The following is a 227811-nucleotide window of genomic DNA, read 5'->3' on the forward strand; positions in this document are numbered from 1 at the left end:
ACCTTGTCGGGGCTGACTCGCTTCATCCCCTGGTAGAACGACATGGCGCCTGTGGAGATCTCCTGCATCTGCGACCGGTCGGCGGTGTGGGAGAGGATGTCCTCAAGGATGTGGAACTCGTCGGCCTCGAGGAACCTGACCTCGACACCCGGGGTCCCCGCCCGGTTGAAGCCGGTGCGGACGACCTGATCGACGGACTTCGTCAGGTCCTTGAACGACATGCCGGCGATGTCCTTCGTGTAGAAGAAGCGGGCCTGAATGTCGGCCGACTCGTAGAACTCCTTCTGAAGGTTCGTGATCCCGAGCTCCGCCATCGCCGCCTTGAACGTGCTCGCGACGGGATTCGGCCCGGTTGGAGTGATGTCGTCATAGAACCGCTCCGCAAGGAGCGGATTGAAGCGCAGCGCCAGCATCCGCCGGTCCTTCTTGAGGTGGGTGATGAGGCTCTCGAAGAAGAACGTGACGAGCCGACGGTCGGAATAGTCCATGACCGGGCCGTAGGCAATATTCGCCCGCGTGAAAGCCCTCTTCCAGGGCTGATGGCGCACGAGGGCTGCGGCGACGACTCGCTCCTGCCCGTCGACCGTGTCGACAACCCCAACTTCGTGGACCTCGGTACCCTCGCCGCGGCGCTGCTCCGCATAGAGCGGCAGCTGGGGGAAGAGCACACGCTCCTGCTCCTCAACGAAGCGGGCGTATGCGGACTGGGACAGGCGGGTGAATCGCATACGCCTATTGTGCCCAGAATGCGATCAGAACGCAGTATCGGAGGGGCTCGGGTACGAGGAGATGAGGCTGCGCAGCTGATTGAAGTCCGCGGCATAGCGGTAGGCGAACCGCTTGACGTTCGGATCTTTCCAGTAGGAGAGCGGGTGAACGGGAGGGCGGCGCAGCATGAGCGACATGAGGTGGCGGCGCAGCTTCCTGTCGCGGACCCAGCGCAGGATCGTGAGGGGCGGAACGAAGGCGTAGATCCCCTCGCGGTCACCCACCCGCGGGGTGAGGGCGATGCCATCGATGAAGTCGGCGACCATCGCGCGCGTGAGATTCACTCCGCCCACTGCCGCGTAGTAGGAGCCTCGACCCCAGCGGGGGTTGACGTCGAGCACGTAGGGCTCGCCGGTGCGGGAGTCGATCTTGATATCGATCGCGAAGAAGCCCCGCAGGTCCAGAGCGGCGATGACGTTCTCGGCGATGCTGCGGAGCTCCGGGTTGTCGATGACGTGGATGATGCCGGCGTTGCCGATGAAGGAGGACTGGTGGAGGCCGAGGATCTGGCGGCCCATGGAGATGCCGGTCACGGTGCCGCGTGAATCGACGTATCCGGAGGCGATCCACGAGTACGTATCGTCGCCGACGACCATGTCCTGGACGAGCATGGTGCCCGTGAAGCCCGCTCCCTCGATCATCGTGAGGATCGACAGTGCCTCTTCGACGGTCTCTGCCGTGTAGACCTTGCGCTGGCCGGTGAACTGGAGACGGCCGAAGGCGGTGCCGCCCTCCTTCGGCTTGATGACAGCCGGAAACGTGATCTCCGCGAGGCCGGCCGACCAGACCGCCCGGTCCTCGCTGAGGTTGGCCTCGACCGTCGTGACCGTGGGCAGTCCGAGAGATGAACAGACCTCGTTGAGGACGCCTTTGTCGGTGGCCCGCTCGACGACGTCGTTCGACGCGAGGGGAATGATGTAGCCGGCCGCCTCGAGCTCGCTGCGGTGGCGGACGACGAGGTCGACGTCGCGGTCCATGAACGGCATGAGGATGGGGGTGCGATCCGTGTCGGCGATGTCGATGAGCGTCTTGATCATGAGCTCGTCGTCGAGCGTGCCGCCGCGGCCGACGTAGACGTTGTCGATGATCGACGAGTAGGAGATCGACCCTCTTGACAGGCCGGAAACGGTGACTGACCTGCACCCGAACGCCTCATGGAACATTCGGGCGCACGAATAGGTGCCGACGTCGGTGCCGAGAAGAACGGGCATGAGCTCCGGCCGGGGTGTAGAAGTCATATTCTGAGTGTGCCACAGCGGATACGGGACCCAGGCGCGGCCCGCTTTCCGCTGTCGGTCACAATGGCTCGGTCACCCAATGACCGTCCATTACCATGTTGCATATTCAACTACGAGATGGGCGGCTATGAGCACGAACCTCACAATCGATCTGTGGACCGACCTGGTCTGTCCTTTCTGCTACATCGGTGAGGCGCGCCTCCAGAGCGCGCTCGAGGCGGAGGGCGTGACGGCTGAGATCCACATCCGCTCCTTCGAGCTCGACCCGGGCATTCGCGAGCCCGTCGGCAGCGTCGACCGGCTCGTCGCGAACAAGGGCATGCCCCGCGAAGACGTCGAGCGGATGGAGGGCCAGCTCAAGCAGATGGCGGAGGGTGAAGGTCTCACCTACGAGACGGATCGCCTCATGGGGACGACGATCCCCGTGCATCTCATCGCCCAGTACGCCAACCAGCAGGGCCTCGAGGTGGGGGAGAGATTCTTCCGCGAGATCCAGACCGCCTACTTCTCGGGGGAGATCAACCCCTTCAACGATGAGGAGCTCATCGACTTCGCCGAGCGCAGCGGCCTCGACCGCGAAGGGGCCACGGCTGCGCTCCAGGACCGGGAGCTCCTCAACATCGTGCGCGGCGACCAGCAGATCGCCCACAAGCTCGCAGTCTCCGGCGTCCCCTACATCCTCCTCAACAAGAGGCTCGCCATCCCCGGTGCCGTGGCTCCCGAGCGCTTCCGTGAGGCGATCAGGCAGGCGGTCGCACTGTGACCGACTTCGACTTCACGCAGATCATCACCGTCGATGCCGAGGGTGACGTCTGCGGTCCGGACGGTTGCCTTCCAGCTGAGGGGCCCGATAAGTCTGTGACAGAATCCGTCGGCGACGGGCAGAATTCCTAGGCGGCCGCAGCGACCGATTCTTGAGGTTCTCGGATGATCAGGCGCACGGCGAAGCGCGCGAGCGTCAGCTTGGCGATGAGGACCGTGACGGCGTAGAAGCCTCCGAGCGAGACCGAGCCGGCGAAAGCCGCCTCAGTTGCCCAGAGGATGACAAATTTGCTCCCCGGCAGCAGGAGGAGGATCGCGACGCCCGCGACCGCTCGGGCTGCGAGGGTATGTGCGCCCGTCAGTCGAGCGACCGCCCGCTTCTTCGCTGACATGATGATCTCGAGGGCGACTTTCATGAGAAGCGCCGTCAGGAGAGTCAGTGAGAAGGACTCGGAGATGACCTGGGGGAGCAGCTGGACGAACAGTCCGAGGACGACGACGTAGACGAGGATGTCGACGAGGTCGACAGCCCGGATGCTCAGTCGGTGCGCGACCATGGCACCTCGATTCAGTGCGTGCTCTCTGACCAGCTGCGAGGGCTGTGCGCTCCACTGTACTCCTGCGATAAATCCTGCTGAAGCCCTCCTGTGACCCTTCGGAACGAGCAGTGATCCGTGCGCCCAGCGGGGAGCACCCGCGGCGGCGGGAAACCGGCCGCGTGTTTTCCTAGGAGCCGCCGAGGGAAGATGCGGCTAGGCTTCTGTACCAAAGCACGAGGGGCACATCATGTCGAACAACTTGAATGGCACAAGCATCTACGCCGCGATCCCCGAGCGGGGTCAGCAGGTCCAGCCGCTCGCCGCCGGTGACTTGGTGGACGTGCGGGTTCTCGCCCGTGAACGATTCGCCCTCTTCGCCGAGCGTCCTGGTGGCCGCATCATCCACGCCGATCTGCCCGGTGCCAAGGACTATCCGGAATGGCCTTCCCTCATGTTCCGCTGCCTCATCGTCGGAGAGACGATCCTCCGCGTCGTCGAAGAGCTTCCCGATTGGCTGGTCTTCGGCCCGCGCGGCAAGGCGATCGAGGATCTCGTCGACCAGTACCTCTTCCTCGACGATCAGGGCAAAGCCTCCTACCACGGGGTGGAGCGACTCGGTCGATCGGCGCTTCGCGACTACGCCATGGAGGAGGAGAACGGAGATGCGTTCATTGAGTCCGTCTTCGACGGAACCGTCTACGGCGGCGAGTACGGAATGGCGTGCCGCGCACTGTACTTCCTCGCCAACTCCTCCTCCGCGCAGGGACCGCTCGCACTCGCCATCGCCATCGTTCTCCGTGATGGGCTCGGCGAGCACGCCTACCAACGGATCGTGGAACCCTACCGCGAGGCCGGTATCCCCTTCATGGAGCGCGTCGAATAGTCGGCCGCCCTACGCCTTCCGGGCGGGCGGGGCGATCTCGGCGTCGGGGTCCGACCCTTCGCTGAACTGGGACATGTAGAGGCGGTGGTAGGCGCCCTCGCGGGCGAGCAGCTCGCGATGGGTGCCCTGCTCGACGATCGCGCCATGCTCCATGACGAGGATGAGATCGGCCTGCCGGATCGTCGAGAGCCGGTGGGCGATGACGAAGGATGTCCGGTCCGAGCGCAGCGCGGCCATGCCCTGCTGGACGAGCAGCTCCGTGCGTGTGTCGACCGAGGAGGTCGCCTCATCGAGGATGAGGAGGGCCGGGTCGGCGATGAAGGCGCGGGCGATCGTGATGAGCTGCCGCTCGCCGGCGGAGATGTTCTCGCCGCCGTTCTCGATGAGCGTCTGGTAGCCATCGGGCAGCGTGTGGACGAAGCGGTCGACGTAGGTCGCCTTCGCGGCCGTGATCACCTCCTCGTCGGTCGCATCGAGGCGGCCGTACCGGATGTTCTCCATGATCGTGCCGCTGAAGAGCACCGCATCCTGCAGCACCATGCCGATCCGGGACCGCAGCTCGCCCCGCTCGAGGCGGGACGTATCGACCCCATCAAGGCGGATCTGCCCGCCCTGGATCTCGTAGAACCGCATGATGAGGTTGACGAGCGTTGTCTTGCCGGCCCCGGTCGGGCCGACGATGGCGACAACCTGACCGGGCTCGGCCCGCAGCGAGAGATCGGTGATGAGGGGTTCCTCGGGCACGTAGGAGAATGCGACGTGGTCGAACTCGATCTGTCCCCGGACCGGCTCCGAGAGTGCGGCGGGCTCCGCCGCCTCGCCGCGGGCGGCGAGCTCGGCGAGGTCGGGCGTCTGCTCCTCCGCGTCGAGCAGCTCGAAGACCCGCTCGGCTGAGGCAACGCCGGAGATGAGCATGTTCGCCATGCCGGCGACCTGTCCGAGCGGCTGGTTGAACTCGCGGGAGTACTGGATGAAGGCGGTGACGGCACCGAGCGTCATCTGCCCGTTGGCAACCCGCAGGCCCCCGATGACGGCGATGCCGACGTAGCCGAGGTAGCTCACCCACTGCATGATCGGCATGATCATCCCCGAGTAGAACTGGGCCTTGAATGAGGCGGCGTACAGCTCCTCATTCCGCGTGTCGAAGCGCTCTCCCATCTCCTGCTGGCGCCCGAAGGCCGTGACGAGCTCGTGGCCCGTGAAGGCCTCCTCGATGTGGCCGTTGAGCCGGCCTGTGTTCCGCCACTGGTGGGTGAACAGCCGCTGGGACTTTGTGCCGATGATGCCGACGACGATGCCCGAAAGCGGCAGGGCGATGAGGGCGATGAGGGCGAGCTGCCAGGACAGCGAGAACATCATGATGATGATGCCAATGATGGTGAGCACGGAGTAGACGACCGAGGTGAAGGCCTGCTGGAGCGCGGCCTGGACATTGTCGACGTCGTTCGTCGTGCGGGAGAGGATGTCGCCGCGGGAGTTCGAGTCGACGTAGGACAGCGGCAGCCGGTTGATCTTCTTCTCGATGTCATCGCGCAGGCGGTAGATCACCCGCATGACGACATCGTTGAGGAGCCTGCCCTGCAGCCACATGAAGACCTGGGCGACGGCGTACATGGCGAGGACGATGCCGATGAGCACGCTCAGTCGACCGAAGTCGATGCCCTCGCCGGGTGTGAAGTCCATGCCCGACAGCATGTCGGCGAATTGGGTTTGCCCGGCGGCGACGAGGCCCTCGATGACCTGCTCGCGAGTTGCGCCCTCCGGCATCTGAGCCGAGATCGCTCCGCTGAAGATGACATCCATGGCCTCGCCGAGGATCCGCGGCGCCCACACGGAGAGAACGACGGCGATGACGACCATGATGAAGACGACGACGAGTGCAGTCTTCTCGGTCGCGAGCTGGCGCAGCAGCCGCATCGCCGACGGCCAGAACGCCTGGGCTCGTCGGGGTGGGGCGCTGTCGCCCCACATACCCATGTCGACCGAGTCCTGGAACTCCTCGATCTCCTCCTCGGTCAGGTCGCCCTTATCGGTGCTCATGCGATCTCCTCCCGGCTGATCTGGGATGCGACGATCTCCTGGTAGGTGGGTGAGGACGCGAGGAGCTCCTCATGGGTTCCGCGGGAGACGATCCGGCCCTCCTCGAGGACGAGGATCTGGTCGGCGTCGGTGATCGTCGTGACCCGCTGGGCGACGATGATGACGGTGGCCCCCTCCGTGTAGTCGGTGAGGGCGGCTCGCAGCTTCATGTCGGTCGTGACATCGAGAGCCGAGAACGAGTCGTCGAAGAGATAGATGCGGGGGCGGGCGACGAGGGCGCGGGCGATGCAGAGGCGCTGCCGCTGGCCGCCCGACACGTTCGTGCCACCCTGCGAGACTGCGGACTCCAGGCCTTTCGCGGCACTGTCTCCCGATCCCGTGCTGCGGACCCGCACGAAGTCGCTCGCCTGAGCGGTGTCGAGGGCAGCCCACATGTCATCCTCGGTCGCGTTCGGTGCGCCGAAGCGGAGATTGTCGGCGATGCTCCCGGAGAAGAGGTAGGGGCGCTGTGGAACGATTCCCACTGCTCCGCTCAGATGCTCCCGCCCCAGCTCGTCGACCGGTACGCCATCAATGAGGACCGTGCCCTCGGTCGCGTCGTAGAGGCGGGGGATGAGGTTGATGAGGGTGGACTTGCCGGACCCCGTCGACCCGATGATCGCGGTGGTCTTCCCCGGCTCGGCGGTGAAGGAGATATCGGCGAGCACAGGCGCCTCGGCCCCCGGGTAGGCGAAGGTGACGTCCCGGAACTCAACGGACCCGGCGTGGGACTCCGGCTGCCGCGGGGAGGCAGGCTCGCGGACGGAGGATTCAGTGTCGAGAACCTCGCCGATGCGGGCCGCGCAGACGATCGCGCGCGGGAAGATCATGAACATGAAGGAGCCCATCATGACCGCGACGAGGATCTGGAGGAGGTACTGCATGAAGGCGGTGAGCGCGCCGACATCGACGAGGCCCTGATCGACTCGGTGCCCGCCGAACCACAGGACCGCGGCGGTCGCCAGGTGGAGGATGAGAGTGACGATCGGACCCATGAGGACGAAGAGGCGGCCGATGCGGACTGAGATGTCCGTGAGCGCCGCATTCGCATCCGCGAACCGCGCCGTCTCGTGCCGCTCCCGGCGGTAGGCGCGGACGACGCGGATGCCCATGATCTGCTCCCGCATGATCCCGTTGATCGCGTCGATCGCGTCCTGCATGCGCTGGAACAGCGGCATGAGCATGCGGACGAGGATGAGGAGGATCGTGAGGAGGACAGGCACTGATGTCCACACGAGCCAGGACAGGCCCGGGTCCTCCCGCACCGCCATGATGATCCCTCCGATGGACATGATGGGGACCATGACCATGAAGTTGAGGGTCATGAGGACTGTCATCTGGACCTGCTGCACGTCGTTCGTGCTGCGGGTGATGAGTGTGGGGGCACCGAATCTGCCCACCTCTTCAGAGGAGAATGAGTCAACCTTCGAGTACACGGCCCTGCGCATGTCCCGGCCGACCGACATGGCGACCTTTGCTCCGAACCAGACGGCGGCGACGGCGGTGACGAGCTGGACGAGGGCAACGATGAGCATGATGCCGCCCACCCGCCAGATATGGTCGACATCCCCCACGGCGACGCCGTTGTCGATGATGTCGGCGTTGAGGCTCGGTAGATACAGGGTGGCCAGGGTTGTGGCTGTCTGCAGGATGACGACCGCGAGCACCCACGTCCGGTATGGCGCGGCGTAGTGGCGGACCAGCTTCCAGAGCATGGAATCCCTTTCGGCGAATGGGGGAGAGTAGGCCTGTCAGCGTGGGCGGAACTCGCAGCGACAGTCAGCCCGCGGGGCGTGCGTGCGACAACATTCTGCTCCCGCGTAGGCCTTTAGTCCATTCCTGTCTTCGGGGAGGATCATGCCGGTGTTGTGAATCGCATCAATGTTCCCGAAAGTGGCCGTGACACGCCAGGTGATGCCACAGGCGGGGAGGGCGCCGCGGACAGTGGGGAGGGGATGCGCACTTCAGTGGCGATGGGCCGAGGATAAAAATGTCGGGACCTCAACGAGGTCCCGACATTCGCGAGCGGAGATGGAGGGATTTGGGTTATAAGGCTTAAAACGTTGCTATCTCGCGGTTTCGCTACTCAGCGAAAGCAATAATGATACATATAATGATACACGGCGTTTTGGTAAAATAGTCATAGAACCTCCTCGGCCCCTGCTGCTTCTCTCTCAGCGGGGGCTTCTCTTTGCACTCTTTATGTGATGTTGATCACACTTTTGGCGCGTTCTTTTTGTCGGTTTTGGGTGATCCCCGAATAACCCTGGTAGAGCCTAATGTTTTTGGTTTTTGCTGCTCGGCTTGGTCGTTTTGGTCTTTCTGATATTAGAAGTAATCCCTTGGAGGTCAGGGGGTGAGAGATCGAAGGATAGAAAAAATGAGAATTGAAACTAATGGTTTGCCTGGTGTGGCTTTTGTGTCTTTGCTGCCTGTTGCTGCTGGCGAATTTGAAACCAAAACTTTTACTGATCGTGCTACTGAAAAAACTGAGGTGAAAACTGCTCCTGATGGTCGCCCGGTCTTTAGAACGTCGTTGAAGGGTCTAACGCTCGATGACAGCGGTAAGCCCTCGAAAGAAGAGCAAAATCTGACGCTTGCGGTGATCGAGCCGTGTGATGTGTCTGCTGGTGTGCCGATGGTGGCTGCTGGTCGTGTTTGGACCACTCATTATGTGGCAAACAATGGCCGTCTCGGGGTGTCGATTATTGCTGAACGCCTGGAGCCGCTGAACGCTGCTAACCCCTTTGTGAAGAAGGACTGACTGAGATGGGGCGGGGAACTACCACTCCCGCCCCTTGGGGGTGTGCGAGATGAAAGAAGTCTATGACTACCGGGCCACTCGCTTTGAGCTATTTTTACAGCGCTTAGCGGCGCTCTTTACGGGCGAAGAAGTGGTTATAAGGGAACGGGTCGAAGTTGAGCATTTGGGGCCTACTTGGCCTGACCAGATATGCGGGAAAGCGCCTGAGCCGTCTGACGCTGAACCTGCTGCTGCTACTGATGAAGAAGGTTTTTCTTTTTCACGGGGAAAAACGCCCGGGTCGTCGCTTAATCGGGATTGGGAAGAATTTTTAGGGGGGAAGGAGCTGAAATGAAAGAGCTAATGAGAACTGGTGAGATTGCTGCCAGGCTTGGGGTGTCGTTGCCGACTGTAAGGAGATTGCTGCGCGCTTATGACGTGCCGGTCTTTGTGCTACAGCAGGCGTGGCGTGTGCGGAAAGAAGATGCCGAGCGCTTTATCGAGGCGGTGCTGAGCAATGCGCCTAAATCCTTGGGGTGATTATCTCGGCCTTTTGGGCTGGGATCGCTGGATCACGACTGAAGAAGCGCTACACGGGTGCCCTCCAGGGACGACAACTCAAACTATCAGGCGACTGATACGGCGCTTTGGGATGAAAACGGTGAAGGACGATAAAGGGCGTTTGCTGGTGAGGACATCAGATGCCTGGGCAATCGAGGATTACCTTAACCACAATTTGAGTATCCGGCCTGTTTAGAGCCACCTGTTCGTGTGTCGGGGAGCCGGCTATGGCGCGCGTGAGAGCCAGTGACTGGCGTTGTTGGGAGCCACCGGCTCTCACGCGCATGTTTAGAGCATTATTTGTGCTTGGTGTTCTCTCATGTTGAAGGTCCCGGTCTCGATCCACGTCGTGTTGTGAACGATGCGATCCATGATCGCATCAGCATGGACGCTGCCGCCGAGGCGGGTGTGCCAGTCCTTTTTCGGATACTGCGTGCAGAACACTGTTGAGGCTGCGTCATAGCGACGCTCGAGCAGCTCCAGGAGGAAGCTCTGAAGCGCTTCATCAGGTGGGTCGAGGAGCCATTCATCGATCACAAGCAGAGTGAAGTTACTCAGCTTCTTGAGCAGCTGTGTCTTCCCGTGGGGCTTATCGGCTGCGACGCTGATGAGCTCTTCCAGGTCCGGCATCCGTACATAGTTGGCGCGGATCCGGTGTTGGCAGGCTTGGTTGGCAAGGGCGGAGCCAAGATAAGACTTGCCCGATCCGGTGAAGCCTTGGAAGACGATGTTGTGGTGCAACTCGATGAACCGGCAAGTTCCCAGCTGAGCCAGCATGGCCTGGTCCAGTCCGCGTTCGGTGAGCATATCGACCCTACGCAGGTCCGCGTCGGGGTAGCGCACTCCTGAGCGGCGCTTGAGGCCTTGGATCTTCGCGTGAGTGAACACGGCGTGGGCGTCATCAACAGCAAGCTTGAGCTTCTCCTCAAACGACAGCCCCAGCGTGAGCCCGTCGTCAAGAGCGCTCAGGGCATCGAGCAGAGGTTCGGCTCCCATGTCGCGCATTTTGTTCTTCGTTTCAGTATCGAGCATCGTCATTTAGATCGGCCTCCGCCATAGTAGGCCGCCCCGCGAACATAGCCCCCACCCTCACTTTGAGAAGAAGGGGCGGCAGTTCCGGTTTTGTCTTGTCCGGTATCGAGGATCGGGCGCACGTGGCTATAGCGTGGGGAGCGAATATTGGCCTCCAAGGCAATCTTGCAGGCGGCCTCGACCCGACCGGCAGTAAATCGCCTCGATAGGCGCAGGACTGCCAGCGCGGGGTCCAGGCCCTGCTCGGTGACTGGGACAGCAGCAAAGATCCGATCAACGACCGTGAGCGTGTTGGCTCCGATCCTGGTGGCCCAGTCACGGACGCGGTGCTCGTCCCAGGGCTGATAGCCCTTCCCGCCGGGCAGGTCACCGTCATGCGTGCGGTATACCCCGCTGGTCCCGGTGGGGACGCGGACGTGACTGGTGAGCCGATCATGACCGTCGTAGATCTCCACCATCGTCGGTGTGATCCGCAGGTCAACCGTTTTACCGATATTGGGGTACGGCACGGAGTAGGAGTTCTTCTGCCACACCACATGAGAGTTCTTGGCGACTTTACGGCCATAGACCCAGGTAGCAATCTCATAAGCCACTGCTGGCAAAGGCCGCAGCAGGGGCTCCTCCTCGGTGCGGAAGACACTCGCGCGAGAGCCTGCACGCTTCTGAAACGGTTCAGCATTATAAGTTTCGAGCTCAGCGCGGATTGCTTGGCGCAGCTGCGCAAGAGAAGCGAAGGAATGCTCTCTGAGCTTGGCGTTGATTCTCGTGGCCACGTGCCAGACCGTGTTCTCCACGCTCGCTTTGTCTTTCGGTTTTCCCACCCGGGCGGGGAGCACGGCTGCCAAGTAGTGGCCGGCGAGCTCACGGTAGGAATCATTCAAGACGATCTCGCCCTCCCGGGGCCTGGTGATGACACCGGTTTTCAGGTTGTCACAGACGATCCGCGGGACGCTGCCGCCGAAGTAATCGAACATCGCTACATGAGCGTTCAACCAGGAAGTCTGTGTCATATCTGCGCAGGGTTCGACAAACGCGTACCGTGAGAACGGCAGGCAAGCGATAAACAGATAGACCTTCTGCTCCGCGCCAGTGACGGGATTTGTCAATGTCATGGTGGGGCCAGCCCAGTCCACTTCCACTGCTTGTCCGGCCTTATGCCCTACCCGTGAGGCGACCCCGGTGAGGTGGACATGATGTTGATATCGTCGGCAGAACCTGTCATAACTCATCGCCAGACCGCCCTCGTCTTTCACGAGGTCGACATACTCGCTGTGCAACAGTTTCAATGTCACCCCGACCCTGGCAAGTTCGCGGTGCACGCGGGTCCAATCCGGTTGGACATAGACGCTGGTGTGTTCTCCACGTCCGGGAAACAGCCGCGCATAAACCTCCGCTTCGGGTACCTCGGCTATGTCGTCATACGACAGGCCTTCGCGGTCGGCGGCTTCAAATACTTGGGCGATGCTATTACGTGACATCCCGTGGGCGGCCGCGATCGCGCGGCCTGATTGTCCCTGGGAACGAAGCTCTAAAATCAGCTTCGACTTAATCTTTCGTACCATGGGTACATGCTCCTTTCGTCGCGCGACCGATCCACGCGACGGAAGGAGCCTAACCAGGGCGGCTCTCCAACACGCCATAAACGGCTCTCACCGACACCATCGGCCTAGACGTGGACTGGCTCTGGAAGGCACCACGAGTGGCTCCCACAACCACGAATATTCAATTAAGAAGGCGTGTGGATGCGGGGCCGCTGATGAGCTTCGGGGAAAACAAGCCGACGCGGACATCCCGACGATAGGAAGGGATGGAAGCGCGGCGCGGGATGACCCGTTTGTTTGTCAGCGAGCCCCGCAGGGCGGCGATAGCCGCCTGTTAATTGAGTAAGTATTACCTCAATTAACTTTTGTGTCTGGGTATAAAACCACTGAAAAACCCTGATAAAACCTAATGTTTTTGAACACAGAAGTGGATGTGTCTGGCTGTGTCTGTTTTTGGGGTGATCCCTGAATAACCACGGTAGAACCTAATGTTTTTGAACACAGAAGTGAAATCAAGAGAAAGCCAAAAAATCGAGAGATTGAGGGCCAAATGAGGAGTTAGAACAATGAGCACAACGAACAGGTCAAGGAGCTGGATACTGACTTTACCGGCTGACACTTACGATCAGGATTATGTCGAGAACGAGCTGAAAAACTACGTGTATGTCGGTCAGTTAGAACAGGGTAAGGGTGAAAACGCTTACGAGCACTGGCAGATCTACATCGAGAACGAGAACCCGATCAATTTCTCGACGCTCCAGAAGAAATTTCCGCGTGGGCACTTTGAGACCCGAATGGGGACTAAGAAACAGGCTTATGACTATGTGAGCAAATCTGAACCGTCTTCGGTTTGTTGCCGTTGTTTTGTGAGTCTGAGAGAGAATGGATTTATGCCCAGACGCATTCCTGAAGAAACAAAACAACGCGCGATCCGCTTGGTCTTGAACCACCTAGACGAATACGCGAATCTGACCGAGGCCTGTGTGAAGATCGGCGGGCAGCTCGGGATCGGTAAAGAATCTCTACGCCGGTGGGTACGCCAAGCCCAGATCGATGGCGGACAACGAGACGGCACATCCTCAGATGTCCTTGAGGAGAATAAACGCTTGCGTAAAGAGATCCGGGAGCTGGAAGAAGCTAACAGTATTTTGCGCGACGCAGCGGTTTTCTTCGCGGGGGAACTCGGCCCCCGATCCCGATGACCATCGCTTTCATCGACAACCAACGCAGCAAGGGCCACCGAGTCACCCAAATCTGCGACGTCCTCACGGGCCAGGGCCTACAGGTCAGCGCACGGACCTACCGGTCCTGGAAAACCGCCACCCCCAGCCACCGCGACCTTGATGATGCAATCATCATCGACGCCCTCCTGGCCACGGTCGGCACACCGGAAGGGATGTATGGCAGACGGAAAATGGTGGCCTACCTACGCCGCCACGGACTGGTTGTCTCAGCCCGGCGGGTTGACCGGCTGATGCGTGATCTCGAGATGAATGGCCGGGTCCGCGGCCAAGGAGTACGCACCACGATCCCCGACCGGAGTGCCGCCCGAGCCCCTGACCTGGTCGAACGTGACTTCACCGCGCCCATACCGAATGAGCGGTGGGTTGCTGATTTCACCTACGTGCGCACCTGGGCCGGCTTCGTCTACGTCGCCTTTGTCATTGATTGCTTCTCCCGCGCGATCGTGGGCTGGCATGCCTCGGCGTCAATGACCACACCCCTGGTGACCAACGCGCTACGGATGGGATTGTGGCGCCGTGACCAGGCCGGACACCCTGCAAACGCAGGTTTAATACACCACAGCGATGCCGGAGCTCAATTTACATCCGTGAGCTTCGCCGAGACGTTGGCCATGGAAGGCATCGCTGCCTCGATCGGATCGATCGGCGATGCCTACGACAATTCGCTCGCTGAGTCCACAATCGGTCTGTACAAAACCGAGGCGATCCGAGATGATTCACCGTTCCGCAGCGGCCCGCTCAAACAGCTCGAGGACGTTGAGTGGGTCACGGCGCAGTGGATTGATTGGTACAACACCACGCGCCTGCACTCACGCATCGACGACCTCACACCCGATGAATATGAATACCTCTACTACGCTAACCTAGAAACGCCCGCCCACACGGAGCTGGCACCCGTATAACACCGGCAAGAAACCGAAGACGGTTCAATCAGATACCTCGATGGGTGTGAAAATCAGTAATGGCGAGATTGATTTGGCCGATGATCAGGGTAAAAGAAGTGATCTTGTGCGGCTGGAGAGCGAGATCCTGCTGATGGGGCGGAAGGCTTCAGAGCTGATACTGACGGAGCCTGGGGCTGTCCGTTATGCCCGTTATTTAGACCGTCTGGAGCGTGAAAGGGATAGGGCTGTGTGGAGCACTCGTGAGCGTGATCCGCTGGTTCATTATTTGAGTGTCGGCGGCAGTTGAAAAGTGAGCAGTTTCGGCATTTGAAAAGTGAGCACTTCGATTAACGATGTGGAGTGTGATTTCAATGCACGATTGGGAAAAGATCCGGGTGCTTGCCCGCGAGGGTGTACCGAAGGCTCGTATTGCTGCTGAGCTGGGTATCTCACGCAATACGGTGGATCGGGCGGTGAAGTCTGATCAGCCGCCGCGTTATGTCCGCACGAGGACACCGACGAAGTTTGGGGAGTATGAGGCCCGGATACGGTGGCTGCTGGAGGAGTGTCCGACGATGCCGGCCTCGGTGATCGGCGAGCGGGTGGGCTGGCCTTACTCGGAGAGGGCCTTGCGGCAGAATGTGGCACGGATCCGTCCTGAGTATGCGCCACGACGTCTCGATCCTGCGGACCGGTTGGAGTGGGAGATCGGGGATGTGGCTCAGTGTGACCTGTGGTTCCCCAATGTTGATATCCCGATCGGGAACGGCAAGACGGCACGCTTCCCTGTGCTGACGATGATCCTGGCCTGGTCAAAGTATCCCGTTGCCTTGATGATCCCGAGCCGGCAACGCCCGGACCTGCTGTTGGGCATGTGGGACGGGATCAGCACCTTTGGCAGGGTTCCTCGACGCCTATTGTGGGACAACGAGGCCGGAATCGGACGATACGGCAAGCTCGGGCAGGAAGTCGCGGAGTTCTGTGGAACCCTCGGAGTGAAGCTCGTCCAAGCCAAACCCTATGACCCGGAGACCAAGGGCGTGGTCGAACGGTTCAACTCCTACCTGGAAACCTCGTTCCTGCCCGGGCGGACGTTCGCCAGTCCCAAGGATTTCAATGCTCAACTCGCCGGCTGGCTCGAGGTGATCCGAGGGAAGAAACCACGAGGGAAAGACCAAACTCGGGGCCAGGGCCTGACCGTCGAGCTCGAGCATATGGGTGCGTTGCCGCCGGTTGATCCCGCAGCGAGGTGGACTGTGCAGACGCGGTTGGGACGTGACTACTACATCGAGATCGGCGCGAACGCCTACAGTGTTGACCCCAGGTGGATCGGGCACCGCATCGACGTCACCATGGACCTGTCGACGGTCCAAGTCAGTACGGGCGGGAAGGTCATCACGACTCATGAGCGTCTTTGGGGCAGCGGCGGTCAGGTGACCGACCCTGACCACGTGGAGACCGCTCGGAAGCTGCGTGCGACCTTTCAGCAGCGCCAGGGCCTGCCCGGCTACGGAGTGACGGTCCAGGGCGGGGACCTGGCAGTATATGACCAGATCTTTGACATCGAGGTGGCCTAAATGGAGGCGATCAAAGACGTCACGTACTACACGAGTGCGTTGAAAGCACCACGTATTCAAGCTTCTTTCGCTCGCCTGGCTGACACTGGGCGGGCACAGGGCTGGACGTTCGAGGAGTACTTAGCCGCGGTTTTGGAAGCCGAGGTCACCGCCCGGGAAGCATCTGGGGCCGAGATACGACGGAAACGAGCACACTTCCCGTCCATGAAGACGATTGAGGACTTCACCTTCGATCACCAGCCCCACCTGCGCTCAGACGTTCAAGCAGCATCACGCTCGACCTGGATCCACAACGCGGAGAACATGATCCTTCTCGGCCCACCAGGCACCGGGAAGACTCACATATCGATCGGGCTCGGCATTGCCGCGACCAGGGCCGGAATCCCGGTCCTGTTCGACACCGCAGCCGGCTGGATCCAGTCGCTCACTGCCGCTCACAACAAGGGAGACCTGACGAAAGAGCTGCGGCGTATTCGCCGCTACAAGCTCATCATCATCGACGAGCTCGGCTACCTCCCCATCGAGCCAGAAGCCGCGAACCTGTTCTTCCAGCTCATCTCGGACCGATACGAGCAATCATCCATCCTGATCACCTCAAACCTCGCTTTCGGGTCCTGGTCCACGATCTTCCACGACGAGACGATTGCGACAGCCATCATCGACCGGCTCGTCCACCACGCCCAAGTCCTGACCACGAAAGGAACCTCCTACCGGATCAGACACCGACAAGAACAAGGAACTGTAAACTAAAACCGCTCAGTTTTCGATCGCCGGAAATGCACCAAATTCAACTGCCGCCGACAATTTGAGCGGGCCGTCGCGTTCGGGTAAAACTCGTGGGCTGCTTTCTCGCTATGGCGCTAATGCTTTTAGGATCACGGATTACACTCATCCTTTTGATAGCTACAACGGCGAGGGCGTGCTGATTATTGATGAGTTCAGGTCTCAATTGGACTTTTCGCTGATGTTAAATGTCCTGGCGGGTCAGCCTTTTGAACTGCCTGCGCGTTATGAAAATAGGTGGGCTGCTTACAGTGAGGTGTGGGTGGTGTCTAATCGCCGTCTGGAGCAGCAGTATAAAGATGTTCAGCGCGAACATCCGGAGGACTGGGACGCTTTCGTTAAGCGCTTTCACACAGTTGAAAGGCTCGATCACAACGGGGTGATGGAGGACGTTAGTGATGAATACGACTTGGATCACAGTGCTCGTGTGCGCTTGGGTGTCTCGGGGGCCACTGATCTGCTGGCTATGTGAGTAGGGCTTTCTCCAGGGAGGCCGCTGCCTTGGTCTTGCTGTTGCGGGTTAAGTGGGTGTAGTGGAGTGTCATCGCTCGATCTGAGTGGCCGAGGATTTCTTGGACAACTTCGAGGCTGACGCCTTCATCGAAGAGGATGGAAGCACACAGGTGCCGGATAGCGTGGGGTCGAATTGTTTCGCTTTCGTCTAAGGGCTTGGGGTGGTCTCTCTTGTGGTTGATGTAGGCCGTGAGGACTTCGTAGTAGGTGTCATAAAAGGTTTTGTAGGTCCAGGGGCTGCCGTTGGGTCGGACGAAAATAAGATCGCTGGATATAGCGGTGCTGCGGCGTTGTTTCTTCTTTTCTTCAATGAGGGCTAACCGCCACCGTTCGGGTAGGCGGATACTGCGGGCCTTTTTGCTTTTGGTCGTGGGCTTGATGTAATAGCCGGTTTGGCCGCTGTGCTTTTCGTGGCGGGAGAGTTGCTGTTTAATGACAATGCTCGCGTGCCCTTTGCGGGTCAGCTGGTTAGCGCACGACCATTCGAGGCCTAGGATTTCGGCGCGTCTGAGGCCTAAGAAAAGCATTAGGAACAGCGGATAAACGTCGTGATATGGGTTCTCTGGCTGCCCGATCCACCTAAGCAGGCCCTTGGCGATGCTGATCCTCTTGTTGATCCACTTCGTGTCGCTCTGCTCCACCACGCTGGTGTGCTGTGGCTCTGGAACAAAATGGAGGGGGCTTGCTTCAATGAGGCGGCGCTTGACTGCAAAATTCAGCATTCCCCTGAAAGTCCTGTAAGCGTGCTTGCGCGCGCTGGTGCCGATGGTGTTTAGGTCGCTGTAAAAGAGCTTGTGGCAGCGCTCTTCGGTCAGCGTCTCGATGGTCTCGCCTTTGAGATGGGGAAGAATGTGGATCTCGAGATCTCTGCGGTATTTGCGTAGCGTCTCAGGCCCTACAGTGCCGTCTAACGCGCTCAACCATAGGTTCAGTAGGGTGGTAGCGCTTGTGCCTGTGCGGCGTTCTACGGGCCGTTTAGACACCCTCTGGGACAGGTTTTTGCTGCGGTTGGCTATCGCTTGCTGAGGAGTTGCGCCGAAACCTCGAACAAACCTGCGCTTGCCCTCGTGCCAGTAGGTCGATGAGGCGCACCACACGAGCTGGCCGTTGTTTTTTGTCTGGAACACAGAGCCTTCGCCATCTTGGCGCTGCTTAGGTTTTGCCATAGAAATAATGATACACACAATGATACACGCGGGGGTGTTTTTGACAAAAGAAAAACCCTCCAATCGCTGGTATTTCAACGATTAGAGGGCTCTTCGCGGAGATGGAGGGATTTGAACCCTCGAGGGGCTATGCACCCCTACCTCCTTAGCAGGGAGGCGCACTCGACCTGACTATGCGACATCTCCAGGTGCTATGAGCTAGCGTCAACCATTTTACAGGTCAAGCACCCTAATCGCTAATGAGCGAGTGGTGTGCACCGCCATACCGCCATCCGTGCTCCGCAGATGGCGGACTTATATCTATCGCGGGGCGGCGTGGGACTCAGAGTGAGACGTGATGGCGGACTGCGTCGAGGATACCCGCGCGGGCATTATCTCCGAGGCGAATGAGCCGACTGGCCTGGGCCTGAATGTCGCGGATGCGGGTGAGGAGCGCCGCCACCCTCTCCTGATCCGCGAGCGGAATGAGGGGGATCTCCATGTCCTGAAGGCGGATTCGGCTGAGTGTGGAGTCGACTCGGAAGCGCTCGTTCCAGGCTCCCGTCAGCGCGAGGGCGAGGTAGTCCGGTGCGAGCGCGGACCGGTCTGTCACACGCAGGTGTTCGACGCTGAGGCTCACACGATGGTCGCCGTCCCAGTCGACCATTGCATGCGTGCCGTGGATCGTTGACAGAAGCACGTCGCCGGGCTCGGTCTCCTCGGGGGAGTTGAGGGTGGGGTTCTCGCACTGGGGCGGGAGCGACTGGTCTCGCAGATGCTTGGCGTGGATGACGCAGGGGTCATCCTTTTCCGGGGCCTGCCCCATGCGGCTGGGCACCCGTTCCACCACCTTCATCTCCAACAGCTTCCCCACGGTCGTGATCTGGGGCTCGGGGAGCCCATCGAGGCCCAGGGGAGTCAGTGGCGACGCCGCCATCTCCCCGATAATCGCGGACAGTGCGGCGGTGGAGTCGATGGCCGCCGCCCTGATCGCCGCGGGGTCGACGTCCCGCACGCCGGTCCACGGCGCGGGAGTGAGATCGGATCCGGCTGCGAGGAGGGCGGTGATGTCGACGCGGGCATGAGGTGCGTCGATCCGGTCTCCGCCGAGCCACGAGGGAATAACGTTCTGAGGATCCGTCACCTCCCGGGCGTCGATGAGGAGGACGGGATCGGCCGGGCCCGGGTTCCGAAGCACCCAGAGGGCCGGTGCCGTCGCCGTGTAGGTGAGCGTGCGGCTCGGCAGGCTGACGATGGCCTCGACGCAGCCGGCTGTCAGCAGGCTCGCGCGAATGTCCTGCTCGTTGCGCCCCCGCCGCAGCACGGTGTGCGAGGTGAGGATGTACGCCCGGCCCTCGGGAGCAAGGTGGGCGAGGGCGTGCTGGATCCACAGCAGCTCGCTGCCCAAAGAGGAGGAGATCCCATGGGAGTACCGCGGGTCGGCCAGCATCTCCGTCGGGTCGATCCGCAGGGCCAGCGGCGGCTCCGCAATGATCGCATCCGCCTTGAGTCCCGGCACAGGATCCTCCGCGAGCACATCGCCCAGCGTGAACGAGACGTTGACGCCGCTCAGCATCGTCCGCAGGCACGCGATGGTGAGCGCTCGCGGGCTGATCTCCGAACCGACAAGGGAGGTGGCGCGGTGATGGGCTGAAACCTGGAGTAGGGCGTCGGCGATGCCGCTCGCGGGATCGTAGACCGTTCCCTCAACATCCCGGACCAGCGCCGCGAGGAGGGCGGATGAGCCGGCCTCGACGCTCCCGTGGACATTGCCGAACCGGTCCGACCGGGAGAATCGCCCGATGATCTCATCTGCATACTCGGCGATCCGTCCGACGGCCGCCGAGCCGATCGCCGTGAGGAGCGGGGTGATGGCTGCGGGGCTGACGTCCTCAAGAAGGTCGGCGAGATCGAGCCGCAGTGCGGCTCGATTCCTCTCATCGATGGGATAGAGGCCGCGGAGCTCGGCCTCCGCCGCCGCAAGGAGCGGCAGTCGCCCGTCCACCGGTGCGCTCGCGATCTCATCGAACTCGTCGGGCAGGTACTGGCGGATTCCGAACAGGAGCAGGATGAGGATCTCCGCCTCGTCCACCTCCATCACCCCCCGCAGAACATTGAGGGATGCCCAGATCTCCGTGACGGTGTCGGTCGTGACCGTGTAGTCACGCGCGGTCAGCCAGGAGATGATCTCGTCCCGGGAGAAGAGTGGACGGGAGTCGGTGCCCCCGACAGGCTCCGGGAAGTCGTCATAGCGCCTGCGCCAGTTGCTGACGACCGGTCGGCTGACCGACGCGAGCTCGGCGATGTTGGTGGGGGAGAGGAGCTGGTCAGACATTACGCCGCCTTCACGTAGGTGGAGAGAAGTTCGTCGAGGATGATGACTCCGGAGGCCGCGGCCACGAGGAGTGGTGAGAGGCCGCCCCGCCAGGAGGCCACTGTCACGGGCGTGCCCCCGCCGACAAGGCTGCGGACCGTCTCGGCGAAGCCGTGATCGCCGGTGACGAGGACGATCTCGGTGAAGCGCTCACCGAGCTCCTCGTCCTCCAGGACCTCAATGAGTGCCTCATCCGCAGCGTCCGGGCCTGTGCCGGTGCCGACCACCCGGGCGCCCGCCCAGGCGAGCTTCGTGTTGAGGTGGCCCTTCTCGCAGGCTCCGATGATGACATGCTCATTGGGGCGGATGGCGAGGACGAGCTCGAGGATCGCCCGGCCCCACGCGGCCTCGTCGACGGTCATGGCCGCTCCTCCAATGATGTTCTCGAGATCGACGAGGATGGCTCGTCGATCGCCGTACTGGTTGGTCTTCTTCCGACGCTGTGCATTCGTGAACATCTTAGCCTCCCATGGCCGCTGTGAATCAACTTTTCATCTGTTTTCAGACTACGGGTGCGCCCGGACACAATTTTCTGTGAAATACGTTCACAGGGAGAAAGCTCGACTGTGAGACGTGGAGATGAGTCCCACTCTCATCCCGACTTTTCCCCGTCATACCTGTCATAACGGGACCTGCTGGCAACACGAAATGTCCGACCAAATAGATCACCGCATAGGGATTCCTCGTTCTCGAGTCCGGCCGCAAAGCAGGCGGGAAGGCCGAATGCACGGGAAAGTCCAACAAGCCGCGCTGGAGTACAAGAAAGTCCTGAGCCGGAACATCGTCTGTCAACGACGTCCCGACTCAGGACACTGGCGGAGGGTGGGGGATTCGAACCCCCGATGCGGGGTCGCCGCATAACGGTTTTCAAGACCGTCTCATTCGGCCGCTCTGACAACCCTCCAAGCCCGCTCATTCTACTGATTCCGCTATGGACATGCACATCGCTGTCACAATGGGGCAATGACTGAAACGATGCGCGCGATGACTGACGAGTCCCTCGATCTTCGGGAGGTGCCGATCCCCACCCCCGGGCGGGGCGAGGTCCTCATCCGAGTCGACTTCGCCGGGATCAACCGGGCCGATCTCAGCCAGGTGGCCGGAAGCTATCCGCCCCCTCCAGGTGCCTCGAACATCCTCGGCCTCGAAGTCTCCGGCCACCGAGTCGACACGGGTGAACGGGTCATGGCGCTGCTCTCCGCCGGAGCCTACGCCGATTATGTGGCGGTGCCCGAGGGGCAGGTCATGACAGTGCCGCACACCATCGACCAGGCCCACGCCGCCGCCATCCCCGAATCGCTCGCGACCGCGTGGTCCAATCTCGTTGATGTGCTTCGAGTCGGCGACGGGACCACCGTCCTCATCCAGGGCGGCTCGGGATCCCTTGGGACGATCGCCGTGCAGCTCGCCCGCGAGCTCGGAGCGACGGTGATTGCCACCGCCGGCGGGGAGGAGCGGTGTCGGGCGGTCGAGAGCCTCGGCGCCATAGCAGTCGACCACCACGGTGATCTCGCCGAACAGGTCAGGCATCACGCGCCGGACGGTGTGGATGCGGTGCTCGACATCATGGGAGCCGACGTCGGCGAGTTGCTTCCGCTTCTCGCAGCCGACGGCAGGATCGCCGTCATCGCCCTCCAGGCCGGCGCCATCTCGGAGATCAATCTCGGGCGGATGATGGTCAAGAGACTCTCCGTCCACGGTACGACCCTGCGCGGCCGGCCCACGGAGCAGAAGGAGGCGATCGTCCGAGCAGCGGCCGACTTCGCTCTGCCGCGCCTATCCGCCGGCCAGATCGTCCCCCTCGTCGCCGAGCGATTCCGCCTCGACGAGGTCGAGGCCGCCTTCGCCTACGTCACGGAGTCGAAGCCGTTCGGCAAGGTCGTCCTCGACGTGGGAGCGACAAGGGACCAGCGGAGGTAGGGCGCCGCCTTCCGTCCGCAACGAGTGGGCCCGCCGATCACTCGGCGGGCCCACAGCGGCAATTGACGTCTGAGCGTCAGAGAAGTCGTTCGAGGACGATGGCGAGGCCATCGTCGCCCACGGATGCCGTCTTCGCATCGGCGGCCGCATGGACACGGTCGTTGGCGTCTCCCATGGAGATACCGGTGCCGGCCCAGCCGAGCATCTCGATATCGTTGTCGCCATCGCCGACGGCGAGCACATTCGAGGTCGGCATACCGTACTCCTGGCGCAGCTTCTCGAGCGCGGTCGCCTTCGAGACTCCGAAAGGGGAGATGTCGAGCCAGGCGGTCCAGCCCACTGCGTATTCGACACCATCGAGACCGAGACCGTCGATCCGATCCTGGAGCTGTTCGGCGCTCAGGGAGGGGGCGCGCACGGTCAGCCGTGTCGCATCATCGCCCGCGAGCTGGTGCGGGGGAAGGATGACCGAGCTGCCGACCAGTTCACCGTGGGGGAACGGCGCTGAGAGGCGCCGCGGTCCACGCGCCGGTTCAACGGCAAGAAGCGCCTCCGGCACGTACGTCATGATCGTCTCGATCTCTCCGGCCGGATTGAAGGTCGTGTAATCAAGGAGGCGGGCGCCGGGGTAGATCCCGGGCTCGACGACGCCCACTTCGCGGGAGAGCGTGATCGCGCCGTTCGCGCAGACGGCCATGCCGTCCGGCAGTTCGAGCTGTTCGGCGACGAGCATCATGGCGTCGATGCCGCGGCCCGTCGCGATGACGATGTGTGACCCCGCCTCGAGGTGAGCGTGGATCGCCTGCGACACCCGCCGTGAGAGCGAGGTGTCGTGGCGGATCGTCGTCCCATCGAGGTCGAGGGCGACGAGAAGTTCAGGGCCCGCTCCGGGAAGGCCCGACAGTGCGTCGTCGAGCCTCGCCACATCTGCTGCGCCGAAGACCGTCACGTGGTGGCGATCAGCTCTCGGCCGCCGAGGTAGGGGCGCAGGCCTTCAGGGACGTAGATGCTGCCATCCTCGCGCTGATGGTTCTCGAGGATCGCGACGAGCCAGCGGGTGGTGGCGAGGGTGCCGTTGAGGGTGGCGACGATCTGCGTCTTCCCATCGACCCGCTCGCGCACGCCGAGGCGCCGTGCCTGGAACGTCGTGCAGTTCGAGGTCGACGTGACCTCCATCCACCGCTCCTGGCTGGGCAGCCACGCCTCGCAGTCGAACTTCCGTGCGGCGGAGCTGCCGAGGTCGCCCGCGGCGGTGTCGATGACGCGGTAGGGCAGCTCAACCTTCGCGAGCATCTGCTCCTCGAAGTCGAGCAGTCGAGCATGCTCATCCTCGGCCTCGGCCGGGGTGCAGTAGGAGAACATCTCCACCTTGTTGAACTGGTGGACTCGGATGATCCCGCGGGTGTCCTTGCCGTAGGAGCCCGCCTCGCGGCGGTAGCACGTCGACCAGCCGGCGTAGCGCTTCGGCCCCTCGGACAGATCGATGATCTCGCCCGAGTGGTAGCCGGCGAGGGCGACTTCGGAGGTGCCGACAAGATAGAGGTCGTCCTGCTCGAGATGGTAGATCTCGTCCGAGTGCGCGCCGAGGAATCCGGTGCCGCCCATGATCTCCGGCTTGACGAGCGTCGGCGTGACCGTGAGGGTGAAGCCGTTCGCCTCGGCCAGGTCGGCGGCCGCGGTCAGCAGGGCGAGTTCGAGGCGGGCGCCGATGCCGGTGAGGTAGTAGAAGCGCGATCCGGACACCTTCGTGCCGCGCGCCATGTCGAGGCCGCCGATGCCCTCGGCGAGGTCGAGGTGATCCTTGACCGGGAAGTCGAATTCGGGGACGTCGCCGACGTGCTTGAGGACGGTGAAGTCGTCCTCGCCGCCGGCGGGAACGCCGTCGATGATGATATTCGCGATCGACATGGCGATCTGCTCGTACTCGGCATTCGCGGCCGACGCGGATTCCTCGAGCTCCTTGACCTTCGCGGCAAGAGCCTGAGCATCGGCGAGGATCGCGGGGCGCTCCTCGGGGCTCGCCTTCCCGACCGTGCGGGAGAGAGCCTTCTGCTGTGCGCGGGTCTCTTCGGCGATCTGGAGGGTCGACCGGCGAGCCTCATCTGCCGACAGGAGCCTATCCACGAGTGCCTCATCGGCACCGCGGGCGCGCTGCGAAGCCCGCACCGCCTCAGGATTCTCCCGGACATAGCGAATATCAATCATGTGAATAGTCTAGCCCGCACGGCTAATGTTTCCGATATGACCTGGGATTCATGGCTGGCCATTGCCGCCCTGCTCGTGGCGCTGAGCGCCCTCACCATCGCCCTCGGAGCCCGACGGGCGCTCGCCGCCGTATCGGGCCGGCGGCCCGAACCGATATCAGAGGAGGCCGCGGTAGACGATCTGAGGTCCCAACCGGTCGTTGTCATCTACAACCCGGTCAAGAACATCGACGTTCCCGTTTTCACCCGGATGGTTGAGGACATGGCGGCAGATGCCGGATATGTCGACGTGCGCTTCGTCGAGACGACGATTGAGCACCCGGGCGATGATCAGGCGAGGCAGGCCGCCGCCGACGGCGCCGGCCTCGTCATCGCCGCCGGCGGGGACGGGACCGTCCGTGCGGTGGCGGCGGGCCTTGCGGGCAGCAGCGTCGCCCTGGGCATCGTCGCCCTCGGCACCGGCAACCTCCTCGCCAGGAACCTCGATCTCCCGATCAACTCGTCGGAGGAGATGGTGCGGACCGCCCTGACGGGTGGCACCCACTCGATGGACCTGGGCTTCCTCGAGGCTGATCCGCTGACCGAGGCTGAGATCGAGCAGATCCGCAGCGACGATGAGGTTGCGGTGTCAGTCCCGGAGGGCGAGCATGCCTTCGCCGTCATCGCCGGTCTCGGCTTCGATGCGGCGATGGTCGGCGACGCCGATGATGAGCTGAAGTCGAAGCTCGGATGGTTCGCCTACATCGCCTCCGCGGTCAAGAACATGGCGACGACGAAGATTCGGGCGACGGTGACGACGGGGGTGGCGCAGGAGGTGCCGATCGACGCTCGATCGATCATGTTCGCGAACGTGGGGCGGCTTCCTGGTGGGGTTGTCCTCGCGCCGGACGCGAAGCTCGATGACGGCTGGATCGACCTCGTCGTCATCGATACGAAGGGCGGACTCGTCGGCTGGGCGGATCTCGTGCGTCGGATGGGATTGGCGGGCATGGGCGTCACCCACGATGCCCTACCGGAGACGGGCCGGATCGACCTCAAGAAGACCCGCGCAGCGAGCGTCGTCACGCGCGAGCCGGAGCGCGTCCAGGTCGATGGGGACGTTCTCGGCTATGCGACGACGATCAGGGCGAGGGTCGAACCGGGCGGACTGCTCGTCCGCTTCTGATCAGCTGTTCGGAAGCAGGCTGGCCACCCACGTGCGGGCCGCGGCGAAATCCTGGTCGGCCGTCCCGGGCCGAAGCGTGATCGGTACCTGTGTCGCGCTCGGGTAGGAGCCGAAAAACCGGACGAGCGGGCACGTCCTGTGCAGACCGATGAGGACGGCCTGGATCCGCTCATCCTCGACGTGACCCTCGCAGTCGATGGAGAACTGGTACCGGCCGAGGGAGTCCCCGACAGGGCGGGACTCGATGCGGGACAGGTTGACTCCGCGGGTCGCGAACTGCTCGAGCATGGCGAGCAGTGCCCCCGCCTCGTCCGAGGGGAGCTGAACCTGCAGCGTTGTCTTGTCCGAGATCGTCCGCTCGGGCAGGGGGATGTTCTCCGGGCCGACGCAGATGAAGCGGGTGACAGCATCCGGGTTGTCCGCCACGCCCTCGGCGATGACCGTCAGACCGTACTGCTCGGCGGACAGCGGGTTGCACAGGGCCGCATCGAAGTTTGCGTTGCCCTCCGCCATCGCCGCGGCGGCCGCCGCCGTCGATGTTGCGGGCACATGGGCGACATCGCCGAGATTCTCGGAGATCCAGTTCTGGCACTGCGCCCATCCGTGCGGGTGCGTGCCGACCCTCTTGACGTTCTCGAGGCGGGTTCCGGCGGGTGCGGCGAGCACAAACGTGATCGGCACGAGCATCTCCGCAACGATCCGCAGCGCGGTCCCGTTCGACAGGGAGTCGATGGTGGCATTGACGCCACCCTCGACCGAGTTCTCGATGGGGACGACGGCGAAGTCGGTCTCGCCGCGGCGCACCATGCGCAGGGCGGCGGGGACGTCGATCGCAGGCACATGCTCCGACTCATCCTCGGAGATCTGCATGAGCGCCATCTGCGTGAAGGTGCCGCGAGGGCCCAGGTAAGAAAACCGCATGATCGCCATTGTAGTACTGCCGGGGACCGGCCTGTCCGGTGTCCATATAGGATCGACGCATGAGAATGCCAGCCGTCGTCGCCGCGATGCTCGCGTGCGCGCTGGCTCTGCTGCTCCCACCTGCAGCCGCATACCCCGAGGATCGGCCGACCGTCTTCATCGGCACCGGCGGAATCATGTGGGACTACCTGGACGAGGCCACCACCCCGAATCTCTTCCGCTTCTCCAACCGGGCAGATCTCGGTGCACTCAACGTGCGCGGTGCCCACCCGCGGGCCTGCCCGGCCGACGGCTGGCTGACACTCGGGTCCGGCGAGCGGGCGGGCGATGGCGTGACCGACTCGGGTACCTGCCGCGTCCTCGACGAACCGGTCGACGGCCGTGTCCCGCATTGGGATGAGTACGAGGAGGCCGCCGAGCGCTCAGCCTACGATCCCGAACTCGGGCGGCTGGGCGAGCTGACCGACTCGATCGAGACGCTCGCGCTTGGGCCGGGCGCTGCGATCGCTCTGGCCGATAGCGACGGCCACATCGACGACTATGGCCGCGTGGACGACCTCGCCCGTCTCGCCCCCGGCAAGGACCTTGTTCTCGTCGATCTCGGTGCGCTGACGGAGGATGAGCCGCGGGTCTTTGAGAGCACCCAGGTGCGGCCCACCGCCGACCCACCCTCCGTCAACTTCACAGGTCCGGACTGGGATGAGGGGCGGATCAGGGCGGGGATGCGCGAGTTCGATGAGCGGCTGGGCGCCGTTCTTGCCGATGTCGAACAGGCCCTGCCCGGCGCCGACATCATCATCGCCTCCCTCGCCGACTACGGGGAGCCCTCCACCCTCCAGGTGATGATGCGAGGTTCGGATGAGCCCGGGCTGCTGACCTCGCAGGCGACCCGCCGTGCCGGGCTCGTCACCAGCACCGACCTCCTTCCGACCCTTGCTGAGCAGGCGGACGGCCAGGGCGTGACCTCGATCGAAGGCAGCTCAGCCGAGGCGAATCGCTCAGCCGTCACCGACCTGACCGAGCTGAATCAGTCGATCAGGCCCGCGACCGGCCCGATGTATGTCGCCTGGGGTGTCCTGTGGGGCCTCACCCTCATCGCCGCACTCATCCTTCGCAGAGGAGGTGCCTTACACACCGCCGCGCTCGCGGCCGCCGGCTTTCCCGCGGCGAGCGTGGCGATGAACCTGCTCCCGTGGCACGAGGCCGGGCATCCCACGGCCACCCTCATCGCCGGCTCACTCCTGCTCAGCGCGGCTTTAGGGGCCGGCGCTCATCGGGCGCGCCGGTTCGGGGTCGAGGTGCCGGCCGGGATCATCGCCGGCCTGACGCTGGTGGCCTTCCTTGGACCCATTCTTCTCGGGAGCACGCTCGCGCTCGACTCGGTGTTCGGCGCCCAGCCGCAGGTGGGCCGCTTCTATGGGATGACGAACATGATGTTCGCGATCTCAGCGTCAGCGGGCCTGGTCCTGGCGGGAGTCCTGGCAGAGCGGGTGACCGACCGGCGCCGCGCCGCGCTCCTCATCGGACTCGTCGGGGCCGCGGTCATCATCCTCGACGGTTCACCCTGGCACGGCGCCGACTTTGGCGGACCGGCCGTGCTGACGTTCGCCTTCCTCCTGCTGGTCCTCCTCGTTCTGGGAGTGAGGATGACGGTGGTCAAGGCAATCGGGATGGCGGTGGCGGGCGTCGCCGTCACGGCCGTCTTCGCCGGCATCGACTACCTGAGGCCGCCCGATCAGCGCACCCATCTCGGCGACTTCGCGGAGTCCGTTCTCGACGGGTCCGCCATGACCGTCATCGCTCGGAAGGCGCTGCAGGTGGCAGGGCTGTGGCCCCTCATCCTCGCTCTCGTTCTCGTCGCGGTCGGGATCATCGTTCTCGTGCGGGCGCGAGGGATGCGGATCGGCAACCCGATCAGCCCTGATGGGAGTGTGTGGTCGTGGGTTGCGGCAGCGCTCGCCGTCGCCCTGGTCGGCGGCATGCTCCTCAACGACTCCGGGCCCATCATCGTCCTCGTCGGAGCCCTTGTCGCCATCCCTCTCATCGCCTCAGCGGGGATGGGGGAAAGGCAGGGGAGCCGACCGCGCGCAGAACCTGCTGACGGTCAGACGGCTCGGACGCGATAGGCGTTGAAGGGCTCGCCGGGGCGCTGGCTGCTCGGGTCGACCCGGAGGTTCGAGGGGATGCGGACGCCGCGCAGGCGCCGCAGATTGACGGCGAGGGAGACGTCCCGATACTGGGCCGCGCGGTGCAGCTGACCGGAGAAGTCGTTGCCTGTCGGGCGGTGCTGGAGGTCGCACGGAACCTCGAGAAGGGTCATGCCGGAGACGAGCATGTCGATCGTCATGGCCGTCTCGACACCCCAACCGCGCGCGAGAGGCTTCGCGGACTCGTACGCCTCGCGAGTCATGCAGCGCTGGCCCGAGAGCGGCTGTGTCGGTGACCAGCCGGTCATCGTCGAGATCGCCCGGCGAGCCATTCCCGTGACGAGACCGTGGCCGCCCGCGCCGCTCTGCTTCGGGAGGACCGCAATCGTGCAGTCCACCTCCCCGGACAGCACTGGGTCAACGAGGGGGGCGGTCTGGACGGCGGTCTCGCCGAGATCGGCATCGATGAACATGAGGAGCCGGGGCTGGCGCCCCTCCGCGTCCCTCATCGCGACGACCGAAGCTCCCGTTTCGAGGGCCGAGGCCTTGCCCCGGTTGACAGGGTGGCGGACGACGGTCGCGCCCGCCGCGCGTGCGGCCGACTGAGTATCATCCGTCGACCCATCATCGACGACAACGATGAGGTCGACGTGTGGGATCGCGCGCGCGGAACGGACGGTCGATGCGATCAGATCGACCTCGTCCTTAGCCGGAATGACGACGGCCACGTGCACGCGAGAGGAGTTCACAGATTGAGTTTAGCGTTCTTGTGCTGAGAGATTCACAACAGTCCGGATCCGGCTCCGGTTGGATGCCGGATCCGGGTGCGTGATCAGCGCAGGGTGACCTGACGCGAGACGATCCCCGACCGGGTCCGCTTCTCTTCAGGGGTGAGCGGTTCCGTTGACGCGATTGCGGCGGAGAATTCGGTGTCGAACTCGGCCATGGGGCCCGCAAGCTCGTCCGCCTCGGTGCCCGGGGCGAGCTGCCAGACGGGGATGAGGAGGCCGCAGGCGCGGAAGGCGCCGACGAAGCGAGCGTCCTTGTCGAAGCCCTCGGACCGGGCCGTCTGGAGGCGAGCTAGGCCATCGAGCACCCTGTCCTGGTCCTCGGTCCGGATCCAGCGGATGAACTCGTTCGCCATGCGCACCCAGTAGGCGCCGCGGACGGAATCAACGGCAACCGTGGGGGAGACGTTGTCGCGGGTCTGCTCGATCGCCTGCCTGACGTCGTCGCGCTCCTTCTCCTCCTCGCTCACCCAGTACGCGAAATCCTCGTACAGGGTCAGCGTGAGCTCCTCGTCGACGAGGACGTCCTGGAGGCGCGGTCCCGGCTCGGGGAGCGGGGCCGACTGGATGACCCCACCCGGTTCGAGCTTGAGGGCGTCGATGATGAGGGCGGCGAGGTCGCGGGAGGCGTCGCCCGAGCCCGTGACGGTCTGGACCGCGACGAGCAGGTCGCCGTTCTCGCGCCGGACAGCCGCCGACACGTTGGGGAGGAGGGTGACGAGGGTGATCTCGCGGTTGCCGTATTCCTCCGTCGTCCTCACCGTCGTCGTCGCTGCCGGGATGATCTCGCGCATGGCGACGAGCTCGACCTCGGCCTTGAGGCCCTCGTACGGGCGATCGACGAACGGCACCCGCTTCTTCTTCGGCGCCCTGTCCTTGAGACGGCTCTTCTTACCCATGGCTCTCCTTAGGCGATCGTCGGGATGTCGCCGTCAGACGACACGAGGGGGAGTCCGTTGTTCTGCCAGGCGGCCATGCCGTCCGTCAGGTCCCAGGCCTCGATGCCGTTCTCGGCGAGGATCTGCGCGGCCTGTGCGCTGCGTCGGCCGAGCCGGCAGACCACGATGATGTCGGTGTCCGGGATGTCCTCGATGCGGTCAGCCAGCTCATCGAGAGGGATGTGGACCGCGCCCGGAGCGTGCCCCGCATCCCATTCGTCCTCGCTGCGGACGTCGACGAGTGTGAATCCCTCCGGGATGGGATCGTCAGCGTCGAGGTCGGTCGTGACGATGGGTCCCGGATTGAGTGGAATAGCCATGCGTCTAGAGTACGGTGAAAGGATGTTGGGACGAAACTTCTCACCGGTCATGCTGTTGGTCCTCGTCGCCGGATTCCTGTTCGGCGCAGCCCCCGCCCAGGCGCACGACACTCTCATCGCCGTCAGCCCAGAGGATGGGTCGCAGGTCAACTCCTCCCCGGCCGAGGTGGTGTTGACCTTCTCCGGCGTCCCACTCGATGTGTCCCCCCAGGCTATTCTTCAGAGGGACGGCGAGACCATCGACACCGAGCCGGTCACCATCGACGGCTTCGACGTCATCCTGCCGCTGCCCAAGCTCGAGGGAGGCGACTACACGGTCATCTACTCCATCGTCTCCTCCGACGGGCACAGAATCGACGGGACGACCTCGTTCTCTGTCGCCGGTGGCGGAGGTCAGTCTGGCAGCACCGGTGCGGCGCCCGATGAAACCGGCGCACCTGCGCCCGCCGAGACGACGGCGGAGGATGAGCCGGCGACGGACTCGGATGGCACGGACACCGACAGCACGGAGGGGGAGGAGTCCGGCACCGATGACGGCGTCGTCTCCGGCATCCGCTGGGCCGGAATCCTCGTCGTCACCCTCGGCATCGCCGTCATCATCTCCCGCTCGCTGCGCAATCGGAAGTAAGTTACGGGGTTGGGGCTCCCGTGTTAGCAGGATCTCCATCTCCACCACTTAGCACCGTCGAGATTCGGGAGTATGTTGTCCTGTTAGGCGGAGATGAAGGGGAGCTGTGAAGAAGCGGGATAGGGACTTGACCTCGAGGAGAGCGTATCGAGGGATGACCCCCGAGCAGGCTGAAGCAGCGGATAGGAAGCACCGGGAGGTGCTCTCGATTCTCACCGGGCTTCTGCTCGTCCAGTTCCTCGGCATGCTCGCCAATACGATCGTGTCGAATGCGATGCCCGTCATCGTCGCCGAGATCGGCGGCAACCAAGCCCACTACACGTGGATCCTCACGGCCGGCATCCTCGCCAACACGGTCATGACTGCTCTGACCGGCAAGCTCGCCGACCTGTTCGATAAGAAGCGGCTCTTCATCGCCTCGATGCTCATCTTCATCGTCTCGTCCGCCCTGTGCGGGGCGGCGACCAGCCCGGAGATGCTCATCGCGTTCCGCGTGCTTCAGGGCCTGGGCATGGGCATGCAGGTCATGATGTCGATGGTCATCATGGCGACCATCATCCCGCCCCGCGAGCGCGGGCGGTACAACGGCTACATGGGCGCGACACTGGCTCTCGCCACGGTCTCGGGCCCCCTGCTCGGCGGCCTCATCGTCGACACCCCGTGGCTCGGCTGGCGCTGGAGCTTCTGGTCGATGATCCCCTTCATGCTCGCCGCGATCTGGGTCATCGTGCGCAGGCTCGAGGTGCCGAGCGTCCGCAGCGGCAAGGTGCATCTCGACATCCCCGGGGCCGCCCTCATCGCCGCCTCGGCCGTGTCGCTCCTCCTGTGGGTCTCCCTCATCGGCCGCGGCATCCCCTTCACCGACACGGGTGCGCTCGTGCTCCTGGCCATCGCCCTTGTCACGGCGGTCGCCTTCGTCCTCGTCGAGAAGAGGAGCCCGGAGCCCCTCATCCCCATGGACATCCTCACCCACCACAACACCGTCCTCGCGATCATCGCGGTCATGGGCGCGGGCACGATGATGTTCGGTGCGTCGGTCTTTCTCGGCCAGTACTTCCAGTACGGCCGCGGGTACTCACCCTCCGCGGCTGGCCTTCTCACCCTGCCGATGATGATCGGCATCGTCATCGCCTCGACCTGGATCGGCCAGCTCATCACCCGCAAGGGAATCTGGAAGCGGTACGTGGTCTCAGGTATGGCGCTCATGACCCTGTCGGCCGCCGCCCTCACATTCACCCGGCAGGACACGAGCCTCATCCTCATCGGCCTTGCCCTCTTCGCGGGCGGCTGGGGGCTCGGTGCCGCGAACCAGAACCTCGTCCTCGCCGTGCAGAACACCGTTCCACTGAGGCAGATGGGGGCGGCGACCTCGACCGTCACCTTCTTCCGCAACCTCGGCGGCGCTGTCGGCATCCAGATTCTCGGTGCCGCCTACAATGCGGCGACAGACAGCTACATAGTCCGTGAGCTCGGGGAGGTCCCAGCGGCACCCGCCGGCGGGGCGGGCGCCCTCGACCTCAGCGCGCTTCCGGACTCGATCGAGTCCGTCGTGCGCTCCGCCTTCGGGAACTCCCTGTGGTCCGTCTTCGCCGCCTCCGCCGTTCTCCTTCTCGTCGGCACGATTGCGGCAGGTTTCATGAAGGGGACCTCCCTGCGTGACACCGTCGATATCGAGAACACCGTGCACCGGTCCCTCGTCAAGGAGGACGCCGATGAGGGGCAAGAGTTGGGGGCGGGATTGTCTGGCGAGCGCTCAACTGGGGAGGGTGTCAGCCTGGAGGAGCGGCCTGCGCTGCGGCCCGACCGTGACCATCTGTCCGATCGCCGCGTCACCGGCCTCACGCCCATTCTTCCCAACGACGAGGACGAGCCGAAGACCGACAAGACCGACTGATGTCGGCGTGCAGACCGTGCCGACAAGGACGCACGCTGCGAGGATCGTGCGTCCAGTGCTTGAGGCGCAGATAAGGGTGGAGGGCCGACAGATGTCGGCCCTCCACTGTCAGTCTTCTGGGATCAGTCGACGACTCCGTAGAGACGGTCTCCGGCATCGCCCAGGCCGGGAACAATGTAGCCCTTCTCGTTGAGCCTCTCGTCGACGGCAGCAAGGACGACGGTGACGTCCGCGCGGTCTCCGACGTGATCCTCGAGGGCCTTGATGCCCTCGGGTGCGCCGAGGAGGCAGATCGCCGTGACATCCTTCGCGCCCCGCTCAAGGAGATAGTCGATGGAGGCGATGAGCGTGTGGCCGGTGGCCAGCATGGGGTCGAGGACGAAGCACTGCCGGTTCGACAGGTCATCGGGCAGACGGTTCGCGTAGGTGACCGCCTCGAACGTCTCCTCGTCCCTCTTCATCCCGAGGAAACCGACCTCAGCCGTGGGCATGATCCTCTCCATGCCGGACAGCATGCCGAGGCCCGCGCGGAGAATGGGGACGACGATTGGGAGCGGGTTCGATAGTGCCGTGCCGGTCGTCTTTGCGACCGGGGTCTCGATCTCGAGCGGCTCGACATCGATATCCCTCGTCGCCTCATAGGCGAGCAGCGTCATGAGCTCTTCGACGAGCTGCCGGAATACCGGCGACGGTGTCTCCTTACGGCGAAGGGCAGTCAGCTTATGGGCGACAAGGGGGTGGTCGATGACCTGCAGTCTCATGTCTACTAATCTAACGCAGTAATAGCGTCGACGCAGGGAACGGAGGGCCCATGTGGCCTGAAAGAGTCAGAGATTACGAGACTCATATGCGGCGATGCCTCGACCTTGCCCAGGAGGCGGCGGACCGATCCGACATTCCGGTAGGGGCCGTCGTCATCGACGAGAGCGGCATCATCGGCACCGGCTGCAACACCCGGGAGCACGACCACGACCCTGCCGGGCATGCGGAGATCGTCGCCCTGCGCGAGGCTGCACGGGCGAAGAAGAGCTGGCGGCTGGACGGGTGCACGCTCGTCGTCACGCTTGAGCCGTGCACGATGTGCGCGGGCGCGATCGTCCTCTCCCGCATCTCCACAACAGTCTTCGGAGCATGGGATCCGAAGGCCGGTGCGGCTGGGTCGGTGAGGGATGTGCTGCGAGATCCGAGGCTCAACCATCAGGTCGAGGTCATCGGCGGCGTGCTCGAGCAGGAATGCTCGTCGCAGCTGGCAGCCTACTTCAAGTCGCGCCGATAGGTCCGCCACATTCGCGCGCTCTGATTTGTGAAAGCGGCCCACCTGCCAGTAATCTGAAGTGCGCTGGTGGAGTGTCCGAGCGGCCGAAGGTGCAGCACTCGAAATGCTGTTTGGTGAAAGCCAACGTGGGTTCAAATCCCACCTCCACCGCCAATTTCCCCCGGAATATCTGTGAAAGATGCTCCGGGGGATTTCCTTCTTCTCAGAGTCCCGCCTGATCAACCCCGAAGGTTGCCTGCTCGAGCGTGAATCCTTCGTAGAGGAGTTGGTCGATGAGTCCCTGCCGGGAGAAACCGCTGAACTCCAGGTAGGACTGCGCCGACTCCGCGGCCTCCTGATTCCAGTCGACGACGAGAGAGTCGACGCCGTAGGTTGCCTGTTCGAGCGTGAAGTCTTCGTAGGTGAGCTGGTCGATCAGACCTTGACGCGAGAACGCCGTGAAGCTGAGGTACGACTCGGCAGATCCGATCGCCTGCTCATTCCAGTCGATGGACATCGTGTCGACCGCGAGCTGCGCATCTGCGTTTGAGTAGCCTTCATACTCGAGCTGGCCCACCAGACCGCTCCTGGAGAAGTTCATGAACTGGAGATAGGACTCTGCGGAGCGGACGGCGTTCTGCTGTTCGAGGGAGAGGCTGGATTCGGGCGATTCAGCCGGCTCTGCCTCGACTGTCTCGACGACGGGCTCCTTCGTCTTCTGCTTCTCTTCGACGACGGGTTCGGTGTCCTCTTCCGATGGCTCCACATCGGGGCTATCTGTCTCGTCGACTGCCTCGGATGTCAGTTCTTCTGTCGGTCCAGCACCCTCGGTCGCCTCGTCGCCAGAGCATCCAGTGACAATCCCGAGCGCAAGCAGCGCGGCGCAGGCGCCTCGTGCGATCTTGAAGTTCTTTGAATTCTGCATAGTAATCCGTCCTCATCAGCGCTGGACCTCGTAATGGTTGCGTTCTGGTGACCCAGCGCTTTGCTGCTGCGGCCCCATTGCCGCTCAGACACAACGATACTGATCCGATGGGGCGAAGTTTCGGTTTTCAAGTGAGTCGAAGGCGAATGGCGAGTGGATCAATGCCCGACGTCGCCAGACTGACGGTGACGAGAGCTCCTGATGAATACCCGACGAATGCGCGCACACGGCGGTTCTTCCGACGCTGCTGAACAGTGGCGGCCGCTGGATGGTGATGAGGAGGTGCGATAATGCCACCATGAACGACAGAATGGCGGCGAGGGCGCTGGTCATCGACGATGAGCGCGCGCTGGCAAGCATTGTTGCCTCGTACCTTCGCCAGGCACAGTTCGAGACCACGGAATCGCACGAAGGAGTCGAAGGGCTGCGGCTGGCACGAGAACTGGACCCGGCCGTCGTCGTCCTCGACCTGGGCCTTCCGGGTATGGATGGGGTCGAGGTGTGTCGTCAGATCCGGACATTCTCGGACTGTTACATCATCATGCTGACGGCACGCGTCGACGAGATGGACAAGGTGATCGGACTGTCAGTGGGTGCTGATGATTATCTGACGAAGCCCTTCAGTCCCCGCGAGCTCGTTGCACGGGTCCAGGCGATGCTCCGGCGTCCGAGAGGCGGAGCATCTGCTCTTTCCGTCGCCAATCCGACGCGCCGATTCGGCGACCTGAGGATTGATCCTGGTGGCCGAGAAGTCTGGTTGGGCGATGAGATGGTCGCGGTGACGCGTACAGAATTCGACATTCTCGACGCGCTGTCAGCGAATCCAAACCTCGTTCTCAGTCGACGCCAGATTCTCGACGACGTGTGGGGGCCAGGCTGGATCGGCGACGAGCACGTCGTGGATGTGCACGTCGCCAACCTCCGCAAGAAGCTGGAGGCGATCCCGTCCGAGCCGCGGTACATTCTCACCGTGCGAGGCGTCGGTTATCGGATGGGACAGGGCTGATGGCTGAACCGCGCAATCGCCCTCTTGCCTGGGGAACGCGGACATTTCTGGCGTTCACTGCGGTCGTCGTGGCAAGCATGCTCTCGGTGGCAATTGTCGCGCTCATCGTGGGTCCGCCTCTGTTCCACGAGCACCTGCTGGAGCTCAGTCCCGTCGTCGGTTCAGAAGAGATGCGTCATGCCGAGCAGGCGTTCGTCGACTCAGGCGTGCGATCGTTGGCGGCAGGTCTCGTCGTCGCACTCGGCATCGCGATCCTCCTCTCCTGGTGGGAGAGCCGCCGACTCCGCCGCCCTCTCGAAGAGCTGACTTCGGCAGCGAATCGACTCGAATCCGGCGATGCGGGAGTCAGGGTCTCTGTTGATTCGGGCAGTCATGAGTTCAACGCCGTGGGCCGCGCTTTCAACGATATGGCGACGCGCCTCGACTCGACAGAGGAGAACCGGCGCCAGCTGCTCTCCGATGTCGCCCATGAGCTCCGCACTCCGCTGTCCACATTGATGGCGGAGCTGGAGGCGATTAGCGACGGCCTCGTTCCCTGGGATAGGGCTGGCCATGAGCTTCTCACGCAGCAGGCCGCCCGGATCCAGCGGATTGCGAACGACCTCAACGACGTGTCCCGTGCTGAGGAGGGCCGGTTCGAGCTGGATCTGCACCCCGTAGAGATCTCCGCGCTCGTGGACCATGCCATCGCCGTATTCCGCCCACAGTTCAGCGCCAAAGGAGTCGAGCTCACGGCCAGCGCCGGTTGGGGCACTGTCGTCGCGGACGAGCAGCGGGTCGGGCAGGTAATCGGGAATCTGCTTGACAATGCCCTGCGCCACACACCGAGCGCCGGGCATGTGCGCCTCAGCGCTGAGATCGTCGACGGCCGAGCCTCCATCTCGGTCACTGATTCGGGGGAGGGCCTCACCCCGGAACAGATGAGCCGAGTGTTCGATCGCTTCTATCGCACCGACACGACTCGGGCCATGGACGCGGGAGGTTCGGGGATCGGTCTTACGATCTCTCGCAGCATTGCGAGAGCCCATGGCGGTTCACTCGCGGTCGAGAGCCCGGGCCTCGGCGGAGGGGCAGCCTTCATGCTCACCCTGCCCAACGCCTCGATCCACGCGCGCCGGTCCTGAGCAGTTCCAGGAGAGCGGGGTTCCTCTTCTCCTGGTCGATGCAGAGTCGGCCACGCAGAATGGGTGCTCGTCCATTCACGGTCGGGATCGAAAAGCCGTCGAGAGCATTGAAGACGCGGTCTCGGGGGACGTTTCGGAGGCCTTGGCGTCTCAGCTCAGTCCGAGAATCTCCGTGCTCACGTCGAGCAGCTCCTCGGGCTCCAGCCACATGGACGGGTAGTTGCCGTACCAGCGTTGGATGCCCTCGCCGTCGATGAGGACGAATCCGTGACCGGGTAGGCCAGGGTGCATTCCCTTGTCGAGCACGTCGTAGGCCTCAGAGACGATTCCGTTGTCGAGGAGGTACGGCGTCGTCACGCCGAACTGGGCCATGTCAGGGGTGATCTGCTCCGCCGTGTTCATGACGATCGGCAGCACCGTGATTCCGGCTTCCTCGAATCCCGGGTGCTTCTCGATCGCCGCCATCTGAACAGTGCATGATGCGCATCCAGCTCCCTCATTGAAGTAGAGGATGACGGGACCAGGCCGCAGGTCGCTCAGCGTGATCGTGGAACCATCTGTACGTGACAGAGTGAAGTCTGGGGCTGCTGCATGCGTCTCCTGTTGATCGGGAGCAGGTGACCAGAGAAGAGCAATCCCGAGAACCGCAGTAACGACGATGGCGGTGGCGAGGCGCCAGACAAGACGGCGCCGCTTCGCCTGTCTCGGATCAGACGGTCCTGTATGGAGGTCGTGTCGCTGAACGGGCGTGGTCCGGGTCATTCGGTGTCCTCTGGGTTGGAGATGGCGGTCGGCCGGCTGGCGTGGATCTGTTCTGCGTCAGAACCGCAGCAGTCATCCCGTCCTGTCTCGGCCTTCGCGCTGCGGTCGCGGAGAGTCATGAGGACGAAGGCAGCGACGAGCGCGAGCAGTGCGAGCCCGAGCACAGCCTCAGGAATCGGTGCAGTCAGCGTCAGGAGCCAGGCGAAGACCACACTGAGCCACTCACCGACGCCGACCATCGGTGTATCGGCCCCGGTCATCTCGGTTGCGCCGGCTTGGGCGATGACAGCGATTCCCATAGCGACGAAACCGATGGCAACGGCCACATTGACGGTGTTGGTCGCCAGGCTGAAACGGCCAAGGCGCAGGCGAACCGACCGTGCGCGGAAGGAACTCCGCATTCTATCGGGCCGTCGATCCCAGAGCAGGGCCATAACGAACAGCGGGATCACCATGCCGAAGACGTAGGCGGAACCCAAGACAAGCCCGCCAGCCGCCGACCCGGACAGCGCCGACAGTGTCATGACACCGGCGAGAACCGGGGCGCAGCAGCTAGATGCGATGCCGGAGAACACGCCCAGGCTGAAGAAGGTCGCAGAATCGTTGCGAGCCGTGTCCGGTGACCTCAGAAAGGACGGCATTGACCACATGGCGCCGGACAGGGAGAGGATACCGAGCCCGATCATGAGGAGGCCGCCCGCCCAGTAGAGCGCCACGTGGTACTGGGAGATTGCGCCGGCGACGAGACTCACGCCCATGGTAATCGGCACCAGGACCATGGCGAGTCCGGCAGCGAACGTGAAGGTCAGCGGAAGCAGGCGCCACCGGCGGTTCTTTGCGGCAGCGGCGAGATAACTGGGGGCCAGGAACACGATGCAGCAGGGCGCAAACAGTGCAACTCCACCCGCGAGGAAGGCGGCAAGGATCCCGCCGGCGCTCAACAGCTCTGCGCCCATGTCAGCAGGCCTTCAGCTGCTGGACGAGCCTGGCCATCTTGCCGCGGGGCAGGCGCCCGTCATGGAAGTAGCGGCCCTCGACCAGCACAAGCGGGAACATGCCGGGTCGATGGGCCGCGATCAGCTCCCGGCCTCGCTGCGATTCAGCGTCGACGAGGTGGAGCTGGATGTGCCCTTGGCTCTCAAGTTCGCCCAGCCGCTCGTGCGCATCATCGCAGAACTTGCAGGCGGGGGCCGTGACCAGTGTTATCTCGGCAAGGGCTGGACTCGTCGGGGGCGAAGTATTCTCACGCATGCGGTTCACGAACTCAACGCTAGGCCGCCGTTATTGAGTGGGTGTTCAGCGCAGATCAAGATCCGATCAAGGAAGTCGCTTCGGCGCGGATGGGTGATGGTGGTCGTCTCGCATGAGGCCGGCGTACATGGCGTCTGGATAGAGCTGTGCTCGGCCCCTTTGCAGAAGCCGAGCACAGCAGTGTCACCCACCAAGGCGACTATTCGTGGACGGTCCACCCACCGTCGACAACAAGGTTCTGGCCCGTGATTCCCGTGGTGCTGGGCGAGGAGAGGAAGAGCACCGCATTCGCGACCTCATCCATCTCCAGCAGCCGACCAACGGGGATGCGGTCCTGCATGTGGGCGAGCCACTCTTCGTTCTGCAGGTTGTGGGCCGTCATCGGAGTGAGGACATAGCCCGGGCTGACCGTATTGACGTAGATCCCGTGGCGGGCGCCTGCGACGGCCATGTCCCGTGTGATGGCCTGGATGCCGGCCTTCGTCACCGCGTAGATCAGATGGCTGCCATCCGTTGTGTGGGCGCGGTGGGAGGCGATGTTGATGATGCGCCCCGACTTCTGCGTGAGCATCTGTCGGTAGCCCGCCTGAGCGACGAAGAACGCCGCCTTGAGATTCACATCGTTGAGGAGGTCCCATTCCGCCTCGGTGATGTCTTCGTGGGGCGTGCGGTTGGCGAGGCCCGCCGCGTTGACGACGACATCGATCCGCTTGTGGTCCTCGACGATGCGGTCCATGGCGCTGCTGATCTGCTTGTTGGAGCGCAGGTCGCATTCGAACGCGTAGGCGCTTCCCGGACCGGCGGACGTCAGCTCATCGGCGACGGCGACTGCTTTGTCCTTCTGGACGTCGACGATCGCGACGGTCGCCCCTTCAGCGCAGAGGCGGCGGGCAATCTGGGAGCCGATCCCGCTGGCGCCACCGGTGACAACGCAGACGTGGTCTGTGAATTGCATGCTCATCGCTCACTTACTCTCGTGAATGTAGCGGAAGTAGCCGCCGCCGGACAGAGCTTCGTAGCCCTTGACGAAGCGTCCGTACGCCTTGTCGTAGGCCTCGCGGTTCTCGGGGTTCGGCTGGAAGACACCCTTGACGCGCACGGCACGGCTGACTGCGTCATCGAGATCCTTGTAGACGCCGAGCCCGACGCCGGCATGGAGGGCAGCGCCGAGGCAGCCAGTTTCGGAAACCTCGAGGGCTGCGACGGGCACCTGGTACATGTCCGCCTGCATCTGGTTCCATACGTCGGACTGTGTCGCGCCGCCGGCTGCGCGGATCTCCTGGACCTCAACGCCCATGCTTCGGATCGATTCGAGGTTGTCCCTCATCTCCAGGGTGATTCCCTCCATGACCGCTCGCGCCATCTCGGCCTTCGTCGTTCCGAGGTTGAGTCCGAGGAAGGCGCCCCGGGCGAAGGAGTCGGCCCGGGGGCCCGACCCAGCTCCCTGCAGGTACGGCAGGAAGGTCAGTCCGTTGGCGCCGGGTGCGACAGACTCGATCTGCTTGTTGAGGAGGCGGTAGGGGTTGCCGTCTGTGCCGAGCTCCTTCGCCATGGCGACCTCGAGTGAGCCGAGGGTGTCGCGGAACCAGCGGTAGCTCGATGCGGAGGCGATGGAGGCGGCCTCCACCGTGTAGTTCTCGGGGCCCGAGTTGTTCTTGACGATGAGAGTCCCGTTGGGGTCGCGCACCGAATCCTCGGTCGCCACATAGACCGCGCCGTAGGTGCCGATGACCGAGACGGCCGTCCCGTCGTGGACGAGGCCGCCACCTAGCGTCGAGCAGTTCTGGTCCATCGCATCGACGCAGATGAGCGTGCCCTCGGCGAGACCGGTGAGGAGAGAGATATCGCGGTTGATGGTGCCGACAACGGTTCCCGCCTTGACGATGCGGGGGAGTGAGACTCCGGTGAGCCCGATGGCGTCGATGATCTCCTGACTCCAGTCGCCCGCCTCGACGTCGAAGATTCCGGTCCTCGATGCGGTGGCTGTGTCGTTGACGAACCAATCCTCGGCACCGAACTCCTTGAGGAAGAAGTCCTGATGGTGGCTGATCTTGACGATCTTCGCCCAGTTCTCGGGCTCGTTGTCCTTGAACCACATGTATTTCGTCAGGCACGGGACCGTCGCCGCCGGGTACCCGGAGATCTCGTAGAGGCGATCCGGGTCGATGAACTCTCCTCCGCGGATGCGCTCGACGTAGTCGACGCCACGGGTGTCCTGCCAGCCGATGAAGGGGCGGATGAGCGCCTCGTCTTTATCGAGGCCGCCGAAGACGGAGCCCTGTGTTGACATGGCCATCGCCTTGACGTCCTCGGGCTCGACTCCGGCATCGCGGATGGCAGCCCGGCAGGATTCGTACAGAGCCTGTGTCATGTCTTCGGGAATCTGCTCGACCCAGCCGGGGTTGGGATAGTAGCAGGGATACTCGCGGTAGTCGGATCCGATCATTCTGCCTTCGGTGTCGAAGACGCTGGTCTTGCATCCTGTGGTCCCGGCGTCGATGCCGAGGAGGTAAGTAGCCATGTGGTTCTCCTCTAGAGGTTGTGCATTCGATTTCTGCATGGCGGGGCCGCGCGACAGCGTCGTCGCGAGAGCTCCTGCCGTGGTGGGGTTGTGCTCTGTTGCGCAGCTACAGTGCGCAGGCTCCGCCTAAGCGGAACCGCCGGGCGTGCGGACGCGGGCTGCCAGCGGCGCTGCTGGCAGCTCTGCGTCGAACACGCACCGGATGCACTGCGCGAGGTGTTCCCGCGCAGTGCATCCGGTGTGGGTTAGACGGTCATCCCGTTGTCGACGTACTCCGCATACTGCTTGACGAGCTTCGCGGCGGAGCGGGTCCCAATGAGGGAGACCCCGTACTTCTCAATGAGCCAGAGCGAGGCGGGCATCGCGAACGTGCGAGGCACGCCCGACACCTTGAGCTTCGTCTTCGGGTTCGTGATGTTGTCACGCATGATCTTGACCTGTGCCTCGGTGGGGAAGCCCTCCGAGCCGGTCGCTGTCTTCACGTAGTCGATGCCCGCGTCGGAGCACATCTTCGTCAGGGTGGCGATCTCTTCGTCGCTGAGGAAGCACACTTCGTAGATGAGCTTGCTGATCGCCCCACCCTGGCAGCGTTCGACGAGGCCCGCGAGCTCCTTCTCGACCAGCGCGTAGTTCTTGTCGCGCAGTGCGCCGATGTTGAGAACCATGTCGACGGCGGTCGCTCCGAGCTCCAGACCCTCGTCGATCTCAGCGAACTTCATCGCGGTCGACGTGGCGCCATAGGGGAATGAGATCGCGGTGCCGACGTGGACATCCGATCCGGCGAGCACTTCGGCGACGACAGGGGTCCAGTACGAGTTGGTGTAGCAGGCCGCCACGTTCGCATCCCGTGCACCCTGCGCATGTTCGCGGATGTCCTTCTCGGTCGAGCTCTGAAGATGCAGTGCCATGTCGAAGTGCTTGGCATATTCCGCGACGCTTAACGTCATGTTCCTTCTCCTTTGAAAGAATCAGTGTTCATCTGGCCGGTGTCCCGGACCTTAGGGTGATCATATCGCCTATACAAGTATAGTCAAGCGCGTACAGGATGTCCCTGATAGTGAGACGGTGCCGCCGATTCTGAGCGGGTGAGCATCACGCCGCAGGTTTAGTGCCTTCGGTGTGGCCTCAGCATCGCACCGTCGACGGGTGGATCGGTGGGTTGTCCACAGGGCAGGACCGCGCGACGGTGTCGGCTCGCCGGGGCAGGTGGCACGCTGGCGCCGCGTTGGGAGGACTGACGACCGAGGAGCTTCTCAAGTCGTACCCTCCTAGGGGGCGGGGCGGCTTCCGCCTCTCGATTCGTCGGCCGGGTTCGCGCCGCCCAGGTCCGCGCTTCGAGTCGACTCTCCACCGGACCGTTCGCTCGCCGCGTTCTCACGCAGGTCACGTCCGTCCCGGATGAGCTCGTCCTGCTTCTCCCTCTGCTTGTACACCTTCTTCGTGTCGCGCGGGGGCAGCTGGATGGAGTCTTCGGCCTCGATTCCACTCTGCAGCTGACGTGCGCGCTCAACCTCGGCATCGATCTCCAACCCGAGCAGGATCATGATGTTGAAGATCCACAGCGCGAACAGCAGTGCCATGACGGAGCCGATGGCTCCGTAGGAGCTGTAGCTCGCGAAGGAGGAGAAGTAGAAGTAGAGGGCGATGGCGGCGACGATGATGCCGAGGATGGCGACGGCCGAGCCGATTGTCACCCACTTGAATTTCGGCATCCGCACATTCGGCGTGAAGTAGTAGAGCACGGCGATGATGACGATGACGAGGGCGAGGATGACCGGCCACTTGATCCATGCCCAGATCGGCAGGAACGTGCTCGTGAGGAAGTTGAGGACCGAGGTCAACCCAAGAGGTTCTGCAACGGGCCCGAGCAGGCCGTCGACGATTGTCTCATTGAGGGCAATCGAGACGAGGATGAGGACGGCGCCGACGAACATGGCGAGGGTCGTGAGCAGCATGGTGCCGGTCTTCTTGACGAAGCCGCGACCCTCCTCCCGCTCGTAGATGATGTTCGATGATCGCGCGAAGGCCTTGACGTAGGCGGATGCCGCCCAGAGGGCGGTGGCGATGCCGACGATGAGGGCGATGATGCCGCCGGATGCTGAGCCCGAGACGCTCGTGACGAGGTCCATGACGAGACTCTGATAATCATCGGGGACGTTGGCGCTGACGAAGTCTTCAACCGCTGTCGTCACCGAGGAGGCATTCGAGGACAGGACAAGGGTGATGAGGGAGAAGATGACGAGCAGAGAGGGCGCGAGCGAGAGCACCGTGAAGTACGTGAGCATGGCCGCCAGGTCCGTGCCGCGGTCCGAGACGAACTCCTGGACTGCCCTCGTGAGGCCATAGCGCCACGAGCTCTTGTCGAGGTGCGGCGGTGAATCCGGCTTCCTGTCACTGTCGGGCGCGGGCGCGTCCTCTGCCTCAATGGTCCGATCAATATTCTCGCGGTTCGCCATCTCTCTCCTCCTTCATGAGGTGCTGGGGCTGCGGGCAGCGGTCCACAGCCCCAGCCTCGAACTAGAAGCGCTCATCCTTCACGCGGTGACCGGCTCTCTTCGTCTCATCCTGAAGGTGCGAGGCGTGGCCCTGCCCCTGCGCCTTCACCTCCTGGGCGCCCTCGGCGGCGCGGCTCTGGACGGCTTTCGCGGCCTGCTCAGCCTGAGGCTTGAGGTGCCCGCCCGCCTCCTGGGCAATGCTCTTGGCCTCCTCGACCATCGGCTCCGAGTGCTCCTTCACCGCCTGAGCCGCGTCCTGCTCGGCCCTGCTGGCGGGTATCAGCGAACCGACGAGCCATCCGGCGCCGAAGGCGACGAGGCCCGCGGCGAATGGGTTGCCGCGCGTGCGACTCTTGACGCTGCCGGGGGCTCGCCCAACCGCATCTCCCGCCTGATGGGCGAGGTCCGCCGTTCGGTCCCTTACTCCCGGACCTCTGCTCGAGCCCATGACGGACTCGCGGACGTGGTCGACTCGTTCACGGATCCTGTCTGTCTGTCGACCGACTGCCCTCGACGGGCTCACCTTTTCTGCGAGGGCGTCGACATCGTGGCCGACCTCGGCCCGAGTGCGATCGATCTCAGCTCTGATCTCGTTGGGATCACTCATGGTGTCTGCTCCTTCGGATTCATGGTCGGGGGAATGTCTTGAAGGCTCTCCTGCGTCTTCGGCAGGCCCTTGATCTCGTCCATCTGCTTCTTGCCGAGCCAGACGAGGACGGCGGCCGCGATCGCCCAGAGTAGGGCGACGATGAGGGCAGCCCAGCCGGCATGCATGCCACTGGCGAGGGCCCACATGAGGGCGGTGGAAAGGAAGATGAGGAAGAGCAGGGCGGCGACTGCTCCTCCTGCGAACATCCCGATCCCGCTCCCCGCGCGCTTCGCTGACTCGGTCGCCTCAGCCTTCGCCAGGGCAACCTCCTGCCGCATGAGGATGCTGAGGTTCTCGGTCAGGCGCGAGAAGAGCTCGCCGAGGGATTCGTTCCGTGCGCGGATTTCGGCCTCTGAATCGCCCGCGGGGACCGCGCCGTGACCGGCGTCCATCGCACTCATGCGTTCCGCCCCCTGTCTCCCGTACCGAGGATGTCGTCGCCGGGGCGCGGCTCGCCCCCGTAGTCACTCGTGGGCTCCACTCGCGAGCCGGTCCCAACTGGGCCAGGGCCGGGCCTGGGCGCTCCTGCCAGGGTTGGGTCGACGATCGGTGCAGATTCGCCGCCGTAATCCGATGTCGGCTCGAACCGGGTCCGGGTGCCGGTGTCGGCCGTGGAGTCGTGACTGCCGACTGAGTCATCACTGTCGGTGAATCCCCGCGTGAGTCGGCCAGCGGCGATGCCGAGGCCGGCCGCGATCGCGAGGAAGAGACCCGGGCGGCGTGACGCGAACCGGCGGACGTCGCCGAGCAGCTCGCGCGGCTCCTTCGTCTCGAGCTGGTGGGTGAGGCGCTGAGCGCGATCCGCCGCCTGTGAGACAAGTTGGTTGACCATCTCGGATTCCGGGCGCTCCCCGCGCGAAATCCGCTGGAGATCGTCCGACACGGTGCGGGAATGCTCAGCGAGGCGGCTCTGCTGCGTCGAGGCCTGGGCGGACACTTCGTCGCTCAGCGACGAGGCGAGCGACTTCGCCTGCCCCTTGGCCTCTGCAGCAACTGCGTGCGCCTGCTCCTTGACACTTCCGCCCATGTCCTTCGCGGCGTGTGCCGCCTCTGTCTTCACGTGCTCGGCTTCGTGACCCATCTTGGCTGCTTCAGAATTGTCATTCATGATTCGTCCTTCGTATTGGGGTTGACGGTGGCGATCAGAGATCGCGGCGATCGGCCCCGCCGTCGACGGCGCGATCCGTGGCGTCGCGGTCGAGCAGGGTCTCGTCGCGGCTGGCGGAGTCTTGGTCGGGATACGTGTGTCTGCGCAGGCGCGCCCGGTCGGAGAGCTCCCGATCGGCTGCGCCGGTCGTGCCGACGTGTCCGCGCGGTCCAGAACGGTCAGCGGGGGAATCCAGCGGGGTGTCCCGGCCAGTCGCATCGGGACCGCTGTAGTCGAGGCCGTAGTGATCCCAGATCCGGCGCTCTTCGCTGTGGTCGATCGGCCCATCGGCGTCAATGTTCGGAGCGTCCTTGATGAAGCTCTTCTCGTGGGGGACCGTGAGGCCGTCCGCAGACCAGCGCGCGTCCGCAAGTGGAACGAACGTCTCCTTCATCCCGAAGAAGCCGGTGCGCACGGTGACGAATGTGGGTTTGCTGCTCGTCGCGTCGAGGTAGACCTGTTCAACCTTGCCGACCTTGTCGCCGTTCGCATCGAACACCACGGCATCCCGCAGCCTGTCGATTGAGGTGACATCGTTCATGAGCCTCTCCTTCTTCTCTTCACGCAGAGCCTCTGCGTGACCTGCGCTACATTGAGGATTCGGCAAGTGTGGGCCTATGACCAGCGACGATGCAATTTATGCTGGTCAGGTCCGGAGGAATTTCCAAGGGAAGATCCGTCGAATGTCCAGAGTGCCGCGTTGCCTGGATGGGACCTGGTGGCCGTCTGTGAGCGTGAAGTACTCGATCGGCCTCCGGTTGCATCATCGCGGTCAGCGCCGTTCTCGAACGTCGAGGCGGAGAGCAGGTGCCAACGTGGATGGTTCGCCGACGGGTGCGTGAGGAAGCGCGGCAGACGGGACGCGCGACGACGCGCACGCTCGCAGGCGGACTGGCGGTCGAAGACAAAAAAATATGCACTGTCGATGACAGTGCATATTTCGATGATCAGAGGCTACCTGGAGCTGCTCCGGGAGAAGTCCGCAGCTGTGCGGGCCGACCTGCGCTCAGACGTGACGGGTGCCGCGGTGCGGGCGGAGCCACCGCGCCTGCGACGCGACCGGCCGGCCTTCGCCTCGGTCCCGCCCCGCGAGGGGCGATTCCGGTTGTTGCCTCCGGACCTGCCGCCCTGCTGGGCCTGCTGGGGCGGAGCGCCTGCCCCAACGATCTCCGCGGCCCGATCGGCCGACAGGAACACCCGCTTGCCGGGGGCGAGCTCGTCGAGAATCGCGTGGTCCGGGTAGGCGTCGGTGAACGTGGGCGTGATCTTCGCCTTGCGGAGGAGATCCTTCACGTCCCTGCGCTGCTGCGGCAGTTCGAGGGTGATGACAATGCCGGCCTTGCCGGCGCGGGCCGTACGACCCGACCTGTGCAGGTACGCCTTGTGCTCAACAGGCGGGTCGGCGTGGATGACGCGCGCAACATCGTCGACGTGGATTCCGCGGGCTGCGATATCGGTGGCGACGAGCGTCTGGACGCGGCCCGAGTGGAATGCGTCGAGGTTGCGGGTGCGAGCATTCTGCGAGAGGTTTCCGTGCAGATCGACCGCGGGCACGCCCGTCTTGAGGAGCTGCTTGGCAAGCTTCTTCGCGCCGTGCTTCGTGCGTGTGAAGACGATCGTGTTGCCCGGGGCTGCGGCGAGGGAGGCGATGACGTCGGTGCGATCATCCGCATCGATCCGCAGCACATGATGCTCCATCGAGTCGACCGGCGACACGGCGGAGTCGGCCTCGTGGGTGATCGGCTTGTGGAGGAACTCCTGCACGAGCGTGGACACACCGGCGTCGAGGGTTGCCGAGAACAGCATCCTCTGGCCGCGTGCGGGCGTCGCCCGCATGATGCGGCGAACGTTCGGCAGGAACCCCATATCAGCCATGTGGTCGGCCTCGTCGATGACGGTGATCTCGATCGCCGAGAGATCGGCAAGCTTCTGTCCCATGAGGTCGAGAAGGCGACCGGGGCAGGCGATGAGGACATCGACACCGGCCTGAAGGGCGCGCGCCTGCGGATTCTGGTTCACGCCGCCGAAGACGACGGTCGACGTGAGGCCGGCCGACTTCTCGAGGGTGACAAGGGACTCGTGCAGCTGAAGCGCGAGCTCGCGGGTCGGGGCGAGGATGAGGGAGCGGGGCTTCCTCGGCTGGCGCGGGCGGTCGGACTCCATGAGCCGGGTGACGAGCGGCAGGAGGAACGCGAAGGACTTTCCGGAGCCGGTGCGGCCGCGGCCGAGCACGTCCCTGCCGACGAGAGAGTCGGGCAGTGTCGCTGCCTGGATGGGGGTGGGGGTTGTGATGCCGCGGTCCGCGAGTGCGGAGACAAGGCTGGCGGGCACGCCGAGGCGTGCAAAGTTGGATGACATGAATTCACCAATCGGGAGTCGTCTCACCGGGGCGATAATGCTGAAGCATGGTGGGCGTCCTGCAGGATTTTGATTGACCTGCGCGCCAGCGATCCGGGGTAAGACTGCGCGGACCGATATTTCGACACTATCAGACACATTCCCGTGCGCTGGTCCACGGTGTCGTTGTTCACCAAGTTCACCAAGGTCGCCCGCGCGGGCGACCTTGGTGTGGGACTACCGCTTCCGGTACAGCTTCTTCACCTGATAGACGGGCTCAGAGGTGACGTAGACGCCGAGGTTCCGGAAGATGTCCTCATCGACCGTCCCGAGGATGGTCGTCGTGTGGACATCGCATCCGCGCAGATTCTTCAGCTCGGCGAGTGCCCGCTGAGCGTGGTCGTCCGTGCTCGCCGACACCGAGAGGGCGATGAGAACCTCGTCTGTGTGGAGTCGGGGGTTTCGCGAGCCCAGGTGCTTCGTCTTGAGGTCCTGAATCGGCTTGATCGCCTCCCGCGAGAGGAGTTGGACGCGATCGTCGATGCCGGCCAGCGCCTTGAGTGCGTTGAGCAGCATCGCCGAGGAGCAGCCGAGCAGCTCGGTGGTCTTGCCCGTGATGATCCTGCCGTCGGCGAGTTCGATCGCCGCCGCGGGCGCCTTGGTCTTCCGTTCGATGCGCAGGGCCGGCTCGACGGTGCTGCGGAATCGGGTATCGATACCGAGCCTGCCCATGATGATCGCGATCCGACCCGACTCGACCGGGTCGAGGTCGTCCCTGTGCTCCGCGACGACTGCCTTGTAGTAGCGGCGGATGACCTCCTGTTTCGCGGCGTCGCGGCACGCCTCATCATCGCTGATGCAGGAGCCCACAAGGTTGACGCCCATGTCCGTTGGCGACTGGTACGGCGACTCTCCGAGGATCTGCTCCAGCAGCTGAGAGAGCAGCGGGAAGACCTCGAGGTCGCGGTTATAGTTGACGGTCATCTCCCCGTACGCGGCCAGATGGTAGTGGTCAATCATGTTGACGTCGTCGAGGTCAGCCGTGGCCGCCTCGTATGCGAGGTTGACCGGGTGATCGAGCGGGAGATTCCAGACGGGGAACGTCTCGAACTTCGCGTAGCCGGAGGGAATGCCACGCAGGTGGTCGTGGTACAGCTGAGACAGGCAGGTGGCGAGCTTGCCGGAGCCGGACCCGGGTGCCGTCACGACGACGACATCGCGGGTGGTCTCGATGTAGTCGTTCTTCCCGAACCCGTCCTTCGACACGACATACTCGGGGTTCGCGGGGTATCCCTTGATCGTGTGGTGGCGGGCCACCTTGAAACCCATCCTCTGCAGCCGTGCGCGGAACGACTTGGCAAGCGAGTTCCCGTCGTTCATCTGGGTCAGGACGATGTTCTCGACGAGGAAGCCGCGCTCGCGGAAGACATCGACGAGCCGCAGAACATCCTGCTCGTAGGTGATGCCGAGATCCTTGCGCATCCGCTGCCGCTCGAGATCCTTCGCGTTGAGGGCGATGATGATCTCGACCTCGTCCCGGATCTGCTCGAGCATCGTGATCTTATTGTCGGGTGTGAAACCCGGAAGTACTCGGGAGGCGTGATTGTCGTCGAAGAGCTTCCCGCCCATCTCGAGGTAGAGCCGCCCGCCTATGCGGGCCTTGCGCTCATCGATGTGCCGCGATTGAAGTTCGATGTACTTGGCACTGTCGAAACCCACTGCTTTTACTGTCATCATGCTCGATTCCACGCGTCTGCTTCGGGGGAGCCCTCAAGAATCTTAGAGCCAAATCGGCTTGAAGGAGAAGAGCGGGTGCCAGCTCACTGCACAGTGGACGGCGACTGGAAGGCGCCTGGACGGCTGATGGCGTCCTCTTGGCAGTCGCCGTGCCGGTCGGGGAGGGTGGAGGAAAGACCAAGCGAAAGGGTAGTCACATGGACCTGACAGGACACAGAATCGCATTCCTCACCAAGAGGGGCGTCGAGCAGCCCGAGCTGACCGAGCCCTGGAAGGCCATCGAGGCGGCCGGCGGAGAACCGGTGCTCGTGAGCGACGAGCCCGGCACGATCGTGGCGATGATCGGCGACTGGGATCACGGCGACGAGTTCACGGTCGACGTCACGCTCGACGAGGCCAACCCGGATGACTATCTGGCGCTCGTCCTGCCGGGCGGCACGATCAACGCCGACAAGATCCGCACGAACGAGAAGGCCCAGGCCTTTGTCAAGGCGTTCATGGACGCGAACAAGCCCGTCGCCCCGATCTGCCACGGTCCGTGGATTCTCATCGATGCGGGAGTGATCGAGGGGCGGACGCTCACGTCCACCACCCGCATCAAGCATGATCTCGTCAACGCGGGAGCGAACTGGGTGGATGAGGAGTTCTGCGTCGATGGCAATCTCCTGTCCAGCCGCAGTCCCCGCGACCTCGACGCCTTCAACGCCGGCATCGTCAAAGCCTTTTCAGAGGCGGCAGCCAGGCAGAACTGACCGACCGGGAGCGGTGGGGGAGCGGTCGTTGCGCCCCACCGCCCAACCCTGTCCAGCGGTTAGGGTCGAGGTGTGAGCCTCCCCGATTTCACGCCGTCCCCGAACCAGGCGGGCGACCCGGATCTCTACGATGTGGAGAACGCCGCGATCGACCACGAGGGCACGCTGTGGCGGGCTCTGCGCGACCAGGCGGACTGGCGTGGTAAGACGCTGCTCGATCTCGGCTGCGGGTCGGGATGGTGGCTGCCTCGCTGCCACGACGCCGCAGGCGTCATCGGTGTCGAACCCGATCCGTCGCTGCTCGGCCGCGCCCGGAGCCGGCCCGGTGGGGGTCGCGTTCTCCACGGGTCCGCCGAGCACATTCCCCTCGACGACAGCTCGGTCGACGTCGTTCACGCCCGCTTCGCCTACTTCTTCCCCCACCCGACCTTCACTCCCATCGCCGGTCTCCGCGAGGTTGAGCGCGTCCTCGCGGACGGTGGGACCCTGGTCGTCATCGACAACGACACGGAACGCGGAGAGTTTGCCGACCTGCTCCGATCGAGCGCCTATGCCGAGCTGCAGGGGAGGGACACGTACGCCCGCGACTGGTGGGCGAGCCAGGGTGCTCGGACCACGGAGGTCATGAGCTCCTGGCAGTTTGACTGCCGCCAGGATCTCGAGCGCGTTCTGCGGATGGAGTTCCCCAGAGATCTGGCGGACGTCTGGCTGAGCGCCCACCCGGACAGCACCCACCTCTCCTACGGATATCTGCTCCATCGGTGGACCCCGCGGGGCTAGAGTCAGACTGTTGAGGATGTCCCGAGCGAGGAGCGAGCATGAGACTCACATACCGGCAGTGGACTCGCCTGAGCCCGGCTGAAGCCCTCGCCCGCATCACCGCCATGCGCGATCACGCCGTCCCGTTCACCGTCATCGACCAGGACGGCAGTTCGGTCACCGCGATCACCCGAATCGGGCCCATTCGCATCGAGGACAACATGGAGATCCGTCCGATCGAGACCAGCGGGACCAGCGCCCGCGGCTCAATTGTGAAGACAGGCCCAGTCCTCGCGGGCACCCTGTCGTTCGCCGCGGTGGAGACCCCGCACGGGACGGTCATCGGCTGGGACCAGGACCTCCACTTCCTTCCGCTTCGGCTCCTCGATCCGGTGCTCGCGATCGTCATGAGGGTCGGCTACGGCATCGCCTTCAGCAGGCTCCTGCGCCCCTGAACGGCCGCGTTGGAAAGGCAGACCTGCTCAACGCAGAGGCTCTGCTCGGCGCCATCTCGTCGCGCGCATGTAGCTCTCGGCTCCACCGGCGCCGGTCCGCTGCCACCGACCTCTCACCGCCGCCGGGGGATCCCGGATGTCGCAGACCCAGCGATACGTCGTCGGCCACCGGCGGAACACGGGGATCACAGTCGTCACGGCCCTCATGAGCCAGGGCAATCGGCCCGGCCGCCACCGCTCATCAACGTCGAGCATGACCTGGGCGCCGGCATGGGTACCGCGGCATCGCCACACGCCACCCGTAAGACGGACGCCGTCGATCCCCACATGCCAGCGACCTGAGGATTCAGGGATGTCGTCTGCCGCGAAGTTGGGCAGTCGTGGCGTGAGGACGAGCCGCGCCTCGTGGCCGGCATCGGACGTGCGAATGGAGAGAACGTCATCCACGTTTTCGATGTCGCAGGGCGCCGCCGCAGCCTCACTCGACGGGTTGACCTGCAGTGCAAGGACCGGGGCGGCGTACTTGATGAGGTGATGGCGGTGGAGCCGGGCCCCGGGGAGTGCCCCGGTCCGAGCATCGATGCCGTCGATCTCAACGAGGGGCGCAGAGTCACCGTGCCTCACCAGGTCGAAGACGGGCATCCACACCAGCAGCAGACTGGAGGGGTGCTCGATGGCCGCACCGACTGGGGCCAGGAGTCCGCCGCGCCGGCGGACTCGACCATCGCGATCATTGACGCGGATGTCCACGTCGCGGCCGTCGACGTCACGGAAGCGGACCTCCGCATCGACCCCGTCGTCCGCCACCATCAGGCGTGCTGAATCGAAGTCGATGACCGACCATGAGCGGGTGCCGCCGCCGATGTCATAGCCCGACGGGTCGATGGTGAGGCCTGCCTGCCTGTAGTAGTCAACGCGGCGGTCCTCCCGCCGTGACAGGAATGCGAGCATCCCCGTCCCGTGGCGATCATCGTCGAACCACTGCAGCTCGAAGCCGTCATACACGGGGTGATCGATCAGCTCCGCATTGAGCATCGCGGCGATGTGGTCGAGGCGGAGGGAGAGCGGGATCAGACTTCCCGCGGGAGGTGGCGGCACTTCTTCAGTCATGATCACTGCCCTCGGGTCTCGGCCAGAACGACATCGACCATGACGTCGGTGAAGCGCCCCGGCTCGTCGTAATTGGGGGTGTGTCCGGATCGATCGAACTCGATCCACTGCTTCGACTCGGCGTCGAGCATGTCGAACCATTCTCGCGCGAGGACCTCTCGACCTTCGGCCTCGTGGGCCCCCTGGATCATGTAGATCGGGACGTCGAGTCGGCGCACGTCCTGCCTGAAGTCGACGTGGCCGAGCTGGGGGTAGAGGACGGCGAACGTCTCGGCCATGGCGGCCATGCCCCGCAGCTGCTCGATGAGCGTGTACTCTGCGGCGAAGAAGCAGAGCGGATATTCCGAGGCAGGGTCGAAGTCCTCCCCGTGGGGGAAGTCGAACCACTCCGGGTTGCCCGTGAGCGCCTCCGTGTAGCCGAGCGGGTCCTCGTACGGCGGGGGGCCCCACTCCTCGAGCCGAGCAACCCGGGTTGCGTCGCCCGTGCGCCGCGCCTGGTCGAGGTTCTCCTCGTACATGAGCGCGTCCGTCTCGAACGGGTCGACCATCTGACCCGTGCCGACGTACGCGTGGAACAGCTCCGGGCGGGATTGGACGGCCCGGACGCCAATAATCGACCCCCACGAGCTGCCGACGAGATAGATGCGATCCTGTCCGAACCGTTCTCGGAGATAGTCGGTGACCTCGAGCGTGTCCTCTGTCATCGACTGAACGGTCAGCGTGTCGGTCGGCTCGAGTGCCGCATAGGACTTTCCCGTCCCCCGCTGGTCCCACGTGACGACGACGAAGTGCTCCTCGAGCGGTTCGCCAGAGCGCCGCATGCGGCCCAGCGCCGAGCCTCCCGGCCCACCCTCAAGAAACAGCAGCACCGGATTGGTGCGATCGTGGCCGCGGATCATGAGGTGCTGATCGTGGCCACCGATCTGCGCGACTGTCAGCTCGCTGATCGAACCTGGCATGGGGGCGCCGGACGCGTCGGTGATGGCCTCGGTGCTGGCCGGCCGGACAAGGCCGATGAGGAGGGCCAGGACGGCTACGGTCCCGATCCCGAGGATAATGCGCGTGCCCACCACGCGGCCCGTGCTGCTCGGCCGTGCGTCGAATCTCCGCCATCGCCTTGACGCCATCAGGCCCCAGCCCGCGCCGACAAGGAGGGCGGGGAGCGTGACGAGGCCGTCGATGCCACGGCCGACGGTGAACATGAGGAGGCCGTAGATTCCGTCCAGGCGCACCCCGTCGACCGTCGGACCGGTGATCGGCAGGCGAGCGGTCTCGTAGGCGGCGGCGAATGCAAGAGGAAGGACGAGTAGCACCCAGCGGGATCGGGCCACGAGCGCGGCATAGGCTCCGAGTAGGAGGCAGCCGATGACAGTCAGCACTGCCTGAAGCGTCGTGACCGCACCGCGGGGGAGTAGCAGCCCGCCGAAGGCTCCCCCCGCCATCGCGAGCCCCGTGGCCAGCGCGAGGCGCCCAGCCCGCGGGGACTGCGGGCTTCTGGAATGCCGACTCTCCCCTGCTCGGGAGGAGCCGAGGCGGCTGTCGGCCGGTTCTGTCGCGTCCATAGCGATCACTCTCTTGCCGGTCGCCGATCGTCGGCGAAGCCGTGGTCATAACCTACGCCTGGGAATCGTCCTCCACCAGTGGGCCATAGTCCCGGCACGAAAGGGCCCCGTGAGAGCCTCGCAGGCCTGGGTCCGGCTACGTGCCGTACCCCTCGAGCGTGATTCCAGCGGCGTGCGCACGCTCCAGCAGGTCCCGCATCGCCGATTCGTCCACGACGTACGGCAGCAGGAGGGAGCGAAGGTGGTCGAGGTCGGCGCGCTCGCCTTCGACCGCGAACATACTGCCCTCCGAATCGAAGTCGAGATGACGGAAGATCGTCGGAGCGACAAAATGGGCCACCCCCTCCCAGAAGGCGCCGTTCGGTTCCTCGCCGGCGGCCTCCACGACCTCATCCGTCGGCAGGCCCCCCAGATCGAGGGTGAGCGACGCCCTGTCCTCGGCCTCATTCGACAGGCGGAAGGGGCCCGCTCCCGGCCCGGGATCGGGTTCTGATCGGCGGGGGCGGAAGCGGTCGAAGAGACCCATGGGCAGAGCGTACATCCAGACCGCGAGCGGCGGAACTGATCTGACGACGCCGGCGTGATCGACGTGCGGGTGGCTGTTTTCAGGCGGCGGGGAACGCCGCCGAGACTCTGATCTGCAGCTCGTCGATCTGTGACTCCGTGAGCGGGCCCGGCCGGCTGAGGAGAGCCGCGAGACGCTTCGGCCAGGAGACATAGACGCGGCGGATGTGGAAGTCGCCGCCGAACATCGGCCAGTCGGCCTCGACGAAGCACAGGACGCCCTTGAGCGGGATGTCCGGGTCGCCGAGGGCGTCTCTGACCAGATCGGTCTGTTTGAGCACGCCGTCGACGAGTTTCGTGCGATCGCGCTTGCCGACGAAGAGCTTCTCAACCCGAGGAGAGAATAATCCGCCCTCGGTCCGTCGCTCAGGACGACCCTTGTAGCGTTTTGCGTCGATGATGAAGATGCCGGTTGGGCAGATGACGATGTGGTCGATGTTGGCCCGGCTGCCGGGGATGCCCCGATCGTGGAGGACCCGCACCAGTGGGCCGGCGAGACTGTCGAGACGCCGGCCCAGCTTCTCCTCGCCGACCGAGCCGACTGCCCACGCCTTCGTGCTCTGCGGCTCCTCTGACAGAGCGAGGATCAGCCCGCCGATCTTTGGATGGCGGCTCCTCACGCGATTCTCGCGAGCGGCTTTGCGTCGCTCGTGCTCACGCCGAGCCGACAGGCCCGGCACACCCTCGCGATGGGCGAGGACAAGCTCTGGCGGCGCCTCGGGGGTCGGGGCAGTCAACGGTTCGGTTTGGGACACCAGCGCCGTCTGAGGACTGGTCTTCTCTGCGTCGGCGGGGGCTGCCGGGTTCACGGCATCCGACCGGGTGAGCGGTCCTGGGACGGCTGAGGGAGTGGGGGCCTCGGGGTGAAGAGGTGCCGTATCCCCAGGCGTCAGCGGAATTGCGCCGGTGTTCAACTGAGTCGGCGGGCTCGCCGCAGCAGGCTGAGGGACTAGTTGTACTGTCCGGGGAGGTTGGTTAAGCGGGTGATTGGGGCGAGCCTGTCGCAGGCTGTGTGGGGTCGGTGATGATTATAGTGATGCAGCCATCCTGGTAGGGCGTCTCGTCGCTCGGTTTCTGAGGTGTAGCAGCGGGCGTAGCCCCACCCGTCTGCCAGGGTGCGGTGGAAGCGCTCGATCTTCCCGTTGGTCTGGGGTCGGTACGGGCGGGTCCGTTTTGCTGTGATCTTCAGCCTGGCGCAGGTTTCGCGCCATAATATCGAGCGGTAGGCCGGACCGTTGTCGGAGAGCACTCTTTCGACGGTGACGCCTCGGGTGTTGAACCAGGCTGTGGCCCGCTCCAACACCCCGACGGCAGTGAGAGCGGTTTCATCATTGTGGACTTCGGCGTAGGCGACGCGAGAGTAGTCATCGATGACGGTGTGGACGAAGGCGTGGCCCATCTTCGGGTTGTGGTGGTGGTTGCGGGCCTTGTCCGGCGTTGCTATGCGGTTGCGGCCTCCCTGTTGGCGACCGACGAAGCGCCAGCCGCCGCCGTCGGGGATGTTGCCGAGCTTTTTCACATCGACGTGAATCATCGAGCCGGGGTGGGGGTGTTCATAGCGGCGCACCGGCTCCCCGGTGGCGCGGTCTACGTGAGCGAGTCTGTTCAGTCGGCAGTGGCGCAGGATCTGATGAACGGTCGAGGGTGCCAGCCCGACCCGGACGGCCAGCTGGACCGGTCCTTCCCGTAGCCGCAGCCGCAGGCTCACGATTCGTCTTCTGATCTTCAACGGGGTCTGGTGGGGCGAGGTCTTCGGGCGTGAGGAACGGTCCTGCATGGACTCACCAGACCTGTAGCGGTCGGCCCAGCGTTTGACCGTCGGCCAGGAGCATTGGAACCGAGCCGCGACCTCGGCAATCGGCACCTGCTGGTCGACGACGAGCCGGGCGACGGTCAAACGGGCGCGAGGGGTCAGGGCTGCATTAGCGTGGGACATACGGAGGGCCTTCCTCGGAGTGCTGGTTTCGCAACTCCCACTCAATCGCGGAAGGCCCTCTCTTCACGTCACAAGTCAGCGCGTGTCATCGCACTGCCTCAACCAACCTGTCCGGTCAGTACAACTAGTCCAGAGTCGGGCTGTGGCGTGGCGTCGTCGACCGGGTCTATCGCTGCTGATGTCGGTGCGGGCGGAATGGTGTCCGCGCAGGGGAGACAGAGTACCGTCTTGGTCGAGCGATCGTAGACCGCTCTCACCGTGGCGGGCAGATCGTCCCCACACTCCCGGCACACTCCGGCATAGCGCAGATTCATTCGTTTCACCGTTCACGCTCCTTCGACGCGGGCATCGTGCACGTCACTGTGCTGATTTCCTGCCTCTTAACCTATCGCCCTTATCGGACACAGGTGGGCGCCACGGAGCCGACCCAGGCGTGCAAGGTCTGCGTGGCGAGCCGTTTCCGATGTCAGCGGCCAGGAGGTTGTTGGTTCAGAAGTAGAATCCGAGCACGCCGGTCAGAGCCGCCCACCCGCCGATGACGATGGTGATGACCAGCGCGATCGAGCCGAGGATTGATCGGTCTGTGCGCCGGCTGCGCAGTCCCAGAATCACTGCGGGGATCGCAACAGCAAGGACGGCGGCCGGGACAAGGATGCGGAGCCACACCGGTCCGGCTTCGTTGCCGCCGTACGTGATGGCGTTGGAGAGGAAGTACGTGGCAACGGAGACGAGGATGATGCCGAGGCCGAGCGCCGTCGCGACCGAGCCGTCCCGACTGCTCGGTGCGAATCGCATTCTGTCCTCCATCGTCTGCTCCTCCGTGGTCGGAATGGACGGACCGTCGGATTCACGGCCGCGTCGTGCCGCTACATCGAGCGGGCCAGGTCGCTGAGCGTGATCCAACCGAGGACGTGCCCAGATGTCTTCCCGTTGCTCGTGACGAAGAGGTCCTTGGCCAGGGGAGCTTTATCGAACGCCCGCCGCGCATCACCGACCGTGGCAGTCTCGGGCAGAGCGATAAAGGTTTCCAAGCCCTGCTTGAGTTCGGGGATCGCGAGCATGCGGGCCACCGTCTCATCGGCCGCCAGGCTGGCGGCACTGCTTCCCTTGGCCTGGGCGTACTTGTCGATGTCGGGTTCGTGGACGACCATGAGCGCCACGCCGGACGTGGTGAGGATCGGGACCCTGCTGTTCTTGCTCTCCCGCATTGAGTTGTACAGGTCCTGGAGCTTCAGCTCTCCTGCTTCACCCTTGTTGGCGACCCGACGCAGGGGGCTGATGCTGCCCACTGAAATCATGACGTCGACGACCTTGGTCTCCTCGCTGAAGACACCGGACAGCTTGAGTGTCTCGAGCGTTGTCGTGCTGGCGGCCTGGAGATTCTCCTTCGCGAAGTAGAACGCGAGGATTGTGCCCACCCATGTGCCGATCAGAGGGAGCACCGATGCGTAGACGAGCCGTGCCATCTCCGGCCTCGATGCGTCGGTGGAGAACCAGAGAAGCACGATTGAAATGGCACAGATCCCCACGACACCTGCAATGCAGACCCACAGTGCCAGCTTCGAGCGAACCGCCGCGTCTTCGTTGACTGTCCGTGCCATCAGCCCGTCCCCTAATCAGTTGTGAGGAACACCAGTGGACAGATTGTAGTGTCACAGATCACTCTGTGCAATAGTGGGTGCGATGTCGATCACCAGGCTGAAGCGTGGTGGCCCGGACTGTCTTGCAGAGCGACTTCGTCTGCTGGTGGCGCTCTGCGCTTCAGCGGCACAGACGGAACCGCCGGTAGATCACTTTCCGTGAAATACCGGCGGTTCCGATTGGTCGGGGTGACAGGATTTGAACCTGCGACCTCTTCGTCCCGAACGAAGCGCGCTACCAAGCTGCGCCACACCCCGTGCAACTCATTCATGATAACGAATGAAAGTCAGTTACCGAAAACGGGTCCCGCGATTCTCAGTGACTGATGCGTCACGCCAGGTCGAGAACCTGCACCTCTGGCCTGCAGGCCAGCCTGAAGGGCGCGTAGGGGGAGGTCCCCATTCCCCGGGAGATCGCGACTCGTGTGCCGTCCCGACCGGACGGCGGCCAGGGGAAGACCCCGGAGACATGGTCCGTGTCGAGATCGCAGTTGGTGACGAGAGCGCCGTAGCCGGGCACGCAGACCTGGCCGCCGTGCGTGTGCCCGGCCATGACGAGGTCGACGCCCTCGGCCGCCATGGCATTGAGCACCCGCGTGTAGGGCGCGTGCGTCAGCCCGATTGCCAGGTCGGCCGTGCTCGGCCCGGGGACCGGATACTCATCGAGGCGGATGTGGGGGTCGTCGACACCGACGAGGCTGATCCGGTGTCCTTGCACCGTGATCTCGTCGCGTCTGTTCCGCAGATCGACCCATCCGTAGTCCCGGAGGGCCGCCGTCATCTCCTCATGGGGCAGGTCCTCGGGCTCGGGGAGTTCCTTCCGGAGCGGCGGAATGACGTAGGCGAGGGGGTTCTTCCACACGGGGGCGTGATAGTCGTGCGAGCCGTAGACGAACGCGCCGGGTATGCCCGCAAGCGGCTGCAGCGCCCGCAGGAGCGTCGGAAGCGACGTCGTCGATGACAGCTGGTCGCCGGTGAGGAAGACGGCATCCGGCTTGAGCTCGGCAAGGTCGCGGACGAACTCCACCTTCTTCTCGTCATCGGGGAGCAGATGCAGGTCGGAGATGTTGAGCACCCTCATCGGCTCCCAGCCCGCGGGCAGGATCGAGAGCGGGTAGAAGGACCGCTGATACGAGCGCGCCTCGACGAGGGACCAGGCGGCGACACCCGCGCCGAGTGCGGTGACGCCCGCGGCCAGTGACCAAATCAACCCTCGTCTCCGTTGTCCGGGTTCTCGGGAGGAGGCTCAGGGGCGGGTTCAGGTGCAGGCTCGGGCTCCGGCGGTGGCTCGGGTGCCGGAGCCGGTTCAGGGGCTGGTGCTGGCGCGGGTGCTGGTGCCGGGCGAGGAGCGGGTGCCGGCCTCACCGCGGGGTTGTCCCGCCCCTGCGGAAGCACCGTGACGCCGTCGCGCGACGCGATGGTCTGTAGGTCGAAGGTCTGAGGGGGCGTGCCCTGAAGGATTCGCGAATGGTAGTCCGAGAAGACCATGGCAGGGTAGAGGCCGCCGTAGACCTCGATGTGGTACTGGCCATTGATGGTTGTGTAGAACATGGAGACGTTGCCCTCCATGTGTCCGAGCCAGATGGCTGTGGCCTCGAGCGGCGTGTATCCCATGAACCACGCGTGGTAGTCCATGTTCGCCGTACCGGTCTTACCGGCCGCCTCGTGGCCGGGGACGACCGCCCTGAAGCCGGTGCCGCCGGTGTCGACGACGGTCTTGAGTGCTTCGGTCGTCGTGTCGGCGACCTCCTCATCGAGCACGCGGGTGCAGGACGGGCTGACCTCGGCGATGACATCGCCGTTCTGGCTCTCGATCTTCGTGAACGCCATCGGCTCGCACATGATGCCGCCCGAGGCGAGGGTGGCCATTGAGTTGGCCGTCGACAGCGGGGTCACGTTGTTGGAGCCGAGCACGGAGGAGGGGCGCGGCAGCAGGGGGTCGCCGTTGCCGGTCTCGACTCCCATCTGCGCGGCGACTCCCGTGATGTTGCACAGGTCGAGCTGGGCCGCCATGTCGATGAACGACAGGTTGACGGACTTGCGGGTCGATTCGAGCACGGTCATCATGCCCGAGCCGATGCCCTCGATGTTCGAGGGATTGTAGGCGTCCGCCAGATCGGGCGCGCAGGAGATCGTCCAGTCCTCGCGGGCGTACTCATCCCGCGACGCGTCGACCCGCTCCTCGAGGCTGCGGCCGGACCGGATCCATTCGATGAGCGTGTAGACCTTGAAAGTCGAACCTGACTGGAAGCCCTGACCGCCGCCGCGGGTCATGCCCGCGTTGAGGTTGACCGTGGTCGCGTTCGGATCCTCGGCAGTCGCGCTGCCGTAGTTCGTGTTCTGCACCATGGCGACGATCTTGCCGGTGCCGGGTTCAACCGATGACATCGCCATCTCAACTCCCGACGGATCATTGACCGGCACGTTGGTCGTCACGGACTCGTAGGCGGCCTGCTGCTTGCCCGTGTCGAGCGTCGTGTGGATGATGAGGCCGCCGCGATAGAGCTTGTTGAGCCGGTCCTCGTGCGATTCTCCCCACGAGTCGGACGCGAGCAGGTCCTTGACGACGTAGTCGCAGAAGTAGACGGAGATTCCGGCGGACTCGCAGCCGTTGACGGACGGTGACACGTTGAGCATCTCGTCGATCGACACGTTGACCGACTCACGGAACTGCTCCTCGGTGATGTAGCCGAGCTCGTACATTTTGGCGAGCACGGTGTCACGGCGGGACTTCGCCTGCTCCGGATTGGAGATGGGGTTCCAGCGCGCGGGGGACTGGGTGATGCCGGCGAGCATCGCCGCCTGCGGGATCGTGAGCTCGTTCGCGGGGACCGAGAAGAAGAACTGGGATGCGGCCTCGGCGCCGTACTGCGAGGGGCCGAACATCGCGATGTTGATGTAACCCGTGAGGATCTCGTCCTTCTCCATCTGCTTCTCGACGGCCATGGCCGTACGAGCCTCGGAGAGCTTGCGGGCGATCGTCCGCTCTGTGGCCGCAGCGATGAGCTCCGGATCGTTCGAGTTCCGACCCTCCTCGATGAGAAGGTTCTTCACATACTGCTGCGTGATGGTCGATCCGCCGGCGAGCTGACCGCCGGAGAAGTTGTTGAACGCCGCTCCGATGAGGCCCTGCGGGTCGATACCGTTGTGGTCGTAGAACCGCTCGTCCTCGATCGCGACGACGGCATCCTTGAGGTGCTGAGAGATATCCTCTGAGCCGACGACGACGCGGTTCTCCGCGTAGAAGCGGGCCAGCTCCGTGCCATCGGCGGCGAGGATGACCGACTGCTCCGACGGTTCTGTGAACGTCAGCTCCGTCGGCAGATCGTCGAACAGCGACGTCGACGCGTTGGAAACGGTTCCGGTGGCCGCGACGAATGGCATCGCCAGCCCGGCCAGCACAAGCCCTCCCGCGGTGCACGCGAGGAGGAAGGCCAGCAGGGCCGACACCATTGTGGCAGGTGCCGCCTGTGAAGGTCGGTGAGGGCTCGACATAGTGACGAGTCTAAAGGCTCATGTCTCACTTGTCTGGAACGAGTTGCCCAATCCTCAGCCGGGCGTGTTCCTTTACCAGATTCGATTGAAGAATATCCGCGTTTCCGCGCCGCATTTCACATTTGTCCAGGTGAACAGATATATTGGCGGGACAGGTGACACCGGTCACGCCAACGAAGATCGCCGGAGTCGATGACGCCTCGGGTGAAGGAGCCTCAATGTCGCTTTTGTTAGAAGGACAGACATGGGCCGCGCAAGCCGCGTGCTCAAATGTCGACCCCGACAGCCTATTCGTCAGAGGCGCAGCGCAGAGACAGGTCCGCCAAGTCTGCTTCAGCTGTCCCGTTCGCATCGAGTGCCTCGCCGACGCGCTGGACTCGAATACCACCTACGGTGTGTGGGGCGGACTGACCGAGAGGGAGCGCCGCGCACTGCAGCGCCGCTTCCCGAACGAGCAGAACTGGTATCGCCGCCTGCACACCTCTCCGGATCCCATCTCCGTCGAGCTCCGCGCCGGCCGAGTACCGCGCTTCTCCGCACGGTAGCGAGCGGCCGCGCGTTGGGTACGCTGGTGGCATGACTCAATGGGAATACATGACAGCGCCGCTGCTCATCCACAACACGAAGACGATCCTCGACAACTTCGGCAGGCAGGGCTGGGAGCTCGTGACGGTCATGCCCGGACCGCAGGGCACTGAGAACGTCGTCGCCTACTTCAAGAAGCCCAAGGAGACCGAGTGACGGCTCCGAGCGCCCGGTTGGCCGAACTCGGCATCGAGCTCCCGGCCGTCGCTACTCCGCTCGCATCGTATGTTCCGTCAAAGGTGACGGGTGATACGGTGCGGAGTTCCGGTCAGCTGCCGTTCGTCGGCGGAAAGCTGCTCGTCACGGGGAGACTGGGTGCGGGAGTATCCGTCGATGATGGCTACCAGGCGGCTCGCGCATGCGCGCTCAACTCGCTTGCCGCCGTCGCGGAAGCCGCGGGTGGAATCGACAGCATCGACTCCATCATCCACGTCACCGGCTTCGTCGCATCCGACCCCTCGTTCTTCGAGCAGCCGACAGTCGTGAACGGAGCATCCGATGTCCTCGGCGAGATCTTTGGCGAACGCGGCCGGCACACGCGCTCAGCGGTCGGTGTGGCTGTCCTGCCGATGAATGTCCCGGTCGAGGTCGAGATCACCTGCCGGCTCGTCGGCTGAGAGGTACCCAGCTGATGCACCTCGAGAGTCCGCGCCGTCCGAACCGCGGTGGTTGACCCTCGACATGAATGTGGCGTGGCCCGGAGGCCACGCCATATCTGTAGAAGGGCGGCTGTCAGGAGGCGCGCTTCTCGAGGCGGCCGATCTCGATGAGAGTGACGGCGCGGCCCTCGAGGCGGATCCAGCCGCGGGAGACGAAGTCGGCGAGAGACTTGTTCACGGTCTCGCGGGAGGCGCCGACGAGATGGGCGATCTCCTCCTGTGTGAGATCGTGGGCAACGTAGACGCCCTCCTGGGTGCGCTCGCCGAAACGGCGTGCGAGATCGAGAAGAGCCTTGGCGACGCGACCGGGAACGTCGGCGAACACGAGGTCGGCCATCTGCTCGTTGGTCTTGCGCAGGCGCTGTGCCAGCTGGGCGAGCATGTGCTTCGCCATGTCCGGGTTGCCGTCGATGAAGCGCATGAGGTCGACATGCGACAGCGCAAGCAGCGTGGTCGGGGCGACTGCGGTCGCCGAGGTGGAGCGCTTGCCCTTGTCGAAGAGGGAGAGCTCTCCGATGATCTCGCCCGGGCCGAGGATCGCGATGAGGTTCTCGCGACCGTCATCGGCCGCGTGCCCCAGCTTGATCTTGCCGTCGACAATGATGAACAGGTGCTCGCCGGAATCGCCCTCGTGGAAGAGCGACTCTCCGCGGCGGAGGGTCTCTTCAGTCATCAGCTCGGCGAGCTGCGCTTGATCCTCCTCAGACAGGCCAGCGAATAGCTGTACCGAAGCGATGATGCTGGTCTCCAATGCTTTCTACCTTTCACAATTGTCTAGTCGGCTCTGGCCGGGCGGCCAGGGACGGCAGTTCACAGATAAGAGTATCCTATGTGAGAAGGGGCATAATATAATTCATGACTGGCGAGAAGCAGAAATTTCCTCCCCGCCCACGGTCCAGATCTGCTCGGATTGAGCAGGCTGTGGCGGTCGACGAGGCTCTCGCCGCGGCCTATCCGGATGCGCGCTGCGAACTCGACCATCGAACCCCGCTCGAGCTGCTCGTGGCGACGGTCCTCTCCGCTCAGACCACGGATGCCCGCGTGAATACTGTCACTCCAGAATTGTTCGCGACTTTCCCCACGCCGAAGGCATACGCGGAGGCCGATCGGGAGACGGTCGAGTCGATCCTCCGACCGCTCGGCTTCCACCGGTCAAAGGCGCAGGCGCTCATCGGCATCGGTCGGGCCCTCGTGGAGCGGTTCGAGTCCGAGGTCCCTGACCGCCTCGAGGATCTCATCAGCCTCCCCGGTGTCGGCCGGAAGACCGCCAATGTCGTCCTCGGCAACGCCTTCGGCATCCCCGGCATCACCGTCGACACCCACGTCGGGCGATTGGCGCGGCGGCTCGGATGGTCGCGGAGCACAGACCCGGTCAGGGTGGAGAAGGACATCGCCGAACTGCTGCCGGAGGAGGACTGGACGATGGCGTGCCATCGGCTCATCTTCCATGGCAGGCAGATCTGCACTGCCAGACGGCCGAAGTGCGAGTCCTGCCCGATCATGGACCTGTGTCCGTCCTACCCGCTCATCAAGACCGGCGCGCTCTGAATTCCGAGGCCTGCGCCGCGCGGGCTCAGATGTCGCTGAGGAAGTCGAGCAGTAGGCGGTTGAACTCCTCTGGCTGCTCTTCGGGCACGAAATGGCCGGCGTCCGGCAGGACGACGTGGGTGTAGGGGCCCGTCACATGCCGGCGGGTCCGCGACCAGGCGCGTGACGGCAGGAGCGGATCAAGGTCCCCGCGCACTGTCATAACCGGCGCCGCGATCGGCCGGGAGATCTTCTCGAGGTGGCGTCTGCCCGAACGGCGGCGCGGTGTGGACCACGTCCAGCGCATCTGATGCACCTGGGTCTTGGCTGCGTTCGGTAGCTGGAGGGCATCCGCGTAATGCTCGGCTGCCTCGGTCGCGCCGGTGTTTCCGGGGGCCGAGAACTCGGCGAGGATCTTCTTCAGCATCCCGGGCTTCTGCAGGCCGCTCTCGGCCACGCGCGGAAGGAACGACGTGAAGTAGTGGCGCCATGTCCGGAACGTGACGTGGAGGCCGAGACGGTACGTGTCGACCGGGTGGGGTGCAGAGACAGTGACGAGGCCCTTGATGAGGCTCGGCTCGAGACTGGCCGCCGACCAGGCGAGGTAGCCCCCCGAGCTCGTGCCGACGAGCACGGCCTCGGAGGCGCCGAGGCTGCGGATGACGCCGATGACGTCGCGGGCGAGGGTCGGTGCATCGAAGGTATCGCGGGTGCGGTCGCTCCCGCCCGCCCCGCGCACGTCCATCGCCGCCACGGCGTAACCCGCCTCCGCGAGGGCCGGGATCTGCTTCCGCCAGGCGTACCAGTACTGGGGGAAGCCATGGAGGAGCACGACGAGCGGGGCGCCCTCCCGCATCGTCCCAGCGGTTGCGACGTGGAACTGCGCGCCGCTCGCTCGGACGAGGCGATGCTGCCAGGGCCCGGGCAGCGTCACACAAGAATTATCGACAGGCACAATCCTCCTCAACGGACTGCGGGTGCAGGCAGTGGCCCGCACCCGCACTGGAATACCTCGAGGATAACCTAGGCGTCCGATCTCCTCGAAAGGAGCACGTCGCGGCGTCCGAACGCTTCGCCGCGCTCGGCCCCGTGGCGGCGTGCATTGTGCGAGACCACCCCGGTCATGAGGAGCAGGAAGCCGTACACCGCGAGCCTGCCCGAGGCGAGGTCGTTCGTCAGGTGATGCCCGACATTCCCGGTGAAGTCGTTGTAGGCGGCGAAGTTCTGCATCTGCGAACTCTGGAGGACGTCCTGGGCCACCGTCGGTGCGAAGACGGCGACGAGACCCATGAGTGCGATGATCGCGCCGATGACGATCGGTCCCACGGATGAGAAGCTGGCGACGAACCAGAGCACCGCAAGGCAGAGGAGTGCACCGAGCAGCTCGAGGACGACGATCCAGTCGACGGTGCCCGTGTTCCAGGCAGAGCCCTCCATGCCGCTCAGGCGAACGCCTGCATCGGCGACGAGGTACCAGGCGAGCGGCGCGAGCAGCAGCGTCGCGAAGAACACTCCGACGTGCGCCCAGGCCCGGCCCCGGGGCTCCTCGGGAATCGGCTCCTCAAAGGAGTGACCGAAGCCGCGCTCCGCGGGGAAGGCTGCAGGCCGGTGGGCCTCGGGGGGAGTGGAGGCGAAGGGGCTGTCCTCATCACCCGCAGGCGGGCGGGCGAAGACCGAGGTCCGCGTCGGATAGGAGCCGGTGCCGGTCGGGGGCGCGACGACGGTCGCATCCGGCCCATCCACCGCGTTTCGCGTCGCGAAAGGCGTCGTCCGAGTGTCATCGACGTTCGTGGGGCGCTCCGTCGGCCCGTCGGAGCCGAATTCGCGCTCCCAGCGCTCGCGGTCCGTCTCCTCCTTGGGCTCCTCGTCGAGGAAGTCGGGGCGCCACGAGCGCGTCGATTCAGTCTCGGAGTCGACGTCGAGTCCCGGCGGCTCCTCGTCGTGCGGGCGAGCGGCGGGGGCGTCAGCCTGCGTGCGATCGTGGTCGTCGACCGGTCGCTCGGCGTCGAAGCCCTCGGCGGGCCGGTCCTGTTCGGGAAGCGGGTCGAGAATATCGTCGTTGCCGTCCTCGTGATCGGGCCGCGAGTACGGATCGGTGGGTGTCGACACGGTGACCTCCTAGTTGGAATAAGTCGACGCTATAACGAACGGGCTGTGAATTGTGCACCACGCGCCCGCCGATCTACCGTTGCTGGCATGGTACCTGGAGATTCGCCGCTGGCCAGAGCGCTGGGAGTGCTCGCTGATCTGCCCGAGGCGACCGCCGGTGCGGCGCGCGTTGCGCAGGCTGTCCGGTCCGTCCGCTTCTCGACCGGCCTGCGGCGGGGATGGGAGGCGGCGCGCGCGGAGGCGAGCATCCACTGGGTGGTCTCCGACTGCAGGGCGATGGGCCTCGACGTCGGGGCGAAGGAGCTGCGGGAGCAGATCGCGCGCGATGGAGAGCCGGCCCTCGCCCGTGCTGCGGCGGCGTGGCGCTGCCACAGCGACGTCACGGCGGACCTGCCTCCGCTCAACACGAAAGACACGGCTCCCGCCCCGCACGCCTCCGTGCGGGCGATGCTGGCGGGACTGCATCGCGATGCGTCGTCGGTCGATCCTGTACGCCGCGACCGAGCGGCCATCCTCTCCGCCGAGGACACCGCACGTCAGGAGCTCATCGTCGACATCGCCGAGGCCCCCGCGCCCGCCCTCATCGTCCTCGCGACACTGCTCGGCCAGTGGCTCATCGATCCGCTGACGGTGCAGGAGGACGCGCTCGTGCGGGGCAGCTTCCTCCGCTGGCTCGGCACCGTGCGAGGATTCGAGCCGACGGGCACCGCCGTACTGGATCTCGTCGGCGTCGCCGATCGGGTCGACTCCTACGCCGCCGGGACGCCGGCGGGAATGGCGGAGTGGTTGACCGTAGTCGCGGACATGTATGTCGAGGCGATGAACACCTCGCTCCTCATCTCCCAATCCATTCTGGCCGGGCGTACTGATCCCAGTCTGGGCTGACTCGGTCCACAGCTGAGATTCAGTCCGGCAGTTCCGGCGCGTCGATGGTTCGACAATCGGGCCATGAACGACAGAGTCTCCCACCGCCGCGTGCGGACACAGCCGCTCACGACAGTCCTGCTTCGGGCGTCAACCCCCGAGCTCGTGACGGATGTCGAGCGGCTCTCGCACGTCGCCGGAGTCGACATGACGGCAATCTCGCTCGACGCCGACGCGCCACCCGCCATCCTCACCCTGGCGGAGGAGCCGGGTACCGCCCGCACGGTGCGGGCCAGCTTCAACGAGCTGTTCCAGCCCGAATTCGCGGGCCAGCACGTGAGCGTGAACCCGCGGACCGAACCTGCGGATCTGCTCGAGCTGTTCGTGGCGGCGGGTGCGACCCAGCGCGGCCTCATCGTCGGCGTCATCGGCGCCCACGGCGGGGCAGGCGTGACGGTCCTGTCGGTCATGCTCGCCCGCCAGCTCGCCCACGACGGCACATCCTCGCTCATCGATATGGATCCGCTGTCGCCCGGCTATGGCATCCTGCTCAGCCTCGACGGCAGCGGCAAGAGATGGGCCGACATCGAGAAGGAGAGCGGCACCCTGCTGCCCGGCCGCCTCGTCGACTCCCTTCCGCTGTGGAAGGGCGTGCGGGTGCTGACGGGCGACGAGAGGGGTGCGGCTCCCTCGACGGGCCGCTCCGGGATTCTCGCAGCCTCCGCGGTCTCGCAGGTCAGCGCCGTGACCATCGTCGACCTGCCGAGGTTCGCCCTGCTGCGTCTCAGCTCGTCATCGGAATGGCTGTCGTGGCTCGACCATCTCGTCATCGTCTGCTCGGCCGACATCACATGTCTTGCCGCGGCCGAACGGGTCCTGCCACTGACCCCGCCGAACCTCGCCACGACGGTCGTCATCACGGGCGTGAAGAGCATCGGCCAGGCGGATGATGCAGCCCACCAGCTCCACACGGAGGCATGCCCGCTGCGGTTCGAGCGCACCTTCGACGGGGACATCGCCCACGGGATGACCCCCGGTGACCGGCTCCGATCCGGATCCGCGCGCGACATACGTCGCATCGCAACACGGGTGCTGTCATGAGTCGCGCCTCAGATCTCGCGGCCGCCCGGGCCGCGGTGGTCGGCGGCACCCACGTCGGATCCGTTCTCGCCGGAGCTGCGCCCGATGCCATCTCCATCGCCTCCGTGGCCTCCGTCGGCCAGGGCATCCTCCAGCAGCTGGAGGGAGCAGGACCCGTCCTTCAGCCCCTGCTTGAAGACCCGGCCGTCACCGATGTCCTCGTCAACGGCGCCGAGGGGGTCTGGGTCGACCGGGGCGGTGGGCTCGAACTCATCGCGCACGAGGCCGACGAGCTGAGGGACCCCCTCGAGGTCCGCAGGCTCGCGGTCCGACTCGCGGCGACGTGCGGGCAGCGGCTCGACGATGCGTCGCCGATCGTCGACGGCACCTTCCCCTCGGGCGTCCGGCTGCACGCGGTGCTGCCGCCGCTGGCGGCGGAGGGCACCCTCATCTCCCTGCGCACGCAGCGCTCGGTCGCGCTCACGCTCGATGACCTCGTGGCATCCGGCACGGCGACGGAGTCGATGGCGGCCATCGTCTCCGCGATGATCTCCCGGCGCGCGAACGTCATGATCTCAGGGGCCACAGGCTCCGGAAAGACGACCCTCCTGTCCGCTCTGCTCGGACTTGTTCCGAGCGCGGAGAGGATCGTCGTCATCGAGGAGTCCGCGGAGCTCCGACCCACCCATCCGCACTGCGTCCACCTTCAGGTGCGGCACGCGAACGTGCAGGGTGCGGGCGAGGTGTCGATGAGCGACCTCGTTCGGGCGGCCATGCGGATGAGGCCGGACAGGCTCGTCCTCGGCGAGTGTCGCGGGGCTGAGGTTCGTGACGTTCTCGCAGCACTCAATACGGGTCATGAGGGCGGCTGGGCCACGATCCATGCGAACACCGCGAGCGATGTGCCGGCGAGACTGGTCGCGCTCGGGGCGCTCGCGGGGATGTCCGAGCCGACGGTCGCCGCGCAGGCTTCGGCCGCACTCGACGCCGTCATTCACATCAAACGGACGGCCGGGGGCCGCCGGATTGACCATGTCGCGACGCTGACGCGCGACGGGGCACGCCTCGTGCCGGTCCCAGCCGTCTTCATGAGGGACGGGATGACTGTGCCGGGCCAGGGATGGGATCGACTCTCCGATCGGCTGGGACTCGCCAGGGACCTGTTGTGATGTCGGCGGTGTTGGCCGGCGTCGTGGCCGCCGTCGCAGTCCTTGTCGTGGGCGGCGGACGGCGCCTGCCGAGGCCGCAGGTGCGGCGACAGAGATCGACGAGGGAGATTCGTCTCCCGCGCCGGCACGATATTGACCTCGGGGTTCTGGCCACTGACGTCGCGACGCGGCTTCGGGCGGGCCTCGGTGTCGAGCAGGCCTGGCGGGTGTCCCTGCGGCGCGCTGGCCTGCCCGAGCGGTCCCCCGTGCTCGATGGCGCCGGCTCGCCTCGGGCCCTTGTTGAGCTCGATGCGCGCAGAGGAGCCGCTGATGAGCTGAGAGCCCTCCTCAAGGGGGAGCCGCTCATCTCGAGTGTCACCCGCATCGCCCTGCCGTCGCTTCTGGCGGCGACGCGGCTGACCTGGCAGACGGGAGCTCCGATGGCGGATGTCCTGGATGAATGCGCGGCGGGACTGACCGAGGCGGGCGAAGCTCAGTCCGCTCGCGAAATCGCCCTCCAGGGCCCTAAATCGACCGCTGCCATGCTCGCGTGGCTGCCGCTGCTCGGCGTAGGTCTCGGCGTCGTCATGGGAGTCGACCCGCTCGGCTTCCTCACGGGCACGGGTGTTGGCAGGGTCTTTCTCGCCGCCGGCCTCATCTTCGAAATCGCCGGAATTCTCATCGTGCGTCGGATGGTGTTCTCCGCGCAGATGGAGGGCGCCGTCGGGAGGGCGACATGACCGCCCTCGCCATCGCCCTCCTCATCGCCGCGCTGCTGTGGCCACCACGTCGGCTGCCGCTGCGAGCGGAGGCGCCGGCATTCCTGCCGAAGCCGATCGACGAGGCGATGGTCGTCGACCTCGCTTCGGCACTCGTCTCGGCAGGCTCGGCGATTCCGACCGCGCTCCAGGCGCTGGGCTCGTCGCTGCCCCCGGGGGACGAGGCGAGCGACGCGCTGCGCGCCAGTCGCTCCCTGCTCATGGGGGCCTCGTGGGAGGAGGCCTGGGAGGGGAGCTCAGGCCGACTATCGCGCCTGGCCAGCGCGCTCGAACCGGCGTGGGTGGACGGCGCGCCGCCCGTTGTCATGCTGCACCGGTCCGCCGCCGGCATCCGGGCCCGCCGCCTCAAGGACTCTCAAGAGGCGGCCGCCCGGCTCGGGGTGCGACTCATGCTCCCGCTCGGACTGTGCTTCCTGCCGGCCTTCTTCCTCATCGGGGTCGCCCCCGTCATCATCTCGATGGGGATGAAGGTCTTCGGTTAGAAGAGGGCGACCTTTGGCGCGGGCGGGAAGATCTCGTCCAGCTCGTCCATATCCTCCTGCGTCGGCACCCAGGAGGCCGACTCGGCATTCGTCGTCACCTGCTCCGGGCGGGTAACGCCCGCGATGATCGAGGTGATCGGGTAGGAGGCGAGGAGGAACCCGAAGGTTGCCTCCAACTCGGTGATACCGCGCGCCTTCGCGAACTCCCGATACCTCTTCAGCTGGTCGAAGTCCGTCGTCTCCATGAGCTGCGGCTTCGTCACCGCGAGTCGCGAACCATCAGGGGCGATGCCGTCTGTGTACTTGCCGGTGAGCAGGCCGTTGGCGAGCGGGTAGTAGGGCAGGACGCCGAGGCCGAAGTGGGCGGAGGCGGGCAGCACCTCGAGCTCGGCGCGACGATCGAGAAGATTGAAGTGATTCTGGGAGGCGACGAAGCGCTCCGTCCCAAGCTCGCGTGCCACATGCTCGGCGTGGGCGATCTGCCAGCCCGTCATGTTCGAGTGACCGATGTAGCGCACCTTGCCGGAGCTGACGAGATCGGTGAGAGCCGACAGCGTCTCCTCAACCGGGGTGAGTGGATCCGGGGTGTGGTAGAGGTACAGGTCGATGTAGTCGGTGCCGAGTCGCTTGAGCGAGGCCTCTGCGGCGTTGATGATGTAGCGGCGCGATCCGCGCGCCCCGAAGTCCGGTCCGTTGATGCCCTTGGCGTCAAGACCGAACTTCGTCGCGATGACCACCTCGTCGCGGTGCCCGCGCAGTGCTCTGCCGACATATTCCTCGGACAGTCCCGGCTGCATGCCATACATGTCGGCCGTATCGAAGAGCGTGATGCCGGCATCGAGGGCTGCGTGGATCACTGCCGCCGTGCCCTCATAACCTTCAGTTGCCGAGTTCTTTCGACCGAAGTTGTTGCCTCCCAGCCCCACAGTGGAGACGGTCAGGCCTGAATTTCCCATACGACGCAATTCCATGCATCCACTTTAGTCGGCGGTCCACAGGAGTGTGAAGGTAATGGGCCTCCACAGGGGTTCTTCGGCCCCGAGACTGTTCCGTGCCGCGGCGCGACATTAGAGGCGTGCCCAATCGGGCGCACGTCAACGAAAGGACAGCACCATGAATCCCACAACTGACCGTGAAGACATCCGCTTCGACGATCCAGAGGCCGGCATGGCGACGGCTGAGTACGCGATCGGCACGGTCGCGGCCACGTCATTCGGCGGCCTCCTCATCTGGATCCTCCAGCAGCCGTGGGTCCGGGAGGCGCTCGAGGGCATCTTCAAGGCCATCTTCTCCGGCTTCTAGACCCCTGCGGCTGGCCGCAGGCTGGCCGCGGAGGCACCGATGAGACAGAGAGAAATGTCAGGAGCAGACGACAGGGAGAGGGGCATGGTGACAGCTGAGCTCGCCATGACCCTGCCCGTCGTCGTCGCAGTGCTCTTTCTCGTGCTCAGCTTCGGCCTCGCGCTCGTCACGCAGCTTCGCGTTGCCGATGCCGCCCGCGAGGCTGCACGTGGCTACGCGATGGAGATGGCGGAGGATGATGTTCGGAGCATCGTCGCCGACCGTGCGGGTGCGGAGGCCTCCATCGAGATGGAGTCAAGCGGCGACGTCATCACCGTCACCGTCACCGCCCCGGTGGGTGGGCCCTGGAGCCTCCTCGACCTCACGGCGGAGTCGTCGATGACTGCGTTCGCGGAGGGACGGCCGTGACCGATGACCGGGAGCGTGGCTCAGGCACGGTCCTCTCCGTCTCCCTCATCGCCGTCCTCGCAGGCGTTGTGCTCGTCCTCGGATCTCTCGCCGCGGGATTCGATGCGAAGCACCTGGCGGACAGTGAGGCAGATTTCGCAGCGCTCGCGGGGGCCAGAACACTCCACGATCCGACAGCCTCCGAAGCTCCCTGCGCGGCGGCTGAACGGGTCCTGCGCGAGGCCGAGCTCATCGCGTGCACGGTGCGCGGCTCCCGCGTTGTCGTCGAGACGCAGAAGACCGTCACCTTCGGCCTCCTGGCATCCTGGACGCTGACGGGTCAGGCGGAGGCGGGGCCGAGATGAGCCATGTCCTCGATGAGTGCTCTCCCGAGGAGGAGGGCGCCGATCTTCGACAATGGCGAATTGCCGTTCCCGCACTTCGGGGACTGGATGCACGAGGGGCATCCCTCTCGGCAGTGGCACGACTCAAGCCTGCTGACCGTTGCTCCCAACCAGGATTCCGCCGCGCGGAATCCGCGCTCCGCACATCCGGAGCCGCCGGGGATCGCGTCATGAATGATGATGGTCGGGCTGGCCGTCTGGGCGTGCATGGCCGTCGAGAGTCCGCCGATGTCCCACCTGTCGCACGTTGCAAACAGGGGAAGCAGGCCGATCGCCGCATGCTCGAGGCCATGGAGCGCGCCCGGGAGGATGTCGGGAGTCAGTCCGACATCAGCACACCTCCGCTCCGACAGGGTCCACCAGCAGCCCTGGGTCGGAAGCTGCCGCAGCGGCATCTCGAGCGGCATTCGGCCGAGGTAGAGACCATCTCGGCTGCGACGCGTGTCGTACCCCGTCACGCGGGAGGCGACGAGCACGTCGCCGAAGGCGAGGATGCCGTGCGGCATCTGCCGCTCCTCGTAGGTCTCGATGATCTCCACCGCCGAGTCGGCGACGGCGAAGGTCCGGATCTCCTCCTCGCGGAACGGCTCGACGACGGCACGCTCGTCGTCGAGGGAGAGGACGATGAACGGTTCGCCCTGATGGATGTAGATCGCGTTCGGATGGACCTGCCGGTCAGCCTGGCCCGCGGACACAGTGCCGAGCAGGGCTCCCGTGGTGACGTCGATGATGGAGATCTCCGCGCCACCTCCGCGGATGTCGACCATGTCATGGGCGGAGACTCCGAGCGCCACATTCCATCGCCACGTGCCGCCCCTGCGGGTGAGCAGGCCAGCCTCGACGAGCTCGTCGAAGTGTTCGGTCGATTCGAAGCCGAAGACGGCCGCATCCGCGGCCGTCAGAGGCAGCTCGGACGCCGCCGCGCAGACCTGCGCAGAGATGACGTATGGATTGCCGGGATCGAACACCTGCGCCTCGATCGGCTGTCCGAGCAGGGTGTCCGCATTCTCGGCGAGGTACTGGTCGAGGGGGTCATCGCGGGCGATGAGGACGCCGATGCCCTCTCTGCCGCTGCGCCCCGCCCGCCCGAGCTGCTGACGGAACGAGGCATGGGTGCCTGGCCACCCGGACATGACGACGGCATCGAGCCCCGAGATGTCGATGCCGAGCTCGAGGGCGTTCGTTGTGGCGAGCGCGCGGATCGTGCCATCTCGCAGACCTGCCTCGAGTTCTCGCCGCTCCTCTGGGAGATAGCCGCCGCGGTAGGCGGCGACGCGGTCGGCGAAGGGAGAGAAGCGCTGTCGCAGAGCATCCTGGACGAGCTGGCTCACGGTCTCGGCACCGGCCCGCGACCTGCTGAAGATGAGGGTCGATGCACCTGCCTCAATCGCCCTCGCGGCGACCTCCGATGCCTCCCTGATGGCGGACCGTCTGGGCGGCTCACGCTGGCCGTCGACGACGAGAACCTCATCGCCGGAGTCGATGGTCGGGATCGGCCGTCCGCGAGCGATGAGGAGGCGAGAGGAGGTCTGGGCGGAGTGATCGGTGTCGACGACGGCGACCAGTTCCCGGTCGACGCCGAGGAATCTCGCGACGGTCGCACCGGGATCGGCCGCCGTGGCGGAGAGGAAGATGACGATGGGGTCGGAGCCGTAGTGTCGCGCGATGCGGAGCATCCGGCGGACGACGAGCGCGACTTGGGCCCCCGTCATGCCGCGGTAGGTGTGGAATTCGTCGATGACGATCGCCGTCAGGCCGGACCACATCCTCGACCATCTGGAGTGCCCTGCCATGAGCGAGAAATGCGCGAAGTCTGGATTCGTCAGAATGAGATCGGCGTGGCTGCGGGCCCACCGCCGCAGCTCGCCGGGAGCATCACCGTCGACAGTCGCGGGTTGGGCTGGACTCCTCGTCGCCGTGATCATTCTGGCCAGAGAGTCGAGCTGGTCTGCCGCGAGAGCTTTGGTGGGGGCGAGATACAGCGCCGTCGGGCGCCTGTGGATATCGGCAAGACTGAGCGACTCGGAGGCGTCTGCGATGGCAGAGAGGATGGGGGCCCAGGCGACGAGGGACTTGCCGGATCCCGTACCGGTCGCGATGACCGTGTGGCGGCGCTGATGAATCGCCTCCATGCCCTCGGCCTGGTGTTCCCACACTCGCGATATGCCGAGCGACGACATGCCCTCCGCGATGCTCGGATGGAGCCACTCCGGCCAGGGCTCGCTCACGCCCGCCCGTGCAGGCGAGACGTGAGTGCCCGCCACCTGATCGGCGGTGAAGCCGTCAAGGATCGCCCCCCAGATGCTCATGCGATCAATGTAGTCCCAGCCGGTGCAATTTTGTCCCGAGGGACCTTCGTCCCATGCCGTGGCGACGTGGATCAGTTAATGAGAAAAACACAAGGGATTGTGGCAATCGGGAGTGTCACCACTACATGTTGTGTTTGGTCGGCGTAGCTTGGGGTCATTCGCGTTCGCCGGTGAGCGCGGGGAGTGGAGGGAAGACCCATGGTTGAGAGACCTGTGAAGAATGTTGACGCTATTGCCACGATCAGCGAGTACCTGGACCGATCGGACTGGCGGGTCAACGCCAATGCCAATCAGGATTATTCGCTCGGTGGCATGGTTCTCAATACGTCCGGCAAGGTGGTCGCCAACTATTGGCTGACCGAGGTGTACTCGCCGGAGGCCGCCACGGCCCATCGCGAGGGTGACGTCCACATCCATGATCTCGACATGCTCTCGGGCTACTGTGCGGGCTGGTCGCTTCGCCAGCTCATCGAGCAGGGGTTCAACGGAGTCCCTGGCGCGATCGCCTCGAAGCCGCCCAGGCACTTCTCGTCCGCCTGCGGGCAGATCGTCAACTTCCTCGGCACGCTTCAGAACGAATGGGCGGGCGCGCAGGCGTTCTCGTCGTTCGACACGTACATGGCGCCCTTCATCCGTCTTGACTCGATGACCTATAGCGAGGTCAAGCAGAGCATGCAGGAGCTCGTCTTCAACCTCAACGTGCCATCCCGCTGGGGCAGCCAGTGCCCGTTCACGAACCTCACCTTCGACTGGACCTGCCCCGAGGATCTCGCGGACACCCAGCCCATGATCGGCGAGGAGATCTGCGACTTCACCTACGGCGATCTCGCCGAGGAGATGGCGATGATCAACCGGGCGTACATGGAGGTCATGATCGAGGGCGATGCCGACGGCCGCGTGTTCACCTTCCCGATCCCGACGTACAACATGACGAAGGATTTTGACTGGGACAGCGACAATGCGGACCTGCTCTTTGAGATGACGGCGAAGTACGGGCTGCCGTACTTCCAGAACTTCATCAACTCCGACCTCGACCCCGGCATGATTCGGTCGATGTGCTGTCGGCTCCAGCTGGACATGCGCGAGCTGCTCAAGCGTGGAAACGGTCTCTTCGGCTCTGCCGAGCTGACAGGTTCGATCGGTGTCGTGACGGTCAATATGGCGCGCCTCGGCTACCTCTACGCGGGTGACGAGGCGGGTCTCATCGGGCGGCTCGACGAGCTTATGGACATGGGGCGAGACACGCTCGAGGCGAAGAGGGCGACGGTCCAGACGCTCATGGACGGCGGCCTCTACCCGTTCTCCCAGCGCTGGCTCGGCACCCTCGACAACCACTTCTCGACCATTGGCGTCAATGGGATGAACGAGATGGTCCGCAACTTCACCCTCGACGAACACGACCTCGCGGATTCGTGGGGTCAGGACATGTGCCTCCGCATCCTCGACCACGTCAACGAGCGCCTCGTCTCCTTCCAGGAGGAGACCGGCAACCTCTACAACCTCGAGGCAACACCAGCCGAAGGGGCGACCTACCGATTCGCGAAAGAGGATGCGAAGAGGTTCCCAACAATCCTGCAGGCGGGCACCGAGGAGAATCCGTACTACACGAACTCTTCGCAGCTGCCGGTCGGCTACACGGATGACGCTTTCGAGGAGCTCCTTCTCCAGGACGAGCTTCAGAAGAAGTACACGGGAGGCACGGTCCTTCACCTGTATATGAACGAGCGGATGAGCTCCGGCGAAGCCTGCAAGCAGCTCGTCAAGAGGTCGCTCACGCGCTTCCGGCTGCCCTATCTGACGATCACGCCGACCTTCTCCATCTGCCCCACCCACGGGTACCTCGCGGGTGAGCACTTCACGTGCGACCGGTGTGCGCAGCAGAACCCCTCAGCGCCCCCGGTCGAGTGCGAGGTGTGGACGCGCGTCATGGGGTACTTCCGGCCTGTCCAGTCCTTCAATATCGGCAAGAAGGGCGAATACGCGGAGCGCGTGATGCTGACCGAGGCGGCCATCGGTTCGCGGCTTCCAGTCGAGTCGGGACGATGACGGCGACGGTCGCGGCGGATCTGTCCATCGCGGGACTCGTCCCGCTGTCGACAGTGGACTGGCCCGGCCAGCTCGCCGCGACCGTCTTCCTCCAGGGATGCCCGTGGTCGTGCGGCTACTGCCAGAATGCCGAGATCCTCGACCCGAGAACCCCGGGAGTCGTTCCGTGGGAGGCGGTGATGAGCCTTCTGTCTCGTCGTGCGGGACTTCTGGATGGTGTCGTCTTCACCGGTGGGGAGGCGACTCGGCAGTCCGCCCTGAGCCCCGCCATCGACGACGTCCGCGACGCTGGCTTCAAAGTTGGTCTGCATACTGCCGGTGCGTACCCGGCGCGACTCGCCGCCGTCATCGATCGCATCACCTGGATCGGGCTCGACATTAAGGCTCTGTCAGAGGATTACGGAGCCGTCGTCGGTGCTGACGCGGGCGCGAAGGCGTGGGACTCCCTCGATATCGTGCTCGCCGCCGATGTCGACTATGAGGTGCGGACGACTGTCCACCCGGGTGCGCCGGCGACGCACCGCTTCGAGGAGCTCGTCCACCGGCTGCGTGCGCGTGGAGTGACGAGCTTCGCCCTTCAGGAGGCCCGACCGACTGGGACGCGCGCACCCTTCCGGGAGGCTGCTGGGACCTGGGACCGGCGTGCGTGGAGTATTCGGTTCCGAGAGATGACGGAGGTCGTCGAACGCGCAGGATTCGACCGGTTCGAGATCCGGGCGTAGCTCAGACCGAGTCTTCGCCCCGGCCGCGAATCGCGTCGTACAGAGCGATGATGAGGGCGAACGTCATGAAAATCATGATGAGGCCGAATCCCCACAGGAGTGCGACGTCGTAGCCCGCCGACACGTGAGAGAAGAACAGTGCGGTGACCGCCGCCGTTCCCATCGCCGTGCCGATTCTCTGTCCCGTCTGCATGATTCCGCCGGCGGTGCCCCCGTAGTTCGGCGGGACCTCCCGCAGGGTGAGCGTCTGATTCGGCGAGGTGATCCAGCCGGCGCCGAAGCCGATCGGAAGGACGCTGACGGTCAGCAGCCACACGGGCGCACCGTTCATGATCGCGAAGGCCGCGGCGACCGTGAGGGCGAGGCCGATCATGTTGAGGACGAGACCGATGACGACGAGCCACCGACCATACCTCATGACGAGCCGGCCACTGACGTACGACGTATAGACCGACAGGATCGCTGCCGGCAGGCCGACCATGCCGGCGATGAGGGCCGTCTGGCCAGCTCCCTCCTGGACGAACTGGGCGATGATGACCCAGATCGTCGTGGTTCCTGCGAAGAAGACGGTGATCATCGCTGTGCCGAGGGTGAAGGACCGGAAACGGAAGAGGGACAGGTTGACCATGGGGGAGCGGCCGACCATCCGGTAGTGCTGTTCCCAGGCGAACCATGAAATGCCGATGATCGCTCCGAGCAGCAGGAACCACCACGCACCCGGATGCTCATCCGCCAGCATGAACGGCAGCATCGTGAACAGCACCGCGAGGCCGAGGAGGATGGCTCCGATCGGATCCAGGTCGTGCTTCATACCCTTTGAGCGGGGTGTCTTCGGCAGCCACATAAGGGCGAGGACTATCGACAGCAGGGAGAGGGGGACGTTGATCCCCATCGTCCACCGCCACCCCACGTCCACAGGGAACCAGCCGATGATCGCGCCACCGAAGACGGGACCGATCGCCACGGCGAAGCCGACGACTGCGCCGAAGATCCCGAAGGCGCGGGCACGGTCCCCACCCCGGTAGTACTGCTGGATGATCCCGGTCGTCTGGGGGTTCATAATGCCAGAGCCGACGCCCATGAAGGCGCGGGCGATATTGAGCACGATGGCGTTGGGCGCGAGCGCGGCGATGAGTGAGAACAGGCCGAAGATGGCGACTCCGGCGATGAAGAGCCGTTCGCGACCGAGGAGGTCGCCGGCCCGACCCGCGGCGACGAGCACGATGCCGAAGGTCAGCGAGTAGCCGGAGAGCACCCACTGGAGGTCGGTCGATGTGGCGCCCAGACCCGCCTGGATCGACGGGAGGGCGACATTGATGATCGACACGGCGACCAGCGCGGTGAAGAGGGATGAGAGCAGGACCACGAGGACCTTCTTGCGCTCCTGCGGGGTCAGCGTTTCGTCCACAACTCGATACCCTAGCCCTCTGCGCTGAACAGTATTCGGTTACTGAGGTGGACGGCACCAAAAATCCGCTACCATGCCGGGTAGTGCAAAGAAATGGTAAAGATTGCGGTTAGGAGTGGCAATGGAACTCTTGGGTCTGGCGGACCGACTGAGGCGCGAGCTCGACGGGTATACGGCCGCCTCCGTGGCAGAGGCCGTGGGCAGGGTCGGGCTGTCGGCCATTGACCGCGAGCAGCGAGCACCCGCAGTCCGGCACGCATGCACCCAGCCCGGGCGTATTCCACTCCTCACGCGGCTCTTCCTGCTCGGGCACCAGCTCTCGGAAGAGGAATACGCGGAGGCGATGCCGACGGTGCCCCTCGAGGAGGCGATCGAGTCCGGTCTCATGACGAGGGACGTCAAGGCGACCATCGCCATCCGCCCCGTCGCCATCCCGGACCGGCACGGCGGCGGGGAACTTCTCATCGCATCCGACCTCGGCCCGCTCCAGGACTGCCTCCCGGCCCACGACCATGTCATGCCCGTCGGCGGGGCAACGAAGACCCTGGCGGCGATGACGGCCTTCGAGCCGGGACAGAGTGTGCTCGACCTGGGTGCGGGATGTGGGTACCACGCCCTCGTCGCGGCACGGTCGGGTGCTAGGTGTACTGACCGGACAGGTTGGTTGAGGCAGTGCGATGACACGCGCTGACTTGTGACGTGAAGGGAGGGCCTTCCGCGGTTGAGTGGGAGTTGCGAAACCAGCACTCCGAGGAAGGCCCTCCGTATGTCCCACGCTAATGCAGCCCTGACCCCTCGCGCCCGTTTGACCGTCGCCCGGCTCGTCGTCGACCAGCAGGTGCCGATTGCCGAGGTCGCGGCTCGGTTCCAATGCTCCTGGCCGACGGTCAAACGCTGGGCCGACCGCTACCGGGCTGGTGAGTCCATGCAGGACCGTTCCTCTCGCCCGAAGACCTCTCCCTACCAGACCCCGCTGAAGATCAGAAGACGAATCGTGAGCCTGCGGCTGCGGCTGCGGGAAGGGCCGGTCCAGCTGGCCGTCCGGGTCGGGCTGGCACCCTCGACCGTTCATCAGATCCTGCGCCACTGCCGGCTGAACCGACTCGCCCATATGGATCGCGCCACCGGGGAGCCGGTGCGCCGCTATGAACACCCCCACCCCGGCTCGATGATTCACGTCGATGTGAAGAAGCTCGGCAACATCCCCGATGGCGGCGGCTGGCGCTTCGTCGGTCGCCAACAGGGAGGCCGCAACCGCATAGCAACGCCGGACAAGGCCCGCAACCACCACCACAACCCGAAGATGGGCCACGCCTTCGTCCACACCGTCATCGATGACTACTCTCGCGTCGCCTACGCCGAAGTCCACAATGATGAAACCGCTCTCACTGCCGTCGGGGTGTTGGAGCGGGCCACAGCCTGGTTCAACACCCGAGGCGTCACCGTCGAAAGAGTGCTCTCCGACAACGGTCCGGCCTACCGCTCGATATTATGGCGCGAAACCTGCGCCAGGCTGAAGATCACAGCAAAACGGACCCGCCCGTACCGACCCCAGACCAACGGGAAGATCGAGCGCTTCCACCGCACCCTGGCAGACGGGTGGGGCTACGCCCGCTGCTACACCTCAGAAACCGAGCGACGAGACGCCCTACCAGGATGGCTGCATCACTATAATCATCACCGACCCCACACAGCCTGCGACAGGCTCGCCCCAATCACCCGCTTAACCAACCTCCCCGGACAGTACAGCTAGGGCCGTCGCCGCCGACATCTCGCGCAGGGCCCTCGACTTCACCGAACTCAACGCGGCGATGGCCGGGCTGACGGTGGAGACGCGTCTCGGCTCGCTCTTCGATTCGTCACCGGAGCGATTCGATCGGATCGTCGCCAACCTGCCCTTCGTCATCACCCCGCCTGCAGTGCGGGAGGTTATCGGCACATACGAGTACCGGGACGCGGGCGCCGACGACGACGAAATCCTTAAGGACGTCCTCGTCAGCATCGGCGACCACCTGGCCCAGGACGGCGTCGCCTGGCTGCTCGGCAATTGGCTCATCGATGCCGAGGTGGACTCCGGTGACTTCGCCGAGGCGTGGGCGAAGCCCGTCGCTGACGCCATCGGCGCCCGCGAGGCGTGGGTCGTGCTGCGGGATGCGGTCGATCCCGCCCAGTACGCGGAGATGTGGCTGAAGGACGTCGGGATCACGGGCTCGGCCTTCTCGATGGCATACTGCCGCTGGCTCAAGAGCATTGAGGCAGGCTCGATCGGTTTCGGCTGCCTCACGCTCGGCGCCGTTGACGGCCCGCAGCGCTTCGAGGACTACCGAGGACCGGTCGGGGACTCGTTCGGGGACGCGTGGCAGAATCGTCGGCTCGCAGCTGCCCCAGAGAACGAGCTCCTCAAGACCCACCTGGTCGGGAACGGTCTTGTCGAGAAGAGGCTCCACACGCCCGGCGTCGCCGACCCGTGGCACATCGCCCTCCTCGGCCTCGGCAGGGAGATTCCCGTCTCGGGAGAGGTCGCGGGCTTCGTCGGGGCATGCGACGGGGAGCTGAGCGCAGGGCAGATCATCGGTGCCCTCTCCGGCCTGCTCGACACTCCGGTGGAGGACATGAGGGCGGCAATTCTGCCCATGGTTCGCGAGCTCATCGGTGCGGGAATGCTGGTGGAACACCGCGGTTAGGGTGAGCCGAGATACCTGGCGTGAGTTGCTGGCGGGGCCTCCACTCCTTATATATTGTGGTCAGTCCCTCCCGAGGGCCCGTCAACCGAAGGAAGTCCATTGACCAAGCTTGTCATCGTCGAGTCCCCCGCCAAGGCGAGGACCATCGGAGCCTACCTGGGCCCCGAGTACGTCGTGGAGGCGTCAATCGGGCACATCAGGGACCTCGCGGAGCCCCGAGACCTTCCTGCGGACATGAAGAAGGGCCCCTACGGGAAATTCGCCGTCAACACCGAGGATGGCTTCGACCCGTACTACATCGTCGATTCGGGCAAGAAGAAGAAGGTGTCCGAGCTCAAGGCGGCGATGAAGGATGCCGACGAGCTCTACCTCGCAACGGATGAGGACCGCGAGGGTGAGGCGATTGCCTGGCACCTCCTTCAGGTCCTCAAGCCGAAGATCCCCGTCAAGCGGATGGTGTTCCACGAGATCACCCGCGAGGCCATCGACCGGGCCCTCGAGAACACCCGTGAGATCGACACCCAGCTGGTCGATGCCCAGGAATCCCGCCGCATCCTCGACCGTCTGTACGGCTACGAGGTCTCGCCAGTGCTTTGGCGCAAGGTCAACCAGGGTCTGTCCGCCGGCCGCGTTCAGTCCGTCGCGACACGGCTCGTCGTCCAGCGTGAGCGTGAGCGTATGGCATTTGTGACAGCCTCCTACTGGGGTGTGCGGGTCAAACTGAGCGGCGGCGACGAGGGGGCTGTCGAAACCTTCAAGGCGCGTCTGTCCAGCCTCGACTCCCGACCTGTCGCCCAGGGCCGGGACTTCGGCGACGACGGCAGGCTGGTCTCCTCGGCGGCCCGCAAGGACGTCGTCGTCCTCGACGAAGAGGCCGCCACCGCGGTCGCGGAGGCGATGAAGGCAGCGCCGGTCGGCGTGACCGGCGTCGAGTCGAAGCCGTCGAAGCGCCGCCCCTCGCCGCCGTTCACGACCTCGACGCTCCAGCAGGAGGCGTCCCGCAAGCTCGGCGTGAACTCCCGCGAGGCCATGAGCACGGCCCAGCAGCTGTACGAGAACGGTTTCATCACCTACATGCGTACCGACTCGGTCGACCTGTCGAAGGAGGCCATCGCCGCCGCACGCTCGCAGGTCAAGGAGCGCTACGGCGCGGAGTACGTGCCCGATAAGCCCCGCTTCTACTCGAAGAAGGCGAAGGGCGCGCAGGAGGCCCACGAGGCCATCCGTCCCGCCGGCGATACCTTCCGGACCCCGGAGCAGGTGCGGTCCTCGCTCAACCCCGCACAGTTCAAGATGTACGAGCTGATCTGGAAGCGCACGCTCGCGTCCCAGATGGCGGATGCGAACCTGCTGACGGTCTCCGTGCAGATGGCGTCGACCATCGACTCCGCCGGTTTCAGCCGCGCAGGTCTCACTGCCTCGGGCACCGTCGTCACGTTCCCCGGATTCCTCGCTGTCTACGAGGAGGGCCGCGACAAGTCGCGCCACGAGGAGAAGGACGGCGAGTCGAGGCTCCCAGACCTGCACGAGGGGGATGTCGTCGACGTCCTCGAATCGATCGCCGAAGGCCACGAGACGAACCCGCCGCCCCGGTACACGGATGCGTCGCTTGTCCAGAAGCTCGAAGAGCTCGGCATCGGCCGACCCTCGACGTACGCCTCGACCATCTCCGTCATCAACGACCGCGGATACGTCGAGCGCCGCGGCCAGGCCATGATCCCGACGTGGACCGCGTTCTCCGTCGTCCGCCTCCTCGAGGAGAACCTGCCCGGCTACGTCGACTACGACTTCACGGCGCAGATGGAGGGGGAGCTCGACTCGATCGCCCGGGGTGATGCCGACCGGGTCGCGTACCTCAAGAGCTTCTACTTCGGGGACGATGACCGTCGGGGGCTGCTCCACGATGTCGAGAACCTCGGCGAGATCGACGCCCGCGCGCTCAACACCGTCCCGATCGGCGACGGCATCGAGCTGCGCGTCGGACGGTTCGGTCCCTACGTGCAGAAGCAGGAGGGCGAGGGTGACCCGATCCGTGCGAGCATCCCCGAGGATGTCGCCCCGGACGAGCTGACGATCGAGAAGGCGCGGGAGCTTCTCGAGCAGGGCAGGGAGGACGGCCGCGTCCTCGGCGTTCACCCCGAGACCGGACTTGAGCTGACCGCCAAGAATGGCCGCTTCGGTCCCTACATCCTCGAAGAGTTGCCCGCCGATGCCCCGAAGGGCGCCAAGCCGCGCACCGCATCCCTGTTCAAGTCGATGAACCTTGCGACCGTCACCCTCGACCAGGCCGTCCAGCTTATCGAGCTTCCCCGCGTCGTCGGCAAGGACGCGGAGGGCATCGAGGTCCTCGCGACGACCGGACGCTACGGCCCGTACATCAAGAAGGGCTCCGAATCGCGCAGCCTCGAGAATGACGATCAGATCCTCACCATCACCCTCGAAGAGGCCGAGAAGCTACTCGCCCAGCCGAAGAGCCGCGGCCGCGCCGCGGCCGCGGGCCCGCTCAAGGAGCTCGGTGAGGACCCGGTCTCCAAGCAGCCGGTCGTCCTCAAGAACGGCAGGTTCGGGCCCTACGTGACGGACGGCGAGCTCAATGCCTCCCTCAGGGTGGCCGACTCCATCGAGACGATCACGAACGAGCGCGCCTACGAGCTGCTCGAGCTCCGGCGCGAATACCTGAAGAACAATCCGAAGAAGTCGCGGAAGGCACCGGCGAAGAAGAGCACCGCGAAGTCGACGAAGTCGACGACGAGGAAGTCCGCAGCCGCCAAGAAGAGCACGACCACCAAGAAGAGCACGACCACCGCGAAGACCTCGACGGTGAAGAAGCCCGCCGCCAAGAGGACGACGACGAAGAAGGCGGGTTCGTGACGGGACTCTTCATCTCCTTCGAGGGAGGGGACGGAACAGGCAAGACCACCCAGATCGCCCGCCTGGCCGAGCACCTCAGGGCCGAGGGCGCCGAGGTGGTCACCACTCGCGAGCCCGGCGGGACCGAGCTCGGGCGGGAGATCCGGCAGGCTCTCCTCCACGGCGAGGACCTGTCTCCCCGGACGGAGGCGCTCCTCTATTCGGCCGACCGGGCACACCACGTCGCGACGGTCATCCGTCCCGCCCTCGACCGCGGCGCCACGGTCATCACCGATCGGTTCGTCGACTCGTCGGTCGCCTACCAGGGATCGGCTCGGGAACTCGGCATCGACGAGATCCGTTCGCTCAACGACTGGGCGGTCGGTGGGCTCGTGCCCGATCTGACCTTCCTGCTCGACCTCGACCCCGCCGTCGGGGCGGCCCGCCTCAATCGGGAGAAGGACCGCCTCGAATCGGCCGGCGACGACTTCCACAGACAGGTGCGCCAGACGTTCCTCGAGATGGCGGAGGCAGAGCCGGATCGTTTCGTCGTCATCGACGCGAGCCGATCGATCGACGAGATCGCTGCGGATGTCAGGGCAGGCTATGAGCGTCTTCGATGACCTTGCGGGACAGGACGCCGCGATAGCAGTCCTCACGCGGGCCGCCGAGGCGTCCCGCACCGGCACGGCCGGGATGACGCACTCGTGGCTCTTCACCGGCCCGCCCGGCTCCGGCAGGAGCACCGCGGCCACCGCCTTCGCCGCGGCACTCCAATGCACAGGTGATGAGGTCGGCTGCGGGGAGTGCGAGGGGTGCACCCTCGTCCTGGCCGGCTCCCACCCGGATGTGGAGACGCTCGCCTCGGAGGTCACGACGATCTCGGTGGCGTCCGTCCGCGAGCTTGTCTCCCGAGCGCAGGCGACGCCCACGCTCGGGGCGTGGCGCGTCCTCATCGTCAAGGAGGCCGACAGGATGCTGGAGCGGACGACGAACGTCCTGCTCAAGGCAATTGAGGAGCCCCCGCCGCGAACGGTATGGATCCTGTGCACGCCCTCGCCGCGCGACGTGCTGACGACCATCCGGTCCCGGTGCCGCGGACTCAACCTTGTCATTCCCACGGCCGAGAAGGTGGCCGAGCTGCTCGTCCGCCGCGACGGCATCGATCCCGAACGCGCCCTCATCGCCGCCCGCGCTGCCCAGTCCCATGTGGGCGCCGCGAAGGCATTGGCAACAGACCCCGAGGCGCGCGAGCGCCGCGAGCAGAACCTGCGGGGAGCGTACGGTGTGCGGACAACCGGTGACGCTGTCATCGCTGCCAAGGCCCTCGTCGACCGCGCGGAGGCGCAGGCGAAGAGCACCGGCAGCGACCGCGGTGAGCGGGAGGAGGCCGAGCTGCGCAGAACGCTTGGCCTGACGCCGGACGAGCGGGTGCCGCCGCAGATGCAGGGGCAGTTCAAGGCGATCGCGGATGCGGCGAAGAAGCGTGAGACGCGGCAGAAGCGGGATGCACTCGACCGGGCGCTCATCGACCTGCTGTCCTTCTACCGCGACGTCCTCATCGTCCAGCTCAATGCCGGAACCGACTTGGTCAACATGGATTTCGTCAGCGAGATCGGCGAGATCGCCGACTCTCTGACAGCCCCGAGAACGATTGAGATCCTCGACCAGATCTCGCTGGCCCGGGAGCGCATCAGCGCGAACGTCGCGCCACTGCTTGCCGTGGAGGCCATGATGGTCTCCCTCCGCCGCTGAGCCGCTCGCGCCGCACGGCCCGACTGGTCTAACCTGAAGCCGTGAAACGAACTCTCGCGGCCCTCGCCTCCCTCGCGCTCCTCCTCGGCGCCTGCTCGTCGACAGCCGAGGAGACGGCCTCCGACACGGCGGACTCACCCGTGCCGACACAGCCGGCCCCCGCAGGGTTGGAGGAGTTCTACAACCAGAGTCTCGAGTGGGGCGAGTGCATGGACGGGACGTCCGCCGAGGCCGAGTGCGCGAAGGTGAGGGTTCCGCTCGATTACGAGGATCCGAGCGAAGCGACGATCGACATTGCCGTCCTCCGAATTCCGGCTGGCGGCGAGGCGCAGGGCTCGCTCGTCGTCAACCCGGGCGGCCCGGGTGCGTCGGGGATGGACATGGCCGACAGCGCGGGCGCCTACTTCAGCCGCGACCTCGTCGAGTCTTACGACATCATCGGCTTCGACCCCCGCGGCGTCGGTGAGTCGGCCCCCGTCGACTGCCTGCCCGACGAGGAGCTCGGCGACCTCCTCGATAGGGCCTACCCGGACACCCCCGAGGGCGAGGCGGAGGCCCTGAGGGACACGAAGACGATCATCAGCAGCTGCACGAAGGCCAGCGGCCACCTGCTCGAGCACCTGAGTACGATCAACACCGCGCGCGACATGGACATTATGCGAGCCGCCCTCGGCGAGCCGCACCTCGACTACCTCGGCTTCTCCTACGGCACCCACCTCGGCGGCCAGTACGCCGACCTGTTCCCGGAGAACGTCGGCCGCATGGTCCTCGATGGGGCCATCGACCCGGCGATCTCGTCCCTCGACTCGTCGTACTTCCAGGCGGTCGGCTTCGAGAAGGCGCTGGAGGCCTACCTCGAGTACTGCCTCGAGGACGAGGATTGCCCGCTCGAGGCGGGCACGGTCGACGAGGCGAAGGCGCACCTGCAGTCCGAGATCGAGGCGAGCCTCGAGAGCCCGATCCCTACGAGCATCGACGACCGCTCAGTCAATCCGGCGATCTTCTACACGGGCATCGCTACCACCCTCTACTCGGAGGACACGTGGCCCTTCCTCACGGAGGCGCTGCGGATGGCGATCGAGGACGGCGACGGGACGCTGCTGCTGACATTCAACGACCTCATGCTGGGCCGGGATACCTTCAGCGGCGAGTTCATGGATAACTCGCTGGAGGCCCGGTGGGCGATCAACTGCCGGGACTTCCCCGCGGAAACGAACGCGGCCGCAGTCGAGGCGAATGACGCCCGGTTGAACGAGGACGCCCCGACTTTCGCCCCCTTCTTCGAGGGCGGGGACATCTTCTGTGCCGGGTGGCCGTACACGGCCGACGAGGTGCCAGGACCGTTCGTCGCCGAAGGCTCCAACCCGATCGTCGTCATCGGCACCGAAGGAGACCCCGCCACCCCGTACGAGGCCTCCGTCAACCTGGCCGAGCAGCTCGAGAACGGCATCCTCGTCACATGGGAGGGCGAAGGCCACACCGCCTACGGCACGGCGGGGGAGTGCATCGATGACGCGGTCGACCGCTACTTCATCGACGGCGAGCTTCCCGAGGATGGCCTGAGGTGCCCCGCATAGGTCAGAAGCTGGGCCTTCAGTCGGTGCCGTGGTGAGCGTCATAGGATCCTATTTGAAAACGCGCGCCCGGCTTCGGTAGGCTCGTCCTGCTGATATCAGCGCCGCCTTAGCTCAGTCGGTAGAGCGATTCACTCGTAATGAATAGGTCAAGAGTTCGATTCTCTTAGGCGGCTCCGAAAGAAATCCCCACCACATCAACAAAAGATGTGAGTGGGTTTTCTCTTTCACGGCACTAGATCGGGGCTTATAGGACATTTCGTGTTGGTTTGACCCTGATCTTTTGTTGCTGTGCCGCCATTAGGCCGGTGTTGAAGTTCGTGCGGCTGAACTTGATGGGTGGACATTTCGTGTTGGCTTGACCCCGACCTTTGGTTGCTTTGACGCGGAAAAGTGGGGGTTGAAGTTGGTTTCACGGGGCCGGCTTATAGGACATTTCGTGTTGGTTTGATCCCGACTTTTCGGCGCGTTCTCACCGAAAAGGCCGGGTCCAAGTTGCCTGATAGGAAGGGTGAACACTCCTTATTGCCGCCCGTGCGAGCAGGCGATGACACGCTATGGAAAGACCAGTACGGGACGTCAGCGCTACCGCTGTGCCGGGTGCAGGACGAGTCGCGTAGCGGCGATCGACACCTCCGCGAAAGACTTCGCCCTGTTCTTGTCCTTTCTGTTTTCCCGCCAGCGCCAGCGAGACCTGCCCGGGGCGGGACGGACCTTCCGTCGGCGCACCGCACGGTTCTGGCAGCTGTGGCCCACCCCCGAGGTGGTCGACGAGGTCCACCGGGTGATCTACGTCGATGGGATCCACCTCGGACGCAGCGCCGTGATCCTGATCGCCTCCACCGACACCCATGTCGTGGGCTGGTACCTCGCACGCAGCGAACACAGCCAGGCCTGGGGTGCGCTGCTGGCCCGGATCGCACCGCCACAGGTAGTGGTCACCGATGGTGGATCAGGCTTTGCCAAAGCCCGCCGGGCGCACTGGCCCACCACGAAGGTCCAGCGCTGTACGTTCCATGCTTTCAGCCAGGTGCGTCGCCAGACCACGACCCGGCCCCGCACTCAGGCCGGAGTGGAACTCTACGGCCTGGCTAGAGCGCTGCTCCACGTCCGCGATAACACCGGGGCCGCGGCATGGCTGGCCGCTTACACCCAATGGCGCGCCACATGGGAGGCCTTCCTGGCTGAGCGCACTCGACTCGCCACGGGGCAGGTCGTACTCACTCACCAGCGTCTGGTCACGGCCCGCTCAGCCCTCGATACGCTGATCCGGACCAAGACCTTGTTCACCTACGTCGATCCCGCCAACTTCCCGGTCGGCGCCTACCTGCACATGCCACTGCCAGCGACGAATAACCGGATCGAGGGTGGGATCAACACTCAACTGCGGGCCCTGCTACGCGATCACCGCGGGATGAGCCTGGACAGGCGGATCAAAGCGATCATGTGGTGGTGCTACATGCACACTGAATACCCTGCCAGTCCCGCACGCATCCTCAGGACCATGCCCACCGACACCCAGATCCAGGCCTACTACCGAGCTGCGGCCAGCCGCGGCGAACACGCCCGGGACATCGGCCTGCCGGGCATCGGCACCGCAGCCGTCTGGAACGAGCTGCACCACTCGACCAGCTACATCACAACCTGGGACTGACACCCCTCCGATCGAACAAAACCAACACATTTTGTCCTATAAGCCTAGATCGGCTCCTGGTAGCCATTGTGGTAGCCATGGCGCTCCGGCGCCACATTCCGCGTAGCCACCGCCTCCGGGTCATACTCGTCCTGCCGGGCGTGGAAGCGGGCCTTCGCCTCCACCGCAACGTCACAGAGCCGCGCCACGTCCGGCGTCGGCTCCATCCCTTGTAGTATCGTGTGATCTTCGTCAAGCCGAAGGGTCCCCATCAGCGCGCCCAGTAGTCGAGCATCGTCTGTCTGTCCGTGCCCTCGATCGTCGCCGCGGGCCGGGACGGTTGACAAGTGGGTATAACCGGCATGATTACACGGCTGTCAGACGTCGCGATAGCCTGCTCTTAAGCGAAGAGGAGGTGACATGGAGAACTGGAAACTCACTTATGACGGCAAGGAATACTGGGTGACCAAGGAAGCGGCACAGGAACTACGAGATGCGGATACGTCCGGTGAAGCCGGGCCGGCATGGTTTGGTGTTCGAACATCTGCTGAGCGGTGGCTACATATTCGCTTGACTCATGGCGTCGGTATGACTCTTGAGGAGTTCTGAGGGTCTGGGAATCTCTGGCTTTGAGCCCTTGATACACGTAAAGCGCCCCACCATCCCGTAGGAAGGTGGGGCGCTAAGTGGTGTGGCCGTGGCTAGTCTAGGTCAGAGTCGTGCGGGGAGTCGGACGGTGAGATGGCCCGCGAGCCAGATCGCCGACTGCTCGGCCTGCTGGTTGGTGAGGGTCGCGTGGGCGACGAGGATCCCGGCCGTGTCGGCGGGTGCCCAGGCCAGGTTCGTTGGGAGGGACCTCCAGCCTTTGCCCCACTCTGACCGGTGTCATTGACGATCGCGTCCCATGCGGCTACATCCGTCGTGTCCCTTTATTTTGTGAATGGCCCGTTTACAATGGCGTATACACGCGCAACAGGGAAGAGGGAAACTCGGCCTATGAACGACATGCCAGAACCGTGGAGTAGCGCAGCCAGCAACGTTGGACTGAACTCTTACCGCAAGATCGCTGATGCCGCCGGCTTGTCCCCTGCCACGGTGTACCGCATCTTCGCAGGGCATCGCCGTTCTGTTCACCCCGACACTATCGCTGGCCTGGCACGTGCCCTGCGTGTGGACGAGTCCTGGGTATCCGAACAGCTCGGCATGGGCCAGCAGACGATCCAGCCCTATACGCCACCGGCCGAGGCGGACATGCTCACTCAACGCGAACGCGCAGCAGTCGACGAACTCATCCGCCTCCTCGTCATGCCACGCCAAACCGCAGGCGCCATGCGTCTCGGCGATACCATTCTCCCCACCACCCCGGATGCGGTCGCGTCTTACGAGATCGCCCGCGCCAAGCTCGCCGAGGTCGAACAAGCCGACTACATGCCGGCGGCGTCACCGCATGAACAACCGGACCCCCACAACGGTGTGGAAGAAGATGGTCAGGGTGGCAATGAGTAGGGCTGGAGGAGCTCGCGTCTCGGCCAATAGGACCCGGACACGGCGGCGGCTGTCGACTATCTACATCGACGAATCTGGAAGCAGGAATTCACGCGGAGGATTCTTCGTCGTCGGCTTTGTCAAAGCTCGAGACTCGCACCAGCTGGCGCGGTCCATCAGGCACATTCGGCAAAAGCATCATTATCACGACGAGATCAAGTTCTCGTCCATCCAGAACGGCTCCTTGCTCTTCTATTTCGACGTCGTGGAATGCCTCGCCGCCGCTGACGTTAGAGTGGGAGGGTCCGTCTACGACGCCGCCGCAGGATTTGAAGCTGACCTTCCGACATGGGAGCAACAGGCGCGCATGGCACGCCGGCTTGTTCAGGGGAACACCAACAAAGACGAGAACATCATCGTCTTCTTAGATCTGGTGCAGACGCCTCAAGGGGAGACTGTGTCTGGTCGCGTGAAGAGGCAGGTGAATCAACGTTTGAAGGGGAACCCGATTGTCGAAGCATATGACGTCGACTCGCGGGCAATGGATCTTGTGCAGCTCGCCGATCTTGTCGCAGGCTCCATCCGGCTAGGTAGAGCGAAAGACCCGGCACCAGAAGGGAAGCGCGACTCCGCCAAGATGAAGGTGGCAATGAGGTTCCGGCGCGCTTTCGAGCTCGATTCGTTTGAAGATGTGAAGGCAGGAAAGGTCAATATTTTGACCATGGGTGACCTAGTCGATGCCGAGCCGATCCCCGGATTAGTTGACAATTTGTAGACTCGTGGCGAGAATTGAGCTGTTAGTGGCCTTGGCCTAACCCGCCAGCACCCATCTAACCCAGTCGCGAGTGGTACTCGCTTCTAGGATCGCGCATATAGGTTTTGCGCTTACACACGTATACGTTCTGCCCTTCCGTCTGGAGGGGCAGAACTTTTTTATTTGGTCCGCTTCGGCACATACGCGTGTGACTGAATCTGATCTCATCGCCGCCCTCGAAGTGGCGGGTGTGCATGTGGTCTTTCTGCCGTACCCAAGGCCTGGTGTCTACTGGCATGCTAAGCGGTTGATCGAGATCGACGCACGTCTGTCCCCGCGGTGGCAGCGCTGCTCGACGTGACCGACTGGATCCCCCGCGCCCGCCAGCGCACGCTACGCGAAGTGGCGTGAAAGGTCCATCTTTACAGTGTTCCGTGCTCCCGCAATGGGTCTTGCGGGCCAACAATCGGGTGAACTGTGTCCAGCTTTGGAATGAAGTCGTCCCGGTGTTGCTTAGCATCATGATTGCCGTGACCGACGCTATATGCTCGCGAAGCTTCGGGTGTCCGACTTCGCTGGTCAATAACTGGTGGAACTTTACTTTCCGCTTTTCTCATCCTTTTCGCGTTTTTTCTTAATTTCATCGAGAACGCCTGGCGCTAGGTGTACTGACCCGGAGCGTTGTTGACTTGAGGGAGACCTCCGTAGTCGAGTTGGAGCTGTCTAGTTCCCCTACTCGTACTCACGGAGGTCTCTTATGTCCCACGCTAATGCCCGTCTGGCTCCGGCCGGAAGACTGATTATGGTTCGGCGTATTCAATCGGGGCGTGCTGTTGCGCACGTCGCTGCCGAGATGGGTGTCTCTCGAACGACGGCATGGCGGTGGTGGCGCCGCTTCCGCGAGGCTGGCCTGGCGGGACTGCAGGACCGCTCCAGCGTGGCCCGTTCCCACCCTCGACGCACGGGCGGGTGCGTGGAGACTCGGGTGCGGATCCTGCGTCATTTCACGCGTCGCGGGCCGGTGTTCATCGCCGGTCAGCTTGGCATGCACGCCTCGACCGTGGGACGGGTGTTGCGTCGTCATCAGGCCCCGCTGCTGCGCGAGCTGGACCCGGTGACGGGGACCGTGATCCGGGCCCGGCGCCGCTCGGCTCAGCGTTACGAGCACGACTACCCAGGATCACTGATCCATATGGATGTGAAGAAACTTGGCCGGATCCCCGACGGTGGCGGCTGGCGAGTCCACGGTCGCGGAGCGCGCCCGAGTGGCAGGCGCGGCCTGGGATATGACTACATTCATGCCGTGATCGATGATCACTCCCGGGTCGCCTATGCGGAGATCCACGACGATGAGAAAGGCTGCACCGCTGCCGGAGTCTTGCAGCGTGCGATCGCGTTCTACGCCCGATTGGGAGTGCGTGTTGAACGGGTGATCACGGACAACGCGTTCGCATACCGCAAGTCCGCGGCGTTTCGTGGCGTGATCGACGCTCATGGCATCAGACAGAAGTTCATCAAGCCCCACTGTCCATGGACCAACGGCAAAGTCGAGCGGTTCAACCGAACCCTGGCTGGTGAATGGGCGTACGCCAGACCCTGGGACTCCAACACCCAACGCACCGCGCACTTGCAGTCCTGGCTCGATTACTACAACCTAGACAGACCCCACCTCGGCATCGCCGGAATCCCACCAATCAACCGAATCAACAACGGTCGAGGTCAGTACAGCTAGGCGCTCATAGACGATGTTGTTGGTTAATTTGCCAAAGTAGCGGGGCTTCTTCATCGAAGCGGGATCAAATGGAAGGCCGCGGAGCCGGAACAATTGCTTGTAGAAGCTCACGTCGAAGGTCTTGACCCAAGGCTGGAGTTCGGAAGCCACATACGCCTCTCTCGCCCAGCTTCGGCGGCGGCACCGCGAACACCGACGGCGGCACTGTATGTCCTTCGGCGAGGGCCGCTTTCAAACACTGCCGGAGCACGGAGTGGGCGCGGACCGCGGTGGAGGCGGCGCGCTTCGCGAGGACAGCATTAATGACCTGGCGGACGTGGGCGGCGGTGAGGCGTTCGAGGCGGACGTGTCCGATGGTGGGGATGATCCACGTCGTGATCGCTGACCGGTCCGCGCTGTAGCCGTCCTGGCGGACTTGGCTGACCCGGATGTCGAGCTATTGCTCGGCCCATGCTTTAACGGTGATGGTGCGTTGGGTGCCTTCGGTGGGGATGCCGGTGCGGGCGATCTCCCGCTCCTTGCCGTGCAGCATGCTCAGGGCTTCGCGTTTGGTGGGGGCGATGACGCGGATGCGGCGCCGGGTGCCTTTCGAGGTCCATCCGGCTTCGAGGGAGCCGACCCAGCGGCCGGGCCTCTCTCCTCGTAAAAGGATCCTGTTCCTTTAGGTCTCGCCACGGTCGTCCGCCCCTTCCTTGGTGGGCCATTAGGTGGGCCATTGCCAGCCCTAGCTTGCCCCTGCTGATCAGTTCGAATCCGCTAGATATCACCGCTTCCTCGATTCCCGTCCTACCTGAATTGACCACTCGTAACGAGTAGATCAGGAGCTCGATTCTCCTGGGTGGCTCCACCCCGATTCCCCGCTACGCCGTGGCGGGGAATCTGCATCTCTCGCCTCCGACGACGCTGCTCGTTCTTTCGCTTCACGATCAATTGACCGTGCCACCAGCGGCGATCCCATGGACAAAGCACCTCTCGAGCGTCCTCAGGCTGTTCACAGAATGGGACGGTCATCCCGTCCCCTGGGCGGCCTTCTACTATGTGGAGTTACACGCTCGCCGTGTCGTCGGTCAAACACATGGATCAAGACAATGCGGTCCGATCCCCGTCTGATGGCGAATGCTCCCACGAAAGGACACACCGTGAAGAAGACGCGACACCTGCTCGCACTCGCGGCCAGCGCTGCGCTTGTACTCGCTGGATGCGGCTCCGACTCCGATTCCGACTCCGAGACCACCGCTGCCGGCGGGGAGTCCTACTCCATCGCCGTCACCCAGATCGTCACCCACGCCTCGCTCGACGCGTCGATCCAGGGATTCAAGGATGCAATCGAGGACGCTGGCCTCGATGTCACGTTCGATGACCAGAACGCCAACAACGATCAGACCATCGTCGCCTCCATCTCCGGCGCCGTCGCCTCGCGCGACTACGATCTTGCGCTCGCGGTCGGCACGCCGATGGCACAGGGCCTCGCACAGTCCGTCACCAACATCCCGGTGCTGTTCACCGCCGTGACCGACCCGGCCGGCGCCGGCCTCGTCGACACGCTGGACGCCCCGGGCGGCAACATCACCGGCACCTCCGACGCGAACCCGGTGGAGGAGCAGATCGGCCTCATCAAGGAGATCGATCCTGATGTCGAGACGATCGGCGTCATCTACCACTCGGGCGAGCCGAACTCGCAGGTGCAGGTCGATTGGGTGAAGGAGGCCGCCGCCGATCTCGACATCACCGTCGAGGAGGCCACGGTCATCAACACCTCCGAGGTCCAGCAGGCAGCGAACTCCCTCGACGTTGATGCGATCTACGTACCGACCGACAACACGGTCGTCTCCGCACTCGACTCTGTCCTCCAGGTCGGCGAGAGCAAGGGCATCCCCGTCTACCCGGCGGAGGGCGATTCGGTCGCCAACGGCGGCCTCGCCACCTACGGCATCTCCTACTACGATCTCGGCTACCAGACGGGCGAAATGGCGGTCCGCATCCTCGTCGACGGCGCCGATCCGGCATCGATGGCGGTGGAGACGCAGCAGGACCTGCTCGTCTACCTCAACCTCGACGCCGCGGAGCGCATGGGCGTCACCATTCCGCAGGCGGTCATCGACCGTGCGGAACCTGAGAACATCATCGAATAATCTCGTGGAGGCGGGCGCACATGCGCCCGCCTCTATCGTGGAAGGAGCCTGAATGGTCACCGCCGTTGAACTTGGACTGCTCTACGCCATCATGGCGCTCGGCGTCTATCTCACGTTCAGGATCCTCGAATTCGCCGACCTGACGGTCGATGGAAGCTTCACGACCGGTGCCGCGGTCGCGGCTGTCGGCATCGTCAACGGCTACCACCCGCTCGTCGCGTCCGTCGCCGCCTTCGTCGCGGGGATGATGGCGGGCTCTATCACGGGGCTCCTCCACACGAAGGCGAACATCGACGGGCTGCTCGCCGGCATTCTCACGCAGATCGGTCTCTATTCGATCAACCTGCGGATCATGGGCGCCGCCAATATCTCGCTGCTGCGCGAGGACACGCTGTTCTCGGGCCTGCGTGAGTCGGGCCAGATGGGAAGCGGATCGTGGGCTGGCCCCGCCATCCTCACGCCCGTGGCCCTCGTCGTTCTTATCATCATCATCTGGTTCCTCCACACCGACCTCGGGCTCGCCATGCGGGCCACGGGGGATAACGCGGAGATGATCCGCTCCTTCGGGGTGTCGACCGATACGCAGAAGATCCTCGGCCTCGCACTGTCGAATGGTCTTGTGGCCCTCTCCGGCAGCCTCATCGCCCAGTATCAGGGCTTCGCCGACGTCAGTATGGGCATCGGCATGATCGTCGCCGGTCTCGCCTCCGTCATCATCGGCCAGGCGATCCTCGGCCGACTCACGGTCTTCCGCGCGGCGACGGCGGTCGTCCTCGGCGCGGTGCTCTACCGCATCGTCATTCAGCTCGCGCTCGAGGCGGGCCTGAACCCCAACGACATGAAACTCATCTCCGCCGTGCTCGTCGTTCTTGCGCTCGTCCTGCCGCAGATGAAGCTCTTCAAGCGGGTGCCCTCGCGTTTCAAGGTGTCGACCGGCGGTGACTCGAGCGAAGCGGCCGCGGTCCCTGCGCCGGTCGCCCCGGCAGATCCCGACGCGCCCGCACCGGGCGCGAATGTTCCCGGAAAGGCACTCTGATGCTTCACCTGACCGGCATCAACAAGACGTTCTTCCCCGGCACGGTCAATGAGCGCCGCGCGCTCGTCGACGTCGACCTCGAGCTCAAGGAGCGGGACTTCGTCACCGTTATTGGCTCGAACGGCGCCGGAAAGTCGACCCTCCTCAATATCGTCTCCGGCTCGATCAAGCCGGACACGGGCTCGGTCGAGATCGATGGACGCGCCGTCACCAAGCTGACGGACTACCAGCGGGCGGCTTACATCGGCCGCGTGTTCCAGAACCCGTCAGCGGGCACGGCGCCACATATGACGATCGAGGAGAACCTCGCCATTGCCTACATGCGCGGCAAGCGCCGCGGCGTGCGCCGGGCGGTCGCGAAGGGCCGCCGCGACTACTTCAAGGAGCAGCTGGCCTCACTCGAGCAGGGGCTCGAGGATCGCCTCGACGATTGGGTCGGCCTGCTCTCGGGCGGGCAGCGGCAGTCGCTCTCCCTGCTCATGGCGACCTTTACGCACCCCAAGGTCCTCCTGCTCGATGAGCACACGGCGGCGCTCGATCCGCAGCGGGCCGCCTCGGTCACGAAGCTGACTGTCGACCTCGTCGAGCGGCACAGCCTCACCACCCTCATGGTCACCCACAACATGGAGCAGGCGCTGTCGATGGGCAACCGCCTCATCATGATGCACGAGGGCAGCATCATCATGGATGTCGCCGGCGCGAAGAAGAAGTCGATGACGGTCAAGGACCTGCTCACCGCCTTCTCGAGCATCCGTGGTGCCGAACTGTCGGACAGGACGCTCCTGAGCTGACGGTCGCGAGGCCGTGACTGACACTCGTCGCTCAGCTGCCCTCGTCCGGCACCCACTCCAGCAGATCGCCGGGCTGACACTCGAGGACTTCACACATCGCTGCGAGCGTGCTGAAACGCACCGCCTTGGCGCGCCCGTTCTTGAGGACGGAGACATTGGCCGGCGTGATTCCGACCCGCTCGGCGAACTCGTTGACAGACATCTTCCGCTTGGCGAGTTGGACGTCGATGCGAACGACGATGCTCATCAGATCACCGTGTCCAGTTCGGCGCGCAGGCTTGTTGCCTGGAGGAGAAGACTGCGCATGACGACCATGAGCAGAGCCAGTCCGATTCCGGCGAGGACTCCGCAGATCAGCAGGAGCATCCATCCAGGCGGCCCAGCCACTGTGGTGGATTGATAGACGAAGGTAGTCAGGCAGACGAGTGAGCCGGCGAGGAACGCTCCAATGATGCCATCGACCCAGCGCAATGCCTGGCGAGAGAAGACCTCGTCGCGCAGGGTGAAGCCGAGGAGTCGCAGTGTGCAGACGATCCCCACCTCGACGCAGCCAAGCCCCAGAATGGCAAGCGCCAGGATCGGCCACCGCATGTACGCCTCCGCTGGGTACTCGTCAGCCATGACTCCCGAGAGCCAGGGGAGGGCGATGACCTGGAGGGCCAGAGTGGCCGCGAAGGCTCCGATCAGAAGAATCCTCAGCAGCATCACAGCGGTGCGATTGTTCATATATCGATTGTCGATATGAAAATATCAAAAGTCAATATGTTGGCTCGTTTGGTGACGCGCGCCGGTCGCCGTGGGGGTCAGTGCGCCCGTTACGTGCGTGGAGGAGAGTGCGCAATCCTGTTGTGCTGCCCGCGTCGGGGACCTCTGTCTACGGAGCCCGGCGGGCTCTCGAGCGTCACGGTAGACGCGATGATCGGCCGTACGCATCAGTCGGTCGCGAGCCACACCTCGATGAGCGATGCGTCGGGCCCTAAGTAGATGGACTCAATCTGTGAACCTGACGGAGCGACGAGGTGGGTGTCGACCTCGACGGACTGGCGCGGCTCAAGTAGACCACCAAGTGCCTCCTCGACCATGAGGTCATTGATGGTGACGAGAGCAGGGTCGCCCTCGCCATACAGGCCATTGCCGACAACCACGCCGCTCGGCGGGGTTGGCCGGCCGGGGATGGTGCCGATGTTCTCGTAGCTGACGGTCGCGGTGCAGATCTCCTCGCCGACTCGGAGGATGAGTGGATCGACAATTTCTGCTCGGTACTCCTCATTGAGGGCGGGGGCTGCGGTGGCCCCGCACTCGACGGCAACAAGGGTCGGCGCCCACTGGAACGGCTCGAACTCACCCTCCACGAATGTCGACCGATAGGCGGCGCTGCCGAACGGAATGACCTCAGGCGGCACAGCACCATCAGGCCCCGGGGCGACATCCCCGTCCGGTGGTGGGGATCCATCGTCAGGCGGGGGTATGGTGGCCGTCGGCTGTGTGGCGGGCTCCGTGCGGTCCCAGTCGGAGTCTGACGTCTGAGGTTCCGAAGGTTGGGCTGTGTCGGATTCGTCGGCGCCACAGGCGCTCAGTGCCAAGGCTGCGGCCGCGACCAGGGAGACGAGCTTCATTGCTGCCATGCGGCCAGGATAGGTGGGTGGCGCCGAGTTTTCTCGTTGAGAGACAACATCCGATGCGTCGTGGCACTGCCAGAGGACAAAACGAGGCCCGTCCGATCGGGACGGGCCTCGCCAACTATGACACTTGGGAAGTAATGTCGTGACTTCACTGTAGGCCCCTGACCTGCGTTGATAGTGGGACTTAAGCCTAGGGTAGGCGTACTACTTTCGGTTCTCTTTTGATACCTTCGGTTCTTGTCGCGTATTGAAACGGTATCTATCGTGAATTAAAGGCTGCTGAGGGCAGTCTGGTCCTCGTTTTTCGTGGGTCATTCCGGTTGAATGCTGGCAACACGGGGCCCACGTATTCACCATGTGAAGGATTCCTGCGCCGCGAGCAGTCGCACGAGACGGAGCGAGTAGGCTCTCCATCGAGGGCTGGGCGCTCACTTGTCGTGCGCTCTGCCGTGGATACGAGATCGAAGGGCCCCATGGAAACCGAGGATGAACAGATGCAGGACGTCCTGTCCCGATCGGAGCGCCTTGAGCGCCTCCCGTTCACGAAGAAACTCGGCAAGCTTCTCGGCACCTCGGGCGTCGGCTGGGCGCTGGATGCGATGGACGTCGGTCTCATCTCCTTCGTCGTCGCCGCGCTCGCGGAGCAGTGGGGGCTGACGGACGCGGAGCGATCATGGATCATCTCGGTCGGCTTCATCGGTATGGCCATCGGCGCCACCTTCGGTGGCCTTCTCGCCGATAAGATCGGCCGCCGATCCGTGTTCGCCCTGACTCTTCTCATCTACGGTCTCGCAACGGGAGCCTCGGCACTCGTCGGATCTGTTGCCGTGCTCCTCATCTTCCGCTTCATCGTCGGCCTCGGCCTCGGCGCGGAGCTGCCGGTCGCCTCCACCCTCATGTCGGAGTTCGCGCCGAAGAACATCCGCGGCCGGGTCATCGTCTGGCTCGAGGCGTTCTGGGCGCTCGGCTGGATCGCCGCAGCCCTCATCGGCTACTTCGTCGTCGCGGGCTCCGATGACGGGTGGCGCTGGGGCCTCCTCATCGGAGCTGTCCCCGCGCTGTACGCCCTCATCATCCGTCTCCATACGCCCGAATCGGTCCGCTTCCTCGAGACGCAGGGGAAGTATGACGAGGCGGAGGGAATCGTTCAGGACTTCGAGGAATCGGCGGGTCCCGACTATGCGTATGCGGGTCCGACAGTCCAGTCGGCCGAGGACGCCGAGCGGCTGGCGGTGCCCCAGCCCGACAAGAGCGAGACGATCTGGTCCCGGACCATGAGGAAGCGGACCGCCGCGCTGTGGACGATCTGGTTCGCGATCAACTTCTCCTACTACGGCGCGTTCACGTGGATCCCGTCCCTGCTGACCGCGCAGGGCTTCTCCCTCATCAAGTCGTTCGAGTTCACCCTCATCATCACCCTCGCCCAGCTGCCGGGGTACTTCGTCGCCGCCTACCTCATCGAGAGGATCGGCCGGCGCAGCACGCTTGCGATCTTCCTCGCCGGCTCGGCGCTCGCCGCAGTCCTCTACGGACAGGCGGCCGCTGACTGGCAGATCATTGGAGCCGGCATGATGCTGAGCTTCTTCAACCTCGGTGCCTGGGGCGCACTGTACGCGATCGGCCCGGAGCTCTACCCGACTACAGTGCGCGGCACGGGCACGGGTGCGGCCGCAGGCTTCGGCCGCATCGCCTCGATCATCACCCCGCTGCTCGTCCCGGTCTTCCTGTCGCTCGGCGGGAACGTCCTCGTCTTCACGATCTTCTCTATCGCGTTCGCGATAGCCGCGGGCGCGGCCTTCTTCCTCCCGGAGCAGAGGGGCAAGGCCATTCTCTGAGCCGCCTCCAGGAGTCAGCGCTCCTCGACTGCAACACCAGTCCGCCCGCCTGTCATTCAGGCGGGCGGACTGTTCGTGGAGGGGGTTGGCTCTGCATGCCCAGCGCCAACCCCGGGTTCTGCGAGTCGTCAGGCGGTGGTGTCGAGGTTCTGGCCGACGGCGGTGAAGACAGTGAGCAGGACCTCGGCGTCACCGGGCGACAGGTGGTTGAGGAAGTACTCCTCAACCTGACACGAGTGGAGCTGGGCGGCGGCGCGGAAGACCCGGCGGCCCTCGTCGGTGATCGTGGCGAGGGCGCCCCGCCTGTCGGCATCCTCGGACTCTCTGATGACGAGACCTCGGTCGGCCAGGTCGCGGACGCGGTATGTGATCCGGGACGGCGCGAAGACCATCCGGTTCGCGAGCTCGCCCATCCTCATCGACCCGCCCGCCTCGACGAGGAGGAGGAGCAGGTTATAGTCGGTCAATCGCAGGCCCGTCTCATCCTTCAAGGATTTCTCGAGGCGGTCCCGCAGGAGGGCTGTCGCCTCCCAATAGGCCCTCCACGCCTGGCGCGGCGTGTCGACCTCGCGATGGTCAGGGGTCGCCGCGCGCGACCACAGGCTAACCGTTGAGGAGCTGCTCAAAGGGAATCACCTCGAGCTCGTCCGCGGCCGATGTCTTCCTGCGGGGCCGGGAGGGCCGTCCCTCGAGGAGGGCCGCGAGGCTCTCTCCGGCGCTGGCGATCCGCACGTGGATCGGCTCCGTCTTCGTGGACTCGGCAGCGCCCTGGGCCTCACCCCAGTCGTCGGAAGTCGCGAACACGGAGACAGGAGCGGTCACCGCCTTGAGGTAGGCGAACAGCGGCCGCATCGCCTGGTCGATGATGAGGGAGTGGCGGGCGGTGCCGCCCGTTGCCCCGAGGAGCACGGGGGTGCCGGCGAACTCCTCCTCGTCGATCAGATCCCAGAACGACTTGAACAGACCTGAGTAGGAGGCCTTGAAGGTCGGGGTGACGGCGATGACTCCGTCCGCCTGCAGGACCTGGTCGATGGCGTCCTGCAGTGCGGGGGAGTTGTTGTGGGCGATGAGGGCGTCGGAGATGGCGGTGGCGAGGAGCCGGAGCTCAATGACGTGGACCTCGGGCACGACCCCGGATCGTGAGAGCGCTTCCGTCGTCGCTTCAGCCAGCCTGTCGGCCAGCATCCGCGACTGCGAGGGGTCGCCCAGCCCGCCCGAGACGACGGCGATATGGCGGGCCTCCGGCGTGAACGGATCGGTGTTCTCAAATGCGGCGTCGTAGTCCATCAGTTGCCTCCCTGTGCGGCAGCGGCTGCCTCAAGCTTCTCCAGGCGCTCCTGGGCGTCCTGCCAGGCGCGCGAGCCCTCCCTGCCGCCGGCAACGGGAGCCTCGCCGCGCCTGGCGCGCTCGACGAGGAACTCGTGCGTCGGGGCCTCCGGCACATCGGCCGGGCGGTTCTTCGCGAACTCCTCGCGCAGGACGGGCAGGACGTGCTCACCGAACATGTCGATCTGCTCGAGGACGGTCTTCTGGGGGAGGCCTGCATGGTCGATGAGGAACATCTGGCGCTGGTAGTCGCCCACCCACTCGCGGAATTCGAGCGTTCGGTCGATGACCTGCTGCGGGGAGCCGACTGTCAGTGGTGTCATCTTCGAGAAGTCCTCGAGTGACGGGCCGTGGCCATAGACCGGAGCATTGTCGAAGTACGGCCTGAATTGACGGACCGCCTCCTGGGAGTTCTTGTGCATGAAGGCCTGGCCGCCGAGCGCGACGTACGCCTGGTGGGCCTTGCCGTGGCCGTAGTACTCGTACCGCTGACGGTAGAGCCGCACCATCTGGACGACGTGCTCCTTGTTCCAGAAGATGTTGTTGTGGAAGAAGCCGTCACCGTAGTAGGCGGCCTGCTCGGCGATCTCAGGCGACCGGATCGACCCGTGCCAGACGAACGGGGCGACGTCGTCGAGGGGCCGCGGCGTCACCGTGAAGTTGTTGAGGGGCGTACGGAACTGGCCCTGCCAGTCGACGTTCTCCTCGCGCCAGAGGCGGTAGAGGAGGTTGTAGTTCTCGACGGCGAGCTGGATGCCGCTGCGGATGTCCTTGCCGAACCACGGGTACACGGGGCCGGTGTTGCCGCGGCCCAGCGTCAGGTCGACACGGCCGTCGGCCAGGTGCTGGAGGTATCCGTAGTCCTCGGCGAGACGGACCGGGTCCATGGTGGTGATGAGGGTGGTCGCGGTCGAGAGGATGATCCTCTCGGTCTGCGCGGCGAGGTAGGCGAGCAGGGTCGGCGGGTTGCCGGGCGCCACGAACGGCGGGTTGTGGTGCTGCCCCGTTGCGAAGACGTCGAAGCCGGCATCCTCCGCGTGCTTCGCCATCTCGACCGTGGCCTTGATGCGGGCATTCTCCGTGGGGGTCTCCCCGGTCGTCGGGTCCGTCGTGATGTCGCCGATGGTGAAAATTCCGAACTGCATGCTCTCTCCTGCACCTCTGAAGAAGTAATTTAAATTTGAACTACTAGGGCTAACGCGGTCCATCTCGAAATATTCCCGCACCGAGCAGGCAGTGCCCGAGCGGGTCCGGCAGGCCGGGTGCGAGCCGGCAGCCACGGGAGTGACGCCCAGGGCGCCGCGGGGGAGGTGGAGGCTCCGCCGACCGTTGCCCGGTGGGCGAAATGAGGGTCCTGCCGGGATATCCGTGACATACCGTGAGAAGTGGATCCTCCCGCAGGGGGAGGTCAGAAGGAGAGAATCGTGATCTTCATCGTCGTCAAGTTCCCCGTCAAGCCCGAGTACGCCGACCGCTGGGGAGAGATCTCCGCCGACTTCACCGAGGCGACCCTGGCCGAGCCCGGCAACAAGTTCTTCGAATGGTCGCGCTCCCTCACCGACCCGACCACGTATGTCCTCGTCGAGGGCTTCGAGGACGATGCCGCCGGCCCGCACGTTCAGTCGGACCACTTCAAGACGATGCAGGAGGAGTTCCCGCAGTACCTGACCGCCACTCCGAAGATCATCTCCCGCCAGATCGAGGGCGATGACTGGGATGACATGGGGGAGCTCACGGTCGCTTGAGGGACGTTCGCCTCTACGAACAGGACCATCGCGTCCGATAGAACTGAGACATGAGGCCGCAGGGCCGTGGAGCGGCAGGCAGCCGTCGGAGGCAGGAGGAGCAATGGAACCGCGTCTACCGGGCGCATTGACAGGGACGAAGCCCGCACTGATCGTGCCGGTCTTCGGCGCGCCGGGCGAGATTTCCGGCCTGGCCGAGCGCGCGAGCGCCGCCGGCGCCGACATCATCGAATGGCGGGCCGATCTCTCGGAGGACTGGGATTCGTGCGCCGATATCCTTGCCGACTCCGAGCTCCCGACGATCGCCACGGTCCGCTCCGACCGTGAGGGCGGCCGATTCCCGGGCACGGGCCACGACTACGCCGCTGCGGCCATGAAGATCGCGGCCATGGGCTTCGACGTCCTCGATGTTGAGATCAAGCGCTCCTCCGCCTTCCAGATCTTCCCCGTTGCCCACGATCACGGCATCCCCGTCATCGCCTCACACCACAACTTCAAAGAGACGCCGCGCGACGTCGAGATCATTGAGATTCTCGAGGAGATGGTCGAGGCGGAGGCCGACCTCCTCAAGGTGGCCTTCCAACCCGCCCACGCGGATGACACGTGGCGGCAGATGGAGCTGAGCAGGGGCCTGCACGGCCGGTTCGGCGTCCCCATCATCTCGATCTCCATGGGCCACGACGCCGCCTGGAGCCGACTCGCGGCCCACGCCTGCGGATCCGCGGCAACCTTCGGCACCGTTGGGGGAGAGTCGGCTCCGGGCCAGCTGGACGCCGCCCTGGTCCGCTCTGTTCTCGATGCGCTCGACCGGTAGGATGGTCCGCGTGGAGAACCTACTCGCAGTCCTGCCTTCCATCCTCGCCCTCGGCGCTTTCGCGGCGGTCATGAAGCTCGTCATGAACTCCGACCGTCTCGAACGTAAGGCAGAGGCCGAGCTGGACGCGCTGGAGGCGGCAGAGTCTCATCCGGACGAGCAGGCAGGCTAGGCCCGCGGTCCCGAATCCACGACATCACACATGGAAAGATAGATATATGGTCTACAAACTTGTCCTGCTCCGCCACGGCGAGAGCGATTGGAACGCAAAGAACCTGTTCACCGGCTGGGTCGACGTCCCGCTGTCCGAGAAGGGCGTGGAAGAGGCGAAGCGCGGCGGCACGCTGCTCACCGAAGCCGGCGTCACCCCCGAGATCCTCCACACCTCGCTCCTGCGCAGGGCGATCTCGACCGCCAACCTCGCACTCGACGTCGCCGACCTCCACTGGATCCCCGTCAAGCGCAGCTGGCGTCTCAACGAGCGTCACTACGGCGCTCTCCAGGGCAAGGACAAGAAGCAGATCCGCGACGAGTACGGCGAAGAGCAGTTCATGCAGTGGCGCCGCTCCTACGACGTGCCGCCGCCCCCGATCGAGGCCGGCTCCGAGTTCTCGCAGGACACCGACCCGCGCTACGCGGGCGAGCCGATCCCCGCGACGGAGTGCCTCAAGGACGTCCTCGAGCGTCTCCTTCCCTACTGGGATGAGGAGATCGTCCCGGACCTGAAGTCCGGCAAGACCGTCCTCGTCGCCGCGCACGGCAACTCGCTGCGCGCCATCGTCAAGCACCTCGACAACATCTCCGACGAGAAGATCTCGGGCCTCAACATCCCGACCGGCATCCCGCTCTACTACGAGCTCGATGAGAACCTGGCGCCGATCACCCCCGGCGGCACCTACCTCGACCCGGAGGCAGCCGAGGCCGCCATCGCGGCCGTCGCCAACCAGGGCAAGTAGCACCAGACAGTAGAGGAGAGGCCCAGTTCGAATGAACTGGGCCTCTCCCTCTGTTCTCAGAGCCTCATCAGGCGCTCAAGCGCTCAGCGCTGCTCCTCCGCGGCCTCCGCGATCTCACGGATGGTCTCATCGCGCTCGGCGATGTGGCCGGTCACGAGGAAGGTGATGCGGCGGGCGATCGACACGCCATGGTCGCCGAAGCGCTCCATGTAGCGCGCGAGGAGGACTGCGTCGATGATCTCCTGGCGGGAGAGATCGAGCGACTCGTCGAGGATGAGGGAGAACGACTTGTGGTGCAGCGCGTCGAGGACGTTGTCCTCCTCCTCGATCATCTCGGCCAGCGACAGATCGTGCGTGTCGAGAAGCTGGGCGACGCGCTGGCCGACGACCGTCGCGTGCTCGGCCATCTCGACGAGAAGGTCGTAGATGGGGCCCGAGTTGACGCGCTCGGGGTAACGGCCACGGGCGACATAGGCCACGTGCCTGGCAAGATCGCCCATGCGCTCAAGGGTGGACGAGATGCGCAGAACCGAGACAACGGTGCGTAGGTCGGCCGCGACGGGCGCCTGGCGGGCGAGGACCGAGATCCCCATCTCGTCGAGGTTGCGCTCGAGCGCATCGATCCGCTTGTCGGCATCGATGACCTGCTCGGCGAGCGCGATGTTCGCGTCTTTGAGCGACTGTGTCGCGCGCTCCATTGATCGGGCGGCTTCGCGACCCTGCTTGAGCAGGTCGTCGCCGAGCTGCTGCATTTCCTGCCTGAAGATCTCGCGCACATTGACTCCTGGTGTTTCGAAGGGCTGTCCGCCGTGGTCGACGGTTTTCCTCGGTCACCCCATCATACCGAGGTTAACGCCCCGTGATCTTCTGGTGAACGCTCGTGATGAGGCTATGGGCGGTCTCGGTGGGCCCGTTGAAACATGTCTATCCTGGACCCATGCCAGACATCGGTATCGTGCAGCTCCTCGTCGCCGCGCTCGCGGGCATCGTCATCGGCGTGGTCGCCATGTGGGCGCTCAACCGGTCGATGACGAGCGTCGAGGAGATCGACACCGTCTCCGCCTCAGTCGCCGACAGCGACATCCAGTCCGTGCTGACGGCCGTCCCCCAGGCCCATATCCTTCTCAACGCCGCAGGCGACGTTGAACGGGCCTCGACCATCGCCTACTCCCTCGGCCTCGTCCGGGGCTCGCGGATCATCCGATCGGAGATCGTCGCAGCCGTCCACGAGGTCACCGCGGCGGGGGAGCCGAAGGACATGGAGCTGTCGCTCCGCCGGTCGTTCGCGAACACCGGGCGCATCGTCCTCTCGATCCGCATCGCGCCCATGAGCGGGAACCGCACGCTCATCCTCTTCTTCGACACAACCGAGGCGAAGCGGCTCGAGGAGACGAGGCGCGACTTCGTCGCGAACATCTCCCACGAGCTCAAGACCCCGATCGGCGCGATTGGGCTCCTGGCGGAGACGATCCAGGACGTCGCCGACGAACCGGAGAACGTCGTCGCATTCTCGGCCCAGCTGCAGCGCGAATCGGTCCGGCTCGCCTCCCTCGTCCAGGACATCATCGAGCTGTCCCGGGTCCAGGACGGCGCCGCCATCGCCCACGGTGAGCTGGTCTCCGTCGATGATGTCGTCGCCGAGGCGATCGATCGGTGCCGGATCGAGGCGGAGAGCCGCGGCATCATTCTCGCCTCGGCGCAGGCGCCGGACGCCCAGGTGTTCGGCGACAGGCCGCTCCTCACGACCGCGGTGCGCAACCTCGTCGACAACGCGATCCGCTACTCGAACCGGGGCGGGCGCGTATCCGTCGGTGTCACGTGCTTCGAGGGTGATGTCCGCATCGCCGTCGTCGACCAGGGCGTCGGCATCCCCCCGGAGCTGCGGGAGCGCGTCTTCGAGCGCTTCTTCCGGGGCGATGATGCACGCACCCGCGAGGAGGGCGGCACGGGCCTCGGTCTCAGCATCGTCAAACATGTCGCGGCGGACCACGGCGGCCGCATCGAGCTCTGGAGCGAGCCCTGCAAGGGTTCGACCTTCACCTTCATCATCCCCGAGGCGTACGCGCCGGACACCGAACAAGAGGAACAATGACAACGATTCTCCTCGTTGAAGACGAGGCGGCCTACCGCGATACTCTCACCTTCAAGCTCAACCGCGACGGATATGATGTCGTCGCCGTGGGCAACGGCCAGGAGGCCGTCGACAGGTTCGAGCGCGCCCGTCCCGACCTCGTCCTGCTCGACCTCATGCTGCCCGGCCTGTCGGGCACCGAAGTATGCCGGCAGATCCGCCAGAAGTCGTCCGTCCCCGTCATCATGCTGACCGCGAAGGACTCGGAGATCGACAAGGTTGTGGGGCTGGAGATCGGCGCCGATGACTACGTGACGAAGCCCTACTCCTACCGTGAGCTCGTCGCCCGGATCAAGGCGGTCCTCCGCCGGGGTGCGGCCGAGGAGGAGGACTCACGCGAGTCGACCCTGCGGGTCGGCCGGGTTGCGATGAACACGGACCGCCACGAGGTCGCGATCGACGGGGAGAAGGCGGCCATGCCGCTGCGAGAGTTCGAGCTGCTCGAGCTGTTCATGAGGAACCCCGACCGTGTCCTCACCCGCGCGCAGATTATCGACAGAATCTGGGGCCCGGACTACATCGGTGACACGAAGACCCTCGACGTCCACGTCAAGCGCCTCCGCTCGAAGATCGAGGTGGAGCCGTCGAAGCCCACCATGCTTCAGACCGTGCGCGGGCTCGGCTACAAGCTCGTCTCGGACTGAGCCTGCGGCTGACAGGATGAGGCCGGGGCGTCAGCCCCGGCCTCACGCTTCGTCACGAACTGGAGGCCACTCAGTCGCAGTCGGCCTCGAACGGGAACGCATCGACGTAATCGGTTGAGCAGGCGGAGATAACGGGGATGGCGGCGGGCGACTGGGCGCCACCGCCGCTCACCGTGGCGCGCAGATTCGAGCCCGGCGCGAAGTCACCCTCGAGGGTGATGAGGGAGCCGTCCTCGATATCCTGCATCGTTCCCAGGTTGATGGAGTCGCGCGCGTCGACGGAGAAGGTCTCGTCGATGTCGTCGGAGGAGATGACGGCCTCAACATCCTCGGCGCTGCGGTTGCTGATCGATCCGTAGAGCACGCCCGAACCGGATCCATCCGAGACGACCATGAGGTTCTCGAAGATGACATCGGATTCGAGGTGGACGCGGATGCCGTCCGAGGGTGCGTATGGCATCTGGGTGATGGCCTCGGTCGTCAGGTTGCACGACGCGAGCATGAACAGCGCGCCCCCGGCGGCGATCGATCGCAGTAGGTTCACAGATCCTCCTAAGTCAGTTACCAAGGGTAGCCTAATTCCTCGGAGTGCGGCATGAACACGGGGAAAACCAGCATCTGCCCGAAGCCGCTAGTGCCCGAGGTGGTAGAATAGGTGCCTAGTCGGGCTCATTCCGTGAAAGGCTGTCCATTTATGTCGCTCAAGATCGGCGAGACTGTTGTCTACCCTCACCATGGGGCTGCGTACATCGAAGATATCGAAACTAAGGTGATCGACGGCGAAGAGCTCCGGTACCTGACGCTTCGAGTCATCCAGGGTGACCTGGTCATCAAGGTTCCCGCCGCCAGCATCGAAGATGTCGGCGTCCGCGACGTCTCCAATGAGGCTCAGCTCGAAGAGGTCTTCGAGGTTCTCCGGTCGGAGGCCGCCGAGGAGCCGCAGAACTGGTCACGCCGGTTCAAGGCCAACGGTGAGAAGCTGACGAGCGGCGATGTCATCAAGGTCGCCGAGGTCGTCCGCGATCTCACGCGCCGCGACGAGGACCGCCACCTGTCTGCAGGTGAGAAGCGCATGCTGACCCAGGCCCGTCAGATCCTCGGCTCCGAGGTCGCCCTCGCGAAGGACATCGACGAGGACGAGGCATCGGACCTCCTCGACGAGATTCTCGGCTGACGTGACCACCGCCGTTGTCGTGACGGCCGCAGGCATGGGCACCCGACTCGGGTTCAACATGCCGAAGGCGCTCGTCCCCCTGGCAGGGCGCTCCCTCATAGAACATGCTCTCGATGGCGTCGCCGCCTCCGGCATCGCCGACCGTGTGGTCGTGACGATCCCTCCCGGCACCGATGATATCTTCGCGGGCCTCGTCGGCCCCGAGGTCACTCTTGTCGCCGGAGGTTCGACCCGACAGATCTCCGTCAAAGCCGGCCTCGATGCGGTGCCGGACGCCGACATCGTCCTCGTGCACGATGCGGCGCGATGCCTGACCCCGCCCTCCGTCATGATCCGCGTCCGCGACGCGGTCGCGGCCGGCCACGCCGGTGCCGTGCCCGCCATCCCCGTCACCGACACCATCAAGGAGGTCGTGCCCGGCGGGCCCTATGAACCCGTCGTCGACACCCTCGATCGGGGAGTGCTCCGCGCGGTCCAGACCCCGCAGGGCTTCCGCGGCGACATCCTCCGTGACGCCCACCGGGTCGAATGGCCCGCCGAAGAGGGGGCGCCGGACGATGCCAGCCTGGTCGAGCACCTCGGCCATTCCGTCGTGCTCGTCGAAGGCAGCCACATGGCAGTCAAGATCACGACCGTCCTCGATCTCAAGCTCGCGGAGCTGCTCCTCGAGGAGCAGGAGCGTGTCCACCTCCGCGATGCAGGCCTGACAGGGGAGCGGCGATGAGGGTGGCAACCGCGCTCGACGTCCACGCCTTTGCCGACGAGCCTCGGCCCCTCATGCTCGCCTGCCTCGAGTTCGCGCCCACGGGCGGGCTCGCCGGCCACAGCGACGCCGATGTTGCTGCCCACGCGGCCGCGGACGCCCTCCTCATCGCCTCCGGGATCGGCGAGCTCGGCACCGTCTTCGGCACGGACCGCCCCGAGTGGGCAGGCGCCTCCGGATCGGCTCTCCTCGGCGAGGCCGTCCGCCTCGTGCGCGAGGATGGTTGGCAGATCGCCAACATCTCCATCCAGATCATCGGCCAGAAGCCGCGCTTCGCGCCCCGCCGGCTCGAGGCCCAGGAGGCCATGAGTGCGATCGTCGGCGCGCCCGTTCTCATCGCCGCCACGACAACTGATGGCCTGGGCGCGCTCGGCCGCATCGAGGGCATCGGCGCCCTTGCGACAGCCCTGCTCACCGACTGATATCCCGCCGCCGCGCGCGAGCGTTCCAGAACGTAAGCGCATGTCCTGCGGCCGCGATGGATCACGAGGACTCGGTCCGCAGAAGGATCGATCCGAGGCACCGGCCAACACAGTCGACGAAAGGGTGGGACCAGTCGGTCGACCACTGGCCTCTCGGGACTGCGTCACGCCGGCCGGCGTGGGCGCGGGGCCAGGGTGAGTGGCCCTCCCGGCGGTCTGGCCGCAGGGAGGGCGGCTCTGCTCCGCTCTACCGTGACCGGATCAGCCGATGTTTCCCGGCGAGGAGCCCACGGTGTCGTACCGAAGCTTCTGCTCGGCGGGCCGGACGAGGATGAAGGAGACGAAGCCGATGAGGAGGACGAGGACGATGCCGAGGATGCCGAAGTAGGCGGCCTCCCGCTTCGAGGAGTCGAGGAGGGTGGCACCGAGGATGATGAATGTCGAGTACATGAATGGGGAGAGGAATGAGACGGCGCGGCCGGTTGTCGCGTACAGACCGAAGATCTCTCCCTCCTCGCCCGGGGGGATGATGCGGGCAAGGTAGGTGCGGGAGCTCGACTGGGCGGGGCCGACGAAGATGCAGAGCAGGAGGCCCGCGATCCAGAACACCAGCTGGCCCTGGTCGTGGAGGAAGAAGATCGCGAGGCCGAGGGCGACCATCGAGCCGAGCGAGAAGAGGATGACCGGGCGCGAGCCGATCCTGTCATCGACGTAGCCGAAGGAGATCGTGGCGATGCCGGCCACGAGGTTGGCGATGATGCCGAAGATGAGGACCTCGCCCGAGCTGAAGCCGAATGCCTCACCGGCGAGGACACCGCCGAAGGCGAAGACACCGGCGAGCCCATCGCGGTAGATGGCGGAGGCCATGAGGAACCACACGATCGACCGGTCTCTGCGCCACAGGCGGGCGATCGAGGCGAAGAGCTGCCGGTAGGAGCCGATGATGCCGATCCGCTCGGTCGTCTTCGGTGCGGTGTCCGACGCGGTGAGCATGAGCGGGAGAGAGAAGACGAGCGTCCACACCGCGCACAGGATCATCGCGACGCGAATATTCATCCCGTCCTCGGAGGTGACGCCGAACCAGCCCACCTCGGGGCCGATGACGCCGACGTAGAGGATGAGCATGAGGACGATGCCGCCGACGTAGCCGAGCCCCCAGCCGATACCCGAGATCCTGCCGATCGTCTTTGGGGTGGAGATGTCGGCGAGCATCGCGTTGTAGACGACCGAGCCCGTGTCGAAGGCGACGTTGCCGACGGCGAGGAGAAGCAGTCCCAGCCATAGGTACGATTCCTCCGGGCGAACCAGGGCGAGCGCCGCGGTCGCGATGATGGTGATCGCGGTCGTCGAGGCGATGAGGCCGCGCCTCTTGCCGCTGCGGTCCGTCCACTGGCCGACGACGGGGGCGATGATGGCGACGAAGATGCCGGCCGCCGTCATCGTCCAGCCGAGGGACGCATTCGCGCTGTCGCCGAAGAGATCGGCATTGGCGATATAGACGGAGAAGACGAAGGTTGTGACGACGGCGTTGAACGCGGCCGAGGCCCAGTCCCACAGCGCCCATGCTGTGACCCGCCCGCGTGTCGATCCTGGCGTAGTGCTCATTGGAGCACCGTAGCCCGGATGGGTGAACGGGAGGTGGACAACAGCGAAAAGAATCGCACCGTGGCGTGTCGGTTGAGCCCCCGGGCCAGGTAGCCTAGACGTGTGACTCTGGAAATTCATGATTCGGCAGCAAAATCCCAGCGCGTGTTCGAGCCCCGCGTGCCCGGCCGCGCCAGCATCTACCTCTGCGGCGCGACAGTGCAGGGTGCCCCCCACATCGGGCACCTGCGGTCGGCGCTCGCCTTTGACGTCCTCACGCGCTGGCTCACCCGCTCCGGATACCGGGTCACGACCGTTCGGAACGTCACCGACATCGACGACAAGATCCTCGCGAAGTCGGCCGAGGCCGACTGGGAATGGTGGGCGTGGGCGTACCGCTTCGAGCAGGAGTTCGCCGCCGCCTACCGCGCGCTCGGCGTCCTGCCGCCGACGTACGAGCCACGGGCGACCGGGCACATCACCGACATGATCGACCTCATCGCCGCGATCATCGATCGCGGCCACGCCTATGTCGGCAGCCCGGGCAACGTCTACTTCGATGTCCGCTCCCTGCCGGATTACGGCTCGCTCACGCGTCAGGACCTCTCGAACATGAGTGTTGACGAGGAGGAGACGGAGCCGGACAAGAGGGACCCGCACGACTTCGCCCTGTGGAAGGCGCCGAAGGAGGGCGAGCCGGAGACGGCCGCCTGGGACAGCCCGTGGGGCCGCGGCAGGCCGGGCTGGCACATCGAGTGCTCGGCCATGGCGGGCCGCTACCTCGGCGATGCCTTCGACATCCACGGGGGCGGCATCGACCTCCGCTTCCCCCACCACGAGAACGAGCAGGCCCAGTCCCACGCCGCAGGCAGGGACTTCGCGAAGTACTGGATGCACAATGCGTGGGTGACCGTCGACGGCGAGAAGATGAGCAAGTCACTCGGCAACTCCCTCATCGTCTCCGAGATCCTTAAGACCGTCCCGGCCCCCGTGCTGCGCTTCGCACTGACGACGGTCCACTACAGGTCGACCGTCGCGTTCTCGCCCACCACCCTCTCGGAGGCCTCCTCGAACTGGGAACGCCTGTCCGGCTTCCTCGCCCGAGCCTCCGAGACCGTCGGCGAGGCGGACGCGGCACGCGTCGCCTCGCTCACCGCCGATGAGCTGCCGACAGAATTCCGGGAGGCGATGGACGACGACCTCAACGTGTCGGCGGCCATGGCCGTCATCCACGACCACGTGACGAAGGCGAATGTCGCCCTCGGCGCTCGCGACGATGTCGCGGTCGCTGACGCGCAGCTCACCATCCGGGCCATGCTCGACGTGCTCGGGCTCGACCCGCGCTCCGAGCAGTGGCTCGGCAGCAGCGGCAGCTCGAACAGCGACGCACTGGCCGTGCTCGTCCAGGACGTGCTCGACCGCCGCGCACAGGCCCGCGCCGATAAGGATTGGTCGCTGGCCGACAGTCTTCGCGACACTCTTGCGGAAGCTGGAATCATCGTCGAAGACAGCGCAGACGGCGTGCGCTGGCACGTCAAGGAGAACTCATGAGCAACCATCAGCCCGCCCGCAAGAAGGGCCCCAAGGTCGGTTCCGGTGGTGTCCGCAGGCGCCGCCTCGAGGGCCGTGGCCCTACGCCGAAGGCCGTCGACCGCGAGTACCACCCCGCCTACGCGAAGAAGAAGGCGAAGGAGGAGCAGGAGCGGAAGGCTGAGGCGATCAAGATCGCACGCGCCGGCGGCAAGCTGCCCTCCTATCTCAAGCTCGAGCCCGGCCATGAGCTCATCGTCGGCCGCAACGCAGTCGTCGAGGCGGTCCGAGCCGACGTCCCCCTCACCCGGGTCTTCATCGTCTCCGGAGCGGTGGACGAGCGGATGGAGGAGGCGGCCCGCGAGGCCGCCGACCGGGGTGCCCCCGTCATCGAGGTCAGCCGCGGCCACCTCGATGTCATGACGGAGAAGGCAGCCCACCAGGGCATCGCCATCGAGGTCCCGCCCTATGACTACACCGACATCGACACGGTCACCGCCGACATCGAGGCGTCGGGGCGGACGGGTCTCATCCTCGCCCTCGATTCGATCACCGATCCGCACAACCTCGGTGCTGTGCTGCGGTCGGCCTCGGCGTTCGACGCCGATGCCGTTCTCATCACCGAGCGCCGTTCGGCGAGCGTCAACGCGACGGTGTGGAAGGTGTCGGCAGGCGCGGCCGCCCGCGTCCCCGTCGCCCGTGAGACGAACCTCGTGCGCACCCTCAACAACCTCAAGTCGCGCGGCTACTTCATCGTGGGCCTCGCCGGCGAGGGGGACGTCATTCTCGACGATCTCGAGCTGGCCGATATGCCGCTCGTCCTCGTCACCGGCTCCGAGGGTCGGGGACTGTCGCGGCTCGTGCGTGACACGTGCGACCAGGTGTGCTCGATTCCGATCTCTGGTGAGATGGAGTCGCTCAACGCGGCAGTCGCCACCGGGATCGCCCTCTACGAAGTCGACCGCCGCCGAAGGAAGGCAGGACAATGACGATGTGGCGCCCCGTCAGCGGGGATATCTACGGGCTTGACCCGCATCTCTTCGACGAGAAAGCGTTCCAGCAGTTCTTCGCCGAGGAGCGGGTCCTTGCGCGCGGGAAGAACATCGAGAACGGCCACTACGAGATCGAGCTCGCCGTCACCGGCCGTCGACGCCGTGTCGCTCTCCTCGACGATGACGGCTACGTCCATCCCGGCATGCCCCTGTCCGAGCTTGTCGACACGATGGACGCGAAGCTCCGCAAGGTTCAGATCATCATTGAGGATCAGGTCCGGTACGGCGACATCAACCTCGGCTCCGTCGCTCCCGACGTCGAGGCCGACATCGCCGTTTTCGAGGAGGACGACGCCGCGGAGACCCTCGAGGTCGAGGGAGGCGAGACGGACGGTGAGCCCGCAGAGTCCGAAGGGACCGACGAGGAGCTGCCCGACGTCCCGATCCTCATGCTGAGCGACCTGGCTCTCGCCGAGCTTCCGGCGCTTGCCGCCGTTACCAAGGTGCCGATGGCGGTCATCCCCCACGGGAACCTCCGGGCAGTCGTCGCCGCCCGCGCGGTGGACGTGAAGAAGATGATCTTCCCCCGACCGGTCTTCCACCTCACCCTGCGGACCCAGGGGGAGGGGGCTCCCATCCTCACAATCGGTCTCGACAACCAGCGGGTGCTCACGTGGACGTGGGATGAGCAGCTGCCGGTCATGGACTGGATGACTGAGCACGGGGCGGCGATGGAGTTCGCCGACGAGCATCTTGGCGCCGGAGCGATTGCGCTGCGCTGCGTCCTCGAATCGAAGCACGGCTCCGCCATCGAGGTCCGCAAGGCGCTCCTGTCCTCGAAGGTCATGGGCCCTGCGTTCTTCATCCAGGCCATGGGCCTGGGTCCCGAGATCCTCGACGTGCTCGAGGGCCGGATGGACGTCAGCGAGATCCCCGACGCGGAGGTCTTCAAGCAGGCGTCGCTGTCGGAGACGATCCGCGAGGTCATCGCCCTCGAGATCTCCGGCCATGGCGTCGCCAAGCCGAAGCTGTGGGAGAACTACCGCAGGCTGTACCTCGACAACCCGGGGCTCATGAACGCCCTCGCGTCGATTCAGGCCGCGGTCGGCGGCTCCGTCTTCGTCGGCTCTCTCCAGGCGAAGGGGCGGAAGGGCCGCTGGGGCGCCGGGGTCGGCGCGCTCCTCATGATCAACTCCCTCTCCCGGATCCTCACCACCCAGTACATCCAGAAGTCGCTCGATCATTCGGATGCGGTGAAGAAGCTCGCCGAGGCCGCCGCCGAGGCTGAGGCGATGGAGAAGAAGATCGAAGCCGAAACCGAGAATCCAGCTGATGACTGACAGGATCGAAGCGTTCTGGAACCGCGCCATCCTCAAGGCGCGGATCAACCAGCTGGAGGTCGTGACCGGGCCTGATCGCGATTCCGCCCTCATGCCCCCGACGTGGTCGATGGACGACGCGAGCGTTGCCGCGGCCCTGAAGAACGGGACGACGGTGCTCGCCTCGCTCGCCACCCAGCATGAGGTCCTCCCCGAGGTGGGCGGACTGTCGATCCTGCTGTGGCAGGACGGGACACCGGCCGCACTCCTGCGGACCACCGAGGTCTCCGTCCACACACAGGCGGAGCTCGACGGCGACGGCGAGGATGCCGGCGACTGGGCGCAGGTGCGCGACTCGGCCCCCGAGGGAGTCGACATCGTCATCGAACGCTTCCGCGTCATCGCCGACAATGCGTAGAGCCCTCCTCCTCGTCGGCGTGCTGCTTCTGGCGGCGTGCGGTGGGGAGGAGCTCCCGGAGCAGGCCGCATCCCCCGCCACGGAGTCGGTGTCTCCCTCCCCATCTGAGTCAGCGCCCGATTCGGATCCTCAATCTGAGCCGCTCACTGTCCTCCTCGTCGGACTCGATGAGGACACCGGCTCACAGCGGGCCGACGTCATCCTGCTCATGCGCGCCGACGCGGAGCGGGAGCACTCATCCATCATGTCGATCCATCGGGACACGTGGGTGACGATCCCCGGCCACGGTGAGGGCAAGGTCAACGCCGCCTACGCCTTCGGCGGCGATGAGCTTCTCGCCGACACGGTGGGTTCGATCTACTCGACGACAGTCGACCACACCGTCACCCTCGACTTCGATGCATTCGTCGCGGTCTCGGAGATCCTCGGGCCCATCACCGTCGACACGGCGGACGGCCCGGTCGAGCTCGTCGGCGGCGAAGCCCTTGACTTTGTGCGCGAGAGGGCGGCTCTGCCGGGTGGGGACTTCGACAGGGTGCGCCGGCAGCAGGCCTACCTGGCCGGCGTCGCCGACGCCCTGCGGTCGGCGGGCCCGGGCCAGCGCGCCGAGGTGATGCGGGCCGTGGCCGAACACGTGACGGTCGACGGGCGCCGTGGGGCAGCAGCCCACCTTCTTCTCCTCGACCTTCTTGCCCGTGTCGAGGGCTCTGAGACGACGTTCTTCTCGAGCCCGCACGGTGGGACCGGATGGTCGCATGACGGGCAATCGATTGTGCTCCCAGGCGACATCGACTCGCTTGCGGATGCGTATGAGGGGGACACGCTCGACGAGTGGCTGGAGACGGTCGGCGCCGAGACGCTCGACAGCCGTCCGGTCGAATGACAACCGCCGTCAGCGGTCGACGACGACGCAGTCCTCGGGGCTGGTGAGCTCCTGGCCGGGGCCGAGCTGCGCGAGCTCCTCCTGCGGCTTCATCTCACCGAAGCTCTGACCGAGCACGATGTCGAGAACCTCGGTCTCCGTCGTGCCATCGAGCAGGACGACGGCCGAGGGGAACAAGCGGGCGACCGTGTACGCCTGGCCGAGCGCGTTCTGGGATGAGTAGATGACGACCGGCGAACCGGGCTCGGCGCCGCCCCAGTTCTCCTGCTCGGAGACGGTGATGCCCTGCTCGATCAGCTGCCCGCTGATGGAGCTGGCGAGACCGGTCCTGTTCGAGGCGTTGTAGACGTTGACGGTGATCGTCGAATACTCGACCGAGGGGGTCCCCTCCGGCAGGCACGGGACGACATTGCTCTGAGCATCATCCGGCCGGGAGGAGAACTCCCGGGAGAACGGCGAGGGCAGGACTCCTGAGAACCACAGCATGCTCACCAGCATGAGGAGGGCGAGGACGATGGCGATACTGCCGAAGATGACGGTCTGCCGCTGCTGAAGCCGCCGCTGGTAGCTGATCCGAGGATTGTCGTTCACCCTCCAACGGTAACCCACCCAGTCTCTGGCGGGGGATGCGACATGGGAGGCCGGCTCAAGGGAAGGGCTCCCCAGCGCTGCCCGTGAGGGTGCTGAGGCACCGCTTTACGATAGGGGAGATGTGGAACGGATCGGTGAGACTACGGCTCCTGCTGGCGACAGCAGTGATCGCCCTTGGCGGATGCGGGTCCATCGCCGATGAGGAGGCGACGGGCACCCTCCTCGAGGGCGGATCATCTGCAGCCGTCTCAGGCGGCTCCGCAGTGGAAGATCCGGGGGGCGAGGCTCCGATCGCCCCCTTCAACCCGGGTTTCCGGCTCGGGGAGGAGTTCGCGAACGACGATGGGACGTTCCGCAGGCTGATCATGCCGGACGATTACGAGGGCATCTACAGCCCCGATATCGTCTCCGAAGCCGACGTCGGCGTTTCCGCCGATGAGCTCGAGGAGGCGCTCCTCCTCACGGGCCGCTTCGCGGCCGAGGAGCTCGCCACATCCGAGCTCGCCTTCGACTATTCGGTTGGCGGCGCCGAGGCGTGGTTTGACGAGCACGAAGACCTGTTCCTCTATCCCGACCGTGCTCGGACCGGGCTCCTCACTACTGGCGAGCCGAATCAGTCCCTCGCCCTGCTCTACACGGACAACGGATGGGACCGGGGTAAACCCGAACGGTTCGGACGATTTCAGAACCTCTCGGTCGATCTCGTGGCACTTGAGGAGGAAGGCGAGCAGCTCATCATCAGCCACCTCGTCGCCCTCGACGCCCGGGTGTGGGGGCCCGGGGGAGTGGAGGGTGCGTTCATCGAGAAGACCCTCCTCCACGCGACCTACACGGTTGAGAAGGTCGACGGGCAGTGGAAGATCGCCGATTACGAGACGATCTGGGACACGCGCTATTGACAAGCCCTCCGCAACCGCCGTCTCTGTTCCGGGAAGCGACCGGCTTCCGAATCCCTCCGAATAACGTCATCGGTGATGAACGTAAATCCCGAGAAGTGGCTTTTGATGTGTTCTGATTGGGGGACCTTCAGCACACGGCTTCCGTCCACTTCGTCCCTACTCTGGGAAAAAACACGAGGGAACGGGGACAAATGTCTACGACGATCGACAATGGAGTCAGCCGCAGAACATTCATGAAGTGGTCCGGCGTTGCGGGCGGCTCGACGGCGCTCGTCGCCACCGCAGCCCATCTTGGAATGCCGAAGGCGCGGGGCGAGAACGGCGATGAGGATGTCGACGCGACCATCTGGTCGGCCTGTGTCGTCAACTGCGGCTCGCGGTGCCCGCTGCGTCTGCAGGTGAAGGACGGCACGGTCGTGCGGGTGCTTCCAGACAACACCGGCGATGACACGCTGTGGAACAGACAGATCCGGGCCTGCGTCCGCGGCCGTAACATGCGCGAGCGCATCTACAACCCTGACCGCATCAAGAAGCCGCTCAAGAGAGTCGGCGCGAAGCGCTCCGATGGGGAGTTCGTCGAGATCTCGTGGGACGAGGCACTCGACCTCCTCGCCGATAAGCTTCAGTACACGTATGACACGTACGGGCCGGAGGCCGTCTACAAGCAGTACGGATCCGGCGTGTGGAATGCCCACATCGCCAACTCCGGCGGGTGGGGCCGCCTGTTCAACCTGCTCGGCGGCTACCTCGGCTACTACGGCAACTACAGCTATCTCCAGATCTCCCAGTGCACGCGATACTTCTACGGAAGCCCGGACGAGCAGATCTCGAACTCGATTGAGGACTCGATCGAGAACTCGCGGCTCATCGTCTGGTGGGGCAACAACCCCCTCGAGACCCGCATGTCCGGCGGCGGTGTTCTCTACACAGCCACCCTGGCCAAGGAGGCCGGAGTCCGCCAGATCGTTGTCGATCCCCGCTACTCGGAGAGTGCCGCCGTCCTCGCGGATGACTGGATCGCCCTCCGGCCGGGAACCGATGCCGCCCTCGTGGCAGGCATGGCGCACGTCATGATCAGTGAAGACCTCCAGGACCAGGACTTCCTCGACACGTACTGCGTCGGCTTCGACGAGGACCACATGCCGGAGGGGGCTCCGAAGAACGCCTCCTACCGCGCCTACATCGAGGGCAAGGGCCCCGACGGTGTCGAGAAGACTCCCGAGTGGGCGGCCGATATCACCGGTGTGCCCGCGTCCCAGATCAGGCAGTTCGCACGCGACGTGGCCACGACGAAGCCCGTCAACATCGCCCAGGGCTGGGGCCCGCAGCGCCACGCCAATGGCGAGAACCAGGCGAACTCGATCTACCTCCTGGCGGCGATGACCGGCAACGTCGGCATCCCCGGCGGCGGCACGGGCGGACGCGAGGGCTACCTCTGGCCGTCGACCCCGTGGCTCGATGATGGAGTGAACCCGGTCGCGACGACCATCTCCTGCTACACGTGGACGGATGCGATCGACCACGGGCCGGAGATGACGGCGCTCGCCAACGGCGTCCAGGGGAAGGACCGGCTCGAGACCGGCATCAAGTTCATGCTCGTCTACGGCTCGAACATGCTGGCCAGCCAGCATGGCGACATCACCCGGACGCGGGAGATCCTCGATGATGACACGAAATGCGAGTTCATCGTTGGTATGGACAACCAGATGAACGCGTCGATGAAGCTGTGCGACCTCGTCCTGCCGGACACGACCACCGCGGAGCGGTGGGACATCGTCCCCTCCGAGTACACGGGCGATATGGCGTACGAGATCATGGCAGCCCAGGCGATCGAGCCGCTGTATGAATCCCGCTCCTCCATCGAGGTGACGTACGAGCTCGCGAAGCGCATGGGTGTGGGCGATGAGTTCTCTGAGGGGAAGGAGACGAGCGAGGACTGGGCCCGCTGGGTTCAGGACACCGCCCGCGAGAACAACCCCGGCATGTTCCCCACCTTCGACGAGCTCCAGGAGAAGGGCGTCTTCCGGTACACAAGCCCGGATGGACCGACCGTGCCGCTCAAGAGCTTCCGCGACGATCCGGAGGCGAACCCGCTGGCCACACCCTCGGGCAAGATCGAGATCTACTCGTCCACGCTCGCGGAGATGGCGGACACGTGGGAGTTCCCGGACCCGGTCGCCGGCGATGAGATCACTCCGATTCCCGCGTATGTCGCGACCCGTGAGGGTCCGGAGGAGGCTCGCTCACAGGAGAAGTATCCGCTCCAGTGCATCGGGCATCACTACAAGGCGCGCACGCACTCGACCTACGGCAACCTCGAGACGCTGCGCCAGGCGCATCAGCAGCGCGTGTGGATCAGCCCGAAGGACGCCGCCGCGCGCGACATCACGAGCGATGACCTCGTCCACGTCTACAACGATCGCGGCCGGATCGCTATACCCGCGATGGTGACCCCGAGGATCATGCCCGGCGTCATCTCCGTCCCCCAGGGAGCCTGGATCGAGCTCGATGAGGACGGCGTCGACCACGGTGGGGCTGTCAACATGCTGACGAGCCTCCGAATGACACCGATCGCGAAGGGCAACGGCCAGCACACCAACCTGGTCCAGGTCGAGAAGGCCTGAGTGTGTGGCCAGCAGACTGCTGGCCACACCTATCCCCAGGACCTGGCTCTTGCCAGCCCTGTCAATGGTGCCCGCCGGATATCCGGCGGGCACCCTGTCACTCTGGGCGGGGCAGCGAGTCAGGATCCTCCGCGGGATAGATCGCCCCTTGGTATCGGGGGTTCATGAGGCTGTCGTGGGAAAGGAGTTCGTCGAGACGCTCCGGATCGACCAGTCCCATCTCCACCACGACCTCCTTGACGGTCCTGCCGGAGCGGGCCGCCTCCTTGCCGACACGGTCGCCGTTGTGGTGGCCGATGACGGGGTTGAGGTAGGTGACGATTCCGATCGAGTTCATGACGTTCCGGAGTCCGACCTCAGGGTTCGCGGTGATGCCGACGACGCACTTGTCGCGCAGGGTCGTCGTCGCGTTCTGAAGGAGTGAGATCGATTCGAAGAGGACGTGGGCGATGACCGGTTCCATGACGTTGAGCTGGAGCTGACCCGCCTCGGCCGCCATCGTCACCGTCACATCGTTGCCGATGACGTTGAAGCAGACCTGGTTGACGACCTCGGGGATGACCGGGTTGACCTTGGCCGGCATGATCGACGAGCCCGCCTGCATCTCCGGCAGGTTGATCTCGTTGAAGCCGGCCCTCGGCCCCGAGGAGAGCAGCCGCAGGTCGTTGCAGATCTTCCCGAGCTTGACGGCGGCGCGCTTGATTCCCGCGTGCATCGACACGTACGCCCCAGCATCCGACGTCGCCTCGATGAGGTTGTGGGAGAGCACGATAGGAAGGCCGGACACCTCGGCGAGTCGTTCAACTGCGAGCTCGGCATAGCCTTCGGGTGCGTTGAGGCCCGTGCCGATCGCGGTGGCGCCGAGATTGACCTCGAGGAGCAGGCTCGCCAGGCTGTCGAGATGGCGGACCTCTTCACGAAGGAGCACGGAGAAGGCCATGAACTCCTGCCCGAGCGTCATCGGCACCGCATCCTGCAGCTGAGTCCGGCCCATCTTCAGGTGGTCGGCGAACTCATCTGACTTCGCCTCGAACGCGTCGGCAAGGCTGTCGATCTCCTCCCAGAGCGCGCGGACGCTCGTGTAGAGTGCCAGCCGGAACCCTGTCGGGTAGGCATCGTTCGTCGACTGGCTCTTGTTGACATGATCGTTCGGGTTGACGACGTCGTACCGGCCCTTTTCGAGCCCCATCGACTCGAGCGCCAGATTGGCGACCACCTCGTTCGTATTCATGTTGACCGACGTACCGGCCCCGCCCTGGAAGACGTCGACCGGGAACTGGTCCATGCAGCGGCCGCCGACCAGGATCTCGTCACAGGCCGTGAGGATTGCGTCGGCAATATGGGAGGGGATCGTGCGGAGCTCCCTGTTGGCAGAGGCGGCCGCCCGCTTGACCTGGACCATGGCGCGCACGAGGGCTGGAACGTTATTGATGGTCAGGGGGCTGATCTTGAAGTTGTCGATGGCACGCTGGGTATGGATGCCGTAGTAGGCGTCTGCGGGTATCTCACGCGTGCCGAGCAGATCTCGCTCAGTTCTGGTCTTCAACGGACTGTGCTCCTCCATCGCCCGACTTGTGGCCGAGCGGCATGTATGACCCGCCCGTGGATGGTCGAGCGGGGTGCGGATGCTTCGCGACTTTCAGTCAAACAGAACGCCGATCGCATGTCCCGAGAACCCCGCGGTCCGACCATAGGTCCCGTGGGAATGCACGAGTTCGCAGGCCGATTGTCGCTCGCGGCTGACCGCGGCCCCTATGGGCGGGCGGTCAGCGCAGGAGCGGCTGGGCGATGACAACGTTGTCGACCTCGTCGCGGGTGGGCGCGTAGGCGCCCTCCTGGCTGACGGTGAGACCAGCGGTGACGACGCCGCGGTGCAGGGCGGGCTGAACATCGTGCCAGCGCACCCGCCGCAGTTCAGCCTTCGCTGATGCGCTCCCGAGGAGGCCGGCATCGAGCAGCCCCGAGAGCAGGCCGGACATGAAGGAGTCGCCCGCACCGACCGTGTCGACCACCTCGACATCGAGGGCGTCGATGACGAGCATGTCCCGGTCGCCCGCGAGCCTCGCGTACGAGCCCCATGGGCCGCGGGTGACGACGATGAGGGCCGGACCCATGGCCGCCCAGCGCCGCATGATCTCTTCGACAGGAGTATCGGGATAGAGCCATTCAAGGTCCTCATCGGATGCCTTGACGACGTCGCAGTGCCCGACGATCTGTTCGATGCGGTTCCTGACAAGGCCGGGCCGCTTCATGATCGCAGGGCGCAGGTTCGGATCGTAGGAGACGGTTCCCTGGATCGCCATGCGCTTGACGGCCGCGAACACGTCCATCGCGCCCGGCTCGAGTGTGGCGCCGATCGAGCCGACGTGGAGATGGGAGATCTCCTTCGGTGAGGGCAGCGTCGGCACCTCCCAGAGGAGATCGAACTCGTAGGAGGCGCTGCCTGTGTCGTCGATCGTTGCCGTCGCGACCGACGTGCGCTCGGCGCGGTTGCTGCCGTCGATGACATCGATGCCGTATTCCGCCGCTGTGCGTTCGATGAGGTGGCCGTGTGCGTCACCGCCCCACCACGAGGCGAGTGAGGTGGGGTGGCCGAGCCGGGCGAGTCCCGCCGCGACGTTGAACGGGCTGCCGCCCACGTGCTCGGAAGTCTTCCTCCCTCGGGTGACGACATCGATCAGCGCCTCACCGACACATAGAACCTGTTCACCCGGCGAGATCATTGGCGCTCCTCCTGCTCGAAAGCGACGGGTCCTCGGTGACCCGTCTGCACCCAGACTAGTCCAGGATCATGGTCGAGTTGTGGCTGTGGCCACACTGATTATTGGTCGAGCCGGGGCGGCGGCGGGTTGAGTGTGCCGAGCCAGAAGAGCCGGCGGAAGTAGATGTTGGCGATGGAGCCGACGAGGAGGGCGGTGATGACCGTGCCGAGGCCGATGCCGCGCAGCTCTCCGAAGAACGCGAAGGAGCAGATCGCGGCGATGGTGATGAGCGTCCAGTCGAAGATGACCTTGACCGTCCCGAAACGCACCTTGGTCACGATCCCGATCGCCTTGACCGCGCCCTCGCCCGGCACGACGAGCACGCCGGGCGAGACCTGGAGTGCGATGCCGAAGGCAAGGATGGTGCACCCGATGACGACCACGAGCAGCTGGAGCCACATCGCCTCTGGATTCATCCAGCCCAGCGCCCACAGCGAGATATCGATGAACCCGGAGAAGATGACGTTGACGAGGAGCTGGAGCCACTGGATCGGCGGGAACCGCCGCCGCAGGAGGACTGCCTGCAGAACGATGAAGAGGAAGTTGAGAACGAAGGTGAATGCGCCGATCGAGGGTGGGAAGCGGAAGCTGGCGACGTAGGACAGCGAGGTGATCGGGGTGGTCCCAAGTGAGGCTTTCGTGATGAACGCGATTCCGAAGGCCGTGACGACGACGCCGACGAGGAATCACATGTACCTGGCGAAGAGGGAGGGACGTTTTACCACTGTTCGACTTTAGTCCCGTTTCGTGCTGTTTTCCGTCGTCTGTGACCAGATCGTCCCTGCGTGAGGCTGGGCTGGCGGGGCTGTGACCTGGGTTTTCGGCTGGTGAGGGTCAGAGGTCGACGAGTGTGAACTATCTGTGAGTCATCGGTGTCGAAAAGGTGAAGTGAGCGTGACATACTCGTTCTGGCAACCTGGACAAGAGCGTCCAGCCGGATGTTATGTGGAGTGGCATGGCGACCCGATCACCGAAGCCGAACTCAGCCGAAACGCTGGCGTTCCGTGACGTTCTTGAGAAGAATACGGGCTGGAATATAGGTTTCGCTCTCTTGATGGGTGTCTCCTTCTATCTCTTTGTGAGATGGGGACTGGACTACATTGCCCCGGATGCGAGCGTCCCACTCTTCCTCCTGTCGACGCTCTTCGGTCTCTTCATGGCCTTTAACATTGGCGGGAATGACGTCGCCAACTCCTTCGGCACCTCCGTGGGTGCTGGAACGCTGACGATCAAACAGGCTCTGCTCATCGCTGCCGTGTTCGAGGTCAGCGGCGCCGTCATCGCGGGCGGTGAGGTCACCGATACGGTGCGCAGCGGCATCGTTGATCTCAGCGCGGTATCCATGAGCGCGAACGATTTCATGTACATCATGATGAGCTCGCTGCTCGCCGCCGCGATCTGGCTCCTCTTCGCCTCGAAGAGGGGCTATCCCGTCTCGACGACGCACTCGATCGTCGGTGGCATTGTCGGTGCCGCCGTCATGGTCGGTGCCGTCACCGGCGCAGACAACGCGTTTGACATGGTCCAGTGGGGCCAGATCGGCCAGATCGCCATCTCCTGGGTGCTGTCACCGCTGCTCGGCGGGCTCGTCTCGTATGTCATGTACCGGTGGATCAAGAAGCACATCCTCCAGTTCAACGACGCGGCGGACGAAGCGCTGGCGGCGCTGGGTCAGCGGCGCCAGAAGCATCTCATGGAGCACAAGCGTGCCTTCGAGGTGCTCAGCGACCTGCAGGGCATGGCCTACACGGAGGCTCTCGAGCGCGACGAGAGGCGTGTGAAGACCGGCGACTACAAGCTCGACGAGCTCGAATCCGAGTACTACCGCGAGCTGGAGCTCATCGACCGCGAGGCGCGGAAGATCGACGCCCACCGGGCCCTGGAGAAGTGGGTGCCCGCCCTCGCATCCTTCGGCGCACTCGTCATCGCCTCCATGCTGATCTTCAAGGGCCTGTCCAACCTTGAGCTGGGACTGACAGCGGAGATGCAGTTCGGAATCCTCGCCATGGTTACTCTCGGCGCGTGGATGGCCACGTCGATCCTTGTCCGTCTCCTCAAGCGCAAGTCACTCCAGCGCTCCACCTTCCTCGTGTTCTCGTGGATGCAGGTGTTCACGGCCTCCGCCTTCGCCTTCTCCCACGGCTCGAATGACATCGCCAACGCGATCGGTCCGTTCGTCGCCATCCTCGACGTTCTCCGAACAGGGACCCTCGAGGACATGGCACCCGTTCCCACGGCCGCGCTCGTCACCTTCGGCGTCGCCCTCGTCGTGGGCCTGTGGTTCACGGGTCGCAACGTCATCCGCACCGTCGGCACGAGCCTGACGAAGATGCACCCATCGTCGGGTTTCGCGGCAGAGCTGTCGGCCGCCATGGTCGTCATGGCCGCATCGGTCCTCGGGCTGCCCGTCTCCTCGACCCATATCCTCATCGGCGCCGTCCTCGGCATCGGCGTCGTCAACAGGGCGGCCAACTGGAAGCTCATGAAGTCGATCGGCATCACCTGGGTCGTCACTCTGCCGGTCGTCTCGATCCTTGCCGCCATCATCGTCATCGTGCTGCGCATGGTCTTCTGATACGTGTCAGCTGTCAGCAATCTTCCCGGCGTTCTCCAAGCAGGCATGCTTAGACTCGAGGGAATTCGACAGCGACAACGTAGGAGACGAACCATGAAACTGAGCAACGCGATTCTCCGGGGCATTCCCGGTGCATTCATCCTCAATTCGGGCGTAGGCAAACTCGGCATGGACGAGGGCACTGCCGAGCATCTGCAGAACATGGCGAAGGTGGCTGTGCCCGCACTCGGCAACATGAGCCCCAAGGAGTTCGGCAGGTTCCTCAGCTACGGCGAGACCGCCGTCGGTGCGGCCCTCCTCCTACCCTTCGTGCCCACCCGGATCGCAGGCCTCGCCCTCACGACGTTCGGTGCTGGCATGGTCGCCAGCTACCTCAAGCTCCCGGGCATGACACAGGAGGATGGCATCCGACCGACGGACGATGGCATCGCCCTCGCGAAGGACAGCTGGCTCCTCGCCATCGGCGCTGCACTCGCGCTCCGCGGCTCAAAGTAGTCCCACCCAGAATCAGTGAAGCCGCAGGCCGATGGCCTGCGGCTTCACTGATTCTGCGTTCCTCTCCCCGTGGTGGTCTGCTCAGACCTCCCATCGCACGTCACCGGGTGCCTTGTCCTCGCGCCACCCGCGCCACACGGCGTGGCGCACGCTGCCGCCTCGAGTCCGACCGGCAATCGACACCTCGGCGACGAGTTTCGGCGTCACCCACCACGCGTCCCTCCTGTCAGCGTCGGGTATACCCGCGATCGGCGGAGTCTTCCGTCTGATCCGTTCCAGCCGCTTCTTGATCTCCGCCAGCTGGGCCTGGGTGAATCCAGTGCCGACCCGCCCGGCGTAGACCAGATCCCCCTCCCCGTCCGGGACCGCGACGAGAAGGGACCTGATCCGGTCTGGATTGTCCGCCCCGTGCCGGGCGCCGACGATGACGACCTCTTGATGGATCTGGAGTTTGAGCTTGATCCAGGCGGAGCCTCGCTGGCCCGAGAGATACGTGGAGTCGATTCTCTTGGCGACGACGCCCTCCAGGCCGAGCTCGCGGCTCACCCGCTGGGCGAGCTCAAGCCGGCCGGTGTGTGCGGGTGGGATGGCAATGGCCTCCCCGGCGGCAAGGGAGTCCAGCAGGATCTCCCGGCGCTCGCGGTAGGGAGTCCTCACGAGGGAGCGGCCCGCGCCTGGACCGGGCGGCCCGAGTTGGAGGATGTCGAAGACCATATAGCGCAGCTCAGCGGCCTCGCCATCCTTGATCGAGGCCTGCAGGAGCCCAAAGTCGGGCCGCCCCTGCTCGTCGAGGGCGACCAGCTCCCCGTCGAGGACTGCTCCGCCCTGTTCGCCGGCCTCACCCTGCAACAGCTCAACGAGCTCGATTCCCGCGGGGAAGGCGTGTGTCAGGTCTTTGCCGTTCCGACTTGCGAGGGCGAGTCCGCCTCCCGTGTCAACGCCGGTGATGATGCGGTAGCCGTCCCACTTCATCTCGAATGCCCATTCCTCGCCGTCGGCGATGCTGCGCGCGATCTCAGCGGGTGTGCCGCGGGTGGCGAGCATGGGCGCCGGAAGGTCGCTCACGCTGACGGTCGGCTGGGGGTCAGTCCGCGGCCTGTCCGAGGGCTTCGACCGGGGACCCGTGGCCGTTGTAGACCCCGTGTCCTTCGAGGTGCCCGTGTCTGTGCCGTCAGAGGCCGAGGTGTCTTCGTCCGGCTGATCGTTCATGAGTCGGATAAGCCAATTCTTGTCCTCGCCCATGCCCGGAGCGTTGATAAGGGCGTAGCGCCGTGGGACCCCGCCGAGCCCTCCATCTGGCCTGCCGTGGAGGACAACGATGACCTCTTTGCCCTCGCGCCACTTCTCACGCTCATAGACGCCCGCGTCCCAGATCGTCACCTCCCCGGCACCATATTCGCCCGGGGCGATCGTGCCCTCGAACGTGCCGTACTCGAGAGGGTGGTCCTCGGTCATGACCGCCAGGCGGTTGGTGTCCTTCTCGAGCGGAGGGCTCTTCGGCACCGCCCACGAGACGAGAACTCCCGAGTGTTCGAGACGGAAATCCCAGTGGAGGCGCCGGGCGTGATGCTCCTGAATGACGAAAGATGGCAGGTCGCCCTCGTCAAGGGTGCGGGGTCGAGGGGGATCCGCTGGTACGGGCTCAGCCGTCTTCTCTGGGTTCCTCATCGACCTGTACGTGGTGAGCCGATCAACCGTCTCCGCTTCTGATCCCGCAGCGAGCGGCGCAATCGGGTCGAACCCGTCGGCCAGGCGATCGAGGACCTGTTCCATCACCAGATGGTCGAGGTCGGGCTCATCGAGCTCCTCCCACGTGCGGGGAGCGGCGACGGTCGGCCTGAGGCGACCGCGGAGCGAATAGGGGCTGATCGTCGTCTTCGAGGCGCTGTTCTGGCTCCAATCGACGAAGACCTTCCCGGTTCGCTTCGCCTTCTTCATCTCCGACACGACGAGGTCGCCATGGTCGGCTTCGAGGGCTCGGGCAAGCTCCTTGGCGACGGAGGAGATCGCGTCAGAGTTGTGGGCGCCCTCGAGCGGGGCGTACAGGTGAATCCCCTTCGAGCCCGAGGTGACCGGGTACGTCTCCATCCCCATGTCATCGAGGATCTCGCGGCACCAGCGGGCCACCTCCGCGCATTCGATCAGCCCGACGCCGGGTCCGGGGTCGAGATCGAGGACGAGCCGGTCGGGATTGCGGGGCTGGCCGTTCCGGCCGAATCGCCACTGCGGCACGTGCAGCTCGAGGGCCGCCACCTGAGCGAACCACGCGAGCGTGGCCGGCTCCTCGACGAGCGGGTAGCGGTTGATGCGACTCGAGTGGGTGATCTTGCCGACCGGGATCCAGGAGGGCGCGGAATCCTCGAGATCCTTGCGGAAGAAGACCTCGCCGGGCTCCTCGGCGGTGCCGACACCGTCGACCCATCGCTTGCGGGTGACGGGCCTGCCGCGAAGGAGCGGGAGAATCGCGTCGGCCACGGCGAGGTAATAGTGGATGACCTCAGCCTTGGTCGTCCCCGTCTCGGGGTACATCACCTTGCCCAGATTGGTGACCGACAGTGAGCGCTCGCCAACCTGGAACTTCTTCCCGTGGGCCACGGCCGTTCCTTTCTCGAGCGTTCTCTGAGAGTAGACTCCATGTCTTTGCCGCTCAACCTTTCGGCAAGGGGGCGGTCTGTCTAGGCTGTGCGACATGCGTGCAGTGTGGACGGGTGCAATCACCTTCGGCCTCGTCAATGTTCCGGTCAAGGCCTACAGCGCGGTGGAGGATCATGACATCCGTTTCCACCAGGTCCACAATGCCGACGGCGGCCGAATCAGGTACGAGCGCAAGTGCGAAGTGTGCGGCAAGAAGGTCGAATACAAGGACATCGACAAGGCCTATCAGGAGGGTGAGGACACGGTCGTCATCACCGAGGAGGACCTGAAATCCCTGCCCTCCGCGGAGAACCGCGAGATCGAGGTCGTCCAGTTCGTGCCGGGCGACCAGGTCGACCCCATCATGTTCGAGCGCAGCTACTATCTTGAACCCGAGGGCAAGTCGCCCAAGTCCTATCTGCTCCTTCGCCAGACGCTCGAGGACACCGACCGTATCGCCATCGTCCAGTTCGCGCTGCGCCAGAAGACCCGCCTCGGTGCGCTTCGCGTCCGCGGCAAGGTGCTCATCCTCCACGGCCTCCTGTGGGCCGATGAGGTGCGCGAGATGGACTTCCCGAATGCGAAGTCGAGGGCGAAGATCAGCGACCAGGAGCTTAAGCTGTCGGCCGCCCTCGTCGACCAGTTCGCCTCGGACTTCACACCAAAGGACTTTGAGGACGAGTACCAGATCGAGCTGCGCAAACTCATCGACGCCAAGCTCAAAGAAGGAGACACCCTCGACACGGCCGCGACCTTCGGGGAGCGGGAGGAGCATGCTGAGGATGAGGCCGACGTCATCGACCTTATGGAGGCGCTCAAGGCCTCCCTCGATAAGAAGCGCGGCTCTGAGCGCAAGTCGAAACGAGGCAGCGGAGGGAAGAATCCCTCGAAAAGTGCGTGAGGAAAGGGTTCGCACGCGGGACCGATCTGTTGACAGGTCCAGCCTCCATGATCGTTCAGTGCAGCGCGAACCCGTCGCTCGCCGTTGCCAGGACTCGCGCCCCAGCACGTTGAGCGTATGCCCTCACGGGCTGGAGCGTATGACCGCGTCGCGGTCATACTGGGCTGGAGCCCGGCCAACGCAGCGCCGACATCAGCCCGTCGATGAGGTGGATGCCGATCGTGACGGGGCTACAGGTGTTCATCGACATGCTGGGCTCCGAGGCGGTCCCCGCGGCCTACGGCCACAACTATGGCAATGTCGCCCTCGCCGGCTGGCAGCAGATCACGCCCGATTTGGGCCTCGACAGGGAGGTGTTGGCGAAGATTCAGGCTGAGATCGAAGCCTATGCGCCGATTCCACTCTTCGAGGAGTAGAATTTCTGGCTCATCTCATCGCCCTGAGAACGCCGGATCAGTCTGTCGCCGGCGGGCCGACTGGACTTTCGGCCCGCCGGCCCGCGCAGGACAGTCGAGGATCAAGGCTGGCGGCCGGAGCGGACTGCCGCGGCGGCCGCGCCGTTCTGGCCGGCGCAGCTGTAGGTGCCCCTGGCACTGGTCGTGTCGGAGTACCCGAGCGAGATGGCGATGCAGGATGCGTTCTGTTCGAGACCGCGGGTTCCGCTTGTTCCGTAGATTGCGTTGAGGCGAGCCTGGGCGGTGGCGTAATCGTAATTGAAGGCGCGGGCCTGGAGGACATGGCCACACTCATGGGCCGCGGCGAAGCGGAGCGCACCCTGAGGTGTACCCGGGTGCGAGTTGAGGCGGATGATGTTCGTACCCCAGCGATTCATGCCGAGGTAACCGGCGCCGAGGTTCTCCCACTGGACGGCGGCGCCGCAGACCTGGGCGGCGACACTCTCCGCAGCCGCGCGGCCTGACGGCGCAGGTGCCGGGGCGGGAGCGGGAGCAGGTGCTTGGGCCGGGGCTTGGCGAGGTGCCGGCGCAGGTGCGCCAGCCGAGGAGGCGGTGGTGGCCGGCGCAGCCTGCGGTGCCTCGGTCTGTTGGGCGACACTCTGTCCCCATGCGACGTGAGTCTCCATGGCGGCCTTCGAGACGTTTCCGTCCTCATCGATGAGACGGGGATTTGAGAGCACGATGTCATAGTAGGCGCGGGCGGTGCCGTGCCAGCCGGGCTCTGCGTCCGAGCCGGCCTCGATCAGCTGCCTCATCTCCGGGCTGAGCTCATCGAAGGTGAGAATCGTGACCGGCTCTTCCGTCTTCTCGGCGGGCGGCTCCTTGGTCTCAGGCGTCGGCTCCTCGTCGGGGACCGGGCTGGCGGTGGAGGTTGAAACCTCTTCGATGGCTGACGGGGCCGGTTCGGGCTCTGCGGGCAAGGGGCTGAAATCTGTGGAGAATGCAGTGACGGCGAATGCGGCCGCCACGCATGAGATGAGAATCTTCTTCATGGCTCTTTCTGTTACGAGGGCAGCGGACAGCAGGCCCTGGCTGGCATATTTTTTGTTTTGGCACCCCGAGTACGCGTGTGATACAAGGAGCCATTAAGAATATAATGCATTGTACGACGTTTCGTGTGAAATGGAAGGCCAATTCACGCCACATCTCGTTATAGACGCCAACTAGATTGAGAGTGCTCAGTCGACAACTTCGCGGCATGGAGGGGGTCGAAGTCCGGAATACGAGAGGCCGTGCGGGAGGAGAGTCTGTCGGGGGGCAGGGAGAGGGGTGACAACTCTGGTCGCCTGCCACCGTTCTGGCCCGGCGAGGCCGACGGTGGTGCGACTGAGGGCCGACGCGCGGACCTGCCGCACGAGCCCCACGCGGCTTATAGGACAAAATGTGTTGGTTTTGTTTGATCGGAGGGGTGTCAGTCCCAGGTTGTGATGTAGCTGGTCGAGTGGTGCAGCTCGTTCCAGACGGCTGCGGTGCCGATGCCCGGCAGGCCGATGTCCCGGGCGTGTTCGCCGCGGCTGGCCGCAGCTCGGTAGTAGGCCTGGATCTGGGTGTCGGTGGGCATGGTCCTGAGGATGTGTGCGGGACTGGCAGGGTATTCAGTGTGCATGTAGCACCACCACATGATCGCTTTGATCCGCCTGTCCAGGCTCATCCCGCGGTGATCGCGTAGCAGGGCCCGCAGTTGAGTGTTGATCCCACCCTCGATCCGGTTATTCGTCGCTGGCAGTGGCATGTGCAGGTAGGCGCCGACCGGGAAGTTGGCGGGATCGACGTAGGTGAACAAGGTCTTGGTCCGGATCAGCGTATCGAGGGCTGAGCGGGCCGTGACCAGACGCTGGTGAGTGAGTACGACCTGCCCCGTGGCGAGTCGAGTGCGCTCAGCCAGGAAGGCCTCCCATGTGGCGCGCCATTGGGTGTAAGCGGCCAGCCATGCCGCGGCCCCGGTGTTATCGCGGACGTGGAGCAGCGCTCTAGCCAGGCCGTAGAGTTCCACTCCGGCCTGAGTGCGGGGCCGGGTCGTGGTCTGGCGACGCACCTGGCTGAAAGCATGGAACGTACAGCGCTGGACCTTCGTGGTGGGCCAGTGCGCCCGGCGGGCTTTGGCAAAGCCTGATCCACCATCGGTGACCACTACCTGTGGCGGTGCGATCCGGGCCAGCAGCGCACCCCAGGCCTGGCTGTGTTCACTGCGTGCGAGGTACCAGCCCACGACATGGGTGTCGGTGGAGGCGATCAGGATCACGGCGCTGCGTCCGAGGTGGATCCCATCGACGTAGATCACCCGGTGGACCTCGTCGACCACCTCGGGGGTGGGCCACAGCTGCCAGAACCGTGCGGTGCGCCGACGGAAGGTCCGTCCCGCCCCGGGCAGGTCTCGCTGGCGCTGGCGGGAAAACAGAAAGGACAAGAACAGGGCGAAGTCTTTCGCGGAGGTGTCGATCGCCGCTACGCGACTCGTCCTGCACCCGGCACAGCGGTAGCGCTGACGTCCCGTACTGGTCTTTCCATAGCGTGTCATCGCCTGCTCGCACGGGCGGCAATAAGGAGTGTTCACCCTCCCTATCAGGCAACTTGGACCCTGCCTTTTCGGTGAGAACGCGCCGAAAAGTCGGGATCAAACCAACACGAAATGTCCTATAAGCCGGCCCCGTGAAACCAACTTCAACCCCCACTTTTCCGCGTCAAAGCAACCAAAGGTCGGGGTCAAGCCAACACGAAATGTCCACCCATCAAGTTCAGCCGCACGAACTTCAACACCGACCTAATGGCGACACAGCAACAAAAGATCGGCTTATAGGACAAAATGTGTTGGTTTTGTTTGATCGGAGGGGTGTCAGTCCCAGGTTGTGATGTAGCTGGTCGAGTGGTGCAGCTCGTTCCAGACGGCTGCGGTGCCGATGCCCGGCAGGCCGATGTCCCGGGCGTGTTCGCCGCGGCTGGCCGCAGCTCGGTAGTAGGCCTGGATCTGGGTGTCGGTGGGCATGGTCCTGAGGATGCGTGCGGGACTGGCAGGGTATTCAGTGTGCATGTAGCACCACCACATGATCGCTTTGATCCGCCTGTCCAGGCTCATCCCGCGGTGATCGCGTAGCAGGGCCCGCAGTTGAGTGTTGATCCCACCCTCGATCCGGTTATTCGTCGCTGGCAGTGGCATGTGCAGGTAGGCGTCGACCGGGAAGTTGGCGGGATCGACGTAGGTGAACAAGGTCTTGGTCCGGATCAGCGTATCGAGGGCTGAGCGGGCCGTGACCAGACGCTGGTGAGTGAGTACGACCTGCCCCGTGGCGAGTCGAGTGCGCTCAGCCAGGAAGGCCTCCCATGTGGCGCGCCATTGGGTGTAAGCGGCCAGCCATGCCGCGGCCCCGGTGTTATCGCGGACGTGGAGCAGCGCTCTAGCCAGGCCGTAGAGTTCCACTCCGGCCTGAGTGCGGGGCCGGGTCGTGGTCTGGCGACGCACCTGGCTGAAAGCATGGAACGTACAGCGCTGGACCTTCGTGGTGGGCCAGTGCGCCCGGCGGGCTTTGGCAAAGCCTGATCCACCATCGGTGACCACTACCTGTGGCGGTGCGATCCGGGCCAGCAGCGCACCCCAGGCCTGGCTGTGTTCACTGCGTGCGAGGTACCAGCCCACGACATGGGTGTCGGTGGAGGCGATCAGGATCACGGCGCTGCGTCCGAGGTGGATCCCATCGACGTAGATCACCCGGTGGACCTCGTCGACCACCTCGGGGGTGGGCCACAGCTGCCAGAACCGTGCGGTGCGCCGACGGAAGGTCCGTCCCGCCCCGGGCAGGTCTCGCTGGCGCTGGCGGGAAAACAGAAAGGACAAGAACAGGGCGAAGTCTTTCGCGGAGGTGTCGATCGCCGCTACGCGACTCGTCCTGCACCCGGCACAGCGGTAGCGCTGACGTCCCGTACTGGTCTTTCCATAGCGTGTCATCGCCTGCTCGCACGGGCGGCAATAAGGAGTGTTCACCCTCCCTATCAGGCAACTTGGACCCGGCCTTTTCGGTGAGAACGCGCCGAAAAGTCGGGATCAAACCAACACGAAATGTCCTATAAGCCGGCCCCGTGAAACCAACTTCAACCCCCACTTTTCCGCGTCAAAGCAACCAAAGGTCGGGGTCAAGCCAACACGAAATGTCCACCCATCAAGTTCAGCCGCACGAACTTCAACACCGGCCTAATGGCGGCACAGCAACAAAAGATCAGGGTCAAACCAACACGAAATGTCCTATAAGCCAAAAGATCAGGGTCAAACCAACACGAAATGTCCTATAAGCCCCACACGCTCCGTGACTCGACCCAGAAACAAAAATCCTGAGCCGGATCATCGTCTGTTGACGATGTCCCGACTCAGGACAGATGGCGGAGGATGGGGGATTCGAACCCCCGAGGGCTTGCACCCAACCCGCTTTCCAAGCGAGCGCCATAGGCCACTAGGCGAATCCTCCTCGCACGCTGCGAAGCCGCAACATGCCCACTCATCGTAACGGACAACGGTTCGGCCCGCGAAATCTCGGGCCAGTCGGTCGCCATGATTTGGCACACGGAGGACCCTAGGCTGCCCGGGTGGCCGGCTCCGCCCGTCTTTCGAGCGCTCGCCCCGTGATGTGAAGGCACGACTGTGTGCCAAGGAGTAGGTACGAGCCCCAAAGCGAAAGATGTGATCTGCGCCAACCGTGAGACGCCTGTACAAAGCAGACATCGCCCTGCCAGAATGGCAACGCACGCGAAGATTGACTTCGAAACTACCGGGAGGAGGGGTCATGGCCGACAGTCGCACTGCCGTCCCGCCGCTCCTCGACCACATTGTCGTGGCCACTTCCGACCTTGACGGCCTTGTCGCCGAATTCGAAGCAGCGACCGGCATTCGGCCCGAGAAGGGCGGCTCGCACGAGCAGCTCGGCACGAAGAACTATCTCGTGAGCCTGGGCGAGGATTACTACCTGGAGCTGCTCGGCATCGACCCCGACCTGCCAGAGCCGGAGAATCCCCGACCCTTCAATATCGACGATCTGACCGAGACGGTTGTGTCGACCTGGGTGATCCACCCGGAGGATGCGGATGCTGCGGTCGCGGCTGGCCGCGCGGCCGGCGTTGACGTCGGCGACCTCGCCCCTGCCTCTCGCCGCAGACCCGATGGCGAGCTTCTCTCCTGGCGCCTCACGCCCCCGCTTCATGGGGGCCTGAACGGCGCCATTCCTTTTGTCATCGACTGGCAGGATTCCACATCTCCTGCGGTGACGACCCAGGCGCAGGCGCGCCTGGAGTCTTTCGTGATCTGCACCGATGACCCGGATTCGCTCCGAATGTCCCTGGCTGCCCTCGGCACCCAGGCGTGTTGTCGCATGTGTCCGAACGGCGAGTGTCAGGGCTGTATGCCGTGCCTTGAACTGGCCGTGAGTGGACCTGCAGGCACCTGGACCATCTGAGTTCCAGAACCGCCGCCGCACTGCGGCACGCCTGTATCCAGAACGCTGGACAGCTCTGACTCACGGCCACGCCACTCGATTCATCCCTTTCGCGTACCTTCGCACCCCTGAGGAGATCCATTGACCACAACCATGAGAGCCGTTGTCCTTCGAGAGCACGGCACCGTCGACAGCCTCACCTATGAAGAGGACTACCCGAAGCCCCAGATCGAGCCGGGCAAGGTGATCGTCAAGGTCCGGGCCACGTCGCTCAACTACCATGACATCTTCACCGTGCGGGGCATGCCCGGCATCACCATCCCCATGCCGATCGTCCCCGGCCTCGACATCGCCGGCACCGTCGACGAGATCGGTGAGGGCGTGACCGGCTTCGAGGTCGGCGATCGAGTCGTCGTCAACCCCCTCGACTCGGGATTCAACCTCATGGGCGAGGTGCAGGACGGCGGCCTCGCCGAGTACTCCCTCGTCGAGGCGGGCCAGCTCATCCCGCTCCCCGACTCGGTGTCGTTCGCCGAGGCGGCGGCCCTGCCGGTCGCCTACGGCACGGCCCATCGCATGATCGTCGGCAAGGACGCGGTCAAGGAGGGCGACAAGGTGCTCGTCCTCGGCGCCTCGGGCGGCGTCGGCACGGCCTCCGTGCTGCTCGCCAAGCAGCTCGGCGCCACGGTGGTCGCGGCGGTCGGATCGGATGAGAAGGGACAGACCCTCCTCTCGTACGGCGCGGACGAGTACTTCAACTACCGCGAGATCGCGATCGACACGTGGACCCGCGAGAACGTCGGCAAGCCCTCCCGCAGCTCGACCGAGCCCGGCTTCGACGTCATCGTCAACAACACGGGCGGCGACACCTGGCACCCGACCCTGAAGTCGACGAAGCTCGGCGGGACGATCCTCGTGTGCGGGGCGACCGCAGGCTTCGACCCGAAGGAGGACCTGCGCTACATCTGGTCCTTCGAGCTCAAGGTCCAGGGTTCCAATGGCTTCGGGCGCGAGGACATCGAAGCGCTCGTCGCCCTCATCGATGAGCAGGACTTCCACCCCGTCATCGACTCGATCGTCTCGCTCGAGGAGGCGGCGGACGCGCTGCGCCGCCTCGAGGACCGCGGCGTGACCGGCAAGGTCATCATCGCCCCCTGGGGTGACGAATCATGACGATCGACGCAGTCCAGGCCGCGATCGACTCCGGCCCCTACAACCGTTGGCTGGGACTCACGGTCGCCGACCTGACGAAGGACAGCATCACGATCGAGGCGGAGGCGACGCCCGAGTGGACGAACGCGACGGGCAACGCCGTCGTCCACGGCGGCATCATCTCAGCCCTGCTCGACGTCGCCGCCTGCTTCTCGCTCGTCGGCTCACTCGGCGGGACCGCACCGACGATTGATCTCACGACGCACTTCCTCCGGGCGGTCACGCCCGGGAAGATCATCGTGACCGGCAGGCTCATCAAACCCGGCCGCGCCATCGCCATCGCCGAGGCCGAGCTGTCGAACGAGGGCGGCAAGACCGCCGCCATCGCCCGCGGCACCTTCGCCGCCTCAGCAGTCACACCCGTGGAGATCCCCCAATGACAGTCCACCCACCCAACGGCGCTCGACGCGGTGTCAACATCGGCGACGCCATCAGCGCCGCCGAGCCCGACGCGATCGCGATCGCTCAGACGGACGGTCAGCAGGTGACGTACGGGGAGTTCCTGGCCCGCGTCCTCGCCGTCCAGGCCGACCTCGCCGCCCGCGGGATCGTGCGCGGAGATCATGTGGCGATCATCGGTCTCAACTCGATCGACTGGCTGGCGGCGTTCTACGGGGTCATGAGGGCCGGCGCCGTCATCATCCCGGTCAGCCACAGGTTCCCCGCACCCGTCCTCGAGTACGTCCTCGACAACAGCGACCCGAGTCTCATCCTCGTCGACCGCGACGATCGGACCACCCGACCGGCGGTCCGTTTCGGCGAACTCGGCGCCGAGCCGGGACCCGGCCAGCAGCCCGCGGCGGCCGATGTCGGATGGGATGATCCGGCGCTCGTGCTCTACACGTCCGGGTCGACCGGCCGACCGAAGGGTGTCGTCCGTTCGCACGGCTCGCACGCGTGGATCCTCGACCAGGGGGAGCGGGCCTCCGACGGCGCACTGCGGACCATCCTCGTCGCCGCGCCGCTCTACCACATGAACGGGCTGGCGACGGTCCAGGCGGCGCTCCTCCACGGGGACCGCGTCGTCCTCCAGCCCGCCTTCGAGGCGCGTGGCTTCCTCCGCGCCATCGCCGAGCACCGCGTGACGAAGACGACGGGTGTGCCGCCGATGATGGCGCTCGCGCTGCGCGAGAAGGACCTGCTCGCCGAGCTCGACCTCAGCTCGGTCACCGAGCACAGCTTCGGCTCGGCGCCGCTGACGGACGACCTCATCGATGACATCGAAGCGGCCTTCCCGAACTCGGCCCTCTCGATCAGCTACGGCACGACCGAGTCTGGGCCGGTGGCCTTCGCCCCTGTCGAGGGGAGGCCGACCCCAAAGAACTCCGTCGGGGCAGCCCACCCGGCCGTCCGCATTCGCCTCCTGGACGAGATTGGCCGTGTCATTGTGAGCGATGGCGCGGACGCGAAGGGCGAGGCCTCCGAGGCGCTCGGCAGCCTCTCGGTCAGCTCGCCCGCCACCTTCTCCCACTACCTGGGCGGCCCGGCCAGCCCGGTCGATGAGGAGGGCTTCTACCCAACAGGGGACCTCTTTCTTCGCGATGCGGAGGGCTTCTACAGCTTCGCCGGGCGAGTGGACGACATGTTCGCCTCCGGCGGCGAGAACGTCCATCCCGCCGCCGTCGAGCGGGCGCTCCTCGAGCATCCCGCCGTCGAGGAGGCGGCCGTCGTGCCCGTGCCGGACGCGGTGAAGGGTGCCAAGCCCGTTGCCTTCGTTGTCACCCGCACCGACGTCACCGAGCAGGAGCTCAAGGACTGGTCGCTCGAGCGGATGGAGCCGTATGCACACCCGCGGCGGGTCTTCATGACCGATGCCCTGCCGCTCTCCGGCACGAACAAGATCGACAGGAATGCGCTCGCGGAGCGGGCGGCCGCACTCATCGGGGGTGGCGCATGATGCTCGACTATCGCAGGCGCTCCGTGCGGATCGGGCTTCCGCTCGCCACCGCACTGCTGCTCCTCGTCCTCTGGCAGCTCGCGGCGATCACCGAGGTGATCCCGACGAGGTTCGCGCCCGCACCGACGCAGATCCTCTCCCAGCTGGGGAGCATGCTCGGCTCCGCCTCCCTGTGGAGCGCGGTCGGAGCGACGCTCTACGCGTGGGGCCAGGCACTCCTCATCGCCGTCGTCCTCGGCACGGCGGCCGGGCTCCTGCTCGGCTCGTCGAGGCACCTGTCGGCGCTGTTCGGGCCCGTCATCGAGTTCCTCAAGCCGATCCCCTCGATCGCCATGATCCCGCTCGTCATCTTCACCCTCGGCACGGGTAAGAACGCCGAGGTGTTCATCGCGACCTACGCGGCGCTGTTCCAGATGCTCATGTCGGCGATCTCGGCGACGAGGACCATCGACCCAGTCGCGCGGGATACGGCTGCGGCCTATTCGCTGGGATATGGGGCGCGCCTGCGCCACCTCATCATCCCGTCGATGCTCCCCCAGCTTATGACGGGCGTGCGGATTGCCTCCAACACGGCCCTCATCTTCTGCATCACCGCGGAGCTGCTCATGGGCATGGCGGGGCTGGGAAGCTCGCTCGGCGCGGCCGATTCGGCCGGCAATCTGCCGGTCATGTACGCCTACATCCTCGTCATCGGCCTCGTCGGCTTTGGCCTCAACACTGTCTTCCTCACCATTCAGCGCCGGGCACTGTCCTGGCACGAGTCCTACCGGAATGAGGTCGCATGAGAACGACGACTGTCTCGCTCGGGCTGCTCGGCACCGCGATCGTGCTCGCCCTGTGGTGGGTGACCTCGACGAACTCGACCGAGCTCTACTACCCCGACGCGCCCGACGTGCTCGAGTCCGTGTGGACCTACTGGTTCACGGGGGAGGGCAGACCCGATCTGCTGTCGAGCCTCGCGAACCTCGCGGTCGGCCTCCTCATCGGCATCGTCGGCGGCTTCGCGCTCGGCCTCCTCATCGGCCAGGTCCCCTTCGTCCGGTACGGACTGACGCCGACACTCGAATTCGTCCGCGCCATCCCCGCCACCGCCCTTATCCCCTTCGCCATCGTCATCTTCGGTCTGGGTGACCAGATGAAGGTGACGATCATCGCCCTCGGCACGCTCTTCCCGGTCCTCCTCAACGTCATCGACGGCGTGCGTGCCATCCCCCGGGAATCGCATGACACGGCGAAGAGCTTCGGGATCACGGGATGGACGAAGCAGGCCTTCGTCGTCATGCCCGCGGCCCTGCCGCGGGCGGTCGCCGGGATCACCGTCGCCATCCCCCTCTCCCTCATCCTCGTCGTCACGAGCGAGATGAGGGGCTCGCGGGAGGGGATCGGCGCCTACCTCATCACCGCCTCGAACTCGTTCGACCAGAGCGCAGTCTGGGGCGTCATCATCCTCCTCGGCGTCCTGGGCTTCGCGCTCACGACCGCCTTCAGGTTCATCGAACACCGACTGCTCGCCTGGGATCGGGGCCTGCACGGAAGGGACACGCTATGACTGACGTCCGACTGCGGATCGACGGGATCCACAAGACCTACCCGCCCCGCGGGCGCCGCGACAGCGGCACCGAGGTGCTGCGCGACATCACCCTCGACGTCTACGACGGTGAATTCCTCACGATCGTCGGGCCCTCCGGGGCGGGAAAGACCACTCTCCTCCGGACGGTGGCCGGGCTGCTCGAGGCGACGAGCGGCCAGGTCCTCCTCGATGGGAAGCAGATCGACGGCCCGCCCCGGGAGATCGCCCTCGTCTTCCAGGACTACTCCCGCTCCCTCTACCCGTGGATGAGCGTGGCGAAGAACATCGCCCTGCCGCTCAAGGCCCACGGCGTCGATCGCGCCGAGATCGACAAGCGGGTCGAGGCGAGCCTCTACAACGTCGGCCTCGCCGGCGTGGGTGAGCGCTACCCGTGGCAGCTGTCGGGCGGCATGCAGCAGCGCGTCGCCATCGCCCGCGCCATCGCCTACCGCCCCGAGGTCATGATCCTCGACGAGCCCTTCGCCTCCGTCGATGCTCAGACCCGCAATGACCTCGAGGATCTGCTCCTGCGAGTCAAGGAGCAGATGAACTCGACCTTCGTCTTCGTCACCCACGACGTCGACGAAGCCGTCTACCTGTCCGACAGGGTCGCCATCCTGTCGAAGACGCCGAGCAGGATCGAGAAGATCATCGACATCGACCTGCCGAAGGAGCGCAGCCAGCTCGAGACCCGAGCACTGCCCGCCTTCTCGAAGCACCGCGCCGAGATCTTCGGTACGATCCGCAACCTTGTCACCCCCACCGATCAGGGCCCGCTCCCTGAGTACATCATCTGAAGAAAGACACCCATGAAGACACTTGGAAAAATCTCCGCGCTCGCCGTCGCCGGCCTGTTGGGCCTCGCGGCGTGCGGCTCCGACGCTGAGGAGACGGCTGATGGCCTGACCCCGCTCACCGTCTACCACATCACCACGGTCGACTCGACGCCGCTGTACCTCGGCGTCGAGGAGGGCTTCTTCGAGGAGGAGGGTCTGGATGTCGAGGTGAAGATCGCCGAGTCCGGCTCCGCGATCATCCCCTCCGTCGTCAACGGCGAGAGCCCGATCGGCTACGCGAACGTCGTCTCGGACCTGGCCGCCATCGACCAGGGACTCGACATCAAGTTCGTCTCGAACTGCTGCGGTGTCGCCGGCGAGGATGAGGAGACCTCCTCGCGCGTGTTCGTGCTCGAGGACTCCGAGATCCAGGGCCCCGAGGATCTGGCCGGGAAGACGATTGCCGTCAACTCGACCAAGAACCTCGGCGACGTCACCATCCCCGTTGCGCTCGAGAACCAGGGCATCGACACCTCCGGCATCGAGTACGTCCCGATGAACTTCTCGGACATGTCAGCCGCCCTCGAGCGGGGCGACGTCGACGCGATCTGGATGGTTGAGCCCTTCCAGACCATCGCCTACAACAACGGCTACCGCCCGGTGCTCGCGAACTTCGCGGCAGCGTTCCCGAACTCGACGCTCGGCTACTACATCACCTCGGGCGACTACGCCGAGGAGAACCCCGAGACGGTGGCCGCCTTCCAGCGGGCGATGAGCAGGGCGAACGAGTTCGCCTCCGAGAACCCGGACCGCCTGCGCGAGCTTGCCGTCTCGGAGATCGGCCTCGAGGAGGCGGTCGCTGAGAAGATCTCCTTCGCGACGTTCACGCCGGGCCTCGATACCGAGTCCGTCGAGGTCTACGCCAAGGCCGCCGTCGAGCTCGGCGTCATCGAGGAGGAGCCGGACTACGCCACGCTCTTCGTCGCGCCTGACGGCGAATAGTCACCGGTGCGGGGTGATCGTCAGCTGATCGACTGCTGAATCGGAGGGCGCCCGAAGCGCCATCTCAATCGCCCATGCGACCGAATCGGGGGACATGGCGGTGGAGGGATCGAAGTCACGTGATTCCTTCTCCGCCATGTCCCTCTGCATGTCGGTGTCGATGCGGCCCGGGGTCACGGTGCTCACCCGGATCGCCCGCTCCTCGGCTCGGAGCACAGCGGCCGCCTTCTCGAGGGCGGCCTTGCTTGTTGAATAGGGGAGCCACCCCGCGAAGTCGAGGTGGGCCGCCGTCGACCCGACATAGACGACGGTGCCGCGGGCCCGCCGCAGGCGGGGCAGGAGGCCGCGGGTGAGGAGGATGGGGGAGAGGACGTTGATGGCGTAGACCTCCCGGAGGAATTCATCCGTCATCTTCTCCAGGGGCGCTGCGCCCTCGATGCCGGCGCAGCTGACGAACGCGTCGAGCCCACCATCGCCCAGCAGGGCGTCGATGCTTGCCGTGATCGATGCCGCGGCCGACTCCTCAGACAGGTCGCCCGTGACGATCGAGGCTGCGGGGTGGCGCGCCCGGAGCGCGGCCGCGCTGTCCTCGCCGCGGGCGAGGAGAATGAGGTGCCACGAGTCGGCGAGACGGTCGGCGAGCGCGGCGCCGACGCCGCGGCCCGCCCCCGTGAGAAAGAGTGTCTTCATGCCTCCAGTATCCCGCACCTCCGACCGGCCTCAGGTCGGTGCCGTTTATGGCGGCCGGGACGGTTTGCGCTAGACTGGTCGCGGCTCCCCACGTGACGCCACCTCGTATACCGCCCCAGGGTCGGAAGGCAGCAAGGCAATACGGGCTCTGGCGGGTGCGTGGGGAGTCCTCTATTCCCCCGCGCACGGGACCGCCGTGCCGCCGGCAGTGACCCGTCTGGGCACCCGACCGTTCGAATAAAGGCTGGCAGGGGAACTAGACTGTGCCCGTGAGCATTGCACTGTATCGACGCTATCGGCCAGAGACCTTCGACGAGGTCGTCGGCCAGGAGCACGTGACCGTTCCGCTCATGGCCGCACTCGAAGCGGACCGCACGAATCACGCCTACCTGTTCTCGGGCCCGCGCGGCTGCGGGAAGACGACCTCCGCCCGGATCCTCGCCCGCTGCCTCAACTGCGCGGAGGGTCCGACGGCCACCCCCTGTGGCGAATGCGAATCCTGCATCGAACTCTCCCGCGGCGGGACCGGCTCCCTCGATGTGGTCGAGATGGACGCGGCCTCGCACGGCGGCGTCGACGACGCGCGTGAGCTCCGCGAACGGGCGAGCTTCGCGCCGCTGCGGGATCGCTTCAAGGTCTTCATCATCGACGAGGCCCACATGGTCTCGAACCAGGGTTTCAACGCCCTGCTCAAGCTCGTCGAGGAGCCGCCCCCGCACGTCAAGTTCATCTTCGCGACAACGGAGCCGGACAAGGTCATCGGCACCATCCGCTCCCGCACGCACCACTATCCGTTCCGTCTCGTCCCGCCCGGCACCCTCGAGGATTACCTCGCCGACCTTGCCAAGCAGGAGAACGTCGACGTCGGGGAGGGGGTGCTCCCGCTCGTCGTCCGCGCCGGCACCGGCTCCGTTCGCGACTCCCTCTCGGTGCTCGACCAGCTCATCGGCGGCGCCCCGGACAGCACCCTCGACTACCAGACGGCCGTCTCTCTCCTCGGCTACACGGACGGCGCCCTGCTCGATGCGGCGGTCGATGCGATCGCCGACGTCAACGGCGAGGCGCTCTTCGGCGCCGTGGCCGATGTCGTCGAATCCGGGCACGACCCGCGCCGCTTTGTCGAGGATCTCCTCGATCGGCTCCGCGACCTCGTCGTCATTGCCCTCGCGGGCGACGCCGCGAGGGACGTTCTGTCGACCATCCCCGAGGACCAGCTGGGTCGGATGAGGGAGCAGGCGGAGCGTCTCGGCGCCGCCCGCGCCACCTCGTGCGCCGACCTTACGAACAGTGCGCTGTCCGACATGGTCGGCGCGACCTCGCCGCGGCTTCAGCTCGAGCTTCTCTGCGCCAGGCTCCTCCTCGCCGCAGGCAGCGCCGCGGCACCCGCCGCAGCAGGCGGCCAGGCGCCGGCCGGCGGCGACATCGCCGACATCCGTGCAGCGGCCCGCAGCTTCGGCAGGAAGCCGGAGAAGCAGGAGAGCAGGCAGCCGTCGCGGCCGCCGGCCCCGCCGGTGAAGGTTCCCTCGGCGCAGGATGCTCCCGCTCCGACGCCCACCGAGCAGCCGCAGGCGCCGGAGCGCCTCGTCCCGCCCCCGGTCGAGACTCCCGCCCAGAAGCCGGTCGAACAGGCGCGTCCGCAGGACCCGGTTCCCGCCGCCGTGCAGCCCGGCCATGACCATGCCACCGGCGCGGACGACCGCCAGCCCGACGAGACGTCGGGACGGGGGGACGCACAATCGACCGCGACGTCGCGGGCCGACCAGACATCGTCTGCCGCCCCGACATCATCTGCCACCCCGACGCCACCGGCCGAGCCGACGCAGTCGGACGATGAGAAGCTCGCCGTGCTGCGGGGACTGTGGCGTGATGCCATGGCCGACCCGCGGGTTCCGCGGGGCACATCCGACTTCATCCGGCACCGCGAGGGCAGGGTCTCCGTCGCCGACGGTGTTCTCTGCTTCGACTTCCCGACCCAGGATTCGGCCGATGCCTTCACCGCAGAGAAGCGCGCCAGCGGCCTCGAGGTTGTGTTCAGTGAGATGCTCGGCAGGCCGCTGACCGTCCGTGTCGGCGGGCCCGCGAGGCCGACGATGCGTGAAGCGGCCGACGATGCGGAGGGTGATTCACGCCAGGAGGTAGTGTCACCCGGTGCCTCAACCCCAGAGCGCGCCCTGGGCAGTCCGGCTTCGGCGGCAACCGCCGAGCGCGCAACACCCAGGGGTTCGTTGTCGGCGGTTCCAGACCCGTCGCCGCTATCGGCACAGAGTCCGGGCGGACCACGCCCTCCCGCGACCGGCGCGGCCGCGACCGGCGCTGCGGCAGCCATCGCCCGCGCCTCGGCCCACTCCGGGGCCTCGGCCCCGTCGCCCGCCGAGAGCAGGCGGGGCTCGGCAGGCCCGACGAGGGCCGAGTCGCGCCAGTCTCACCCGTCCTCGCACTATCCCGAGCCCGTCCCGCCGGACGAGGATGAGTACGGGGAGTCCCTGCACGACATGGGCCAGGGTGGGCCGGCTGGTCTGCCCTCGGGCCTGCCGTCGGACCTTCCCGACATCGTCATGGAGGATTTCCCGGCCCCGCCGCCGGCGGCGATGCCGTCGTTCCCCGCTCCACCCCCGCGTGAGGCGCCGAGCATGGCACGGCCCGGCGCCGCGCCCAGCGGCACGAGAACCTTCGCCAGGCTCGCCGAACATCGGGGAACCCCGGAGGCCGTCGAGGAGGTCATCGATGTCGAGACTGAGCATGAGCTGGTCTCGCGGGATGATCCGCTGGCGCTCGACGCGCACGGCATCGGTCTCAGTGTTGTGCTCGAGGTTCTCGGCGGCAGCGTCATCGAAGAAGCGGAAGAGGAGTCGTAGTGGCGGGAGTGTATGACGGGGCCGTCCAGGACCTCATCGACGAGTTGGGCCGCCTGCCCGGCATCGGCCCGAAGAGTGCCCAGCGGATCGCCTTCCACATCCTCTCCTCGGAGGAGGCGGACGTGCAGGCGCTCATCGATGCGATGAGCGCGGTCAAGGCCAAGGTTCGCTTCTGCGAGATCTGCGGCAACGTGACTGAGCAGGAGATCTGCCGGATCTGCAGCGATACACGGCGGGTTGACTCCGTCATCTGTGTCGTTGAGGAGGCGAAGGATATTGTCGCTGTCGAGCGGACCCGGGAGTACCGGGGCAAGTACCACGTGCTCGGCGGCTCCATCAATCCCATCGAGGGAGTGGGCCCCGAGGACCTGAGGATTCGACAGCTCTTCACGAGGCTGGCCGATGGGAAGGTGCAGGAGATCATCATCGCGACCGACCCGAACATCGAGGGGGAGGCGACGGCCTCCTACCTCATCCGGTCCCTCGCCCCGATGGGGGTCAACGTGTCTCGACTCGCCTCCGGACTGCCGGTTGGCGGCGACCTCGAGTACGCGGACGAGATCACGCTCTCGCGTGCGTTTGAGGGCAGGACCATGGTCCACCGATCGAGCGGTGGGACGGCCGAGTGAGCGCCGAGCGCCTATTGTTCTCCTCACCATCCGTATCGTGAGAATCGCATGACTGGGTATGCTCTGCGACAACAGGTCTGTGGACAATAGAGGACACCCAAGGGACGGAGTCACAGTGAGCCTGATCGTGCAGAAGTATGGCGGATCGTCCGTATCGGACGCAGACGCGCTCAAGCGCGTCGCCGCTCGCATCGTCGCCACCAAGAAGGCCGGGAATGACCTTGTTGTCGTCGTCTCGGCGATGGGTGACACGACCGACGAGCTGCTTGATCTTGCAGCCCAGGTGACCGACAGGCCGCCCGCACGCGAGATGGATATCCTCCTCACCGCGGGGGAGCGCGTCTCCATGGCGCTGTTGGCGATGGCGGTCAACGACCTCGGCGTCCCCGCCCGCGCCTACACCGGCCAGCAGGCGGGCCTGCGCACAGACAACCAGTACGGCAAGGCCTCGATCGTCGGCATCGTCCCCGAGAGGATCGCGCGGGACGTCAAGGAGGGGGCCGTTGCCATCATCGCCGGCTTCCAGGGCGTCAATGAGCTCAATGACGTGACAACCCTCGGCCGCGGCGGCTCCGACACAACCGCGGTTGCGCTTGCCGCCGCCATGCACGCGGACGTGTGCGAGATCTATACGGACGTCGACGGCCTCTTCTCGGCCGATCCCCGGATCGTCCCGACCGCGCGCCGCGTCCAGAACCTCGACTACGAAGAGACCCTGGAGCTGGCCGGGCAGGGAGCGAAGATCCTGCACCTGCGTGCGGTCGAGTTCGCCCGCAAGTACAGCGTGCCGCTGCATGTGCGGTCCTCATATTCCGAATTGGAAGGAACCTGGATCATGAACACGGACGAGAGGGACATGGAGTCCCCCATCATCACCGGCATCGCCCACGACCGTTCGCAGGCGAAGCTGTCGATCCTCGGTGTCCCGGACGTGCCCGGCAAGGCCGCGAAGGTCTTCGGCAGGGTCGCCGAGGTCGGTGCGAACATCGACATGATCGTGCAGAACATCGCCGCCTCCGACCCGGGCAAGACCGATATCTCCTTCACCCTCCCGCACGACAGCGGCCCCGCCGCACTCGCCGCGATCGAGGACATGAAGGACGACCTCCAGTACCGCGAGGTCACCTACAACGAGAAGGTCGGCAAGCTCTCCCTCATCGGCGCAGGCATGCGCTCTCATCCCGGCGTCTCCGCGAAGCTCTTCGGAGCGCTGGCAGACGCGGGAATCAACATTGAAATGATCTCCACCTCCGAGATCCGCATCTCGGTCGTGGTCAATATCGAAGAACTGGATAAGGCGGTCCGCGCGGTCCACACGGCATTCGATCTCGATGCCGAGGACACGCAGGCTGTCGTCTACGGAGGTACAGGGCGATGAGCATCACTCTTGCAGTAGTCGGAGCAACCGGTCAGGTGGGTCACGTCATGCGCACCCTCCTCGAGGAGCGCGGCACGAAGGCGGACACGGTGCGCTTCTTCGCCTCTGCACGCTCGGCAGGCAAGGAGCTCACCTTTTGCGGTGAGCAGATTGTCGTCGAGGACGTCGCCACGGCCGACTTCTCCGGCATCGACATTGCCCTCTTCTCGGCGGGCGGCGCCACCTCGAAGGAGTACGCGCCGAAGTTCGCCGCGGCCGGTGCCGTTGTCGTCGACAACAGCTCCGCCTGGCGCAAGGACCCCGAGGTCCCGCTCGTCGTCTCCGAGGTCAACCCGGGTGCACTGGCGAACCGCCCCAAGGGCATCGTCGCGAACCCGAACTGCACGACCATGGCGGCCATGCCCGTCCTCAAGCCGCTCCACGACGAATCTGGCCTGCGCCGCCTCATCGTCTCCTCCTACCAGGCCGTCTCCGGTTCCGGTGTCGCCGGTGTCCAGGAGCTGACCGACCAGGTCAGGGCCGGCGCCAAGCAGGATCTTCCGGCCCTCGCCACGGACGGCACCGCCGTTCAGCTGCCCGAACCGCGCACCTATGTCGCCCCGATCGCCTTCAACGTCGTCGCCCTTGCCGGCTCCCTGACCGACGATGGCAGCCTCGAGACCGACGAGGAGCAGAAGCTCCGCTTCGAGTCCCGCAAGATTCTCGACATCCCCGAGCTTGCGGTCTCCGGCACCTGCGTCCGCGTCCCCGTCTACTCGGGCCATGGCCTCGCGATCAACGCCGAGTTCGACAGCCCCATCGACGTCGAGAAGGCGAAGGAGCTCCTGGCGAATGCCGAGGGCGTCCAGATGGTCGACGTCCCCACCCCGCTCGAGGCGGCCGGCAAGGACCCGTCGCTCGTCGGCCGGATCCGCGTCGACCAGTCCGTCCCGGAGGGCCGGGGCCTGGCGATGTTCGTCGTCGGCGACAACCTCCGCAAGGGTGCCGCTCTCAACACGATCCAGATCGCCGAGCTCCTCATCGACGAGCTCACGGCCTGACAACAGCGCCCCGTCGGGGCCCAATACAAAGGACTGCGGCCTCTCGGGGCCGCAGTCCTCGTTTATGTCCGCCCGCATGCGCAGCCCCCGCATGAGCTTCCGTCGCCCGCAAGTGGCCCCGGCATTCAGATCCGCCCTATGCCCGCGGCCGTGCCTATTCCGGCTGTGTCAGCCGTCGCTGAGGATCGCCCCGAAGAGGGCCTTCTCGTCGGGACGGTGGACGAGGATGTTGTCGATGTAGGAGCGGACGGCGTAGTTCATCGACACGTCGTGGCCGGCCTTCTCCGACATGTACCAGCGGTGCTCGAGGAGTTCGTGGAACATTTCGGCCGGCTGCAGGCGGCCGCGGAGGTGGACGGGAATCGAGTTGACGGCGGGCGCGAAGACGGTGGCCATCCAGTCCCGTGCCACGTCGATCAGAGGCTGATCGCCGAGACCGGCCAGGGCGCGGTGCGACTTGATGTCGTTGAGGAGGCGGCGGGCCTGGTTCTCCTCGACCTGGAGGCCGGTCAGGCGCATGATCTGGCGGTGGTAATGCCCGGCGTCGACAACCTTCGGCTGGACGGACAGCGTCGTGCCGCCCGCCTGCGTCGTCACCGACAGCTCGCCCACGTCGAAGCCGAGCTCGTTGAGCCTGTTGATCCTGTCCGCCATCCGCCAGCGCTCGTTCGAGGCGAAGGAGTCGATACGGGTGAGCTCACCCCACAGGGTCGTGTACCGCTCCTCGAGCCGGTCGCCGAGCTGGATGACATCGACATCCTCGTCGAGCATACCGCCCGACTGGAGGTCCATGAGCTCGCCGATGATGTTCGTGCGGGCCACGTCGATATCGTAGGCGCGCTTCCCATCCGACAGGTTCGCGTGCAGCTCGCCCGTCTCGGCATCGACGAGATAGGCGGCGAATTCCCCGGCGTCCCTCCTGAACAGGGTGTTCGACAGGGATACGTCCCCCAGTAGAAGCCGAGCAGGTGGAGCTTGACGAGGAGGACCGAGAGGGCGTCGATGAGGCGGTCCGCCGTCTCGGGCCGCAGGTTCTGCCCGAAGAGCGCCCGGTAGGGGAGGGAGTAGGGCAGGTGCTCGGTGACGAGGACGGCGGCCAGTCTGTTGCCGTCCTCGTCACGTCGGCCGGTGATGACCGCGACCGGGGTGACCGCGGGCGCGTCAAGCCTGCCGAGGTCCCTCAACAGCCCATATTCCCGATGCGCGACGACCTTCCCGATCTCCTTGACCGCGATGATCCTCCCGGCAAGGTGCACGAAGCGCACCACATGCCGGGAGATCCCGCGGGGCAGGGCGGCGATGGTCTCCGTGGGCCAGTCCTCGAGAGGAAGGTGCCAGGGAAGGTCGAACAGCTCGGGTTCGACGGTTGCGGCGGTGATCTCAAGGGAAGGGGACACAGTGACCATTCTGGGCGCTTCGCGCCCGGCTATCAGCGGCCGTTCAGCGCGGAGCCGTCGGCGTGACTGAAGAAGTGACCGCCGTGATTCTTCAGCGCCACGTTGAAGACCTCATCGGGTTCGGGGACCTCGTTGGGTGGGATCCGAACGACGACCTGATCGGATCCGTCGCCGGAGCCGAACGTTTCGTGCTCGCGATCCGAACCGACGATCTGGCCGTAGATGTAGGCATCCGATCCCAGCTCCTCAACGAGGGTGACCTTGATGGGGATGCGCGAATCGGCGCCCTCGGCGGCACGCTCGAGGTTCTCCGGGCGGAATCCGACGATGACCTTGCCGTCGTCCTCGGGGCGGAGGGCCGACACGACCTCGTCGGAGAGCGTGATCATGGCGTCGCCGAACGTCGCCTGCCTGCCGTTGACCGTCCAGGAGCCGATATTCATGGCGGGGGAGCCGATGAAGCCGGCGACGAAGCTGTTGGCGGGGCTGTCGTACATCTCCCGCGGTGTGCCCACCTGCTGGAGGAGGCCGTCCTTGAGGACCGCGATCCGATCGCCCATCGTCAGCGCCTCCGTCTGGTCGTGGGTGACGTAGACGGTGGTGATGCCGAGGCGGCGCTGGAGGGAGGCGATCTGGGTGCGGGTCTGGACGCGCAGCTTCGCGTCGAGGTTCGACAGCGGCTCGTCCATGAGGAACACCTGCGGCTGACGAACGATGGCGCGGCCCATGGCGACGCGCTGGCGCTGGCCGCCCGACAGGGCCTTCGGCTTGCGCTCGAGGTACTGCTCGAGGTCGAGGATCCGGGCTGCCTCGAGGACGCGCTGGTTGATCTCCTCCTTGGGAGTTCCTGCGATCTTGAGGGCGAAGCCCATGTTCTGGGCGACGGTCATGTGCGGGTACAGCGCGTAGTTCTGGAAGACCATGGCGATGTCGCGGTCCTTCGGCGTGACGTCGGTGACGTCGCGGTCGCCGATGAAGATGCGGCCGGAGTCGACCTCTTCGAGGCCCGCGAGCATGCGGAGCGAGGTCGATTTGCCGCAGCCCGAAGGGCCGACGAGAACGAGGAACTCCCCATCCTTGATATCGAGGTCGAGCGCATCGACCGCAGGCTTATCTGAGCCGGGGTAGACGCGCGTGGCCTTCTTGAAAGTCACAGTGGCCATGAATGGTCCCTTCACCGGCAGGTACGTGCCGGACGATCCGTAGTGAAGAAGCCGGTGCCGTGTCGACACTGACATCGCCGCGGCAGACGGAGACGGACTTCTATGTCCGGCTCGACCGAGCGGCCTCCTCAATCTTGCCGGTTCCACCCATGATTTATCAAGTGATGACCCACTCATGGGAGCGTTTCGCGTGGCCTCGGGTAGCGTAGAGAGCGTGCAAGACCGTGAGGAGATCGGCGGCTACCGGCTGGTCGAGAAGATCGGCTTCGGCGGCATGTCGACCGTATACAGGGCGCTGGACGGAGGCGGGCAGTCTGTTGCCCTCAAACTCCTCCACCCCTCCATCTCAGCCGACCCCAACGCGCGGGACCGGCTGCGCCGCGAGGTGCGCACCCTCCGGCAGGTGACCGGCCCGTACGTTGCCCACGTCATCGACGCCGAGACGGAGGACGACGAGGCCTTCATCGTCACCGAGCTCATCGATGGCCCCACCCTGTCGATCGACGTGTCCGAGAACGGCGTGTTCGACGGCAGCGATCTCGCCGACCTCGCGAAGGAGCTCGCGGAGGCCCTCCAGGAGATCCACGACAAGGGCGTTCTCCACCGAGACCTCAAGCCTTCGAATGTCATGATGAGCCACCGCGGGCCCGTCCTCATCGACTTCGGCATCGCCCAGATCGCAGAGGAGTCGAGGCTGACCGCCACAGGCCTCCTCGCCCACACGCCCGGATACGCGGCCCCCGAGGTCCTCAACGGCGAGGACCCGACAGCCTCGGCCGACTGGTGGTCGTGGGCCGCGACCCTCGCCTACGCCGCGACGGGGCACGCCCCGTTCGGGACCGGCCACAGCCCGAAGGTGACTCGGCGCGTGCTCACCGGCGAATGCGATCTCGCGGGAGCCGACCCGGTTGTCGCCTACGCGCTCGAGGCGGCCCTCAACCCCCGCCCCGAGCGGCGTCCCTCCCCGCAGGAGGTCATCGGCATGCTCGACGGGTCGATCGAAGTCGACGAGGACGCGCTCGAGCTCGGCCCCCGCTACGCCGAGCGCGTCGTGCCGCCCGACGGCAGTGCCTACCCACCGGACGTGAGCGCCTACCCGGCAGGCCCGGGTGCCCACCCGGCAGGCGGCTACCCGGCCGATGTGGGCATCCACCCTGGAATGGACCCGTACCCCGCACATACCTCTCCCGATCCTGTTCGCGCTCCAGACTCGACCCGTCTGTCGACGGGCCCGATGGCCACACCCCCGCAGTACCCGCCTCACGCCGGGCCGCACCACCCCGAGGGGAGGCCGGCCGAGGTCGTCGCGCGGAACCCCTACGACGTCGAGGGACCAGCGGTCTTCCGCCCCATGCGCGAACCGGCCGTCGTCGCCCAGGCGCGCTTCGATCCGAGGTTCACCCCTGCTCCGGTGCCGGACTGGCTCCGCCCGGCACCCCGGCGCCCCGGCATCGTCCTCATGCTGTGGGTCGTGTTCGTCGCCTGGGCCGGTGTGCTGCCGACCTACTCGCTCATCGTCTTCGTGCTCTATGCCGTCATCACCTCGACGGTGGGGGTTGCGCGCGACAGTCTCATCCGCACCCGATTGGAGAAGGGCGGGCGGTTCAGGGCGGAATCGATCACCGTGATCGGGCGCCTGCCGCTCTCCACCCTCGGCGGGCTCGCGCGGACCGCGGCCTCTGTCGGCTCCGGCATCGTCGTTGGCGGCGGCTTCGCCTGGTTCCTCCACAGCTTCCTCTTCGTCGAGGACGTCGTCGCCATCGCCGGAGGGTCGATGCTCGGCTCCCTTCTCGCGTGGCTCTATCCGACGAGCAGGCCCTCCCGCGAGACCACCCGTCACCTCATCGCGACGATCGCTCCGAGCTCCGGGTACCGACTGTTCTGGACCGTCCTCGCCGTCGCCCTCATCTCGCTCGCCCTGGCAATGTACTCGGGCGGGGTTGAGCCGGACTGGAGCCCGCTCTCGAAGCCGTTCCCTTTCGACTAGACTTGCGCCCATGAGTCCCAGGATCCTCCTCGCCGCAGCGCCCATGTCTGCGGCGGCGATCCTCATGCTCGGAGCTCCCTGCGCGCCGTCGGCGCACCCCGTCTTCCTCTACACCGGCGTCGTCCATGCCGATGCCGAGTGCGGCAGCGGTGTCGCCCTCGGGCCCGGTGCCCTGCAGCTGCTCGGCATCGCAGCCCTGCTCCTGGTGACCGCCACAGCCAACTCGGCGCTGGTCCGGGACACGGTGGGATCGTTCGTCGGTCGGCTTCGCCAGCAGCCGCTTCCCGTGCGGATCCCCGCCGCGCAGCCCGTGTCGTCCTCCTATCGAGGTCGGTTCACGTATGGCGCAGAGCGTCGCACGAGCTCGCGCGACCCGCCCTCTGTCTGATCCGCCCCAGCCGACAGATCACGACAGATAAAGAAGGACCGCAATGGCAGAGAAGAACATGACGAAGGCAGAGCGCCGCGAGGCGGCGCGCGAGAAGGCCAGGAAGCTTCAGGAGGCGGAGGCAAAGCGCGCGAAGCGCAATCGCCTCATCACCATCGGCATCATCCTGGCGGCGATCGCCCTCGTGGGCGTCGTCATCTGGTCCATCGTCAGCAATGGACGAGACAATGGGGAGGACGGTGCCGGAAGGCAGGAGTGGGACCCGGTCGCGGTCCAGGTCGAGCCCGTCGTCAAGGACGGCACCGACATCACGACCGGATGGTCGGTCATCGGTGACGGTGCCGAGCTCGCCGCCGACTCCAACCGCCTCGACATCTACTTCGACTACATGTGCACGTACTGCAATGACCTCGAGCAGTTCAACGGCGGCGACATCAACGACATCATCGCCGAGGGCGATGCGGAGATCGTCTACCACCCGGTCGCGATCCTCCGCAATGACTTCTCCGCGAAGGGCGCCGCCGCGTTCAAGTACATCGCCGAGAATTCGCCCGAGCACCTGGCAGCCTTCCACAAGAACGTCTTCGAGGAGACGGATGCCGTGCTCAACAACCGGGCCTCGTCCCTGCCCGATTGGGGCAGCATCGAGGACGCCGCCCGCGACGCGGGCGTGCCTGAGGATATCGCCTCCACCATCGAGGAGGAGGCCGACCTCGAGTGGGTGAACACCGCGACGCAGGCGTTCCTCGAGAACTACCGGGGCACGCCGACCGTCCTTCTCAACGGTACGGAGACCACCGCGTGGGCCGCCAACGACTTCCCGGCCATGCTCGGCCTGGCAGAGCCGAAGGCAACGCCCACCGAATAGGATCACAGTGTGCGGGTTGGCTATGCCAGGCGGGTGTCTGGCAGAATTGACCCGGCACGTCGCCGCCTTAGCTCAGCTGGTAGAGCACCCGCCTTGTAAGCGGACGGTCGTCGGTTCGAATCCGACAGGCGGCTCCACGGGGCCCTGATACGCCACAAGCGGACCCAGGGCCCCGTATCCATTCCTGCCGGTCAGCAGGTGGCGGGCAGCCCGGCCCAGTGCGCTGATCATGCACCTCTCGCGGTGCGAGATGAGAACCTGGACCTGCAGTGAGCATCGGCGCTCGACCAGCGCCTCCGCCGCTTAAACAGAAATGAGGGGCATTCCCGCATTCGGAATGCCCCTCACCCCTGGTGTGGCCAGTTGAAATGGTACAACCAAAGTCAGCCGTGCGCAGACCCTGTGTCTCACAATCCCAGGCCATAGAATCCCGAATGTGCACGAACCGGACGACTGACTAGACCAAGCTCACACCTATTCAGACACAGTGACGATAAATATCTATGTTTCTACGTCTGTGCCCCGAACAGCGTTCGGGGCACAGACGTCGATGTGACAGTGATCAGCCGGTGTTCCTCATGCCGGCGGAGATGCCATTGATCGTTGTGAGGAGCGCTCGCTTGAGATCCTCGCTCGCCTCGGGTCCGGCTTCGCGGATGCGGGTGAGGAGGTTGACCTGCATGTAGCTGATCGGGTGAAGGTACTGGTCGCGCACCTCGAGGGTCCGCTTGAGGACCGGGTTCGAGTCAAGCAGATCATCGCAGCCGGTCAGCGCGGTGAGCTCCTCAATCGTGATGGCGAACTCCTCGCGGATGAGATCGAACAGCGGCCACAGGCGCTCCGGCGCAAGCGAGCGCACGTAGTGCTGCGCGATTGCGAGGTCGGTCTTCTTCGCCGTCATCTCCACGTTTGAGATGACCGCCCTGAAGAAGTGCCAGCTGTCGAACATGTCCTTGAGCTCGCCGCCGAAGCCCGCCTCGCGGGCCGCGCGCAGCGCTGTTCCCACGCCGAACCAGCCGGGCACGATCTGGCGGGACTGGGTCCAACCGAACACCCAGGGGATGGCCCGGAGTCCGTCGATGCCGCTCTCCGCGGTCGTCCTCTTGGCGGGGCGCGAACCGATGTTGAGCATGCCGAGCTGCTGGACCGGGGTGGTGGTCACGAAGTACTCGGGCAGGTCCGGGTCGTCGATGAGCTCGCGGTAGCGCCGGAACGCGGCCTCGGAGATGAAGTCCATGAGCCGATCGCGAGAGGCCTGAACATCGGCCGATGCTCGGGCAGCGCGATGGAGCGAGGACGCCTCCATAACGGCGGCCACGGTGAGCTCGAGATTCTCGCGGGCCAGCTCGGGGTGGAGATACTTGTCGGAGATGACCTCACCCTGCTCGGTGAACTTGATCTCCCCATCGAGCACGCCGTACGGCTGGGACAGGATCGAATCGTAGGTGGGGCCGCCGCCGCGGCCGACGGACCCGCCGCGGCCATGGAACAGCCGCAGCTTGATCCCGTGCTTCGCGGCGACGTCGCGCAGGCGACGCTGGGCCTGGTGGATCTCCCACTGGGAGGTCAGCACGCCCGAGTCCTTGTTCGAGTCCGAGTACCCGAGCATGACCTCCTGGAGGTTGCCCCTCATGCGGACGATCGCCCGGTAGGAGGGGTCGGCGAACAGGGTCTCGAGGATCTCATCCGCGATCCGCAGCTCGCGGACCTCTTCGAGGAGCGGCACGAAGCCGATCGTCGCGTGCCCCGAGGTTGTCCCGTTCGGGATGCTGATGAGGCCGGCCTCGCGGGCGATGACGGCGGCGGCGAGGATGTCGTGGGCGCCGTGGGTCATCGAGACGATGTAGGTCTCCGCCACGTCGGGACCGTAGATGCTCTGAGCACGGGCGACCTCAGCGAAGGTGTCGTACGTGCGCTGCGCGGAGTCGGTGAGGCCGAGGGTGCCGTTGACGATGCCGGGGCCCGCGAGCGGGCGCTTCGAGGCCAGCTCGTGCGACAGCAGCTCGGTGAGCTCCTCCTCGGACTTCTCGCCGTAGGCGCTGCCCTCTCCGCCGAGCCGGGCGTAGAGCTGCTCGAGCAGCTCGTGGTGCTTCGACGAATGCTCGCGGACATCGATCGAGGCGAGGGTGAGGCCGATGCCGCCGAGAGTGCGGCGAATATCGCCCGCGAGGCCCGTGACGACCCGGCCGGAGCCGGTGCGGTCGAGCGCGTCGGTGATGACGGCGAAATCGCGGCGGATGTCCTCCGTGCAGGAGTAGTCCGCGCCGGGCACGTGCTCGGTGCCCTCGTTGATCCGCGCCTTTGTGCGGAGGAACTTGCCCTTCATGAGCTCGATCTTGAGCCGGAACGGCTCGTCGACGAACAGCTCCTGGACGAAGCGGGGGAACTTCGTGAGGGTGGCCAGGTCGGCCTCGATCGACGCGCGGAGCTGCTCGTCGGGCTCGACGAGCTTCGTCGAGATCGACAGGACGTGCGACGCGTAGGTGAGCTTGTCGATGGCGACATCGATCGCCTCGTTCGCCTGCATCCGCAGGATCTCAGCGGTCACCTCCGGGGTGACGAAGGGGTTGCCGTCGCGGTCACCGCCGATCCATGAGAACAGCTGGAGCGGCTCACTGCCCGGTTTGAGCTCGGCGCCTGCCGCCTCAAGCTCGGCGGCCAGCACCGACACTGTCTCGGGCAGGGCGTCGGTGTAGAGCTCCTTGAGGTAGTAGAGGAGGTTGCGGGCCTCGTCGACCGGGGTCGGTGCGGTGCGGCGCAGCTCGTCCGTCTGCCACAGCAGCTCGATGATCTCCTCGAGCTTGCGGTCCTGACGGCGGCGTGCCGCCGTCCCCTCCTCGGTCGTCTCTGAGAGGACATCGAACAGGCGACGGAGCTTGCCGAGCAGGGCTCGGCGGGAGGCCTCGGTCGGGTGGGCGGTGAAGACGAGCCGGATGTCGAGCTTCTCGGCAATGCGATTGAGCTCGTCCGTGCCGAGCGAGTCGCCGATCCGGGCGACGGCACGAGAGATCCACTCCTCGCTCTCGGGTCGGCTCTTGCGAACCCGGGCCCGCTGGTTCTGCTCCGCCGTGTTCGCGAGCTGGAAGTAGAGGGTGAAGGCGCGGACAAGGTCCGTCACGCGCTCCATCGGGAGATCGCGGAGTTCGTCCGCCATCTCCGCGAAGACCTCGATGCGGCTGGTCGACAGCCGCGCGTCCTTGGCGAGCTGGCGGATCCGCTCGACCTGGTCGAGAAGGTCCTCGCCCTTCTGCTCGGCAAGAATCTGGCCCAGCATGCTGGCGAGCCGGCGCACGTCCGCGCGAAGTTCGGCATCGCTGTCTGCATGCCGCTGAATGTTATCTGTCACATGTCCTCCTCTAGTTGGACGAAGAAGACTTTAGTGCACTGCTGGGTGAGGCGCGCTTCCGTCCATCCATTCTGTGGGACAAACGTCCCGTTGGCATATACCCCAAGGGGTATAAAGTGGACATTGCTATACCCCAAGGGGGGTATCCAACCGAAGGGAAGAGCACATGACCACGACTGAATACCAGGTGACTGGAATGACCTGCGGCCACTGCGAGCGCCACGTGACTGAAGAGGTCACCCAGGTCGAGGGCGTCGAGTCCATCGAGGTCTCGCACGAGACCGGCCGCCTCGTCGTCACCTCCTCGCAGGAGATCTCCGACGCCGCCATCGTTGCCGCCGTCGACGAGGCCGGCTACGAGGCCGTTCGCGCCTGACCGCCACCCGCTCCCTCGACCCGAAAGGCCCGTCCATGACACAGATGACCGCAGCAGACTCCGTTGAGCTGGAGGTGGGCGGGATGACGTGCGCGTCGTGCGCGGCGCGCGTGGAGAAGAAACTCAATCGGCTCGAGGGAGTGTCGGCGACCGTCAATTACGCGACCGAGAAGGCGAAGGTGGAGATCCCGGAGGGCTTCGACACCGACCTGCTCATCGCCCAGGTTGAATCCGCCGGGTACACGGCGAAGCTCAAGAAGCGCGAGGTGCCCGCAGGGGCTCTCGAGCTCACGATCGGCGGAATGACGTGCGCGTCGTGCGCGGCCCGGGTCGAGAAGAAACTCAATCGACTCGAGGGAGTCTCGGCAACCGTCAATTACGCGACCGAGAAGGCCCGCGTGGAGATTCCCGATGGGTACGACACCGACCTTCTCATCGCCCAGGTCGAATCCGCCGGGTACACGGCGGCGCTGCCCGCTCCGCCGTCCGCGGACGAGACGTTCGCCGAGGCGGACGAGCCGGATCGGGAGATGGAGAGCCTGCGCCAGCGTCTCATCGGCTCCGCCGTCCTCTCGATCCCCGTCATCATCCTCTCCATGGTCCCCGCCCTCCAGTTCACGCACTGGCAGTGGCTCGTCCTCACCCTGACGGCTCCGGTCGTCGTCTGGGCCGGCTACCCGTTCCACAGGGCGGCGTGGTCGAACCTCAGGCATGGGGCGGCCACGATGGACACCCTCATCTCCCTTGGCACGATCGCGGCCTTCCTCTGGTCGCTCTACGCCCTCTTCTTCGGCACCGCCGGCCACCCGGGCATGACCCACGGGTTCGAGTTCGCTCCGAGCCGCGCGACGGGCGAGGGCAACATCTACCTTGAAGTCGCCGCCGGCGTCACGATGTTCGTCCTGCTCGGCCGCTACTTCGAGAAGCGCTCGAAGCGCGAGGCGGGTTCGGCGATGCGGGCACTCATGGACATGGGTGCGAAGGACGTCGCGATCCTGCGGGACGGCGTCGAGGTCCGCGTCCCGATCGGCCAACTCAGGGTCGGCGACGAGTTCATCGTCCGCCCCGGCGAGAAGATCGCGACGGACGGCGTCGTCATCACCGGCAGCTCGGCGGTCGATGCCTCGATGCTGACCGGTGAGTCCGTTCCGGTTGAAGTGGTCGTCGGCGACAATGTCACCGGTGCGACGGTCAACGCCGGCGGCCGCATCGTCGTCCGCGCCACACGGATCGGCTCCGACACGCAGCTCGCTCAGATGGCGCGGCTCGTCGAGGAGGCGCAGACCGGCAAGGCCGAGGTCCAGCGGCTCGCCGACCGGATCTCCGGCATCTTCGTCCCCATCGTCATCATCATCGCCATCGTCACCCTCATCGCCTGGCTCGCCACGGGCCACGGTGCGGACATGGCCTTCACGGCGGCTGTCGCCGTTCTCATCATCGCCTGCCCCTGCGCCCTCGGACTCGCCACCCCGACCGCGCTCCTCGTCGGCACGGGCCGCGGCGCCCAGCTCGGCATCCTCATCAAGGGCCCGGAAGTCCTCGAGCAGACCCGTGTCATCGACACGATCGTTCTCGACAAGACGGGCACGGTGACCACCGGTGTCATGACGCTCGAGGAGGTCCACCTCTCCGGCGCGGACCGCCAGACCCTGCTGAGCATTGCCGGCAGCCTTGAGAACGCCTCCGAGCATCCCATCGCCCGCGCCATCGCCCAGGGTGCCGCGGCGGAGATCGGCGCTTTCGCCGAGGTCGACGACTTCAGGAACCACGAGGGTCACGGTGTGTCCGGTCTTGTCGATGGCAGGCACGCCCTCGTCGGGAAGCCGTCCCTCCTCGCCGACCATGGCATGGCGCTCGGTGACCTCGAGGCCGCCTTCGAGGCGGCCCAGGAGGCCGGCAAGACCGTGGTCGCGGCCGGCTGGGACGGCGCAGTGCGCGGCGTCCTCGTCGTCGCGGATCAGGTCAAGCCCACCTCGGCGGAGGCTGTTGAGCAGCTGACGGGCCTTGGCCTCGAGGTGATCCTGCTGACGGGCGACAACGACCGGGTGGCCCGGCACATCGCCGCCCAGGTCGGCATCGACCGCGTCATCTCCGAGGTCCTCCCGCAGGACAAGGTCGAGGTCGTCGAGCGGCTGCAGAAGGAGGGCAGGAGCGTCGCCATGGTCGGCGACGGCGTCAACGACGCTCCCGCGCTCGTCCAGGCCGATCTCGGCCTCGCGATGGGCACCGGCACGGATGTTGCCCTCGAGGCGGCCGACATCGCCCTCGTGCGCGGGGACCTGCGCAGCGCGGCCGATGCGATCCGGCTTTCGAGGAAGACCCTCACGACCATCAAGGGGAACCTGTTCTGGGCGTTCGCCTACAACACGGCGGCGATCCCGCTCGCGGCCCTCGGCATGCTCAACCCGATGATCGCGGGCGCCGCCATGGCATTCTCCTCCGTGTTCGTCGTGTCAAACTCGCTGCGGCTCCGCGGCTTCACGTCCACCGCGCGCCAGCGCGAAGAATCCGTCGAAGCACCGCGGGTGCAGGAGGAGGTATCGGCATGACCGAGCAGATGACGGAGACCGCCGAAGGCCAGTGCTGCGGGTCGGAGCATCACCACGGCTACCACGACAGCAAGGCGAAGTACCTGGCGCGACTGCGCCGCATCGAGGGCCAGGCCCGCGGCATCCACCGCATGGTCGACGAGGAGGAGTACTGCATCGACATCCTCACCCAGATCGCCGCTCTGACGAGCGCGCTCGAGAACGTCGGACTCTCTCTCCTCAAGGACCACCTCAGCCACTGCGTCATGGACGCCGCGAAGACCGGCGGCCAGGTCGCCGACGACAAGATCGATGAGGCCATGGCTGCGATCACGCGTCTGGTCAAGTCCTGATCGACGGTCCTGACCGTCAGCCGGTCCCTCCGTGTGGGGCGAGGATTCAACCCTCGCCCCACACGCATGTCTGCCTACCTCTGGCAGCCGGGGCACCAGAACAGGCGCCGGCCTGCCATGTCCGCCTCGGCGACGGCCGTGCCGCACCGCCAGCAGGGCCGGCCGGAGCGCTGGTACACGGCGAATCTGCGGTCCACCTCGTCCAGGGGATCCTCCGGGGCGAACTCGGGTGGGTTGGTGAGGATGATGCCATCGCGCTTCCCCTCCCGCATCGCCCCCACGAGATCGTCCCAGAGGGCGCCGAGACGGGCCTCGGAGACGCGGCTGCCGGGACGGAACGGATTGATGCCCACCCGCCACAGGCAGTCCGCCCGGTAGATGTTGCCCGGGCCGGCCGCGATCGCCTGGTCCATGACGAGTTGGCCGACGGGCGTGCGCCGCCTCCGAACGAGTGCGACGAACTGCTCCCGATCCCCCGGGTCGTTCCTGATCGGGTCGGGGCCGAGCCGGCGCAGCACCTCTCGGACGCCGCCGCCATCGAGGATCCGGCACTGGTTGGGTCCTGTCAGGTCCGCGACGCCATGGTCCTGCTCGAGGCGGACCCGCACGGTATCGCGCGGCAGGGGAGGGTTCCACACGCCCGCCGTTCCGTCGGCGCCGATCTCCCGCTCGCCGATCCGGCGGCGCGGGGCGCCGATCGTCTCATCGGCGATGAAGTGCTCGTCGCCGTCGAAGGACCACGAGCCGTAGAGGCCGAGGTGGACGTGGAGCCAGTCGGGGCCGTCCTCGCCGAGCTCGACGGAGCCCGGCTCATCGTAAAACGGCATGAAGAAGTGCTTGCCCCGCGCATGGGCCGGCAGGGCGACCCTGCCGTCGAGGAGTGCCGCGCCCTGGGCGAACCGTCCCTGCGGGGAGGTCACGGTCGGGCGGAGGCCGGAGAAGAGCTCGGTCAGGGCTCCCGCAAGTCGGTGAATCGTGTGCCCCTCGGGCATGTGGTGCTCCTCGCAGCTGAATGTCGGCGGCCGATCGTCTCCCCTTTATCTAGGCCATACGGCGCATGTCACGCAAAATGCGCGTGATAATCTCCAGGAAGAACCGTGAGTATTAGGGGAGTTTCCATGTCAGTGATTCCGGTCGGCGGCCCCAGGCCCATGGCGGAAGCGCTCAACGAGGCCACGCCGCTGACGCGCCAGCAGCGCCGCCTGCTCGACCTCTTGGCCGATCTTGGGCGAGCCGTCACCGTCGTTGAGCTGTCCGAGACGCTCGACTCCCACCCCAATACGGTGCGCGAGCATCTCGCCGTCCTCGAGGGGCACGGCCTCGTCAACTCCTCGACCGTTCCGGGCAAGGGCCGCGGCCGACCGCGCAAGGTGTACCGGACGAACGCGGGCGCTCGCGGCGCCCCGGCCCGCCATCTCGTCGGACTCGTCACCGCCGCCCTCAAGGCACTGCCCGAGGAGACGGCCCGCGCCGACGCCTATCACTGGGGCGAGACCTGGGGCGATGACATCGCTGCGAGCCGCGTCTTCTCCGCTGAGAACGGACTCGTCGAGGGAGTTGCGTCCCTCATGGCGGACATGGGCTTCGCGCCCGAGCCGACGGAGACGTCGGATACGTGCATCAACCTCACGCAGTGCCCACTGCTCACCTCGTCACGGACAGTCCCCCCGGGCCTGTGCGAGATCCATCAGGGCATGATCGATCGCCTCCTCGAAACGGAGGCGCCGGGCAGGCGCGGGCAGGTCGAGCCCTTCGCGGAACCGCACGCCTGCAGGCTCACACTCCACATGTGACAACAGTCCTGGCCCTGCCTCTCCCCAATTTAGTACGGTTAATACCGTGGGAAATATGGCAGGGCCGATTCCAGCATGGATGCGCTGGCCCGTTCTGATCACCGGAGGCGTCTGTCTCCTCATCGGGCTCAACCTTGCCCTCAGCCTGCTGGGAGTGTGGGCGCCCGTGCCGTCGGGCGGTGATGCCGCCATCCACGGCCAGGTCATGACCTTCGGCTTCGCCGGCACCCTCATCTGCCTCGAAAGAGTTATCGCCCTTCGCGAGAAATGGGCACTCATCGCCCCCGCCGCCCTCGGCCTCGGCGGCATCCTCCTCCTCGTCGAGCCCACCGCCGGACGGGCCCTGCAGGCGCTCGGCATGGCAGTGCTGGTCGCGGTCTATGCGCGGCTCGCCCGTCGCGGACTCACCGTCGCCCTGTCGATCCAGATCCTCGGGGCCCTCGTCGGACTCGGCGCCGTCCTCCTGTGGTGGTCCGGCGCGGCCACGTGGGCGGTGATCCCTTGGATCGCCGGCTTCTTCGTCTTCACGATTGTCGGGGAGCGCGTCGAGCTCGCCCACATCTCCCTCCCGCCAGGCGCGGAGCGCCTGGCCTGGGGGCTGTCCCTCGCCCTCGCCTTCGCGATCGTCGCGGTGCTCGCCGCGGGCCGCGGCGGTGAGTTCGTCGGAGTTCTTCTCCTCGCGCAGGCCGCCTGGCTCGCGCGGTACGACATCGCCCGGACCACCGTCCGCACGTCCGGGCTCCCGCAGTACTCGGCCGCCAACATGATCGCCGCCATGGTCTGGCTCGCCGTCGCCGGCATCGCCTGGGTGCTCGGTGGCGGGCTCGCCGCCTCGCCCGTCTACGACACGGTCGTCCACTCGATCACGATCGGCTTCACGATCTCGATGATCATGGCCCACGCCCCGATCATCCTCCCCGCCGTCCTCCGCCGCCCGCTGCCCTACCGGCCCGTCTTCTGGGTGCCGGCCGTGCTCCTCAATGCCGGCCTGCTCATCAGGCTGATCGGCGATGTGCGGGGCCTGGGGCTCACGTGGCAGATCGGGGGAGCGCTCCTCGTCGTCACGATCCTCGCCTTCGTTCTCACCGCGGCCGTGTCCTCGGCCGCAGGCCCACCGAAGCGGCGGGCGCCAAAGCGAGGTGACTCGGCTGAACCCACGGACCAGTCGACCGTCAACCCGAGGCCCGCCGGCGGCCTGTCGATCGGCCGTCCCGACGGCGGGAAGGGGCGATGATGGGGCCGCGCTCGATCTGGCACCGCGGAGTCGCCGCGGTCGTCATCTTCTGGATGATCGCGGCCGCCGCCGCGATCACCGCTCACCGCTTCATCCCCGAGGCGACCTGGATCATGGTCCACACGTTCACGCTCGGGGTCGTGACCAACGCTCTGCTGATCTGGACCAACCACTTCGCGGTCGCCGTTCTGCGCTCGCGGCCGGAGAGCCGCCGCGGCGAGGCCGCGACCCTTGCTCTGCTCAACGCGGGGATCATCACCCTCGGGGTCGGCATGATCGCGGGCAGTGACGGGGTGACGGGCGCGGGGTCCCTCGTCATCGGCGCCGCCATCCTCACCCACATCCTCAGGCTGTGGGGCAGGCTGCGCAGCGCGCTGCCGGCCCGCTTCGAGGTCGCCGTGCATGCCTACCTGTGGGCGGCGGTCCTCTTCCTGCCGGGCATCCTCCTCGGCTATCTCCTCTCCCTCGACTCCTGGTCACCCGAGGCCTCGGTCGGCATCCGCGGCGCCCATGTCGCCCTCAACGTGCTCGCCTGGGTCGGCATCCCCATCGTCGGCACGCTCCTCACGCTGTGGCCCACGATCCTTCGGGCGAAGCTGGCGCCCGGGGCGGAGATTGCGGCGAAGCGGCACCTGCCGCTGCTCGTCGGCGCGGCGCTCGTGGCTGCAATCGGCGGCCTCCTCATCCCCCTTACCCCGCTCGGCGGGATCGTCGCCGGGCTCGGCTACCTCGCCTTCGCGGGCGTGGCGGTCTTCATGCTGGCCCCGCTGGCGGGGACGACGTGGCGGATGGCGGGGGGCAGCTTCGCGGCCCTGTCGGTCGCCGCCGGTGTGCTCTGGCTCCTGGCGACCGTCGTGACGATCGGCCTGCGGCTCCTCGTCGAGAACCCGCTCGCCGTCATCGGCAACCTCGGCCCCGTCGTGCTGCCTCTGCTCGGCGGCGGTGTCGCCCAGGTCGTGCTCGGCGCCCTCAGCTACCTGCTCCCCGTCGTCGTCGGGGGTGGACCCAAACATGTCCGAGTCCGCACTGTCCGCGCCGATGCGGGATCCCCGTGGCGGATCATCGTCCTCAACGCGTCCCTCATCCTCTACGTCCTCTCGGAGGCGAGCCTCGTCCTCGTCCTCACGTCTCTGGCGGCCCTCGCGGCCGCGCTCGGCACCGTCTGGTGCCTCATCTGGGCGATTCTCCCGGTCCGGGAGAAGCATCTCGAGAATGCTCCGCCGCCCCTGACCGATCGGGAAGGAAACGTGACGCCCGTGTCCCCACAGCGCGGCCCCATCCTCATGTCCGTCGGAGCCGTCGCGCTCCTTGTCATCGCCGCCGTCGCGGCCGACCCCGCCTCCTCGGGCGTGGTCCGCGCACCTGCCGGCTCGCAGGTGGCGGCAGCGCCTGTCGACGCCACCGGCGAGGTGACGGAGGTGGCGATGGACATGGTCGACATGCGCTACATCCCCGATCTCGTCACCGTCCCGGCCGGCAACAGGCTCGAGGTGACGCTGACGAACTCCGATGGTCAATCCCACGACCTCGTCCTCGAGAACGGTTTCAGCTCCGGCCGCATCGCCCCCAATGAGACCGTTGTCCTCGACCTCGGCGTCATCGACCAGAGCCTCGACGGCTGGTGCTCGATCGCCGGCCACCGGCAGATGGGGATGGTGTTCACGATCGAGGTCGAGGGCGGTGAGGGGTCGGGGTCGGATGCGGGCGGCGATTCCCATGCGGGCGGCGATTCCCATGCGGGCGGTGATGAGAGGCCCGAGCCGACGTTCGACCTCATGGGAGAGATGGATGACAGCAGGCACCAGGATCCGGCCCTCGAGCCGCTCGACCGGGACGAGCCGACCGAGCATCGGCTCACCTTCACCGTCAGTGAGATGGAGAAGGAGGTCGCGCCCGGACTCACCCAGAACCTCTGGCTGTTCAACGAGACGATGCCGGGACCGACCCTCCACGGCAGGGTGGGCGACACGTTCGTCATCACACTCGTCAACGACGGGTCGATGGGGCACTCCATCGACTTCCATGCGGGTGCGCTCGCCCCGGATCGGCCGATGAGGACGATCGAACCGGGCGAGGAGCTGACCTACACGTTCACCGCCGAGCGGGCCGGTGTGTGGATGTACCACTGTTCGACAGCTCCCATGTCTCTCCACATCGCCAACGGCATGTACGGCGCTGTCGTCATCGAACCCGACGATCTGCCCGAGGTCGACCACCAGTTCCTCATGGTCCACGGCGAGTCCTACTACGGCCCCGAGGGCGATGTCGCCGACTCGGCCAAAATCGCCGAAGGCGATCACGACACGGCCCACTACAACGGCTACCCCAACCAGTACGTCCAGCACCCGCTCGAGGTGAAGGTCGGCGAGCGCGTGCGCTTCTGGGTGCTCGACGCCGGCCCGAACATCGCGACCAGCTTCCACATTGTCGGCGGCCAGTTCGACACCCTGTGGAAGGAGGGGGACTATCTGCTCGGGCCCGAGTCGGAGACGGGCGGCGCGCAGGCGCTCGGGCTCCTGCCCGCTGAGGGCGGCTTCGTCGAACTCGTCTTCCCCGAGGCGGGCAATTACACGCTCGTCAACCACATCATGTCGGAGGCCGAGCGGGGTGCGAAGGGCGTCATCCACGTGACGGACGACTAGTGGCCAAGAGCCTCACCCTGGAACCGGATTCGTCCGCTCGGCAGGGGACCGCCCGGAGGCGCCACTTTCGGCCGAGCCTTCCCGTTGTTCAGTCGCGAGGGAGAGGGGTGGTCATCGGACCCGCCAGTCGATCGGCGCAGCACCCTGCTCCTCGAGGAGGGCGTTCGCGCGGCTGAACGGGCGCGAGCCGAAGAACCCGCGCGATGCTGAGAGGGGGGATGGGTGGGGGGAGGCGATGATGGGGACGCCTTCCAGCAGATGGGTCATCTCCTGCGCCTGGCGCCCCCAGAGGATGGCGACGAGTGGGCCGCCGCGGTCCGCGAGCCGGGTGATCGCATGCGAGGTGATCGCCTCCCAGCCCTTCCCGCGGTGGGATCCCGTCGCGCCCGGGCGAACCGTGAGGACCCTGTTGAGCAGCATGACCCCGGCCTCCTGCCACGAGGTCAGGTCGCCGTTCGCCGCGGGCGGTATGCCAAGGTCCGACTCGAGCTCGCGATAGATGTTCGTGAGGGACCGGGGGAGTGGCTGGACGGACCGGTCGACCGAGAAGGACAGACCCATGGAATGCCCGGGAGTGGGGTAGGGGTCCTGGCCGACGATGAGGACCCGGACGTCTGCCATCGGCGCACGGAATGCCCGGAAGACATTCTTTCCGGTGGGGAGGAAGCCGTGCCCGGCGTCGGTCTCTGCCCGCAGAAAGTCGCCCATTCGACGGATCTGGTCATCGACGGGGGCCATGGCGGCCGCCCAGTCGGGGGCCATGAGGTCAGCGAGAGGTTCCACCATGCCAGGCTACGATGTTTCCCGTGGAGTCGAAGAAGAGGGAGCTCAGCAGCGAGGACCTGGCTGTTCTCGAGCTGGAGGAGACGTGGCAGGAGACATATGCCACGAAGGTCGAGGCCATCCGGGCCACCTTCGGGTGGTCGAGCGCCAAGTACCACATTCGGCTCAATCGACTGCTCGACGAGGCCGCGGCGATCTACGCCAAGCCTGTGACGGTCAGTCGCCTGCGGCGCCTGCGGGAGGCCCGGACTGCAGAACGCGGTGGCGCCGGCTCCGACCCGGTCGGCTGACAGGCTAAAGTGGGGGCCGTGGAGCAGTACCCCCGGGATGAATTCGATGAGCTGGCCGACGCGCGGCGCCTGCGCGGCTCGCACCGCAGGAGACCCCACTGGCTGGCCACCATCGCACCCCTCCTCGCCGCCGTCATCCTCGCGCCCCTCGCCGGGTGGGGCATCGTCGAGATCATGAGCCAAGACGGTGTCGCCAACCCATTCGCGACGCAGAGCGCCGAGCAGTCGGCCACCCCCGAGCCGACCGATGAGGCGACGACGGATTCGACGGAGAGCGTCGAGGCCACTGAACCCGAGAGCGAGCCGACCGACGAGCCCACCGAGGAGCCCGCCGACGAGCAGACCGAGCCGACCGAGGAGCCGATCGAGACGGACCCGCCGATCTCAGGAGTCGTCTACGACGCATCGATCGAGCTGCTCGATGGTGGGGGAGCGGCGCAGTCCGCCGAGTCGGCGCTCCTGACGGCGGGCTTCACCGGGATCGCCAGCGGCGACTTCGCCGGGACGAATCCCGCACAGAGCGCGATCTTCTTCTCCTCGCCGGACCTCTACACGACCGCGCAGAACATCGCACGAATCCTCAATATCGATTACTGGGCGGAGAACGCCGCGATGACGGGCGGATCCGACATCGTCATCATCGTCCGCTGACCTTCGCTGACAGCGTGAACTTCTCATCCGTCTTGCACTCGGCGGGTGAGAGTGCCAGAATCGTGTTAGCACTCTCCAGGTGAGAGTGACAGATTTCGGCTAGTGAGGTCATGACGCCCCGGAGAGTCCGGTGTCTGATTGATCGTCCGTCGCGGGCATTGGCCGACCACCAGTGGAGGTTTAACACTGCTATGGCAAAGACCATTGCTTTTCACGAGGATGCTCGTCGCAAGATGGAGAGGGGTCTCAACACCCTCGCCGACACCGTTAAGGTGACGCTCGGCCCCAAGGGCCGCAATGTCGTGCTCGACAAGAAGTGGGGCGCACCGACGATCACGAACGACGGCGTCTCCATCGCCAAGGAGATCGAGCTCGAGGATCCCTACGAGCGCATCGGCGCCGAGCTCGTCAAGGAAGTTGCTAAGAAGACCGACGATGTCGCGGGCGATGGCACCACGACCGCCACCGTCCTGGCACAGGCCCTCGTCCGTGAGGGTCTCCGCAACGTTGCAGCCGGAGCCAACCCGATCGCCCTCAAGAAGGGCATCGACACCGCGGTCACCGCGATCACCGAGCGTCTCATCACAGACGCGAAGGAGATCGAGACCAAGGAGCAGATCGCCGCGACCGCAGCGATCTCGGCCGGCGACAAGGAGATCGGCGAGCTCATCGCCGAGGCACTCGACAAGGTCGGCAAGGAGGGCGTCGTCACCGTCGAGGAGTCGAACACCTTCGGCCTCGACCTCGAACTGACCGAGGGCATGCGCTTCGACAAGGGCTACCTCTCGCCGTACTTCGTCACCGACCCCGAGCGTCAGGAAGTCGTCCTCGAGGATCCCTACATCCTCCTCGTCGAGTCCAAGATTTCGAACGTCAAGGACGTTCTGCCCCTCCTCGAGAAGGTCATGCAGACGAGCAAGCCGCTCGTCATCATCTCCGAGGACATCGAGGGCGAAGCCCTCGCGACCCTCGTCGTCAACAAGATCCGCGGCACCTTCAAGTCCGCTGCGGTCAAGGCACCGGGCTTCGGCGACCGCCGCAAGGCCATCCTCCAGGACATGGCCATCCTCACCGGCGGCCAGGTCATCTCCGAGACCGTCGGCCTCAAGCTCGAGAACGCAGATCTCGACCTGCTCGGCCAGGCCCGCAAGGTCATCATGACCAAGGACGAGACCACCATCGTCGAGGGTGCGGGCGCGAAGGACGCCGTCGAGGGCCGCGTGAGCCAGCTCAAGGCCGAGATCGAGAACGCCACCTCGGACTACGACCGTGAGAAGCTCCAGGAGCGTCTCGCCAAGCTCGCCGGTGGCGTTGCCGTCATCAAGGCCGGCGCCGCGACCGAGGTTGAGCTCAAGGAGCGCAAGCACCGCATCGAGGACGCCGTCCGCAATGCGAAGGCAGCAGTTGAGGAGGGCATCGTCCCCGGCGGCGGTGTCGCACTCATTCAGGCCGCCAAGGACGCACTCGCCGACCTCAACCTCGTCGACGATGAGGCGACCGGCGCAGCGATCGTTGCCTGGGCCGTGGCCGCACCGCTCAAGCAGATCGCTGAGAACGCAGGCGAAGAGGGCGGCGTCGTCGCAGCCCGCGTCGCCGAGTCGGAGAAGGGTGTCGGCTACAACGCCGCCACCGGCGTCTACGAGGATCTCCTCGCCGCGGGCGTCAACGACCCGGTCAAGGTGACCCGCTCTGCCCTGCAGAACGCGGCCTCGATCGCCTCGCTCTTCCTCACCACCGAGGCAGTCGTCGCCGACAAGCCGGAGCCGGCAGCCCCGGCCGCAGGTGCGGGCGATGACATGGGCGGCATGTACTGATCCAACCGCTGACGCGGTAAGACAGACAGCACTGGGGGGAGCGCGAAAGCGCTCCCCCAGTCATATTCATTCCGACACCGATGCGGAGCGCAGCGGTGTCGTCGGTGGTCAGAAGTCGGGCTCCCGTTCGAAGCCGGCCTTCGCGGTGTCGACCTCTTCGGTCCACTCGGGAGTCGAGGCCGAGGGTGCGGTCGGGCTGGGTGCGGAGGACCTGTCGGGTGCCGCAGGCGGCGTCTCCGCCGCGGGAGTCTCGGCCGCGGGCGTCTCCTCAACGGGCAGGCCGGCCTGGCGGCGGGCGATGCGCTCCTGCATCTTCCGCGCGATCTCCTGGCGCTCGGCCTTCTTGGACTGCTCCGGGTTGAGGGCGCGCGGCGGTGCGCCCGGCTCGGCGACCTCCGGGATCGTCTCGAGCGAGGAGCGTCCCGTCTCATCATCGTCGTGCTCGGGCGCCAAGAGAGGGTGGTTCATCGTCTCCGTCCGGGCCTTCGCGAGATCCCCGGGCGTGAGCGCGCGCGGCTCCGACCTTTCGGGCGTGGGCATCGGCTCGGCGTCGGGTGAGGCGGCCGGGTGACCCATCGCCGCCAGGCGTGCCTCGATCCGTTCAAGCTCACCCTCGAGATTGTCCCGTGCGGGGGTCTCCCACTGGCGGCCGAGCGGGGTGAGGAAGATCTGGCGCCGCGCGAGCAGCTTGCCGATGATCTCCCGGCGAGCGAGGAGGAAGTCCTCCTCGGGCACGTGCCCGTACTCCTTCGCGACCTGGCCGAGGTACTTCGTGTACTTCTGAGGGCCTGCCGCGAGCGAGCCGAGATGGGCGTCGCGCAGCGCGAGCTTGTCGATGTCGATGGTGCTCAGTGTTGTCGATGCGCTGGGGTCCACCTCCTTCGGCTGCTTCTTCAGACCCTCGACGAGAGCGGCGACGCGCTCGACGGTCTCCTTCGGGATTCCGATCGCGCTCAACTCCTCGCGCGCCACTCGAGCGGACTCGATCTCCTTCTCCCCGCCATTGCGGGTGTACGTATCCTTATCGGCGGTCGAGAAGACGCAGCCGTGGTAGAAGGCCGCGAGGAAGACGAGTTCCGGTTGGTGGGTCTCCGTGGCGAGGGTGGTGATGCGGGACAGCATGTCGCACAGGTGGTGCACGTCGTGGTGGTGCCGATCGGGTGCGCGCCACCGTGCGATGAGCCGCTCTGCTGCGGCTGTGATCTCCTCGTCTGACGCCGTCGCGCCAGCCGCCCGAGCACTGCGGATATAGGTCGTGAGAAGCCACTGAGGATAGCCCATGGGGATCTGAAGCCTTTCTCTGGTCACGGGAAGTCTAGACCTTCGCGGCACGTTAGGCACAGACCCGGTGGAGCGCAACCTCTCACCGTGCATTAACCTGGAGTGGTCACTAGTAGGAAGGTCCCATTCCATGGCTCAAGGCTCAGGAACCCGGCTGCGTGGGCGGGCGCTCATCACCGGCGGAACATCCGGGATCGGTCTCGAGTTCGGCCGGCAGCTCGCCGATCGCGGCCTGGACCTCGTCCTTGTCGCGCGCGACGCCGAGAGGCTCGAACGGACCGCGACCCTGCTGGAGTGGCGGCACAGTGTCCACGTCGAGACGATCGAAGCCGACCTTGGGACGGACGAGGGCAGGGAGGCCGTCGCCGCACGGCTTGCGAGCACCGACGCTCCGATCGAGGTGTTCGTCAATAACGCGGGCGCCGGACTGTACGAGCCCCTCGTGACGACGAACCTCGAGCCCCACCGAAAGGCCCTCGACGTCATGCTGTGGGCGGTTCTGCGCCTCGGCGCGGCGGCCAGCGTGGCGATGAAGGAGCGCGGGCACGGCGTCATCATCAACACCGCCTCGATCTCAGGCCTCGTCCCCATGGGCGGGTACTCGGCGATCAAGTCGTGGGTCAAGACCTACTCGGAGTCGCTCCACCTTCAGCTGCGCGACCACGGCGTTCACGTGACCACCTTCATGCCCGGCTGGGTCCGAACAGAGTTCCATCAGCGAACCGGCGTCAAGACATCGAACATCCCCGACTTCCTGTGGCTCGACGCGGACCGTGTGGTCCGCGAGTGTCTCGCCGACACGGAGGCCGGCAGGGTCCGGTCCACCCCGTCGAAGCGCTTCAAGGTCATCGGATTCCTCGCCGAGCGCGGCCCCCAGAGGGCAGTGCGCGCCGTCGTCGACAAGATCAATCAGGGGCGTCGATGACCACCCTGCACCCGCTCACCCAGTACACGTCGACGAGCCATCGGATGGCACGGCGGTTCATCCGCCGCTTCATCGCGCGCCCGATTCTCTCCAGCGTCGTCGCCCCCTCGGTCGAGGGGCAGGAGAACGTCGCGGGCCTCGAGGGCGCCTACATCGTCGTCGGGAACCACTCGAGCCACCTCGACGCCCCCATGATGTTCACGCTGCTCCCCAGCGATATCACCGACAATCTCGCCACCGGTGCCGCAGCCGACTACTTCTACCGGCGGCGCTTCGTCTCGAAGCTGACGGCGCTCTTCTTCAACACGTATCCGATCGAGCGCAAGGGCAAGATCAAGAAGTCCTCCGGCCGGGGCCTCAAGACCCAGGACGGTCCGAGCCCCGCCGCCGGTATGACCGGGCGCCTCCTCAAGGCCGGCATCCCCATCCTCATCTTCCCCGAGGGCACGCGCTCGCGGGATGGCCGGATGGGAGAGTTCAAGGCCGGTGCTGCGGCACTGTCCCAGAAGCTCGGGGTCCCCATTGTCCCCGTCGCCCTCATCGGCGGCTATGACGCGATGCCGGTCGGCACATTCTGGCCGAAGCGCGGGCGCCACCGCGTCAAGCTCGTCATCGGCGCCCCCATGCACGCGGAAGTGGATGAGACCGTCGAGCACTACAACGCGCGCATCCGCGCCTGTGTGGCGGCGATGCGCGCCACCGGCCACCCCCACACCGGTGAGGGCGCAGAAGCCGCCTGACAGGCGGCTTCACACATTCTCAATGGGCCTCGGCCCGAGTTCAGCGGCGGCGCCACGGGAAGGTCTGGGAGGCCTTGGGGGCTCGTCCGACGGCGGGCCGCAGCCCCTGAGCCTGCGGGCGCTTCTCCTCCTGCGGTGCGGCCGGAATCGGGAAGTTGAGCGAGACGGTCGTTCCTCCGCCCGGGGTCTCGCTGATGTTGGCCGAGCCGTGGTGAGCCGCCGCGATCGACGACACGATGGCGAGGCCGAGCCCCGAGCCGCCAGAGGCGCGCGAACGGGAGGAGTCGGAGCGGAAGAACCGCTCGAAGGCCTTGGCCTGATGCTCGGCGGGGATGCCGGGGCCGTGGTCGCGCACCTCGATGACCGCCATGTTGACGGTCCCCGTCACGGCGTTCATCTGCTCCACGCCGACGGCGACCTCAACGGGAGTGCCGGCCGGAGTGTGCTGGCGGACGTTGCTCAGCAGGTTGCTGATGACCTGCGAGATCTTGTCCTTGTCAACCCAGGCGACGGCGCGCGACGGCTTCTCCCCATGGAGCCCGGTCACCTTCGCCGGGTACTCGGGGGCCCTCGCGTGGAAGTCGAGGACCGTACCCTCCGCGATCTCGACAAGGTCGGCCGAGGTCATGGTGAGGGGCCGTGATTCGTCGAGCCGTGCCAGCTGAAGCAGGTCCTCGACGAGCCCGCCCATGCGGCGCGCCTCCGACTCGATCCGGTCCATGGCTGTCCCGATCTTATCGTCCGGAATTCCGCCGATCCGGTACAGCTCCGCGTAGCCGCGGACGGAGGCAAGAGGGGTGCGCAGCTCGTGGGAGGCGTCCGACACGAAGCGTCTCATCTGCGCCTCGGAGCGCTGACGGACCTGCATGCTCGCCTCGATCTGGCCGAGCATGATGTTGATCGATCCCGCGAGGTGGCCGACCTCGATGCCGAGATTCTCCGTCGGTACACGCTGACTCAGATCGCCCTGCGAGATCTTCCGCGTCGTGTGCTCGATGATGCGGAGCGGCTTGAGGGAGTGCTGGACCATGAAGTACGAGACGATCGCGCCGAGGGCGACGATGCAGGTGGCGATAATGAAGAGGATGAGCATCATCTGCGCCTTCGTCTGCTCCATCGTCGCCAGCGGGTAGGCGATGGCAACGGCCGGGAACTGCTCCGAGACCGTGTTGAGGTACATGACCCGCCACGTCGAATGCTCGATCGTGCCGGGCACGGTGATGGGGCTGGCCGGCTCCTCGCTGAACACGGGCGATACGTCGAGTGGGCGCCCGTAGCGCTCCTGCATCGACGGCGACATGAACTGCCAGTCGGCGGCCGCCTCGTTGCGCACGTAGATGTAATAGGGGGAGGGGACGACCTGGATGTCGGTCCCCACCATGGCGCTGAAGGTCTGCTGAGCGATCGTGGCGCCTGACGAGCGCAGGTCATCGTCGACCTGGTTCATGAGAACCTGGTTCATGACCGTCATCGTGCTGATGAAGACCGCCCCGAGCGCAAGGCTGAGGATCAGCACGTACAGGGCGACGAGCCGCCCGGTCAGACTCCGTTCGCTGCGCACGGCTACTTCTGTTCGCGGAGCACGTACCCAATCGCGCGCTTCGTGTGGATAAGGGGTGAGACCTCGACCCCGAGCGTCTCGGAGGAGTCGATCTTGCGGCGGAGGTAGGAGATGTAGGACTCGACGATCGAGATCTCGCCGTTCCAGTTGTAATCCCACACGTGATCGATGATCTGCTCCTTGGACACGACCCGTTCGGCGTTGACCATGAGATAGCGCAGCAGCTTGAACTCGGTGGGGGACAGCTCGACGTTGACGCCTGCGCGATACACCTCGTAGGAATCCTCGTTGAGGACGAGATCGGAGTAGACGATGTTGCCCTCCTCCCGCTCATCCGTCGTCCGACGGAGGATGGCGCGAATGCGGGCAACGACCTCTTCGAGGGAGAACGGCTTCGTCACGTAGTCGTCGCCGCCGACCGACAGCCCGCGAACCTTGTCCTGGATGTCGTCCTTCGCGGTGAGGAAGAGAACCGGCAGTCCCGGTTCATGCTCCCGCAGCTTCTTGAGGACCTCGAACCCGTCCATATCGGGGAGCATGATGTCGAGGACGACGAGGTCGGGGTGGACGAAGGACACTTGGGAGATGGCCTCGTGGCCATCCGCCGCCATACGGACCTCAAAACCCGCGAACGACAGCGAGGCGCTGAGGAGTTCGCGGATCGAGGGCTCATCGTCGACGACGAGAATCTTTGCTTCTGAGCTCATGGTCCCCATTATCTTGATAGCGGCTGGACGTTGACTGGAAATGGCGGCTTTTCAGCTTCCAGCGCGAGAACAGAGCCACCGAGGCGTTGGCCAGCCGCTGACGCGGCTGGCCAACGGATACTCAGTAGATGGTCGTGTTCTCGCCCGACTCGATCTCGCCCTGCGGCTTCTGACCGGCCTTGAGCGCGGCCAGACGGGCCTCGATCTCGGTGTCCTTCGAGTGGTCCTCGAGCTCCGCGAACTGGTCGGCGAGGGAGGAGCCCTGGAGCTCCTTCCGTCCCGCGACGACAGCCTCCTCGCGGCGGATCTGCTCCTCGAAGCGAGAGATCTCCGACGTCGGATCGAGGACGTTGATCGACGCCATCGACTCCTGGACCTTCGCCTGTGCGGCGACGGACTTCTGGCGGGCGACGAGCGAATCCCTGCGCGACTTCAGCTCATCGAGCTTCTGGTGCATGGTCTGCAGGCCGTCCTTGAGCTGATCGACGACCTGGTTCTGCGAGTCGATCATCGGCTCGGCTGCACGGGCCTCCGACTCGGCGGCGATCTGCTTGGAGATCGCGACCTTGGCGAGATCGTCGAACTTCTTCGCATTCACCTCATCGCCGCCGGTGCGGAACTGCTCCGCACGGTCGGAGGCGGCGATGGCCTTGCGGCCCCAATCCTCGGCCTCGCGAAGATCCTCAGCGTGGTCGGACTCGGCCAGACGGAGGTTGCCGATCGTGACGGCGATGGCGTCCTCAGCCTCGGCGATCGAGTTCGTGTAATCGCGGACGAGCTGGTCCAGCATCTTCTGCGGGTCCTCAGCGCGGTCGATGAGGGCGTTGATGTTGGCTCGGGTGAGCTGGCCGATACGGCCGAGGATGGACTGTTTTTCAGCCATGGTGAACCTTTCGTTGGGGACTGTCGTGAAACCTGTTGTGATTGAAGGGTCAGAAATCGATGCCGCCGCCGAAGCCGCCGCCGCCACCTCCGAAGCCTCCGCCTCCGCCGCCGAAGCCGCCGAAGGATCCGCTGGAGAAGCCGCCCCCGCGGCTGCCGCCGCCGAAGCCGCCGGAGAGGATGGAGCCGAGGATCATGCCCGTCATCATGCCGTTGCCGCCGAACCCGCCGCCCTGACGGCCGCCGAAGTAGTCCGGCTGCTGATGGCGGCGGATGTCGGACTGCGCCTGATCCTCGGCCTGGCGGGCGTAGCGCTCCGCCTGCTGATAGTGGGCCAGCTGCTCGTCAACCGAAGAGGCTCGTTCGCCGGCCGCCCTCGCGGACAGTGCCGTCGAGAGGGACGTGCGGGCCTCGGAGCCGACCGCGCCGCGGTTCGAGTCGATGAGGACGTCGGCGGCGTGAATCTTCCGGTCGGCCGAGCTCTTCGTCTTCTCGACACCGGCCATGAGGCGGCGACGGTTCTCGTCGGCCTGACGGACTCCGACGAGCGAGGCATCGATCGCGGTCTCTGCCTCTTCGAGCTGGTCGAGCGCGAGAATCGGGTCCGCGCTCGAGTCGACGGCGTAGGACAGGGCACGCTCGGCGGCCGCGCGGCGCTCCTGGATCGTGGGATCGCCGCCGCCGAGACGCTTCGCGTCCTCGACATCGGAGGACAGCGAGGCGATGGCCTTCTGGAGGTTCGCCCGAGCATCGAGCAGCGTCTGCTCGGCGTCCGACACGTCGTCGAGCAGGTGAGCGGCCTGCTGGACGTTCGTCTCGGCGATCCGCGCGAACACGGACGCCTGGCTGCGCTGGCCGGCCGCGACCTGCTCCTGCCCGCGGGCAACTGCCTCCTTGGCGGCGGCGAGGAACTCGCCGATCTTGCCCGGGTAGGTCTGGAGTGTTGCGAGCGCGGCCTGGGGGAAACGGTGGCGGAGGCTGTCGATCTGTGCCTGGGCGGTGGGGATGCGCGGACTCAGCTCCTGGATCCGTGTCGAGAGGCCTGCGAGGATCTCGTGGACGCGGGCGTTGATGTCGCGGAGCCTGGCGAACTCCTCCTCCTGGGCGGCAATCGCCTCCCGGGCCTTCGTCGTGTGCTCGAGAATCGCCGTGTAGTACGTGTGCCTCTCCTGGTCCGTGTCCGGAATGTTGTCGTCGAGCTTCTTGCGATACTCGAAGGCCTCGCGGACCTCCGCGCGGGCCAGTTCGAGGGCCTCGTCGAACTGAACGGTCGCCTGGAGCCCGAACTCGGCCTTCGCGAACTCGAGCTCGGCGGCCGACTCGCGCACCCCATCGTCGGCGACGATGAGGGCGTTGGCGGCGCGCTTGCCGAGGGCCTCGAGGCTCTCGGAGCGCTTCTTCTTCTCGGCCTTGGATCTGCGGCTCTTCCGGACAACGGTGAAGGCGATGAAGCCGCCGACCAGGAGGAGGGCCACGCCGGCGAACGTGAAGAAGCCCGTCGTGTCGGTGCCGCCGCCGAGTCCCTCGCCGTCGGACGTGAGGTCCTCGGTGATCGTCGTCAGCGCGGCGTCCCAGTCGCCGTCGCGCAGCTCGGGCCGGGCGAGGATGATCGCCTCTTCGACATTGCCTGCGACCTGCTCGTCGAGGGACCAGTAGCCCGCCTCGGTCGTCTCGGTGGCGAAGGCGATGAGGGCGTCGCCCTCGTCGATGACCGCGCTGCTCGCCTGCTGGGCCCATTCGCTCGGCCCCAGGTCGCCGAAATCGCTGACGAAGATGACATAGAGCTCGTCCCCGGCCTGATCCGCGAGCGAGTAGAGGGCCTCCTCGGCGGCCTGTGGCTGCTCGAGGACGCCGTTGGGATCGCTGAGAAGGTCGGTAGGGCGGAACGGCTCCACGCTCATCGGGAGGGCCCCGTCGATGTCGGTCATGCTTCGTGCTCTGCTTCCAGTCGTCTATCCCGTCAGGGGAATGCTGGCCTCAGTGTAACGGTTTTGTGTTCTGGAGCACCCTGCGGCAGGTGGTGAAGTGACGATGTTTCGCGGGCGGCGGAGGGGTGGGCCTGCAGTCGCTGTCGTTCGCGACTCCGGGGCGATAGTCGAGGCGGTAGAGTAGGAGGAGTATCTCTGCAGAATAGAAGGAGCTGTCGTGCCAACGGGCAAGGTTAAGTTCTTCAGCCAAGACAAGGGTTTCGGCTATATCACCGGCGATGACGGCCGCGACGTCTACTTCCCGGCGTCCGTCCTGCCCGCCGGGGCCCGCCCGCGGAAGGGCGCGCCTGTGGAGTATTCGGTCGCAGAGGGCAGGCGCGGACTGCACGCGCTCTCGGTCGAACTGAAGGAGGCTCCGGTTTCGCTCGCCAAGGCGGCGAGGCGCGAGCCGGAAGACATGGTCCCGATCATCGAGGATCTCATCAGGCTGCTCGACAGCGCCTCAACCCAACTCCGCAGGGGGCGCTACCCCGAGGGCAGCCCCCGCATCGCACAGGCCCTCCGTACTTTGGCAAGTGAGTTCGACGCATGACCCGTCTAGTCCCTGTCCAGACCGTCACGAAGGAGAAGACTCTCGCGCAGGCCATCGAGCCCGCGCGCGACGCCCTTCTCGACATCACGACGCCCGAGATGATCGGTGATCACGTCGGCGTGGTCCCCGAGGGGGATCGCGTCCTCACGCACGCCTTCACCTGCCTGCATCCCGGCTACGTCGGATGGTTCTGGGCGGTGACACAGTCCCGGGCGCCGCGCTCCCGTAAGGTCACCATCAACGAGCTGTCGCTCAAGCCCGGCCCGGAGGCGCTCGTCGCCCCCGATTGGGTGCCGTGGGCCGACCGGCTCGAGCCGGACGATATCTCCGGCACCGAGCCTCTGCCCTACCGCGAGGATGACCCGAGGCTGGTTGCGGGCTTCGAGGACACATCGGAGGATGCCGACCAGCTGAGGGAGTTCGAGCTCGGCCTCGGACGTGCCCGTGTGCTCTCCCAGGAGGGTCGCGCGGAGGCCTTCAATCGCTGGTACAACTCCGATCGCGGCCCGAACAGCCCCTCGGCCAAGGCGGCCAAGGCGAACTGCTCGACGTGTGCGTTCATGATGCTCATGGCGGGTTCGGCCCGCAGTCTGTTCGGCGTGTGCGCCAACGAATGGTCGCCCGATGACGGGAAGGTAGTCTCGCTCGATCACGGATGCGGTGCCCATTCGGAGACGGACGCCCCGAAGCAGAGGAAGCTCTGGGACCAGTCGGAGCCGGCGCTCGATGACGCGGAGATCGAAGTGGTCGAGGGTTAAGTGGAGAGGCTTCGCGGAGCGGTCAAGGATTACGCCTGGGGTTCGACCAGTGCGATTCCGGCCCTGTTCGATACGGTGGAGAGCGAGACCCCGGTGGCTGAGCTGTGGCTCGGCACCCACACGGCGGGTCCGGCGACGATCGGTGATGGTCTCGCCTACAGCCCCGAGGCGCCTCCTGCAGAGACTGACCTGCGCACGTACGTCCTCGCGGACCCGCAGGGTGCGCTCGGCGATGACGTCGCCCGCATGGGCAACACACTCCCGTATCTCCTCAAGCTCATCGCCCCCGCGAAGCCGCTCTCTCTCCAGGTCCATCCGTCCCGCGAGCAGGCGGCGCAGCGGTTCGAGGATGAGGAGCGCCAGGGTGTGCCGCTGTCCGATCCGACCCGCTCCTATCGCGACCGCAACCACAAGCCCGAGCTGCTGCTCGCACTCGACCGCTTCGAGGCAGTCGCGGGCTTCCGCGCCCCTCGTCGTGTCGCCGACGTCATCACCGGCCTGCCGTGTGAGATCGCCGAGACGATGCTCTCCTACCTCCGCGAGGATCTCAGCGCCGAGGGTATACGGCGCTGTTTCGAGTATCTGCTGAGCGAGGAGTCCCGTCCGAGCTCTGACAAGGTCGCTGCACTCGTCGCCGGGTGCCGGGCGAGGCTCGAGCGCGGTGAGTCCCCGTCGGAGCGCGCCGACCGGATCGTCACGCTGCTGGACAGCCATTACCCGGGCGACCCGGGCGTGGTCGCCTCCCTTCTCCTCAACCCCGTGACCCTTCAGCCCGGGGAGGCCCTGTTCGTCCCAGCCGGGACGGTCCACGCCTATCTGTCGGGCCTGGGTGTGGAGATCATGGCGAACTCGGACAATGTGCTCCGAGCCGGTCTCACCTCGAAGCACATCGACGTGCCCGAACTGCTCGCGACGGTCGACTATGTGGCCGCGCCACCCATCCGGATCGCCCCTGAACACGTCTCCGAGGTCACGCGCACCTACTATGCGCCCGTCGAGGATTTCGAGCTGTCGGTCGCCGACCTCCGCACGTGGAATGACACTCGATCGCTGCCCGGCCGCGGCCCCCGCATCCTCCTCGCCCTGTCCGGAGCCATCGAGGTGGCGACAAAGGAGCAGAGAATCACACTCAACCATGGCGAGGGCATCTTTGTGAGGGCGGACGAGGGAAAGCTCCAGGTGCGCGGAGTGGGGAAGCTGATCCAGGCCGACGTCCCATAGCCTTCATCTCACGATATGGATGGTTTTTATTCCACCATATGAAACGGCGTCGATTTGATCCGGGAAACCGCCAAATATCAGGGTTGTGAACGATTTACTTGAGCGCACCATGCCAACCCGTTTCCTTGATCGCACCTTCAAGCTGACCGAGCGCGGCTCGTCGGTCGGCCAGGAGATCCGCGGCGGGCTCGTCACGTTCTTCGCGATGAGCTACATCCTCGTCCTCAACCCGATCATCCTCTCCACCCCGGATTCGACGGGTCACTTCCTCGGCGGCGGTACCGAGGGCGCCAACACCCCGGCCATCGCAGCCGGCACGGCGCTCGTCGCAGCCATCATGTCGATCCTCATGGGATCGGTCGCCAACTTCCCGATGGCGATGGCGGCGGGCCTCGGCCTCAACGCGATGCTGGCCTACACGATCGTGTCCCTGCCGGGCATGACCTGGGCAGACGCGATGGGCATCGTCGTCCTCGAGGGCATCCTCATCTTCCTCCTCGTCATGACAGGCCTGCGCGAGGCCATCTTCAAGGCTGTCCCGAGCTTCCTCAAGACCGCCATCTCGGTCGGCATCGGCCTGTTCATCGCCCTCGTCGGCCTCGTCAACGCCGGCATCGTCCGTCCCGGCGCCGGCACCCCGCTCGATCTTGGCATCAACGGCTCGATCGCGTCGTGGCCGCTCGTCGTCTTCATTGTCGGCCTCCTGTCGATCATGGTCCTCATGGTCAAGCGCGTCCGCGGCGCCATCCTCATCGGCATCGTCATCGCGACCGCCTCGGCGATCGCCCTCGAGTCGATCCTCAAGCTCGGCGGCCAGACCCCTGACGGCTCGAACCCCGGCGGCTGGGGACTCACCGTCCCCGCGCTCAACGGCTCGCCCGTCTCGGTGCCGGAGTTCTCGACACTCGGCACGTTCTCGATCACCGGCCCGTTCGAGAAGATCTCGATCATCGCCGTCCTCGTTCTCGTCTTCTCGCTCATGCTCGCGGACTTCTTCGACACGATGGGCACGATGGTCGCCGTCGGCTCCGAGGCGAACCTTCTCGACGAGGATGACAACCCTCCCCGCATGCGCCAGATCCTCGCCATCGACTCCCTCGGTGCGATCGCGGGCGGCCTGGGCGGCGTCTCCTCCAACACCGCCTACATCGAGTCGACGACCGGTGTCGCCGACGGCGCGCGCACGGGCCTGGCGAGCATCGTCACCGGCACGCTCTTCCTTCTCAGCACCTTCCTCGCACCGCTCGCCGGCATGATCCCCTACGAGGCGGCCACCCCGGCGCTCGTCATCGTCGGCTTCCTCATGATGCAGCAGGTCGCGAACATCGACTGGAAGGACCTCGTCATCGGCATTCCGGCGTTCCTCACGATCGTCTTCATGCCGTTCTCGTACTCGATCACCGTCGGCATCGGCATGGGGTTCATCTCCTACTCGATCCTCGCCGCGGTCTCTCGCCGCCGCGTCCACCCGCTCCTCTGGATCGTCAGCGCCCTGTTCGTCCTCTACTTCGTGCGCGGCCCCGTCGAGGGAGCGCTCGGCCTGTGATCGAGTAGACCACCATCAGCTATGGTTTACCCCGTTAACCATTTGTTACAATGGAGGCCGTGGTAAACAATGCTGAAGTCGCCGATTCTCTGAGATTCGCCGTGCTTCACCTATCCCGCGGACTGCGTGGATCAGGGAGGCTCGGCGAATCTCGTTTCTGCGTCCTCACCGTCCTCGCACAGGGCCCGATGACCGTCAGCGAGCTCGCCTCGCACGAGCGCGTCTCCGTCCCCTCCATGTCGAAGCTTGTCTCGGCCATGGCGGAGGCGGGTCAGGTCCGTCGGGAGCGGGACGCCGTCGACAGCCGGCGGACCGAGGTCACGATTACGGATGAGGGGCGCGCGGCGCTCGATGCCGCGTCGCTCGAGGGCGCGGCTTGGCTCGATCAACAGTTCGGAAAATTGGAAGGAGATGACATCGCCACCCTCGGCCGAGCGGCGAGGATCATGCGGGCGATGATCACTAGGTGAAGCGGACTTTTCTCTCACTCAAATACGAGAACTATCGGCTCTGGTTCTTCACTGCCATCGTGGCGAACACGGGCACCTGGATGCAGCGCGTGGCGCAGGACTGGCTCGTCCTCACTGAGCTCACGGACAACGATGCCTTTGCGGTCGGCGTGACGACGGCCCTGCAGTTCCTGCCCCTGCTCCTCATCACCCCCTATGCCGGCGTGCTCGCCGACCGCTACGACAAGCGGAAGATCATGTACGTCACCCAGTCCCTCATGGGACTGCTCGCCGTCGGTCTCGGCGTGCTCGTCCTCACGGGCCATGCGACCGTCGAGATCGTGTACGGCTTCGCGCTCGCGCTCGGCACGGTCTCTGCCTTCGATACGCCACCGCGGCAGGTCTTCGTCTCCGAGCTCGTCGAGCCCAAGCACCTGACCAACGCGATCGGCCTCAATTCGGCCAGCTTCAACAGCGCGCGCCTCATCGGCCCCGCGCTCGCGGGCCTCCTCATCGCCCTCGTCGGCACCGGCTGGGTCTTCGTCATCAACGGCATCTCCTTCGGCGCCACCCTCATCGGCCTGGCCCTCATGAAGGCTGCGAAGTTCTACCCGATCAAGCATCAGCCCCGAGAGAAGGGCCAGATCCGGCAGGCGGCCCGCTACATACGCCACCGCTCCGACATCGTCGTCATCCTCGTTGTCGCCGGCGTCATCTCCAGCCTCGGCCTCAACTTCCAGCTGACGAGCGCGTCGATGGCGAGCGAGGTGTTCGGCAAGGACGCGGGGGAGTACGGTCTGCTCGGCTCGATCATGGCGATCGGATCGCTCACCGGCGCGCTCATGGCCGCGCGGCGGAGGGAGTCACGCGTGCGGCTCGTCGTCCTCGCCGGCTTCGGCTTCGGCATCACCGCCGGCATCAACGCCCTCATGCCGACCTACTGGACCTACGCGATCTCCTGCATCCTCGTCGGCTACTTCACGCTCACGCTGCTGACAAGCGCCAACATGGCGATCCAGACCTCGGTCGACCCGATGATGAGGGGGCGGATCATGGCCCTCTACCAGGTGGTCCTCATGGGATCGACCCCGATCGGTGCCCCGATCGTCGGCTGGATCGCGTCGAACGTCCATCCCCGCTGGGGGATCGGCATCGGCGCCGTCGCGGCCATCCTCGTCTCGTTCGGCGCCCTCATCTGGGTGCGCCGCCACTGGAACGTCACCTTCGAGTACCGTCGCCACGTCAGGCCGCATCTCGTCATCATCGGCCCCGCCGAGCATGCCGAGCGCCGCGAGGCGCAGCGGAACGAGCGGCGCCGCCGGGAGCGGACGCTCGATGCGACCACGCAGGAGCAGGCCGCGCTCAGCTCCGGGGTATCTGCTGTCCCACCCAGGACAGCGACTCCAGAAGAGCCGTGACGTCGTCCGGCTCCACGGCCGGGAAGGTTGCGACCCTCAGCTGGTTGCGGCCCAGGCCGCGGTAGCCGTCGATGTCGACGATGCCGGAGGCGCGGCAGGCCGCGCTCACCTCGTCGGCCGGCAGGTCGATGTCGATCGTCGCGACAACCTGGGACCGGTGGCCCTCCTCGACGAAGGAATGTGCCCATTCCGTGCGCGCCGCCCAGTCGTAGACGAGATCGGATGATCTCGTCGTCCTGGCGTCCATCGCCGACAGTCCGCCCTCCTCAAGCATCCAGTCGAGCTGGGCGAGCATGAGGTGGAGGGTGGCAAGCGCTGGGGTGTTGAGCGTCTGGTTCTTCCTCGAGTTATCGAGGGCGAGCTGGAGGTTGAGGATGTCCGGGACCCAGCGCTGCGCGGTCAGCCGTCCGATGCGCTCGATCGCCGCCGGAGACAGGGCGGCGAACCACAGTCCGCCGTCTGAGGCGAAGCACTTCTGGGGGGAGAAGTAGTAGACGTCAACCTCGCTCGCGTCGAAGTCGACCCCGCCCGCTGCCGACGTCGCGTCGACGATGGTCAGCGCACCCGGCCCGCCGATTCTCTTGACCGGCAGCATCGCTCCGGTCGAGGTCTCGTTCTGGGGATAGAGATAGGAGTCGATCCCGTCCGCCGCCTCGGGGAGCAGGGCAGTGCCCGGCTCCCCGGCATCGACGATGGGATCGCTGACGAAGGGATTCGCCCGGAGCGCCTTCGCCGCCTTGGTCGAGAACTGGCCGAAGGTCGCGGCGCGGGACCGGTCCTCGACCAGGCAGAACGGAATCGCGTCCCACAGGAGCGACGCGCCGCCGTTGCCGAGGGCGATCTCGTACCCCTCCGGCAGGCGGAAGAGCTCGCCGAGTCCTTCGCGGATCCTGCCGACGACATCCTTGACGGGGGCCTTCCGGTGGGAGGTGCCCATCCAGGCCGGATCAAGGGTGAGATGGTCGGCCGGCACCTTCGAGGGACCCGCACCGAATCGGCCGTCGCGTGGAAGAATCTCAGTGGGAATCAGCATGGTTCAACTCTCCCAGATTCGGACGCCCATCTCACGGCCGTCCAGATAGAGTGGAGTCATCTGTGCAGGAGGAAAAGTGGCTGATCTGATCGATACCGGCGAAATGTACCTGAAGACGGTCTACGAGCTTGAGGAGGAGGGGATCCCGCCCCTTCGGGCCCGCATTGCGGAGCGACTCGAGCACTCCGGACCCACCGTCTCGGAGACCGTCAACAGGCTGTCCCGGGATGGTCTGCTCACCATCGGACCCAGCCGGCAGATCGAGCTCACCGTCGCCGGGCGCCGCAAGGCCACGGAGGTCATGCGCAAGCACCGCATCGCCGAGCGTCTCCTCATCGACGTCATCGGTATGGACTGGGAGTACGCCCACGAGGAGGCGTGCCGGTGGGAGCACGTCATGTCCGACCGCGTTGCGGAGAAGCTCGAGGGTGTTCTCGGAGCGATCACCCACGACCCGTACGGGAATCCGATCCCGTCCGCGGCCGAGGGGCCCGGCAGCCTTGCCGCCGGGCACTCCGGCCTCGTCGCCGTCGCGGATGTCAGCGGCCCCGTCATCACCGCGACACTCCGGAGGATCGCTGAGCCGCTGCAGGTCGACGTCCAGCTCCTCGCGGAGCTGAGGTCGGCAGGGATCGGCCCGGGGGTGACCATCACTGTTGAGAAGACGCCGCGTGGACTGACTATCACGGGCCCCGGCGGGGTATTGGAGCAGGTCGCCGACGCAGTCGGCAGGCACCTCTTCATTGATGCGTAGGTCACACCTTCTGTGATTTATGGATCACAGACTGTAATTGTTCGTGACATATTCGTTATCTTCCGTTACTCTCTTGATCTGTAAGGAAAACTTCCTGTCAGGAGAGATATGTCCAACCGTCGTGGCCGTCACGTCGCCCCCAAGGTTCGACCTTCATCCGCTTTCACTGTTGCCGCGGTATCCGCTGCATTCGGAATGACGGCTACCGCTGCTGTTGCTGCGCCCGAGACCGAGGCTGTCGCCAAGACCGTCTCCCTCGCCGCCCCGCAGGCACCCGCCGTCATCGGCGTCGAACTCCCTGAAGAGGCCGCTGTCGAGCTGGCCCCCATTTCTGTCACCTCCGAGGCCGCCCCCGAGCCGGTCGTCGAAGAGGCCCCCGTCGAGGTCGAGGCTGAGGTCCCGGCCGCTCCGGCCGCAGCTCCCGCTCCGGCTGAGGCCGCGCCGCAGGCCGCCGCCGCACCGGCTCAGACTCAGGCAGCCCCCCAGGTCGCTGCCCCCGCACCGGCTCCCGCCGTGTCCTCGGGCAACCAGTCGGTCGTTGCGATCGCTCGCCAGTACGTCGGCGCCCCCTATGTCTACGGCGGGACCACCCCGGCCGGCTGGGACTGCTCCGGCTTCACCTCTTATGTCTTCGCGCAGGCCGGCATCTCGCTGCCGCGCTCCTCGAGTGCGCAGCTCTATGCTGGCCGCACCATCCCCGCCTCGCAGGCGCAGCCGGGTGACCTCGTGTGGTGGCCGGGTCATATCGGCATCTACTCGGGCAACGGCATGCACATCGCCGCCCGCAACCCCTCCTCGGGCACGTACGAGGGTCCGGTCTACGGCACCCCCACCTACGTCCGCGTCGGCGGCTGACCCAGCCTTCGACGTGAGAGCGGCCAGCGCTGAGCGCTGGCCGCTTCTTCGTCTCCACGAGTGAGTCAGTGAGTTCGCGCCCTGCGCCAGACACCTGTCGAGGTGCTGCCACCCGACAGGTGTCGGGGCTGAGGCGCGCCCACGAGTCTTGCCTCGTGGCCCCTAGCCTGACTGCCTAGGTCCTCCCAAAAGCATTCGTGCTGGCCAGGGGAATGTGGGACCCGGGTGACGAGCGGGCACTGCCCTCTCCGCGTGTCAGCCGCCCGGCGCGTGGAGCACATCCTCGGAGCCGATACACGGAATTGTCACGACCGGAAGTGCGAAGTGGGACACAGTTATAACATTCTGTGACGCGGGTCGCGCTACTTTCCCCCGTCATAGCAGGGTTTTACGATCGGGCCGCTGACCAGCCGAAATGCGTTGTTATCGAAGCGTGACATTTCCGTTTCACTATTGTTATAGTTTTTGAAGTTCGCCCAGCGGACGGGTGTCAACCAGATGCCAAGCAAAACTGAAAGACCAATGAAGTAACCCGCGGGTTCCCCCGCTTGGAGAAATCAATGATCAAGTCTCAGCGTTCCGGCCGTCACGTGGCTGTCCCTGCTGTCAAGCCCATGGCCGCCGGCGTTGTCGGTGCCGCAGCCGCGACGACGGGCCTGCTGTTCAGCGCAGCTGCACCCGCCGCCTTCGGCACCGAAGAGCAGATCGGCGCTTCCGAGCGTATCGACCTCGCCGCACAGCCCATTGAAGAGGCGGTCGCTCAGTTCACGGTGAAGACCGAGGGCTCCGCCGACTTCGCGCTCGACGAGGTGACCGTGACCGCCGTGGCCCCCGAGCCCGAGCCCGAGCCGGAGCCGGTGGTCGAAGAGGCCGCCCCGGTCGCCGTCGAAGCGCCCGCCGAGCAGGCCGCGCCCGCCGCCGCCCCGGCACCCGCCGCACAGGCTCCTGCCGCTCAGGCCGCACCGGCCCCCGCGCCCGCAGCTGCCCCGGCTCCTGCCGCGTCCGGTGTCGGCGCCCAGGTCGTCGCCATCGCCCGCTCCTATGAGGGAGCCCCCTACGTGTGGGGCGGCACCAGCCCCGCGGGCTGGGACTGCATCGGCTACGCCGCGTTCGTCTACCGTCAGGTCGGCGTGTCCATCCCCGCCTCGTCCTCGGCCGCACGCTTTGCCGGCACCCAGGTGCCCGCGTCACAGGCACAGCCCGGCGACCTCATGTGGTGGCCCGGCCACGTCGGCATCTACACCGGCAACGGCTCGCACATCGCAGCCTGGAACCCGACCATGGGAACCAAGGAGGCACCGGTCTGGGGCAACCCGATTTACCTCCGCGTTCTCTGATAGCGCGATAGCAGAAGGAGCAGTCCAGTTGGACTGCTCCTTTTCTGTTGCCCATGGCGGCGCTCTCCGGCCAGAGGTGAGTCGTTCGCGTGATCTGCGACCGCATGGCAAGCCTGACCGGGGCGAATAGGAATCTGCCGGTACGCAAACGGCATTCCAGCGGTAAAGTGAGGACAAGACCTGAGAAGGAGGCCGTCATGACGCATGACAACGTTGTCGCCGTAGGTATCGATGGTTCAGAAAGATCAGATATCGCCCTCACGTGGGCGATCGAACAGGCAAAGCGGAGGCAGGCGCGGCTCCACATCGTCACGTCCTATGAGCTGCCGACGTACACGGCCCACACATTCGAGGGCGCAGGGTCCTCAATCGACTCGAGGCTGTTCGAAGCGGCGGACGAGTTCCTCGACATCGCCGTCAAGCGTGCGGAGGGCGCTGGCGTGGAGACGTCGTCCTCGTTGGAGACGGGCGACCCGGCCGCGGTCCTCGTCGAGCTGTCCAAGAAGGTCGCGACGGTCGTCGTCGGCTCCAGGGGCCGAGGGTCCTTCGCGGATAGGCTGCTCGGCACGGTCTCCAGCGCGGTTCCCGCACACGCCTATTGCCCGACAGTTGTCGTCACCGAACAGTCGGCAGGCTCCTGCCTGCCGATCCGCCACATCGTCGTCGGCGTCGATGGATCCGAGGCGGCGAACATCGCGCTCGAGCGCGCCATCTGGGAGGCCGAGCGCTGGCAGGCGAAGCTCACCGCGGTCGCTGCGGTCAACATGGGCTCGATCGCGTGGATGCCGGGGGCGGGGTACTCGGTCGACGTGCTGGATGATGTGCGCTCCGGCCTCGAGGTTGTTGTCGAGGAGGCCACGCGCGGCTTCGATATCGATGTTCGCACCCATGCCCTCGAGGGCAACCCCGCGGCCCTGATGGCAGAGTTCTCGACCGCTGTCGACATGCTCGTCATCGGCACCCGCGGCCGGGGCGGTTTCGCGGGTCTCCTCCTCGGTTCGACCTCGCAGGCGATCCTCCACCATTCGACCTGCCCGGTCATGGTCGTCCCGAAGCGGATCAAGCCCGGGGATGACATTCCTCCCACGCCGCCGAGCGTGACGGACGTCCCGTGGAATAGGCCCGAATGAGTTCATTCGCTAGAATGTAGGGCGTTGCCCTTGTAGCTCAGCGGAAGAGCAATCGCCTCCTAAGCGATAGGTCGTTGGTTCGAATCCAATCGAGGGCACTGCCCATGTGGCCCGGCCCGAGCATGACGCTCGGCCGGGCCGCTGTCGTTCCCGAGGTGAGTGCGGCCGCGGGGGTGAGTTATAGGCCAAAAAGTGTGTCTGGGTTGGGCGTGTCTAGCGTAGTTCTGTCCAGTCCAGGGCGGTGTCGTATTGGCGGGGCTGGTTCTGTTGGTGTGCCGCGTCGGCGCGGATGTGGGCGTGGTGGTCGTGGTAGCGAGCGGCTGTTGTGGCGGGGTCCTCGGGGGCTTCGGTGCGGTAGTACAGGTACCAGTCGGTCAGGGCGCGTTGGTGAGCTGGTGGCATTCCTCGATGTGTGGCGATCAGCGCCTTGAGGGGTGAGTTGATTCCGCCCTCGAGCCGGTTTGTGGTGCGCGGTATTGTGCCGGTCACTGCGTGGAGCTCTGGGTTGAGGTGGGTGAACAGGTCACCGGCCCGTGCCCGTGTGGTCAGCACTGCGAATGCTCGCCGTGATCGCAGGTGGGTGTAGTCCGTTGTGGGGTGGCCGTATCTGTCCCGGCTGATGGTTCTTTCGTTGAGCGTGGGCTTGTGGTGGGCGTGGACGCGGGCGAGTTCTTTCTGCCAGGCGATGGCTTCGTCGCGGGTGGTGACTTGCATGAGGGCTCTGGTCAGAGACAGGGCGTCTTTGGAGGGCCCGAACACGGGCCGGAACGTGGTCTGTCGTTTGACGTTGAGGAAGACGTGGAACAGGCAGCGTTGGATGTGTGTGGTGGGCCAGCTGGCGCGCAGGGCTTTGGCGATGCCGGAGCCGCCGTCAATGACGACGATGCGTGGTGGGGGCAGGGTATCCATCAGTACCTGCCAGGAGTGGGCGTTCTCTTGAGTGGCCCAGTGCCAGGCGACGACATGGGTGGGGCTGGAGGCGATGAGGCAGACCATGTTCCCGATCCATGTCCCGTCGAGAATGAGGACGTCATGGACTTCTCCGGTGAGGATTGGGCGCGGCTGGATCTGCCATAGGTGTGCGATCTTGCGCCGGAACGTGCGCGGTGAGATCCCGACTGTTGCCGGGTCGAAGCTATCGAGGAGCCAGGACACGAACCAGCGCAGCACGTGCCGGTCGGTCAGGGCCGGCTTGGTCAGGGTGGTGGAGCTGCCGCAGCGAGTGCATCGGAACCGTTGGGCACCTGCTGTGGTGTAGCCATTCTTCTTCAGTGAAGCAGAGCAGATATCACACGTACGCCGGTAGGTGGGAGAAGGCATGGATTTAATACTCCAGAAGTATTAAATGTCAGACCTTCTCCCATGCCCTCAACGATAAACCAGGATCAGAGACACACTTTCTGACCTATAGCTCGCGGGGGTCGCCCGAGCACTCCTGCGATGCCCATGGCCGGACCTCTGCAGTCCTGGGACCTTTCCCCCCCAGGCGGCCTTGAATGGCGGAATTTCGGGCAGAACCTGTTGTCAGCCATGATGTTCTCTGGGAGAACCCTGGCGGAAGTGGCGGATTCGCGCCGAAATCTCGCTATGAGGGGAGAAATCCACTGTTCTCCGGTCGCGATCGAGTACCGTCGACAGCACACTAGAACGATCAGGCCGTTACAGCCAGTGACGCAGCCACCCGTCGGAGTTCCCCTCTTCGGCATTGGACCGTCGCATCGCGACAACCGCACCCAAGGAGAGAATCATGTGGTTAGCACTCATCGTCATCGGTATCGTCATGGTGCTGTTCGGCGTCTTTGTCGAAGCAGCTCAGTTCCTCATCTGGCTGGGAATCATCCTCCTCGTCGTGTCCCTCGTCCTGTCGCTCATCGGACGATCACGACGGTAGTCGACTGAGAAGAATCCCCCGATCATCCGATCGGGGGATTCTCCGTTCTCAGGACGCGGGATTTTTCAGAAGAGGGGGCGGAGGATGTCGACGAGAGCGCCCGGTTTGGCGAGGGTGTGGTCTGGTTCGACAGGTACGTGGAAGGGGCGCGGGGGAGCGTGCGGGACGGGGGTGAGGATGACGGCGGCGACGCCGGCCCGTCGGCTGCAGAGGACGTCACGGTCGATTCTGTCACCGACGTACCAGCAGCGGCTTGCCGAGAGCCCGAGGCCGGCGGCGGCCGCGTGGATGAGGGCGGGGTTGGGCTTGCGGACCCCCGCCTCATCGGAATAGACCTGGGCTGTGATGTGGCGGCTGAAGCCGAAGTCGTCGAGAGCCTCGCGGTGGACGGAACCGCTCAGAGCATTGGAGGCGATTGCCACGGGCAGGCTGCGCTCGCCGCACCAGTCGAGCAGTCGTGTGATCCCGGGGCGCACGGTACGGGTGACCTGGGTGCGGGAGATCGCCCGGCAGATCGCGGACTCGTGGCCGACGAGACGATTCCGTGACGCCGGTGGCCAGTCGGCGGCGATGAAGTCGCGGACGTACGATTCGTGGCTGAGCTCGACCGGTTCCGCGGGCCGCGACATCGCATCCCGCCAGAGTGAATACGCTGTGTCGGCCGCGTCGAGATCATCGGCGATCCGGTCGAGGGGGAGGGGTGCATCCCCCAGGAGGGCGAGGATCTCCTCCGCCACACGCTGCTGCCAGCCCGCGTTCTTCCGGGAGAGGGCGATGACGCCGCCGAAGTCGAGTATCACGCCATCTGGCCTCATCACGTGCCCTTCCGCCTCGCCGGTGCCGACCCCAGTCTAGGCGGATCTGCACGGGCGAGGCGGAAGCGGGATTGTGGCGATGGTCAGCGGCCCTCAGGAACTCACGTGAGGTCTCCCGACTCTCACATGGAGTCTTCTGACACTCACATGAGGTCGGGTGCGGGCATGCCGACGTAGACGGTCTCGAGGTACTCCTCGATGCCCTCCTTGCCGCCCTCGCGGCCCATGCCGGACTGCTTCATCCCACCGAACGGTGCGGCCGTATTGGAGATGGTGGCGCTGTTGACGCCGAGCATGCCGATCTCGAGCTTCTCGGCGAGCCGCAGGATCCTCGGCAGGCTGTTCGTATGGAAGTAGCCGGCCAGACCCACTGAATCGGCGTTGATGATGCGCACGAGGTCCTTCTCGTCGGAGAACCGGACGACGGGGGCGACCGGTCCGAAGATCTCGGTCGTCATGATCTCGGCATCGTGGGCGATATCGGTGATGACGGTGGGCTCGAAGAAGAAGCCCTCCTCGCCGATCCTCCGGCCGCCGGTCGTGATCTGGGCACCGGCCTGGACGGCGCGGTCGACGAGGCCGCTCACGTCATCGAGCTGATGCTGGGAGACGAGCGGGCCGACGTCGACGCCGTCCTCCGTCCCATCGCCCACCCTCTGGGAGGCGAGGGCCGTCGTGAACTTCTCCGTGAACTCGTCGTACACGTCATCGTGGACGAAGAAATGGTCGGCGGCGTTGCACGCCTCGCCCATGTTCCGCAGCTTCGTCGCGACCGCGGCCTCGACGGCCCGGTCGATGTCGGCATCCTCGAAGACGATGAAGGGGGCATTGCCGCCGAGCTCCATCGAGGTGCGCAGAACGTTGGCGGAGGCCTCCTTGAGGAGGGCCTTGCCCACGGCGGTCGAGCCGGTGAACGAGAGCTTGCGCAGCCGCGGGTCGGCAATGAGGGGGCCGGTGATCGTCCGGGAGGACTTCGAGGGGATGACGGCGAGGACCCCGGCGGGCAGGCCCGCCTCGTGCATGATCTTCGCAAAGAACAGCGAGGTCAGCGGGGTCTCCTTCGACGGCTTGAGGATGGCGACGTTGCCCGCGGCGAACGCGGGGCCGGCCTTGCGGGTGGCCATGGCCAGCGGGAAGTTCCAGGGTGTGATGAAGAGGCAGGGCCCGACGGGACGGCGGACGACGATCGCCTGGAGGTGCCCCTCGGGGATGCGGAAGTAGTCGCCCCGGATCCTCGTCGCCTCCTCGGCGAACCAGCGGAGGAACGACGCCCCGTAGGTGACCTCGCCGTCGGCCTGGTCGAGGGGCTTGCCCATCTCCAGCGTCATGAGGAGGGCGAGATCCTCGCGGTACGTCGTCGTCGCGAGGTCGAAGGCGCGGTAGAGGATGTCGGAGCGGGTCCGCGGTGGCGTGGCGGCCCAGGCCTCCTGGGCGGCGACCGCGAGATCAAGCGCCTCGGCGGCATCCTCCGGTGCCGCGCTGGCGACGGTCGTGAGGACCTCGCCGGTGGCCGGATTGTAGACATCGAAGCGCTCGCCGGAGCGGGAGGGCCGGAATTCGCCGTTGATGTAGAGGTCGGTGGGGATAGAGGTCAGAAGCTCGTCGATTCTGGACATGGTCACTTCTCCTTCGAAGCGGGAGGGCTGCACCCTCATCATCAGCTGATCCCACCGGGCCAAGGGAACGCTGCACGTTCGTGCGCCGTAGCCAGAGAAAGCTCGCGGGAGCAGTTTCACATTTTCAATTGACAACCATGCGATGGCAGATCATGATCATATCTCAGATCGTATACGAAACAAGATACGACCAACCAGGTTTCGGAGATATTCACTGAACCGGCGACCTGGATGACTTGCAAAGGAGCAGGCGTTGAACACCATCTCGGACACGCTCGGCCATCCCGTGGGGAAGGTCATCGCCGTTCACCTGGCGTACCCCTCCCGGGCGGAGCAGCGCGGGCGGATCCCGGCGGAGGCCTCGTACTTCTTCAAGGCGCCGTCGTCGCTGGCCGGCCCGGGGGAGGTCGTCCGCCCCGAGGGCACCGAGCTGCTCGTGTTCGAGGCCGAGATCGCCCTCGTCATCGGCACCGCCGGCCGGAACATCTCGGAGGAGGACGCGTGGAGCCACGTCGGGTGGGTCACCGCCGCGAATGACATGGGCCTGCTCGACTTCCGCGCGGCGGACAAGGGCTCGAACGTGCGCTCGAAGTCAGGCGACGGCATGACGCCGATCGGGCCGCGCCTCATCGACGCTGCGACCGTTGATCCCTCCGCGCTGCGGATCAGGGCCTCCGTCGACGGTGAGGTCGTCCAGGACGATTCGTCCAGCACCCTCCTCTTCAGCTTCGCCCACTTCATCGCCGACCTGTCGCGCTTCATGACCCTCGAGCCCGGCGATGTCATCCTCACCGGCACTCCGGCGGGATCCTCGGTTCTCGCACCGGGCCAGAGCGTCACAATCGAGCTCACATCCGAGACCGATCCCTCCATCACCTCCGGCGAGCTGACGACGACGGTTGTCGCCGGCCCGCCGCTCGCCGACATCGGCTCCGCGCCGAAGGCCGACGATCGCCAGCGCATCGACGCCTGGGGCAGCCGCGAGGCGGCCGGCCTCGAGTCTTTCGAGCTGACGCCGGAACTGCGTGAGCGTCTGTCGAAGGTCGCGGTGGCGACGCTGTCGTCGCAGATGAGGCAGAAGGGCTACCCCAACGTCTCCATCGACGGCGTCCACCCGATGAAGCCGGGCACGACGCTCGTCGGCCGGGCGCGCACGCTCCGCTACGTGGCCCACCGCCCCGACCTCTTCAGAGCCCACGGCGGTGGATACAACGCGCAGAAGCGGGCCGTCGACACGGTCAACGAAGGCGAGGTCCTTGTCATGGAGGCCCGCTCCTTCGAGTTCGCCGGCACCCTCGGCGACATCCTCGCCCTGCGGGCAAAGGTGCGCGGCGCAGCCGGCATCATCACCGATGGGGCAGTTCGGGACTGGGGCCCGGTCGGCGACGTCGATCTGCCGGTCTTCGCGCAGGCCGCCCACCCCTCCGTACTCGGCCGCGTCCACATCCCGTGGAGCGTCGATGACACGATCACGTGTGGAGGGGTGACCGTCCAACCCGGCGATGTCATCGTCGGTGACGATGATGGCGCCCTCGTCATTCCCCCACATATGGTCCTCGAGATTCTTGCCGCATCGGAGCAGCAGGAGGCCGAGGAGGAGTTCATCGCCCTCATGGTGGCCGACGGCCATCCGGTCGAGGGTCTCTACCCGATGAACGCCGCATGGCGTGCGCGCTTCGAGGAGTGGGCCTCGGCCCGCTGACCTCAGTTCAACGTGACGGCGAGTGCCGTCGAGAAGGAGAGACAATGGCTGACAGGCCTGCAGGACTTCCCGAGCGGATCCAGCACTACTACGGCGGTGCGCTCCACGATTCCGTGTCCGGGGAGGAGTTCGACGTCCTCGAGCCGACGACGAACCAGAACTACATCACCGCCGCCGCCGGCGGCGCCGAGGATGTCGACCGCGCCGTCGCGGCCGCGAAGAAGGCGTTCGACGAGGGCCCGTGGCCCCACATGCTGCCCCGGGAGCGGGCGACGATCCTCAACCGGATCGCCGACGAGGTCTCGAAGATCAACGACGAGCTCGCCGCCATCGAGTCCTACGACTCGGGCCTGCCGATCCGCCAGGCCAAGGGCCAGGCGAATCGGGCGGCCGAGAATTTCCGCTTCTTCGCGGACCTCATCGTCGCCCAGGTCGACGGCGCGTTCAAGATGCCGGGGCGGCAGATCAACTACGTCAACCGCAAGCCCCTCGGCGTCGCGGGTCTTATCACCCCGTGGAACACCCCGTTCATGCAGGAGTCGTGGAAGCTCGCGCCGGCGCTGGCCTCGGGATGCACGGCCGTGCTCAAGCCCGCCGAGTTCACGCCCGTCTCCGCCAACCTCTGGGTGGGGATCATGGAGCGGGCCGGAGTGCCCGAGGGCGTCTTCAATATCGTCTACGGCGATGGAGCGACGGCGGGTGATGCCCTCGTCAAGCACCCGGACACGAACCTCATCTCCTTCACGGGCTCGCTCGCGACAGGCAAGATCGTCTACGCGAACGGCGCCGAGCACATGAAGCACCTGTCGCTCGAGTTGGGCGGCAAGTCGCCCGCCATCATCTTCGAGGATGCCGACTTCGAGAAGGCCCTCGACTCGACCCTGTTCGGCGTCTTCTCCCTCAACGGGGAGCGCTGCACCGCGTCCTCCCGCATCCTCGTCCAGCGCCCGATCTATGAGCGGTTCCTCGAGGCCTACGCCGAGCGCGCGAACCGCATCGTTGTCGGCCCGCCGTCCGATCCGATGACCGAGCTCGCCGCGCTTGTCCACCCCGAGCACTACGAGAAGGTGACGAGCTACATCGAGATCGGCAAGAGCGAGGCCCGCCTCATCGCCGGCGGCGGCCGCCCGGGGCACCTGCCCGAGGGCAACTATGTCGAGCCGACGGTGTTCGCCGATGTCGCCCCCGAGGCGCGGATCTTCCAGGAGGAGATCTTCGGCCCGGTCGTCGCCATCACCCCCTTCGACACGGAGGAGGAGGCGATCCAACTCGCGAACGACGTCGAGTATGGTCTCGCCGCCTACGTGTGGACCAATGACATCGCCCGTGCGCACAACGTCGCCGGTGCGATCGAGTCCGGCATGGTCTGGATCAACTCCCACAATGTCCGCGACCTGCGCACCCCGTTCGGCGGTGTCAAGGGTTCCGGCCTCGGCCACGAGGGCGGGTACCGCTCGCTCGATTTCTACTCCATCCAGCAGTCCATCCACGTCACCCTCGGTGACGTGCACACGACCCGCTTCGGTGCCTCCGGCTATTCCGAGAACGATCTCGGCCTCGGCGGCCCCAGCGCCTGATGTCCATCCGCCCGACGGCCGAATCGGCCGTCGGCCCGACCGCGGCGGGACCGCCCCGCCGCACTTCACCCCATACTTGTCTCAGACAGGCAAAGAATAAGGAGACTGACATGTCGAAGAAGACATTCACCAGCCCTGACGTTCCCGCGCCGGATATTCTCCGCTGCGCCTACATGGAGCTGGTCGTCACCGATCTCGCGAAGTCACGCGAGTTCTACGTCGATATCCTCGGGCTCGTCGTCACCGAAGAGGACGAGGACGCGATCTACCTGCGGTCCTTCGAGGAGTTCATCCACCACAATCTTGTCCTCCGCAGGGGCGACGAAGCCGCGGTGGCCGCGTTCTCGTACCGGGTGCGCAGCCCCGAGGATGTCGACAGGGCCGAGGCCTACTACCAGGCCCTCGGGTGCGAGACCCGCCGCGGCGATTTCACGAAGGGCATCCGCAACGCCCTCCGCGTCGTCGACCCGCTCGGCTTCCCCTACGAGTTCTTCTACGAGGTCGACCACGTCGAGCGTCTCGCCTGGGCGTACGAGCTTCAGGGCGCCGGCGCCCTCGTCAGGCTCGACCACTTCAACCAGGTCTACCCCGACGTGCCCTTCGGCGCGGACTACCTGGCGGACCTCGGATTCCGCAAGACCGAGCAGATCGCCGACGAGAACGATGTGACGTACGCGGCGTGGTTCGCCCGTAAGTCCACCGTCCACGACACGGCGCTGACCGGCGGCAGCGGCCCGGCCATGCACCACGTGGCGTTCGCGACCCACGAGAAGCACAACATTCTCTACATCTGCGACAAGCTCGGCGCGCTCCGTCAGTCGGACAAGATCGAGCGCGGCCCCGGCCGCCATGGTGTCTCGAACGCCTTCTACCTCTACCTGCGTGACCCGGACGGGCATCGCGTCGAGATCTACACGCAGGACTACTACACGGGTGATCCGGACAACCCGACCGTCACGTGGGATGTTCACGACAACCAGCGCCGCGACTGGTGGGGCAACCCCGTCGTGCCGTCCTGGTACACCGATGCCTCGCGGGTCCTCGACCTGGACGGGAACCTTCAGCCCCTCCAGGAGCGCACGGAGGCGAAGGAGATCGACGTCACCATTGGAGCCGACGGATTCTCGTACACCCGCAAGGGTGACGCCGTCGCCGGATTCAAGTTGGGTGAGCAGGTCTGATGACACAGGTGAAGCCCGAGATCATTCTCAATGAGAGAAAGCCGGAGGACCGCAGGGTCGCTGTCGGCACGCTCGTAGGAACGGCGGTGGAGTGGTACGACTTCTTCATCTACGCCAATGCTGCGGCAATCGTTCTCGCCCCGCTCTTCTTCGATCCCTTCGTCGCGAGCTCGGGCGAACTGGCAGGACGACTCGTCTCGTTCGCCACCGTCGGCATCTCGTTCTTCTTCCGGCCGCTCGGTGCGGCGGTGGCGGGACACTACGGCGACAAGATCGGCCGCAAGTCCATGCTCGTTGCGACCCTCATACTCATGGGCGCCGCCACCTTCCTCATCGGCCTGCTGCCGACGTATGCGCAGATCGGATTCTGGGCGCCCGCACTCCTCCTCGTCCTCCGCATCGCCCAGGGCTTCGCGGCCGGCGGTGAGTGGGGCGGCGCCGCCCTCATGGCGGTCGAGCATGCGCCCGCGAAGAAGCGCGGCCTGTTCGGCGGTTTCCCGCAGATCGGCGTGCCGCTCGGCATGCTCATGGCCACGGTCGCCCTCTGGGCGGTCGACAGCCTGACGACCGAGGCTCAGTTCCTCTCGTGGGGCTGGCGCATCCCCTTCCTCTTCTCGATCGTTCTCATCGTCATCGGCACCGTCATCCGCCTCGGCGTGTCCGAGTCGCCGGTCATGGAGGAGATCGCCCAGAACGAGGAGCAGGTGCGACTGCCCATCGTCGAGATGTTCCGCACCTCGTGGCGGCCGCTCGTCCGCATGGCCCTCATCTTCATGGGCAACGGCGTCGCCGGGTACATGATCGCGGGTGGCTACGTCCTGTCCTATACGGTCAACGATCTGGGGCTGGAGCGGGAGACGATACTGACCCTCATCTCCCTCACCTCCGCCTCCTGGATCGGGACCACGCTGCTCGCGGCCTGGGCGTCCGACAGGATCACCCGCAAGACGACCTACCTCATCGGCTTCGGCTCACAGCTGCTGTGGGTGTTCCCGCTTTTCATGCTCATCGACACCGAGAGCTACCTCCTCATCGGGCTCGCCCTCATCGTCCTCTCGTTCCCGCTCGGCTTCACCTACGGCCAGCAGGCCGCGACGTTCGCCGAGGCGTTCCCCGCGAAGATCCGCTACTCGGGCGCAGGCCTGGCCAATGCGATCGGCGCGATCCTCGGCGGCGCCTTTGCCCCGCTCATCGCCACCGCCCTCCAGGCGAACTTCGGCACATCGATGGCGGTCGCCGCCTACATCTTCGCCGTCACCGTCATCGCCCTCATCGCGACGATCACGATGAAGGACATGACGGGCCGCCCGCTCACGAGCGAGGCCGACGGCGAGCTCAACCAGATAATCGAGAAGATCGCCGCGGAGACGGACGCAATCCCCGTCACGTTCGAGCGTGGCGCAGGCTTCTGATCCCCACCCACCACCGTGTTCTAGACTGAGGGGCAGGCCCTGCGGTCTGTCCCTCAGCAGAACTCGGTCCCTATGAAAGTGACGGCATGCCCAGAACGGCAGTATCGGCATCGAAATCCGATCAGGTCTACCACAGGCTGCGCACCCGCATCATCGACGGGTACTACAGCCCGGGGTACCGCCTGGTGCTCTCCTCCCTCGCGGTGGAGTTCGGAGTGTCGACTGTTCCAGTGCGCGAGGCGATTCGCTGGCTGGAGTCCGAGGGGCTCGTGGAATACACACACAATGTTGGCGCACAGGTGTCCCGCGTGGATGCCTCGAGCTACGCGGAGTCGATGAGCGTCCTCGCTGTCCTCGAAGGGTCGGTCACCGCACTGTCGGCGCCGCACCTGACGGAGGCCGACCTGGAAGAGGCGGAGGCCTACAACCGGGAGATGACGCTCATGACGCAGGCACCCAGCTTCGACTCCAATGTGTATCGAAGGCTCAATGGACACTTCCATCGAGTCCTCTGCCTCAGATGCCCCAATGAGCGCATGCATTCACTGATGACAACCGAGGCCGAGCGGGTCAACCGGATCCGCAGGACGTCCTTCAGGTTCACCTCCGAGAGGTCTCGACTCTCGGTCGAGCAGCACGATCATCTTCTCCACCTCATCCGCATCGGCGCGGACTCGGGCGAGATCGAGTTGTACGCGAGGAACCACAAGCTGGATTCGATGCGCGAAGCGCTTCTGACCGACGACGTCTAGTCCGGCGGCATTGCCGCCACTCGCCTCATCCCACTCTGCACAGAAGGATGATCATGAAATTCCACCACCACGGCTATGTCTCAGAAGACCCCCGTGTCACCCAGCCCGCCGGTGTCGGCATCAACCGCAGCCCCGAGCTGCCAGACGAGATGGATGTGCTCATCATCGGAGCAGGGCCCGCAGGCATGCTGGCCGCCGCCCAGCTCTCCGTCTTCCCCGACATCCGCGCCCACATCGTCGAGCGGCGTCCGAGCCGCCTCGAGCTCGGCCACGCGGACGGCATCCAGGCCCGCACGGTCGAGACGTTCCAGGCCTTCGGCTTCAAGAACGAGATCGTCGACGAGGCGTACCGGATCACGGAGACGGCCTTCTGGAAGCCGGACCCCGAGAACCCGGACCACATCGTCCGCACCGCGATCACGGAGGATGATCCGTACGGAATCTCCGAGTTCGAGCACATCATCGTCAACCAGGCCCGGGTCCTCGACTACTTCCGCGAGTTCATGGCACGCCAGCCCTCCCGCATGGGAGTGAATTTCGGGTATGAGTTCGTCGGCCTGACGATCGACGACTCCGAGTACCCGGTCGAGGTCGAACTCATGGCGACGGCCGGCCCGGACCAGGGCGAGACCCGCAGGGTCCGAGCCAAGTACGTCCTCGGCGCCGATGGGGCCCGCTCGAAGGTCCGCAGCGCGATCGGGGCCACCCACCAGGGCAAGATCTCCTACCATGCGTGGGGCGTCGCCGACGTCATCGCAAAAACCGACTTCCCCGACATTCGCCTCAAGTCGATCATCAACTCCTCGAAGGGCAACATCCTCCACATCCCCCGCGAGGGCGGCTACCTGTTCCGCACGTACGTCGACCTGGGCGAGGTGCCCGAAGACGACAACCACGAGATCCGCAAGACCCCGCTCGAGGAGATCGTGCGGCGCGGTAACGAGATCATGGCCCCCTACTCGTTCGAGGTGGAGGACGTCGCCTGGTGGTCCGTCTACGAGGTCGGCCACCGCGTCACGGACCGGTTCGACGATGTGGCCGAGCCGAGTGACGAGGCGACCCCGCACGTCTTCATCGCCGGCGACGCCTGCCATACGCACTCGGCGAAGGCCGGCCAGGGCATGAACGTGTCCATGCAGGACGGGTTCAACCTCAGTTGGAAGCTCGCCCAGGTGCTGCGCGGCTACTCCTCGGAGCGGCTGCTGCGCACCTACACGCAGGAGCGCCAGAAGATCGCCCAGGACCTCATCGACTTCGACCTCGAATGGTCGGGCCGCATGGCGGGCCGCGGGGACGGCGAGTCGATCGAGGAGTTCTACGTGCGCACGGCTGAGTTTCCGGCCGGCTTCATGACCCAGTACGAGCCGAGCCTCCTCATCTCCGATGAGGCGAAGCAGGAGCTCGCAACCGGGTACCCGCTCGGCAAGCGCTTCAAGTCCGCCCGTGCGGTGCGCCGGGCAGATGCGAACGACCACCACATCGGCCACCAGCATCGCGCCGACGGCCGGTGGCGGATCTACGTCTTCGCGGACGCCGCCCACCCGGCCGAGCACTCGACGGTCGACAATTTCGCGCAGTGGCTGGAGAACGATCCGTCCTCACCGGTCGTCCGCCACACGAAGCCGGGCGATGATCGGGATTCGGTTTTCGACGTCAAGGTCATTTACCAGCAGCCGCACCGCGAGTTCAATGTGACGGATGCTCCGGCGGCGTTCCGCCCCGAGTGCGGACCGCACAGGGTGGAGGACTGGAACCTCGTGTACGGCACGATCCCCGGCGAGGACATCTTTGACCTGCGCGGGATCTCCCGTGACGGCGCCGTCATCATCGTCCGCCCCGATATGTATGTCGCCCACATCGCCGGCCTCGAGGACACCGACTCGATCGCCCGGTTCTTCGAGCCCATCTTCGACCTCAGTCAGAGCGCGGACGCGCAGCCTCGTACGAGGGAGCTCGACCATGTTGGCTAGAGACGTCATCGAGGAGATCGCCGCGGAGCTCGCGGAGGCGGACGGGTCGAAGGAGCCGATCCGTCGGATCACGGCCCGCCACCCCGAGGCAACGGTCGAGGACGCCTACGCGATCCAGGGCGTGTGGCGCGACAGGCAGGTCGCGGCGGGGCGCAGGCTCGTCGGCCGCAAGATCGGCCTGACCTCGAAGGCCATGCAGGCCGCCACCGGCATCACCGAACCCGACTACGGGGTCCTGTTCGATGACACGGTGTACGAGAACGGCTCCATCATCGAGTACGACCGCTTCATGCAGGTCCGCATCGAGGTTGAGCTCGCCTTCGTCCTCAAGGACGCGCTCGAGGGCCCGGCCTGCACGATCTTCGACGTGCTGCGGGCGACGGAGTATGTCGTTCCCGCGCTCGAGATCCTCAACTCCCACGTTGAGCTCGAGGGCCGCACGATCGTCGACACGATCTCCGACAACGCGGCCTACGGGGCGATGGTGCTCGGCGGCAACCCGGTCGCCCCCGACGCCGTTGACCTGCGGTGGGTCTCAGCACTTCTCTATAAGAACGAGACGATTGAGGAGACCGGCGTCGCCGCCGGTGTCCTCAACCACCCCGCCACCGGGGTCGCCTGGCTGGCGAACAAGTTCGCCCAGCACGGATCGCGGCTCGAGGCGGGCGAGATCATCCTCGCCGGTTCGTTCACGCGGCCGATGTGGGTCGAGCGGGGCGACACGGTGCTGTGCGATTACGGGTCGATGGGGACGATCTCATGCCGATTCGTCTGACCCTGCCGCCCACGTTCGGCCAGCGGCTGCGGGATTCGGACCGCGCCCAGGTCGGCATGTGGGTGAGCTCAGGCAGTCCCACCAACGCGGAGATCTGTGCGGGATCCGGGCTCGACTGGCTCCTCATCGACGGCGAGCACTCGCCGCTCTCGCTCCAGTCGATCCAGGATCAGCTGCGGGCCGCCGCCCCCTACCCGATCACCCCGGTCGTCCGGGTGCCGGCGGCCGACACGGTCCTCATCAAGCAGCACCTCGACCTCGGGGCGCAGAACCTCCTCATCCCCATGGTCGACACCGCCGAGCAGGCCGCCCACGCAGTGGCCGCGACGAGGTACCCGCCGGAGGGTGTGCGGGGAGTCGGATCGGCACTGGCCCGCGCCGCCCGCTGGAACCGGGTCGACGGCTACCTGGAGAACGCGAACGCCGAGCATGTCTCCGTCATCGCCCAGATCGAGAGCGCGACCGCAGTCGACAATGCGCTCGAGATCTGCCGGTCGGGGGTGGACGCGATCTTCATCGGTCCGTCCGACCTGGCCGCCTCCATGGGCCTCATCGGCCAGCAGGCCCACCCTGAGGTCGTCGAGAACATCTACCGAACGATCCGAGCGGCCCGCGAGGCCAGCATCCCAGTCGGCATCAATGCCTTCGACCCGGGCCTCGCTCGCGGCTATATCGAGGACGGCATCGACTTCATCCTCGTGGGAGCCGATGTCGCGATCCTCGCCCGGCAGTCAGAGGCGCTCGCGGATTCCTATATCGGCGGTTCGGAGGCGGAGCGCTCCTCCTACTGACTCCATGCCGGTTCCGGCATGGTCTCGAATGCTCGGGCGGACCTCCTCCCGCCGGCCATTCCCAGGTCCCCCTGCGGTTCGTCCTCTGCCGCAGGGGGACCTTCCCCATCGCCGCCATCCGTGTTTGAGTAGTGCCATGGGGGAGATCACGGACCACGACCGCAAGTACCTATTGCGCTGCGCGGAGCTTGCGCGCCGAGCGCTCGATTGCGGGGATGAGCCGTTCGGGGCGATCCTCGTCGACGGGGACGGGCATCAGCGGATCGCGGACCGCAACCGTGTCGCCGGTGGCGATGGCACCCGCCACGCGGAGCTTGCGATCGCCCGCTGGTCGGCCGAGCATCTCACGCCCGAGACGCGTGCTCGATCGACCGTCTACACGTCGGGGGAGCCCTGCCCCATGTGTGCGGCCGCCCACGCCTGGGTCGGCCTCGGCCGGATCGTCTACGCGTCGAGCACCGAGCAGCTCATCTCGTGGTACCGGGAGTGGGGCATCCCCGCGGGGCCGGTCGCGCCGCTGTCGATCAGCGCCGTCGCCCCCGGCGTGCCCACCGCCGGCCCCGACCCCGAGATCAGTGCCGAGGTCAAGGAGCTTCACCGGCGGCGGCACGGGATCGAGTGAAGCTTCCCGGGCAGGACCGTCCTGCATTCCCACCGACACGTGGCAGGATTGATGCCGTGGTCGAGATGACGGAAGACGAGTTCGAGCAGGCCGTGGCGGATGCTCTGGACATGGTGCCCGATGAGCTGATGGAGGCAGTCGACAACGTCGTCATCCTCATCGAGGACGAGCCGCGGCCGGACATGGTCCTCCCAGAGGAGCTCGACGAGTCTGGTCAGGCACAGCTGCTCGGCCTCTACGAGGGCACGGCCCTGACGGATCGCGACGATGGATGGGCGGGGGCCCTTCCGGATACGATCTTCATCTTCCGGGGCCCGCTCAGCCGCTTCTGCGAGACCCGCGAGGAGCTCATCGAGGAGATCGCCGTGACCGTCATCCACGAGATCGCCCATCATTTCGGCATCGACGACGATCGGCTCCACGAGCTCGGCTGGGCCTGAACCGCCAGCGCGGGAGCAACGATTCTGCCAGAGTGGGGGAATGGACCTCACTCACATCATTGCGGTCGGAGAGCCACGCGGGACGATCCTTCTCCTCCACGGGTATGCGGAGCACGCGGGACGCTATTCCTCGCTCATCGAGACCTTCGCGGCCGCCGGCTATGACGTGTTCTTCTACAACCAGCCCGGCCACGGCGGCGAGCCGGGGCCAGCTGCCCGCGTCGACGTGGCCGAGCTCATCACCCTCCATCGGAGGGCGCGCGCCCTCGTCGCGGAGCGGATGAGGACCGACAGACTCATCCTGTTCGGCCATTCCATGGGTGGGGTCATCACCGCCGCATCTGCCCTCATCGACCCGTCCGGCCTCGCCGCCGTCATGCTCTCGGGCCCGGCCTTCCGGGCCCGGCCGGAGCTGCCCGGCGGCATCGCCCGCCTCGGCTACCGCCTCGCGATCTACCTGCCGTTCCTTCCCGTGACCACGCTCGATCCGACGAACATCAGCCGGGACCCCGACGTCGTCCGCGACTATAAAGACGATCAGCTCGTCTATCAGGGACCGGTCTCGCTCCTGTCTGGGGCGTCAATGGCAGTCCACGGCCGGAGGGCGCTCGATCACGCCCACCGCTGGGACACGAGTGTTCCGCTCTTCATCGCCCACGGTGATGCGGACTCGATCGCGAACGTCGAGGGCTCCTGTGAGTTCGCGGCGGCGGTCCGCCGCGCGGGCGGCTCAGCCCACCTTGTCACGGTCCCGGGCGGGTACCACGAGATCCTCCGCGACCCCGGCCATGAGCTCCTTGAACGGCAGATGGTCGAGTGGCTCGATCTGCACGGCCTGCACGCGCGCGCTTCAGTGAACTGAGCCTCCCGAGTGGGTACGGTAAAGGGGTGAGCCCACTACCGTTCTTCCGCAAGAATCGCCCGTCCGACCCGGCGCCCTCCCCGCAGTCCCCGGCTGAGATGGACGAGGCGCTGCCCGAGGCCGAGCCGGTCGTCGACACCGAGACCGACTTCGGCCCCGCCATCGAGGCGCGCCGCCAGCCGATTGATTCGGAGGAGGCCTACGCGGCCGTCACGGAGGCCTTCGCGGGGTGGCGGGCGACCCTCGCCGAGAGGTCGAGCGACATCGTCCTCTCGCCGGACGAGCCGGACGTCGTCGACCTGTCGCACGTCCACCCGACCGGTGCGGCGGGCTTCTACTCGGGCAGTCCGACGCCGCTCACCTCCCTCTTCCGTGAGGCCGATGCTCTGGCGACGGCACGGACGAAGATCAACGCACTGCTCACACGCCAGCGGAGCCTCGAAGAGGCGTACGGCTCCGCCCCGATCTCTCTCATCCACGGCACGCTCACATGGACGGAGATGAGGCCGCGCCAGGCCTCGACGACGGATGTCGTCGACGATGAGGTCGAACTCGGCGCAGCGTTCGACGAAACCGGCCAGATCCGCCTCGACGATATCGAGAAGGAGGCGGAGCCGACCGGCCCGCAGATCATCGAGATGACCGAGCCGGCGCTGCGCCGCGGCGTCCACATCGCGACCTCGACCGCCTCCGATCCCGTCCTCACCCTCGGCGAGGAGACCGACATCTCGAGTGCCGTCCTCGATGGGCTCCGCCGACACGGGGCGCCCACGGAGGCCGTCGAAGAGGTGCGGAGCCTGGCCCGCAGCGCCGACACCCAGGAGGCGGCGCTCGCCCGGCTGCGCGACATCGCCCGCGTCTATCTCCCCGGTTGCGTTGTCGGGGGTGGGACTCTCCTCGCCCTCGCCTCGTCGCCGTCCGCGATCCTCCATGATGATCTCGTCGTCATGGAGCCGCAGGTCCGCGCCTCCCACTTCATCGCCGACCTCGTGCTCGGGCGCAGCTCCGACCGTGAGATCACAGCGGATCCGTACGACCGCTCGCCCCAGGCCGAGCGCGGCGCCGGTCAGCTTGATGTGGCCGAGCTCGACATCGTGGAAGCGGTCGCCGAGGGCACCTCGGTGTTCATCGACGCCGCTCCGGGCACCGACGTCCGGCGTGTGCTCGCCTCGATCGCGGCTGACCGTGCCGCGTCCCAGAAGCATGTCATCTACGTTTACGGCAGCTCCTCCGCGCATCGCTCCTTCACAGCCCAGCTCGAGCGGCTCCGCCTCGGGGAGGCGCTCGCCGACTTCTCCTCGATCACCGACGTTCCGCTGCGTCTCCGGACGGGCCTGCGGCAGAAGTCCCCATCCGTCGACAGCGAGACGGTGACCGAGCGCAACGCGCAGCTCGAGGCGGACCGTGAGAGGCTCACCGAGTTCATGACCGCGCTCCACGAGACATCGCCGAAGTGGGGTGTCTCCGCCTACGGGCTGCTCATCAAGATTGTGGAGATGTCGGCCGAGGAGGGAGGCTCGCCCACGAAGATCCGTCTCGGCGAATCCGTCGTCGGCGCGCTCGCGGACGACGAGAGTCGGAGGGAGGCCGCGACGAAGCTCGATGAGGCACTGAGGCTCGACCAGCGTGCATCCGAGTCGAACCCGTGGGCCGGGTCGACCATCTATTCGGCCGAGGAGGCCGAGGCGATCCACGAGCGGGTCACCCATCTCGCCGACATCAGCCTCCCCGCCCTCATGGACCAGGTCCAGCGAGCATCGGCCGAAACCGGGCTCCGCCGCGCCGAGAGCCTCGACGCCTGGGCGGGCCAGCTCGAACTCCTGTCGGACATCGCCGACACCCTCGACACGTTCCGCCCCCATATCTACGAGCGCTCCGTCACCGACATGATCATTGCGACCGCCTCGAAGGAGTGGCGCAGGGAGCACGGGGCCACAATGAAGATGTCCGAGAGGCGCCGCCTCAAGAAGGAGGCCCGGGACATGGTCCGCCCCGGCCAGGACGTGCCCGAACTCCACACCGCCCTCGCCCAGGTTCAGCGTGAGCGCGAGACGTGGCGACTCCATTCCGAGCCGGGCTCGTGGCCGTCGATCCCCGAGGGGGTCGACCAGCTGCGGGGCACCTACGGCGAGGTGAGGGCCGAGATCGACGAACTCGCCGACGTCCTGCCGGACGGCGGGGATCTCACCTCCATGAGCCTCATCGACCTGCGCAGGCGCTGCCAGGCGCTCGCCCGGGAGTCGGGTGACCTCACCGACCTGCCGCGCCGCAACGTCCTGCGCGGCGAGATCGAACAGGCCGGTCTGGCCGCGCTGCTCGACGATCTCCGGGTTCGGTCGGTCAGCCCCGACCGGGCAGGTACGGAGCTCCACGCCGCGTACCTCGCCTCCGTCTTCGAGCTCATGTTCTCCTCGACGCCGGCGCTCGCGGCCGGGGCGGGCAGCCGCGCCGGGGACCTCATCGCCTCTGTCGTGCGGCAGGATCGCGACCACGTCGAGTCGATGCCGGACTACATTTCCCGCGCCATCATCGCCTCCATGCGGGCCACGATCACGAAGAAGAAGGACCAGACCCTCGAGGTCGATGCTCTTCTCGCGGAGCACGGCGCCGCCGGGCTCCGCGAGGCGATCGCCCGCCATGGTGACATCCTCAAGGCCGCGCGTCCGATCTGGGCGATGAGCGCGGTGACCGTGGCCCAGTACATCCCGGCGATGGAATGGGCGGACGTCGTCATCCTCGACGGGATCGACTCCATCGATCTCGCCCAGCTTGTCCCCTCCCTGCTCCGCGGGCGCACGGTCGTGGCCTGCGGCCGCGTCCAGGGCCGCGGTGAGGCAGTCTCGGCTCTCGCGACGACCCTGCCGGTGGCGAGCCTGCCGACGCACTCCTCCCGCCACGATGAGATGACGGCGCGCTTCCTCGCCGACAACGGATTCTCCTCCGGCCTGCGCGTGTACCCGAGCACCCCCTCGCGCCCCGCCCCCCGCCTCATCGTCGTCGAGGGAACCGGTGTTCCCAGTCCTCGCTCGGGCCTCGTCGAGGGCCCCGAGAAGGAGGTCGAGGCAGTCATCGACGCGGTCGTCGATCTGGCGCTGTCGCGGCCCGACGAGTCGATCGGCGTCATCGCCCTCAACGCCGTCCACGCCGAGCGGATCCGAACAGCGATCCGCACGGTCGCCCGCACGTCGTCGGCTCTCGCGGCGCTCACGGATCCGACGGTGCGCGAGCCGTTCGCGGTGGTCGATGCGCTGTCATCCGGCATGCTGCGGCGCGACCACATCATCCTTACCGTCGGCCTCGGCAAGACCGTCCACGGGCGCGTCCTCCACTCGTTCGGCACCCTGTCGACGGAGGCGGGCGTTGAGGGTCTCGTGACTGCGCTCGAAGCTCCGAGGAAGTCGCTCACCGTCATCTCCTCGTTCGAGGCGTCCGACATCGACCGCAATCGGCTCGGGGCGCCGGGCTCGATCCTCCTCGTCGATCTGCTCGATGCCTACCGGAGGAACCGCTCCGACAGCGATGAGGAGAGCCAGCCCATGGCACTCATCGCCGACCTCGCCGCACGGCTGCGCGATCGCGGCTACGAGGCGAAGGCAGGATACTCCCGCAGCGGTTCCCTCAGCATCCCCCTCGTCGCCGGTCATCCCGACATCCCCGGCACCTGGGCCGTCGCCGTCACGATCGACGACGAGACCTACGCGTCTGAGAAGTCGCTCCGGCGCCGTGACCAGTTCTGGCCGGCCATGCTGTCCGGGCGCGGCTGGCGGGTCGTGCCAACCGTGTCGGCCTCTGTCTTCTTCGAGCCGCAGAACGAGGTCGACCGGATCATCGCCGCCGTCGATGTAGCGCGGGACGAGGCCCGCCGGGCGGCGAGAAGTGCCCGCACGAGCAGGCCCCTGCCGGCCCACCTCGACACCGACACGATCGACGATGACCTCGAGCAGGAGCGGCTCCCGCGCGGGCCCCGCCCGAAGGTCTCACCGGGCATGCCCCTCGCCGCCTACTCGGATGATCAGCTCGATGAGCTCGTCGTCTGGATCAGGAGCGACGGCGCGCACCGCACGGAGGATGAGATGGTTGAAGAGCTGCGGTCCGAGCTGGATCTGCGGCGCCGCGGCATCCAGGTCGATGTCGTGCTCCGCAATGTCGTTCGCCGGCACACCGCGCACGCCGGGGAGGAGGCGGAGCTGTGAGAAAGCGTCGCCGGGCGGTCTATCTCTCCCGGGTCGACCGGGAGCGGCTCGAGCGGGGTGAGATCTCGGCCCCCGAGGAGGCCCTCCACAAGGATGACCCCGTCCCGACCCCGCCCGTCGGGTCAGAGGGTACTGCGGGCGCCCCGAAGAAGAAGGTCACGGGCCTGTCGGCCCGCGACCGGGAGATCCTCGCCGAGCGCCCGCCGCACTGGTGATCAGGATTGCGGCCGGGAGGTCTCGCGCAGCAGGTCGCGGATCTCGGTGAGGAGGGCGATGTCCTCGGCGGGGGCCTGCGGCTCCTGCTCGATGCCGGCGGCGCGCCGCTCGGCCAGCCTGTTCATCGGCATCACAATGAAGAAGTAGAGGGCGACGGCGACAAGCAGGAAGCTGACGAGCGCGGTGAGGATGGCGCCGGGCAGGATCTCGGCGCCGTTGATCGTGAACCGGCCGACCGAATCGAAGTTGGGCTCGCCGAAGATGGCCCCGACGAGCGGGTTGAAGAACTTGTCGACGATGGCGTTGACGACACCTGTGAAAGCCGCCCCGATGACGACGCCGACGGCGAGGTCGATGGCGTTGCCGCGCGAGATGAAGTCTTTGAAACCCTGGATCATCACTGTCCCTGTCTGTTGAGAACGGCCAGGAGCGGCCGCTGTGTGCTCATGCCAAGGACCAATGTAGCGTCATCGACTGGAACGGCGACATACGAGTACGTGAGCTCGTCGCTCCCGAATCCGCTTGAACTCTCCGACTCGGAGTACGCGAGGATCGTCGCACCCGTCGCCATCTGGTGCGCGGTGCCCGCCTCGTCGGCCACCCACAGGTCGACGAGCGACCCGACAGGAGTGAGCTCCTGCGGGGTGGAGAGGATGAGGGGGATGACGACGGTGCCGTCCGGTGCGGAATCGGCGAGCGTCGGCCCGATGAGGATCGGCGTGGTCAGGGGAGTACCCTCGGGCGCCGCGATCGCCAGCCGACTGTCGCTCACGTCCTTGATCAGCAGATCGCCGGGGATGACGCCCGAGGGCGCCTCGACCCACCTGATATCGGACTCGGTGAGGACGTGGCCCGCGGACAGATCGCGCCCTGCCACCATCATCTCGACGGGGGTGACTCGGCCGGACGCGCTGATCGAGGCGACGACGAGGGCGAGACAGAGGGCGATGAGCGTGGCGGCGATGAGCCTGCGCCATCGCCACAGCATCGCGCGGAGAGTCGGGCGAGAGGACATGCGCCGATCGTAGGCGGCAGTGGATGCGGTGGGGTGGAGGGCCTGAGCGGCCTGTGGACAGGGCATGCGAAGGCCGACCTGTGCAAGCACGGTCGGCCTTCGGAGGTGTGGGGCTCTGTTCTCAGCCGCGGCGGGCTGAGCGAGCGGAATTCTGAGGAGGGTCAGCTCGCGGCGGGTGCTGCTGCGGCTGGCGCCGGAGCATCGCTCTTCGGAGCGGCCGCAGGCTTGGAGTCCTTCGCCGTCAGGCTCGAGGAGGTTCCGCGAGCATCGTTACGGTAGAAGCCGGAGCCCTTGAAGACGACCCCGACGGAGTTGAAGAGCTTCCGAAGCTCACCTCCGCACGCCTCGCACATCGTGAGCGGGTCGTCGGAGAATGACTGCTGAATATCGAATTCATCGCCGCAGGACCTACAGCGGTACGAGTATGTGGGCATATGTCACTCCAATGGACGAAGGTCTGACCACAGGCCATAGTACGCCACCGACTCTCGGCAGGTGGCCGAGCGTGGCGCGGATGACACGGGGGAATGAGCCCTGGTCAGGGGGTCTCGACGATGTCGCCGGGCAGGAGCGCCCAGGGGATGCGGACATCCTGCTCGTCGTGGGGGAGAGGGACGGAGACGAGCTCCCAGGGGTAGATGAGGGCGCCGACCCGGTCCGTCACGTTCTGCTTGAGGATGCGGTCGTACCAGCCGCCGCCCTGCCCGAGGCGGATGCCCTCACGATTGAGCGCGAGGGCAGGGACGATGATCGCATCCGCCTCCTCAACGGCCTCGCTGGGAAGGGCTGCCGACGTCGGTGAGGGCGGCCGGCCGGGCGCCTCGACCTCGAGACCGTCGCGGCCGTACTCCGCCCACATGCGAGCGAGTCCCGGCCCGAGCTTGGGCAGGAGGACTCGGACGCCGCGATCGCGCAGAATGTCGAGGGCGCGCAGCGTGCTCGGCTCGTTGTTGACGGAGACGTAAAGGGAGATGATCTTGGCATCGGCCGCGAAGTCGAGAATCGAGTCCGTGAAGCCGCCTGCATAGCCCTCGACGTCTTTGGCGGTCAGCTTCGACCGCCGATTGCGCAGAGCACTTCGCATCAGCTGTTTCGCATCGACGACGTCGATGCCGGAGATATCGGGCAGTGCCACTTCAGCAGTGGTCATGGGCTCATTATCCCACGCAGTCCCGGCAGTTATCCATTTGTCCGCGCCTGCCGCAGTCTAGACTCGTCGGCAGGAGGCCACTTGTGAAACGCGTATCCGAATTCATCGATGACTGCCTGGCGGTCCTGCAGGAGATCCCCGCCCTCGAGGTGCCGCTGGCCGACGCGGTCGGGTCCGTCCTCGCGGCCGATGCCGTGTCGCCGGTCAGCCTGCCGCCCGCCGACGTGTCAGCGGTGACCGGATACGCGGTGCGGGCCGCCGACGTGGCGGGAGCCGGTGAGGATCAGCCCGTCGGCCTTCCGGTGACCGGGGAGATCGTCGCCGGCCAGGATTCCATGGATGTGCTCCCGCCGCGCACCGCGATCCGCGTATCGTCCGGCGCCCCGATCCCCCGCGGCGCGGACGCGGTCGTCCCCGTTGAGTGGACGGATGGCGGTCGTGTCACGGTTGCGATCACGCGCCCGGTTCAGGCCGAGGACAACATTCGGTTCGAGGCCGAAGATCTCGAGGCCGGTCTCGTCGCGCTGCCAGCGGGCACCCGGATCGGTCCGCGACAGCTCGCGCTCCTCGCCGCAGCGGGCCTCGGGGCCGTCCCCGTCAAGCCCGCGCCCCGCGTCGTCATCATGTCGATCGGCGATGAGCTGATCGAGCCGGGCAGGTCCGGCCACCCCGGAACCGTCTACGACGCCAACTCGTTCGGCCTCTCCACTGCCGTGCAGGAGCTCGGCGCCATTGTCTTCCGCGTTCCGCGAGTGCCGGATGACAAGAAGGCGCTCCGCGAGGCGCTGGAGGATCAGATCGTCCGAGCCGATGTCATCATCACAACCGGCGGCATCTCCGGCTCGCTCAAGGAGGTCCTCTACGACCTCGGCCACGTGCGGTTCGATCGTGTCGCGATGGCGCCCGAGCGCCAGTACGGGGTCGGCACAGTCGGCACGGACGGCGAGATCCCGATCTACTGCCTGCCCGGCAGCCCGGTCGCCGCCATGATCGGCTACGAGCTCTTCGTCCGACCCGCACTGCGGCGCGCCGTCGGCCACTCGAATGTCTACCGCCGCACGATCAAGGCGCAGGCGACGCGAGCGTGGGTCTCCGAGTCGGGCCTCGAGGAGTACGTGCCGGTGCGCATCGCCGGTCGACCCACCGAGGGTTATCGCTTCGAACCGACGGGTATGCCGGGCAGGGAGCTCCTGTACGGACTCGTCAGGGCGAACGCCCTCGCGGCGGTCCCCGCCGGCACTGAAATGGTCGCCGTGGGCGACGAACTCACCTGCCTTATCCTCGACTGAGCTCCTTTACCTTGAAACTTGCTGAGTTTCGAGGCAACACTCCGTGAGACCTCCCGATCCGCTTCGGGGCAAACCTTTACGTTTAGAGTGTGGAGATTCAGGGATATGCACTGTTTGCGGCTGTCATCGTCTTGATGACAGTCGTCTATCCTGCGCTCTCCTGGCGAAGCAGAGTTGCTCTCGCGACTCCAGTCGACGAGAGCGTGTCCGAGAACCTCCGTGTCATCAACTCTGTCGACCGGTGGAGCACCGCACGCTCCGCCAACCGCGGAACCATCCTTCCAAGAGTGGAGTCGAGAATGAGCAGGGTAGATCCCAATAACCTTCGCACGCTCGCAACGAGTCGCGCTCGTGCCCGGGCCAGGGTGTCCCAGCGGACGGCCCGCATGAAGGCGATGGGGATGGGCATCGGCGTCGCAGTCCTCCTCTCCCTCATCGCCTGGATCGCCGTTGTCGCGGCGAGCATGACCGTCGTCCTCGGCATCGTCCCCACCGTTCTCACTGTCGCGGCGGGCGCCGTCTACGCCCGCATTCTCGTCTCCGCACGCGCCGCCAACGCCAAGGACAGGCAGGCGATCGCGAAGCTCGATGCGAAGATCGAGAAGCTGAGTCGGACCGCGCGCGTTCAGGATCGCAAGACCGCGACATCGAAGAAGATGCCCCACAGGGTTGCCCAGGCGCGCCGCGCCTCGGCGGCGTCGGCATTGTCGGCGGCTTCTGCCAACGCAGCCTCCGCCGCATCTGTCCCCTCCGCACAGACGGCGTCATCCGCCGGGACAGTTGCCTCCGCCGGGACTGCCGTCTCAGCACCGACCGTCGCATCTGCCCCCGAGACCGTTGAGGCCCCGGCCGCAAAGCAGCGCGCTGTGCGTAGGGAGATGTCCACGCCGTCCTACACCCCGAAGCCGACATTCTCGCGGCGCACGGTCAAGCCGTTCGAGCCCGCGGAAGCACCGACTGCCCCCGTGCCGTACCGGCCCACCCAGATCGGCGAGAAGTTCTCCAGCGCTCCCTCCGCCTCGTCCGCAGAGGCTGCCCCCGTCATCGCCGCCTTCAGCTTCGACGAGGTTCTCGAGGCCCGCCGCCGCGCCTGAGAGTGATCTACGAGACGCAGTCCAATGCGTGACGCCCATGCGATTTCTGCTAGATTATTCTCCGTAAGGGGCTATGGCGCAGTTGGTAGCGCGTCTCGTTCGCAATGAGAAGGTCCGGGGTTCGAATCCCCGTAGCTCCACCAGATCAGACGTAGTAGAACACCTGACATCGGTTGATGTGGGTGCGAGGGCGGCGAACGGCTCGTTGAGCTGGATCGCCGCTTTTTCGTCTTCGGTGATGAGGATGCGTTGGTAGAAGGCTTGGTTGGCGAGCCGTTTGCCCAGGTCGTCGGTGCGCTCGTACATGGTGGCGCAGTCGGCCAGGAGTCGTAACGCGGTAGCGAGGTGCTGGCGGGGACCTTCGTGGTCGTGCCGCTCAGCTTCCAGACGTTTGGTGACATCGGCCAGCGCGATCCTGATCCGGTCCTGGTGCCGTTTCAGGGTGGGTAGGTCAATGGCGTCGGCGAAGTGGGCTTCGAGGAGCTTGTCCGCTTCGGCTTCTAGCCGGTGCTTGGTGCCGGTGAGGTCGTCGAGGGCTTGGGATCGCTCGGCGAGCCGCTGGTCGAAGGCCGCCTCGACTCGCTGTGCGAGCTGCGCGTAGGTGTGCTCGGTGATGGCGATCTGGTGGTAGCAGTCGGCGACGAGTTGTTCGGCGACGCCAACGAGCACGGCCTTCCTGGTACAGGAGGTGCGTTTCGTGGCTCGTCCGGTGCAGATGTAGTAGGCGTAGCGGATGCCTTGTTTGTTGCGGGCGTAGTCGAGCTGCAACCGCGATTTGCACGTGCCGCAGTACAGGGTTCCCTTCAGATAGTGATCGTGCTTGCGGCGACGTTCCCCAGCGGTGGCGCGGGTATTCAGGAGGATCTGGACCTGTTGCCACGTCTCCGCATCGACAATCGGCTCGTGGGTGCCGGGATAGAGGGCACCCTGGTAGCGGACCTGCCCGATGTAGTACGGGTTGCGCAGCAGCTTGAAGAACGTGGAATGAATCGCTCTGGGTTTGATGGAGGCTCTTTTTATTTGATTCCGATCAGCACGTTGGGGGTGCTGGTAGCAGTGTAGTGGGTGTTCTCGAACTCGATCGGTGGTACGTCTCCGAGGTAGCCGTGAAGGCGTTCAGTGTTGTGCCAGTGGACCCAGCCCAGGGTGGCCAGTTCTAGATCCTCGATCGTCTTCCACGGACCCGGATGTGCCGGCCCGCGCACGAGCTCGGTCTTGTAGTATCCGTTAACCGTCTCAGCCAGTGCGTTGACGCTCCTATATCTGTCAACTCACTTTCTGCAGTGGGATGTCGGCGGCTGGTTGAGCTTTAACGAGGTGGTAGACCTCGCGGATGACGTAGCGCTTGAGGCATCGAATAATGTCGCGTTTAGACTTGCCTTCGGCGGTTCTTCTAGTGACGTAAGCTTTTGTCGGCTCATGGTGTTGCATCCTGACGATGACGGTGCGGTAGATCGCCGCGTTGAGCTGGCGGTGCCCGCCATGGTTGATCCGGTGCCGGCCGCTGGTCTGCCCCGAGCCGGTGGGGATCGGGCTGATGCCGGCGAGTTTCGCGAAGGCTGCCTCTGATTTGATACGTTCAGGATTATCGCCGACCACGATAAGGATCTCCGCAGCAGTATCGGCACCGATCCCGAATTGCTCCAGTAGTGCTGGACGATATTCAGTCACGAGGGCATTGATCTTTGATTCTATTTCTTTGATCTGAGCATCGAGGAAGAGCCAGCGCCCTGCCAAGGCACGTAACGAGTACCGCAGTGTCCCAGCAACAGTAGTCAGATCAGAGGGGCGTAGCCGTGACAGATGGCGGGCGAGCTTGATCTGCGTCATCTTGTTCGTGCTCGCTCTGAGCTGATCATCTGCGTGGACCAGCATGGCTTTGAGCGTGATCATCGCGGCACTGCGGTCTTTGACTGCGGTGCCGTGGACAACCTTGAGCTGGCGCAGCATCTCGACTGTGCCGTCAGCAGTTTTCGGGGTTGCGGTAGCCATGCCTGCCAGTGCTGCCCGAGCCGCATTTTCCGCATCGAGAGTGCCGGATTTACCGTTCATTCTACGAAGCCGGCGATCGGGCCTGCCCGCTTCCACAACACGATGACCCTGACGGCGTAGATAGGATGTGAGTCCGGCCCCGTAGGATCCTGTTCCCTCGATTCCGAAGACTAAGATCTGCCCATAGGTGTGGGCCCACGCGGTGAGCTTCGCGAACCCGGGAGTGTCGGTAGGGATCGTTAAAGTATCGAGAATTCCGGCCACGGAGTCCATGACGGCTGCAACGTGAATGTGTTTGTGAGTATCAACGCCGACGACAACGTATCCGGATCTCATATTTATGGGGGTCTCCATGGCATTTCCTTGCTTGCTAGTGTGGTCTCACACTGTCGCCTGCCGGGTAGACAGGACTGTCACAAGGAATGCGTAATGCTCCAGGCTCCTATGAGGTCACTCCCGGGAGGTGTCAATGCTCTATTCCGTGCCTGTCCGGGTGCTCGACAGTACAACGCTAAGACACCGTTCGGGTCATTCGTATGCTGGAGTCAGAGCCCACCGGTCAGGTCTTCCCGATTCTTGCGGAACCAGGTGAAAACAGTCTGACAGTCGTAGCTATCGCCAACAGTACCGATCGAGGGAACAGCGCCGATCTCCGCTAGTCTCTCGTGTCGGCGGCAGTTGAATTTGGTGCATTTCCGGCGATCGAAAACTGAGCGGTTTTAGTTTACAGTTCCTTGTTCTTGTCGGTGTCTGATCCGGTAGGAGGTTCCTTTCGTGGTCAGGACTTGGGCGTGGTGGACGAGCCGGTCGATGATGGCTGTCGCAATCGTCTCGTCGTGGAAGATCGTGGACCAGGACCCGAAAGCGAGGTTTGAGGTGATCAGGATGGATGATTGCTCGTATCGGTCCGAGATGAGCTGGAAGAACAGGTTCGCGGCTTCTGGCTCGATGGGGAGGTAGCCGAGCTCGTCGATGATGATGAGCTTGTAGCGGCGAATACGCCGCAGCTCTTTCGTCAGGTCTCCCTTGTTGTGAGCGGCAGTGAGCGACTGGATCCAGCCGGCTGCGGTGTCGAACAGGACCGGGATTCCGGCCCTGGTCGCGGCAATGCCGAGCCCGATCGATATGTGAGTCTTCCCGGTGCCTGGTGGGCCGAGAAGGATCATGTTCTCCGCGTTGTGGATCCAGGTCGAGCGTGATGCTGCTTGAACGTCTGAGCGCAGGTGGGGCTGGTGATCGAAGGTGAAGTCCTCAATCGTCTTCATGGACGGGAAGTGTGCTCGTTTCCGTCGTATCTCGGCCCCAGATGCTTCCCGGGCGGTGACCTCGGCTTCCAAAACCGCGGCTAAGTACTCCTCGAACGTCCAGCCCTGTGCCCGCCCAGTGTCAGCCAGGCGAGCGAAAGAAGCTTGAATACGTGGTGCTTTCAACGCACTCGTGTAGTACGTGACGTCTTTGATCGCCTCCATTTAGGCCACCTCGATGTCAAAGATCTGGTCATATACTGCCAGGTCCCCGCCCTGGACCGTCACTCCGTAGCCGGGCAGGCCCTGGCGCTGCTGAAAGGTCGCACGCAGCTTCCGAGCGGTCTCCACGTGGTCAGGGTCGGTCACCTGACCGCCGCTGCCCCAAAGACGCTCATGAGTCGTGATGACCTTCCCGCCCGTACTGACTTGGACCGTCGACAGGTCCATGGTGACGTCGATGCGGTGCCCGATCCACCTGGGGTCAACACTGTAGGCGTTCGCGCCGATCTCGATGTAGTAGTCACGTCCCAACCGCGTCTGCACAGTCCACCTCGCTGCGGGATCAACCGGCGGCAACGCACCCATATGCTCGAGCTCGACGGTCAGGCCCTGGCCCCGAGTTTGGTCTTTCCCTCGTGGTTTCTTCCCTCGGATCACCTCGAGCCAGCCGGCGAGTTGAGCATTGAAATCCTTGGGACTGGCGAACGTCCGCCCGGGCAGGAACGAGGTTTCCAGGTAGGAGTTGAACCGTTCGACCACGCCCTTGGTCTCCGGGTCATAGGGTTTGGCTTGGACGAGCTTCACTCCGAGGGTTCCACAGAACTCCGCGACTTCCTGCCCGAGCTTGCCGTATCGTCCGATTCCGGCCTCGTTGTCCCACAATAGGCGTCGAGGAACCCTGCCAAAGGTGCTGATCCCGTCCCACATGCCCAACAGCAGGTCCGGGCGTTGCCGGCTCGGGATCATCAAGGCAACGGGATACTTTGACCAGGCCAGGATCATCGTCAGCACAGGGAAGCGTGCCGTCTTGCCGTTCCCGATCGGGATATCAACATTGGGGAACCACAGGTCACACTGAGCCACATCCCCGATCTCCCACTCCAACCGGTCCGCAGGATCGAGACGTCGTGGCGCATACTCAGGACGGATCCGTGCCACATTCTGCCGCAAGGCCCTCTCCGAGTAAGGCCAGCCCACCCGCTCGCCGATCACCGAGGCCGGCATCGTCGGACACTCCTCCAGCAGCCACCGTATCCGGGCCTCATACTCCCCAAACTTCGTCGGTGTCCTCGTGCGGACATAACGCGGCGGCTGATCAGACTTCACCGCCCGATCCACCGTATTGCGTGAGATACCCAGCTCAGCAGCAATACGAGCCTTCGGTACACCCTCGCGGGCAAGCACCCGGATCTTTTCCCAATCGTGCATTGAAATCACACTCCACATCGTTAATCGAAGTGCTCACTTTTCAAATGCCGAAACTGCTCACTTTTCAACTGCCGCCGACACTCTCGCCGTAGCGAATGGACGTAAATTGACTGCCTGCATCGCTGTGACACCGAAGCCCGGGCAGGTGAGTCCCGCGCGACCAGCGGGCCATCTCGATCGCATCGAGGACCATGGGTGTGCGCATATGCGAGGCGACTCGCCAGCCGACGATCATGCGGGAGTAGACGTCGATGATGAAGCACACAAACGCGATCCCGGCCCAGGTGGCAACGAATGTCAGATCGGTGACCCACAGCTGATTCGGGCCTGTGGCGGTGAAATCACGGTCGACCAAGTCAGGATGCCGAGGCACAGTCGCATCACGGTGAGTGGTTCGGACTTTCTTGGTCCGTCGTGCCCCTTCGATCCCTGCTGCTCGCATAAGACGGGCGGTCTGATCGCGGCCGATATCGATTCCCGCACGGCGTGCAGCCTTCCACAGCTTCCGCACTCCATAGACGCTGTAGTTCGCTTCCCACAGCTCAAACAGCTGGGGAATCAGCTCCGCGTCCCGGATCGCACGAGCAGAGGGGCCACGTTTCTTCGCGGCGTAGTACGTGCTTGGAGCCACCCGCAATACCCTGCAGATGGACTCGACTCCAAGACGGCGCCCGGCCACAATATCGTCCCTATCTAAGTCGATGAAGGCCACTATTTCTTGTGTTGGCGGTCGAGTTCCGCCCCGAAGAAAGACGCGGTGGATTCAACCGGTCAGCGCAACAGTGCTTCAAGCCTATCGGCTGGGGTATCAAAACTGAGTGTCTTACGCGGTCGTGAGTTCAACCGTGCCGCCACTTTGTTGAGGTCGTCCTGGGTGAGATCTTTCATGCTCACGCCTTTGGGGAAGTACTGACGGAGCAGACGGTTCGTGTTCTCGTTCGTCCCACGCTGCCAGGGGCTGCGAGGGTCTGCGAAATACACGTCAAGCCCGGTGCTGCTCGTAACGGTCTTGTGGTCCGCGAGTTCCATTCCACGATCCCAGGTGAGTGAGCGGCGCAGCTGCTCGGGCAGGAGATTCATCTCTCGTGAAAGGCCCGCAGTCACCGACGCCATATCGCGCCCATCTACGTGAACGAGCACAGTGAACCTCGTCGCGCGCTCGACGACAGTTGCGATCTGAGAAACGCCCCGGCCGAGGAGAAGGTCTCCTTCCCAGTGCCCAGGAATCGCACGATCCTCAGCTTCGGCGGGTCGCTCCGAGATCGATACGGCATCCTTGATCTGTGACCGCCACTGACCGGTCACCGTGTTGTGGATACTGCGCCGGATCGGGCGGCCTGATCGCAGATGCTTCTGCAGTTCCTTTGCTAGTACCCCGCGGGATTGAACATACAGAGACTGATAGATCGTCTCGTGTGACACCAGCATCCTGCTTCCCGCTGGGTAGCGCTTTTTCAGAGTCCCGGCAATCTGTTCTGGTGACCAGTCTTCCCGCAGACGTGCCGCGACGTACCTGCGAAGCACGGGGTTCTTCGCGAGTTTGCACTTCTTTGGTCGTTTGGCACGCCGCCAAGCACGATCGTCAGCGTCAACCGCGCGATACCTTGCCGCCCCTCGATTCTTTGCGATCTCACGACTGATGGTCGATGCTGAACGGCCGAGTCGTCGTCCAATCGATCGGAGCGACTCACCAGCTGCAAGCCCCCTGGAAATCTCTTCGCGCTCATGAAGAGTTAGTGTGCCGGAGCGACGTCTTTGAGGCGGCTGATAGATCCCGCCATAGGGTAACAGGATCGAGAATATTGAGCCTGGAGGGGAGCCCACGGTTCGACCGATCTCGCTGATTGATGCCCCTGTCTTCCACATGTCCCACACTTGCTGCCGTCGATCCGACGGGAGTCCTGGTCTACCGATCTTTGCCACATCACACCTCTGAGTACATTATCGATGGTGTTGCGTTGACCGGTTGAATCCACCGCTGCGCGTTTGAGGATCTCGTTGGCCCGGCGCAGCTCGCGGTTCTCCTGCTCAAGCTCGAGCAGACGGCGGGCCTCATCAGTGCTCACACCAGGGAGGTGGCCATCGTCGATATCGGCCTGACGCACCCAGGTGCGTACCGATTCTGGGCCGTATCCGAGCTGATCGGCAACTCTTTTGACCGTGCCGTTCTTCGTGCCCAGCTCTTTACGTAAGGCGCGAACCATACGCACCGCTGCAGCCTTCTCCTCTGGTGAATACCGCCGCTGCGAGGCGCGTCCGGGATTGTTCATAACTGACATTATTCCATCCTTGTTTCCAAGCTCAGGAATCTCCATCAAACCCAGAGCGATTCAGAACGCCCCACCGGCCCAGATGGTCGCTTCGGCGTCGGCACGGTGGTCAATCCTCGTGCGGTGGCTTCAGCGAGGAGGTCGGGGACGGTGTGCTCACCCTTCGCGTAGGTTTCGAAGACCCACCGGATGAGGGGCGCGCGACCAGGATCGATTTCGACGGTCCGGTACTCCCGGCCTTGGTCATCGGTGCGCCGGACGTTGAGGTAGCCGATCGGAGCCCGGCTCGGGGTGCCGCCGTTGGCGACTTTCTGGGTCATGCCTTTGGTGACTTCGGCGGCGAGGTTGCGGGAGTAGAACTCCGCAATGGAGGACATGATGCCGTGCAGCAGCATCCCCGACGGGGTTTCGTCGATGTTCTCGGTGACGGAGACGAGTTGGACGCCGGCGTCGATGAGGTGGCGGTGGATGTCGACGTCATCGAGGCGGTTGCGGGCCAGCCGGTCGACCTTGTGCACGATGCAGTAGGTGACCTGATGGGTCGCGATGTAGTCCAGCATCCGTTGCAGCTCGGGTCGCTTCGCCGACCGGGCTGACTCGCCCGCGTCAACAAACTCCGCGACCACCTCGGCGCTGAGAGCATCGGCTTTGCGGCGGTTCGCCTCCCGCTGAGCCGGGATGGAGAACCCTTCGTGACGGCCACCAGCGGTGGCTTGTTCCTTGGTGGAGACCCGCTGGTAGGTCACCGCCGTCACCCGCCCCTCACCCGGGACGGTCAGGATCTTCGTGTCGACGGTCGTCGTCATGAGCGGTGGTCCTCGTCGTCGAGTCGGCTACAGGTGCGGTCTGGTCGTGGAGGCGGTAGGCGAGGTGCAGCACTAGCGCGACCAGCCGGTCCATGTCCGGTTCGCCCCGGACGATGGGTTCGGCGATCAAGCGCCGCCCGTTCGGTGTAGTGCGTGCATGCCTCATGCCCCACAGGTGGACGCCCCACCCCCGTGAGAGAGCCGGTGGTGGTGACGGTTCCGGAAAATTTCCGGCACCGTCCCTTCGACTGGAGTCGGGCAGGGCAGTGCCGGGTGGGGTAGTTCACGGCGGGGGAGAATTTCCCCCACCGTGCATCCCAGCCCGAGGATGCACGATCCGCACTGCCTCGCAACGGCCCCCGGTACGGGAGTCTCAGTGATGGCTCACTCTGCAGGTGCGCACCGTGCCCCAGATGGAGCACCCTGGCAGTGGCCTCCACGACTACTCCAGGTAAGGGGCTTGAGTCGAGCAGATCAGTCATGAATGCGCAGATCACCATCTGATCTGCGCGTATCCCAGAAATCGTCCGTGGCGGGCAGCGGCCGCCCGCACCACAAGCAACCCGTCAGATCGTCTGCCGTCTGCCGGGTCCGCTGGTGATACTGGTTGCGGTATGCGGTTGGGGTGACGCCCATGATCTTGGCGAACTGCTCCGCCGCATGACCACGATTCCGCCACCCCACCCGGACCCCGATCTCGCCGACCGTCATGTTCGACTCCCGTAACAGCCGAGCCATCTCCCGCACCCGCAACCGAGCCAGCAGCATGATCGGCGGGACGCCGAACTGCTCCACGAACAGGCCCCCGAGCCGTGACCGCGACGGGTGTGCATCCTGTGCGAGTTCGGCCAAGGTCCACCGATGAGTGAGATCAGCCCGCATCCGGATGACCGTGTCACGGATCTCTGTCCTGGCAGGGCCGAGGCCAGAGCGCTCTGTGGCCGTCATCGGGGCAGCTCGCTTCGCTGTCCACAGCACGGGCATTTCAGGCTTGCTCGTTGGGTCGCGGTGAGTCGGTACGCGGATGGGCTGACCCCGACGATGGCGGTGAACTGTCGTGCGGCGTGGCCGCGGCTGCGCCACCCGACCCGTGTCATGGCGACACCGATCGGAAGGTCGGTTTCGACCAGGAGCTCGGCCAGTCTGTGGGCGCGAAGGTGAGCCAGGTACTGGATGGGCGGCATCCCGAAGCTTTGGCTGAAGACCCTGCCCAGTTGTGACGTGGACAGGTGCACGAGGTTGGCAAGGTCACGAAGTCGCCAATCCCGTCCGGGGTCTTGAGCGAGGAGCCGTGCTGCATGGTGTGCGGCTGTCTCGGTCGGGTACGCATGGCTGGGGGTGGTCTCGTCAGGGCAGACTCGCCACGAGGGGCCGATGCTCATCGCCGCCGCCGTCCTGAGGACGACTGCGTGCGGCGGGACGGTGGCGAGGAGCCCGTGGTCTTGAACAAGTCCACCCATGCCTCGACGGGCAGGTCCTTCGGCAGTCCGGCAGCGGCCATATCGTGGCCCCTCAGCCATGCCTGTGCCGCCTGTGGTGAGCCGAGTGCGGTGGTGCGTGCGAGGATCTGGGCGAGCCCGCGTCCGGGACCGGTGTAGGCGCGGTGGACCAGGGCGTGGAACCGGCGTCGTTCGGCCGGAGTCAGCAGCGGGTGTTCGCGGCGGTGGATGGTGAGGATTCCGCCGTCGACTCCCGGACGTGGGGTGAACGCGCGGGCTGGAACACGACTGTGCAGCGTGAACTCGAACCAGGGCGCCCATTGTGCGGTCATCATCGTGGCACCGCCAACTCCTGCTCTGCGCCGCGCAACTTCCCATTGCACGAGCACGATGGCATCGGTCCATGCGGGTGCGTGCAGGATGCGTCGCAGTATGGCCGTGGTCTGGTGAAACGGCAGGTTGCCGACGAGCACATGCGCAGACGTGGGAAGCCGGTAGGTCAAGAAGTCATCGGCGACGACCTCCACGTGCGACGGGAGCCGTTGGGCCAAGCGTCGGGCGAGCCTGGTGTCGATCTCGACGGCTGTCACCGGTCGCCCGAGCTGGGCCAGCGGCGAGGTGAGTGCTCCGTCACCGGGGCCGATCTCGATGATCGGGCCCTGGGTGGCG

Annotated in this window: 215 protein-coding genes, 9 tRNA genes, 1 other RNA gene, 6 pseudogenes and 1 other annotated feature (2 of these 232 running past the window's edge); of the genes and pseudogenes, 130 read left to right on the forward strand and 101 right to left on the reverse strand. The window is 65.5% G+C overall.

Annotated elements, in window-relative coordinates; genetic code table 11:
• On the reverse strand, positions 1-728 hold the 5' portion of the coding sequence (locus tag EJO69_RS08725) for a peptidoglycan bridge formation glycyltransferase FemA/FemB family protein (protein WP_126041070.1). Its footprint begins 550 nt before the window's first position; the window shows 728 of its 1278 coding nt (coding positions 1-728); its start codon is at positions 726-728; its stop codon lies beyond the left edge, outside the window.
• A gap of 24 nt (positions 729-752) precedes the next feature.
• Positions 753-2006, reverse strand: a complete 1254-nt coding sequence (locus EJO69_RS08730) for a carboxylate--amine ligase (RefSeq protein ID WP_126041072.1) — start codon at positions 2004-2006, stop codon at positions 753-755.
• A gap of 127 nt (positions 2007-2133) precedes the next feature.
• On the opposite strand from EJO69_RS08730, the gene EJO69_RS08735 reads away from it, so the two are divergent.
• Positions 2134-2769, forward strand: coding sequence for a DsbA family oxidoreductase (locus EJO69_RS08735; RefSeq protein ID WP_164519920.1), 636 nt, complete (start codon positions 2134-2136; stop codon positions 2767-2769).
• Between the two features lie 127 nt (positions 2770-2896).
• Here the strand turns inward: EJO69_RS08735 and EJO69_RS08740 are convergent, their stop codons facing one another.
• Entirely contained in the window at positions 2897-3325 is a 429-nt protein-coding gene (locus EJO69_RS08740) for a hypothetical protein (RefSeq protein WP_126041076.1), read from the reverse strand.
• A gap of 229 nt (positions 3326-3554) precedes the next feature.
• On the opposite strand from EJO69_RS08740, the gene EJO69_RS08745 reads away from it, so the two are divergent.
• Entirely contained in the window at positions 3555-4190 is a 636-nt protein-coding gene (locus EJO69_RS08745; RefSeq protein ID WP_126041078.1) for a hypothetical protein, read from the forward strand.
• A 9-nt stretch (positions 4191-4199) separates the two neighbouring features.
• Here EJO69_RS08745 and EJO69_RS08750 read toward each other — a convergent pair whose 3' ends face one another.
• The gene (locus EJO69_RS08750; protein WP_164519921.1) at positions 4200-6230 is read right to left on the reverse strand and encodes an ABC transporter ATP-binding protein; all 2031 of its coding nucleotides are present in this window, start codon (positions 6228-6230) and stop codon (positions 4200-4202) included.
• Positions 6227-7984 (reverse strand): ABC transporter ATP-binding protein, encoded by a 1758-nt coding sequence (locus EJO69_RS08755; RefSeq protein ID WP_126041080.1) that lies wholly within the window; start codon positions 7982-7984, stop codon positions 6227-6229. Before EJO69_RS08755 ends, EJO69_RS08750 begins: the two co-directional genes overlap by 4 nt.
• Positions 7985-8649: 665 nt before the next feature.
• On the opposite strand from EJO69_RS08755, the gene EJO69_RS08760 reads away from it, so the two are divergent.
• From EJO69_RS08760 to EJO69_RS08770, 3 genes are read left to right on the forward strand one after another with little or no spacing between them, the layout of a single operon-like run.
• Complete coding sequence (locus tag EJO69_RS08760; protein ID WP_126041082.1) at positions 8650-9033, forward strand: hypothetical protein; 384 nt, start codon at positions 8650-8652, stop codon at positions 9031-9033.
• Between the two features lie 49 nt (positions 9034-9082).
• Positions 9083-9367 (forward strand): hypothetical protein, encoded by a 285-nt coding sequence (locus tag EJO69_RS08765; RefSeq protein ID WP_126041084.1) that lies wholly within the window; start codon positions 9083-9085, stop codon positions 9365-9367.
• Positions 9364-9552: a helix-turn-helix domain-containing protein gene (locus tag EJO69_RS08770; protein ID WP_126041086.1), complete on the forward strand. Its 189-nt coding sequence runs from the start codon at positions 9364-9366 to the stop codon at positions 9550-9552. Before EJO69_RS08765 ends, EJO69_RS08770 begins: the two co-directional genes overlap by 4 nt.
• A 309-nt stretch (positions 9553-9861) precedes the next feature.
• On the opposite strand, the gene EJO69_RS08775 is transcribed toward EJO69_RS08770, so the two are convergent.
• Both EJO69_RS08775 and istA (EJO69_RS08780) read right to left on the reverse strand, forming a co-directional pair.
• Positions 9862-10611 carry an ATP-binding protein gene (locus EJO69_RS08775; RefSeq protein WP_126038609.1) on the reverse strand — a complete coding sequence of 250 codons (750 nt, stop codon included), beginning with the start codon at positions 10609-10611 and terminating at the stop codon, positions 9862-9864.
• The gene (gene istA / locus EJO69_RS08780; protein ID WP_126038612.1) at positions 10608-12167 is read right to left on the reverse strand and encodes an IS21 family transposase; all 1560 of its coding nucleotides are present in this window, start codon (positions 12165-12167) and stop codon (positions 10608-10610) included. The genes EJO69_RS08775 and istA (EJO69_RS08780) overlap by 4 nt, the downstream gene beginning before the upstream one ends.
• Positions 12168-12712: 545 nt before the next feature.
• On the opposite strand from istA (EJO69_RS08780), the pseudogene EJO69_RS08785 reads away from it, so the two are divergent.
• From EJO69_RS08785 to EJO69_RS08810, 6 genes and pseudogenes are all read left to right on the forward strand, one after another.
• Positions 12713-12967: pseudogene (locus tag EJO69_RS08785) on the forward strand (hypothetical protein); the annotation flags it as partial.
• Positions 12968-13036: 69 nt separating this feature from the next.
• Positions 13037-14292 (forward strand): IS3 family transposase gene (locus tag EJO69_RS08790; protein WP_126042483.1). Its coding sequence is split into 2 segments (ribosomal slippage): positions 13037-13307 and positions 13307-14292, totalling 1257 coding nucleotides; the frame shifts between segments, so codons are not numbered across the junction.
• Positions 14293-14338: 46 nt separating this feature from the next.
• Positions 14339-14581, forward strand: coding sequence for a hypothetical protein (locus tag EJO69_RS08795; RefSeq protein WP_126041087.1), 243 nt, complete (start codon positions 14339-14341; stop codon positions 14579-14581).
• Positions 14582-14645: 64 nt separating this feature from the next.
• The gene (gene istA / locus EJO69_RS08800) at positions 14646-15851 is read left to right on the forward strand and encodes an IS21 family transposase (RefSeq protein WP_126038218.1); all 1206 of its coding nucleotides are present in this window, start codon (positions 14646-14648) and stop codon (positions 15849-15851) included.
• The gene (istB, locus tag EJO69_RS08805; RefSeq protein ID WP_126038216.1) at positions 15852-16601 is read left to right on the forward strand and encodes an IS21-like element helper ATPase IstB; all 750 of its coding nucleotides are present in this window, start codon (positions 15852-15854) and stop codon (positions 16599-16601) included.
• A gap of 169 nt (positions 16602-16770) precedes the next feature.
• Positions 16771-17106 carry a hypothetical protein gene (locus EJO69_RS08810; RefSeq protein ID WP_126041089.1) on the forward strand — a complete coding sequence of 112 codons (336 nt, stop codon included), beginning with the start codon at positions 16771-16773 and terminating at the stop codon, positions 17104-17106.
• Here the strand turns inward: EJO69_RS08810 and EJO69_RS08815 are convergent.
• From EJO69_RS08815 to EJO69_RS08835, 5 genes are all read right to left on the reverse strand, one after another.
• A complete protein-coding gene (locus EJO69_RS08815; protein WP_126041091.1) occupies positions 17099-18313 on the reverse strand; it encodes a tyrosine-type recombinase/integrase in 1215 nt (404 codons plus the stop codon). The genes EJO69_RS08810 and EJO69_RS08815 overlap by 8 nt on opposite strands.
• Before the next feature lie 96 nt (positions 18314-18409).
• Positions 18410-18499 (reverse strand) — tRNA-Ser (locus EJO69_RS08820).
• Between the two features lie 136 nt (positions 18500-18635).
• Positions 18636-20627: an N-6 DNA methylase gene (locus EJO69_RS08825; RefSeq protein WP_126041093.1), complete on the reverse strand. Its 1992-nt coding sequence runs from the start codon at positions 20625-20627 to the stop codon at positions 18636-18638.
• A complete protein-coding gene (locus tag EJO69_RS08830; RefSeq protein WP_126041095.1) occupies positions 20627-21124 on the reverse strand; it encodes an NYN domain-containing protein in 498 nt (165 codons plus the stop codon). Before EJO69_RS08830 ends, EJO69_RS08825 begins: the two co-directional genes overlap by 1 nt.
• Positions 21125-21479: 355 nt before the next feature.
• Positions 21480-21570 (reverse strand) — tRNA-Ser (locus EJO69_RS08835).
• A gap of 59 nt (positions 21571-21629) precedes the next feature.
• On the opposite strand from EJO69_RS08835, the gene EJO69_RS08840 reads away from it, so the two are divergent.
• Entirely contained in the window at positions 21630-22586 is a 957-nt protein-coding gene (locus EJO69_RS08840; protein ID WP_126041097.1) for an NAD(P)H-quinone oxidoreductase, read from the forward strand.
• Positions 22587-22662: 76 nt separating this feature from the next.
• Here the strand turns inward: EJO69_RS08840 and EJO69_RS08845 are convergent, their stop codons facing one another.
• Together EJO69_RS08845 and serS are read right to left on the reverse strand one after the other, a co-directional pair.
• Positions 22663-23535, reverse strand: a complete 873-nt coding sequence (locus tag EJO69_RS08845) for an HAD family hydrolase (RefSeq protein ID WP_245993605.1) — start codon at positions 23533-23535, stop codon at positions 22663-22665.
• Entirely contained in the window at positions 23532-24791 is a 1260-nt protein-coding gene (gene serS / locus EJO69_RS08850) for a serine--tRNA ligase (RefSeq protein ID WP_126041099.1), read from the reverse strand. The genes EJO69_RS08845 and serS overlap by 4 nt, the downstream gene beginning before the upstream one ends.
• Positions 24792-24827: 36 nt before the next feature.
• On the opposite strand from serS, the gene EJO69_RS08855 reads away from it, so the two are divergent.
• A complete protein-coding gene (locus EJO69_RS08855; protein ID WP_126041101.1) occupies positions 24828-25955 on the forward strand; it encodes a diacylglycerol/lipid kinase family protein in 1128 nt (375 codons plus the stop codon).
• Here the strand turns inward: EJO69_RS08855 and pheA are convergent, their stop codons facing one another.
• Complete coding sequence (pheA, locus tag EJO69_RS08860; RefSeq protein WP_126041103.1) at positions 25956-26885, reverse strand: prephenate dehydratase; 930 nt, start codon at positions 26883-26885, stop codon at positions 25956-25958. It lies immediately after the preceding gene.
• A 50-nt stretch (positions 26886-26935) separates the two neighbouring features.
• Here pheA and EJO69_RS08865 point away from each other — a divergent pair, with 50 nt between their 5' ends.
• A complete protein-coding gene (locus EJO69_RS08865; protein WP_126041104.1) occupies positions 26936-29002 on the forward strand; it encodes a hypothetical protein in 2067 nt (688 codons plus the stop codon).
• Here the strand turns inward: EJO69_RS08865 and EJO69_RS08870 are convergent.
• From EJO69_RS08870 to EJO69_RS08880, 3 genes are all read right to left on the reverse strand, one after another.
• On the reverse strand, positions 28981-29772 hold the full coding sequence (locus EJO69_RS08870; RefSeq protein ID WP_245993607.1) for a glycosyltransferase family 2 protein: 792 nt from the start codon (positions 29770-29772) through the stop codon (positions 28981-28983). The two genes, EJO69_RS08865 and EJO69_RS08870, sit on opposite strands and share 22 nt — an antisense overlap.
• 83 nt (positions 29773-29855) lie before the next feature.
• Positions 29856-30710 (reverse strand): DUF5926 family protein, encoded by an 855-nt coding sequence (locus EJO69_RS08875; protein ID WP_126041106.1) that lies wholly within the window; start codon positions 30708-30710, stop codon positions 29856-29858.
• Positions 30711-30718: 8 nt separating this feature from the next.
• Positions 30719-31069 (reverse strand): rhodanese-like domain-containing protein, encoded by a 351-nt coding sequence (locus EJO69_RS08880; RefSeq protein ID WP_126041108.1) that lies wholly within the window; start codon positions 31067-31069, stop codon positions 30719-30721.
• A 22-nt stretch (positions 31070-31091) separates the two neighbouring features.
• Between EJO69_RS08880 and EJO69_RS08885 the strand changes: the two genes are divergently transcribed.
• Together EJO69_RS08885 and EJO69_RS08890 are read left to right on the forward strand one after the other, a co-directional pair.
• Positions 31092-31697: a copper resistance CopC family protein gene (locus EJO69_RS08885; protein ID WP_164519922.1), complete on the forward strand. Its 606-nt coding sequence runs from the start codon at positions 31092-31094 to the stop codon at positions 31695-31697.
• A 154-nt stretch (positions 31698-31851) separates the two neighbouring features.
• Complete coding sequence (locus tag EJO69_RS08890; protein ID WP_126041112.1) at positions 31852-33591, forward strand: MDR family MFS transporter; 1740 nt, start codon at positions 31852-31854, stop codon at positions 33589-33591.
• Between the two features lie 122 nt (positions 33592-33713).
• Here the strand turns inward: EJO69_RS08890 and upp are convergent, their stop codons facing one another.
• The gene (gene upp / locus EJO69_RS08895) at positions 33714-34352 is read right to left on the reverse strand and encodes a uracil phosphoribosyltransferase (protein ID WP_126041114.1); all 639 of its coding nucleotides are present in this window, start codon (positions 34350-34352) and stop codon (positions 33714-33716) included.
• A gap of 50 nt (positions 34353-34402) precedes the next feature.
• Between upp and tadA the strand changes: the two genes are divergently transcribed.
• Complete coding sequence (gene tadA / locus EJO69_RS08900) at positions 34403-34867, forward strand: tRNA adenosine(34) deaminase TadA (protein WP_281272836.1); 465 nt, start codon at positions 34403-34405, stop codon at positions 34865-34867.
• 65 nt (positions 34868-34932) lie between these two features.
• Positions 34933-35020, forward strand: a tRNA-Ser gene (locus EJO69_RS08905).
• A gap of 49 nt (positions 35021-35069) precedes the next feature.
• Here EJO69_RS08905 and EJO69_RS08910 read toward each other — a convergent pair.
• A complete protein-coding gene (locus EJO69_RS08910) occupies positions 35070-35771 on the reverse strand; it encodes an Ltp family lipoprotein (protein ID WP_126041116.1) in 702 nt (233 codons plus the stop codon).
• 298 nt (positions 35772-36069) lie between these two features.
• On the opposite strand from EJO69_RS08910, the gene EJO69_RS08915 reads away from it, so the two are divergent.
• Positions 36070-36777, forward strand: coding sequence for a response regulator transcription factor (locus tag EJO69_RS08915; RefSeq protein WP_211331403.1), 708 nt, complete (start codon positions 36070-36072; stop codon positions 36775-36777).
• Positions 36778-36863: 86 nt separating this feature from the next.
• Positions 36864-37901, forward strand: coding sequence for a sensor histidine kinase (locus EJO69_RS08920; protein WP_164519923.1), 1038 nt, complete (start codon positions 36864-36866; stop codon positions 37899-37901).
• A gap of 150 nt (positions 37902-38051) precedes the next feature.
• Here the strand turns inward: EJO69_RS08920 and EJO69_RS08925 are convergent, their stop codons facing one another.
• From EJO69_RS08925 to EJO69_RS08985, 13 genes are all read right to left on the reverse strand, one after another.
• Positions 38052-38663, reverse strand: coding sequence for a peroxiredoxin family protein (locus tag EJO69_RS08925; RefSeq protein WP_126041121.1), 612 nt, complete (start codon positions 38661-38663; stop codon positions 38052-38054).
• The gene (locus tag EJO69_RS08930) at positions 38660-39619 is read right to left on the reverse strand and encodes a cytochrome c biogenesis CcdA family protein (protein WP_126041123.1); all 960 of its coding nucleotides are present in this window, start codon (positions 39617-39619) and stop codon (positions 38660-38662) included. The genes EJO69_RS08925 and EJO69_RS08930 overlap by 4 nt, the downstream gene beginning before the upstream one ends.
• Before the next feature lies 1 nt (position 39620).
• Positions 39621-39914: a glutaredoxin family protein gene (locus EJO69_RS08935; protein ID WP_126041125.1), complete on the reverse strand. Its 294-nt coding sequence runs from the start codon at positions 39912-39914 to the stop codon at positions 39621-39623.
• A 199-nt stretch (positions 39915-40113) separates the two neighbouring features.
• Positions 40114-40875, reverse strand: a complete 762-nt coding sequence (locus EJO69_RS08940; protein ID WP_126041127.1) for an SDR family NAD(P)-dependent oxidoreductase — start codon at positions 40873-40875, stop codon at positions 40114-40116.
• 3 nt (positions 40876-40878) lie between these two features.
• On the reverse strand, positions 40879-42435 hold the full coding sequence (locus EJO69_RS08945; protein WP_126041129.1) for a xylulokinase: 1557 nt from the start codon (positions 42433-42435) through the stop codon (positions 40879-40881).
• 245 nt (positions 42436-42680) lie between these two features.
• On the reverse strand, positions 42681-43382 hold the full coding sequence (gene deoC, locus EJO69_RS08950; RefSeq protein ID WP_126041131.1) for a deoxyribose-phosphate aldolase: 702 nt from the start codon (positions 43380-43382) through the stop codon (positions 42681-42683).
• 321 nt (positions 43383-43703) lie between these two features.
• A complete protein-coding gene (locus EJO69_RS08955; RefSeq protein ID WP_126041133.1) occupies positions 43704-44891 on the reverse strand; it encodes a YihY/virulence factor BrkB family protein in 1188 nt (395 codons plus the stop codon).
• 61 nt (positions 44892-44952) lie between these two features.
• Entirely contained in the window at positions 44953-45537 is a 585-nt protein-coding gene (locus EJO69_RS08960; protein WP_126041135.1) for a DUF3618 domain-containing protein, read from the reverse strand.
• On the reverse strand, positions 45534-45980 hold the full coding sequence (locus tag EJO69_RS08965) for a phage holin family protein (RefSeq protein WP_126041137.1): 447 nt from the start codon (positions 45978-45980) through the stop codon (positions 45534-45536). Before EJO69_RS08965 ends, EJO69_RS08960 begins: the two co-directional genes overlap by 4 nt.
• Positions 45977-46687, reverse strand: coding sequence for a hypothetical protein (locus EJO69_RS08970; protein WP_126041139.1), 711 nt, complete (start codon positions 46685-46687; stop codon positions 45977-45979). The genes EJO69_RS08965 and EJO69_RS08970 overlap by 4 nt, the downstream gene beginning before the upstream one ends.
• Before the next feature lie 34 nt (positions 46688-46721).
• The gene (locus EJO69_RS08975; protein ID WP_126041141.1) at positions 46722-47267 is read right to left on the reverse strand and encodes a PRC-barrel domain-containing protein; all 546 of its coding nucleotides are present in this window, start codon (positions 47265-47267) and stop codon (positions 46722-46724) included.
• A gap of 413 nt (positions 47268-47680) precedes the next feature.
• Positions 47681-49084, reverse strand: coding sequence for a DEAD/DEAH box helicase (locus tag EJO69_RS08980; RefSeq protein ID WP_126041143.1), 1404 nt, complete (start codon positions 49082-49084; stop codon positions 47681-47683).
• A 216-nt stretch (positions 49085-49300) separates the two neighbouring features.
• Entirely contained in the window at positions 49301-50800 is a 1500-nt protein-coding gene (locus EJO69_RS08985; RefSeq protein WP_245993608.1) for a DUF1846 domain-containing protein, read from the reverse strand.
• 197 nt (positions 50801-50997) lie between these two features.
• Here EJO69_RS08985 and EJO69_RS08990 point away from each other — a divergent pair, with 197 nt between their 5' ends.
• From EJO69_RS08990 to EJO69_RS09000, 3 genes are all read left to right on the forward strand, one after another.
• On the forward strand, positions 50998-51552 hold the full coding sequence (locus tag EJO69_RS08990; RefSeq protein ID WP_126041145.1) for a type 1 glutamine amidotransferase domain-containing protein: 555 nt from the start codon (positions 50998-51000) through the stop codon (positions 51550-51552).
• Positions 51553-51624: 72 nt separating this feature from the next.
• On the forward strand, positions 51625-52332 hold the full coding sequence (locus EJO69_RS08995) for a class I SAM-dependent methyltransferase (protein WP_126041147.1): 708 nt from the start codon (positions 51625-51627) through the stop codon (positions 52330-52332).
• A gap of 38 nt (positions 52333-52370) precedes the next feature.
• Complete coding sequence (locus EJO69_RS09000) at positions 52371-52766, forward strand: hypothetical protein (protein WP_126041148.1); 396 nt, start codon at positions 52371-52373, stop codon at positions 52764-52766.
• Between the two features lie 27 nt (positions 52767-52793).
• Here the strand turns inward: EJO69_RS09000 and EJO69_RS09005 are convergent, their stop codons facing one another.
• The 10 genes from EJO69_RS09005 to EJO69_RS09050 all read right to left on the reverse strand — a co-directional run bounded on the left by EJO69_RS09005 (position 52794) and on the right by EJO69_RS09050 (position 63073).
• On the reverse strand, positions 52794-53876 hold the full coding sequence (locus EJO69_RS09005; RefSeq protein ID WP_126041150.1) for a hypothetical protein: 1083 nt from the start codon (positions 53874-53876) through the stop codon (positions 52794-52796).
• Positions 53877-53878: 2 nt separating this feature from the next.
• Complete coding sequence (locus EJO69_RS09010; RefSeq protein ID WP_126041152.1) at positions 53879-55438, reverse strand: alpha/beta fold hydrolase; 1560 nt, start codon at positions 55436-55438, stop codon at positions 53879-53881.
• A gap of 136 nt (positions 55439-55574) precedes the next feature.
• A complete protein-coding gene (locus EJO69_RS09015) occupies positions 55575-55964 on the reverse strand; it encodes an Imm51 family immunity protein (protein WP_164519924.1) in 390 nt (129 codons plus the stop codon).
• A gap of 79 nt (positions 55965-56043) precedes the next feature.
• The gene (locus tag EJO69_RS09020; RefSeq protein WP_211331404.1) at positions 56044-56757 is read right to left on the reverse strand and encodes a nuclease-related domain-containing protein; all 714 of its coding nucleotides are present in this window, start codon (positions 56755-56757) and stop codon (positions 56044-56046) included.
• A 194-nt stretch (positions 56758-56951) separates the two neighbouring features.
• Positions 56952-57938, reverse strand: a complete 987-nt coding sequence (locus tag EJO69_RS09025) for an IS481 family transposase (RefSeq protein WP_126041158.1) — start codon at positions 57936-57938, stop codon at positions 56952-56954.
• A 489-nt stretch (positions 57939-58427) separates the two neighbouring features.
• Positions 58428-58745, reverse strand: a complete 318-nt coding sequence (locus EJO69_RS09030; RefSeq protein WP_126041160.1) for a hypothetical protein — start codon at positions 58743-58745, stop codon at positions 58428-58430.
• Positions 58746-58804: 59 nt separating this feature from the next.
• Positions 58805-59539 (reverse strand): hypothetical protein, encoded by a 735-nt coding sequence (locus EJO69_RS09035; protein WP_126041162.1) that lies wholly within the window; start codon positions 59537-59539, stop codon positions 58805-58807.
• Positions 59540-59759: 220 nt separating this feature from the next.
• Positions 59760-59836 (reverse strand) — tRNA-Pro (locus EJO69_RS09040).
• Between the two features lie 73 nt (positions 59837-59909).
• Positions 59910-60788, reverse strand: coding sequence for a metallophosphoesterase (locus EJO69_RS09045; protein WP_126041164.1), 879 nt, complete (start codon positions 60786-60788; stop codon positions 59910-59912).
• Positions 60785-63073: a transglycosylase domain-containing protein gene (locus EJO69_RS09050; protein WP_126041166.1), complete on the reverse strand. Its 2289-nt coding sequence runs from the start codon at positions 63071-63073 to the stop codon at positions 60785-60787. The genes EJO69_RS09045 and EJO69_RS09050 overlap by 4 nt, the downstream gene beginning before the upstream one ends.
• Before the next feature lie 218 nt (positions 63074-63291).
• Here EJO69_RS09050 and EJO69_RS09055 point away from each other — a divergent pair, with 218 nt between their 5' ends.
• The 3 genes from EJO69_RS09055 to EJO69_RS09065 are packed head-to-tail and all read left to right on the forward strand — an operon-like array spanning position 63292 to position 64275.
• Positions 63292-63618, forward strand: a complete 327-nt coding sequence (locus tag EJO69_RS09055; RefSeq protein WP_126041168.1) for a WhiB family transcriptional regulator — start codon at positions 63292-63294, stop codon at positions 63616-63618.
• Positions 63619-63649: 31 nt separating this feature from the next.
• The gene (gene sp36 / locus EJO69_RS09060; RefSeq protein ID WP_126041169.1) at positions 63650-63814 is read left to right on the forward strand and encodes a Sp36 family protein; all 165 of its coding nucleotides are present in this window, start codon (positions 63650-63652) and stop codon (positions 63812-63814) included.
• Positions 63811-64275: a RidA family protein gene (locus EJO69_RS09065; protein WP_126041171.1), complete on the forward strand. Its 465-nt coding sequence runs from the start codon at positions 63811-63813 to the stop codon at positions 64273-64275. The genes sp36 and EJO69_RS09065 overlap by 4 nt, the downstream gene beginning before the upstream one ends.
• Before the next feature lie 115 nt (positions 64276-64390).
• On the opposite strand, the gene EJO69_RS09070 is transcribed toward EJO69_RS09065, so the two are convergent.
• Positions 64391-65068: a Crp/Fnr family transcriptional regulator gene (locus EJO69_RS09070; RefSeq protein ID WP_211331405.1), complete on the reverse strand. Its 678-nt coding sequence runs from the start codon at positions 65066-65068 to the stop codon at positions 64391-64393.
• A 104-nt stretch (positions 65069-65172) separates the two neighbouring features.
• On the opposite strand from EJO69_RS09070, the gene nth reads away from it, so the two are divergent.
• Positions 65173-65865: an endonuclease III gene (gene nth, locus EJO69_RS09075; protein WP_126041175.1), complete on the forward strand. Its 693-nt coding sequence runs from the start codon at positions 65173-65175 to the stop codon at positions 65863-65865.
• A gap of 25 nt (positions 65866-65890) precedes the next feature.
• Here the strand turns inward: nth and EJO69_RS09080 are convergent, their stop codons facing one another.
• Positions 65891-66778, reverse strand: coding sequence for an alpha/beta fold hydrolase (locus EJO69_RS09080; protein WP_126041177.1), 888 nt, complete (start codon positions 66776-66778; stop codon positions 65891-65893).
• An 89-nt stretch (positions 66779-66867) separates the two neighbouring features.
• Complete coding sequence (locus EJO69_RS09085; protein ID WP_126041179.1) at positions 66868-67953, reverse strand: hypothetical protein; 1086 nt, start codon at positions 67951-67953, stop codon at positions 66868-66870.
• An 87-nt stretch (positions 67954-68040) separates the two neighbouring features.
• On the opposite strand from EJO69_RS09085, the gene EJO69_RS09090 reads away from it, so the two are divergent.
• The 5 genes from EJO69_RS09090 to EJO69_RS09110 all read left to right on the forward strand — a co-directional run bounded on the left by EJO69_RS09090 (position 68041) and on the right by EJO69_RS09110 (position 72306).
• Positions 68041-68838, forward strand: coding sequence for a hypothetical protein (locus tag EJO69_RS09090; protein ID WP_126041181.1), 798 nt, complete (start codon positions 68041-68043; stop codon positions 68836-68838).
• 63 nt (positions 68839-68901) lie between these two features.
• The gene (locus tag EJO69_RS09095; RefSeq protein ID WP_126041183.1) at positions 68902-69918 is read left to right on the forward strand and encodes a CpaE-like family protein; all 1017 of its coding nucleotides are present in this window, start codon (positions 68902-68904) and stop codon (positions 69916-69918) included.
• Positions 69915-71066: a TadA family conjugal transfer-associated ATPase gene (locus EJO69_RS09100; RefSeq protein WP_126041185.1), complete on the forward strand. Its 1152-nt coding sequence runs from the start codon at positions 69915-69917 to the stop codon at positions 71064-71066. Before EJO69_RS09095 ends, EJO69_RS09100 begins: the two co-directional genes overlap by 4 nt.
• The gene (locus EJO69_RS09105; protein ID WP_126041187.1) at positions 71066-71785 is read left to right on the forward strand and encodes a type II secretion system F family protein; all 720 of its coding nucleotides are present in this window, start codon (positions 71066-71068) and stop codon (positions 71783-71785) included. The genes EJO69_RS09100 and EJO69_RS09105 overlap by 1 nt, the downstream gene beginning before the upstream one ends.
• Positions 71782-72306 carry a type II secretion system F family protein gene (locus tag EJO69_RS09110; RefSeq protein ID WP_126041189.1) on the forward strand — a complete coding sequence of 175 codons (525 nt, stop codon included), beginning with the start codon at positions 71782-71784 and terminating at the stop codon, positions 72304-72306. The genes EJO69_RS09105 and EJO69_RS09110 overlap by 4 nt, the downstream gene beginning before the upstream one ends.
• On the opposite strand, the gene EJO69_RS09115 is transcribed toward EJO69_RS09110, so the two are convergent.
• Positions 72303-73262, reverse strand: coding sequence for an aldo/keto reductase (locus EJO69_RS09115; protein ID WP_245993609.1), 960 nt, complete (start codon positions 73260-73262; stop codon positions 72303-72305). The genes EJO69_RS09110 and EJO69_RS09115 overlap by 4 nt on opposite strands.
• A 157-nt stretch (positions 73263-73419) precedes the next feature.
• On the opposite strand from EJO69_RS09115, the gene EJO69_RS09120 reads away from it, so the two are divergent.
• The 3 genes from EJO69_RS09120 to EJO69_RS09130 all read left to right on the forward strand — a co-directional run bounded on the left by EJO69_RS09120 (position 73420) and on the right by EJO69_RS09130 (position 74360).
• Positions 73420-73608: a DUF4244 domain-containing protein gene (locus EJO69_RS09120; protein ID WP_126041193.1), complete on the forward strand. Its 189-nt coding sequence runs from the start codon at positions 73420-73422 to the stop codon at positions 73606-73608.
• A gap of 84 nt (positions 73609-73692) precedes the next feature.
• Positions 73693-74016, forward strand: coding sequence for a TadE family type IV pilus minor pilin (locus EJO69_RS09125; RefSeq protein ID WP_126041195.1), 324 nt, complete (start codon positions 73693-73695; stop codon positions 74014-74016).
• Complete coding sequence (locus tag EJO69_RS09130) at positions 74013-74360, forward strand: Rv3654c family TadE-like protein (protein WP_164519925.1); 348 nt, start codon at positions 74013-74015, stop codon at positions 74358-74360. Before EJO69_RS09125 ends, EJO69_RS09130 begins: the two co-directional genes overlap by 4 nt.
• Here EJO69_RS09130 and EJO69_RS09135 read toward each other — a convergent pair.
• Complete coding sequence (locus tag EJO69_RS09135) at positions 74336-76708, reverse strand: DEAD/DEAH box helicase (protein WP_126041199.1); 2373 nt, start codon at positions 76706-76708, stop codon at positions 74336-74338. The two genes, EJO69_RS09130 and EJO69_RS09135, sit on opposite strands and share 25 nt — an antisense overlap.
• 198 nt (positions 76709-76906) lie before the next feature.
• Between EJO69_RS09135 and EJO69_RS09140 the strand changes: the two genes are divergently transcribed.
• Positions 76907-78754: a ribonucleoside triphosphate reductase gene (locus EJO69_RS09140; protein WP_126041200.1), complete on the forward strand. Its 1848-nt coding sequence runs from the start codon at positions 76907-76909 to the stop codon at positions 78752-78754.
• Positions 78751-79476 carry an anaerobic ribonucleoside-triphosphate reductase activating protein gene (locus tag EJO69_RS09145; protein ID WP_126041202.1) on the forward strand — a complete coding sequence of 242 codons (726 nt, stop codon included), beginning with the start codon at positions 78751-78753 and terminating at the stop codon, positions 79474-79476. Before EJO69_RS09140 ends, EJO69_RS09145 begins: the two co-directional genes overlap by 4 nt.
• A 1-nt stretch (position 79477) precedes the next feature.
• On the opposite strand, the gene EJO69_RS09150 is transcribed toward EJO69_RS09145, so the two are convergent.
• Positions 79478-80884: an MFS transporter gene (locus tag EJO69_RS09150; protein WP_211331406.1), complete on the reverse strand. Its 1407-nt coding sequence runs from the start codon at positions 80882-80884 to the stop codon at positions 79478-79480.
• A gap of 121 nt (positions 80885-81005) precedes the next feature.
• On the opposite strand from EJO69_RS09150, the gene EJO69_RS09155 reads away from it, so the two are divergent.
• The 9 genes from EJO69_RS09155 (at position 81006) to EJO69_RS09195 (ending at position 91401) form a co-directional block, all read left to right on the forward strand.
• Positions 81006-81575 carry a DUF7059 domain-containing protein gene (locus tag EJO69_RS09155; protein WP_126041204.1) on the forward strand — a complete coding sequence of 190 codons (570 nt, stop codon included), beginning with the start codon at positions 81006-81008 and terminating at the stop codon, positions 81573-81575.
• A 75-nt stretch (positions 81576-81650) separates the two neighbouring features.
• Positions 81651-82637 (forward strand): IS481 family transposase, encoded by a 987-nt coding sequence (locus EJO69_RS09160; RefSeq protein ID WP_126038221.1) that lies wholly within the window; start codon positions 81651-81653, stop codon positions 82635-82637.
• Positions 82638-82695: 58 nt separating this feature from the next.
• On the forward strand, positions 82696-83568 hold the full coding sequence (locus tag EJO69_RS09165; RefSeq protein ID WP_126041206.1) for a class I SAM-dependent methyltransferase: 873 nt from the start codon (positions 82696-82698) through the stop codon (positions 83566-83568).
• A 99-nt stretch (positions 83569-83667) separates the two neighbouring features.
• Positions 83668-86439 carry a type I DNA topoisomerase gene (topA, locus tag EJO69_RS09170; protein ID WP_126041208.1) on the forward strand — a complete coding sequence of 924 codons (2772 nt, stop codon included), beginning with the start codon at positions 83668-83670 and terminating at the stop codon, positions 86437-86439.
• A complete protein-coding gene (gene tmk, locus EJO69_RS09175; RefSeq protein WP_126041210.1) occupies positions 86436-87041 on the forward strand; it encodes a dTMP kinase in 606 nt (201 codons plus the stop codon). The genes topA and tmk overlap by 4 nt, the downstream gene beginning before the upstream one ends.
• Positions 87025-88173, forward strand: coding sequence for a DNA polymerase III subunit delta' (locus EJO69_RS09180; RefSeq protein WP_126041212.1), 1149 nt, complete (start codon positions 87025-87027; stop codon positions 88171-88173). The genes tmk and EJO69_RS09180 overlap by 17 nt, the downstream gene beginning before the upstream one ends.
• 41 nt (positions 88174-88214) lie before the next feature.
• On the forward strand, positions 88215-89750 hold the full coding sequence (locus EJO69_RS09185; RefSeq protein ID WP_126041214.1) for an alpha/beta hydrolase: 1536 nt from the start codon (positions 88215-88217) through the stop codon (positions 89748-89750).
• A gap of 100 nt (positions 89751-89850) precedes the next feature.
• Positions 89851-89923, forward strand: a tRNA-Thr gene (locus EJO69_RS09190).
• A 335-nt stretch (positions 89924-90258) separates the two neighbouring features.
• Positions 90259-91401, forward strand: coding sequence for an IS1249 family transposase (locus tag EJO69_RS09195; protein ID WP_281272837.1), 1143 nt, complete (start codon positions 90259-90261; stop codon positions 91399-91401).
• A 44-nt stretch (positions 91402-91445) separates the two neighbouring features.
• On the opposite strand, the gene EJO69_RS12350 is transcribed toward EJO69_RS09195, so the two are convergent.
• Positions 91446-91589: a hypothetical protein gene (locus EJO69_RS12350; RefSeq protein ID WP_164519926.1), complete on the reverse strand. Its 144-nt coding sequence runs from the start codon at positions 91587-91589 to the stop codon at positions 91446-91448.
• Positions 91590-91800: 211 nt separating this feature from the next.
• On the opposite strand from EJO69_RS12350, the gene EJO69_RS09200 reads away from it, so the two are divergent.
• The 4 genes from EJO69_RS09200 to EJO69_RS09215 all read left to right on the forward strand — a co-directional run bounded on the left by EJO69_RS09200 (position 91801) and on the right by EJO69_RS09215 (position 95351).
• On the forward strand, positions 91801-91989 hold the full coding sequence (locus EJO69_RS09200; RefSeq protein WP_126041218.1) for a hypothetical protein: 189 nt from the start codon (positions 91801-91803) through the stop codon (positions 91987-91989).
• A gap of 387 nt (positions 91990-92376) precedes the next feature.
• A complete protein-coding gene (locus EJO69_RS09205) occupies positions 92377-92886 on the forward strand; it encodes a helix-turn-helix domain-containing protein (RefSeq protein ID WP_164519927.1) in 510 nt (169 codons plus the stop codon).
• A complete protein-coding gene (locus EJO69_RS09210) occupies positions 92828-93640 on the forward strand; it encodes a DUF3800 domain-containing protein (protein ID WP_245993612.1) in 813 nt (270 codons plus the stop codon). The genes EJO69_RS09205 and EJO69_RS09210 overlap by 59 nt, the downstream gene beginning before the upstream one ends.
• A gap of 736 nt (positions 93641-94376) precedes the next feature.
• A complete protein-coding gene (locus EJO69_RS09215; protein ID WP_126041222.1) occupies positions 94377-95351 on the forward strand; it encodes an IS481 family transposase in 975 nt (324 codons plus the stop codon).
• Here the strand turns inward: EJO69_RS09215 and EJO69_RS12780 are convergent.
• Together EJO69_RS12780 and EJO69_RS12785 are read right to left on the reverse strand one after the other, a co-directional pair.
• The gene (locus EJO69_RS12780; RefSeq protein WP_211331407.1) at positions 95274-95501 is read right to left on the reverse strand and encodes a P63C domain-containing protein; all 228 of its coding nucleotides are present in this window, start codon (positions 95499-95501) and stop codon (positions 95274-95276) included. The genes EJO69_RS09215 and EJO69_RS12780 overlap by 78 nt on opposite strands.
• Positions 95416-95781, reverse strand: a complete 366-nt coding sequence (locus EJO69_RS12785) for a phage integrase central domain-containing protein (protein ID WP_425454746.1) — start codon at positions 95779-95781, stop codon at positions 95416-95418. The genes EJO69_RS12780 and EJO69_RS12785 overlap by 86 nt, the downstream gene beginning before the upstream one ends.
• A 709-nt stretch (positions 95782-96490) precedes the next feature.
• Here EJO69_RS12785 and EJO69_RS09225 point away from each other — a divergent pair.
• Genes EJO69_RS09225 through EJO69_RS09235 form a run of 3 tightly spaced genes read left to right on the forward strand, consistent with a single transcriptional unit; the run spans position 96491 to position 99310 of the window.
• Positions 96491-97483, forward strand: coding sequence for an ABC transporter substrate-binding protein (locus EJO69_RS09225; RefSeq protein ID WP_211331408.1), 993 nt, complete (start codon positions 96491-96493; stop codon positions 97481-97483).
• Positions 97484-97535: 52 nt separating this feature from the next.
• Positions 97536-98519, forward strand: coding sequence for an ABC transporter permease (locus EJO69_RS09230; RefSeq protein ID WP_126041226.1), 984 nt, complete (start codon positions 97536-97538; stop codon positions 98517-98519).
• The gene (locus EJO69_RS09235; protein WP_126041228.1) at positions 98519-99310 is read left to right on the forward strand and encodes an ABC transporter ATP-binding protein; all 792 of its coding nucleotides are present in this window, start codon (positions 98519-98521) and stop codon (positions 99308-99310) included. Before EJO69_RS09230 ends, EJO69_RS09235 begins: the two co-directional genes overlap by 1 nt.
• A 31-nt stretch (positions 99311-99341) precedes the next feature.
• Here the strand turns inward: EJO69_RS09235 and EJO69_RS09240 are convergent, their stop codons facing one another.
• The 3 genes from EJO69_RS09240 to EJO69_RS09250 form a co-directional block, all read right to left on the reverse strand.
• Positions 99342-99557 (reverse strand): helix-turn-helix domain-containing protein, encoded by a 216-nt coding sequence (locus EJO69_RS09240; RefSeq protein ID WP_126041230.1) that lies wholly within the window; start codon positions 99555-99557, stop codon positions 99342-99344.
• Entirely contained in the window at positions 99557-100036 is a 480-nt protein-coding gene (locus EJO69_RS09245) for a DUF2975 domain-containing protein (protein ID WP_126041232.1), read from the reverse strand. The genes EJO69_RS09240 and EJO69_RS09245 overlap by 1 nt, the downstream gene beginning before the upstream one ends.
• Before the next feature lie 206 nt (positions 100037-100242).
• Positions 100243-100935, reverse strand: coding sequence for a hypothetical protein (locus tag EJO69_RS09250; protein WP_126041234.1), 693 nt, complete (start codon positions 100933-100935; stop codon positions 100243-100245).
• 470 nt (positions 100936-101405) lie between these two features.
• Between EJO69_RS09250 and EJO69_RS09255 the strand changes: the two genes are divergently transcribed.
• Positions 101406-102767, forward strand: coding sequence for an MFS transporter (locus EJO69_RS09255; RefSeq protein WP_126041236.1), 1362 nt, complete (start codon positions 101406-101408; stop codon positions 102765-102767).
• 128 nt (positions 102768-102895) lie between these two features.
• Here EJO69_RS09255 and EJO69_RS09260 read toward each other — a convergent pair whose 3' ends face one another.
• Genes EJO69_RS09260 through EJO69_RS09270 form a run of 3 tightly spaced genes read right to left on the reverse strand, consistent with a single transcriptional unit; the run spans position 102896 to position 105238 of the window.
• Positions 102896-103393: a MarR family winged helix-turn-helix transcriptional regulator gene (locus tag EJO69_RS09260; protein WP_211331409.1), complete on the reverse strand. Its 498-nt coding sequence runs from the start codon at positions 103391-103393 to the stop codon at positions 102896-102898.
• The gene (locus EJO69_RS09265; RefSeq protein ID WP_126041238.1) at positions 103371-104054 is read right to left on the reverse strand and encodes a CE1759 family FMN reductase; all 684 of its coding nucleotides are present in this window, start codon (positions 104052-104054) and stop codon (positions 103371-103373) included. The genes EJO69_RS09260 and EJO69_RS09265 overlap by 23 nt, the downstream gene beginning before the upstream one ends.
• The gene (locus EJO69_RS09270; RefSeq protein WP_126041240.1) at positions 104054-105238 is read right to left on the reverse strand and encodes an LLM class flavin-dependent oxidoreductase; all 1185 of its coding nucleotides are present in this window, start codon (positions 105236-105238) and stop codon (positions 104054-104056) included. Before EJO69_RS09270 ends, EJO69_RS09265 begins: the two co-directional genes overlap by 1 nt.
• 279 nt (positions 105239-105517) lie before the next feature.
• Between EJO69_RS09270 and EJO69_RS09275 the strand changes: the two genes are divergently transcribed.
• The 4 genes from EJO69_RS09275 (at position 105518) to EJO69_RS09285 (ending at position 107608) form a co-directional block, all read left to right on the forward strand.
• Complete coding sequence (locus tag EJO69_RS09275) at positions 105518-105838, forward strand: putative quinol monooxygenase (protein WP_126041241.1); 321 nt, start codon at positions 105518-105520, stop codon at positions 105836-105838.
• Positions 105839-105941: 103 nt separating this feature from the next.
• Positions 105942-106652, forward strand: a complete 711-nt coding sequence (aroD, locus tag EJO69_RS09280; RefSeq protein ID WP_164519929.1) for a type I 3-dehydroquinate dehydratase — start codon at positions 105942-105944, stop codon at positions 106650-106652.
• A 10-nt stretch (positions 106653-106662) separates the two neighbouring features.
• Positions 106663-106824 carry a hypothetical protein gene (locus EJO69_RS12360; RefSeq protein WP_164519930.1) on the forward strand — a complete coding sequence of 54 codons (162 nt, stop codon included), beginning with the start codon at positions 106663-106665 and terminating at the stop codon, positions 106822-106824.
• A gap of 46 nt (positions 106825-106870) precedes the next feature.
• Complete coding sequence (locus EJO69_RS09285) at positions 106871-107608, forward strand: phosphoglyceromutase (protein ID WP_126041245.1); 738 nt, start codon at positions 106871-106873, stop codon at positions 107606-107608.
• 83 nt (positions 107609-107691) lie between these two features.
• On the opposite strand, the gene phoU is transcribed toward EJO69_RS09285, so the two are convergent.
• Positions 107692-108384: a phosphate signaling complex protein PhoU gene (gene phoU, locus EJO69_RS09290; RefSeq protein ID WP_126041247.1), complete on the reverse strand. Its 693-nt coding sequence runs from the start codon at positions 108382-108384 to the stop codon at positions 107692-107694.
• A 161-nt stretch (positions 108385-108545) separates the two neighbouring features.
• Here phoU and EJO69_RS09295 point away from each other — a divergent pair, with 161 nt between their 5' ends.
• Both EJO69_RS09295 and EJO69_RS09300 read left to right on the forward strand, forming a co-directional pair.
• The gene (locus EJO69_RS09295) at positions 108546-109700 is read left to right on the forward strand and encodes a sensor histidine kinase (protein WP_164519931.1); all 1155 of its coding nucleotides are present in this window, start codon (positions 108546-108548) and stop codon (positions 109698-109700) included.
• Positions 109697-110383, forward strand: a complete 687-nt coding sequence (locus tag EJO69_RS09300; RefSeq protein ID WP_126041251.1) for a response regulator transcription factor — start codon at positions 109697-109699, stop codon at positions 110381-110383. The genes EJO69_RS09295 and EJO69_RS09300 overlap by 4 nt, the downstream gene beginning before the upstream one ends.
• Positions 110384-110453: 70 nt before the next feature.
• Here EJO69_RS09300 and EJO69_RS09305 read toward each other — a convergent pair whose 3' ends face one another.
• Positions 110454-110927: a hypothetical protein gene (locus tag EJO69_RS09305; RefSeq protein ID WP_126041253.1), complete on the reverse strand. Its 474-nt coding sequence runs from the start codon at positions 110925-110927 to the stop codon at positions 110454-110456.
• 150 nt (positions 110928-111077) lie between these two features.
• On the opposite strand from EJO69_RS09305, the gene EJO69_RS09310 reads away from it, so the two are divergent.
• Genes EJO69_RS09310 through ispF form a run of 3 tightly spaced genes read left to right on the forward strand, consistent with a single transcriptional unit; the run spans position 111078 to position 112742 of the window.
• Complete coding sequence (locus EJO69_RS09310) at positions 111078-111557, forward strand: CarD family transcriptional regulator (RefSeq protein ID WP_126041254.1); 480 nt, start codon at positions 111078-111080, stop codon at positions 111555-111557.
• A 1-nt stretch (position 111558) separates the two neighbouring features.
• Positions 111559-112281, forward strand: a complete 723-nt coding sequence (gene ispD / locus EJO69_RS09315) for a 2-C-methyl-D-erythritol 4-phosphate cytidylyltransferase (RefSeq protein WP_126041256.1) — start codon at positions 111559-111561, stop codon at positions 112279-112281.
• Positions 112278-112742 carry a 2-C-methyl-D-erythritol 2,4-cyclodiphosphate synthase gene (ispF, locus tag EJO69_RS09320; RefSeq protein WP_126041258.1) on the forward strand — a complete coding sequence of 155 codons (465 nt, stop codon included), beginning with the start codon at positions 112278-112280 and terminating at the stop codon, positions 112740-112742. The genes ispD and ispF overlap by 4 nt, the downstream gene beginning before the upstream one ends.
• Before the next feature lie 261 nt (positions 112743-113003).
• Here the strand turns inward: ispF and EJO69_RS09325 are convergent, their stop codons facing one another.
• Positions 113004-114347, reverse strand: a complete 1344-nt coding sequence (locus EJO69_RS09325; RefSeq protein ID WP_126041260.1) for an MFS transporter — start codon at positions 114345-114347, stop codon at positions 113004-113006.
• A gap of 102 nt (positions 114348-114449) precedes the next feature.
• Between EJO69_RS09325 and cysS the strand changes: the two genes are divergently transcribed.
• Genes cysS through EJO69_RS09345 form a run of 5 tightly spaced genes read left to right on the forward strand, consistent with a single transcriptional unit; the run spans position 114450 to position 119468 of the window.
• Positions 114450-115877 (forward strand): cysteine--tRNA ligase, encoded by a 1428-nt coding sequence (cysS, locus tag EJO69_RS09330; protein WP_126041262.1) that lies wholly within the window; start codon positions 114450-114452, stop codon positions 115875-115877.
• Positions 115874-116845, forward strand: coding sequence for a 23S rRNA (guanosine(2251)-2'-O)-methyltransferase RlmB (rlmB, locus tag EJO69_RS09335; protein ID WP_126041264.1), 972 nt, complete (start codon positions 115874-115876; stop codon positions 116843-116845). Before cysS ends, rlmB begins: the two co-directional genes overlap by 4 nt.
• The gene (locus EJO69_RS09340) at positions 116842-118188 is read left to right on the forward strand and encodes a hypothetical protein (protein WP_126041266.1); all 1347 of its coding nucleotides are present in this window, start codon (positions 116842-116844) and stop codon (positions 118186-118188) included. Before rlmB ends, EJO69_RS09340 begins: the two co-directional genes overlap by 4 nt.
• Positions 118181-118585: an ASCH domain-containing protein gene (locus EJO69_RS12365; protein ID WP_164519932.1), complete on the forward strand. Its 405-nt coding sequence runs from the start codon at positions 118181-118183 to the stop codon at positions 118583-118585. Before EJO69_RS09340 ends, EJO69_RS12365 begins: the two co-directional genes overlap by 8 nt.
• The gene (locus EJO69_RS09345; protein WP_164519933.1) at positions 118578-119468 is read left to right on the forward strand and encodes an LCP family protein; all 891 of its coding nucleotides are present in this window, start codon (positions 118578-118580) and stop codon (positions 119466-119468) included. The genes EJO69_RS12365 and EJO69_RS09345 overlap by 8 nt, the downstream gene beginning before the upstream one ends.
• Positions 119469-119477: 9 nt before the next feature.
• On the opposite strand, the gene EJO69_RS09350 is transcribed toward EJO69_RS09345, so the two are convergent.
• Positions 119478-120059 (reverse strand): LytR C-terminal domain-containing protein, encoded by a 582-nt coding sequence (locus EJO69_RS09350; RefSeq protein ID WP_126041270.1) that lies wholly within the window; start codon positions 120057-120059, stop codon positions 119478-119480.
• Between the two features lie 134 nt (positions 120060-120193).
• On the opposite strand from EJO69_RS09350, the gene EJO69_RS09355 reads away from it, so the two are divergent.
• Positions 120194-120958 carry a hypothetical protein gene (locus EJO69_RS09355; protein ID WP_126041272.1) on the forward strand — a complete coding sequence of 255 codons (765 nt, stop codon included), beginning with the start codon at positions 120194-120196 and terminating at the stop codon, positions 120956-120958.
• A 191-nt stretch (positions 120959-121149) separates the two neighbouring features.
• Positions 121150-123582 carry a DMSO/selenate family reductase complex A subunit gene (locus EJO69_RS09360; RefSeq protein ID WP_126041274.1) on the forward strand — a complete coding sequence of 811 codons (2433 nt, stop codon included), beginning with the start codon at positions 121150-121152 and terminating at the stop codon, positions 123580-123582.
• Between the two features lie 97 nt (positions 123583-123679).
• On the opposite strand, the gene aspA is transcribed toward EJO69_RS09360, so the two are convergent.
• The 3 genes from aspA to EJO69_RS12610 all read right to left on the reverse strand — a co-directional run bounded on the left by aspA (position 123680) and on the right by EJO69_RS12610 (position 126997).
• Positions 123680-125128 (reverse strand): aspartate ammonia-lyase, encoded by a 1449-nt coding sequence (gene aspA / locus EJO69_RS09365; protein WP_245993614.1) that lies wholly within the window; start codon positions 125126-125128, stop codon positions 123680-123682.
• A 220-nt stretch (positions 125129-125348) separates the two neighbouring features.
• On the reverse strand, positions 125349-126305 hold the full coding sequence (locus tag EJO69_RS09370) for a carbohydrate kinase family protein (RefSeq protein WP_126041278.1): 957 nt from the start codon (positions 126303-126305) through the stop codon (positions 125349-125351).
• A 98-nt stretch (positions 126306-126403) separates the two neighbouring features.
• Positions 126404-126997: a YczE/YyaS/YitT family protein gene (locus tag EJO69_RS12610; RefSeq protein ID WP_342769238.1), complete on the reverse strand. Its 594-nt coding sequence runs from the start codon at positions 126995-126997 to the stop codon at positions 126404-126406.
• 302 nt (positions 126998-127299) lie between these two features.
• Between EJO69_RS12610 and EJO69_RS09380 the strand changes: the two genes are divergently transcribed.
• Together EJO69_RS09380 and EJO69_RS09385 are read left to right on the forward strand one after the other, a co-directional pair.
• On the forward strand, positions 127300-128919 hold the full coding sequence (locus tag EJO69_RS09380; RefSeq protein WP_126041280.1) for an inorganic phosphate transporter: 1620 nt from the start codon (positions 127300-127302) through the stop codon (positions 128917-128919).
• Positions 128920-129012: 93 nt separating this feature from the next.
• Entirely contained in the window at positions 129013-129414 is a 402-nt protein-coding gene (locus tag EJO69_RS09385) for a hypothetical protein (protein ID WP_126041283.1), read from the forward strand.
• Between the two features lie 81 nt (positions 129415-129495).
• Here EJO69_RS09385 and EJO69_RS09390 read toward each other — a convergent pair whose 3' ends face one another.
• Positions 129496-132009: an ATP-dependent DNA ligase gene (locus EJO69_RS09390; protein WP_211331412.1), complete on the reverse strand. Its 2514-nt coding sequence runs from the start codon at positions 132007-132009 to the stop codon at positions 129496-129498.
• Positions 132010-132103: 94 nt separating this feature from the next.
• On the opposite strand from EJO69_RS09390, the gene ku reads away from it, so the two are divergent.
• Together ku and EJO69_RS09400 are read left to right on the forward strand one after the other, a co-directional pair.
• Positions 132104-132949 carry a non-homologous end joining protein Ku gene (ku, locus tag EJO69_RS09395; protein WP_126041287.1) on the forward strand — a complete coding sequence of 282 codons (846 nt, stop codon included), beginning with the start codon at positions 132104-132106 and terminating at the stop codon, positions 132947-132949.
• A gap of 164 nt (positions 132950-133113) precedes the next feature.
• Positions 133114-133365 carry an alpha/beta-hydrolase family protein gene (locus EJO69_RS09400; RefSeq protein ID WP_281272854.1) on the forward strand — a complete coding sequence of 84 codons (252 nt, stop codon included), beginning with the start codon at positions 133114-133116 and terminating at the stop codon, positions 133363-133365.
• Positions 133366-133466: 101 nt separating this feature from the next.
• Here EJO69_RS09400 and EJO69_RS09405 read toward each other — a convergent pair whose 3' ends face one another.
• The 4 genes from EJO69_RS09405 to EJO69_RS09420 form a co-directional block, all read right to left on the reverse strand.
• A complete protein-coding gene (locus tag EJO69_RS09405; RefSeq protein WP_126041291.1) occupies positions 133467-134396 on the reverse strand; it encodes a hypothetical protein in 930 nt (309 codons plus the stop codon).
• 419 nt (positions 134397-134815) lie between these two features.
• Complete coding sequence (locus EJO69_RS09410; RefSeq protein WP_281272838.1) at positions 134816-135958, reverse strand: IS1249 family transposase; 1143 nt, start codon at positions 135956-135958, stop codon at positions 134816-134818.
• 279 nt (positions 135959-136237) lie between these two features.
• Positions 136238-137380 carry an IS1249 family transposase gene (locus EJO69_RS09415; RefSeq protein WP_281272839.1) on the reverse strand — a complete coding sequence of 381 codons (1143 nt, stop codon included), beginning with the start codon at positions 137378-137380 and terminating at the stop codon, positions 136238-136240.
• A gap of 390 nt (positions 137381-137770) precedes the next feature.
• Positions 137771-137858, reverse strand: a tRNA-Ser gene (locus EJO69_RS09420).
• Positions 137859-138173: 315 nt separating this feature from the next.
• On the opposite strand from EJO69_RS09420, the gene EJO69_RS09425 reads away from it, so the two are divergent.
• From EJO69_RS09425 to EJO69_RS09460, 8 genes are all read left to right on the forward strand, one after another.
• Entirely contained in the window at positions 138174-138839 is a 666-nt protein-coding gene (locus EJO69_RS09425) for a VOC family protein (protein WP_126041295.1), read from the forward strand.
• A 120-nt stretch (positions 138840-138959) separates the two neighbouring features.
• The gene (locus EJO69_RS09430) at positions 138960-139991 is read left to right on the forward strand and encodes a zinc-binding dehydrogenase (RefSeq protein ID WP_126041297.1); all 1032 of its coding nucleotides are present in this window, start codon (positions 138960-138962) and stop codon (positions 139989-139991) included.
• Positions 139988-140410 (forward strand): PaaI family thioesterase, encoded by a 423-nt coding sequence (locus tag EJO69_RS09435; protein ID WP_126041299.1) that lies wholly within the window; start codon positions 139988-139990, stop codon positions 140408-140410. The genes EJO69_RS09430 and EJO69_RS09435 overlap by 4 nt, the downstream gene beginning before the upstream one ends.
• Positions 140407-141927: a class I adenylate-forming enzyme family protein gene (locus EJO69_RS09440; protein WP_126041301.1), complete on the forward strand. Its 1521-nt coding sequence runs from the start codon at positions 140407-140409 to the stop codon at positions 141925-141927. Before EJO69_RS09435 ends, EJO69_RS09440 begins: the two co-directional genes overlap by 4 nt.
• Positions 141924-142712: an ABC transporter permease gene (locus EJO69_RS09445; protein WP_126041303.1), complete on the forward strand. Its 789-nt coding sequence runs from the start codon at positions 141924-141926 to the stop codon at positions 142710-142712. The genes EJO69_RS09440 and EJO69_RS09445 overlap by 4 nt, the downstream gene beginning before the upstream one ends.
• Positions 142709-143476 (forward strand): ABC transporter permease, encoded by a 768-nt coding sequence (locus EJO69_RS09450; RefSeq protein WP_126041305.1) that lies wholly within the window; start codon positions 142709-142711, stop codon positions 143474-143476. The genes EJO69_RS09445 and EJO69_RS09450 overlap by 4 nt, the downstream gene beginning before the upstream one ends.
• A complete protein-coding gene (locus EJO69_RS09455) occupies positions 143473-144294 on the forward strand; it encodes an ABC transporter ATP-binding protein (protein ID WP_126041307.1) in 822 nt (273 codons plus the stop codon). Before EJO69_RS09450 ends, EJO69_RS09455 begins: the two co-directional genes overlap by 4 nt.
• 12 nt (positions 144295-144306) lie before the next feature.
• Entirely contained in the window at positions 144307-145275 is a 969-nt protein-coding gene (locus tag EJO69_RS09460; RefSeq protein ID WP_126041309.1) for an ABC transporter substrate-binding protein, read from the forward strand.
• On the opposite strand, the gene EJO69_RS09465 is transcribed toward EJO69_RS09460, so the two are convergent.
• Positions 145276-145965, reverse strand: a complete 690-nt coding sequence (locus tag EJO69_RS09465) for an SDR family NAD(P)-dependent oxidoreductase (RefSeq protein ID WP_126041311.1) — start codon at positions 145963-145965, stop codon at positions 145276-145278.
• Between the two features lie 79 nt (positions 145966-146044).
• Here EJO69_RS09465 and ffs point away from each other — a divergent pair.
• From ffs to EJO69_RS09490, 5 genes are all read left to right on the forward strand, one after another.
• An RNA gene (gene ffs, locus EJO69_RS09470) (signal recognition particle sRNA small type) lies at positions 146045-146140 on the forward strand.
• Positions 146141-146234: 94 nt separating this feature from the next.
• Positions 146235-148820 carry a DNA polymerase III subunit gamma and tau gene (locus tag EJO69_RS09475; protein ID WP_126041313.1) on the forward strand — a complete coding sequence of 862 codons (2586 nt, stop codon included), beginning with the start codon at positions 146235-146237 and terminating at the stop codon, positions 148818-148820.
• Positions 148820-149449, forward strand: a complete 630-nt coding sequence (recR, locus tag EJO69_RS09480) for a recombination mediator RecR (RefSeq protein WP_211331413.1) — start codon at positions 148820-148822, stop codon at positions 149447-149449. Before EJO69_RS09475 ends, recR begins: the two co-directional genes overlap by 1 nt.
• 115 nt (positions 149450-149564) lie before the next feature.
• Positions 149565-150827: an aspartate kinase gene (locus tag EJO69_RS09485; protein ID WP_126041315.1), complete on the forward strand. Its 1263-nt coding sequence runs from the start codon at positions 149565-149567 to the stop codon at positions 150825-150827.
• The gene (locus tag EJO69_RS09490; RefSeq protein WP_126041317.1) at positions 150824-151867 is read left to right on the forward strand and encodes an aspartate-semialdehyde dehydrogenase; all 1044 of its coding nucleotides are present in this window, start codon (positions 150824-150826) and stop codon (positions 151865-151867) included. The genes EJO69_RS09485 and EJO69_RS09490 overlap by 4 nt, the downstream gene beginning before the upstream one ends.
• A 168-nt stretch (positions 151868-152035) precedes the next feature.
• Here EJO69_RS09490 and EJO69_RS09495 read toward each other — a convergent pair.
• A pseudogene (locus tag EJO69_RS09495) lies at positions 152036-153264 on the reverse strand (DUF4032 domain-containing protein).
• 32 nt (positions 153265-153296) lie between these two features.
• On the reverse strand, positions 153297-154427 hold the full coding sequence (locus EJO69_RS09500; protein WP_126041319.1) for an ABC transporter ATP-binding protein: 1131 nt from the start codon (positions 154425-154427) through the stop codon (positions 153297-153299).
• A 214-nt stretch (positions 154428-154641) separates the two neighbouring features.
• On the opposite strand from EJO69_RS09500, the gene EJO69_RS09505 reads away from it, so the two are divergent.
• From EJO69_RS09505 to EJO69_RS09520, 4 genes are all read left to right on the forward strand, one after another.
• Positions 154642-156414: a serine/threonine-protein kinase gene (locus EJO69_RS09505; RefSeq protein WP_164519935.1), complete on the forward strand. Its 1773-nt coding sequence runs from the start codon at positions 154642-154644 to the stop codon at positions 156412-156414.
• A gap of 10 nt (positions 156415-156424) precedes the next feature.
• Positions 156425-156802: a hypothetical protein gene (locus tag EJO69_RS09510; RefSeq protein ID WP_126041323.1), complete on the forward strand. Its 378-nt coding sequence runs from the start codon at positions 156425-156427 to the stop codon at positions 156800-156802.
• Between the two features lie 43 nt (positions 156803-156845).
• A complete protein-coding gene (locus EJO69_RS09515; protein ID WP_126041325.1) occupies positions 156846-157670 on the forward strand; it encodes a DsbA family protein in 825 nt (274 codons plus the stop codon).
• A 61-nt stretch (positions 157671-157731) separates the two neighbouring features.
• Positions 157732-157807: transfer RNA gene (locus tag EJO69_RS09520), tRNA-Thr, on the forward strand.
• A 425-nt stretch (positions 157808-158232) separates the two neighbouring features.
• On the opposite strand, the gene ppc is transcribed toward EJO69_RS09520, so the two are convergent.
• On the reverse strand, positions 158233-161016 hold the full coding sequence (ppc, locus tag EJO69_RS09525) for a phosphoenolpyruvate carboxylase (RefSeq protein ID WP_245993618.1): 2784 nt from the start codon (positions 161014-161016) through the stop codon (positions 158233-158235).
• A gap of 166 nt (positions 161017-161182) precedes the next feature.
• On the opposite strand from ppc, the gene EJO69_RS09530 reads away from it, so the two are divergent.
• From EJO69_RS09530 to EJO69_RS09540, 3 genes are read left to right on the forward strand one after another with little or no spacing between them, the layout of a single operon-like run.
• Entirely contained in the window at positions 161183-161392 is a 210-nt protein-coding gene (locus tag EJO69_RS09530; RefSeq protein ID WP_126041327.1) for a heavy-metal-associated domain-containing protein, read from the forward strand.
• A gap of 35 nt (positions 161393-161427) precedes the next feature.
• Positions 161428-163941, forward strand: a complete 2514-nt coding sequence (locus tag EJO69_RS09535; RefSeq protein ID WP_126041328.1) for a heavy metal translocating P-type ATPase — start codon at positions 161428-161430, stop codon at positions 163939-163941.
• Positions 163938-164273, forward strand: a complete 336-nt coding sequence (locus EJO69_RS09540) for a metal-sensitive transcriptional regulator (protein ID WP_245993621.1) — start codon at positions 163938-163940, stop codon at positions 164271-164273. Before EJO69_RS09535 ends, EJO69_RS09540 begins: the two co-directional genes overlap by 4 nt.
• A gap of 74 nt (positions 164274-164347) precedes the next feature.
• Here EJO69_RS09540 and EJO69_RS09545 read toward each other — a convergent pair whose 3' ends face one another.
• Positions 164348-165265: an Fpg/Nei family DNA glycosylase gene (locus EJO69_RS09545; RefSeq protein ID WP_126041330.1), complete on the reverse strand. Its 918-nt coding sequence runs from the start codon at positions 165263-165265 to the stop codon at positions 164348-164350.
• Positions 165266-165391: 126 nt separating this feature from the next.
• On the opposite strand from EJO69_RS09545, the gene EJO69_RS09550 reads away from it, so the two are divergent.
• Genes EJO69_RS09550 through EJO69_RS09560 form a run of 3 tightly spaced genes read left to right on the forward strand, consistent with a single transcriptional unit; the run spans position 165392 to position 169942 of the window.
• Positions 165392-166066 carry a helix-turn-helix transcriptional regulator gene (locus EJO69_RS09550; RefSeq protein ID WP_126041331.1) on the forward strand — a complete coding sequence of 225 codons (675 nt, stop codon included), beginning with the start codon at positions 165392-165394 and terminating at the stop codon, positions 166064-166066.
• A gap of 55 nt (positions 166067-166121) precedes the next feature.
• On the forward strand, positions 166122-167300 hold the full coding sequence (locus EJO69_RS09555) for a hypothetical protein (protein ID WP_126041333.1): 1179 nt from the start codon (positions 166122-166124) through the stop codon (positions 167298-167300).
• Positions 167297-169942 (forward strand): multicopper oxidase domain-containing protein, encoded by a 2646-nt coding sequence (locus EJO69_RS09560; RefSeq protein ID WP_126041335.1) that lies wholly within the window; start codon positions 167297-167299, stop codon positions 169940-169942. Before EJO69_RS09555 ends, EJO69_RS09560 begins: the two co-directional genes overlap by 4 nt.
• A gap of 111 nt (positions 169943-170053) precedes the next feature.
• Here EJO69_RS09560 and EJO69_RS09565 read toward each other — a convergent pair whose 3' ends face one another.
• Positions 170054-170728, reverse strand: a complete 675-nt coding sequence (locus EJO69_RS09565; RefSeq protein WP_126041337.1) for a uracil-DNA glycosylase — start codon at positions 170726-170728, stop codon at positions 170054-170056.
• Between the two features lie 20 nt (positions 170729-170748).
• Between EJO69_RS09565 and EJO69_RS09570 the strand changes: the two genes are divergently transcribed.
• The 3 genes from EJO69_RS09570 (at position 170749) to groL (ending at position 173480) form a co-directional block, all read left to right on the forward strand.
• Entirely contained in the window at positions 170749-171015 is a 267-nt protein-coding gene (locus EJO69_RS09570; RefSeq protein ID WP_211331414.1) for a DUF3263 domain-containing protein, read from the forward strand.
• An 18-nt stretch (positions 171016-171033) separates the two neighbouring features.
• On the forward strand, positions 171034-171666 hold the full coding sequence (locus tag EJO69_RS09575; protein ID WP_126041341.1) for a hypothetical protein: 633 nt from the start codon (positions 171034-171036) through the stop codon (positions 171664-171666).
• Between the two features lie 191 nt (positions 171667-171857).
• Positions 171858-173480, forward strand: coding sequence for a chaperonin GroEL (groL, locus tag EJO69_RS09580; protein WP_126041343.1), 1623 nt, complete (start codon positions 171858-171860; stop codon positions 173478-173480).
• A gap of 108 nt (positions 173481-173588) precedes the next feature.
• Here groL and EJO69_RS09585 read toward each other — a convergent pair whose 3' ends face one another.
• A complete protein-coding gene (locus EJO69_RS09585; RefSeq protein WP_126041345.1) occupies positions 173589-174761 on the reverse strand; it encodes an HD domain-containing protein in 1173 nt (390 codons plus the stop codon).
• Between the two features lie 130 nt (positions 174762-174891).
• Here EJO69_RS09585 and EJO69_RS09590 point away from each other — a divergent pair, with 130 nt between their 5' ends.
• Together EJO69_RS09590 and EJO69_RS09595 are read left to right on the forward strand one after the other, a co-directional pair.
• Positions 174892-175686, forward strand: a complete 795-nt coding sequence (locus tag EJO69_RS09590; RefSeq protein ID WP_126041347.1) for an SDR family NAD(P)-dependent oxidoreductase — start codon at positions 174892-174894, stop codon at positions 175684-175686.
• On the forward strand, positions 175683-176426 hold the full coding sequence (locus tag EJO69_RS09595) for a lysophospholipid acyltransferase family protein (RefSeq protein WP_126041349.1): 744 nt from the start codon (positions 175683-175685) through the stop codon (positions 176424-176426). Before EJO69_RS09590 ends, EJO69_RS09595 begins: the two co-directional genes overlap by 4 nt.
• A gap of 40 nt (positions 176427-176466) precedes the next feature.
• Here EJO69_RS09595 and EJO69_RS09600 read toward each other — a convergent pair whose 3' ends face one another.
• The 4 genes from EJO69_RS09600 to EJO69_RS12370 form a co-directional block, all read right to left on the reverse strand.
• Complete coding sequence (locus tag EJO69_RS09600) at positions 176467-177987, reverse strand: sensor histidine kinase (protein ID WP_126041351.1); 1521 nt, start codon at positions 177985-177987, stop codon at positions 176467-176469.
• Positions 177988-177989: 2 nt separating this feature from the next.
• On the reverse strand, positions 177990-178694 hold the full coding sequence (locus EJO69_RS09605) for a response regulator transcription factor (RefSeq protein ID WP_281272841.1): 705 nt from the start codon (positions 178692-178694) through the stop codon (positions 177990-177992).
• 121 nt (positions 178695-178815) lie between these two features.
• The gene (locus tag EJO69_RS09610; protein ID WP_126041355.1) at positions 178816-179577 is read right to left on the reverse strand and encodes a PspA/IM30 family protein; all 762 of its coding nucleotides are present in this window, start codon (positions 179575-179577) and stop codon (positions 178816-178818) included.
• A 49-nt stretch (positions 179578-179626) separates the two neighbouring features.
• Positions 179627-181504, reverse strand: coding sequence for a TPM domain-containing protein (locus EJO69_RS12370; RefSeq protein ID WP_164519936.1), 1878 nt, complete (start codon positions 181502-181504; stop codon positions 179627-179629).
• A 217-nt stretch (positions 181505-181721) separates the two neighbouring features.
• Between EJO69_RS12370 and EJO69_RS09620 the strand changes: the two genes are divergently transcribed.
• From EJO69_RS09620 to EJO69_RS09645, 6 genes are all read left to right on the forward strand, one after another.
• On the forward strand, positions 181722-182096 hold the full coding sequence (locus EJO69_RS09620) for a cold-shock protein (protein ID WP_126041359.1): 375 nt from the start codon (positions 181722-181724) through the stop codon (positions 182094-182096).
• The gene (locus EJO69_RS09625; protein WP_126041361.1) at positions 182093-182854 is read left to right on the forward strand and encodes a DUF3027 domain-containing protein; all 762 of its coding nucleotides are present in this window, start codon (positions 182093-182095) and stop codon (positions 182852-182854) included. Before EJO69_RS09620 ends, EJO69_RS09625 begins: the two co-directional genes overlap by 4 nt.
• On the forward strand, positions 182855-184075 hold the full coding sequence (gene manA / locus EJO69_RS09630) for a mannose-6-phosphate isomerase, class I (protein ID WP_126041363.1): 1221 nt from the start codon (positions 182855-182857) through the stop codon (positions 184073-184075).
• Positions 184076-184184: 109 nt separating this feature from the next.
• Positions 184185-185621, forward strand: coding sequence for an NCS2 family permease (locus EJO69_RS09635; protein ID WP_126042504.1), 1437 nt, complete (start codon positions 184185-184187; stop codon positions 185619-185621).
• A gap of 59 nt (positions 185622-185680) precedes the next feature.
• Positions 185681-186091 (forward strand): MarR family winged helix-turn-helix transcriptional regulator, encoded by a 411-nt coding sequence (locus EJO69_RS09640; protein ID WP_164519937.1) that lies wholly within the window; start codon positions 185681-185683, stop codon positions 186089-186091.
• Positions 186088-187488 (forward strand): MFS transporter, encoded by a 1401-nt coding sequence (locus EJO69_RS09645; RefSeq protein WP_126041367.1) that lies wholly within the window; start codon positions 186088-186090, stop codon positions 187486-187488. The genes EJO69_RS09640 and EJO69_RS09645 overlap by 4 nt, the downstream gene beginning before the upstream one ends.
• Here EJO69_RS09645 and serC read toward each other — a convergent pair.
• Positions 187433-188521, reverse strand: coding sequence for a phosphoserine transaminase (gene serC / locus EJO69_RS09650; protein ID WP_126041369.1), 1089 nt, complete (start codon positions 188519-188521; stop codon positions 187433-187435). The genes EJO69_RS09645 and serC overlap by 56 nt on opposite strands.
• Positions 188522-188597: 76 nt before the next feature.
• Between serC and EJO69_RS09655 the strand changes: the two genes are divergently transcribed.
• The 5 genes from EJO69_RS09655 (at position 188598) to EJO69_RS09675 (ending at position 192695) form a co-directional block, all read left to right on the forward strand.
• Entirely contained in the window at positions 188598-189275 is a 678-nt protein-coding gene (locus EJO69_RS09655; protein ID WP_126041371.1) for a metal-dependent transcriptional regulator, read from the forward strand.
• Between the two features lie 195 nt (positions 189276-189470).
• Complete coding sequence (locus EJO69_RS09660) at positions 189471-190130, forward strand: C40 family peptidase (RefSeq protein ID WP_245993623.1); 660 nt, start codon at positions 189471-189473, stop codon at positions 190128-190130.
• A gap of 560 nt (positions 190131-190690) precedes the next feature.
• Positions 190691-191467 carry a C40 family peptidase gene (locus tag EJO69_RS09665; protein WP_126041375.1) on the forward strand — a complete coding sequence of 259 codons (777 nt, stop codon included), beginning with the start codon at positions 190691-190693 and terminating at the stop codon, positions 191465-191467.
• 197 nt (positions 191468-191664) lie between these two features.
• Positions 191665-192597: a universal stress protein gene (locus EJO69_RS09670; protein ID WP_126041377.1), complete on the forward strand. Its 933-nt coding sequence runs from the start codon at positions 191665-191667 to the stop codon at positions 192595-192597.
• A 26-nt stretch (positions 192598-192623) separates the two neighbouring features.
• Positions 192624-192695 (forward strand) — tRNA-Arg (locus tag EJO69_RS09675).
• Between the two features lie 115 nt (positions 192696-192810).
• Here the strand turns inward: EJO69_RS09675 and EJO69_RS09680 are convergent.
• Positions 192811-193917 carry an IS1249 family transposase gene (locus EJO69_RS09680; protein WP_126039482.1) on the reverse strand — a complete coding sequence of 369 codons (1107 nt, stop codon included), beginning with the start codon at positions 193915-193917 and terminating at the stop codon, positions 192811-192813.
• A gap of 427 nt (positions 193918-194344) precedes the next feature.
• On the opposite strand from EJO69_RS09680, the gene EJO69_RS12375 reads away from it, so the two are divergent.
• Positions 194345-194488: a hypothetical protein gene (locus EJO69_RS12375; RefSeq protein ID WP_164519938.1), complete on the forward strand. Its 144-nt coding sequence runs from the start codon at positions 194345-194347 to the stop codon at positions 194486-194488.
• A 65-nt stretch (positions 194489-194553) separates the two neighbouring features.
• Here EJO69_RS12375 and EJO69_RS09685 read toward each other — a convergent pair whose 3' ends face one another.
• A complete protein-coding gene (locus EJO69_RS09685) occupies positions 194554-195303 on the reverse strand; it encodes an HAD family hydrolase (protein ID WP_245993857.1) in 750 nt (249 codons plus the stop codon).
• A 143-nt stretch (positions 195304-195446) separates the two neighbouring features.
• Positions 195447-196919: an NAD-dependent succinate-semialdehyde dehydrogenase gene (locus EJO69_RS09690; RefSeq protein ID WP_211331415.1), complete on the reverse strand. Its 1473-nt coding sequence runs from the start codon at positions 196917-196919 to the stop codon at positions 195447-195449.
• A gap of 253 nt (positions 196920-197172) precedes the next feature.
• Between EJO69_RS09690 and EJO69_RS09695 the strand changes: the two genes are divergently transcribed.
• The 13 genes from EJO69_RS09695 to EJO69_RS09755 all read left to right on the forward strand — a co-directional run bounded on the left by EJO69_RS09695 (position 197173) and on the right by EJO69_RS09755 (position 213411).
• Positions 197173-198621, forward strand: coding sequence for a fumarylacetoacetate hydrolase family protein (locus tag EJO69_RS09695; RefSeq protein WP_211331416.1), 1449 nt, complete (start codon positions 197173-197175; stop codon positions 198619-198621).
• 44 nt (positions 198622-198665) lie between these two features.
• A complete protein-coding gene (locus EJO69_RS09700; protein ID WP_126041381.1) occupies positions 198666-200198 on the forward strand; it encodes an aldehyde dehydrogenase in 1533 nt (510 codons plus the stop codon).
• Between the two features lie 110 nt (positions 200199-200308).
• Positions 200309-201379: a 3,4-dihydroxyphenylacetate 2,3-dioxygenase gene (gene hpaD / locus EJO69_RS09705; RefSeq protein ID WP_126041383.1), complete on the forward strand. Its 1071-nt coding sequence runs from the start codon at positions 200309-200311 to the stop codon at positions 201377-201379.
• Entirely contained in the window at positions 201379-202791 is a 1413-nt protein-coding gene (locus EJO69_RS09710) for an MFS transporter (protein WP_126041384.1), read from the forward strand. Before hpaD ends, EJO69_RS09710 begins: the two co-directional genes overlap by 1 nt.
• Before the next feature lie 86 nt (positions 202792-202877).
• Positions 202878-203543 carry a GntR family transcriptional regulator gene (locus EJO69_RS09715; RefSeq protein ID WP_126041386.1) on the forward strand — a complete coding sequence of 222 codons (666 nt, stop codon included), beginning with the start codon at positions 202878-202880 and terminating at the stop codon, positions 203541-203543.
• 53 nt (positions 203544-203596) lie between these two features.
• Positions 203597-205513, forward strand: coding sequence for an FAD-dependent monooxygenase (locus EJO69_RS09720; RefSeq protein ID WP_126041388.1), 1917 nt, complete (start codon positions 203597-203599; stop codon positions 205511-205513).
• Positions 205503-206288, forward strand: coding sequence for a 2-oxo-hept-4-ene-1,7-dioate hydratase (gene hpaH / locus EJO69_RS09725; RefSeq protein WP_126041390.1), 786 nt, complete (start codon positions 205503-205505; stop codon positions 206286-206288). The genes EJO69_RS09720 and hpaH overlap by 11 nt, the downstream gene beginning before the upstream one ends.
• Positions 206273-207079: an HpcH/HpaI aldolase family protein gene (locus EJO69_RS09730; protein WP_126041392.1), complete on the forward strand. Its 807-nt coding sequence runs from the start codon at positions 206273-206275 to the stop codon at positions 207077-207079. The genes hpaH and EJO69_RS09730 overlap by 16 nt, the downstream gene beginning before the upstream one ends.
• 136 nt (positions 207080-207215) lie before the next feature.
• Positions 207216-207701, forward strand: coding sequence for a nucleoside deaminase (locus tag EJO69_RS09735; RefSeq protein WP_126041394.1), 486 nt, complete (start codon positions 207216-207218; stop codon positions 207699-207701).
• 65 nt (positions 207702-207766) lie between these two features.
• Positions 207767-208141: a metallopeptidase family protein gene (locus EJO69_RS09740; protein WP_126042510.1), complete on the forward strand. Its 375-nt coding sequence runs from the start codon at positions 207767-207769 to the stop codon at positions 208139-208141.
• 40 nt (positions 208142-208181) lie between these two features.
• Positions 208182-209003, forward strand: a complete 822-nt coding sequence (locus EJO69_RS09745; protein ID WP_126041396.1) for an alpha/beta fold hydrolase — start codon at positions 208182-208184, stop codon at positions 209001-209003.
• A gap of 26 nt (positions 209004-209029) precedes the next feature.
• A complete protein-coding gene (locus EJO69_RS09750) occupies positions 209030-213196 on the forward strand; it encodes a hypothetical protein (RefSeq protein WP_126041398.1) in 4167 nt (1388 codons plus the stop codon).
• On the forward strand, positions 213193-213411 hold the full coding sequence (locus tag EJO69_RS09755) for a hypothetical protein (protein WP_126041400.1): 219 nt from the start codon (positions 213193-213195) through the stop codon (positions 213409-213411). Before EJO69_RS09750 ends, EJO69_RS09755 begins: the two co-directional genes overlap by 4 nt.
• Here the strand turns inward: EJO69_RS09755 and mscL are convergent, their stop codons facing one another.
• The 4 genes from mscL to EJO69_RS09775 form a co-directional block, all read right to left on the reverse strand.
• Positions 213412-213810 (reverse strand): large conductance mechanosensitive channel protein MscL, encoded by a 399-nt coding sequence (gene mscL / locus EJO69_RS09760; RefSeq protein WP_126042512.1) that lies wholly within the window; start codon positions 213808-213810, stop codon positions 213412-213414.
• Entirely contained in the window at positions 213810-214427 is a 618-nt protein-coding gene (locus EJO69_RS09765; RefSeq protein WP_164519939.1) for an SAF domain-containing protein, read from the reverse strand. Before EJO69_RS09765 ends, mscL begins: the two co-directional genes overlap by 1 nt.
• Before the next feature lie 161 nt (positions 214428-214588).
• On the reverse strand, positions 214589-214861 hold the full coding sequence (locus EJO69_RS09770; protein ID WP_126041404.1) for an FmdB family zinc ribbon protein: 273 nt from the start codon (positions 214859-214861) through the stop codon (positions 214589-214591).
• Between the two features lie 104 nt (positions 214862-214965).
• Positions 214966-215577: a 5-formyltetrahydrofolate cyclo-ligase gene (locus EJO69_RS09775; protein ID WP_126041407.1), complete on the reverse strand. Its 612-nt coding sequence runs from the start codon at positions 215575-215577 to the stop codon at positions 214966-214968.
• An 83-nt stretch (positions 215578-215660) separates the two neighbouring features.
• Between EJO69_RS09775 and EJO69_RS09780 the strand changes: the two genes are divergently transcribed.
• The 3 genes from EJO69_RS09780 (at position 215661) to EJO69_RS09790 (ending at position 218103) form a co-directional block, all read left to right on the forward strand.
• Positions 215661-216866 (forward strand): molybdopterin molybdotransferase MoeA, encoded by a 1206-nt coding sequence (locus EJO69_RS09780; RefSeq protein WP_126041409.1) that lies wholly within the window; start codon positions 215661-215663, stop codon positions 216864-216866.
• 89 nt (positions 216867-216955) lie between these two features.
• Positions 216956-217960 (forward strand): hypothetical protein, encoded by a 1005-nt coding sequence (locus EJO69_RS09785; RefSeq protein WP_126041410.1) that lies wholly within the window; start codon positions 216956-216958, stop codon positions 217958-217960.
• A gap of 67 nt (positions 217961-218027) precedes the next feature.
• Positions 218028-218103: transfer RNA gene (locus EJO69_RS09790), tRNA-Ala, on the forward strand.
• A gap of 550 nt (positions 218104-218653) precedes the next feature.
• Here EJO69_RS09790 and EJO69_RS12790 read toward each other — a convergent pair.
• The 12 genes and pseudogenes from EJO69_RS12790 to erm all read right to left on the reverse strand — a co-directional run.
• Positions 218654-218980, reverse strand: a pseudogene (locus EJO69_RS12790) (recombinase family protein); the annotation flags it as partial.
• Positions 218977-219210, reverse strand: a pseudogene (locus tag EJO69_RS09800) (integrase core domain-containing protein); the annotation flags it as partial. The pseudogenes EJO69_RS09800 and EJO69_RS12790, both read right to left, overlap by 4 nt.
• Before the next feature lie 16 nt (positions 219211-219226).
• Entirely contained in the window at positions 219227-220306 is a 1080-nt protein-coding gene (locus EJO69_RS09805; protein ID WP_211331417.1) for an IS110 family RNA-guided transposase, read from the reverse strand.
• A gap of 365 nt (positions 220307-220671) precedes the next feature.
• The gene (gene istB, locus EJO69_RS09810) at positions 220672-221421 is read right to left on the reverse strand and encodes an IS21-like element helper ATPase IstB (protein ID WP_126038216.1); all 750 of its coding nucleotides are present in this window, start codon (positions 221419-221421) and stop codon (positions 220672-220674) included.
• Positions 221422-222627, reverse strand: a complete 1206-nt coding sequence (gene istA / locus EJO69_RS09815; protein ID WP_126038218.1) for an IS21 family transposase — start codon at positions 222625-222627, stop codon at positions 221422-221424.
• 82 nt (positions 222628-222709) lie between these two features.
• A pseudogene (locus EJO69_RS09820) lies at positions 222710-223378 on the reverse strand (IS3 family transposase); the annotation flags it as partial.
• Positions 223250-223384: a sequence feature (AL1L pseudoknot), on the reverse strand. Its footprint overlaps the pseudogene before it by 129 nt.
• A gap of 14 nt (positions 223385-223398) precedes the next feature.
• On the reverse strand, positions 223399-224493 hold the full coding sequence (locus EJO69_RS09825) for an IS30 family transposase (RefSeq protein WP_126037929.1): 1095 nt from the start codon (positions 224491-224493) through the stop codon (positions 223399-223401).
• A gap of 110 nt (positions 224494-224603) precedes the next feature.
• Positions 224604-224906 (reverse strand): annotated as a pseudogene (locus tag EJO69_RS09830) (transposase); the annotation flags it as partial.
• 35 nt (positions 224907-224941) lie between these two features.
• Positions 224942-225703 (reverse strand): recombinase family protein, encoded by a 762-nt coding sequence (locus EJO69_RS09835; protein WP_126041412.1) that lies wholly within the window; start codon positions 225701-225703, stop codon positions 224942-224944.
• Between the two features lie 474 nt (positions 225704-226177).
• On the reverse strand, positions 226178-226555 hold the full coding sequence (locus tag EJO69_RS09840; RefSeq protein ID WP_164519940.1) for a helix-turn-helix domain-containing protein: 378 nt from the start codon (positions 226553-226555) through the stop codon (positions 226178-226180).
• 92 nt (positions 226556-226647) lie between these two features.
• The gene (locus tag EJO69_RS12795) at positions 226648-227163 is read right to left on the reverse strand and encodes a helix-turn-helix transcriptional regulator (protein WP_126041416.1); all 516 of its coding nucleotides are present in this window, start codon (positions 227161-227163) and stop codon (positions 226648-226650) included.
• On the reverse strand, positions 227082-227811 hold the 3' portion of the coding sequence (gene erm, locus EJO69_RS09850; protein ID WP_126041418.1) for a 23S ribosomal RNA methyltransferase Erm. The gene runs 89 nt beyond the window's last position; 730 of the gene's 819 nt are visible here — the last part of the coding sequence; its start codon lies beyond the right edge, outside the window; the stop codon is at positions 227082-227084. The genes EJO69_RS12795 and erm overlap by 82 nt, the downstream gene beginning before the upstream one ends.

The sequence above is a fragment of the Flaviflexus salsibiostraticola genome, assembly GCF_003952265.1.
GTDB lineage: Bacteria > Actinomycetota > Actinomycetes > Actinomycetales > Actinomycetaceae > Flaviflexus > Flaviflexus salsibiostraticola.

Excerpts from the sequence above, each read along its gene's own strand:
- EJO69_RS09310 (WP_126041254.1), top strand. The coding sequence starts at position 111,078 with ATGTCGCTCAAGATCGGCGAGACTGTTGTCTACCCTCACCATGGGGCT.
- EJO69_RS09555 (WP_126041333.1), top strand. The coding sequence starts at position 166,122 with ATGGCAGGGCCGATTCCAGCATGGATGCGCTGGCCCGTTCTGATCACC.
- EJO69_RS09005 (WP_126041150.1), bottom strand. The coding sequence starts at position 53,876 with ATGACTGAAGAAGTGCCGCCACCTCCCGCGGGAAGTCTGATCCCGCTC.
- EJO69_RS09740 (WP_126042510.1), top strand. The coding sequence starts at position 207,767 with ATGACGGAAGACGAGTTCGAGCAGGCCGTGGCGGATGCTCTGGACATG.
- EJO69_RS09590 (WP_126041347.1), top strand. The coding sequence starts at position 174,892 with ATGGCTCAAGGCTCAGGAACCCGGCTGCGTGGGCGGGCGCTCATCACC.
- EJO69_RS09440 (WP_126041301.1), top strand. The coding sequence starts at position 140,407 with ATGACAGTCCACCCACCCAACGGCGCTCGACGCGGTGTCAACATCGGC.
- istB (WP_126038216.1), bottom strand. The coding sequence starts at position 221,421 with ATGGAGGCGATCAAAGACGTCACGTACTACACGAGTGCGTTGAAAGCA.
- EJO69_RS09325 (WP_126041260.1), bottom strand. The coding sequence starts at position 114,347 with ATGAGCACTACGCCAGGATCGACACGCGGGCGGGTCACAGCATGGGCG.
- istA (WP_126038612.1), bottom strand. The coding sequence starts at position 12,167 with ATGGTACGAAAGATTAAGTCGAAGCTGATTTTAGAGCTTCGTTCCCAG.
- EJO69_RS09445 (WP_126041303.1), top strand. The coding sequence starts at position 141,924 with ATGATGCTCGACTATCGCAGGCGCTCCGTGCGGATCGGGCTTCCGCTC.
- EJO69_RS09455 (WP_126041307.1), top strand. The coding sequence starts at position 143,473 with ATGACTGACGTCCGACTGCGGATCGACGGGATCCACAAGACCTACCCG.
- EJO69_RS09245 (WP_126041232.1), bottom strand. The coding sequence starts at position 100,036 with ATGAACAATCGCACCGCTGTGATGCTGCTGAGGATTCTTCTGATCGGA.
- EJO69_RS09250 (WP_126041234.1), bottom strand. The coding sequence starts at position 100,935 with ATGGCAGCAATGAAGCTCGTCTCCCTGGTCGCGGCCGCAGCCTTGGCA.
- EJO69_RS12795 (WP_126041416.1), bottom strand. The coding sequence starts at position 227,163 with ATGGGTGGACTTGTTCAAGACCACGGGCTCCTCGCCACCGTCCCGCCG.
- EJO69_RS08740 (WP_126041076.1), bottom strand. The coding sequence starts at position 3,325 with ATGGTCGCGCACCGACTGAGCATCCGGGCTGTCGACCTCGTCGACATC.
- EJO69_RS09635 (WP_126042504.1), top strand. The coding sequence starts at position 184,185 with ATGCCAACCCGTTTCCTTGATCGCACCTTCAAGCTGACCGAGCGCGGC.
- EJO69_RS09205 (WP_164519927.1), top strand. The coding sequence starts at position 92,377 with ATGAACGACATGCCAGAACCGTGGAGTAGCGCAGCCAGCAACGTTGGA.
- EJO69_RS08985 (WP_245993608.1), bottom strand. The coding sequence starts at position 50,800 with ATGATGACAGTAAAAGCAGTGGGTTTCGACAGTGCCAAGTACATCGAA.
- EJO69_RS09035 (WP_126041162.1), bottom strand. The coding sequence starts at position 59,539 with ATGGCACGGACAGTCAACGAAGACGCGGCGGTTCGCTCGAAGCTGGCA.
- EJO69_RS09825 (WP_126037929.1), bottom strand. The coding sequence starts at position 224,493 with ATGTGGAAGACAGGGGCATCAATCAGCGAGATCGGTCGAACCGTGGGC.
- tadA (WP_281272836.1), top strand. The coding sequence starts at position 34,403 with ATGTGGCCTGAAAGAGTCAGAGATTACGAGACTCATATGCGGCGATGC.
- EJO69_RS09585 (WP_126041345.1), bottom strand. The coding sequence starts at position 174,761 with ATGGGCTATCCTCAGTGGCTTCTCACGACCTATATCCGCAGTGCTCGG.
- EJO69_RS09775 (WP_126041407.1), bottom strand. The coding sequence starts at position 215,577 with ATGACCACTGCTGAAGTGGCACTGCCCGATATCTCCGGCATCGACGTC.
- EJO69_RS09340 (WP_126041266.1), top strand. The coding sequence starts at position 116,842 with ATGACGATGTGGCGCCCCGTCAGCGGGGATATCTACGGGCTTGACCCG.
- EJO69_RS09835 (WP_126041412.1), bottom strand. The coding sequence starts at position 225,703 with ATGACGACGACCGTCGACACGAAGATCCTGACCGTCCCGGGTGAGGGG.
- EJO69_RS09360 (WP_126041274.1), top strand. The coding sequence starts at position 121,150 with ATGTCTACGACGATCGACAATGGAGTCAGCCGCAGAACATTCATGAAG.
- EJO69_RS08840 (WP_126041097.1), top strand. The coding sequence starts at position 21,630 with ATGACTGAAACGATGCGCGCGATGACTGACGAGTCCCTCGATCTTCGG.
- EJO69_RS09210 (WP_245993612.1), top strand. The coding sequence starts at position 92,828 with ATGAACAACCGGACCCCCACAACGGTGTGGAAGAAGATGGTCAGGGTG.
- EJO69_RS09720 (WP_126041388.1), top strand. The coding sequence starts at position 203,597 with ATGAAATTCCACCACCACGGCTATGTCTCAGAAGACCCCCGTGTCACC.
- EJO69_RS09105 (WP_126041187.1), top strand. The coding sequence starts at position 71,066 with ATGTCGGCGGTGTTGGCCGGCGTCGTGGCCGCCGTCGCAGTCCTTGTC.
- EJO69_RS09000 (WP_126041148.1), top strand. The coding sequence starts at position 52,371 with ATGAGACTCACATACCGGCAGTGGACTCGCCTGAGCCCGGCTGAAGCC.
- EJO69_RS09160 (WP_126038221.1), top strand. The coding sequence starts at position 81,651 with ATGTCCCACGCTAATGCAGCCCTGACCCCTCGCGCCCGTTTGACCGTC.
- EJO69_RS09370 (WP_126041278.1), bottom strand. The coding sequence starts at position 126,305 with ATGATCTCGCCGGGTGAACAGGTTCTATGTGTCGGTGAGGCGCTGATC.
- EJO69_RS09240 (WP_126041230.1), bottom strand. The coding sequence starts at position 99,557 with ATGAGCATCGTCGTTCGCATCGACGTCCAACTCGCCAAGCGGAAGATG.
- istA (WP_126038218.1), bottom strand. The coding sequence starts at position 222,627 with ATGCACGATTGGGAAAAGATCCGGGTGCTTGCCCGCGAGGGTGTACCG.
- sp36 (WP_126041169.1), top strand. The coding sequence starts at position 63,650 with ATGACTCAATGGGAATACATGACAGCGCCGCTGCTCATCCACAACACG.
- EJO69_RS08825 (WP_126041093.1), bottom strand. The coding sequence starts at position 20,627 with ATGTCTGACCAGCTCCTCTCCCCCACCAACATCGCCGAGCTCGCGTCG.
- EJO69_RS09735 (WP_126041394.1), top strand. The coding sequence starts at position 207,216 with ATGGGGGAGATCACGGACCACGACCGCAAGTACCTATTGCGCTGCGCG.
- serS (WP_126041099.1), bottom strand. The coding sequence starts at position 24,791 with ATGATTGATATTCGCTATGTCCGGGAGAATCCTGAGGCGGTGCGGGCT.
- EJO69_RS09490 (WP_126041317.1), top strand. The coding sequence starts at position 150,824 with ATGAGCATCACTCTTGCAGTAGTCGGAGCAACCGGTCAGGTGGGTCAC.
- EJO69_RS09255 (WP_126041236.1), top strand. The coding sequence starts at position 101,406 with ATGGAAACCGAGGATGAACAGATGCAGGACGTCCTGTCCCGATCGGAG.
- EJO69_RS09015 (WP_164519924.1), bottom strand. The coding sequence starts at position 55,964 with ATGGGTCTCTTCGACCGCTTCCGCCCCCGCCGATCAGAACCCGATCCC.
- EJO69_RS09560 (WP_126041335.1), top strand. The coding sequence starts at position 167,297 with ATGATGGGGCCGCGCTCGATCTGGCACCGCGGAGTCGCCGCGGTCGTC.
- EJO69_RS08930 (WP_126041123.1), bottom strand. The coding sequence starts at position 39,619 with ATGGGCGCAGAGCTGTTGAGCGCCGGCGGGATCCTTGCCGCCTTCCTC.
- EJO69_RS09625 (WP_126041361.1), top strand. The coding sequence starts at position 182,093 with ATGACCCGTCTAGTCCCTGTCCAGACCGTCACGAAGGAGAAGACTCTC.
- EJO69_RS09745 (WP_126041396.1), top strand. The coding sequence starts at position 208,182 with ATGGACCTCACTCACATCATTGCGGTCGGAGAGCCACGCGGGACGATC.
- EJO69_RS09155 (WP_126041204.1), top strand. The coding sequence starts at position 81,006 with ATGGAACTCTTGGGTCTGGCGGACCGACTGAGGCGCGAGCTCGACGGG.
- istB (WP_126038216.1), top strand. The coding sequence starts at position 15,852 with ATGGAGGCGATCAAAGACGTCACGTACTACACGAGTGCGTTGAAAGCA.
- EJO69_RS09285 (WP_126041245.1), top strand. The coding sequence starts at position 106,871 with ATGGTCTACAAACTTGTCCTGCTCCGCCACGGCGAGAGCGATTGGAAC.
- EJO69_RS09215 (WP_126041222.1), top strand. The coding sequence starts at position 94,377 with ATGTCCCACGCTAATGCCCGTCTGGCTCCGGCCGGAAGACTGATTATG.
- EJO69_RS09270 (WP_126041240.1), bottom strand. The coding sequence starts at position 105,238 with ATGCAGTTCGGAATTTTCACCATCGGCGACATCACGACGGACCCGACG.
- EJO69_RS08990 (WP_126041145.1), top strand. The coding sequence starts at position 50,998 with ATGGACCTGACAGGACACAGAATCGCATTCCTCACCAAGAGGGGCGTC.
- EJO69_RS09010 (WP_126041152.1), bottom strand. The coding sequence starts at position 55,438 with ATGGACGCGACAGAACCGGCCGACAGCCGCCTCGGCTCCTCCCGAGCA.
- EJO69_RS09670 (WP_126041377.1), top strand. The coding sequence starts at position 191,665 with ATGACGCATGACAACGTTGTCGCCGTAGGTATCGATGGTTCAGAAAGA.
- EJO69_RS08765 (WP_126041084.1), top strand. The coding sequence starts at position 9,083 with ATGAAAGAAGTCTATGACTACCGGGCCACTCGCTTTGAGCTATTTTTA.
- EJO69_RS09660 (WP_245993623.1), top strand. The coding sequence starts at position 189,471 with ATGACGGCTACCGCTGCTGTTGCTGCGCCCGAGACCGAGGCTGTCGCC.
- EJO69_RS08910 (WP_126041116.1), bottom strand. The coding sequence starts at position 35,771 with ATGCAGAATTCAAAGAACTTCAAGATCGCACGAGGCGCCTGCGCCGCG.
- EJO69_RS09380 (WP_126041280.1), top strand. The coding sequence starts at position 127,300 with ATGGCGACCCGATCACCGAAGCCGAACTCAGCCGAAACGCTGGCGTTC.
- EJO69_RS09055 (WP_126041168.1), top strand. The coding sequence starts at position 63,292 with ATGTCGCTTTTGTTAGAAGGACAGACATGGGCCGCGCAAGCCGCGTGC.
- pheA (WP_126041103.1), bottom strand. The coding sequence starts at position 26,885 with ATGGCGATCATGCGGTTTTCTTACCTGGGCCCTCGCGGCACCTTCACG.
- EJO69_RS09385 (WP_126041283.1), top strand. The coding sequence starts at position 129,013 with ATGAAACTGAGCAACGCGATTCTCCGGGGCATTCCCGGTGCATTCATC.
- EJO69_RS09450 (WP_126041305.1), top strand. The coding sequence starts at position 142,709 with ATGAGAACGACGACTGTCTCGCTCGGGCTGCTCGGCACCGCGATCGTG.
- EJO69_RS08880 (WP_126041108.1), bottom strand. The coding sequence starts at position 31,069 with ATGGCTATTCCACTCAATCCGGGACCCATCGTCACGACCGACCTCGAC.
- EJO69_RS09180 (WP_126041212.1), top strand. The coding sequence starts at position 87,025 with ATGAGCGTCTTCGATGACCTTGCGGGACAGGACGCCGCGATAGCAGTC.
- EJO69_RS09100 (WP_126041185.1), top strand. The coding sequence starts at position 69,915 with ATGAGTCGCGCCTCAGATCTCGCGGCCGCCCGGGCCGCGGTGGTCGGC.
- EJO69_RS09230 (WP_126041226.1), top strand. The coding sequence starts at position 97,536 with ATGGTCACCGCCGTTGAACTTGGACTGCTCTACGCCATCATGGCGCTC.
- EJO69_RS08970 (WP_126041139.1), bottom strand. The coding sequence starts at position 46,687 with ATGAATGACAATTCTGAAGCAGCCAAGATGGGTCACGAAGCCGAGCAC.
- EJO69_RS09765 (WP_164519939.1), bottom strand. The coding sequence starts at position 214,427 with ATGTCCTCTCGCCCGACTCTCCGCGCGATGCTGTGGCGATGGCGCAGG.
- EJO69_RS09510 (WP_126041323.1), top strand. The coding sequence starts at position 156,425 with ATGAGTCCCAGGATCCTCCTCGCCGCAGCGCCCATGTCTGCGGCGGCG.
- EJO69_RS08885 (WP_164519922.1), top strand. The coding sequence starts at position 31,092 with ATGTTGGGACGAAACTTCTCACCGGTCATGCTGTTGGTCCTCGTCGCC.
- EJO69_RS09115 (WP_245993609.1), bottom strand. The coding sequence starts at position 73,262 with ATGGGAAATTCAGGCCTGACCGTCTCCACTGTGGGGCTGGGAGGCAAC.
- EJO69_RS08775 (WP_126038609.1), bottom strand. The coding sequence starts at position 10,611 with ATGACGATGCTCGATACTGAAACGAAGAACAAAATGCGCGACATGGGA.
- EJO69_RS09165 (WP_126041206.1), top strand. The coding sequence starts at position 82,696 with ATGGCCGGGCTGACGGTGGAGACGCGTCTCGGCTCGCTCTTCGATTCG.
- EJO69_RS09665 (WP_126041375.1), top strand. The coding sequence starts at position 190,691 with ATGATCAAGTCTCAGCGTTCCGGCCGTCACGTGGCTGTCCCTGCTGTC.
- EJO69_RS09235 (WP_126041228.1), top strand. The coding sequence starts at position 98,519 with ATGCTTCACCTGACCGGCATCAACAAGACGTTCTTCCCCGGCACGGTC.
- EJO69_RS09550 (WP_126041331.1), top strand. The coding sequence starts at position 165,392 with ATGTCAGTGATTCCGGTCGGCGGCCCCAGGCCCATGGCGGAAGCGCTC.
- EJO69_RS09435 (WP_126041299.1), top strand. The coding sequence starts at position 139,988 with ATGACGATCGACGCAGTCCAGGCCGCGATCGACTCCGGCCCCTACAAC.
- EJO69_RS08830 (WP_126041095.1), bottom strand. The coding sequence starts at position 21,124 with ATGTTCACGAATGCACAGCGTCGGAAGAAGACCAACCAGTACGGCGAT.
- EJO69_RS09090 (WP_126041181.1), top strand. The coding sequence starts at position 68,041 with ATGGTACCTGGAGATTCGCCGCTGGCCAGAGCGCTGGGAGTGCTCGCT.
- ku (WP_126041287.1), top strand. The coding sequence starts at position 132,104 with ATGCGTGCAGTGTGGACGGGTGCAATCACCTTCGGCCTCGTCAATGTT.
- EJO69_RS09715 (WP_126041386.1), top strand. The coding sequence starts at position 202,878 with ATGCCCAGAACGGCAGTATCGGCATCGAAATCCGATCAGGTCTACCAC.
- EJO69_RS09050 (WP_126041166.1), bottom strand. The coding sequence starts at position 63,073 with ATGTCGAGCCCTCACCGACCTTCACAGGCGGCACCTGCCACAATGGTG.
- upp (WP_126041114.1), bottom strand. The coding sequence starts at position 34,352 with ATGAGACTGCAGGTCATCGACCACCCCCTTGTCGCCCATAAGCTGACT.
- EJO69_RS08975 (WP_126041141.1), bottom strand. The coding sequence starts at position 47,267 with ATGAACGATGTCACCTCAATCGACAGGCTGCGGGATGCCGTGGTGTTC.
- EJO69_RS09125 (WP_126041195.1), top strand. The coding sequence starts at position 73,693 with ATGGTGACAGCTGAGCTCGCCATGACCCTGCCCGTCGTCGTCGCAGTG.
- EJO69_RS08735 (WP_164519920.1), top strand. The coding sequence starts at position 2,134 with ATGAGCACGAACCTCACAATCGATCTGTGGACCGACCTGGTCTGTCCT.
- groL (WP_126041343.1), top strand. The coding sequence starts at position 171,858 with ATGGCAAAGACCATTGCTTTTCACGAGGATGCTCGTCGCAAGATGGAG.
- EJO69_RS09515 (WP_126041325.1), top strand. The coding sequence starts at position 156,846 with ATGGCAGAGAAGAACATGACGAAGGCAGAGCGCCGCGAGGCGGCGCGC.
- ispF (WP_126041258.1), top strand. The coding sequence starts at position 112,278 with ATGAGGGTGGCAACCGCGCTCGACGTCCACGCCTTTGCCGACGAGCCT.
- EJO69_RS09610 (WP_126041355.1), bottom strand. The coding sequence starts at position 179,577 with ATGGCTGAAAAACAGTCCATCCTCGGCCGTATCGGCCAGCTCACCCGA.
- EJO69_RS09595 (WP_126041349.1), top strand. The coding sequence starts at position 175,683 with ATGACCACCCTGCACCCGCTCACCCAGTACACGTCGACGAGCCATCGG.
- EJO69_RS09265 (WP_126041238.1), bottom strand. The coding sequence starts at position 104,054 with ATGGACTACGACGCCGCATTTGAGAACACCGATCCGTTCACGCCGGAG.
- EJO69_RS09605 (WP_281272841.1), bottom strand. The coding sequence starts at position 178,694 with ATGAGCTCAGAAGCAAAGATTCTCGTCGTCGACGATGAGCCCTCGATC.
- EJO69_RS09345 (WP_164519933.1), top strand. The coding sequence starts at position 118,578 with ATGCGTAGAGCCCTCCTCCTCGTCGGCGTGCTGCTTCTGGCGGCGTGC.
- EJO69_RS08755 (WP_126041080.1), bottom strand. The coding sequence starts at position 7,984 with ATGCTCTGGAAGCTGGTCCGCCACTACGCCGCGCCATACCGGACGTGG.
- EJO69_RS09805 (WP_211331417.1), bottom strand. The coding sequence starts at position 220,306 with ATGGAGACCCCCATAAATATGAGATCCGGATACGTTGTCGTCGGCGTT.
- EJO69_RS08730 (WP_126041072.1), bottom strand. The coding sequence starts at position 2,006 with ATGACTTCTACACCCCGGCCGGAGCTCATGCCCGTTCTTCTCGGCACC.
- EJO69_RS09545 (WP_126041330.1), bottom strand. The coding sequence starts at position 165,265 with ATGCCCGAGGGGCACACGATTCACCGACTTGCGGGAGCCCTGACCGAG.
- EJO69_RS09700 (WP_126041381.1), top strand. The coding sequence starts at position 198,666 with ATGGCTGACAGGCCTGCAGGACTTCCCGAGCGGATCCAGCACTACTAC.
- EJO69_RS08875 (WP_126041106.1), bottom strand. The coding sequence starts at position 30,710 with ATGGGTAAGAAGAGCCGTCTCAAGGACAGGGCGCCGAAGAAGAAGCGG.
- EJO69_RS08980 (WP_126041143.1), bottom strand. The coding sequence starts at position 49,084 with ATGTCATCCAACTTTGCACGCCTCGGCGTGCCCGCCAGCCTTGTCTCC.
- EJO69_RS09135 (WP_126041199.1), bottom strand. The coding sequence starts at position 76,708 with ATGAGCATCTGGGGGGCGATCCTTGACGGCTTCACCGCCGATCAGGTG.
- EJO69_RS09535 (WP_126041328.1), top strand. The coding sequence starts at position 161,428 with ATGACACAGATGACCGCAGCAGACTCCGTTGAGCTGGAGGTGGGCGGG.
- EJO69_RS09680 (WP_126039482.1), bottom strand. The coding sequence starts at position 193,917 with ATGCCTTCTCCCACCTACCGGCGTACGTGTGATATCTGCTCTGCTTCA.
- EJO69_RS12370 (WP_164519936.1), bottom strand. The coding sequence starts at position 181,504 with ATGACCGACATCGACGGGGCCCTCCCGATGAGCGTGGAGCCGTTCCGC.
- EJO69_RS09295 (WP_164519931.1), top strand. The coding sequence starts at position 108,546 with ATGCCAGACATCGGTATCGTGCAGCTCCTCGTCGCCGCGCTCGCGGGC.
- EJO69_RS12365 (WP_164519932.1), top strand. The coding sequence starts at position 118,181 with ATGACTGACAGGATCGAAGCGTTCTGGAACCGCGCCATCCTCAAGGCG.
- EJO69_RS08925 (WP_126041121.1), bottom strand. The coding sequence starts at position 38,663 with ATGACCCGGACCACGCCCGTTCAGCGACACGACCTCCATACAGGACCG.
- EJO69_RS08955 (WP_126041133.1), bottom strand. The coding sequence starts at position 44,891 with ATGGCGAACCGCGAGAATATTGATCGGACCATTGAGGCAGAGGACGCG.
- aroD (WP_164519929.1), top strand. The coding sequence starts at position 105,942 with ATGGAACCGCGTCTACCGGGCGCATTGACAGGGACGAAGCCCGCACTG.
- hpaD (WP_126041383.1), top strand. The coding sequence starts at position 200,309 with ATGTCGAAGAAGACATTCACCAGCCCTGACGTTCCCGCGCCGGATATT.
- EJO69_RS09530 (WP_126041327.1), top strand. The coding sequence starts at position 161,183 with ATGACCACGACTGAATACCAGGTGACTGGAATGACCTGCGGCCACTGC.
- serC (WP_126041369.1), bottom strand. The coding sequence starts at position 188,521 with ATGCTGATTCCCACTGAGATTCTTCCACGCGACGGCCGATTCGGTGCG.
- EJO69_RS08965 (WP_126041137.1), bottom strand. The coding sequence starts at position 45,980 with ATGAGTGCGATGGACGCCGGTCACGGCGCGGTCCCCGCGGGCGATTCA.
- hpaH (WP_126041390.1), top strand. The coding sequence starts at position 205,503 with ATGTTGGCTAGAGACGTCATCGAGGAGATCGCCGCGGAGCTCGCGGAG.
- EJO69_RS09200 (WP_126041218.1), top strand. The coding sequence starts at position 91,801 with ATGGAGAACTGGAAACTCACTTATGACGGCAAGGAATACTGGGTGACC.
- EJO69_RS08935 (WP_126041125.1), bottom strand. The coding sequence starts at position 39,914 with ATGCGTGAGAATACTTCGCCCCCGACGAGTCCAGCCCTTGCCGAGATA.
- EJO69_RS09095 (WP_126041183.1), top strand. The coding sequence starts at position 68,902 with ATGAACGACAGAGTCTCCCACCGCCGCGTGCGGACACAGCCGCTCACG.
- deoC (WP_126041131.1), bottom strand. The coding sequence starts at position 43,382 with ATGACGTTAAGCGTCGCGGAATATGCCAAGCACTTCGACATGGCACTG.
- mscL (WP_126042512.1), bottom strand. The coding sequence starts at position 213,810 with ATGATCCAGGGTTTCAAAGACTTCATCTCGCGCGGCAACGCCATCGAC.
- EJO69_RS09405 (WP_126041291.1), bottom strand. The coding sequence starts at position 134,396 with ATGAAGAAGATTCTCATCTCATGCGTGGCGGCCGCATTCGCCGTCACT.
- EJO69_RS09120 (WP_126041193.1), top strand. The coding sequence starts at position 73,420 with ATGAATCCCACAACTGACCGTGAAGACATCCGCTTCGACGATCCAGAG.
- EJO69_RS08770 (WP_126041086.1), top strand. The coding sequence starts at position 9,364 with ATGAAAGAGCTAATGAGAACTGGTGAGATTGCTGCCAGGCTTGGGGTG.
- EJO69_RS08940 (WP_126041127.1), bottom strand. The coding sequence starts at position 40,875 with ATGAGCATGCAATTCACAGACCACGTCTGCGTTGTCACCGGTGGCGCC.
- rlmB (WP_126041264.1), top strand. The coding sequence starts at position 115,874 with ATGAGCAACCATCAGCCCGCCCGCAAGAAGGGCCCCAAGGTCGGTTCC.
- EJO69_RS09465 (WP_126041311.1), bottom strand. The coding sequence starts at position 145,965 with ATGAAGACACTCTTTCTCACGGGGGCGGGCCGCGGCGTCGGCGCCGCG.
- EJO69_RS09565 (WP_126041337.1), bottom strand. The coding sequence starts at position 170,728 with ATGGTGGAACCTCTCGCTGACCTCATGGCCCCCGACTGGGCGGCCGCC.
- EJO69_RS09730 (WP_126041392.1), top strand. The coding sequence starts at position 206,273 with ATGCCGATTCGTCTGACCCTGCCGCCCACGTTCGGCCAGCGGCTGCGG.
- EJO69_RS08745 (WP_126041078.1), top strand. The coding sequence starts at position 3,555 with ATGTCGAACAACTTGAATGGCACAAGCATCTACGCCGCGATCCCCGAG.
- EJO69_RS09690 (WP_211331415.1), bottom strand. The coding sequence starts at position 196,919 with ATGTCCAGAATCGACGAGCTTCTGACCTCTATCCCCACCGACCTCTAC.
- EJO69_RS09140 (WP_126041200.1), top strand. The coding sequence starts at position 76,907 with ATGGTTGAGAGACCTGTGAAGAATGTTGACGCTATTGCCACGATCAGC.
- EJO69_RS09030 (WP_126041160.1), bottom strand. The coding sequence starts at position 58,745 with ATGGAGGACAGAATGCGATTCGCACCGAGCAGTCGGGACGGCTCGGTC.
- EJO69_RS08890 (WP_126041112.1), top strand. The coding sequence starts at position 31,852 with ATGACCCCCGAGCAGGCTGAAGCAGCGGATAGGAAGCACCGGGAGGTG.
- EJO69_RS08865 (WP_126041104.1), top strand. The coding sequence starts at position 26,936 with ATGAGAATGCCAGCCGTCGTCGCCGCGATGCTCGCGTGCGCGCTGGCT.
- EJO69_RS09025 (WP_126041158.1), bottom strand. The coding sequence starts at position 57,938 with ATGTCCCACGCTAATGCAGCCCTGACCCCTCGCGCCCGTTTGACCGTC.
- istA (WP_126038218.1), top strand. The coding sequence starts at position 14,646 with ATGCACGATTGGGAAAAGATCCGGGTGCTTGCCCGCGAGGGTGTACCG.
- EJO69_RS09710 (WP_126041384.1), top strand. The coding sequence starts at position 201,379 with ATGACACAGGTGAAGCCCGAGATCATTCTCAATGAGAGAAAGCCGGAG.
- EJO69_RS08855 (WP_126041101.1), top strand. The coding sequence starts at position 24,828 with ATGACCTGGGATTCATGGCTGGCCATTGCCGCCCTGCTCGTGGCGCTG.
- EJO69_RS09540 (WP_245993621.1), top strand. The coding sequence starts at position 163,938 with ATGACCGAGCAGATGACGGAGACCGCCGAAGGCCAGTGCTGCGGGTCG.
- EJO69_RS08760 (WP_126041082.1), top strand. The coding sequence starts at position 8,650 with ATGAGAATTGAAACTAATGGTTTGCCTGGTGTGGCTTTTGTGTCTTTG.
- EJO69_RS09685 (WP_245993857.1), bottom strand. The coding sequence starts at position 195,303 with ATGAGGCCAGATGGCGTGATACTCGACTTCGGCGGCGTCATCGCCCTC.
- EJO69_RS09500 (WP_126041319.1), bottom strand. The coding sequence starts at position 154,427 with ATGGCCACTGTGACTTTCAAGAAGGCCACGCGCGTCTACCCCGGCTCA.
- EJO69_RS08915 (WP_211331403.1), top strand. The coding sequence starts at position 36,070 with ATGAACGACAGAATGGCGGCGAGGGCGCTGGTCATCGACGATGAGCGC.
- EJO69_RS08750 (WP_164519921.1), bottom strand. The coding sequence starts at position 6,230 with ATGAGCACCGATAAGGGCGACCTGACCGAGGAGGAGATCGAGGAGTTC.
- EJO69_RS08960 (WP_126041135.1), bottom strand. The coding sequence starts at position 45,537 with ATGAGTGATCCCAACGAGATCAGAGCTGAGATCGATCGCACTCGGGCC.
- EJO69_RS09425 (WP_126041295.1), top strand. The coding sequence starts at position 138,174 with ATGGCCGACAGTCGCACTGCCGTCCCGCCGCTCCTCGACCACATTGTC.
- EJO69_RS08815 (WP_126041091.1), bottom strand. The coding sequence starts at position 18,313 with ATGGCAAAACCTAAGCAGCGCCAAGATGGCGAAGGCTCTGTGTTCCAG.
- EJO69_RS08945 (WP_126041129.1), bottom strand. The coding sequence starts at position 42,435 with ATGGCTACTTACCTCCTCGGCATCGACGCCGGGACCACAGGATGCAAG.
- EJO69_RS09145 (WP_126041202.1), top strand. The coding sequence starts at position 78,751 with ATGACGGCGACGGTCGCGGCGGATCTGTCCATCGCGGGACTCGTCCCG.
- EJO69_RS09300 (WP_126041251.1), top strand. The coding sequence starts at position 109,697 with ATGACAACGATTCTCCTCGTTGAAGACGAGGCGGCCTACCGCGATACT.
- EJO69_RS09770 (WP_126041404.1), bottom strand. The coding sequence starts at position 214,861 with ATGCCCACATACTCGTACCGCTGTAGGTCCTGCGGCGATGAATTCGAT.
- nth (WP_126041175.1), top strand. The coding sequence starts at position 65,173 with ATGACTGGCGAGAAGCAGAAATTTCCTCCCCGCCCACGGTCCAGATCT.
- EJO69_RS09460 (WP_126041309.1), top strand. The coding sequence starts at position 144,307 with ATGAAGACACTTGGAAAAATCTCCGCGCTCGCCGTCGCCGGCCTGTTG.
- EJO69_RS12375 (WP_164519938.1), top strand. The coding sequence starts at position 194,345 with ATGTGGTTAGCACTCATCGTCATCGGTATCGTCATGGTGCTGTTCGGC.
- EJO69_RS09110 (WP_126041189.1), top strand. The coding sequence starts at position 71,782 with ATGACCGCCCTCGCCATCGCCCTCCTCATCGCCGCGCTGCTGTGGCCA.